Source organism: Spirosoma validum, assembly GCF_014699035.1.
Classification (GTDB): domain Bacteria; phylum Bacteroidota; class Bacteroidia; order Cytophagales; family Spirosomataceae; genus Spirosoma; species Spirosoma validum.
On record NZ_JACXAA010000004.1, the window covers coordinates 1 to 230,686 of the forward strand.

At 47.8% G+C, this 230,686-nt stretch carries 225 protein-coding genes and 1 pseudogene (1 of these 226 cut by a window edge); 99 read left to right on the forward strand and 127 right to left on the reverse strand.

Translation table 11 applies throughout. The annotated features are described in order from the left end of the window. The 3 genes and pseudogenes from IC230_RS12350 to IC230_RS12360 all read right to left on the reverse strand — a co-directional run. Positions 1-314 (reverse strand): annotated as a pseudogene (locus IC230_RS12350) (hypothetical protein); the annotation flags it as partial. Between the two features lie 270 nt (positions 315-584). Continuing rightward, the gene (locus IC230_RS12355) at positions 585-1,130 is read right to left on the reverse strand and encodes a phage tail protein (RefSeq protein ID WP_191039334.1); all 546 of its coding nucleotides are present in this window, start codon (positions 1,128-1,130) and stop codon (positions 585-587) included. A 570-nt stretch (positions 1,131-1,700) separates the two neighbouring features. Then, entirely contained in the window at positions 1,701-1,895 is a 195-nt protein-coding gene (locus IC230_RS12360) for a hypothetical protein (RefSeq protein ID WP_191039335.1), read from the reverse strand. Positions 1,896-1,984: 89 nt separating this feature from the next. Here IC230_RS12360 and IC230_RS12365 point away from each other — a divergent pair, with 89 nt between their 5' ends. Continuing rightward, positions 1,985-2,419: a hypothetical protein gene (locus IC230_RS12365; protein WP_191039336.1), complete on the forward strand. Its 435-nt coding sequence runs from the start codon at positions 1,985-1,987 to the stop codon at positions 2,417-2,419. A 90-nt stretch (positions 2,420-2,509) separates the two neighbouring features. After that, positions 2,510-3,943, forward strand: coding sequence for a Dyp-type peroxidase (locus IC230_RS12370; RefSeq protein ID WP_191039337.1), 1,434 nt, complete (start codon positions 2,510-2,512; stop codon positions 3,941-3,943). Positions 3,944-4,400: 457 nt separating this feature from the next. Here the strand turns inward: IC230_RS12370 and IC230_RS12375 are convergent, their stop codons facing one another. Together IC230_RS12375 and IC230_RS12380 are read right to left on the reverse strand one after the other, a co-directional pair. Beyond that, positions 4,401-4,784 carry an ArsR/SmtB family transcription factor gene (locus IC230_RS12375; RefSeq protein WP_191039338.1) on the reverse strand — a complete coding sequence of 128 codons (384 nt, stop codon included), beginning with the start codon at positions 4,782-4,784 and terminating at the stop codon, positions 4,401-4,403. Positions 4,785-4,958: 174 nt separating this feature from the next. Then, a complete protein-coding gene (locus IC230_RS12380; protein ID WP_191039339.1) occupies positions 4,959-6,788 on the reverse strand; it encodes a glycoside hydrolase family 9 protein in 1,830 nt (609 codons plus the stop codon). 295 nt (positions 6,789-7,083) lie between these two features. Between IC230_RS12380 and IC230_RS12385 the strand changes: the two genes are divergently transcribed. After that, entirely contained in the window at positions 7,084-8,490 is a 1,407-nt protein-coding gene (locus IC230_RS12385) for an SGNH/GDSL hydrolase family protein (protein ID WP_191039340.1), read from the forward strand. Positions 8,491-8,580: 90 nt separating this feature from the next. On the opposite strand, the gene IC230_RS12390 is transcribed toward IC230_RS12385, so the two are convergent. Continuing rightward, the gene (locus IC230_RS12390) at positions 8,581-9,726 is read right to left on the reverse strand and encodes an acyltransferase family protein (RefSeq protein WP_191039341.1); all 1,146 of its coding nucleotides are present in this window, start codon (positions 9,724-9,726) and stop codon (positions 8,581-8,583) included. Positions 9,727-10,215: 489 nt separating this feature from the next. On the opposite strand from IC230_RS12390, the gene IC230_RS12395 reads away from it, so the two are divergent. From IC230_RS12395 to IC230_RS12410, 4 genes are all read left to right on the forward strand, one after another. After that, a complete protein-coding gene (locus tag IC230_RS12395; protein ID WP_191039342.1) occupies positions 10,216-10,455 on the forward strand; it encodes a hypothetical protein in 240 nt (79 codons plus the stop codon). Between the two features lie 105 nt (positions 10,456-10,560). Then, positions 10,561-11,613 carry a sensor histidine kinase gene (locus IC230_RS12400; RefSeq protein ID WP_191039343.1) on the forward strand — a complete coding sequence of 351 codons (1,053 nt, stop codon included), beginning with the start codon at positions 10,561-10,563 and terminating at the stop codon, positions 11,611-11,613. Positions 11,614-11,755: 142 nt separating this feature from the next. Next, positions 11,756-13,285 (forward strand): right-handed parallel beta-helix repeat-containing protein, encoded by a 1,530-nt coding sequence (locus IC230_RS12405; protein WP_191039344.1) that lies wholly within the window; start codon positions 11,756-11,758, stop codon positions 13,283-13,285. A 311-nt stretch (positions 13,286-13,596) separates the two neighbouring features. Then, positions 13,597-14,934 (forward strand): sensor histidine kinase, encoded by a 1,338-nt coding sequence (locus tag IC230_RS12410; RefSeq protein WP_191039345.1) that lies wholly within the window; start codon positions 13,597-13,599, stop codon positions 14,932-14,934. A gap of 304 nt (positions 14,935-15,238) precedes the next feature. Here IC230_RS12410 and IC230_RS12415 read toward each other — a convergent pair whose 3' ends face one another. The 7 genes from IC230_RS12415 to IC230_RS12445 form a co-directional block, all read right to left on the reverse strand. Beyond that, complete coding sequence (locus tag IC230_RS12415; protein WP_191039346.1) at positions 15,239-16,540, reverse strand: enolase C-terminal domain-like protein; 1,302 nt, start codon at positions 16,538-16,540, stop codon at positions 15,239-15,241. Between the two features lie 77 nt (positions 16,541-16,617). Further along, entirely contained in the window at positions 16,618-17,748 is a 1,131-nt protein-coding gene (locus IC230_RS12420) for a mannonate dehydratase (protein WP_191039347.1), read from the reverse strand. A gap of 159 nt (positions 17,749-17,907) precedes the next feature. Then, entirely contained in the window at positions 17,908-19,338 is a 1,431-nt protein-coding gene (locus IC230_RS12425) for a GntP family permease (RefSeq protein ID WP_191039348.1), read from the reverse strand. Positions 19,339-19,461: 123 nt separating this feature from the next. After that, a complete protein-coding gene (locus tag IC230_RS12430) occupies positions 19,462-20,991 on the reverse strand; it encodes a SusD/RagB family nutrient-binding outer membrane lipoprotein (protein WP_191039349.1) in 1,530 nt (509 codons plus the stop codon). Between the two features lie 17 nt (positions 20,992-21,008). Further along, positions 21,009-24,470: a SusC/RagA family TonB-linked outer membrane protein gene (locus IC230_RS12435; RefSeq protein ID WP_394355487.1), complete on the reverse strand. Its 3,462-nt coding sequence runs from the start codon at positions 24,468-24,470 to the stop codon at positions 21,009-21,011. Positions 24,471-24,652: 182 nt separating this feature from the next. Next, positions 24,653-25,774 carry a FecR family protein gene (locus IC230_RS12440; protein ID WP_191039351.1) on the reverse strand — a complete coding sequence of 374 codons (1,122 nt, stop codon included), beginning with the start codon at positions 25,772-25,774 and terminating at the stop codon, positions 24,653-24,655. Positions 25,775-25,947: 173 nt separating this feature from the next. Beyond that, entirely contained in the window at positions 25,948-26,547 is a 600-nt protein-coding gene (locus IC230_RS12445; protein ID WP_191039352.1) for an RNA polymerase sigma factor, read from the reverse strand. Positions 26,548-26,862: 315 nt separating this feature from the next. Here IC230_RS12445 and IC230_RS12450 point away from each other — a divergent pair, with 315 nt between their 5' ends. Then, positions 26,863-28,731, forward strand: a complete 1,869-nt coding sequence (locus IC230_RS12450; RefSeq protein WP_191039353.1) for an alpha-amylase family glycosyl hydrolase — start codon at positions 26,863-26,865, stop codon at positions 28,729-28,731. Between the two features lie 113 nt (positions 28,732-28,844). On the opposite strand, the gene IC230_RS12455 is transcribed toward IC230_RS12450, so the two are convergent. The 5 genes from IC230_RS12455 to IC230_RS12475 all read right to left on the reverse strand — a co-directional run bounded on the left by IC230_RS12455 (position 28,845) and on the right by IC230_RS12475 (position 32,026). After that, positions 28,845-29,036, reverse strand: a complete 192-nt coding sequence (locus IC230_RS12455; protein ID WP_191039354.1) for a hypothetical protein — start codon at positions 29,034-29,036, stop codon at positions 28,845-28,847. A gap of 91 nt (positions 29,037-29,127) precedes the next feature. After that, positions 29,128-30,003, reverse strand: coding sequence for a transglutaminase family protein (locus IC230_RS12460; protein WP_191039355.1), 876 nt, complete (start codon positions 30,001-30,003; stop codon positions 29,128-29,130). A gap of 65 nt (positions 30,004-30,068) precedes the next feature. Continuing rightward, a complete protein-coding gene (locus IC230_RS12465; protein WP_191039356.1) occupies positions 30,069-30,530 on the reverse strand; it encodes a cold-shock protein in 462 nt (153 codons plus the stop codon). 404 nt (positions 30,531-30,934) lie between these two features. Then, complete coding sequence (locus IC230_RS12470) at positions 30,935-31,210, reverse strand: hypothetical protein (protein WP_191039357.1); 276 nt, start codon at positions 31,208-31,210, stop codon at positions 30,935-30,937. A 66-nt stretch (positions 31,211-31,276) separates the two neighbouring features. Beyond that, a complete protein-coding gene (locus IC230_RS12475; protein WP_191039358.1) occupies positions 31,277-32,026 on the reverse strand; it encodes an SDR family oxidoreductase in 750 nt (249 codons plus the stop codon). A gap of 202 nt (positions 32,027-32,228) precedes the next feature. Between IC230_RS12475 and IC230_RS12480 the strand changes: the two genes are divergently transcribed. After that, a complete protein-coding gene (locus IC230_RS12480) occupies positions 32,229-33,131 on the forward strand; it encodes a histone deacetylase family protein (protein WP_191039359.1) in 903 nt (300 codons plus the stop codon). 73 nt (positions 33,132-33,204) lie between these two features. Here IC230_RS12480 and IC230_RS12485 read toward each other — a convergent pair whose 3' ends face one another. After that, positions 33,205-34,053 (reverse strand): hypothetical protein, encoded by an 849-nt coding sequence (locus IC230_RS12485; protein ID WP_191039360.1) that lies wholly within the window; start codon positions 34,051-34,053, stop codon positions 33,205-33,207. 15 nt (positions 34,054-34,068) lie between these two features. Further along, on the reverse strand, positions 34,069-36,057 hold the full coding sequence (locus IC230_RS12490; protein WP_191039361.1) for an amidohydrolase family protein: 1,989 nt from the start codon (positions 36,055-36,057) through the stop codon (positions 34,069-34,071). Between the two features lie 294 nt (positions 36,058-36,351). On the opposite strand from IC230_RS12490, the gene IC230_RS12495 reads away from it, so the two are divergent. The 5 genes from IC230_RS12495 to IC230_RS12515 all read left to right on the forward strand — a co-directional run bounded on the left by IC230_RS12495 (position 36,352) and on the right by IC230_RS12515 (position 39,233). Next, entirely contained in the window at positions 36,352-37,113 is a 762-nt protein-coding gene (locus tag IC230_RS12495; protein WP_191039362.1) for an HpcH/HpaI aldolase family protein, read from the forward strand. 127 nt (positions 37,114-37,240) lie between these two features. After that, positions 37,241-37,558: a 50S ribosomal protein L21 gene (gene rplU, locus IC230_RS12500; RefSeq protein WP_191039363.1), complete on the forward strand. Its 318-nt coding sequence runs from the start codon at positions 37,241-37,243 to the stop codon at positions 37,556-37,558. A gap of 80 nt (positions 37,559-37,638) precedes the next feature. After that, positions 37,639-37,995, forward strand: a complete 357-nt coding sequence (gene rpmA, locus IC230_RS12505) for a 50S ribosomal protein L27 (RefSeq protein WP_191039364.1) — start codon at positions 37,639-37,641, stop codon at positions 37,993-37,995. A 161-nt stretch (positions 37,996-38,156) separates the two neighbouring features. After that, positions 38,157-38,759 carry a NifU family protein gene (locus IC230_RS12510; RefSeq protein WP_191039365.1) on the forward strand — a complete coding sequence of 201 codons (603 nt, stop codon included), beginning with the start codon at positions 38,157-38,159 and terminating at the stop codon, positions 38,757-38,759. Positions 38,760-39,050: 291 nt separating this feature from the next. Next, positions 39,051-39,233 (forward strand): hypothetical protein, encoded by a 183-nt coding sequence (locus IC230_RS12515; protein ID WP_191039366.1) that lies wholly within the window; start codon positions 39,051-39,053, stop codon positions 39,231-39,233. A gap of 5 nt (positions 39,234-39,238) precedes the next feature. Here the strand turns inward: IC230_RS12515 and IC230_RS12520 are convergent, their stop codons facing one another. After that, entirely contained in the window at positions 39,239-39,583 is a 345-nt protein-coding gene (locus IC230_RS12520; protein ID WP_191039367.1) for a hypothetical protein, read from the reverse strand. A gap of 124 nt (positions 39,584-39,707) precedes the next feature. Between IC230_RS12520 and IC230_RS12525 the strand changes: the two genes are divergently transcribed. From IC230_RS12525 to IC230_RS12565, 9 genes are all read left to right on the forward strand, one after another. Next, positions 39,708-40,382: a hypothetical protein gene (locus IC230_RS12525; protein WP_191039368.1), complete on the forward strand. Its 675-nt coding sequence runs from the start codon at positions 39,708-39,710 to the stop codon at positions 40,380-40,382. A gap of 55 nt (positions 40,383-40,437) precedes the next feature. Beyond that, complete coding sequence (locus tag IC230_RS12530; protein WP_191039369.1) at positions 40,438-40,671, forward strand: hypothetical protein; 234 nt, start codon at positions 40,438-40,440, stop codon at positions 40,669-40,671. 235 nt (positions 40,672-40,906) lie between these two features. Continuing rightward, positions 40,907-42,091, forward strand: coding sequence for a hypothetical protein (locus IC230_RS12535; protein WP_191039370.1), 1,185 nt, complete (start codon positions 40,907-40,909; stop codon positions 42,089-42,091). Further along, positions 42,088-42,345 (forward strand): hypothetical protein, encoded by a 258-nt coding sequence (locus IC230_RS12540; protein ID WP_191039371.1) that lies wholly within the window; start codon positions 42,088-42,090, stop codon positions 42,343-42,345. The genes IC230_RS12535 and IC230_RS12540 overlap by 4 nt, the downstream gene beginning before the upstream one ends. After that, positions 42,345-42,692: a hypothetical protein gene (locus IC230_RS12545; RefSeq protein WP_191039372.1), complete on the forward strand. Its 348-nt coding sequence runs from the start codon at positions 42,345-42,347 to the stop codon at positions 42,690-42,692. The genes IC230_RS12540 and IC230_RS12545 overlap by 1 nt, the downstream gene beginning before the upstream one ends. Positions 42,693-42,845: 153 nt before the next feature. Next, complete coding sequence (locus IC230_RS12550) at positions 42,846-43,421, forward strand: hypothetical protein (protein ID WP_191039373.1); 576 nt, start codon at positions 42,846-42,848, stop codon at positions 43,419-43,421. 2 nt (positions 43,422-43,423) lie between these two features. Then, positions 43,424-44,353, forward strand: a complete 930-nt coding sequence (locus IC230_RS12555) for an HNH endonuclease signature motif containing protein (RefSeq protein ID WP_191039374.1) — start codon at positions 43,424-43,426, stop codon at positions 44,351-44,353. After that, positions 44,283-44,696 (forward strand): hypothetical protein, encoded by a 414-nt coding sequence (locus IC230_RS12560; protein WP_191039375.1) that lies wholly within the window; start codon positions 44,283-44,285, stop codon positions 44,694-44,696. Before IC230_RS12555 ends, IC230_RS12560 begins: the two co-directional genes overlap by 71 nt. Positions 44,697-44,878: 182 nt before the next feature. Beyond that, positions 44,879-45,163, forward strand: a complete 285-nt coding sequence (locus IC230_RS12565; RefSeq protein ID WP_191039376.1) for a hypothetical protein — start codon at positions 44,879-44,881, stop codon at positions 45,161-45,163. A gap of 668 nt (positions 45,164-45,831) precedes the next feature. Here the strand turns inward: IC230_RS12565 and IC230_RS12570 are convergent. From IC230_RS12570 to IC230_RS12580, 3 genes are all read right to left on the reverse strand, one after another. Then, entirely contained in the window at positions 45,832-46,215 is a 384-nt protein-coding gene (locus IC230_RS12570) for a hypothetical protein (RefSeq protein ID WP_191039377.1), read from the reverse strand. A gap of 99 nt (positions 46,216-46,314) precedes the next feature. Continuing rightward, positions 46,315-46,719 carry a hypothetical protein gene (locus IC230_RS12575; protein WP_191039378.1) on the reverse strand — a complete coding sequence of 135 codons (405 nt, stop codon included), beginning with the start codon at positions 46,717-46,719 and terminating at the stop codon, positions 46,315-46,317. A 237-nt stretch (positions 46,720-46,956) separates the two neighbouring features. After that, positions 46,957-47,163 (reverse strand): hypothetical protein, encoded by a 207-nt coding sequence (locus IC230_RS12580; RefSeq protein ID WP_191039379.1) that lies wholly within the window; start codon positions 47,161-47,163, stop codon positions 46,957-46,959. A gap of 2 nt (positions 47,164-47,165) precedes the next feature. On the opposite strand from IC230_RS12580, the gene IC230_RS12585 reads away from it, so the two are divergent. Further along, positions 47,166-47,435: a hypothetical protein gene (locus IC230_RS12585; RefSeq protein ID WP_191039380.1), complete on the forward strand. Its 270-nt coding sequence runs from the start codon at positions 47,166-47,168 to the stop codon at positions 47,433-47,435. A 57-nt stretch (positions 47,436-47,492) separates the two neighbouring features. After that, positions 47,493-48,155, forward strand: a complete 663-nt coding sequence (locus IC230_RS12590; protein WP_191039381.1) for a S1 family peptidase — start codon at positions 47,493-47,495, stop codon at positions 48,153-48,155. 79 nt (positions 48,156-48,234) lie between these two features. On the opposite strand, the gene IC230_RS12595 is transcribed toward IC230_RS12590, so the two are convergent. Both IC230_RS12595 and IC230_RS12600 read right to left on the reverse strand, forming a co-directional pair. Next, entirely contained in the window at positions 48,235-48,567 is a 333-nt protein-coding gene (locus IC230_RS12595) for a hypothetical protein (protein ID WP_191039382.1), read from the reverse strand. A 14-nt stretch (positions 48,568-48,581) separates the two neighbouring features. After that, the gene (locus IC230_RS12600; RefSeq protein ID WP_191039383.1) at positions 48,582-48,851 is read right to left on the reverse strand and encodes a hypothetical protein; all 270 of its coding nucleotides are present in this window, start codon (positions 48,849-48,851) and stop codon (positions 48,582-48,584) included. Between the two features lie 131 nt (positions 48,852-48,982). Here IC230_RS12600 and IC230_RS12605 point away from each other — a divergent pair, with 131 nt between their 5' ends. Together IC230_RS12605 and IC230_RS12610 are read left to right on the forward strand one after the other, a co-directional pair. After that, positions 48,983-49,453 (forward strand): LexA family protein, encoded by a 471-nt coding sequence (locus IC230_RS12605; RefSeq protein ID WP_191039384.1) that lies wholly within the window; start codon positions 48,983-48,985, stop codon positions 49,451-49,453. Further along, a complete protein-coding gene (locus IC230_RS12610; protein WP_191039385.1) occupies positions 49,437-50,720 on the forward strand; it encodes a Y-family DNA polymerase in 1,284 nt (427 codons plus the stop codon). Before IC230_RS12605 ends, IC230_RS12610 begins: the two co-directional genes overlap by 17 nt. Before the next feature lies 1 nt (position 50,721). On the opposite strand, the gene IC230_RS12615 is transcribed toward IC230_RS12610, so the two are convergent. The 3 genes from IC230_RS12615 to IC230_RS12625 all read right to left on the reverse strand — a co-directional run bounded on the left by IC230_RS12615 (position 50,722) and on the right by IC230_RS12625 (position 53,773). Beyond that, on the reverse strand, positions 50,722-51,432 hold the full coding sequence (locus IC230_RS12615; RefSeq protein ID WP_191039386.1) for a hypothetical protein: 711 nt from the start codon (positions 51,430-51,432) through the stop codon (positions 50,722-50,724). Between the two features lie 64 nt (positions 51,433-51,496). Next, a complete protein-coding gene (locus tag IC230_RS12620) occupies positions 51,497-53,413 on the reverse strand; it encodes a pectate lyase family protein (RefSeq protein WP_191039387.1) in 1,917 nt (638 codons plus the stop codon). 12 nt (positions 53,414-53,425) lie between these two features. Beyond that, positions 53,426-53,773, reverse strand: a complete 348-nt coding sequence (locus tag IC230_RS12625) for a hypothetical protein (protein ID WP_191039388.1) — start codon at positions 53,771-53,773, stop codon at positions 53,426-53,428. A 98-nt stretch (positions 53,774-53,871) separates the two neighbouring features. Between IC230_RS12625 and IC230_RS12630 the strand changes: the two genes are divergently transcribed. The 6 genes from IC230_RS12630 to IC230_RS12655 all read left to right on the forward strand — a co-directional run bounded on the left by IC230_RS12630 (position 53,872) and on the right by IC230_RS12655 (position 59,351). Next, positions 53,872-54,087, forward strand: coding sequence for a hypothetical protein (locus IC230_RS12630; protein WP_191039389.1), 216 nt, complete (start codon positions 53,872-53,874; stop codon positions 54,085-54,087). A gap of 332 nt (positions 54,088-54,419) precedes the next feature. Then, a complete protein-coding gene (locus IC230_RS12635) occupies positions 54,420-55,361 on the forward strand; it encodes a hypothetical protein (protein WP_191039390.1) in 942 nt (313 codons plus the stop codon). Positions 55,362-55,437: 76 nt separating this feature from the next. Next, complete coding sequence (locus tag IC230_RS12640) at positions 55,438-56,181, forward strand: hypothetical protein (RefSeq protein WP_191039391.1); 744 nt, start codon at positions 55,438-55,440, stop codon at positions 56,179-56,181. Positions 56,182-56,763: 582 nt separating this feature from the next. Beyond that, positions 56,764-57,465 (forward strand): response regulator transcription factor, encoded by a 702-nt coding sequence (locus IC230_RS12645; RefSeq protein WP_191039392.1) that lies wholly within the window; start codon positions 56,764-56,766, stop codon positions 57,463-57,465. Positions 57,466-57,620: 155 nt separating this feature from the next. Further along, positions 57,621-57,851 (forward strand): hypothetical protein, encoded by a 231-nt coding sequence (locus tag IC230_RS12650; protein ID WP_191039393.1) that lies wholly within the window; start codon positions 57,621-57,623, stop codon positions 57,849-57,851. A 582-nt stretch (positions 57,852-58,433) separates the two neighbouring features. Next, entirely contained in the window at positions 58,434-59,351 is a 918-nt protein-coding gene (locus tag IC230_RS12655) for an abortive infection system antitoxin AbiGi family protein (protein WP_191039394.1), read from the forward strand. A gap of 659 nt (positions 59,352-60,010) precedes the next feature. Here IC230_RS12655 and IC230_RS12660 read toward each other — a convergent pair. After that, the gene (locus IC230_RS12660; RefSeq protein ID WP_191039395.1) at positions 60,011-60,418 is read right to left on the reverse strand and encodes a hypothetical protein; all 408 of its coding nucleotides are present in this window, start codon (positions 60,416-60,418) and stop codon (positions 60,011-60,013) included. 208 nt (positions 60,419-60,626) lie between these two features. Here IC230_RS12660 and IC230_RS12665 point away from each other — a divergent pair, with 208 nt between their 5' ends. Further along, positions 60,627-60,947 (forward strand): hypothetical protein, encoded by a 321-nt coding sequence (locus tag IC230_RS12665; RefSeq protein WP_191039396.1) that lies wholly within the window; start codon positions 60,627-60,629, stop codon positions 60,945-60,947. 331 nt (positions 60,948-61,278) lie between these two features. Here IC230_RS12665 and IC230_RS12670 read toward each other — a convergent pair whose 3' ends face one another. The 4 genes from IC230_RS12670 to IC230_RS12685 all read right to left on the reverse strand — a co-directional run bounded on the left by IC230_RS12670 (position 61,279) and on the right by IC230_RS12685 (position 67,716). After that, entirely contained in the window at positions 61,279-63,123 is a 1,845-nt protein-coding gene (locus IC230_RS12670; RefSeq protein ID WP_191039397.1) for an ATP-dependent nuclease, read from the reverse strand. 362 nt (positions 63,124-63,485) lie between these two features. Continuing rightward, a complete protein-coding gene (locus IC230_RS12675; protein ID WP_191039398.1) occupies positions 63,486-64,337 on the reverse strand; it encodes a hypothetical protein in 852 nt (283 codons plus the stop codon). A gap of 268 nt (positions 64,338-64,605) precedes the next feature. Beyond that, positions 64,606-66,945, reverse strand: a complete 2,340-nt coding sequence (locus tag IC230_RS12680; protein WP_191039399.1) for a VWD domain-containing protein — start codon at positions 66,943-66,945, stop codon at positions 64,606-64,608. A 117-nt stretch (positions 66,946-67,062) separates the two neighbouring features. After that, positions 67,063-67,716, reverse strand: coding sequence for a hypothetical protein (locus IC230_RS12685; protein ID WP_191039400.1), 654 nt, complete (start codon positions 67,714-67,716; stop codon positions 67,063-67,065). Between the two features lie 408 nt (positions 67,717-68,124). On the opposite strand from IC230_RS12685, the gene IC230_RS12690 reads away from it, so the two are divergent. From IC230_RS12690 to IC230_RS12715, 6 genes are all read left to right on the forward strand, one after another. After that, positions 68,125-68,331: a helix-turn-helix domain-containing protein gene (locus tag IC230_RS12690; protein ID WP_191039401.1), complete on the forward strand. Its 207-nt coding sequence runs from the start codon at positions 68,125-68,127 to the stop codon at positions 68,329-68,331. Between the two features lie 161 nt (positions 68,332-68,492). Continuing rightward, the gene (locus IC230_RS12695) at positions 68,493-68,867 is read left to right on the forward strand and encodes a hypothetical protein (protein WP_191039402.1); all 375 of its coding nucleotides are present in this window, start codon (positions 68,493-68,495) and stop codon (positions 68,865-68,867) included. Further along, complete coding sequence (locus tag IC230_RS12700) at positions 68,860-69,177, forward strand: hypothetical protein (protein WP_191039403.1); 318 nt, start codon at positions 68,860-68,862, stop codon at positions 69,175-69,177. The genes IC230_RS12695 and IC230_RS12700 overlap by 8 nt, the downstream gene beginning before the upstream one ends. Then, positions 69,170-69,937 carry an antA/AntB antirepressor family protein gene (locus IC230_RS12705; protein WP_191039404.1) on the forward strand — a complete coding sequence of 256 codons (768 nt, stop codon included), beginning with the start codon at positions 69,170-69,172 and terminating at the stop codon, positions 69,935-69,937. The genes IC230_RS12700 and IC230_RS12705 overlap by 8 nt, the downstream gene beginning before the upstream one ends. Beyond that, positions 69,937-70,287, forward strand: a complete 351-nt coding sequence (locus IC230_RS12710) for a YopX family protein (protein WP_191039405.1) — start codon at positions 69,937-69,939, stop codon at positions 70,285-70,287. The genes IC230_RS12705 and IC230_RS12710 overlap by 1 nt, the downstream gene beginning before the upstream one ends. A 301-nt stretch (positions 70,288-70,588) precedes the next feature. Next, the gene (locus tag IC230_RS12715) at positions 70,589-71,302 is read left to right on the forward strand and encodes a GIY-YIG nuclease family protein (protein ID WP_191039406.1); all 714 of its coding nucleotides are present in this window, start codon (positions 70,589-70,591) and stop codon (positions 71,300-71,302) included. A gap of 104 nt (positions 71,303-71,406) precedes the next feature. On the opposite strand, the gene IC230_RS12720 is transcribed toward IC230_RS12715, so the two are convergent. From IC230_RS12720 to IC230_RS12780, 14 genes are all read right to left on the reverse strand, one after another. Then, complete coding sequence (locus IC230_RS12720) at positions 71,407-76,227, reverse strand: hypothetical protein (RefSeq protein WP_191039407.1); 4,821 nt, start codon at positions 76,225-76,227, stop codon at positions 71,407-71,409. A 185-nt stretch (positions 76,228-76,412) separates the two neighbouring features. Beyond that, positions 76,413-76,784: a hypothetical protein gene (locus IC230_RS12725; protein WP_191039408.1), complete on the reverse strand. Its 372-nt coding sequence runs from the start codon at positions 76,782-76,784 to the stop codon at positions 76,413-76,415. A gap of 12 nt (positions 76,785-76,796) precedes the next feature. Continuing rightward, on the reverse strand, positions 76,797-78,011 hold the full coding sequence (locus tag IC230_RS12730; protein WP_191039409.1) for a hypothetical protein: 1,215 nt from the start codon (positions 78,009-78,011) through the stop codon (positions 76,797-76,799). A gap of 18 nt (positions 78,012-78,029) precedes the next feature. Beyond that, positions 78,030-78,263 (reverse strand): hypothetical protein, encoded by a 234-nt coding sequence (locus IC230_RS12735; protein WP_191039410.1) that lies wholly within the window; start codon positions 78,261-78,263, stop codon positions 78,030-78,032. A gap of 4 nt (positions 78,264-78,267) precedes the next feature. Next, positions 78,268-82,512, reverse strand: coding sequence for a tape measure protein (locus IC230_RS12740; RefSeq protein ID WP_191039411.1), 4,245 nt, complete (start codon positions 82,510-82,512; stop codon positions 78,268-78,270). Positions 82,513-82,821: 309 nt separating this feature from the next. Further along, positions 82,822-83,172, reverse strand: coding sequence for a hypothetical protein (locus IC230_RS12745; protein ID WP_191039412.1), 351 nt, complete (start codon positions 83,170-83,172; stop codon positions 82,822-82,824). Further along, positions 83,151-83,570: a HEPN domain-containing protein gene (locus IC230_RS12750; protein ID WP_191039413.1), complete on the reverse strand. Its 420-nt coding sequence runs from the start codon at positions 83,568-83,570 to the stop codon at positions 83,151-83,153. Before IC230_RS12750 ends, IC230_RS12745 begins: the two co-directional genes overlap by 22 nt. Before the next feature lie 222 nt (positions 83,571-83,792). Then, on the reverse strand, positions 83,793-84,746 hold the full coding sequence (locus IC230_RS12755; RefSeq protein WP_191039414.1) for a GIY-YIG nuclease family protein: 954 nt from the start codon (positions 84,744-84,746) through the stop codon (positions 83,793-83,795). Further along, on the reverse strand, positions 84,743-85,093 hold the full coding sequence (locus IC230_RS34775) for an HNH endonuclease (RefSeq protein ID WP_394355489.1): 351 nt from the start codon (positions 85,091-85,093) through the stop codon (positions 84,743-84,745). The genes IC230_RS12755 and IC230_RS34775 overlap by 4 nt, the downstream gene beginning before the upstream one ends. A 2-nt stretch (positions 85,094-85,095) precedes the next feature. Further along, entirely contained in the window at positions 85,096-85,257 is a 162-nt protein-coding gene (locus tag IC230_RS12760) for a hypothetical protein (RefSeq protein ID WP_191039415.1), read from the reverse strand. A 114-nt stretch (positions 85,258-85,371) separates the two neighbouring features. After that, the gene (locus IC230_RS12765) at positions 85,372-86,139 is read right to left on the reverse strand and encodes a Rha family transcriptional regulator (protein WP_191039416.1); all 768 of its coding nucleotides are present in this window, start codon (positions 86,137-86,139) and stop codon (positions 85,372-85,374) included. Then, positions 86,132-86,452, reverse strand: coding sequence for a hypothetical protein (locus IC230_RS12770; protein ID WP_191039417.1), 321 nt, complete (start codon positions 86,450-86,452; stop codon positions 86,132-86,134). The genes IC230_RS12765 and IC230_RS12770 overlap by 8 nt, the downstream gene beginning before the upstream one ends. Further along, entirely contained in the window at positions 86,442-86,810 is a 369-nt protein-coding gene (locus tag IC230_RS12775) for a hypothetical protein (RefSeq protein ID WP_191039418.1), read from the reverse strand. Before IC230_RS12775 ends, IC230_RS12770 begins: the two co-directional genes overlap by 11 nt. 209 nt (positions 86,811-87,019) lie before the next feature. Further along, complete coding sequence (locus tag IC230_RS12780; RefSeq protein WP_191039419.1) at positions 87,020-87,223, reverse strand: helix-turn-helix domain-containing protein; 204 nt, start codon at positions 87,221-87,223, stop codon at positions 87,020-87,022. Between the two features lie 530 nt (positions 87,224-87,753). Between IC230_RS12780 and IC230_RS12785 the strand changes: the two genes are divergently transcribed. Both IC230_RS12785 and IC230_RS12790 read left to right on the forward strand, forming a co-directional pair. After that, a complete protein-coding gene (locus IC230_RS12785) occupies positions 87,754-90,066 on the forward strand; it encodes a GNAT family N-acetyltransferase (RefSeq protein WP_191039420.1) in 2,313 nt (770 codons plus the stop codon). A 451-nt stretch (positions 90,067-90,517) separates the two neighbouring features. After that, the gene (locus IC230_RS12790) at positions 90,518-91,384 is read left to right on the forward strand and encodes a toll/interleukin-1 receptor domain-containing protein (protein WP_191039421.1); all 867 of its coding nucleotides are present in this window, start codon (positions 90,518-90,520) and stop codon (positions 91,382-91,384) included. Positions 91,385-91,580: 196 nt separating this feature from the next. Here IC230_RS12790 and IC230_RS12795 read toward each other — a convergent pair whose 3' ends face one another. Beyond that, on the reverse strand, positions 91,581-91,901 hold the full coding sequence (locus IC230_RS12795; protein WP_191039422.1) for a hypothetical protein: 321 nt from the start codon (positions 91,899-91,901) through the stop codon (positions 91,581-91,583). Between the two features lie 301 nt (positions 91,902-92,202). Here IC230_RS12795 and IC230_RS12800 point away from each other — a divergent pair, with 301 nt between their 5' ends. From IC230_RS12800 to IC230_RS12810, 3 genes are all read left to right on the forward strand, one after another. Then, positions 92,203-92,775 carry a hypothetical protein gene (locus tag IC230_RS12800; protein ID WP_191039423.1) on the forward strand — a complete coding sequence of 191 codons (573 nt, stop codon included), beginning with the start codon at positions 92,203-92,205 and terminating at the stop codon, positions 92,773-92,775. A gap of 1,025 nt (positions 92,776-93,800) precedes the next feature. Then, positions 93,801-94,439 (forward strand): hypothetical protein, encoded by a 639-nt coding sequence (locus IC230_RS12805; RefSeq protein WP_191039424.1) that lies wholly within the window; start codon positions 93,801-93,803, stop codon positions 94,437-94,439. A 121-nt stretch (positions 94,440-94,560) separates the two neighbouring features. Beyond that, the gene (locus tag IC230_RS12810) at positions 94,561-95,190 is read left to right on the forward strand and encodes a hypothetical protein (protein WP_191039425.1); all 630 of its coding nucleotides are present in this window, start codon (positions 94,561-94,563) and stop codon (positions 95,188-95,190) included. Positions 95,191-95,563: 373 nt separating this feature from the next. Here IC230_RS12810 and IC230_RS12815 read toward each other — a convergent pair whose 3' ends face one another. The 14 genes from IC230_RS12815 to IC230_RS12880 form a co-directional block, all read right to left on the reverse strand. After that, complete coding sequence (locus tag IC230_RS12815) at positions 95,564-96,505, reverse strand: hypothetical protein (RefSeq protein WP_191039426.1); 942 nt, start codon at positions 96,503-96,505, stop codon at positions 95,564-95,566. Between the two features lie 148 nt (positions 96,506-96,653). Continuing rightward, complete coding sequence (locus IC230_RS12820; RefSeq protein ID WP_191039427.1) at positions 96,654-96,842, reverse strand: hypothetical protein; 189 nt, start codon at positions 96,840-96,842, stop codon at positions 96,654-96,656. Beyond that, entirely contained in the window at positions 96,842-97,003 is a 162-nt protein-coding gene (locus IC230_RS12825; protein WP_191039428.1) for a hypothetical protein, read from the reverse strand. The genes IC230_RS12820 and IC230_RS12825 overlap by 1 nt, the downstream gene beginning before the upstream one ends. A gap of 62 nt (positions 97,004-97,065) precedes the next feature. After that, the gene (locus tag IC230_RS12830) at positions 97,066-97,566 is read right to left on the reverse strand and encodes a hypothetical protein (protein ID WP_191039429.1); all 501 of its coding nucleotides are present in this window, start codon (positions 97,564-97,566) and stop codon (positions 97,066-97,068) included. A 1-nt stretch (position 97,567) separates the two neighbouring features. Beyond that, positions 97,568-98,698, reverse strand: a complete 1,131-nt coding sequence (locus IC230_RS12835) for a hypothetical protein (protein WP_191039430.1) — start codon at positions 98,696-98,698, stop codon at positions 97,568-97,570. Positions 98,699-98,700: 2 nt separating this feature from the next. After that, a complete protein-coding gene (locus IC230_RS12840) occupies positions 98,701-99,315 on the reverse strand; it encodes a hypothetical protein (protein WP_191039431.1) in 615 nt (204 codons plus the stop codon). Positions 99,316-99,389: 74 nt separating this feature from the next. Further along, positions 99,390-99,893, reverse strand: coding sequence for a hypothetical protein (locus IC230_RS12845; protein WP_191039432.1), 504 nt, complete (start codon positions 99,891-99,893; stop codon positions 99,390-99,392). A gap of 12 nt (positions 99,894-99,905) precedes the next feature. Next, entirely contained in the window at positions 99,906-100,316 is a 411-nt protein-coding gene (locus IC230_RS12850; protein ID WP_191039433.1) for a hypothetical protein, read from the reverse strand. Then, entirely contained in the window at positions 100,313-100,813 is a 501-nt protein-coding gene (locus tag IC230_RS12855) for a hypothetical protein (protein ID WP_191039434.1), read from the reverse strand. The genes IC230_RS12850 and IC230_RS12855 overlap by 4 nt, the downstream gene beginning before the upstream one ends. Beyond that, positions 100,804-101,124: a hypothetical protein gene (locus IC230_RS12860; protein ID WP_191039435.1), complete on the reverse strand. Its 321-nt coding sequence runs from the start codon at positions 101,122-101,124 to the stop codon at positions 100,804-100,806. The genes IC230_RS12855 and IC230_RS12860 overlap by 10 nt, the downstream gene beginning before the upstream one ends. Next, positions 101,125-101,457 (reverse strand): DUF6706 family protein, encoded by a 333-nt coding sequence (locus IC230_RS12865; protein ID WP_191039436.1) that lies wholly within the window; start codon positions 101,455-101,457, stop codon positions 101,125-101,127. 16 nt (positions 101,458-101,473) lie between these two features. Next, complete coding sequence (locus tag IC230_RS12870; RefSeq protein ID WP_191039437.1) at positions 101,474-102,571, reverse strand: major capsid protein; 1,098 nt, start codon at positions 102,569-102,571, stop codon at positions 101,474-101,476. A 25-nt stretch (positions 102,572-102,596) separates the two neighbouring features. Then, the gene (locus tag IC230_RS12875) at positions 102,597-103,187 is read right to left on the reverse strand and encodes a hypothetical protein (RefSeq protein WP_191039438.1); all 591 of its coding nucleotides are present in this window, start codon (positions 103,185-103,187) and stop codon (positions 102,597-102,599) included. Between the two features lie 33 nt (positions 103,188-103,220). Then, positions 103,221-103,883, reverse strand: a complete 663-nt coding sequence (locus tag IC230_RS12880; RefSeq protein ID WP_191039439.1) for a hypothetical protein — start codon at positions 103,881-103,883, stop codon at positions 103,221-103,223. 349 nt (positions 103,884-104,232) lie between these two features. Here IC230_RS12880 and IC230_RS12885 point away from each other — a divergent pair, with 349 nt between their 5' ends. The 13 genes from IC230_RS12885 to IC230_RS12945 are packed head-to-tail and all read left to right on the forward strand — an operon-like array spanning position 104,233 to position 114,631. Continuing rightward, on the forward strand, positions 104,233-105,117 hold the full coding sequence (locus tag IC230_RS12885; RefSeq protein WP_191039440.1) for a hypothetical protein: 885 nt from the start codon (positions 104,233-104,235) through the stop codon (positions 105,115-105,117). Next, positions 105,117-106,979 carry a hypothetical protein gene (locus tag IC230_RS12890; protein ID WP_191039441.1) on the forward strand — a complete coding sequence of 621 codons (1,863 nt, stop codon included), beginning with the start codon at positions 105,117-105,119 and terminating at the stop codon, positions 106,977-106,979. The genes IC230_RS12885 and IC230_RS12890 overlap by 1 nt, the downstream gene beginning before the upstream one ends. Before the next feature lie 2 nt (positions 106,980-106,981). Further along, positions 106,982-107,368 (forward strand): hypothetical protein, encoded by a 387-nt coding sequence (locus tag IC230_RS12895; RefSeq protein ID WP_191039442.1) that lies wholly within the window; start codon positions 106,982-106,984, stop codon positions 107,366-107,368. A 49-nt stretch (positions 107,369-107,417) separates the two neighbouring features. Continuing rightward, the gene (locus tag IC230_RS12900; RefSeq protein WP_191039443.1) at positions 107,418-107,600 is read left to right on the forward strand and encodes a hypothetical protein; all 183 of its coding nucleotides are present in this window, start codon (positions 107,418-107,420) and stop codon (positions 107,598-107,600) included. 23 nt (positions 107,601-107,623) lie between these two features. Further along, entirely contained in the window at positions 107,624-107,959 is a 336-nt protein-coding gene (locus tag IC230_RS12905; protein ID WP_191039444.1) for a hypothetical protein, read from the forward strand. Further along, positions 107,956-108,873 carry a hypothetical protein gene (locus IC230_RS12910; protein ID WP_191039445.1) on the forward strand — a complete coding sequence of 306 codons (918 nt, stop codon included), beginning with the start codon at positions 107,956-107,958 and terminating at the stop codon, positions 108,871-108,873. The genes IC230_RS12905 and IC230_RS12910 overlap by 4 nt, the downstream gene beginning before the upstream one ends. Further along, on the forward strand, positions 108,870-109,403 hold the full coding sequence (locus tag IC230_RS12915; protein WP_191039446.1) for a glycoside hydrolase family 19 protein: 534 nt from the start codon (positions 108,870-108,872) through the stop codon (positions 109,401-109,403). Before IC230_RS12910 ends, IC230_RS12915 begins: the two co-directional genes overlap by 4 nt. A 6-nt stretch (positions 109,404-109,409) precedes the next feature. After that, complete coding sequence (locus tag IC230_RS12920) at positions 109,410-109,823, forward strand: hypothetical protein (protein ID WP_191039447.1); 414 nt, start codon at positions 109,410-109,412, stop codon at positions 109,821-109,823. Between the two features lie 24 nt (positions 109,824-109,847). Further along, the gene (locus IC230_RS12925) at positions 109,848-110,414 is read left to right on the forward strand and encodes a terminase small subunit (RefSeq protein ID WP_191039448.1); all 567 of its coding nucleotides are present in this window, start codon (positions 109,848-109,850) and stop codon (positions 110,412-110,414) included. Positions 110,415-110,445: 31 nt separating this feature from the next. Next, complete coding sequence (locus tag IC230_RS12930) at positions 110,446-111,885, forward strand: hypothetical protein (RefSeq protein ID WP_191039449.1); 1,440 nt, start codon at positions 110,446-110,448, stop codon at positions 111,883-111,885. Positions 111,886-111,891: 6 nt separating this feature from the next. After that, positions 111,892-113,289 carry a phage portal protein gene (locus IC230_RS12935; protein WP_191039450.1) on the forward strand — a complete coding sequence of 466 codons (1,398 nt, stop codon included), beginning with the start codon at positions 111,892-111,894 and terminating at the stop codon, positions 113,287-113,289. Beyond that, on the forward strand, positions 113,289-113,591 hold the full coding sequence (locus tag IC230_RS12940; protein ID WP_191039451.1) for a LytTR family DNA-binding domain-containing protein: 303 nt from the start codon (positions 113,289-113,291) through the stop codon (positions 113,589-113,591). The genes IC230_RS12935 and IC230_RS12940 overlap by 1 nt, the downstream gene beginning before the upstream one ends. After that, a complete protein-coding gene (locus tag IC230_RS12945) occupies positions 113,588-114,631 on the forward strand; it encodes a structural protein (protein ID WP_191039452.1) in 1,044 nt (347 codons plus the stop codon). Before IC230_RS12940 ends, IC230_RS12945 begins: the two co-directional genes overlap by 4 nt. On the opposite strand, the gene IC230_RS12950 is transcribed toward IC230_RS12945, so the two are convergent. From IC230_RS12950 to IC230_RS13055, 23 genes are all read right to left on the reverse strand, one after another. Then, complete coding sequence (locus IC230_RS12950; RefSeq protein ID WP_191039453.1) at positions 114,607-114,921, reverse strand: hypothetical protein; 315 nt, start codon at positions 114,919-114,921, stop codon at positions 114,607-114,609. The two genes, IC230_RS12945 and IC230_RS12950, sit on opposite strands and share 25 nt — an antisense overlap. Before the next feature lie 218 nt (positions 114,922-115,139). Then, positions 115,140-115,448: a hypothetical protein gene (locus IC230_RS12955; RefSeq protein WP_191039454.1), complete on the reverse strand. Its 309-nt coding sequence runs from the start codon at positions 115,446-115,448 to the stop codon at positions 115,140-115,142. Between the two features lie 8 nt (positions 115,449-115,456). Continuing rightward, entirely contained in the window at positions 115,457-115,741 is a 285-nt protein-coding gene (locus tag IC230_RS12960) for a hypothetical protein (protein ID WP_191039455.1), read from the reverse strand. Positions 115,742-115,788: 47 nt separating this feature from the next. Next, a complete protein-coding gene (locus IC230_RS12965; RefSeq protein WP_191039456.1) occupies positions 115,789-116,283 on the reverse strand; it encodes a hypothetical protein in 495 nt (164 codons plus the stop codon). Positions 116,284-116,727: 444 nt separating this feature from the next. Continuing rightward, a complete protein-coding gene (locus IC230_RS12970) occupies positions 116,728-117,081 on the reverse strand; it encodes a hypothetical protein (protein ID WP_191039457.1) in 354 nt (117 codons plus the stop codon). Positions 117,082-117,088: 7 nt separating this feature from the next. After that, on the reverse strand, positions 117,089-117,445 hold the full coding sequence (locus tag IC230_RS12975; protein ID WP_191039458.1) for a hypothetical protein: 357 nt from the start codon (positions 117,443-117,445) through the stop codon (positions 117,089-117,091). Continuing rightward, positions 117,442-117,804, reverse strand: a complete 363-nt coding sequence (locus IC230_RS12980; protein ID WP_191039459.1) for a DUF1489 family protein — start codon at positions 117,802-117,804, stop codon at positions 117,442-117,444. The genes IC230_RS12975 and IC230_RS12980 overlap by 4 nt, the downstream gene beginning before the upstream one ends. Then, complete coding sequence (locus IC230_RS12985; protein ID WP_191039460.1) at positions 117,801-118,469, reverse strand: hypothetical protein; 669 nt, start codon at positions 118,467-118,469, stop codon at positions 117,801-117,803. The genes IC230_RS12980 and IC230_RS12985 overlap by 4 nt, the downstream gene beginning before the upstream one ends. After that, positions 118,466-118,627, reverse strand: a complete 162-nt coding sequence (locus IC230_RS12990) for a hypothetical protein (RefSeq protein WP_191039461.1) — start codon at positions 118,625-118,627, stop codon at positions 118,466-118,468. Before IC230_RS12990 ends, IC230_RS12985 begins: the two co-directional genes overlap by 4 nt. A 185-nt stretch (positions 118,628-118,812) precedes the next feature. Then, positions 118,813-119,700 (reverse strand): DNA methyltransferase family protein, encoded by an 888-nt coding sequence (locus IC230_RS12995; RefSeq protein WP_191039462.1) that lies wholly within the window; start codon positions 119,698-119,700, stop codon positions 118,813-118,815. Next, positions 119,697-120,290 carry a nucleotidyltransferase family protein gene (locus IC230_RS13000; protein WP_191039463.1) on the reverse strand — a complete coding sequence of 198 codons (594 nt, stop codon included), beginning with the start codon at positions 120,288-120,290 and terminating at the stop codon, positions 119,697-119,699. Before IC230_RS13000 ends, IC230_RS12995 begins: the two co-directional genes overlap by 4 nt. A gap of 64 nt (positions 120,291-120,354) precedes the next feature. Continuing rightward, positions 120,355-120,891 (reverse strand): DUF4494 family protein, encoded by a 537-nt coding sequence (locus IC230_RS13005; RefSeq protein ID WP_191039464.1) that lies wholly within the window; start codon positions 120,889-120,891, stop codon positions 120,355-120,357. Between the two features lie 11 nt (positions 120,892-120,902). Further along, entirely contained in the window at positions 120,903-121,181 is a 279-nt protein-coding gene (locus IC230_RS13010; RefSeq protein WP_191039465.1) for a hypothetical protein, read from the reverse strand. 26 nt (positions 121,182-121,207) lie between these two features. After that, positions 121,208-121,684: a VRR-NUC domain-containing protein gene (locus IC230_RS13015; protein ID WP_191039466.1), complete on the reverse strand. Its 477-nt coding sequence runs from the start codon at positions 121,682-121,684 to the stop codon at positions 121,208-121,210. Beyond that, positions 121,671-122,669, reverse strand: a complete 999-nt coding sequence (locus IC230_RS13020; protein ID WP_191039467.1) for a P-loop NTPase family protein — start codon at positions 122,667-122,669, stop codon at positions 121,671-121,673. Before IC230_RS13020 ends, IC230_RS13015 begins: the two co-directional genes overlap by 14 nt. Next, positions 122,560-123,486, reverse strand: coding sequence for a hypothetical protein (locus IC230_RS13025; protein WP_191039468.1), 927 nt, complete (start codon positions 123,484-123,486; stop codon positions 122,560-122,562). Before IC230_RS13025 ends, IC230_RS13020 begins: the two co-directional genes overlap by 110 nt. A 22-nt stretch (positions 123,487-123,508) precedes the next feature. Next, the gene (locus IC230_RS34475) at positions 123,509-123,631 is read right to left on the reverse strand and encodes a hypothetical protein (protein WP_262893162.1); all 123 of its coding nucleotides are present in this window, start codon (positions 123,629-123,631) and stop codon (positions 123,509-123,511) included. A gap of 121 nt (positions 123,632-123,752) precedes the next feature. Continuing rightward, a complete protein-coding gene (locus tag IC230_RS13030) occupies positions 123,753-124,037 on the reverse strand; it encodes a hypothetical protein (protein ID WP_191039469.1) in 285 nt (94 codons plus the stop codon). After that, entirely contained in the window at positions 124,034-124,432 is a 399-nt protein-coding gene (locus IC230_RS13035; RefSeq protein WP_191039470.1) for a hypothetical protein, read from the reverse strand. Before IC230_RS13035 ends, IC230_RS13030 begins: the two co-directional genes overlap by 4 nt. 74 nt (positions 124,433-124,506) lie before the next feature. Further along, positions 124,507-124,782, reverse strand: a complete 276-nt coding sequence (locus tag IC230_RS13040; RefSeq protein ID WP_191039471.1) for a hypothetical protein — start codon at positions 124,780-124,782, stop codon at positions 124,507-124,509. Positions 124,783-124,916: 134 nt separating this feature from the next. Further along, positions 124,917-125,192 carry a helix-turn-helix domain-containing protein gene (locus IC230_RS13045; protein ID WP_191039472.1) on the reverse strand — a complete coding sequence of 92 codons (276 nt, stop codon included), beginning with the start codon at positions 125,190-125,192 and terminating at the stop codon, positions 124,917-124,919. Positions 125,193-125,206: 14 nt separating this feature from the next. Next, complete coding sequence (locus IC230_RS13050; protein ID WP_191039473.1) at positions 125,207-125,983, reverse strand: phage antirepressor KilAC domain-containing protein; 777 nt, start codon at positions 125,981-125,983, stop codon at positions 125,207-125,209. Between the two features lie 3 nt (positions 125,984-125,986). Continuing rightward, positions 125,987-126,238, reverse strand: coding sequence for a helix-turn-helix domain-containing protein (locus IC230_RS13055; protein ID WP_191039474.1), 252 nt, complete (start codon positions 126,236-126,238; stop codon positions 125,987-125,989). Positions 126,239-126,441: 203 nt separating this feature from the next. Here IC230_RS13055 and IC230_RS13060 point away from each other — a divergent pair, with 203 nt between their 5' ends. From IC230_RS13060 to IC230_RS13070, 3 genes are read left to right on the forward strand one after another with little or no spacing between them, the layout of a single operon-like run. Then, on the forward strand, positions 126,442-127,143 hold the full coding sequence (locus tag IC230_RS13060) for a S24 family peptidase (RefSeq protein ID WP_191039475.1): 702 nt from the start codon (positions 126,442-126,444) through the stop codon (positions 127,141-127,143). A 54-nt stretch (positions 127,144-127,197) separates the two neighbouring features. Continuing rightward, positions 127,198-127,806, forward strand: a complete 609-nt coding sequence (locus IC230_RS13065; protein WP_191039476.1) for a DUF4468 domain-containing protein — start codon at positions 127,198-127,200, stop codon at positions 127,804-127,806. 10 nt (positions 127,807-127,816) lie between these two features. Next, on the forward strand, positions 127,817-128,458 hold the full coding sequence (locus tag IC230_RS13070) for a hypothetical protein (RefSeq protein ID WP_191039477.1): 642 nt from the start codon (positions 127,817-127,819) through the stop codon (positions 128,456-128,458). Between the two features lies 1 nt (position 128,459). On the opposite strand, the gene IC230_RS13075 is transcribed toward IC230_RS13070, so the two are convergent. Further along, positions 128,460-129,815 (reverse strand): tyrosine-type recombinase/integrase, encoded by a 1,356-nt coding sequence (locus IC230_RS13075; protein ID WP_191039478.1) that lies wholly within the window; start codon positions 129,813-129,815, stop codon positions 128,460-128,462. A gap of 163 nt (positions 129,816-129,978) precedes the next feature. Between IC230_RS13075 and IC230_RS33985 the strand changes: the two genes are divergently transcribed. The 7 genes from IC230_RS33985 to IC230_RS13115 all read left to right on the forward strand — a co-directional run bounded on the left by IC230_RS33985 (position 129,979) and on the right by IC230_RS13115 (position 145,402). Then, positions 129,979-131,400 carry a DUF5723 family protein gene (locus tag IC230_RS33985; RefSeq protein WP_223860630.1) on the forward strand — a complete coding sequence of 474 codons (1,422 nt, stop codon included), beginning with the start codon at positions 129,979-129,981 and terminating at the stop codon, positions 131,398-131,400. A 137-nt stretch (positions 131,401-131,537) separates the two neighbouring features. Next, a complete protein-coding gene (recG, locus tag IC230_RS13090; protein WP_191039481.1) occupies positions 131,538-133,646 on the forward strand; it encodes an ATP-dependent DNA helicase RecG in 2,109 nt (702 codons plus the stop codon). A 334-nt stretch (positions 133,647-133,980) separates the two neighbouring features. Next, positions 133,981-137,298, forward strand: coding sequence for a SusC/RagA family TonB-linked outer membrane protein (locus IC230_RS13095; protein ID WP_191039482.1), 3,318 nt, complete (start codon positions 133,981-133,983; stop codon positions 137,296-137,298). An 18-nt stretch (positions 137,299-137,316) separates the two neighbouring features. After that, complete coding sequence (locus IC230_RS13100) at positions 137,317-139,167, forward strand: RagB/SusD family nutrient uptake outer membrane protein (protein ID WP_191039483.1); 1,851 nt, start codon at positions 137,317-137,319, stop codon at positions 139,165-139,167. Positions 139,168-139,268: 101 nt separating this feature from the next. After that, positions 139,269-142,652 carry a VCBS repeat-containing protein gene (locus IC230_RS13105; RefSeq protein ID WP_317171789.1) on the forward strand — a complete coding sequence of 1,128 codons (3,384 nt, stop codon included), beginning with the start codon at positions 139,269-139,271 and terminating at the stop codon, positions 142,650-142,652. Positions 142,653-142,697: 45 nt separating this feature from the next. Next, entirely contained in the window at positions 142,698-143,984 is a 1,287-nt protein-coding gene (locus IC230_RS13110; protein ID WP_223860631.1) for an McrC family protein, read from the forward strand. 101 nt (positions 143,985-144,085) lie between these two features. Beyond that, complete coding sequence (locus IC230_RS13115; RefSeq protein WP_191039484.1) at positions 144,086-145,402, forward strand: gluconate:H+ symporter; 1,317 nt, start codon at positions 144,086-144,088, stop codon at positions 145,400-145,402. 30 nt (positions 145,403-145,432) lie between these two features. Here IC230_RS13115 and IC230_RS13120 read toward each other — a convergent pair whose 3' ends face one another. Continuing rightward, the gene (locus IC230_RS13120; RefSeq protein ID WP_191039485.1) at positions 145,433-146,005 is read right to left on the reverse strand and encodes a DUF1572 domain-containing protein; all 573 of its coding nucleotides are present in this window, start codon (positions 146,003-146,005) and stop codon (positions 145,433-145,435) included. A gap of 110 nt (positions 146,006-146,115) precedes the next feature. Between IC230_RS13120 and IC230_RS13125 the strand changes: the two genes are divergently transcribed. The 4 genes from IC230_RS13125 (at position 146,116) to IC230_RS13140 (ending at position 150,144) form a co-directional block, all read left to right on the forward strand. After that, entirely contained in the window at positions 146,116-147,003 is an 888-nt protein-coding gene (locus IC230_RS13125) for an oxidoreductase (RefSeq protein ID WP_191039486.1), read from the forward strand. Between the two features lie 59 nt (positions 147,004-147,062). After that, positions 147,063-147,902: an SDR family oxidoreductase gene (locus IC230_RS13130; RefSeq protein WP_191039487.1), complete on the forward strand. Its 840-nt coding sequence runs from the start codon at positions 147,063-147,065 to the stop codon at positions 147,900-147,902. A 74-nt stretch (positions 147,903-147,976) separates the two neighbouring features. Continuing rightward, entirely contained in the window at positions 147,977-148,780 is an 804-nt protein-coding gene (locus IC230_RS13135) for a helix-turn-helix domain-containing protein (protein WP_191039488.1), read from the forward strand. A gap of 170 nt (positions 148,781-148,950) precedes the next feature. Further along, positions 148,951-150,144 (forward strand): Gfo/Idh/MocA family protein, encoded by a 1,194-nt coding sequence (locus IC230_RS13140; RefSeq protein ID WP_191039489.1) that lies wholly within the window; start codon positions 148,951-148,953, stop codon positions 150,142-150,144. Positions 150,145-150,160: 16 nt separating this feature from the next. Here IC230_RS13140 and IC230_RS13145 read toward each other — a convergent pair whose 3' ends face one another. After that, positions 150,161-150,709 carry a GNAT family N-acetyltransferase gene (locus IC230_RS13145; RefSeq protein WP_191039490.1) on the reverse strand — a complete coding sequence of 183 codons (549 nt, stop codon included), beginning with the start codon at positions 150,707-150,709 and terminating at the stop codon, positions 150,161-150,163. A gap of 95 nt (positions 150,710-150,804) precedes the next feature. On the opposite strand from IC230_RS13145, the gene IC230_RS13150 reads away from it, so the two are divergent. Next, a complete protein-coding gene (locus IC230_RS13150) occupies positions 150,805-151,470 on the forward strand; it encodes an SGNH/GDSL hydrolase family protein (RefSeq protein ID WP_191039491.1) in 666 nt (221 codons plus the stop codon). 102 nt (positions 151,471-151,572) lie between these two features. Here IC230_RS13150 and IC230_RS13155 read toward each other — a convergent pair whose 3' ends face one another. The 4 genes from IC230_RS13155 to fucP all read right to left on the reverse strand — a co-directional run bounded on the left by IC230_RS13155 (position 151,573) and on the right by fucP (position 155,747). Then, a complete protein-coding gene (locus IC230_RS13155) occupies positions 151,573-151,995 on the reverse strand; it encodes a hypothetical protein (protein ID WP_191039492.1) in 423 nt (140 codons plus the stop codon). Between the two features lie 89 nt (positions 151,996-152,084). After that, positions 152,085-153,005, reverse strand: coding sequence for an ROK family protein (locus IC230_RS13160; RefSeq protein ID WP_191039493.1), 921 nt, complete (start codon positions 153,003-153,005; stop codon positions 152,085-152,087). Positions 153,006-153,160: 155 nt separating this feature from the next. After that, a complete protein-coding gene (kduI, locus tag IC230_RS13165; protein WP_191039494.1) occupies positions 153,161-154,045 on the reverse strand; it encodes a 5-dehydro-4-deoxy-D-glucuronate isomerase in 885 nt (294 codons plus the stop codon). Positions 154,046-154,499: 454 nt separating this feature from the next. Further along, complete coding sequence (fucP, locus tag IC230_RS13170; RefSeq protein ID WP_191039495.1) at positions 154,500-155,747, reverse strand: L-fucose:H+ symporter permease; 1,248 nt, start codon at positions 155,745-155,747, stop codon at positions 154,500-154,502. Between the two features lie 323 nt (positions 155,748-156,070). On the opposite strand from fucP, the gene IC230_RS13175 reads away from it, so the two are divergent. Then, a complete protein-coding gene (locus IC230_RS13175; RefSeq protein ID WP_223860632.1) occupies positions 156,071-157,039 on the forward strand; it encodes an extracellular catalytic domain type 1 short-chain-length polyhydroxyalkanoate depolymerase in 969 nt (322 codons plus the stop codon). 22 nt (positions 157,040-157,061) lie between these two features. On the opposite strand, the gene IC230_RS13180 is transcribed toward IC230_RS13175, so the two are convergent. From IC230_RS13180 to IC230_RS13195, 4 genes are all read right to left on the reverse strand, one after another. Beyond that, the gene (locus IC230_RS13180; RefSeq protein ID WP_191039496.1) at positions 157,062-158,498 is read right to left on the reverse strand and encodes a GDSL-type esterase/lipase family protein; all 1,437 of its coding nucleotides are present in this window, start codon (positions 158,496-158,498) and stop codon (positions 157,062-157,064) included. Positions 158,499-158,593: 95 nt separating this feature from the next. Beyond that, on the reverse strand, positions 158,594-159,421 hold the full coding sequence (locus tag IC230_RS13185) for an alpha/beta hydrolase (RefSeq protein ID WP_191039497.1): 828 nt from the start codon (positions 159,419-159,421) through the stop codon (positions 158,594-158,596). 224 nt (positions 159,422-159,645) lie between these two features. Further along, positions 159,646-160,698 (reverse strand): LLM class flavin-dependent oxidoreductase, encoded by a 1,053-nt coding sequence (locus IC230_RS13190; RefSeq protein WP_191039498.1) that lies wholly within the window; start codon positions 160,696-160,698, stop codon positions 159,646-159,648. A gap of 208 nt (positions 160,699-160,906) precedes the next feature. Further along, positions 160,907-161,899 (reverse strand): SGNH/GDSL hydrolase family protein, encoded by a 993-nt coding sequence (locus IC230_RS13195; RefSeq protein WP_223860633.1) that lies wholly within the window; start codon positions 161,897-161,899, stop codon positions 160,907-160,909. A gap of 228 nt (positions 161,900-162,127) precedes the next feature. On the opposite strand from IC230_RS13195, the gene IC230_RS13200 reads away from it, so the two are divergent. After that, the gene (locus IC230_RS13200) at positions 162,128-163,000 is read left to right on the forward strand and encodes an AraC family transcriptional regulator (protein ID WP_191039499.1); all 873 of its coding nucleotides are present in this window, start codon (positions 162,128-162,130) and stop codon (positions 162,998-163,000) included. Positions 163,001-163,023: 23 nt separating this feature from the next. Here IC230_RS13200 and dprA read toward each other — a convergent pair whose 3' ends face one another. Next, on the reverse strand, positions 163,024-164,148 hold the full coding sequence (dprA, locus tag IC230_RS13205; protein WP_191039500.1) for a DNA-processing protein DprA: 1,125 nt from the start codon (positions 164,146-164,148) through the stop codon (positions 163,024-163,026). A 383-nt stretch (positions 164,149-164,531) separates the two neighbouring features. Between dprA and IC230_RS13210 the strand changes: the two genes are divergently transcribed. Then, positions 164,532-164,726, forward strand: a complete 195-nt coding sequence (locus IC230_RS13210; protein WP_191039501.1) for a hypothetical protein — start codon at positions 164,532-164,534, stop codon at positions 164,724-164,726. A gap of 4 nt (positions 164,727-164,730) precedes the next feature. Here IC230_RS13210 and IC230_RS13215 read toward each other — a convergent pair whose 3' ends face one another. After that, entirely contained in the window at positions 164,731-165,084 is a 354-nt protein-coding gene (locus IC230_RS13215) for a MerR family transcriptional regulator (RefSeq protein WP_317171790.1), read from the reverse strand. A 123-nt stretch (positions 165,085-165,207) separates the two neighbouring features. Here IC230_RS13215 and alaS point away from each other — a divergent pair, with 123 nt between their 5' ends. Beyond that, entirely contained in the window at positions 165,208-167,877 is a 2,670-nt protein-coding gene (gene alaS / locus IC230_RS13220) for an alanine--tRNA ligase (protein ID WP_191039750.1), read from the forward strand. Positions 167,878-167,992: 115 nt separating this feature from the next. After that, positions 167,993-169,417 carry an amidohydrolase family protein gene (locus IC230_RS13225; RefSeq protein WP_191039502.1) on the forward strand — a complete coding sequence of 475 codons (1,425 nt, stop codon included), beginning with the start codon at positions 167,993-167,995 and terminating at the stop codon, positions 169,415-169,417. A 30-nt stretch (positions 169,418-169,447) separates the two neighbouring features. Here IC230_RS13225 and IC230_RS13230 read toward each other — a convergent pair whose 3' ends face one another. Next, positions 169,448-170,929 (reverse strand): capsule assembly Wzi family protein, encoded by a 1,482-nt coding sequence (locus tag IC230_RS13230; protein ID WP_191039503.1) that lies wholly within the window; start codon positions 170,927-170,929, stop codon positions 169,448-169,450. A 144-nt stretch (positions 170,930-171,073) separates the two neighbouring features. On the opposite strand from IC230_RS13230, the gene murI reads away from it, so the two are divergent. The 5 genes from murI (at position 171,074) to IC230_RS13255 (ending at position 176,520) form a co-directional block, all read left to right on the forward strand. Further along, positions 171,074-171,892 carry a glutamate racemase gene (murI, locus tag IC230_RS13235; RefSeq protein ID WP_191039504.1) on the forward strand — a complete coding sequence of 273 codons (819 nt, stop codon included), beginning with the start codon at positions 171,074-171,076 and terminating at the stop codon, positions 171,890-171,892. Between the two features lie 104 nt (positions 171,893-171,996). Next, complete coding sequence (locus tag IC230_RS13240) at positions 171,997-172,614, forward strand: RNA polymerase sigma-70 factor (protein WP_191039505.1); 618 nt, start codon at positions 171,997-171,999, stop codon at positions 172,612-172,614. A 3-nt stretch (positions 172,615-172,617) separates the two neighbouring features. Next, entirely contained in the window at positions 172,618-173,718 is a 1,101-nt protein-coding gene (locus tag IC230_RS13245) for a FecR family protein (protein ID WP_191039506.1), read from the forward strand. A gap of 49 nt (positions 173,719-173,767) precedes the next feature. After that, complete coding sequence (locus tag IC230_RS13250; protein WP_191039507.1) at positions 173,768-175,597, forward strand: STN domain-containing protein; 1,830 nt, start codon at positions 173,768-173,770, stop codon at positions 175,595-175,597. Between the two features lie 209 nt (positions 175,598-175,806). After that, a complete protein-coding gene (locus IC230_RS13255) occupies positions 175,807-176,520 on the forward strand; it encodes a head GIN domain-containing protein (RefSeq protein ID WP_191039508.1) in 714 nt (237 codons plus the stop codon). Between the two features lie 78 nt (positions 176,521-176,598). Here the strand turns inward: IC230_RS13255 and IC230_RS13260 are convergent, their stop codons facing one another. The 4 genes from IC230_RS13260 to IC230_RS13275 all read right to left on the reverse strand — a co-directional run bounded on the left by IC230_RS13260 (position 176,599) and on the right by IC230_RS13275 (position 180,493). After that, positions 176,599-177,624 (reverse strand): MlaD family protein, encoded by a 1,026-nt coding sequence (locus IC230_RS13260; protein WP_191039509.1) that lies wholly within the window; start codon positions 177,622-177,624, stop codon positions 176,599-176,601. 107 nt (positions 177,625-177,731) lie between these two features. Next, positions 177,732-178,487 (reverse strand): ABC transporter ATP-binding protein, encoded by a 756-nt coding sequence (locus IC230_RS13265; protein ID WP_191039510.1) that lies wholly within the window; start codon positions 178,485-178,487, stop codon positions 177,732-177,734. 94 nt (positions 178,488-178,581) lie between these two features. Further along, entirely contained in the window at positions 178,582-179,397 is an 816-nt protein-coding gene (locus IC230_RS13270; protein ID WP_191039511.1) for an MlaE family ABC transporter permease, read from the reverse strand. Positions 179,398-179,632: 235 nt separating this feature from the next. Beyond that, the gene (locus IC230_RS13275) at positions 179,633-180,493 is read right to left on the reverse strand and encodes a lytic transglycosylase domain-containing protein (protein WP_223860634.1); all 861 of its coding nucleotides are present in this window, start codon (positions 180,491-180,493) and stop codon (positions 179,633-179,635) included. A 240-nt stretch (positions 180,494-180,733) separates the two neighbouring features. On the opposite strand from IC230_RS13275, the gene IC230_RS13280 reads away from it, so the two are divergent. The 6 genes from IC230_RS13280 to IC230_RS13305 all read left to right on the forward strand — a co-directional run bounded on the left by IC230_RS13280 (position 180,734) and on the right by IC230_RS13305 (position 187,842). After that, the gene (locus tag IC230_RS13280) at positions 180,734-181,585 is read left to right on the forward strand and encodes a CvfB family protein (RefSeq protein ID WP_191039512.1); all 852 of its coding nucleotides are present in this window, start codon (positions 180,734-180,736) and stop codon (positions 181,583-181,585) included. A gap of 233 nt (positions 181,586-181,818) precedes the next feature. Continuing rightward, positions 181,819-182,877 (forward strand): alpha-hydroxy acid oxidase, encoded by a 1,059-nt coding sequence (locus IC230_RS13285; protein WP_191039513.1) that lies wholly within the window; start codon positions 181,819-181,821, stop codon positions 182,875-182,877. Positions 182,878-182,946: 69 nt separating this feature from the next. Next, entirely contained in the window at positions 182,947-183,225 is a 279-nt protein-coding gene (locus tag IC230_RS13290; protein WP_191039514.1) for a SelT/SelW/SelH family protein, read from the forward strand. Between the two features lie 86 nt (positions 183,226-183,311). After that, on the forward strand, positions 183,312-185,018 hold the full coding sequence (locus IC230_RS13295) for an IlvD/Edd family dehydratase (RefSeq protein ID WP_191039515.1): 1,707 nt from the start codon (positions 183,312-183,314) through the stop codon (positions 185,016-185,018). A gap of 110 nt (positions 185,019-185,128) precedes the next feature. Beyond that, positions 185,129-187,012, forward strand: coding sequence for a PQQ-dependent sugar dehydrogenase (locus IC230_RS13300; protein WP_191039516.1), 1,884 nt, complete (start codon positions 185,129-185,131; stop codon positions 187,010-187,012). A 62-nt stretch (positions 187,013-187,074) separates the two neighbouring features. Continuing rightward, positions 187,075-187,842, forward strand: a complete 768-nt coding sequence (locus IC230_RS13305) for an SDR family NAD(P)-dependent oxidoreductase (protein ID WP_191039517.1) — start codon at positions 187,075-187,077, stop codon at positions 187,840-187,842. A gap of 73 nt (positions 187,843-187,915) precedes the next feature. On the opposite strand, the gene IC230_RS13310 is transcribed toward IC230_RS13305, so the two are convergent. Further along, positions 187,916-188,836 (reverse strand): EamA family transporter, encoded by a 921-nt coding sequence (locus IC230_RS13310; RefSeq protein WP_191039518.1) that lies wholly within the window; start codon positions 188,834-188,836, stop codon positions 187,916-187,918. Positions 188,837-189,209: 373 nt separating this feature from the next. On the opposite strand from IC230_RS13310, the gene IC230_RS13315 reads away from it, so the two are divergent. Beyond that, positions 189,210-189,593: a VOC family protein gene (locus IC230_RS13315; protein ID WP_191039519.1), complete on the forward strand. Its 384-nt coding sequence runs from the start codon at positions 189,210-189,212 to the stop codon at positions 189,591-189,593. Positions 189,594-189,812: 219 nt separating this feature from the next. On the opposite strand, the gene IC230_RS13320 is transcribed toward IC230_RS13315, so the two are convergent. From IC230_RS13320 to IC230_RS13335, 4 genes are all read right to left on the reverse strand, one after another. Then, positions 189,813-191,264 carry a leucine-rich repeat domain-containing protein gene (locus tag IC230_RS13320; protein ID WP_191039520.1) on the reverse strand — a complete coding sequence of 484 codons (1,452 nt, stop codon included), beginning with the start codon at positions 191,262-191,264 and terminating at the stop codon, positions 189,813-189,815. A gap of 172 nt (positions 191,265-191,436) precedes the next feature. Next, entirely contained in the window at positions 191,437-194,274 is a 2,838-nt protein-coding gene (locus IC230_RS13325; protein ID WP_191039521.1) for a M16 family metallopeptidase, read from the reverse strand. A 181-nt stretch (positions 194,275-194,455) separates the two neighbouring features. Continuing rightward, on the reverse strand, positions 194,456-197,302 hold the full coding sequence (locus IC230_RS13330; protein ID WP_191039522.1) for a M16 family metallopeptidase: 2,847 nt from the start codon (positions 197,300-197,302) through the stop codon (positions 194,456-194,458). A 97-nt stretch (positions 197,303-197,399) separates the two neighbouring features. Further along, positions 197,400-199,436, reverse strand: a complete 2,037-nt coding sequence (locus IC230_RS13335) for a M14 family metallopeptidase (RefSeq protein ID WP_191039523.1) — start codon at positions 199,434-199,436, stop codon at positions 197,400-197,402. Between the two features lie 808 nt (positions 199,437-200,244). On the opposite strand from IC230_RS13335, the gene IC230_RS13340 reads away from it, so the two are divergent. Next, a complete protein-coding gene (locus IC230_RS13340) occupies positions 200,245-200,433 on the forward strand; it encodes a hypothetical protein (RefSeq protein ID WP_191039524.1) in 189 nt (62 codons plus the stop codon). A 301-nt stretch (positions 200,434-200,734) separates the two neighbouring features. Here the strand turns inward: IC230_RS13340 and IC230_RS13345 are convergent, their stop codons facing one another. The 10 genes from IC230_RS13345 to IC230_RS13390 form a co-directional block, all read right to left on the reverse strand. Then, positions 200,735-201,472 carry an SDR family oxidoreductase gene (locus IC230_RS13345; RefSeq protein WP_191039525.1) on the reverse strand — a complete coding sequence of 246 codons (738 nt, stop codon included), beginning with the start codon at positions 201,470-201,472 and terminating at the stop codon, positions 200,735-200,737. A 76-nt stretch (positions 201,473-201,548) separates the two neighbouring features. Further along, positions 201,549-202,439 carry a helix-turn-helix domain-containing protein gene (locus IC230_RS13350; RefSeq protein WP_191039526.1) on the reverse strand — a complete coding sequence of 297 codons (891 nt, stop codon included), beginning with the start codon at positions 202,437-202,439 and terminating at the stop codon, positions 201,549-201,551. Between the two features lie 312 nt (positions 202,440-202,751). Then, complete coding sequence (locus IC230_RS13355; protein ID WP_191039527.1) at positions 202,752-203,879, reverse strand: LLM class flavin-dependent oxidoreductase; 1,128 nt, start codon at positions 203,877-203,879, stop codon at positions 202,752-202,754. A 32-nt stretch (positions 203,880-203,911) separates the two neighbouring features. After that, on the reverse strand, positions 203,912-205,210 hold the full coding sequence (locus tag IC230_RS13360) for an APC family permease (protein ID WP_191039528.1): 1,299 nt from the start codon (positions 205,208-205,210) through the stop codon (positions 203,912-203,914). 3 nt (positions 205,211-205,213) lie between these two features. Continuing rightward, on the reverse strand, positions 205,214-206,893 hold the full coding sequence (locus tag IC230_RS13365; RefSeq protein WP_191039529.1) for a M28 family metallopeptidase: 1,680 nt from the start codon (positions 206,891-206,893) through the stop codon (positions 205,214-205,216). A gap of 174 nt (positions 206,894-207,067) precedes the next feature. Further along, on the reverse strand, positions 207,068-208,510 hold the full coding sequence (locus tag IC230_RS13370) for an amino acid permease (protein WP_191039530.1): 1,443 nt from the start codon (positions 208,508-208,510) through the stop codon (positions 207,068-207,070). A 144-nt stretch (positions 208,511-208,654) separates the two neighbouring features. Further along, positions 208,655-209,680, reverse strand: coding sequence for an LLM class flavin-dependent oxidoreductase (locus IC230_RS13375; RefSeq protein ID WP_191039531.1), 1,026 nt, complete (start codon positions 209,678-209,680; stop codon positions 208,655-208,657). Continuing rightward, positions 209,677-210,669 carry an ATP-grasp domain-containing protein gene (locus IC230_RS13380; protein ID WP_191039532.1) on the reverse strand — a complete coding sequence of 331 codons (993 nt, stop codon included), beginning with the start codon at positions 210,667-210,669 and terminating at the stop codon, positions 209,677-209,679. Before IC230_RS13380 ends, IC230_RS13375 begins: the two co-directional genes overlap by 4 nt. A gap of 257 nt (positions 210,670-210,926) precedes the next feature. Next, complete coding sequence (locus tag IC230_RS13385; protein WP_191039533.1) at positions 210,927-211,829, reverse strand: hypothetical protein; 903 nt, start codon at positions 211,827-211,829, stop codon at positions 210,927-210,929. A 106-nt stretch (positions 211,830-211,935) separates the two neighbouring features. Next, positions 211,936-212,901 carry an aldo/keto reductase gene (locus tag IC230_RS13390; RefSeq protein WP_191039534.1) on the reverse strand — a complete coding sequence of 322 codons (966 nt, stop codon included), beginning with the start codon at positions 212,899-212,901 and terminating at the stop codon, positions 211,936-211,938. A gap of 83 nt (positions 212,902-212,984) precedes the next feature. Here IC230_RS13390 and IC230_RS34480 point away from each other — a divergent pair, with 83 nt between their 5' ends. Together IC230_RS34480 and IC230_RS34780 are read left to right on the forward strand one after the other, a co-directional pair. Then, the gene (locus IC230_RS34480) at positions 212,985-213,137 is read left to right on the forward strand and encodes a hypothetical protein (protein ID WP_262893163.1); all 153 of its coding nucleotides are present in this window, start codon (positions 212,985-212,987) and stop codon (positions 213,135-213,137) included. Beyond that, positions 213,100-213,351, forward strand: coding sequence for a winged helix-turn-helix transcriptional regulator (locus IC230_RS34780; protein ID WP_394355490.1), 252 nt, complete (start codon positions 213,100-213,102; stop codon positions 213,349-213,351). Before IC230_RS34480 ends, IC230_RS34780 begins: the two co-directional genes overlap by 38 nt. A gap of 233 nt (positions 213,352-213,584) precedes the next feature. Here IC230_RS34780 and IC230_RS13400 read toward each other — a convergent pair whose 3' ends face one another. Continuing rightward, positions 213,585-214,928 (reverse strand): WD40 repeat domain-containing protein, encoded by a 1,344-nt coding sequence (locus IC230_RS13400; RefSeq protein ID WP_191039536.1) that lies wholly within the window; start codon positions 214,926-214,928, stop codon positions 213,585-213,587. Between the two features lie 356 nt (positions 214,929-215,284). Between IC230_RS13400 and IC230_RS13405 the strand changes: the two genes are divergently transcribed. Continuing rightward, a complete protein-coding gene (locus IC230_RS13405) occupies positions 215,285-216,130 on the forward strand; it encodes an SDR family oxidoreductase (RefSeq protein ID WP_191039537.1) in 846 nt (281 codons plus the stop codon). A gap of 226 nt (positions 216,131-216,356) precedes the next feature. Here the strand turns inward: IC230_RS13405 and IC230_RS13410 are convergent, their stop codons facing one another. Then, a complete protein-coding gene (locus IC230_RS13410) occupies positions 216,357-216,749 on the reverse strand; it encodes a barstar family protein (RefSeq protein WP_191039538.1) in 393 nt (130 codons plus the stop codon). A 446-nt stretch (positions 216,750-217,195) separates the two neighbouring features. Here IC230_RS13410 and IC230_RS13415 point away from each other — a divergent pair, with 446 nt between their 5' ends. Then, positions 217,196-217,579: a hypothetical protein gene (locus IC230_RS13415; RefSeq protein ID WP_191039539.1), complete on the forward strand. Its 384-nt coding sequence runs from the start codon at positions 217,196-217,198 to the stop codon at positions 217,577-217,579. Positions 217,580-217,791: 212 nt separating this feature from the next. Here the strand turns inward: IC230_RS13415 and IC230_RS13420 are convergent, their stop codons facing one another. Next, positions 217,792-219,528: a sialidase family protein gene (locus tag IC230_RS13420; RefSeq protein WP_191039540.1), complete on the reverse strand. Its 1,737-nt coding sequence runs from the start codon at positions 219,526-219,528 to the stop codon at positions 217,792-217,794. A gap of 253 nt (positions 219,529-219,781) precedes the next feature. On the opposite strand from IC230_RS13420, the gene IC230_RS13425 reads away from it, so the two are divergent. Next, positions 219,782-219,967, forward strand: coding sequence for a hypothetical protein (locus IC230_RS13425; RefSeq protein ID WP_191039541.1), 186 nt, complete (start codon positions 219,782-219,784; stop codon positions 219,965-219,967). Positions 219,968-220,012: 45 nt separating this feature from the next. Next, positions 220,013-220,225, forward strand: a complete 213-nt coding sequence (locus IC230_RS13430) for a TIR domain-containing protein (RefSeq protein WP_191039542.1) — start codon at positions 220,013-220,015, stop codon at positions 220,223-220,225. 29 nt (positions 220,226-220,254) lie between these two features. On the opposite strand, the gene IC230_RS13435 is transcribed toward IC230_RS13430, so the two are convergent. Then, complete coding sequence (locus tag IC230_RS13435) at positions 220,255-220,434, reverse strand: hypothetical protein (RefSeq protein ID WP_191039543.1); 180 nt, start codon at positions 220,432-220,434, stop codon at positions 220,255-220,257. A gap of 516 nt (positions 220,435-220,950) precedes the next feature. Here IC230_RS13435 and IC230_RS13440 point away from each other — a divergent pair. Together IC230_RS13440 and IC230_RS13445 are read left to right on the forward strand one after the other, a co-directional pair. Further along, on the forward strand, positions 220,951-221,640 hold the full coding sequence (locus IC230_RS13440; RefSeq protein ID WP_191039544.1) for a hypothetical protein: 690 nt from the start codon (positions 220,951-220,953) through the stop codon (positions 221,638-221,640). A 233-nt stretch (positions 221,641-221,873) separates the two neighbouring features. Beyond that, positions 221,874-224,423, forward strand: coding sequence for a CHAT domain-containing protein (locus IC230_RS13445; RefSeq protein WP_191039545.1), 2,550 nt, complete (start codon positions 221,874-221,876; stop codon positions 224,421-224,423). Between the two features lie 57 nt (positions 224,424-224,480). Here IC230_RS13445 and IC230_RS13450 read toward each other — a convergent pair whose 3' ends face one another. From IC230_RS13450 to IC230_RS13465, 4 genes are all read right to left on the reverse strand, one after another. After that, positions 224,481-225,245 carry a hypothetical protein gene (locus IC230_RS13450; RefSeq protein WP_191039546.1) on the reverse strand — a complete coding sequence of 255 codons (765 nt, stop codon included), beginning with the start codon at positions 225,243-225,245 and terminating at the stop codon, positions 224,481-224,483. Positions 225,246-226,020: 775 nt separating this feature from the next. After that, positions 226,021-227,040, reverse strand: a complete 1,020-nt coding sequence (locus tag IC230_RS13455) for a putative Ig domain-containing protein (RefSeq protein ID WP_191039547.1) — start codon at positions 227,038-227,040, stop codon at positions 226,021-226,023. A 35-nt stretch (positions 227,041-227,075) separates the two neighbouring features. After that, positions 227,076-227,648, reverse strand: a complete 573-nt coding sequence (locus tag IC230_RS13460; RefSeq protein WP_191039548.1) for a type VI secretion system tube protein Hcp — start codon at positions 227,646-227,648, stop codon at positions 227,076-227,078. Positions 227,649-227,723: 75 nt separating this feature from the next. Continuing rightward, on the reverse strand, positions 227,724-230,686 hold the 3' portion of the coding sequence (locus IC230_RS13465) for a hypothetical protein (protein ID WP_191039549.1). The gene runs 1,135 nt beyond the window's last position; only the last 2,963 of its 4,098 coding nucleotides appear in the window; its start codon lies off the right edge, out of view — the gene reads right to left on this strand; its stop codon occupies positions 227,724-227,726.

Sequence of the window (230,686 nt, forward strand, 5' to 3'; positions counted from 1 at the left end):
GTGGAGGGTTGGCTGGTCCGCATATCGACCACCAGCAGGCGGTTGTTGGCTGCATCCAGGACCAGCGGTCCGGCCGTTTGCACAAAGTTGTCTTTGATAAGTGCATCGCCCGTACCATTGAGGTTGATGAGTCGAAGCTGATCGACCTGGGTGGTTGGGGTGCCGTCGTAGAGGGTGTAATAAACCTGTGCTTGGCTGAGTGATAATACGCCCAGAAAAAACCAGATCAGCAGTAAACTTGCCTTGATATAATATCGGTTATTAGGTAACCATGTAACGTTGATCGAGCGAGTAGCTAAGAATAAGTTTTTCATAATTTGAGGATTTTTAAACTGGTAAAAAGAGGATAAAACGGATCGTGTCAGCCATAGAGCAAGGCTAACCAAGAGAAGGGCTCCAAAAGAGCTGAGCAGGCGTTGTTACCGTACGTAAAAAGCTGGTTTTCGTATCGGCTGCGTCGGCTATAATTAGACCAATAAGTTGCTTGCTACGACTGAGATAAGCAACTTATTGGTATCCACATGTTTTATCTTTATCCCTGTTTCCTGCGAAAAATGGGATGTATACGAAAGAATATCAGTCCCCTAGTTGCGGCTTGGGAAAATACCTTCCAGCGCAATGCAATAGTTCAGACAAAGGTATGGCTGCATGTTGTCGTGGCCCTGGTTACCACCGGCTGCGCCAATTGCGTTTGGGTTGGCGGGAACCAGATTGTTAGCGGCAGCATAAGCGTTCACTGTAACAGGCGTTTCACTTCCTTCAGTAGACCCGTTCGATGTAGCTGGCACGTTGTTGCTGATAGTGCTTGCAGTTGCCGCGTCAGTTGAGCCCATGAGCGCGTGGCTGTGCGACGGCATCTGGTTGGAGTTGAGTGTAACATTCTCTGTACCGGCTACTTGTCCTAACGAATACGAACCCAGACCTGGTCCCTGCCCCGAACTGATGGCTACCCGACCGCGCAAATCAGGTAGGCCAAAGGTGGTTTGACCGTTGCCCCCATACGTAGTACCTAATAATGAAAATAATGCCGTGTACTGATTGATTTGGAGCAACTGTCCTTGGCAAAAAGCCCAGCCACGGGGTGCGTAATTGTAAGGGAATAGGCAAATTTGACCGATAAATGGTTCCATGGAATTGATTGATTAGGAGTAAATTGATTGTAAAAAAGAGTTGATCAATATGCAGGGTGATGGATGTGCCAGATCAAAATCTGGTAATCACTGCGCAAGTTGTTAACTAAATAGTCATTCCCCATACTCTCTACTTAAAAAATAACTAAAAATCGACCGACATTTCGTAAACGGTAGTGGAATAGCTCTTTTTGTAACTATTAGTCTGTATTAATTTACAATATCCAATTTTTGATTTAGTTAGTTGGCCGTCACGTAGACTCAGTGTAGGCCACATAAATTAACTACTGTTGTAATTTATTGAGAATAATTTATTTTATTTCTAGTATATACTAACCATTAATCTGGATACAAGTAATTTATTTGTTTACTATAAAATTTAAGTAGATACTTTTTATATACCATTTAATTTATAAAGCTACCATTTAATATATCTATCATTCATTGGCAAAGGTTGAGATTACATTTGCTCAAATTCACGACGGGTTTGTATACGTCAGGCCATTGTACCTGCTGAACGCCCGAAGCTGAATGAAACGACCTCCTCCCTTAACCATGAAAAAATCAAACCTACCCAACATCCGGGCGGAAACTTGCCCGGAGCCAGTACTTCGTCATTTGCGACCAGACGACCGGCCATTTTATCGTACCGTTACCTGATTTCCCGACCAACTTTTCCAGCTGATCTGAAGCCATCTTTAGTTTGTATCGAATCCTGTAGGTCGGAGCCGAATAGCCCCGCGTTTGATCAGCTGGTTCCGTCATTCCCGAAGCTGAACGTATATCGGACTAAACAAGGCGTTCGCTGAAAAGCCTTCAATAGAGTAAGCAATCTCCCTAAACCCAATACGACTGTGGCTACTCCACTCACTATGTACGTGCCAATTAAACAGGATGCGGCTTCGCAGGCTGCCGCTCAGGCTATTTACGCCAACTTTGCTACGACAACGCATGCTGGTCTCGATGCGTCCGGTATTCTGCATTATGCCCGCGTTGCGCTTATTCCCAATGCGTCGGGAACCGAAGGGGCTCTGGGGTTGCTACTGGTAACGACGTTCGATGGGGCTATGAACCCGTATCTAAGCTATTTCTGGAATAAAGACCCGGCCATCAAAGGTGCCTTTCAGGCAATTATGGACATTGCCCTCGATCCACCAAGTCCGCCGGTTACAGACCTGAACGGCTTCCAGAATTTCATTAATGCGTGTAATCTGAACCAACCTGCCGACCTGTATCAGGCGTATCCGCAAACGGTGGCTCAAATCGAGTCGGCTTTCTCCTCGAACTAATTGCTGTATTCTTCAGAGCACAGACTGATGGTCTGCTGATCGTCTGCGGATTATCAACAGACCATCAGCCAGTACTAACTTTCTCTATTCATGACAACCTCAACCAATACCCCGGATAAGTCAGCGATTCAGGGATTGATTCTACGTGGCTATACGCACCCGTACTCCTGTCATTTTCTGTTTAATTTCCCGGATAAGTCCGATACCCAGGCGTTTTTCAAAACCCTCTTTCCGCTGGTACAGAACGCGGAAGACTGGGGTGTAAACAAACCGACGCAACTGTTGAATATTGGTCTGACCTATACGGGCATTGATCAGCTGAACGTATTGAATACGAGCGACCTGGCGCAGTTTCCTTCCGATTTTGTGACGGGCCCCTGGAGTGGTCAGTCGCAGGCCTCCCTGCTGGATTATGATGAAAGTGCGCCATCTACGTGGTGGGGGCAGAACTTTCAGAATCAGGATCTTCACTGCGTTGTCCATGCCTACGCCCTGACATCATCCGACATGGATACGCTCACGACCTTCGTCACGACCTCAGCCGCTACGAACGGCATAAAGGAATTATTCCCGCGGGCGGGGAACCAGTCCCGGCTAAGTCAGTGCCAGCTGCCGGACGATGAAATTCATTTTGGTTATCGGGACGGTATTTCCGAGCCTGGGCTTGGTATCAGCGGAGCCAGTACGGATGAGAGTGCGCTGGGTAATTTTCTGATCGGTTACGATACGTCGTCCATTATTCAACCGGGGCCAACAACCGGAAACGCCGGTACGTTTGCCCAGAACGGTTGTTACAACGCGTTTCGGGTTCTTTACCAGGACGTAGCTGCTTTTAATTCGTTGCTCGAAGAGCAGGCGGCCCTTGCCGCACCGGTTATTGGCCAGACGCCCGAGCAGGTGCAGGAATGGGTAGCGGCTAAATTGATCGGTCGGTGGCGTAACGGATCGCCGTTGATGCTTAGCCCCGATGCGCCAGACCCGGCTACGCAGGATAGCGAAGATTTCGGCTATGTTGAGCCGAATGACACCAGCAAGTATAAGGACGTAGTCAGTACAGCCAAATGCCCATTTTCGGCGCATACGCGGGTAGCTAATCCGCGTGATGAACACCTGACCCCTATTGAGGGTGATACGGCCCCGCGTATTCTTCGGCGGGGCGTTCCCTACGGAACAACCTTGACCGGCACAACGGATGATGGGGTCGACAGGGGGCTGGTAGGCTTGTTTCTGTGTGGGAGCTTTTCCCGGCAGTTTGAGAAGATTTATGGCTGGATGAACAGCAATGATTTCGCGTCTGATTTCAACGCGTATCCGACCCCACAGGATGCTGTTATGGGGAATCGAAACCCGACGAAGCAAAAAAACATAGGCACGAATTTCGTTATTCCGGTCCCGACGGCTCAGGAGCCCAAACGAACCTTTACCATGACGTCAATGCCGTTGCTGATTGTTACGCGGGGTACGGCCTATTGTCTGCTCCCGAGTCTTCCTTCCCTTCGTTTGCTCGCAGGTCTCACCGGTTAGTGAATTTCAGGTCGTTTCTGTTCGGTCGGGTACTTAAACCTGACCGAACTAAGGTACAAATTCGTTATTCGTAAGTGGGCGTAACTGGTTAAGTCAGCTATCGTCGTTGGCACTTCCCAGACCCGTATTCCTAATTCTAATCGTATCTGCTCAGACCCGCTTGTCGCCCGAAATGAACGGGAAGGGGGCATCCAGCGAGAATGGGACCAACACCCGCCCGCTGGGTAGACCCTGTTGCAAGCCAACATAGCCACTGAGCTGTATCATCTTCCGGTACGTAGCTGCCTTCGATATGGAGCGCTACGTACCAAAGCAATGGTACGGCATGACCAGAAAGATCAGCACATGACAAACGCTGACTAACAACAGATCAACACCTGCTGACACAGGCTTATATTGCATTGACCCAGGCTGTTAGCGAGTAAGAATAGCCAGTTTACGACATTATCGCAGACGCTTAGGCAACATTTCCAGCTAACAACAACAACATGATTTCGCTCGGCATTGTATTCGTTAACGAGTAATGAATCTCTTGGCCCTGACGAACACTAGTTAACAGACCCCGATCCCGCATTTTGGTCAATTGATACGACAGGATAGCCTGATCAACCTTTAACTGGCGCTGTAAAGCTGATACGTTCATCGACCGCTTTTGGGCCAGAGTCAGAACAATTCGTATGCGAAGCGGATGCGCCAGTGTTTTCAATAATTCAGCTGCCTGATTAAACGTTTGATACTCGGCCGCACTTAACGGAGGAGTAGAAGATGTGGATGAAGACGTTTGGCGGCCGGATGTTTGAGGAGCGAGATTATTAGCGGCATCAATTGCGTTGTTTTGCATAGGAGTAATTTAAAACGGCGTTATTATTCCGATAGGTTAGGTGTATGCGTACAATGATCATGTATAACTATGATACTAGCACATTTAATGTATATACGTATAAATAGGTATATTAGGTTTTAGCTTTCTAAAAAAAATTAATAACTCGTTCGATTCGCTCAGCAATTGATTGAATTATTGCCTGTTAGGTTCCTGTACTGAATTAACTTTTAAGTCGGTTTGAAGGGCTTCCAGGGCAGCGGCCAGGTAAACCAGCGGAGCGTTCCAGTTGATGGCAATTTCATTCGACGCATACGAGCAGTCGGCATCGATATACACTTCATCAGCGTTGGTGGTTGTGTAGCCTGGACATTTGTCTTGTCGGGCAGCATTGGCGTTCGTGCCGCCCGAAAGCAAACCCGGTACGGGCGCTTCGATACCATCTGCCACCGATGGACGATGATGAGGGTGCATAGGGGTTTTGTCGCCGAAACCCGTCAGGAACGAATACCCAACGGCGTTACGTCCCAATAAATAATCAAGGTTACCGAGGGCGTAATGAAGGTAACGACTACGGTTGGGTGAATTCGTAAGCCGATACGCCTGGAGAAGTGCTATTCCCTGGTTAGCGGCTTCGGCGCTGCTTCCCCAGATAAAATCCCTGGCTGACTTACCCATCACCGTATGAAACGCCTGATGGTCAGCTCCCTTGATCAGTGAATCGGCCATTGTTGTCAGACGCTGCTTAACCTGCGGCAGGTCTTTTTTACCGACAGCCGTTAAGGTATTGCCCGAGCGGGCCAATGTGTAGTAAGCCAGTGTCCGAACCTGCGCCCACGAAGGCAATGGGATGCGGGCATCGGGGAATAGATTAACGGCGGTGTAGTACGCATCGTCTTTGGTCGTGACGTAAAGTTCAGCCGCGGCCCAGATCCATTCGTCACTGGCGTCGCGATCTTCGTAACCACCCGTCGTTACGTCAGGGTCAAATTTGCCGTTCATTTCCCGCTGGTTGTAGAGCATGGTCGGGTTGGCCTTTGCCCAGTTCCAGGCTTTCACGGCGGCCGATACGCAGGAATCTGCCAGACCGGGCACCGCTCGGTTGTAGGGTGTCAAAACACGACTCGCCTGCGCCATAACGGCGGCAAAATCGAGCGTGGCCGTAATGCTTTTCTGGACGACGTAACGATCTTTTACCGCCTTGTCGGGCATAACCATGCCGTCGAAACCGGCATTGGTCAGTTTATGATATACGCCACCATCACTCGGGTCCTGCATGGTGAGCATCCAGCGCAGGTTCCAAAGAGCTTCGTCCAGTACGTCCGGTACGTTGTTGGTACTTTCTGGAATACTGGTGTTCAGCGTTTTAACGTAGCCAGGGAAATCTTCACAGAGCGACAGGAGCGTACCCATCGTAATGCCGGAATTGACAATGTATTTGTTGTAATCACCTGCGTCGTACCAGCCTCGTGACGACGATATGACCGTACCCGCCGGGCGACTGGCCGAAGCCGCTGATGGATGAATCAGTACGCGCGTGTCGGGATGACCTGCCGGGCGTGCCCACTGACCCGCGAACTTGGCCGGTAAGTCGATAGCTGTCCGTTGATAATAAAATCCTTTAGCCGCTCCAATCGCTACGTCCCGATGGCTATTTGGCCGAATGTCAAATGAGTAGGAATGCCCCAGGCCAGGCACAACGACCACATACGTACCGGTTTTCGTAAAGCGTGAAAAATCTGCCGTGCGAGTGGTTTTTCCGGAAATAGCATTCTGACGAGGGCCACTTAACGAACCGGTAAATACGGCTTTTTTAAGATCCGGCGTCATCAACTGAAACGTACCCTGCGCATCGCCAATCATCACAGCGATTTTAGTTGCATTGGGATAGTAGCCAATTTGATTAAGCCGGATTGCCTCAGAAAGTGGTTGCGCCTGAACCAGCGTGCTACCCAGACTGGAAATAAGAAAGAAAAAGCTTGCGAGCGATGAAATAAGTCTATTGGGTAGTAAAAGGAGCGACATGATCAATTCAGGTTGTCTGTTTTTAGCATGTAACAAAGCGCAGGCCTTAACGTACCTACTCTGAACCGAAAATGAACGAGTACCAGGGAATAGCTCCCATATGATTTTCCTCTTTAATCGCATACCATACAATAAAACCAAATTGAATAATATAGATATTTTTTTGTACTTGAAGGCATTACTGGCACTATTGAGCTGTGTGTTTTTACCTAAATGAATTGCGAATACTTTATATGTTCATTCTATTAAAATCGAAAACTATTTAGTGTATTCTTTATAATTTATCAATGATCGTATGAGGCATGACTTCAGTCAGGCGAACACATCTGTGCGAGGGAAGGTAATTCGTTTCTGGGCTTTACTGACCTGCGTGCTCTTTGTTTCGTTAGCTTTCTGTTACGTTTATGATCAGGTGTGGGGTAACGCCGATCGACTAATCTCTGGGGTTGCCTATCAAAATGTTTTCAGTACGCTATTCTGGCTTGATATACTTAGTTTGGGATTTGGCATCGGATTCACATCCCGGAAAAATAGTGTTCAGAATGGTAGTTTAGCCCTGTTGTCTGGGATGGTTTGTTTGCTGGTCCTTGAAGGCGTAGGGTACCTTATTCTTATTGTCAAACACATACAAACCCCGCCGATCACGTTCCGACGCTTTTATATCCCATCCGGCGTTGCCTCGATCAGACCGTTTCCGGCAGGGGATTTGGATCCAGTTGCGGGCCGGTTACATGTTCCGAATGGCTACGATACATTTGTGACCTGTCAGGACGATACAATTCATTGGTCATACAATGCCGCTGGGGCACATGACAGGCAACGTCAGCTCATCAACCCCGATTTAACAAAGAAACGAATTGCCATTGTGGGCGATTCGTTTCTGGAAGGCTATATGGTGAATACAAGTGATCGCTGTTCCTCTATTCTGGAGCGAAAAACAGGTCTTGAACACCTCAACTTCGCCGTTAATGGCTCTAATCCCGTACACTATTATCTCATGTACAAGCGTGTTGCCAAAGCCTACGCAGCGGACGTGCTGATCATTGGTTTTCTGCCAGCGAATGATTTCGAGATTCTGGACGAACGAATTGCGTATAGACGTGTCGAACACCCTCAGTATAACCCTTACTGGCAAGGGGTTTATCCAAATTATACCCTGCATTACAGCCTGGCGAACGTAAGTCAATCCATTTTTCATGGGAACACTACCCAGGCTTCCTTATTAAACGTAGTTGACTCCGTTTATGCTACGCTGTCGCTGGGCGATAAGTTTAAAGCCGATGTGCTGGCCCACTCCAGTCTGTTTCGGCTGGCTGATGCCTTAACTGTAAAGCGATACCGTAACGGCCAGTTTACCAAATATGAGCAGTTCTCGGAAGAAGAATGGCATTACGTAAGTTACTCGTTAACAAAATTGATAGCGGAAGCAAAAGGGAAAAAAGTGCTGATCGTATCCATTCCTACGTTGGCTGATCTTACAGCTCTGAAAAAGGGAACGCCTAACCGGATTGATCCGTTGCTGGCCAACTTCTGTCAGGAGAAGGGTGTTAACTTTATTCCGTTAGCCCCTTCCTTTCTAGCCTACAAAGGAAATCTGGGCAATCTGTATATTGAGTGCGACGGGCACTGGTCAGCCAAAGGAGAGTCGTTTGCCGCAGACGCACTGCTTCGTCATCCCATTTATTGTTCGTTGATCAGGTAAAGAGCCAATAGGCCTGTACAAGATGTAAAAAAGAATGCTTCGGTTCGCCTAAGCATTTAATAGAAATTCCCGGTGGTTATCGCTGGAGATTTAATAAGAACTAGTTTTTACTCGTAAAAGACGCTTCGTCAAAAATTTGCGTACAGGCTCATCATATATTTTCAGGCATACATAAGCCAACAGTATAGAACCGATAACAAGCGCTAAAGCACCGGGCAACGATTGTTCAAATGTGAGGTTTTCATTTTTAACCCAGGCGTAATACCAATAGATAAAGGGATAATGTACCATATACAGCGGGTAAGAAATATCGCCTAAAAATTTGCATAGTTTGGTAGTTGTTTTGTCGGTTGTCTTTCCTGAAGCGCCAACATAAACCAGTAAAGGAAAGATAATAGCCACACAGATTGTGTCATATAGACCGTTCATCCATAGATGTTCACTACCGCCGATTCGTGGTATTGCTGATAAACTGACAATAGATAGGCTACCTATCCAAAAAGCCCCCTTTACATGGATAGGTTTGACTATGCGGGATAGTAGCAATCCTGCCGGGAATGAAAATAACAGACGCAGAGAACCGCCAAGTATATTGTCTTCCGTTAGGGAAAATCCGACGCATATATCGCCGTATGGTCCCCAAATAGCGAAGACTGCCAATCCGAAACCGGCAAGTAATACAACTAGAGAAAGAGCTTTGGTCGGAAGCTTACACAGGAAAATGGCATATAGGATATTCCCAATGTATTCATAAAATAAAGACCAACTCGGACCATTTAGCGGGTACATTTCACCAACTCCCCGAATTTCAAAACCGGGGGTTGCCGGAATCAGACAGGCATTTATACATGTCGCAATCAATAGCCTGCTTACAGATACTTTTGACACGTCCCAGGCAGCGCAACCCTGAAAATAGAATATACTAGCGCCGATAATAGCCCCGATAACAACCATAGGATGCAAGCGAATGAATCTACGTTTGATAAAGTCTACCACTGTCATCGTTTTCCATCGGTCGTCGTAAGCATAGCCCATCACAAAGCCGGACAGGATAAAGAAGAAATCGACAGCTAAATAGCCATGATTGATTTTTTGGTCTAAATGACTGGTTGCATAGGCTTCAAATACGTGAAAACATACAACTGTTAATGCCGCTACTCCACGTAATCCGTCAAGTATGTTGTAATGCGGTTTTGTGTCCGCAAAGGCAGTAGCAGAGATTTGGTTTTTTGACATTGATAGTAGATTTGGTACAGGCCAGTCGTAGAACGTATCGGGGAATTGAGAATGACTGAGCGCCGTGTCATCTTTGAGTTAACCGCCCGGCAAGACATTTCGCAATGACCGCAGCAACGTACCGTAGAACAGGGTAAACCAATCACACCACAGGCCGCCCCGTAATGCTCAGTGGGACGCAATTACGCCTTTTTTAGCCATCCGACGCAAGCGTAAAGCAACCTGCAACGTATCGTGAACACCATTTTATGGCTCCTGCGAACGGGTCGCTAAGTCAGATCGCCGATGCGGGAGAGAGAGCTGTCTTTCAATAACCTGCCCTGGCTAGCGGTGTATTAGTAACGCACCAGCGGTTTGCCTACGTATCGTCGGACTCGCGTAAGCTACAGTTCATGATAGGATTCTGCCATTTCAGTCAAATTGGTACTTCGGTAACTCTATCGGACTATTACTTTTGTTTCAACAACACACCACTAAACAACAAAGACAATGAAAACTGTACTTGCCGCAACGATTATTCTGCCCGTGGCTACTCTCTGGATGGTATCGCATTCCACTCAGAGAGAAGCTGATCCGAACATCGCCATCAAAAAACGACTGCGTGATTTTATTGCTCTGACCGATTCTATGGATTTCGATGGGAAGACAGAAAACCAGCATGATATGGGCCATGAGGAGGTCCTGGCTGCGCGGGAGGAAGCTCGTACGTTGCTGAGCAAATTGGCCTGATACGTCAATCACTCTGCAACGCACAGCGCCAGTTAAGGGTTTGAGTTATTTTTTCCAGTTTACCGTCAAACGTCTTTTTCGCTTACTTAACGAATAACGAGACGCATGAAACAGTGGTTTACGTTCGAGCGCCACGAATTTCTCGTTCTTTTGGTGTTCTACCCGGTCGTGTTCTTTGCGAACTACCTGATTCTGGGGCAGCCGTATTTCGACAATATGCGTTTGTTTATACCCGTGACAGGCCTTGTTACGGGTTTATACGTATTGTTCGTCTGGCTGATGGATTCCTGGATGAAGTACATGCGCCATCGGTATACAGAACTTGATCAGACACCCCGGCGTATTGCTTACTGCCTGCTCTTCTACGTAGTGGCGGCAGCTGTTTTAGTGGGGTTGATCTTCTGGCTGTTCGGTTTACTAAAGGTGCCTGGCTACCGATTCGATCCCGTCATTTTTCGCTGGACGTTGCTAATCGGCTTTATATCGAACCTTCTCTGCGTCGGTATTTTTGAATCCATTCACTCCTACCGAATGTGGAAAGAGAGCGTTGAACGGGAGTACGCGCTGAAACAGCTTCACATGCAGCGGCAGTTAGACGTACTGAAACAGCAGGTCAATCCGCATTTTCTGTTCAACAGCCTCAACTCGCTGATTTCACTTATTGGCGAAAATCCACAACAGGCAGAAGTTTTTGCGGAAGAACTGAGTTCTGTGTATCGCTACGTACTGCAGGCCAACCGTAACGACGGACCGGAACATAACCTGACCGATCTGGATACGGAACTGGCTTTCGTTAATTCCTATTATCATTTGCTTAAGACTCGCTATGGAACGGGATTGGCCCTGATGGTGGCGGTTGATAAGCAGTTTAGTGAGTACAAGCTTCCACCCCTGACACTGCAGCTCCTGATCGAAAATGCCGTTAAGCACAACGTAGTGATGGTCGAACAACCGCTGTTGATCGAGATCAAAACCGATCAAGGGGCGGGTTTGTGTGTACGTAATACATTACAGAAAAAGCCCTCCCGCGTACTTTCCAATGGAGTAGGGCTAACGAATATTCTGACGAAATATCAGATGCTGGGCCAGCCTGTGCCTACGATAGAGGAAATTGACGGTCAGTTTGTGGTAACCTTACCGCTCATTAAGGCCAGTTAATAGGGGTCATTTTTTAGCGATTTATGCCCAGTTAGAACCGCTTCAGCAGCGGTTTTTTACGTTTCGTCGACTTTGCTCTTCTGGACGAAAATCCGGGCTGATACTTTTGAGGCAGTTAAACAACTATCTCACACACTTTTTTATGAACCCAACAGAATATTATATTCCAGGCCTTTCTCGTCAAACAACACTTGCCTCAATCGTATCAGTAATTATTCGAGCCCTTACGGTGGTCATGGCCAGCCTGTTACTCTTAACGGGCTGTAAGAAAGATCCCGACGTAGCGCCCGGTGGTTCGCTAATGGCCAATGCCGGTCCCGATCAATCGGTGCAGGTCGGCCAGGTTGTTACCCTCGACGGTTCAGCCTCAACCGATAACCAGAGTAAGCCGCTGTCGTATCAATGGACGCTGGTCCGTAAACCTGCCAAAAGCAACGTTACGTTAACAGAGCCAACCACATTTAAGCCAACGTTCAAATCCGACGAAGTGGGCGAGTACGAACTGGAACTGGCTGTAACGAGTGCCAGCGGAAAAAGTACCGACAAGGTGCTCATCACCGCATCGGCCGCCGAGCCGCTGGCGATCAGTGCCAACATCACGGTTAAAACGAACCTTATCGATCGCATTTTGAACCCCGATTTACCCGACTACATCGTCACGAAGTCCATCGACGTAAACCATGAACTGAGTATCGAACCGGGGGTGGTGATTGCCTTCGAGCGGGACGTGCGCATGAACGTGAATGATAACGGTGGGCTAATCATCGCCAAAGGCACTGCTGACAAGAAAATCAAATTGGTGGGTGTGCAGAAAACGCAGGCGTATTGGGTTGGAATTTCGCTCTACTCAGGTAGCAACGCCAACGTATTTGAACACGTCGAGGTTATGAACGCTGGTAGCCGCACGATCTACAGTACAACTAAATCGGCTTTGTTTCTTTCGGGTGGAAACAAAGCCCAGATTGCCCTGAAAAACTGCCTGTTCTCGCAAAATGAAGGCTATGGAATCTACGTATATGAGGGTGGCATCCTTCGCGAATTTGCTCAAAATACGTTCTCCGGTAACACAGAAGCGGGTATTCTGCTGGATGCCACGAACGTACCGAAACTGGATGCAGCCTCGACGTTCAAAGGTGGAAACGGACGTAACGTAGTGGAAATAACGTCGTCCAGTATCAAAGGGAACAATGAAGTTGTCTGGACCGGTTTTGCCGATAAAACTCCGTACCGGATCAATGGCGAGTTTACGGTAAATGCGGGCTGGAAACTGAACCCCGGCGTTACACTCGAAATGAACCGCGATGCCGTGATTCGAATCAATACGGATGGCTACCTAATTGCGAAAGGCACGGCTACCGAAAAGATTACGTTTACAGGGGCCGACCGCACGCCCGCTTTCTGGAGAGGGATTATCTGCTACTCTCAGGATTCAAAAAATACGCTGGAGAACGCGGAGGTCAGCTATGCCGGTAGTAACTCGATTGTGTCGGGTAAGAAAGCGAACGTTGCTATCTACGGCACCAAAGCGGCTATGTCGATTAAGAATACGCGTATCAGCGGCAGCGGAGGTTACGGGGTTTTCGTTGCCTACGGCGCATCCGCCAACACAGACCTGACAACCGCCAATACGTTTGAGGCCAATGCGCAAACCAACGTACTGATCGAAAAATAATCGGTTTAATCGCCTTGGTGCGGGCAGGTTCTAAAACCTGCCCTGTGAGGTTTCTTAAAACCGAACGGTTCTCAATGGTTCGGTTTTTAAGAAACGCAACGGTGAACCGTCCTTAGCGATTCAGATTGAAGAACCGAGCGGGCGGCCGACTCCACGGAACGAAGTAACTATTCACAGAAGATGCCTGCTCCTTTACCACTCTGTCGAAACAATTCATTCCGTACTTATTCCAGTTCAGCCTGATTGTGCTTGAGCGAATCAGACAGGATCAGCAACTTTGACGACCATACGAATTTACCATCCTGCGACACATGACTTTTCAGATTTGGGGAGCCGTCTTTACCGGTATGGTCCTGTCGATTATGTTGCTGAATGTCGTTCAGTGGATGACCTACCGGGACCGTAGCTACGGACTGTATACCCTCTATATGCTGGCCTGGCTTTTTTATTTTGGACTGCGGGTATACGCTTTCCGGGACTGGTTTTCAGCAGAAACGAACTCCTTCGTTCGGGCCGTTGCCCCGATGGGGGCTTACTACGTGTATTTCGACTTTGCTGATGCCATTCTGGACCTGCGTCGTCGATTGCCCCAATTTTATCGAAACCTGCAATTGATTAAAGTGGGTATCGTCGGCTACGTAACGATTCATGTGGTGCTGTGCTACGTGCCGTCGATGTGGCATCCGAATGTTTACGAAACTACGTTCATAGCCATGCGGTTGGCGATGGCGGTCGTTGGTGTGTACGGGATTCGTCAAATGGCCAGCCTGGGTGATGTCGTGTCAAAAGCGTATGCCCTTGGTACGGCTTTTTTGCTGACGGGGGGCTTAACGACCATGTTCCTGTCGATGACGTACTGGTGCAGTGAAGATTGGTCAGGGCCTTTCTGGGGTGTATCGCTAACATACATGCAAATCGGAATCATTGCTGAGTTGGTATGCTTCACGTTGGGACTGGGTTATAGGCAACGGCAGGCCGCCGTTCGGAGCGCGGTAGTTGAACAGGAGTTGACGCGCGAACGTGAGAAACATCACCGTGACCAGTTAGAAGCTGAGCTAGCCGTTCAACGTCTTGAACAGGAAAAAACCGAAGTGCATATCCGGGCGCTACAGGCGCAGGTCAATCCGCATTTTCTGTTCAATAGCCTGAACTCGCTGAGTGCGCTGATCGACGAAGACACGCAGAAAGCCGGCCTTTTTTTGGACGAACTGAGTTCCGTGTATCGGTATTTGCTACGTGCCAACGATCAGGTGCTGACACCCCTGGCCGCTGAACTGACGTTCATTCGGTCGTATTGTCATTTGTTGCAAACCCGACATGGTAGCGCACTACGTATTGTGTGGCAGGTAGAGCCACCACTGCTTAACCGACAACTGCCGCCCCTAACCTTACAGTTGCTAATCGAAAACGCTGTGAAGCATAATATTGCGTTGCCACAGCGACCTCTGACGATTGCCATAATGACCAATGAAAAGGGCCAGCTTCAGGTACGTAATAATGTGCAGCGAAAGAGTATACGTGTGGCATCCAATGGCGTTGGTCTCTCAAATATCTGGTCGAAATATCAGATGCTGAATCAGCCTCTACCAACCCTGCTCGAAAACAATGGACAGTTCGTGGTATCACTACCGCTGATTTCCGTCGACTGAGGGTCATTACGTTCTCTTTTGCAGCCTGCTTTGTTGGTTTAGCTTGATCCCGAGGTATCTCATGTTTGTAGCCGTGAGCCTATGTATTTCACAACTGCATGCCGGAGGTATGCAACCACAATCACAGTCTTTATGGCATACCTCCGGCATGCAGGGCGCTCAGGGAGTTAACTTTCTCTATAAATATGAAATCCCTCCGGGATTAGCACTGAACAGACCTGCCCGAGAGTTGATCTAAGGGAAAGAAATCATTCGCGGATCGACAGAAACTATTGAACGTAGTCCGAGAATACACTCAAAAGCTTTACCAACGTACGGATTGAAATGTCCAGCCTGGCTGTACTTTCTGCATTTCGACTTCATCGTCCCGCTTCGTTAAGCCACAATCCAGATAGTTTTGGTGCAGCGTTGCTAAGGCTTGCCGATCTAACTCAACCCCTAATCCGGGTTCCGAAGGAACGACAACAGCGCCATCTTCAAACTGGAAGCGCCCTTGGGTGATGATTTCGTCGGATTGCCAGGGGTAGTGTGTATCCAGTGCATAGGGGAGTTGCGGGAGTGCAGCGCCCAAATGGACCATGGCGGCCAGCGAAATACCCAGATGGCTGTTGGAGTGCATCGATAACCCGCGACCGAATGTCTCGCAGATACCCGCTAACGTCATGGACGAACGTAGGCCGCCCCAGAAATGGTGATCACTCAAAATAATGTCTTCCGATCCGATCCGGATGCTGTTCGGAATATCTTCAAATGACGTCGTACACATGTTTGTAGCCAGTGGCGTTTTGACGGCTTTGCGAACCTCCGCCATGTTCTCCTGACCGCGGACCGGATCTTCCAGATATTCCAGAATCGGCTCCATTTCCTTGCCGTACTGGATCGCCGTTTCTACTTTCCAGAGTGCATTGGGGTCGACACGTAGCGGTACGTCAGGACCGAAAGCTTCACGGAGCGCGAACATCGCATCAACCTCCTGTCGGGGCTCAAATACACCTCCTTTTAGTTTGATGGATTGAAACCCAAACTCCGCACACATCGCTTTCGCCTGCGCGACAACACCTGCCGGGTCTAGCGCTGCAGCTTGCCGGGCAGATGCCCAACCTGTTGCGTCAGGATCGATGCCGAAACCCAGTTTACCACCAGCCCCTTCATATTTGTAAAATAAGTAGGCCGAAAACGGCACCCGATCCCGCATTTTTCCCCCCAGCAAATCAACGACGGGACGCCCAGTAACTTTGCCGATAATGTCCATACAGGCTACTTCGATAGCGCTGAAAATATGCACGAGCTTCCGCTGATCCCAGGGCGTTTCACCCCGTTTTATTGTTTCCGTGCCGAACCGAGCAGATAATACCTGCCGAATTTCGTTCAGGTTAAATACATCAAGGCCGGTGAGCAGGTCCTTCGCGATTGCCAGGGCTTCGTCAATGTCCCGGTTTCCCGGAATCTCACTGATACCCGAAATGCCGTCGTCGGTAACTAATTCAACAACGGTACGTAGGGCATAGGGCGCGTGTAAACCAGCCGCATTCAGCAGGGGTGGGTCAACAATGGCGATGGGGGTAATATGAATTTGGCTGATTCTAGGTCCTGCTTTGGGTTGCATACAAATAAGGTTTCGACGGGATGTACAGAATGAATAAGAGAAAACAACGATAATCCTATCCATCCTGTCAGAAAAAGTTACGATACTTCGTCGGTCACGGTTTGCAGTAAGGCTTTTATATAACCGTAACAGAACGAGAAAGCCTGCAAATCGCTCCCCGTTGCGGCATGGTGGGGTACGTGATCCGGCATCACCATACCGTTAAAGCCGACATCGCGTAACGCTCTCACTACGTGCAGGAAATTCATATCCCCATTGTCCGGATACACTTCCTGAAAATTGTTCCAGCCGCCTTTGATGTTACGCAGGTGTACGTTAAAAATCTGATTCCGCTCACCCACCCATTTGATAATTGGCATGATGTCGTTTTTTGGATCTTTCAATCCCTCAGCAATAGAGCCAATACAGAAATTAAAGCCGTGATAAGGACTGTCGTAAAGCTTGGCAAATCGTTGAATTCCTTTAAACACATCCGGGCTGTTCCAGCGAGTGATACCGCGATACCCAACCGGCGTTGGCGGGTCGGCAATGTGGTTGGCCAGCTTCACTTTGTATTCTTTCGCGACGGGCAGAATGCGGTCGAGAAGGTACGTAATGCGTTCGAACATCTGCTCAATCGATACGTCGCCCGCTATGGTCTTCGGCAGATTCTGCTTTACAGCTTCGTCGTAATTCCAGGTGCTGTAGATGGCGTTTCCCCGCTTGGCATCGACCGTTTTTTTAGTACGTAACACCGGCAGGATCGTTGTATTGTAATTCAGAACCTTGATTCCGGTTTTCCCCGCTACCTGAATCATTTGCTGAAGGATTTCGATTTCCCGATCCCGCTCGGGGCTTTTGCCCAGCATGATATTCGGATATTCGGCTTTGTCGATGCCCGACGACGCCAGCGGAAAGTGATACGCATCGAGACTAATGCCGTATTTCTCACAGGCTTCTTTCTTCTTCATCGAATCGTCCAGATCCCAGCCTTTTCCCAGAATGGTTTTCGGCGCACCGCCATCGATATTATACACGCCATGGCGAGCCTTGAATTCCAGATTCTCTATCGTCGTGCCACCCGACTGGCAGCCAACTTTCATAAGCACCTTTTTAGGGGCGGCTTTCTTCAGTTCAGCTGGCGAACTAGCCAGGACCGGTTCGAGGCCAACCGTGGCAGCTCCTACAGAACCTGCCGAAATGAGTTTGATAAAGCTATTCCGTTTCATAGTAGTAAGTAGCCTGGACGGCCACGTCCGGGTCGATAAGTGATCTATACTATACCCGGACGTGGCCGTCCAGGCTACTCTAATCAGTTTATTCGGGATTCCCAATTCAATATATTTAACTTTTCCATAGCCTGAGTTAACAAGCTGTGGCATGCCTTTTTAAACCAGTGGAAATAACTGAGCCGCGATCATAATCACAACGAGCCCCGTTACGCCCATCACGACGAGCAGGGGCGAAATGGTTTTCAGCGCTTCCTGTTCGGTTAAGTTGCTTAGTTTGCAGACGATCCAGAAACCCGCGTCATTCATCCAGGGAATCAGTTTCGAGCCGCAACCAATCGCTAAGCCCAGATATACCGGATGAAAGGCCAGTTGTGAATTAGTGGCCATACCCGACAAAATTCCTGACGCTGTAATCAAGGCAACGGTAGCCGACCCCTGTGCCGTACGGACAACGGCGGCAATGATAAACGCCAGCGGAATCAGCGCCATCTGGTAGCCTTTAGTCAGCTCGGCAATCCGGCCACTGATACCCGATTGCTGTAACATACCCCCAAATGCGCCACCGGCCGCTGTAATCAGGATAATGCCCCCGCCACTCATCAGCGCAGCTTGTACGAAAGGCGTCAATCCTTCTTTTTCACTTTTCTTCTGACTCAGCAAAATCAGCAAAGCCGCTACGCCCCCCGCAACGATAGCGAGGTTTTTCTCGCCCAGGAAATGCACTACGTTCACGATCGGTTTTATGGATGACGTTTGTTCGGCACTCATCGCGCTAAAGGCCGTATCCGCGCAGATCAGCACCAGCGGGATTAGGATGGGGAGTAGCGATATACCCAACGCTGGTAAATGAGCATCTTCTTTGGCTGCGATGGCTTTGATATCTTCCAGTCGCGCATCCAGCGAATCCCGTAAGGGTATTGGCCATTTTCGATTCGCCCAGAGCGCGAAAAAGTACCCGGACGTAATGGTAAACAGCCCCACAATGGTCCCCGCAATCATCATGGTCCCGATCGGTATTTTCATTTCACCAATCAGAAACAGCGGTCCCGGGGCGGGCGGAACCAGTGAGTTAGCCATAGCCGCTCCGGCCATGATGCAGAGCACCAGCAGAAGGTAATTTTTGCCAATGCGTAGAGTCATGGCTTTAGCTAAAGGCATCATCAGGAAAATGACCGTATCGAAAAAGACGGGGATACCAATGAAAAAACTACTGATTATGAAAGCAATAGGGGCTTTTTCAATACCCGTTATCCGTAACATGGACCGGATGATTCGCTCGGCGGCTCCGCTTTCAAGCATGCATTTGCCAATAATCGCGGCCATGGCAATCAGAATGCCGATCTTTCCGCAGGTAGCCCCGAACTCCGTCGCAATCCGTTCGCCAACGCTTTTTTTCGAGAGCGCCAGCGCGGCTGCCGGAGCGGTGCCTTTCGCGATGGCGTATTGTTCAATGACCGACGCGGGAGTCATCAGGGCTACAACAAAAGCGCCAAGGAGCAGGGCTAGAAACGGGTGCAGTTTCAAGCCAATGATACCTCCTACAACAATTAGTACACCTACGGCTAAAATAAAAAGTGGATCGGTCATTCAGGAAAAAGGTTTAGTGATTTGAGGTTCATAATTGGCGGACACGTCACCTCTCTTGCGTCAGTCCCAGCTGGGAACCGTACCCATAGCCCTCGAACGAATAAACATGAGAACGTGATGACTTTACTTCTTATCCCACCAGATTCGCGTATCTAATAAGTTCGGGCCCTGCCGGCTAATGGCCTGTTGCACATTGGTTTTGTTAACGTTCAGTTCAGCATCCGTGTAGGTGAGCCGCCGGATGAAGGGTTCCGTTTTAAGGTCACTGCCCGGATACGGATTCGGCGTCAGAACGGGGTAGCCCGATCGGCGGAAGTTGGCCCAGGCTTCGGGACCGATCAGAAACGAAGCGATCCAGTACTGGGTGTTGATCTGTTCCAGCTCTTTCCCAGCCGTCAGTGGATTCGCCGTTACGTAGGTCGTGATGGCTGCGTCGGCAATGGCCGTGCTGGTGCCGTAGCTGGCAAGTTGCCGCATGTGCGATCGGATGCCGTTGGTGTAGAGCACAGCCGCATCGCCCGTGGTCCATTTTCGAACGACTGCTTCGGCGAGTAAGAGCTGCGTTTGCGCGTACGTGACCAGAAAACTGGGCGCTATCAAACTAGCCATTCGGGTTCGGTCGAGCTGACTGTAGTCCCACAGGCTGGCCAGTTTGGACGCAGTCACGGCTGTGGCGATAGTCGTGTTATCGTAGCCAAGCGGAGCGCCGATCTGAACCGCAGGCGTTCGGTTTGCCCGCGACTCGACCTGTTGCGCACCACTTGTCGCGCCGACGTAACGGACCGCGATGGATGCCAACCGGGGATCATTCGTTTTATTGAGGAACGTAACAAAATCTTCGGCCAGATAAAAGAACGCCGACTGACCGCCATTTAATTGCGAACCAACGGGATTGGTAAAACTAGCCGTATGCCGGATCACGGCATTGTCATCGTTGGATTGCATGACTCCGCCCGCTACTGCTTTCGCTACGTATTCGGCGGCTTTGGTTGGATTTACTTTGGACAGGCGCATGGCTGCCCGCAGCATAAGCGAATAACCAAGCCGTTTCCATTTTGGTACGTCACCATCGTACATGAGATCGCTAGCTACTTTAGTTTTCGTCGCATCCAAAGCCGCCGAAGCCGCATCCAGCTCGGTGAGAATATCTGTATAAACGGCTTCCTGTGTGTCGTAAACGGGGGCGATGACACCTTCCAGATAGCTCTTGCCCGCTTGCGTGTATGGAATGTCGCCATACGTATCGGTTAGGATCATGAACGAATACGCCCGCCAGATTCGCGTCATGTTGTAGAGGTTCGTGCGGTTAGGATCGTCTTTGGTTTTGGCGATCGCGTCGGTCAACTCCTTAATCACTGTCTGGTAGAACGTATTCCAGTTGCCAGCCGCCACACTCCGGTTATCCTGATTGAAATTAGCTGCCGACCCCTGGCCACTGAACGGCGTAATCATCTGTTTAACGATGGTTGTTTCGTAGCTGAGATTGCCGTAACCCGGTACGCTGTTGATGATGGCCGTATTTAGCTGAAAGCCGGGGTCAACGGCCGTCAGCGCAACGGGATTGACGTTCAGTTCGTCGAAACCTTTATCACATGAAGCGAGGGAAAGACAGGCAATGAGCGAAGCAGACAGGTATGTGTTAAATTTTTTCATGGTCGTCTGAGGAGGGATTAGAATCGAACATTCAGATTGAAACCGATACTCCGGGTGATGGGCAATCCAGTCGCTTCGAGGCCAATCAGGTTATCGGAGGGGAAACCGAACTGCTCAGGATGGATATTAGGCACCCATTTTTTGATGACCGCTACGTTGTTTGCCACGGCGTTTAACCGGATGCCTTTAATGAACGGAATGGTTGATGGCAGGAACCGGCTGAAGTCATAGCCAACCGTGATTTGTCGCAACTGCCATAAACCGGCATTGTAAACAAACTCCTCAGCGATATTCTGCGACCGTACCGTTTCGTAATAGGCCTGTACACCTGACTTGGTTTTGTTGATCTCGCCATTGGGGTTGACGCCATCACCAATGACGAAATTCTCTTCCCGCCCGACCAGCGTCGCTTTGTGCAGGCCGTGCCGCCAGGCGTTGTGGTTGGTGCCCGAAATCATCTTATGGCCCAATTTGAAATCGATCAGGAACGACAGACTGACTCCTTTGTAGGTAAAACTGTTGGTGAACCCACCGACCCACAAAGGCAGAGCGCTACCAAAGCTGATCTGCGTAGCAGTACGTAGCGGCCGCCCGTTTCCAGCGTCAAAAACCTGTCGGCCCTGCGCGTCGCGTAAGTAGCCGAATCCAAACAATTGCCCGATTGGCTGGCCAACCACCTGCCGGAGTTCGCCGGTAAACTCGCCGGTTCCAACGGTGATCATGTTGTCGCTCGCACTCGTTCCCAGGTCAAGTACTTTCGTTGTGTTGTAAGCTGCATTGAGATTGACATCCCAGCTGAAACTAGCCAGTTTAATAGGGGAGAACGTAACGAGCATTTCCAAACCCCGATTCTGGCTTTGTCCCACGTTGATCAATTGCGTCAGATAACCGCCCGCGTCGGATGTTTGAGCGCGCAGAATCTGATCAGAAGATAATTTGTCGTAATACGTCAGGTCTAACCCCAGCCGGTTATTGAATAGTTTTAACTCCAGACCAACTTCTTTTTCCGAAACCCGCATCGGCCGCAGATTGGCGTTCGGAACCGTTGAGCCGCTGATGCTGGCCAGGGGTTGGGCGATGCCGCTTGGCGACGGAAATTGCTGAGCGTTAATGCCATAGAACAGGTTGTTCGCGTAAGGGGCAACGTCGGTGTCGCTGCCCACTTCGGCATAAGCTGCCCGGATTTTGCCAAAGGTGATCCATTTTGGTAGTACGTTGGCGAAGGCCTGCGAAAACACGAAACTAGCCGTTGCCGACGGATAGAGAATACTGCGATTGGCGGGCGATAAAGTTGAAAACCAGTCATTTCGAACCGTTCCATTCAGAAACAGAAAGTCTTTAAACGAAACCTCCGCTGACCCATACAGTGAGTTGACTTTCCGTTCAGATAATTCATAGGTCGGGTCCTTCTGACGACCGTTACCAATGGTATAGAGGCCGCGCGTATAGAAGTCCTGCACAAAAACGTTGTGTCGGCTAATGCGCCGGTACATCTGGTTGCCACCCGCATTCACATTCACCCCAAAAACGCCGAATGTCTTGTTCGCACCGATCAGAAAATCGGTGTTTAGTTCGCGCACCATCCGGGAGTCCTGTGTGTACTGGCCATTGACAAAACCGGCCGGTGCTGCCGCCTGGCGTTGGCTGCCGGTGGGCAGGTTGTAATCCTGTTCGCGGGAATAATAATCTTGCCCAACCCGAGCTTGTAGAAACAGCCAGTCCGTCATGTTGTAGCGGGCGGTCAGGTTACCGAACACGCGGTCGTTGCGGATGTTGTCGAAGCGTTTCAGCGCGAAATACGGATTGGTCCGGTTCGTAAATCGTGACCAGACCACTTCGTTCCCATTCGCATCCGACGCGTATTTTTCGAGCAGTTCAAGCGGCATGGAATTCGCCATACTGAACAGTACAACCGGACTATAATCCTGCTCAGCAATGTTCGGTGGATTGGTCCGTCGTTCGTTCGAATAATTAACGTTTCCCGATATGGTCAGTCGTTTCGCCAGCGTCTGTGTAAACCCAAGGTTAACGGTTTTGCGGTTATAGCCCGAGCCGGGCAGAATGGTTTTGTTATCCAGATTGGATATGGATAGATTGAAACCACCAAATTCACCTCCGGACGAGAGGCTTATCGTGTTGGTCCAGGTTTGTCCGGTTCGGTAGTAATCGGTGATCTGGTGGCGCTGCGGTTCGTAAGGGGCTACTACGTTATCAAACAAAACCTGCGTCATGCCGGGCTGGAATTTCTCACCAAAACTCCATTGCCCCGATGTCGGAAACGGAGCTGTTGGCCGAACGCCGTTTTCGCCCTGACCGTATTCGTATTGATAATCTGTATAATCTAACGGCGTATCGGTTGTGAAGTTCGTGTTGTATTCTAGGCCTATACCACTGCCGGAGCCACGGGTCTTGGTCGTAATCATGATGACACCATCTTTCGCGCGAGACCCGTATAACGCCGAAGCAGCCGCCCCTTTCAGAACGGTCATGGTTTCGATATTATCGGGATTAATGCTACTCAGCCCATCACCCCCATCGGAGGTACGATTGCTGCCTTTTTCGGAGACGTCACCCCGGGCGCCGTAGTTCGTGTTATCGATGGGTACGCCGTTGACCACAATCAAGGGGGAGTTGTTGCCGCCGAAAGAGGATTGCCCCCGAATCCGAATCTTACTGGTTCCGGCTGGTCCTGACCCCAGCGACGTAATGTTAACCCCAGGGATTTTTCCCTGTAAGGTGTTCATGAAGTTAGCCGTTCGGTTGACGGTTATCTGATCCGACGTAACCGTTGACGTAGCGTAGCCAATGCTTTTAGCGGCTTTCTTGATGCCTAATGCTGTGACGACGACTTCGCCCAATGCTTTGCTTTCCGGCACCAGCGAAACGCTTAAATTTGACTGGTTACCTACGCTGATCTCTTTTCCTTCGTAACCCACGAAGCTAAACACCAGCACGGTTGTCCCCGCGTCGGGAATATCCAGTTGAAACGAACCGCCAGCATTCGTAGTTGTGCCGCGCTGGGAGCCCTTGATGATGACGCTCACACCGGGTAAGCCCGCGCCTTTCTCATCAATAACCTGTCCTGAAATTGCCCGTTTAGGAGCTAGTTCAACCACGTTTTCGATAGGCATGATAAGACTACTTTGGTTAGAGACTGACGGATCGGCTGATAAGACAAGTTTTCTGCCCACCAGTTCATACGTAACGTTGAGAGGCTCGAAATACCTGATCAAAACTTCTTCTAGCGTGGCGTTAGTAGCTTGTATACTAATTCGTTGCCTGGGTTCGATGACCTGCGAACTATATACAAATTGTACACCAGTCGCTTTTTCAATATCCGTCAGTACTTTTTTAACTTCCTGGTTAACGGCGTGAATGGTCAGGCGTTTCTTCAGGTATTCCTGAGCATTGGTCGGGTGCGCATATGATACGCCCATCAGCAGGAGCATAACCAAACTTTGCGCTAGCGAAAATCGCATGAGTTTAGTCCAAAATTGGCTGGTAACGTATTTGTTCATCGTTATGTAAGGGTTAGAGGAATTTTGTAGTATCTGTCTTATTCTGCATGTTCTGTATATCACCGGGTTAAAACCCGGTGTAACGCATCTATTCTATTCACAATCTCTTGCGCCGGGTTTTAACCCGGTGATACGTAGTATTTTTACCTAAAACTCTTCCGGCTAATCACAATCTGACCATCCGTTATTTCGTATGTAGCTGAGGCTGCTTTGCAGAGTAAGTCCAGCTTTTCGTAGAGCGATTCGTTGGTTAACGTAGCGGTGATTTTACAGGCGGTAAATGTTTGTTCATCGAACTGGATTGGAATGCCGTAGCTTACTTCTAATTCGCGTAAAATCTGCGACAAGGCCACTTCATCGTAGATAAACTGGGCTTCTTTCGTGCGACTTTTCTCTACCAGGGCCGGATTGGAAACCAACGTCTTGGTCAGGTTGCCGTCACTTTTTTCGAAGATGGCGGCCTGGTTTGCGTGCAGGATCAGCCCATTCACTTCTTTATTGTCGGGTGTTCGTTCGGATTTTGCTTTGTACACCTGCACTTTCCCCGAGAGTACCTGCACCGTTATGTTTTGGTCGGTGTCAAAGGCGCGCACGACAAAGCGGGTACCCAATACTTTCGTCACGGTTTCGCCCGTATAGACCATAAACGGACGATTCTGGTGCTTGACAGAAAACGTACCCTCGCCTTTCAGATACACGATTCGTGCGTTCCGGGTAAAATGGGCCGGGTATCGTAGCCGACTTTCTGAGCTTAGTATTACTTCTGAGCTATCGTTAAGTATAACCCGGAGGGGTTGCTGAGTGTGATTAATCGTTTCGACCAACTGATTCGTGGCGGCATCAAGCGGCCGGGCGATTCGTTGCGTAGGCGTCTGATGGTTGATAAAAAAGTACCAGCCTATCCCAATCAAAGCAATCAGCATGGCAGCAACAGCCAATCCCCAGCGGAACGTAGCATAAAGACGGATGAAGAGGTTCTTTTTTTGATACGTATCGGTAGCAGGCTGAGATTGAGGAATAAGTAGACTGGCTTGTTCAAGAAAGTGCTCGACCTCACGTCGGATTTCACTGTCATTAATACGTTCCGGCGCAACTGTAGCCGCCCGGATAAGCTGCCTGGCCTGCTGAAAGGATTCCTGTTTTTCGGGATACTGCTGAAGAAAGGATAACCAGAACGATTCCCGCTTGCTATACCCCCGCACCCAGGCCTGGAAGTCATTATCCTGAATAAAATCCGTTACGGTATAGGATTCGTATTGCTTCATTGTAGGTTGTGGGATTGGTTAGGCTTGGTATGACCCCGCTGGGATCAGCTATTTACAGCCGTCATGCTTTTCTACAAACAGTTGATCTCAACGGGGTCATACCGAAGGTTGAATTCAGCATACTTTTGATTAACTGCCTGTTTCTCTGTGCTCTTTGTGCCTCTGTGGTTAATTTATACTTTATCCAATAAGAGAGTCAAAAGGCCTGCGAGGCTGACTGCCCAGTGTTTGCGTAGGCTATTCAGGGATTTTTGAAGTAGGTTGTAGACCGACTGGCGACCTAAATGCATGACGTCTTCAATCTGTTCAAAGCTGAGATTCTGGTAGAAACGCAGGTAAATAAGCTCCTTCTGGCGATCGGGTAAATGATTGATTACCTGTTCCAGTTTGCGAATCTGATAGAGCTCATTTTCCTCGTCGATCAGATGAACATCGGCCGCAAATTCGACGGAGAACGAATAATCATCGGAAAGGGTGGATTGATACGTAGTGTGCTTGCTGGACAGCTCCCGCAGAATCCGCGTTTTCAGCACGACGAGCAAGTACGAACGCACATTATCGACCGGACGAATGGATTGCTGCATTTTCCAGAGATTGACAAACATCTCCTGGATGCAATCTTTAACAAACTCACGGTCAGCGTGTAGGCGTAGTCCCCAGTGGAAAAGATCGGCGTAGTAACTCTGCATGAGTTTCGCGAGAGCATACATATCGCCCGCCCGATACTCTTCCCAAAGTTGTTGCGCTTCCTGCGGAGGTAGCCGTCTGCTCATGTGTTACGGTGCTTTATAGCATGAGCGTTTTTTTTGCAAAACCTAACCTCAGTTTTTGGGATTATTTTCGAAAAAAATTAGAGAATAGTCATAAACGTCTTTCAGGCGTCGGTAACGCAGATCAGCCTGACTGCTTATACTTTTATTTGTGTCAGACCTTTAGTTGCGCTGAATCACAGAATGTTACCGTTCGATAGATAGTTTGCCTGGCAGATGAGCGATGTACTTTATTTAGATACACCCACATTAGTCGTTTTCCACCTGCTCATGAATTACGACTAACGACTTGTGTTAATCCGAAAACAACCCTGAATCATGCCAACATCCATCAAAAGCTCAGCCGTACGAACGGTTTTAGATAATGCGTCCATCCAGAAACGCAAAGACGTTACGGTTGGAAACCAGACCATTTCAATTGATACGCCTTTTCATTCTCCGCAGGACTGGCGGGATGTCTGGATTTATTTTCTGATGATTGACCGCTTTAATAATCCGCTGAAGCCTCCTCATCATTTGCCTTTCGACGATGAGTTTGGCCGTTTTCAGGGCGGTACGTTTACTGGTGTTCGTGAGCAGCTTGATTACCTGAAAGAACTTGGCGTAGGGGCGATCTGGCTATCGCCGGTTACCAAAAACTGCCAGTTCGAGGATACTACGTTTCATGGATACGGTTTTCAGGATTTTCTACAGGTCGACCCCCGTTTTGCTTCCGATCCGATCGCAGCTAAAGGCAACCCGAAACTAGCGGAAGATGAGTTGCGGGCCCTGGTCGATGCGGCTCACGCCCGGAATATCTACGTGATTTTCGACATTGTGCTCAATCATGCGGGGAACGTGTTCAGCTACGTTGTCAACGGCAACAACAATTCGGCGGAGGCTCCGGGACGTAGTACCGTTTACCCGATTAGGTGGCGCAACGAGAACGGCCAGCCCGCTTTCGCAGATTTTGCGGATAATCCGGGTCCTATTGCCGATGATGCGGCTATTTGGCCGGTTGAATTACAGCGTAACGTACTGTTTCGGCGCAAGGGGTTGGGGGGCGAAGAAGGGGGAGATTTCAGTTCGCTGAAAGAGCTGGTTACCGACTTTAAAGAAACAGTAGCGATTACCCAGTCGTCGCCGGTACACGAAGTGCTGATTCTGGCGTATCAGTACATGATCGCCAAATACGATGTGGATGGATTCCGTATCGATACGCTGAAGTTTATTGAAGCGGACTTCGCCCGTATTTTTGCCAATTCCATGCGGGAATTTGCTCTTAGCATTGGCAAACGCAACTTCTTTACCTTCGGTGAAGTCTTCGATGGTGAAGAAAAAATCAATCAGTTTATTGGCCGTAGCACCAACCTGGGCGATGAGCCGATTGGCGTTGATGCCGCGCTGGATTTTCCACTCTTTTTCAAACTGCCCTCCGTGGCCAAAGGTCTGGCAGCCCCATCGTTAGTAAAGGATATGTATCTGCACCGCAAGAATGTGCAGCGTGATATTCTAAGCACCCACGGCGACGCCACCAACTTTTTCGTCACGTTCCTGGACAATCACGATATGCGGCAACGCTTCTATTTCCGCGATCCGGTTGCCCCACATCGGTTTGATAATCAGGCTACGCTGGGACTAGCGTGTTTGTTTACGCTACAGGGCATTCCCTGTATGTATTACGGTACCGAGCAGGGACTGCATGGCAACGGAGGTAGCGACGCGGCTGTACGGGAAGCGCTCTGGGGTAAAAGTGGCAATGCCTTCGACAAAACACACCTGTTTTATAAAGAGATTAGTCAGATCAGTGCGGTACGTAACGCTCAACCCGCCTTACGGTATGGACGTCAATATTTTCGGCCGCTTTCGGGCGATGGCGTGAACTTTGGCATTTCGCCGTTTAGCCCTGGGGTTCTGGCGTTTTCACGCATTTTAAACGATCAGGAAGTGGTCATTGTGGCCAATACGCAGACAAACGGCGGCTTTGTCGGCGACGTTCTTGTCGATGCCATTCTAAACCCGGACGGAGCAACGTATGGTATTCTGTACAGTAATCATCAACAGCCTCAATTGCCGGGACTGATTACTATAAAAACGGGTGGTAACGTAACAATTACGGAAGAAAGAGGAAGCGTAACACACGGCCCTGCGCGAGTTTTGCCGGTGCGACTCCATCCTATGGAAGTGCAGATACTGCGCCGGAAGTAATAAACAGAACAGCCCAAAAGCCTGAGCTTCTGGGCTGTTCTGTAAATCCTGTGATGGATTCTATGTATTTAGTCGGTATAGCCTATAAAAGCAGAAAACGCATGACCATGCATTTACTTATCAGACTCTACCGGTAATTTTCCAAATTGTGGGATCAGGTCCATTCGTTTGGCCGCTTGCTCAGTGGTTAAGTAAAGAACTGTGCGGGGCATATCCCGGACTAGATAAGGCTTTTTGCTTGCCTCAAGTTGCTGATGGGCGATCCGCTGGCGTTCCTGAGCGGTTAATTTTGGCGTAGTACTCATAAGTTATCGATAGTTGTTTGATTAGATTCTTGCCTAAACAGGCGTTGTTTACAGGCGAAACCATCGCCTTCGGCTTCTATATAAATCGATGTTAATCCAGCCGAACTAACGTATTGATGTACGTTAATGTCGTTTCACTTTGGTCAGACGTGCCCGTTAAAGGGGCGGCACCAACCGGGTCGGGTGTACAGGCTAAAGGAATATGTCCTTCTGTCGCCAGCATCCCCGACGTCGGGTCCAGGCCAATCCAGCCAGCACCGGGTATATACACCTCCGCCCAGGCATGTAAAGCCAGCGAATTTTCAATCGGGCTTGGATCACTGTCGCTTGTTTCGTCTGGAGCTACCTGCGCCAGATAGCCCGACACGAACCGAGCGGCCAGGCCTAAATGGCGCAAGGTTTGCACGAGCAACCAGCCAGAATCCCGGCAGGAGCCAATGGCCCGCTGTAGTGTTTCTTCGGTAGTCTGTATACCCTCTTCCAACCGTATCGTGTAAGCAATTGTCTGGTACATCTGCTGGTTGAGCTTGATCAGAAAATCGACGGTACCCTGCGTGGACTGATCGATCTTAGCTAACCATTGGGTCATATATTGTCCCTCCTCCGTAATCTCTAAATAAGAGACAAGGTCTTTCTTCAACTGAGGCTCGTAAGAAAACGGAAACGATTCGGCATACGTATCAATAAAAAAATCGAAGGGATTAACAGGTTCCAGACCCGCCGTAATATCGACTGTTATGGACATTGCCTGCATAGGCTCCCAGAAATCGATCCGGGCAATAAAATTGCCGAATGGATCTTGCTGCCAGTGTACCGAATGGTTTTTCGGCTCGATTGTGAGCGAATACGACTCGATCGATGCGTGGGTGTGAGCTGCGGGTTTGAGCCGAATCAACTGAGGTGACAAATAAACCATTCGGTCGTATTGATACTGGGTATGATGATGAATCGCGACACGAATGGCCATAAGATGAACGTAAATTGGTTAAGTCAGCGCTAAAAGGATGGGTAACGATCTGCCACAGACTGGCTTTAAGTTACCACTAATTTTTTAACCTGAACCGCGTTGGCGCCTTTGGGAGTCATTTCGATTTCAAAAGTCACCTTGTCATTTTCCTGAATGGCATCAATTAAACCATTCATGTGAACAAAAACACTCTGCTGGTTCTGTAGGTCCCGAATAAAACCGTATCCTTTCGACGTATTGAAGAATGTAACGGCTCCCTGTCTGATAGCGTCTTGTGGCGCTTCCTTCACTTGCTCAGCGGCACCGAGACGAATGTCCTGTTGCTCAATGACTTTCGCTTTTCGTGGATCGGGTGGTCTGGACGAAATATTGCCGTTTTCATCGACATAAGCCAACATTTGATCAAGGCTTTGTCCCCTTGTCAAATTGGCTTTTCGATCGTCTTTCTTTTCCTGCTTGTCCTGTTTCTTTTTTTGTTTTGCTTTTTCTTTTTCTCGTTTGGAAAATGTTTCGTTTGATGCGCCCATATGTTATGCCGGGTTAGTGATGTATGCAGAGCCTTTCTGCAAAAAAGTGGTATTGATACTCCTCAAGCCGGAATCAGAGTAGGATTGATTACCTGAATCGGGGCGGGAAAAGCCTGATTTACTTGAACGAAAATTGGTCGTCAGTGCGCCGTAAGAATACCCGTAAAAAATGGGTAGGGTACAGATTAAGGAGAAGCTTACCTGATGAGCGATTTAATACGTAACTCAGGAACGAAGTAGTAAGTTCTCTTGTATGTAACGAATCGACTATTACGTATTGTTCAGTCTGGGAAAGGCCTTCTATATTGCTTCTGGCTGATAGTCAGTTCAAACGCCAAACGGCTACCCTAAATCAGGTAGCCGTTTGGCGTTTTATACGAAGTTGTTTTGCTAATTCTGCTACGTTACTCGTCCGACAGTTCCGGATCGGGTTCGGTGCCGTCGTTGTTGCCAAGCGTATCGCCGTTGCCGTAGTCGGTTAAATTGGGTTCCATCGCAGCGCTGCCCGAAGGATTTCCGATTCCGTCAGGACCACTGTCGACATCACCGGCCAGATCGGTCGGATTGTAGTCTTCATTGATCATGATGCTTTCATCCGGGGTCTGAGCGGGGCCGTCGGTATCGGGTCGGAATGTCTGCGATCGCTCGTTGAGCATCGCATCCTGATTTACGTTTTCCATAAAAAAAGCCTGTATAAGGGAAATTGACTACCCCATAAACTGCTCAGGCCCGAATGATGTTTGGGCTTACACGTAAATCATCTTGCGCGTCATACCGCCATCGACAACAAAATTCTGTCCTGTAATAAAACTATTCTCGGGAGCAATCAAAAAGAGAATCATCCGGGCTATATCGTCCGCCTGACCAACCCGACCGGCTGGGTGTTGCGCATGGTCTTCGGGGCGTAGTTCGTCGGTTTTCGCCTTTGCTTTTTTCTTCAACGCCGATACGTCGATCCAGCCGGGACTAATGGCGTTAACCCGAATATCAGGTCCCAGGCTGATGGCCAGCGAGTGGGTCAACGCTAAAATTCCGCCTTTGCTGGCCGAGTAAGCGAACGTATCGGGTTCCGACTGAAAAGCGCGCGTAGAGGCCATATTGATGATACTTCCTTTCTGAGCCGCTAAATACGGGGCCGCATGTTTAGAACAAAGGAAGGCGCCCGTCAGGTTGGTGCCAATCACGCGGTTCCATTCATCGAGCGTGAGTTTGTCAAGCGGCTTTTCGATCATGATGGCTGCGTTATTGATCAACGCGTCGATCTGACCAAAATGCGAAGCCGTTTGCTCAACCGCCTTCCGGATATTAGCTTCACTCGATACGTCGCAGGAGACGAACTGAATTTGTGCCGACGAAGCTTTGAAGGCTTCCCGAAGTTCGGCCAGCGCATCGGTATCGGATTCCCAGATGGCCACACGGTAGCCGTGGGTCAGTAAATACTGGGTTGCAACGCGGCCAATACCCTGGCCTCCGCCGGTGATGATAGCTGTTTTCATAGAAGTTGGATAATCGAGTAGGGATTACTCCTACCAACGACCAAAATACTCGGATTGGTAACACAATTAACTAAAGATCGGTTAACAAATACGTATCCTTATTTAACGGTACAGCGTTACGTTAGGTCTGATTGTGGATTTTTGAGGGTTGATTTATAGGTAGTCAATCAAAAACCAGCGAACAGAAATCCAATACCATAGTATGCTTCAGATTGCGTTTTCGCCGGTTTATCGACTCCGGTTGCCCGAAGGTCACCGGTTTCCAATGCTTAAATATGAATTGATTCAAGAGCAATTGCTCTATGAAGGCACCTGTACGGACGCGAATTTCTTTGCTCCTTCTCCCGTCGATGATCAGTGGGTGTTGGGCGTTCATACAAGTCAGTATGTACACGCGCTCAAAACGGGAACGGTTGATCCGAAAATGATGCGTCGGATTGGTTTTCCGTTAACCCCCGAACTGATCGAGCGCGAGTGGATCATTACGCAGGGTACAATTGATGGTACACAGATTGCCCAACGCGATGGGGTTGCGATGAACATTGCTGGTGGTACGCATCACGCTTATCCGGACCGGGGGGAGGGATTCTGTCTGCTCAACGATGTGGGCGTATCGGCTCATTATCTGCTCGAAACGAAGCAGACAAAGCAGATTCTGGTCGTGGATTTAGACGTACATCAGGGTAATGGAACCGCCGTGATGTTCCAGCAGGAGCCGCGCGTCTTTACGTTCAGCATGCACGGAAAAGATAACTATCCGCTTAAAAAAGAACACTCTGATCTGGATGTCGAACTAGCCACTGGAACCACCGACGAAGTTTATCTGAATACGTTGTATGATACGCTGCCTGCCTTGATTCAGCGCGTACAGCCCGATTTTCTGTTCTACGTATCAGGCGTTGATATTCTGGCGTCAGATCGGCTGGGTAAATTGAGCGTAAGCCGGGAAGGCTGTCGGCAGCGCGATACGTTTGTGTTTGAGCAAGCCATTAAAAACGGATTGCCAATTGTTGTTTCGATGGGGGGCGGCTATTCGCCCCGCCTGACCGACATTGTTGAAGCGCACTGCAATACGTTTCGAGTAGCGACTTCCCTCTTTTTCTGATGGATTTATCCCATCAACATGCGTAGTGAACCAATGCTAGACCGCAGATCAATAAGCAAAGTAACGTGCGTTTCTAAAAGTGATAAATAAAGCCTACACCAATACCCATGTAGGAAAAATACGCCGGATCATAAAGCCTGACACCCGGCCGTGAATCGTCAGCCGGAGCGTTCGGATCGGACGTAGTTGACCGCTCGTAAACCCACGATTGCTCACTGGTTGATTTAGACGGAAGCACATCTTTACCATTTTCTGTATACTTCGTATAGTGTCCCTTGGTGAACGGCAAAGCCATAATCTGACCATTCGCTTCGGCAAACACAGAAACACTTTCTGCAATCCGAAAGGATAAACCAAAGCAGGCCGCAAACCCGACCTTCACGTTGGCCGTTTCGGTTGATTCACTGATCTGCTGATACGTTTGCCCGTTAAACGTGTAGATAACCTCTTCCTGCTCATATCGACGTCCGTACGTAGAAATAGCCAATCCAAGTTTGGTATAGATGGCTAAAAGGTCACCACTGTTTCGGATGACAATGAACGGCTTAAGCAGGACACTTCGTACCCGATCCGATTGACTTCCTGAAAGATTAAATTCATCCGTTGCGTAGGTTGTTGTAATGGCGTTTCCCAGCATAACCTGCGCATCCAGTTCCACGCCAAAGGTTGGGTTGAGCATCTTTCCAACCCCCAGACTTAGGTTAATTCCCTGACCATAAGACCCATAAATGCCCTTCGTAAAAGTTTTGTTGTTTACGATGGTTGAAGCTTCATTGATCTTTTGTGAGCCTGCCGGAAAAGCATAAGTCGTTTTGAAAATTAGGTAGGGGGCTGTCGGTCCGGATTGAGATTGGGCTCTGCTCTGGGTAGCCACCAAGCCACAAAAGAAAACAGCTAAGAATAATCGGTAGAAAAAGCTCATGAGCACAAGCAATAATTAGTTCTGAAAATATTTGAAAACGAAATCCCGGCCATTTGTATAGAAAAACTTATTCATCGCCACACGCGTCGACAAGCCATACAACAACCGTTGTTTATTATGAATCTCGGTAAACAGTCGGGCGAAAACCACCATCTTCTCCTGAAACTTGGGCATGTATTCGGCGCTGGGAGCCAGCTGAATCGGCTGAATGAAACCATCATAGTCCGATCCGATTGCAATATGATTCCAGGCCGAAGCATCTTCCCGGCCACAGACGTCGATCACGTGAAAAATATTCCGTAGTAAAGGCTCTGATCGATAGTAGTCCTCGAACGTAATGGCTGAACCATCCGCCAGTTTGTAGTCGTCGGCGTTATAAACATCATTAAATAAACGGCGTAACGTTTTCTTATACCGCCAGTTGTAATTGGGCATTGTGAAGCCCAGAATGCGCCGGTCCAGATTCAGACCAATAATGCCGTCGCTGTCGTAAATGGCTTTCACTTCCTCGTCGCAGAAGTTAATGCCCCAGGGATAAAACCAGCCCAACGTATTGTAATTCGCTGTTCCCTGAAACGGATTGAGCGAGGCTGGCGTGTTTTTAGCCAGGCCACCAAAATACATCACCCGATCCTTGGGTTTGAGTGCCTGCGTATAAGCGCGCCAGTATAGATCGCGCTCATTGGCCTGAATTTTATAGAACGTAGGCCCGAAGATTAATTCTTCGTAGGAGTCACGTAGTGGATACAAGCCCGTCGCCATAGCTACAGGTCGCTTTTTGCCGTTGAGCCCAATATGAGAGGCAATGATAGGGATTAACGATTTGCCCTGTGCTTTTCGGATCGTGTTGACGCTGTCGATATAGTGATAATACTGAAACCGCGCTTTCAGATCCATGTGCTTGGTATCCATATAGATCGGTGCCTTGAAATCATTCTCAGCATCTAGCAACCGATGCATTACCTGATAGCCTAAATCCGTATCGTACTGATCGGCGGTGTAGGGTAGCTTAAACCGAATCTTTTGCTTCCCCATCGTCATAACCGTGTCTTTGTACAAATCTCCGTGTACACAACCAATGATGCCTTCGCCGTATTTGGCAAACAGATTCTTTTTCAAATCGTCCGACAACGTAGCAGCCGTCAGCAAACCGCGTCGCAAACCGGGTTTGTCCAGGCTTTTGGCGTTGCCAAACATTTTATTCCAGCCAAAATGCGCTACGGTAATGAAAAAGGTGCGATGAGGCAGGTTTCGCAACTTGGTGATATTGGAAAAGATTTCCTGTCGGCAGGGTTCGCCACAGCCAGCAGCTTTGATGCTGTCGATCTTACTTAATACGTCATTGCCAAAGAGTACGTGTCCGCCTTCGGCCGTCATGACCATGCCGATGCCGCCACTGTTGACAATTCGTTTCAGATCGGCATTGTTTTTCGCCAATAGAATCTTAGTACCGTTGTGTACCGAATCCTGATTGATAGCGTAATAATATTCGCCCAGAAACTCTTTGAACGAAGAGTTGTTCTCAGCTGCCAGTACTTCCTGCCGTTTGATGGGCATGTGCGTGACAAAGTGCAGGTTCAACCAGCGATCGCCTTTGGTGGCTAGCATCACTTTTTCGGGGGGCGTAATGGACATGCACAGTACCGAACCACCTAAGCCGGTTAAGTTTGCATAATTGGACTGGTCGTAATTGGCCATATTCGATTCCTTCCCATTACGTTTGTTCTTTTCGCTTTTGGTAAAGGGAATCCAGTTGGTTCGACCATACTTTTTGTTCAGGTAGCCCGGCTGGTTGGCGTATTTGATGGTACTGTCGGGACTTTCGACTCGTCGATAGTAGTTTTTGAAAGAAGTATGAATGTGAAAATCAGAAAAAGGGCCAATTTTTCCTGCTACCGTTGACTGCTGAGCATATGCGGTATTACCAAAACAGCACAGTAAGATGAGCGAACCATAACTCAATAAACAGTTCTTCCAATTAGATAACCTCAGTAGATATAGCATTCGCATTTCTATCTCTCTAAATAGTAAATAACCCATAAAGTAAGCCGGTCTATCGAGAAGCTGACCATTCTAAAGTCGGGTCGGCTGGAGCGACTATCCGGCCAGTTCAATACGTTATAGCGCGGCTTTCTTAAGTCAATCGACTTCCTAAAACTATAAAAAAATGAATTGTCCTATGTACGAATGTATTTTTATTTTCGTGAGCTACGTAGTAAGCCGTATTGGCTATAGAAATCGCATACGGTTAGTTTTCGGTACATTTACGCATATGTACTTACTACGTACCTTCGCAGCATGAAGCAAAATATTGTTAAAACCCGCCTTAAAAACAATCAACCCGTATTGGGTGTCCTTGCCAATAGCACTGATCCGACTGTCGCTGAGCTTTGTGGATTTTCGGGACTCGATTTTTACATGATCGATGGCGAGCACAGCCCTGTCACAACCGTGCAGGTACAGGAAATTGTACGGGCTTGCGAAGTGAGTGGCATTACACCCTTGGCCCGTGTTCGAAGCAATGATCCAAAGCTGATTCTACAGTACCTGGATGCGGGTGTCATGGGGATTATGATGCCGGGCGTTAGCACTGTTTCGGAGGCCGAAGCGCTGGTAAGGGCCGTAAAATATCCACCCTACGGGACGCGCGGATTTGGCTTCGTACGTGCCTGCGATTACCTGCAGGGGACCATGAGTCAGGGCGAATACGTAACGTTTGCGAATGAACAAACACTCGTGCTGCCCCAGATCGAATCCAAAGAAGCTGTTGAGAATCTGGATGATTTATTAGCGGTCGAAGGGATTGATGGGTTTGTCATTGGCCCACGCGATCTGGCTATGTCCATGGGGTATTACGACGGCCCTGGTCATGACGAGGTAAAGCGTACGATTGCGGGTGTGGTTGAAAAAATAAAACAGGCAGGCCTGGTAGTCGGTACGGTCGCTACGTCTGGCGATCAGGCCAAAGCGCTGATTGATCGTGGGGTTTTATTCTGCCTCAATACGTTCTCAGGGCTGTTGAAATCGGCTGCCAGCGATTTTATGAAAGGAAGAGGGTAGGATGAATGATGAATGATATTCCTTGTGTTTAGTTGACTTGTATCTCAAAACAATTCATCATTCATCATTTCTAATTTATCATTTTCTTCTTACCTTTGCACCCTCATTTTCAATTTTATACACAAACATGTACGCAATCGTAGAGATCGCAGGGCAGCAATTCAAGATCCAGAAGGGTCGCTCCATCTATACCCACCGGTTAGAGGGCGATGTGGACGCTGCACTTGCCTCCGACAAGGTGAAAGTTCTCCTTGTTGACAACGAAGGGAGCATTAGCATTGGTGCTCCAACCGTCGCTGGCGCGACGGTATCCGCTAAAATCGTCGAGCATTTGAAAGGCGAAAAAGTTATCGTCTTCAAAAAGAAGCGTCGGAAAGGCTACAAAAAGAAAAATGGCCATCGTCAGTATCTGACGAAGGTTTTGATCGAAGACATTACTATTTAGTAACCCGTCCGTGATTAGCAGTCGGTAGGAGTTCAAGGACACTCACGGCTGTTGGTTTATGACATACGACTTTTAAGAAAATGGCACACAAGAAAGGTGTAGGTAGTTCCAAAAACGGCCGCGATTCGCACAGCAAACGCCTGGGTGTGAAGTTATTCGGTGGCGAGTCGGCTATTGCCGGCAACATTATCATCCGTCAGCGTGGTACGAAACACCACCCTGGCAAAAACGTTGGTCTGGGCAAAGACTATACGATATTTGCTTTGGTTGATGGAACCGTAAAATTCCGTCCTGGTCGGAATAGCCGGTCTTACGTAGACATCATTCCAGCCGGTCCATCGGCTGTTGAAACGGCGCCTATCGCTGAAGCACCAGTGGCTGCAGAAGCTACGCCTGCTCCAGTTGTAGAAGCACCAGCGGCTACGGCTGAAGCTTAATTCAGCTAATTTTGAAACATGAACCCGTTTGGCTTAGTCAGACGGGTTTTTTTGTGACGAAAAACTAAAAAAACACGGGTGCTGTTAGCATATCAACACTAAGCCGCGTCAGCGGCCCGGCGGAAACCGCATTGGTAAGTCCGGGATAAACCATTTAATCTATGAATCCTACGCTGAGTCGTCCCGTATCTATTTTTACGGAAGGAAGCCCTAACCCGAACTCCATGAAGTTCGTTGTCAATTTTGAACTCGTACCTACGGGCCTCTCGTTCGATTACGCTACCCCAGGCGATGCTCTCCTCGAAGGAAAGGCATCACCATTAGCCGTTGCGCTTTTTGGCTTTGAGTTCGTGCGCCGGGTGTTTATCTCAGGTAATTTCGTGACCGTAACGAAAGATGACGAGACAGACTGGGACGACGTCATGTTTGAGGTTAAACTATTTCTGAAAGAATATTTCGGTGAGCAGAAGCCCGTTTTTGCACAGCGGACAATGGACGCCAATACCACGAAGCTGGATATGGATTCTGAAACGGTACAGAAAATAAAGGCTGTGCTGGATCAGTATATCAAACCAGCGGTTGAATCAGACGGGGGAGCGATTAGTTTTTACTCGTTTGATGAACCCAGTGGTACGGTAAAAGTGCTGTTACAGGGCTCGTGCAGCGGTTGCCCATCTTCAACGCTAACGCTCAAAGCAGGCATTGAAAATTTATTGACTCGTCTGGTGCCGGAAGTTAAAACGGTAGAAGCGGAGGGGGTATAAACGCAGAGGGCATGGGGTACGGGGCATGGGGTACGGGGCAATACCCTATGCCCCGTACCCCATGCCCAGCGCCACTAAATCAAAAATAAGTCCGTCATTGGTAACCCCGATGGCGGATTTGCGTTTCTATATACAGTACACTCGTCCATTCATCTATTCACTGAATAAACAGAGATTGGGTTATTTGCTTGATGGATAAATACTTAGTTATACTATTGTTTCGGCTTACTGAAATATTACTGATATTTATTTTATATTTAATGCGTTTCATCCTTCGCATTATATACCTCTATGGCTCCGGTCTTAACGCCCAAACAGCAGAAACGCCAGAAACTCTACAGTAAACTATATTCGCAGTATCAAAAGCTGCTGGCAACCGGTAGCAAAGCCACGGCCATTGAGCACGCGCTCGCCAAACAGTATAAAGTCAGTCAGTCGACCGTGCAGCGGGTGGTGCAGGCGCAGCGCCAGTAATAGGGCTACGTAGATTCTCCCAACTGATCCAGAATGCGACGGGTTGCTTCGTAAGCCGTTCGGGCATCATCGGTCAGCATAGCATTGTCAACACTTACCGACAGACGGGGATTTCCCACGCCCGTTAACACAAAATGTAAATTCATGGTTGGGTACACCTTGGCCAAACCCGCCAGCAGCTTTGCGCCCATAAAACTTTTACTGTTGGCGTGGCTGTAAACCGTCGTCGGATACTCCATGCCCAATTTCGTTGCGCACTGCTGCAAGGTGTCCCCCTGCGCTTCAACGGCGAGCCGAAGCCATAATCCTTTTATCTCGGCGTCAATCGCCATAGCAAGTTCATTTGTCATAATAGTAAGCATCGATTGTTTGTTGAGCAAAAATAAACAAAAATAGTTGTTATTATGTATTGATAATAACAAGTTTACTTGCTACATTTGTTTCAGTAATCAAAATTCAAACCTTAAGAGTATCATGTCAAATCAATCAACAGCCGCCTTGGTGGCGAAAGCGCTTGCGCCACTGAAACCCTATCAAAAGATTCACGAGTTGACCGGCGAGACGGTCGATAAATACAAATACCTGGAAGGCCACCCCCGCCAGTACCGATGCGATTTAAAGGAGGGCGTTTTTAACATCAACGGTGATCAGAAACTGGGCCGGGTGTTTACGTTCCAACCGATTGCCTGGCGCATTTTTACTGACAGCATTCTGGGCATGGGTACCAAGAACTGGGCTGAACTGTTCTTCATGGACGAAAAGAACTGTGTGTCGGCTATTCTCTTCCACGGCTATTCAGTTGATAACATCTTCCGACTTATCGAACCGCTGTTTTACGATGATCTGACGCTGGCCGATGTCGTGATCACGGCCATGACCGAGAGGAAAGAAAACAATAAGCTGGAATCGGGCAAGGCTACGTATTACGTCACTACGTTCACCTATAAGGTAGGCGACCTCGACAAAACGGCTGAATTAAAAGCCTATGCGCAGGATCGACGCATTTTCCGTCAGGAAACGCTCACCGACATAGCTAACATAAAAACGTCGATGAATTACTACAATCCGTTTCTGCACAGCGGTGCGGCTGATCTGGGCTTACCTGCTCCCGATGGCGTTGATCCAGATTCAGGCGAAGTCGAACAATAGACCTCCCCTTTTGGCCGCTGGTGTTACAGACTAGCGGCCAATAAATCCCCTACTCATGTGGACGGAACTATTGGATAAGCGCCATGAACCGGGCCGTTACGTACTTATCCGCAGTGATGGCCTCGTTGTGTACGCCAACGAAAACGGTACGATCGATCGACAGAAATCCGTCGAGAATCCCTCCGAAACCGTAACCATGCTCAGCCGTGTACCCGGCATACGCGTGGTACCACCAGCCAAACAGAAAGACATCATCAAAAAAATCAATTTCTATCTCGAAAGACTATGACAGACGACGAAATAAAAGCCGCTCTACTGAGCAGTGGCTATGTGGATCACATAGAAGCCGATTCGATCGTGATTAAACCATACGAAGATAAATCGCTTGGTGTCTTCTATAGCGCAAAAGGCTATCATTCTCCAGTAAGAGCTCTCAGGCAGCAATATGAAGTAAGCGTTACTTCTGTCAGTGTGCTAATTGAGTCCCGCATATATGTATCTCTCATCCTAACTCCCAAATCCAAATGACAACTGACGCGATCGAAACTCAGGAAGAAGTACATAATGCTATCGTGGTATCTGGCCCATCGCAGACACCCATCGCTTTTGATATAACCGTATCCGCCATTGCTCAAATGCATAACCATGCACTGGATCTGACCATTGCTGGCCCTGACGATAAAGAAGGCTATAAGCAGGTCTACGATTACCGTCAGGTCGTCAAACGGCAACGGGTAGCCGTTGAGAAGCGTCAGAAAGAGTTGAAGGCTACCCATATTCAATACAATCGGGAAGTCGATGCTGCCGCTAAGCAACTGACTGAGCCAATGGATCAGATCGAAGACGGTTTGGCGAAAAAAGAGAAAGCGTATACAGATGAGCGTGACCGCATCGCTCATGAACGGGCCATGGCCGAGCGTCAACGTTTAGAGGGTCGTGTTAATCAATTACGAGCCTTTGGGTTTGAGTGGAACGCTGGTGCCGAAACCTATGATTTCATTCGTGACGAATACGCCCTGAACTTACGCATCAATTTCGAAGATGTGAAGGCCTTATCCGACGAAGAGTTCGCGCCTTCGCTCTTGCTGGCCGAAACGACCTATCAGGCCGTCGAAAAGATTCTGGCCGACAAACGGGAATCGGATCGAAAAGAAGCTGAACGCCTTGCCGATGAACAGGAAACTGAACGGAAGCGGCTCGCTGCGGAAAATCAGCGGCTGGCTGAAGAAAAAGCTGAACTGCAACGGAAGGCTGACGCACTGGATGCTCTGACATTGAAAAACCGGGCAACGGCACTGATAAACGTCGGCTTCGTGTTTGATAGTGGTGTTTATAATAATCCTGACCAGAACTCCTACTGGCGTCCCGCTAAACTCCTGAAATTGACCGATGAGGAATTTGACCAGTTGGTCGAACAAACGAGTGTTGCTAATACGAAACGGGAAGAGGATCGTGTTGCAGCTGAAGAAGCGGAGAAGCTACGTATCAAGAATGAGAAACAAGCCATTCTGGCCAAGCAAAAGGCCGATAAGGTACGCACGGAACGTCTGCGGCCTGAAAAGAAGATACTGGCTAAGTTTCTGAAAGAACACGGTACGCCCAAGGTACCCGCTACGTCAGAGCCGGAATCAGCCGAGTTTCTGTATAACTACTGCGTGCGTTTGAAGGAGCTAACGACCGAGTTCTCAGCCATGCTGGAGGTGTTATGAGCGAAGCCAACTGGCGGGATCTCTATGAAACCTGCCAATTCATGGAAGATGAACTGACCCAGATCCTTGATGATCTGGAAAGCGGCCAGCGGCATTTGGATGATGAGGCCGAGCGACTACCACGATCATTAGCCATTCGTGATCTGCTCGGCCTCACACAGCCAATAGAAATAGTAACTGTATGCCCTAAGTGCCTGGCACGTGAACGTAAGAAGGTCAACCCTGTAGATACTGCACAAACCGCTTTATTCTGATGAACCAGATAGCACTATCCTTTGACGAACCAATCATCGAGGAGCCTAAACCAAAACCCGTTGATAGCTTCAATCAGACCGAAACCAGCATGCCTTGGCGGGCCTTTGTTGGCGGACGCTGGACTCCTTACGAAGAACCGAAAGAGCCAACCGATACGGTACGCTTAACGTTTCGATGCCCTCATTGCCGCGCTGGATGTGGTGTTACTGAGCCGCTAGCACACCTCGACCCGGATATGATGTACTGCATTGAGCTAGGGGATGCATGGTCGCCTAAAGATCAACTCCCATGCTGGACTTGCGCCCGACGAGTTGGCGAGTTTCTAATCAAATTGATTGTACCATGACACCTCAAATCCAATCAATGCTCATCGCCCACGAGCGACGATCGCTGGCCAGGTGCAAAAAGACTCGATGCCAGCAACGTAAACGAAAAGCTCGCTATTTCTGGCACTGTCTCATCCGCCAATTTCAAACCAACATTAACGAATTAGAGCACTATGGCAACTTTTGAATTAGGAGGCACTACGTTTAACGAAGGTGATAAGCTGATCATCACAACGCCCGAAATTGGCACCGTTACCGTACACACTACGATTAACGGCCTTACCCGAGGAAAGGAAGCACTCGGCCTTGATCTGGGCTACATAAAGACTCCCCTGGACTGTCGATCTGACATCAGGAAAGACAATCTAAATGCCCGGTTAAGCCTCTACTCGAATAATCAGGGACACGTCGGCGTCATGCTGCACTACTGCTGTAATTGCCCGTGGCAGGATCATAATCACGCGCTGGAGTATCACGATCTAACGATTCAGGGAAACGCTATCAAGTCAAATTCGATAGGCAAGTTGTATCGTGTTCCGCACAATCATCCGCTTGCCGAAGGGTACGAATACCTGCAACCCAAGCCCGTTTCTCCGCTCTCTGCGCCAGCCAGCCCACCACCCCCAAAAGCGGTTGTAGTCAAAAAAGAAGAGCCAAAACCGGCACCGCCTGCTAAAGTGGTATTCGAGCCAACTAAACCAGCGCCCAAACCCAAACCAGCCCCAGAAGGTCAAATCTCTTTATTCTAGCTATGAAAATCAGTTTTTTTTCGACCAGGGATAATCAGCCAGCCGCGGAGGCCTTGCCGGTGCCGAAGCCCGTTAAGAAAAACCAGTTCACGCACTACAGCGACTCCCAAAAGCAATTTATTCGAGATCATTTTCAGTCGATGACCAACGCTGAAATTGGTCAGGCGCTAGGGCGTTCAAAAGCTAGTGTGGCCAGCATCGCCAGTGATATGGGATTAGTGAAAAATGTCGAAGCAAAATTTCGGGCCGCTTCAATAGGTCAGCGCAATCGGAAGGATGCGTGGAGCGATGCGGATATTCAGTGTCTACGCGACAACTATCAAACCCACAGTCGAACCGATCTGGCTAAGTTACTCGGACGAAAGTGGGGAGCCGTCAAATCGAAAGCCAGGCAACTGCGACTCATTAAAACGACTGAAGCTGTTAGGGCTATTCTTCAACGTCCGAACGCTGGTCAATTTAAAAAAGGCAGCCTACCCAAAAATACCATCATCAGCGACCAGACAGTCATCCGGACGCGCTACAATTACAAACGTAAGATCGCAACGCAGTACATCCGGCTAGGTCTGGGCAAATGGCAGGAGCTGAAACACTACGTCTGGGAGCAGGCCAACGGTCCCGTACCGAAAGGGATGATCCTGGCATTCATCGATGGTGACGAATGCCAACTGGATAATCTGGAACTGATCACAATGGCCGAAAATGCCAGGCGCAATTCCGGAACTATAAACCTGCCGGATAGCTATGTGGCCAGCCTAATGTCTGTCCGAAAACCAGAACTAAAACAAGAGCTTCTCAAGCACCCCGAAATCATTGATTTAAAACGTCAGGAATTAAAACTTAAAAAATCCATCAAAGCCCATGACAACGCAAAGCATTCAAAAACTCGAAGATCGTCTAAAAGACATGGTAGGCAAAACGTATCTCGTTAAAGCCGTTTCGCATAAGATCCTATCTTTCCGGATTGATGATGATAAGCTACTTATCGTGTCGGATAAAAAGTGGTTTCCAGCCGTCGAAGTGCAGCACAGCCAAAAGCTGCTGGAGCAATTTTTGGAAACCGAACCGGAAGATGAGGTTCTACCAGCGGCCCCTGTTCAGTCGGCTATTCTGTCGGCCGTTCCAGATCTGAAAGCGATTCTGCTGGACAACATCAAAAAGGTTCAGGAAGACAAAGGGTATATCCCCCAAGCCAACACTATCGCTAAGCAAGTCAACACGCTGCTGAACATGGTTAACACAGAAATCAATTTCAACAAGTCTAGGGGTAAATAAACGCACTTGGGCCGAAGCGCAGAAGATTGTTTCAGCCCGGGTTGGATATCAGGGAACTCGAGCGAAACAATCTTCTGATCTAAGTTATGAACGAACATTTCGTACCAGCATCCAAGTATAAGGAGATCGACAGCAAATACTCTGCTCACACCATAGCAGAAAACGGATCATGTCGCACGTTCATGTACCAGAACGAAGAGTGGGTATGCACAGGAGGAAGTAGCAGTCGGGCAACTGGCGGCAAGTCCACCTGTGCGACACGTGTAGTTGAACTATCAACTTATAAAGGTGAACTGCAACCACTGACATATAGTAAACATTGGAATGATGTTGATGCTGGGAATCGGAAACGTGAGTATACAGGTATGCTGGTAACGAATGGGAAAGAGAAACGCAAACTCGTGTTCGTTGGTGAGGAGTGCGTGTTTAAAGAGATGCAGGTTGGTATGCAGTTGAAACTGTTTTAAATGATGGTCATCGAATGAAACAAGGAACACGTAGAGGTACACTATTTCATAAGCGAAAAACAGATGCTAATGTGCTCAGAAACATCGAATTACGGCACATTTAGTAGGTTTTAGTGGCTTGATTCATAGCCCGTTGGCAATGAACTTTGGGCTATGAAAACTAAAGCTAACAAACCGAGCACGTTCGAGACATTAGGCTTAATTGTCCTAGTGATTCAGATTATAATTGAGGTTATCAAATTGGTTCTTAAAATAAACTAACCCATTCCTAAACCAGAGCGACTTTCGCTCGCAACCACTGAAGGTATGAAATAACAAAGGTATTGGTGTTTGTTACGCTGGGACTTTTAAGCTATTGATCAGGGCGTGTACTTGCCTGCATGAAACAGAACAACACAACCCCCAGCGGCTTTGAAATAGCCAAATTCATTATCGAAGTGCTTGCGGTTTTACTAACAGCACTTGGTCTTTATCTTCAATATTTTCATAAATGAATATAGACGCCACTCCCGTTGGCCTAACGCCTGACTCGCCAGTACTGGCCGCTGGCCTCCTTCGCATCGTGATCACGTTAGAACTGATATACGTGTTCAGATCAACAAGAATTTTAAGAGTAAATAACAACTCGACCCTATTTTTATTTGAGTCGAGTTGTTATTGATACATTATTAATAAGGAAGAGCAATCTCTTGATGAACAAGTTCATGCTTTACATTAATACTGTCAATAGACAGATTGAGTATGATGGTATGTAATACCATAAGCGCATTTGAGCTGTTTTTCTCCAACTTAACATGTTCCATACCCTTTACAACTGTAATGACATACAACGGGATATTATCTAAGTTTTCGGGGCTATTCATAGTGTTAGCGTACTGCTTACGGCCCATTTGCTCAAACTTAAACTCGAAACCAGCGAAGTAAACATATAACTCGGTTACCTCACCTTCTGTATTGATGGTTTCAATCTGTTTAATGCCGAACCCGTTGATATGTTCATTTGATTTAACTCTTGGTTTCAGATATTTATTTATTCGATCAATCTCTCTCATATTAAATGTAATTTTAGTATATAAACAATCTAACTAAATTAAAATCAAATGTCAATTAAAGATAGCCCCGGACATTGAGAGTCGGGGCCTAAAGCGCAGTTAAATCTGCATCTCATCTGCATTAATAAGCAACCATCCAATTCTTGCTTTAATAATTTTCACTGCTTCAGTGTATGGCATCGAGCGTTCTTGAACGTGCAGTGTTCCAAATTGGGCTACGTCCGTATGACGTTGGTCGTCAAACTGAATAAAGAAGGTAACTAATGCTTGATACCTGGAATCGTAAGTACTGTTAAAGCCAGATCTGACGCTGTCTTCAATTGGGGGAAGTGAGCGCACATGTTCAAATTTATCATGTGTTAACGTTTGGTACCTCAATTCAGATAGTTCAATATATTCTCTTAATTCCTTGGCTAACTGATAGGCGGCTTCCCTCATAATTTGACGTATTCCCGGGTCTCGAAACGTGAGCACTGCTGGTTGTGGTTGATTCTCTGTTTGCATAACAACTTATTATTAAGGTTAGCTTAAATAACAGTAACCTTGACTAATAAATTTGTTGTCTCTTTTTAAGTTTAGTATACGGTATTTATTTTCCAATAAATTGAATAATTTTGAGTACAGTTTTGGACGATACAATTTATTGTACCAATTAAACTGTTGTCTTCAATCTAGTGGGCTTATCCCCATCGGCAAGTGCTCATAAGCCGACTTGACTATTTCCTTTAGCTCTCGAACTCTTCATTCCGTCCAGTCTTTAATCAGCCCACGCCTACGCCACTGGCCGAGGTGGTGGCGTTCGTGTTTCGGCGCAATCATCCCCGGTTCGAGTACATAGCCGAGCAAAACGGGGTGAAGGTGATTGAGTATAGAGAGTTTTCCACCTTCGGCCAGATTATGAGTCAGATCAGCTACACAAAAGAGACTGACGGAACTGTAACCATGCACGTATGACAGACATTAACAACGTCCACTGCGAAACGATACTGGACAAAAACCGGCAACCCATCGCCAATAAATGGGAAATGAAATTAACCGAAGTGGTTGCGATTGGATGGCAGGAACATGTATTTCCCTACATCGAAATTGAGATCATGCAAGGCCATTCTTGCCCGCTACTGGATGGCAGAACCTTGTTTGTTTTCGAGTTGGATGATGAGAAGTCACAGGCGCTGAAGCAAGCGTTGTTTAATGTCTGTATGGAACAAAAAATGAACTAGCTAAGTATTATGAGTAACATGTTGGCAACTGATTATTGATACATACAAACGTATTTTATGCGTGAAATAACAAATAAGACAGTATATTTTGAGAACCGAACCGGAGGTACATTTGAATTAGACACCCAATCCATAGGCTATATCCAACTTGGAAACGGTAGAGTTTCAGGCAGCGCCTTCGTTATTGACACCAAAAGACAAGTAGTTACTTGTGCCCATGTTATTGACCGCAATCAAGACATTTATTTTGTCACTAGTGCTAGTGAAGGTTCGTCTATATCTACTTATAAATTAAGGCTTATCAAGTATTTATTTGGTCATGATTTAGCACTTTTAGAAAGTGATGAAGATTTATGTGAAATACCGCTAACTGCTTCCGATGATTTCAATATACAAGTAGGCGAATTTTTCTGTTACGCTGGATTTGATACGTATCTATCTGAACTCCCAAGGAAAGTGGCTTCACAGATCCACGGAAATAATGTGCTAAGTGTGGGTAAAACTAAACTCCACGAAGATGGACCTGTTGTGGATTATTTTGAACATTTAGGCAAGCTTAAGCCAGGTTATTCAGGAGGACCAAATATTAATTTGGATGGCAAAGTAGTAGCTGTTTCGACAAAAGCTTGGCAAGAACATGACTTTGAAGGTAATTTAATAAATTTCAAAAATTTCGCTGTTTCGATTGCTCCAGTACTAGACATAAGTCCGTTTGACTAGATATTAAGAATTCGAACTACGAAAATTATCATTATTAAAGCCCCCTTATGCCCTTAACAGCGTGGGGCTTTTTATATATCTACAGGCTCGTCTCCATTGGTAAACTTTGATAGCTCTGTTTAACCAATTCGCGCAGTCGTTCCTCTGATCCACCCAACAAGGCCAGCGATTCGGCTTCCTGATCGCCATACTGCTGGATCAGGCGTAACGAATCCATATACGCATAGTGATCGATACCGGTAGCAGTGACTACCTCCAGCAATGCGTCGCGGTATTCGGTATAATGACGCAGAATGTTGGACTCCGACGTAAAAGCGATATACGCGGCTGTCAGCAGTTCGCGGAGAGTCGGTATCGGAGAAGTCGGATTATTGCAGGCCATGATGAGCCCATAACCGGACGTGCGGGCCAATTGTTAAGGCTTAGCTATTTCCCACGCCTGGCCTCCGCCACGATTTTCTGAGCTAATAACCGGATTTGCTCATCACTGAGACGCTGCACGTGTCGGCCGGGTGGGTGAGGAGGATAGTTGCCCGTCCATCTGGCTTTGGTCACTTCGTGGTCTGTCGCTTTCATAACCCATTCAGGATCTTCCAGGACTTCAGGACGTTTTTTCTGAAACCAGCCGATGACATCGAGCATAACAACGGCTATATCTACGCACCTTAAGAAAATAAAGTTAACTATCTTCTGCATGATTCTAGGACGAATTCAAGACCATTAAGTAACGAAAATTTATTTTTAAGTATAATAGATTAGCCTATACTTGTATTGTATATAACATTTGTATTATACTAGCGGTTTGATGCTTTATTCACGACACCGCTATGATTGAAACCATCGACAAGATACCGCCCGAAAACATTTACCTAGTCGATGCGACCCGGCGGGCAGACCTTCCCTTTTACGATGCGTTAGTACCGGCAGGGTTCTCCAATCCAGCCGACAATCACATCCGGGAGCGGCTCAATCTTCAAGATCTGTGCGTGCTACATCCTGACTGTACGTACTTCGTAAAGGCGGTGGGTGAATCGATGATTGGCGACTACATCTACGACGGCTCGATTCTGGTGGTCGATGCGACCATACCGGTCGAAACGGGCCGGGTGATCGTGGCCTGGGTCAACGGGGAATGCTGCGTGAAGCGGTTCGTTCGTCAGGCGAAGATGATCATGCTCGAATCCAGCAACGTTTTGTATCCTCCCCGGTACGTGCATCTGGACCGGGATCAGTTCAGCGTGCTGGGCGTCGTTACGTACATCGTCTCCAAACCCCCAAAGTATGTACGGCCTCGTTGACGCGAATAATTTCTACGCCAGCTGTCACCGGGCGTTCGATCCGACGCTGGAAGGCAAGCCTATCGTCGTACTGTCGAATCGCGATGGGAATATCGTCGCCCGATCGAACGAGGCCAAAGCCCTGGGCATCGGTATGGGGCAGGCATTTTTCGAGACCAAAGACCTGCGCGAGCAGCACGACATCCGGGTGTTTTCCTCTAATTATGAACTCTACGGCGACGTATCGGCCCGGCTGATGAGCGTGCTGACTCAATTCGTTCCCGATGTGGAGGTGTACAGCATCGACGAAGCCTTTCTGCTGTGTGAAGACTACGTAGGCATCTATCCCAGCTACTCAGGCTTGGGCCAAGACATTCGGGAAAAGATGAAGCAGTGGTTGCGGCTCCCCGTCTGCGTCGGCTTTGCACCAACAAAAACACTGGCCAAGGTAGCCAACCGTCTGGCGAAGAAGAATCCCGAACTCAACGGGGTCTGTGTGCTGGATAGTCAGGAGGCAATCGCTGAAGCGCTGGAGCACTTCCCCATTGCCGATCTGTGGGGAGTGGGCAGAAAATCGGCAGGCAAATTAAAGCGTAACGGGATTGAAACAGCCGCCCAGCTTCGGGACGTAAATGATGACTGGATTCGGCAAACGATGACGGTCAACGGGCTTCGTTTGGTGCACGAGTTGAGGGGTTTGCCCTGCAAATTACTGGAGGTGAATCCGCCTGCTAAGAAGTCCATCTGTACCGAGCCGGGATTCGGTCAGGTCATTCCAGACTTGACACAAATCAACGATGCACTGACAGTACATTTATCCCGCGTCTGTGAAAAGCTACGTCGTCAGGAGTCGCTTTGTGGTGCGGTGACCGTCTGGCTTCGGACGAACCCGTATCGAAGAACGCCCGGCAATGGCCAACCCGCCAAACAGTATAGTAACAGCGTTACCGTTCGTTTGCCTCACCCGACCAGTTCCACTTTAGAGATCGTTAAGTACGCCGAATCAGCCCTGAAAGCCATCTTTCGATTCGGCTATCATTATGCCAAAGTGGGTGTGATGTTGACTGACCTAGTGCCGCAGGATTACCGGCAGGCAGGCGTTTTTGTCAGTGGTCCCGATGAACGCCTGATCAAGCTCTCGAAAGCGATGGACAAAGTCAACAAACGATACGGGCATGATACGTTACGCATGGCCTCGCAGCTGTATAATCCGGAATGGCCGATGAAGCCGCAGTGGTTGACACCCCGTTACACAACCCGATGGGATGATATTTTAGAAGCTAAATGATTTAATTTTCACGTTCTATTAATTCCCCTAAATGTGTATCACTTGGGTAGCGAAACATGGGTTGAATTTTATTCTCCGGTATTAATTTTTCACCCTCTTGTAGAACTATTATTTTTGCGCCCTTACCATGTATAGGATGTTTTACGAGAGCTAAGGATAAGCCGCCGTTTGGTCCTCTGAATATACCTTGTAATCTTACTCTGTCTGGTAGCAACTGTATCTGGAGTTCAATTTCACCATTCGATCCGCGAACCTCAAGGGCGTTTTTAGTATAATTTCTATCAAGCACACCTTCTTTATTTAGTGTCCACTCGTTATCAACTATTTCTGCCAACAAATCACCAGAAGGTGTGTAAAATTTCATTGATACAAACAACGAATCGTTATTTTTATTAATGATAAGTTTACTATCCTCCACATTGAAAAAGTATTCTGCAGTAGGCAATAATTCGAAATTTGTTCCAGAGTCGCCTATTTCAATTGTTGGATAAACCTTTTGGTCAATTGAGAATAACACTTTTCTTGAAGAGGCAAGAATGCCCGTCCGGGCTTGTTGTTTTTGCGTCAAAACCTTCTCCGTGCTTTCTTTTTGTTCTTTTTCCGATGAGAGCATCTTATCGACTTTCCAGGTTCCAAATCCGCCAACTGCTACGGCAATTGCACCCAATAAAATAAGTACTTGCCAAAATGTTTGCCAACTTTCCAGGTTCATGGTATAGATACGTAGTATTTACATAACTAAATATCCGTTTTTATTTCTAATTATCTATTTCAGGCTACACAATCGGCATAATACTCAGATCAGCCAGCGAACTAACCAGCCGGACGGATATGCTGAGCGTACCGCCCAATGCCCCCGTCGACATCGCCTGCAGGCCCCAACCGGCCGAACCAGGTAGATATTTCAGCGTAAAATCAAACGGTTGCCCGTTGTAGGTCACGACGTTGCCCGAAATGGCCGCCGTGGGCGCAATTGAGCCGCTAGAACTGCCTTCGATGGGAACGGTATAGCTCATGGTTGCAATCTGAACTTGAGGTTTGTTGTAGCGCATGCTGATCAGATACACGCTCCCCGCTTCGAGCAGGTTGGCGGGGACGATCTGGGTGTAGCTGCCCGCGCTCCAGTTGGCGGTGGTGACGGTTTTGGCGAAAACAACCTCCTGGCCATTCTTGCCGGGCTTTGCCAGGTTGTGAATAGCGGTGAAGTTTTTGCCCCTGACCCGGCTGATCTGATTGCCCGTTACATTGGCCCCCGGAATATCCAGCAGCAGGGGTGAGGTAATACCCGTCCGGGCGATAATGTCATCGATCGTCGATTCTTCCAGACCGCAGTACTGAATTCGGATCGGCGCATCGACCCAGCCCTGCCCCGCTACACTTTCGAAGGTGATTTGGCTTAACCGAAGCCCCCGCATGATGCCCCCTCCGTTGACGTAGAGAAAGACCCCGTACAGGTTGGTCAGCACCTGATTGGTGATGTTCACGTTGGTAGCTGAGGATTCGAGTAGACAGAAGTTCGTCAGACTATCGAACGTAGTGGCTAGTACCTGTAAGTTGTTGACCGTACCCTGCAATCCGTTGATGAAATTTGAGTTGGGCAACTGGCTCCCCGCTGTGTAGGCTGGGTTCATTGATATGGTGCAGGAACGTACGTTGTACAAACGAATGCAATTTTCCCGGTTGCCAAAAAACGTGCAGTTGATAATGCGGGCGTTGGCCACGTAACGCCCCCCAAGGGTGCCCAGCCGAATCGCATCATAACTGCTTACATCAAAGCAGCAATCGGTAAATTTCCAGTCATCGCCCTGCGTTGCCCACACCCCACAGTTCTGCATTGACTGAAACCAGCAGTAGTTAAAATACACACTGTTGGACTGAATCGTATTGCTGCTCTTGGTTTTGACGTGCGCAATGTCGGGCGAATACACCTGCCCCTCAGTATGTCCCGGAATCACAATCGATTCCGATTTGAACGCTACATAATCAAAATACGTACTTTGCGAAACGCCATCGCTATCCGGCCCCAGCCAGATGCCCGTATGGTTGGCGATCACCACGAAGTAGCTCTGGGCATACGTGCCGCCCCCTTCGCCCTCAATCTTGATCGAGCCGTTGATCTCGACGTCCTTGATCCGGTATTCCCCTTTGTAGAGAAACAGTGACCCGGGATTGCCATCGTAGGGCGAGGTCTGCCCCGGATGATTCGCTTTCAATACGTAATTGATGGCAGCCTGCACGGCCGCTGAATCGTCGGTATAGCCGTCACCCTTCGCCCCAAAATGCAGGGGTGATACGCGCGGACCGGGCATCCGGTGGTATCGACCCACATTGATGCCCGGTACTTTGATGACCATCGCCCCGTCATCGTCGGCCGTGCTGTTTGGGTTCCAGAAGAAATCACCACCGCCCCCATCGCCGGGGGTGACTCTACCCAATAATTGCGTACGTTGCGAAGCGCTACCGCCCACACTCCGTAACTGCGAGAGCGAGCTGGGCGTAAACTGAAACTGATTGATATTGGCCAGGGTGCTTTGCGCCTGGGAGCTAGCCAGTTCAGCCAACTCAGCCGCATTGTCGACGGTTTCTTTGATGGCCTGAACATCGCTCAAGGCCTCATCCGCTGCCGATTTTACCGCCAGTGCGCTCGCTTTCGCGTCACCCCATAACTCCCCAAGCCCAATCAGTATTGCCACGTCCCTTTCTAATTACAATTGATCAATCGTTTCGTATAAGTCCAGCATGTCCAGGGTGAGCACCTGCCGCTCGTCCGCTGTCCGCATGGCTTCTTTGAGAATATCCACCTGCTCGTCGGTGCATTCGATCCGGATGAGCTGCTCCGCCGTGGGATTAAACAAGACCGTTCCGTTTTCACCATCTCGTATTTTATGGGCGCTGATTTCCTCCGTGGTGGGCAGTAGCCGCTCGCGCAGACTCTTGATGAGTCGAAGCTTAATGATGCCGCCTTGCTGGGGCAAATGGGCTAGTAAGATTAGCCGGTCTTTGATGCCTAATTCTACAATAGTAGTCTGGGGGAGGGGAGTAGTATTTTCCATAGATCAAACAAAAATACTTAAAATACGGATATTGATTGTTATACTAAAAATTAGTATAACAACGATTTTCTAATACCCATCCGCATCGCACCGGTACGGTGACAGGGCTGGGAAGTGATCTGCTCACGTTCGTGGACAATGGGGTAGATTTTGATGTTGAAGCAACACGACTACAGGGCATTAGTCCCAAAGTCAGCTTTAAAAGTGGAGCTTTGGCGGGCTACGAGTTCACGGTTAACCAGTATATAGCCAGCAGTAAAACGTTTGTCATCAACGATATTCAGGATGGGGGGAGATTAAAAAATAATAAATAGGCCACCTGTAAAAACACTTCATCAAAAAAGGCAGGAAAAACGGTGGAGCAAAGTAGCCTCCACTTATTCCAAGCTCCTTGCTACCGGAGCCAAGAAAACGGCTTGCGAACAGGAAGTCATGCGAAAGTTTAAAATTGGTTCGCGGGCAACGGTTTGGCGGATCGTTAGTAGGGCAACGCAATAAGTCTTCTTGAATTAATGACCAATCATTTATATTTACGGCTTACGTTATTAGCAAACACTCTATTATGTGCAAAATTTTTACTTTACGTAGTATTAAGTAAATGGAGATGTTACGATGCTTCACAAAATAACTGTTGCGAACGGTCAGTATGAATAAAACAAGGCAACTACTTTACCGCACTAAAATTGCAATTGATTCTACATATCACGTTTACTGGACAAGTCTCGATCTTAGCATAAAGGGAGCATTAATCGCTGCGTTTGTCAGTCTATTGGTCGTTTATATTCAAAAAGAGCAACAGGATAAAAAAGATAAAGATCAACAAACGCAAACAGAACAGAATAAACTAAAATATTTAAACTTTTTGATCAATGATTCTTACAAGACACTTGATTATTACAACGAAGGCGTTATAAGTATGGTGAAAAATTATAAGGAAAATCCGTTTGTCGTATCAAATCTTCCCACTTATGTGCCCTATGGAATAAATAGCATTGCTACAAAAATAAATCAAGAAGAATATTACTTAGCTTCTGTAAATCAATTCAAAACAGGCGAGGTGGCGGAATTACTACAATTATATAGTCACCTAAATTTTCAATATACTTTAGCTGTAGACCACTATAAAAAGGAATTTCCAATTCTAATAAACCTGAGAGATACTTACTATGACAATTTGACGAATCTGACAAAATCGGTTAACCAATTTATATTAAGCGAAAGTAAAAAAAAATTAACAGGCAATGAGAAAGTTATTTTTGACGAAATTAATGCACTTGCAGGGGAAGTAAATAATAATTTGACTATTCAGACCAATCAAGATATATGGCTAAAAGACTCTAAGGTGGCCTTCGTTGAAAAATTAGAGCGTATTCTTGATGCAAGGGGCATGGCATTACATCAAAACCTATTAAAAGAATGCAAATCGGTTAAAATTGAACATGCAAAATATCTTAGCCACTCATTTAACGTTATCGGTGGAATGGAGATAAGTCGTCGGAATCAACAAGATATGCTAAAACGCATCAAAAAGACTGGGCAGCCTTTATTTGATTACATTGAAAGCTTAAAAAGAAACTCTAAATTATAGTTACACAACTTGGATACACCCAGTAGTTATAAAGATACCGAATCACATTAATTTAACTAAAGATTAGTTTACATACATGAATACTGTTCCACCCAATACACCAAGTAGCAACGCTTGGCAAAAACTCTGGAATTTTATAAAACCACACATTGGGCCTGTAATAGGAGGATTGATTGCAATTGGCGCTTACTCAAGTGATAGTATATTATGGCAATTGTTTCCTCATGATGAATTTAATGTAAGCCCAATGTCGGGGCTGTTTGGCACTATCAATGGCATGAATGGCTTAGTACAAAACCCCGGCTCAACTGAGTCTAAAGTATTGGTGCCTAGTAGTTGTTTAATATATGTAACGATAAAAAATGTAAGCTCAAGTAATCAACGTATAGTAGGAGTAGGTTTGGAGTGCAAAAACCCGGTCAATGAATGGGAAAAACTCTATTGCCTGCAAACCCACGACGGCTATTATAGACTTATCGAAAACAAGAAATTCCAAAAATTTCAGTTAGAAGGGGGCAATTTAATGGATACATTAGGTAGGGCTGTACTGCCGCCAAATGCAGAGCTTTCCGGTTGGTTTATTGTTGCCAGTTTAAAAAACGCTCGTCAATCTTATCATATGGATAATTTTAGACTAACGATTAACAAAGGTTATGGTAAATATGAGTATAAAGAATTGATAAGTTACAAGCCCGATAACTTTGCTGCTCAATTTGGGGGAATGGCAATGACTGCACTACCAGATACCGTCAACCTAGATGCTTGCGCTAGTTGCATAATTGCTCCAGTAGATGAAGTTGCCCCAGTTTACGTAAAATAATTGTTACGCAACCTTTGCAGATAGTTGTCTTACTAACAAATGCGCTAGTCAATAAATCTACCGCTTACTCAATTTCGTATTTACTATATGCGCTGGTACTCCGTATTACCCTTGCCAGCGTGATTGAATAGGGCACCCGAAATAGGAACCTCATTGAGTGGGTTCCTATTTTTTTCTAACGTGGACAGTTAGCCAATCCTCCGACCCTCGCTTTACCGTATATATTCAGACTGATTCAAAAACTAATAGGGAGCATCATAAAAATAGGAACCCCCGCAACATGGTGAGGTTCCTATTTTTTTCCATCAGGGACCTAGACTAGTAGGAAATCCCTTATCTGCGCTTAATCGTGTGTATACTACTATTTCAAAAACTCATAGGGAAGGAGTAAAAGCAGGAACCCCGGCGTATGGATGGTTCCTGTTTTTATGTGCCGTTACGCAGTTTGGGCAGATAGTTGTCTGGCTAATAGTTAGCATATCAATTAAGATACCGTACAGGCATATCATCTTAATTATCAGTCATTCTTTAGTGAAAAAATAGTAGTATTGCAGCCTTTCTGATACAAATGATTAAATGCCAATGAAAAGTCCTTCCATTACAATTATAGACCCATCATTTTTATTCAGAAGAGGGCTTGAAACTGTCTTAAAGGGGGTAGAATATGAAAACGTTGAATCATATCAAGACATAGATGAATATTTTAAGAACAAAACTGGGCAACCGACGGACGATATTATGTTCATGAATTTATCTGTTGACTCCTCTGGCCACAGTATCAGCATGTCTGGGCGAGAAAGTCTTTTCAAAATAAGAGAAAATTCATTTAGTGGCAGATTGATTATAATGCTAGATCAACTTGACGATCAAATAATTACGGAACTTATACAAAGAAGAATTGATGGAATTATGGTAAAAAGGTTTGCCCAAGAAGAGGACATCATTACTGCTATAAAGCGCGTTAATGGTGGGTCAAATTACTATAGTCCTGAAATTACAGAGGTCCTCGCAAATATTATAAGTCATGGTAACTATAAGACACCTCACATAACCAACGAATTTCTTTCCCAACTAACAAACAGAGAAAAAGAGGTACTTTTGTTAATAGGAGAAGGACTCAAAAATGAAGAAATAGCTAAAAGGCTATATGTTGACCCTCGCACAATTTCAACACATAAACAAAACATAAAGAATAAATTAGAGCTTGATGATTCCAATGACCTTATACGATATATAATGATCAATATAGGTAGCATAAGAAGTATACTTGGTAGTTTTCACTAGACTAATGCATTATAAAGTACTAGACATCTTAGAAAAATCTTACTTTCTATTATTTGAAAATCCATATAATTATTAGATGTTTAGATTTCTAATAAATCAACTTTTGTATTGTTCTGTAATGAGGCAACAAGACAATACTAAAATTTCTTCACGTTATGAAAGAGGCCACACTAGAAAGAACAACTAGTTCAAAGATGAGGCATAAGGCACCTAAGCAAAATTCTTTTAAAAGGGTTGCTAATATTATTAATACTTCTTTGCTTGGGGCTATTGGCGGCGGTGGACTAGGAGCATTCTTAGGCATCACTGGAGCACTCTGGGGGGTTGCAATTGGAGCCCTAGCCGTAGCTTTGCCAGCCTTAAACAATGATAATTCAACCGAGTAGCAACTGCAATCCATGCCATCCTTGAATGAACTTTTACACTTGGGTGTCGCCTATAATAATAGTTGGGGGCGCACTAATAATTTGCATATCACATCCTGTAGTCTTAATTAGGAGGAAGGAGCACAAGACAATAGCACTCGACAACATTACCACATTATTTTTCACAAGTGCCTCTTTTTTTGTTGCCCTAAGAATGCTTATCAAGACGCTTGAAAAGATCATACATACGACCGATCTTGACACAGAGCATTTGTATGTAGTTGGTGCTAGTATAGTGGTCATGGTGAATGCAGTAATTGCCTATATAAAAAAGACATGGCCTGACCTTTGGGTCTAAAAGGATATAAATGTATAGTAAGCTCCGCTAGTTCGGGGTTTTTTTATTTGATAACAGTCCATTTAAGATAATTGATGTAGCTATACCAGCTAGATTAATTCATGTAGCTACACGTAAATAACTAGCGATGCTCAACCTTATGCTGTGCATGTTGTCCCATATCGTCTAACCATAAACATCTAATCATATAGGTAATAGATGGAATGGGGTAGCTTTTACCGGCTAACACTACTGAGCTAACTCATATGCCTAATCTGAGCGCAAACACCTTATTTCACTTTACGCCTAGAAAATGGCTACTGAGTATTTTTGAGAATGGCTTCATTCCTCGCTACAGTGCAGAATTTGCGCCCGAGCAGGACAAGGGGTATTTCAATAATTTTCCAATAGTAAAAGAATTTGCAAAGGGCGAGGGCGGTAAGTTGATTGAAAAAGATTTAACCGGATCGCACCAAGTAACGCATTACATTCCAATGATATGCTTCTGCGATATACCCCTTACGAGCCTAGTAAAGCACATGAACGTTTATTCAAGCTTTGGTCTGGGGCTGACCAAAGAGTGGGCTATAGCAAAAAAGTTAAATCCAATAATGTATGTTAATGAAGAGTCGGACTATTTTGGAAGAATTGCCGGTATGTTATTCATGTTGGACATGACGTTCAGAATGCTGCAAGAACCATATTCACAAATAGAGAACCATTTTCCAAACTTACATAACAATGCAAATTTTGAGAAAATTGGAACTATGAACATATTTCAAGGGCAATTATTTAGTGACTTATATAAGTATATTAAAACACATTTAAAGCCATATCAAACCAAAAACGTATACAGAAACCAACCGCCACCATACAGGTATTACGATGAAAAAGAGTGGCGGTATGTCCCCTTTTTGCCGGATAGTGAAAAGTTACCGTCACTAATTGAGGGCATTCTAGCCGACGACAAGATTGCCGCTTTAAATAAACAAATGGAAAAACACCCTTTGTCTTTCACCCCAAAGGATGTCAAATACATTCTCGTAGAAAAGGATAGTGATATTGAATTTGTGGTAGGTATCCTTAATGATATAAGAATTAGAACTAATAAATTTTCGCCTGAAGATATAAATCAACTGACAACTAAAATTATGACTCGTACTCAAATAGAAGAGGATTTTTAGCATCATTAAAAATGCAGTCGGATTGATTCGCGTAGATATACGTAGTAGGCAGGTTGTTCAAAGGCTGCGTAACTTATTTAGCTAAGAAGTAGTTACTATGCAAAAAAATAAGCAATGGGTATATACAATGATGGGACAATAAAGCCTTTTGATACGTGTCCAATAACAGGCGAACCAGCTAGTTACGATTTTTTAACTATCAGAAGAGTCAATGAGGATGGACGAACAATTAATCTAGACGGTTTTGAATACCAATTAAAAACCCTTAATCCAAATATTACAATTCTAGTTGATGTGTTTGATTGTCAAGAAGAATTCTATTCTAAACTGCGGCCTTATGCTGACTTAATTAAGGCGCTCATAGTAGCCTATCATAAGAATACGGTTTTCGATATGAACCCCCGACTTTTTCCATTTAGAATATAGTGGACATGTTTGAGACTAGCAGCTAATGCTACGCTGGCTGGACTAATTCGTAAATGAATGTACAATAGGGCGCTTGATCAAAGACACTAGGTAGCAGGTAGTTGTAATTGTGTCTAAAGTATTATGTTTGCGGTGACTTATAGCTTATAGAGTCGCAATTGACTATGTTAAAATAGAGTCAAAAACAGGAGGCCACGTATTGAGACTCCTGTTTTTTTATGCCGTCAGCCCATCTAATCCTCTAATTCATCGGCATTGATTAGGAGCCAGCCAATTCTTGCCTTAACAATCTTGACAGCCTCTTCGTGAGACATAGTTCTTGCCTCCTCATGTAATGATCCAAACTGGGCAACATTAGTGTGTTTGGTATCCGCATAGTGAGCAAAGTAGGTAGCCAATGTTTGATACCAGGGATCGAACGCTTCATTAAATCCCGTTCTAACGCTATCATGTATTGGCGGCAGAGAGCGGACATGTTCAAATTGAACATCCGTGAATGTCGTGTATACTTGGTACCTGTATTCGTTATCTCTAAGAAATGCTTCTAACTCCTCTACCAATTGATACGCTGACTCTTTCATGATTTTGCGTATACCTGGGCCCTTTAGATCAATTTCTGATGGTTTCGATTGTGGATTCATAAGTAACTATGATTTAGTGTACCAAACATAACTTAATCAAGAATTAATTGATTGAGTATTTCGTGCTTGTTTCGTAAACGGTAGTAGTGAAGCCGCTTACTCAAAGCGAGAAAGCGAGTTCACGATTTTATTGTAAGGCGGCAGGGCTATTTGTTTTTAACTCGAATGTGCTATCTTATAATCATTAAAAATTTTCCCTCATCTCCCTATGCACTACTACCTCCGCCTGCACTGCTACAACGACTCCAGCCGCCAGTCCTTTACTCAGCTTGGCCCCGATGAATCCGTTGAGGGGCCTGTTCACTTTGAGTATGGTGAGTTGGTTCGGGTTGGAGAGGAGAAGGACGACCCGGCCACCTGGCTGTTGTATTACGTAGCACATAGGACGGGCATGAAGCAAATTGCTGATCCGGCTAGAGAAGGGAAGAAAGCGTTATTGTTTGAGGTTTACTTGGCCAGGAAAGAACAGTGGGCGGAGTTTGAAATGCCGCAGGAGTTGCGGGATGTAATGGACTCAGACTCGTTTTAATGGGTTTTAAATGTGAGTGCGCTAGTCCAAATTAAGCGGTTTGGCGTATGTTTGATAACTCTGTAAGCTTATGCTTACAATGGTGTGGATAAAAGCGGAAAGCTAGGCTGCCTTGTGGCCTGGCTTTTTTTTTGCTGAAAAGCGAGAATGGCTACCGTTAAATTAATAGGCTGCTACTGACTTGGATCTAAGGTGTAATATTGGGTGGGTCTACATTCTCATAAAATGTAACTAGTTGGCAACTAAACAGCCACCGCCCGTTTGGGAGGCGGCTGTTTAGTTGCCAATAGATGAGTATAATATTCAGCGTTATTAGGTCAAACGACTACTTTTATAAAGGTTTTATGTTGTTTTTCACTACCTCATTCGGATTTGACTGCTGTGTAAACTTTACGGGAAAACCCTGAACGTTCAAAATAGTACTGTTCTTATCAACAAGAAGAGTATTATTACCCTCCAATTGTTCTACTTCAAATTTAAAAAGCGATGCCTTGTCCCCCAGTAGGCGCATCGCCATGTTGGTAATTTCAAGCGTAGCACTAGGCGAAGTTAATTTACTAATCGCTGGGGCGGCAAAAGATAATAAGATTTCTGATACAGCCTCTGCTTCGTTTATATCAGGTGATAGAGATGCATATTTTAATGCTTTAATTACGTCTGCATACTGGCTATTAATTTGCTCCATAGGGAGTTGATCCATAGACTCGGTTTCTGATGCAGCTGAAGTTATTTTGTCACTAGTCGTTACGTTTGGTTGAGCAAAGTAATAATCCTCTATTGTACCTTTTCGTAGCAAAAAGCATCCGGCCTCTTCCAAAATTCCTAGCAATCCATCGAATCGCTTGCGAGCCGTTATTAAATCAGATTTAAAGGGGAGTGAATTTAATTGCTTTATGCCAGAATTTAAAAGGTACTTCAACAGAACCCTCTTCTTTTGAGTGCTATCGGTTATAGTTTCACTCGTTAAGTGAATTTCAAGTTCAGTCCAGTGATTATCAACAATTTTGGTAAAATCTCCGTAAACTAATTTAGTCATTTCATGAACGGACTTATGACCAAAATCCTGAGCTTTCTGCTCTGCTTTATCGTTAATTGATAACGCGTTAATTAAAGATGTTCCATCTGCAATGCTGTCTAAGTCAGTTAAAATTACTGGTGTTTTGCCTATAGCCTGAAATAATTTTGTCACTATTGGCATTTGGTCTTTTCCAATCACAGGTAGTATCTGAGATCCAGCGGCATTCAGGTATAGATCACACTTCCCTTCTAAGAAAGAGCATATTATCTCATCGCTCGGCCCTTCTACCATTAAAGGGCGCTGGGCGAAAAATGCAGCTTTGTGTATATGTCCCATTCTCATAAGCAGCGACCTTATCTTATTATACTTCAACTCCTTAGCATCAAAAGCAAGCTGTTTTGGAGAAGTATCTATAGTTGAAAAAAACACGAAATTGCATATGTCTTCCGGCCTGCGAATGGTTATAAATTCAGGAGAATGGGTGCTAATAATTATCGCTTTTTTGCCAGGTATTTTAGGATCGCCAGCAACGCGTTCCATTTCCATTCTCAAGAAAGCTTGCAACTGAGGATGAAGAGAGATTTCTGGTTCGTCTATAAAAAGTATACTAATCTCATCATTATATATAGCAGTCAAAATCGACACTAAATGTAAAAGCCCACTTGCCTCTTTTGCGGATGTATAAACAGAACCTACCTCGTTAGTACGTTTAAAATTTACTTTCAAACGCCCGCTATCCCATTCAAGAATAATATCCCGATGAAAAATTTTTCGTAGTCTTTCTGCAACCTTTATAAGTATATCAACACGATCACTCAATGTAAAAAAATCTCCTATAGCTGATTCAGAACTCAACCTATATTGCTTAGTTCCTGAATCACCCATGTACGCATCTTCAGGATTTGTATAACTTCGTCCACCATGGGCATTTGATCTATACTGCTCATAGAAACCTAGTCTTCCTGCTGAAATGTATCTTGCAGCACAAATAGACGGTATTACATGACTATTAGCTCTTAGGAATTTAAGAAACTGAGTTTTTCCTGAACCGTTAGGGCCTACAAAAATGGTTAAGCCTGAGTGAATAGTTAAATCAACAGGATTGCCATTAAATAGGTCAGGGACTTTGTCGAAAGGGATTTTGATTGGAAAAGGCATTAGATATAAGACTATTAATTTATAGATCAAATAACGATTTTAATGGATTCTATATCAAATCCAAAGTTTTTTGTTTCAATATTTTGGTACTATCTTAAAATCGCTTCGAGTCTCAAGTAGGGTGATTTTTACTATGCCTACTCAACCGCATTGTCAATCCTCCTCAGCATGAACTTTAAATCGCCAATCCGAACAATAGGCGGGCCGAAACCGCCCAGGTGTAACGTACCCGTTTCGGGGTAGAGAGTTTAGTTTCGAACGCTTTATAATGGCAATAGTTATCGAAAGAGGTGTAAAGTCGAGGGAGGGCAGGGCACCAAGGGGGTGAGCATTTTCTAGGTAAAGAAATCGACTAGCCTTTGTTATTGTATTTTTTCATATAAAACCTTATTTATATACGCTTGCTCATTGATACCAAAGTGTTGGTATTTTATCCAGTCTAAGGAACTCAATGTACCTGTATAGTCAGACTCCTCTTTTAATATATGCTGGGTCACTACTCTTTCATTCTTTTTCATACCATCTGTAACTCTTTCTTGTACGGAACTTGTTATCTTATACACCTGTGTATCACGTCTATGTAGTTCAATATGTGTACCACTAACAAATGCGTTTTTGTACTCTTCCTTGTCCCTTCTAAAGACAGTGCGCTGAAACCACTTTTTCGATCCATCCCCTACTTCGAAAACGGCCACCAATAAAATTAAATTATTTTCGGGTTTTAATTGAAGCTCTTTTAGGTAAGTTTCTATCCCAGGGCCAATGACTGTAATATTTGTACCAGGATCAATTTTATTACCATTTATTATGTACATGTACCTGTCCGGGAAGTTATCAAACATTTGATCAGTTGCAAATAGTTTAACATTCAGGTTATGAATTGGATATTTTTGACTTGTATCCATTTTAATCTTTATTTGAACTTTGTTGTCCCAAGGCCATTCCGAAAACTCAAGGTAACAGTAACTATCACCTCCTGTATTGTAATTTTTTACATCCTGTACGCCCTCTAAAATTTTATCTGATTTTTTTGATGAGTTCTCGTCTTGAAAAAACTTTCCAATAATTCCGAAAGCAGTGCCAACCAAGGCAATCACACCAGCGATAAGTATAATGTACAGCGGCTTCATGCCGTCCATTATAGCAATTACCATTCCCGCTATAAGTAATATTCCACCAAGGACAATGAAGCCAATTGCCATTCTTTTTTTCACGATATAATTATGTGATAAAGAGTACACAAATATAAGTACTCTATATGTCGATAGGCCGCAGTATAGCTAAGCGACTTCTCAAAAAAACAGGAGTTTCTCCCAAGTTAAGATTCTCTACAGTCAGTCTAAGCAAAAATTATAAGTTGCGAGTTAAGAGAATCACTGGAAATAGCTATTTAAGTTTTGTAGCCTATTTTCAAGGCGCAAAAAATACCCCTCAACCAACACGTATAGGTTGAGGGGTATTTTTTGTATAGGTTAGTTAAAACTACTTCTGAATCTTTATGTCAAAAGTTACCCACCAGCCCGTGCCTTTTTTACCGAAATTTTTGACCCGATAGACACCCCGCTTCCCATCCTGAGTTACAAAGCGGGTGAGGGTCTGACTGAAGAAATAGCTTGGTACGCATAGATTTGTATTATCAGCAGCAGCTACCAAAATGGTACTGGATGAGTTGCTGGAAGCTTGGACATAGTTCAGCCAGGGTAGATTTGCCAGCGAAGCAGAAGAAGTTAAATTAGGCCACTGCGCGCCTGCAATTACATTCGTGGAAGTCGGGTTGTCATCTCTTGGGGTAGACTTTGAGTCATATCCCCCAGTTCTATAAACCGACCATTTTTGGTCGTTGAGCATCCGATAGGTTGGATATACGCCACACGAAGAACCGCAAAGTATTATATTGGCGGGTGATCGGATGTCTATTCCGCAGTAATACGTCACAATCGCATCAACCTTATTAGCATTTTTGGCTCCGTCTTTTAATTGATAGACCTCACCTGTATGCAAATTTACCAGACAGGAATCTTCGAGATTGCCTTGTGAATTGCTCACTGTTATGCGTACATCTTTAAAATAACTAACGTCGTTACTGACCAAGGGGTCAGATAAAGGATTCATTTGTTGGCTCAAAAGCGACGAATTTGCGAAAGCTAGATCGTTCGTATAATATATGTCCGTGGCGCAGTTGGTCAGAAAAGGTTCGTTCGTTACACCCTCCTTTCGGCAAGCTTCTAAAGCGCTCTGCCACTTAGCAAGTTCAACAGCCTCTCTTTTCTGAGGGAAATTTTTCTTGGTATAGCTATCTGTGTTATTCGAGCCATCATAGTGCAAAAGCGATCCTGTTTTGACGCGCCAGCTATCGGCAAAACTAGAATATAGCTCATTGAGTGAATAGGCTATTACTTTTCCATCTTTAATCATTAAATCATTATCCTTGTTGCCATCATAATTACCCAGTAGGCCAATTACTTTACCTTTGCGTTCATCATTTATAGACAAGCTATAATCCAGCCAGTATGTCCCATTGGTTTGAATTTTAACGGCGTCATTTTTTGTCGTTATTACGGTATATACATCTCGCCCGTTTTCTTGAGACTTCTTAACAGACGCATTCTTAGTGAGAGGCAAGGTTGTAAAATTCAAGTCTTGAACCTTCGCATCGTTTACATACAATGTGAAAGGCTTTGCTGTTACGCTTACAATATCCCCTCCAGTTTGAATACCAATAGCCGTATTCACTGTTACATAGCCGGTATTCATTACGTCTTCCTGACGTGCCTGTACTTCAAAATTATCTTCCGTTGATTTTATGGCGATAAACTCACCATGCCCCTGAAAATCATAATAATATCCGTCGGCAGTTTTTAAATGGGGGTCACCGGTGCTTTGAATAAACCATCGCCTAATTGTTTCTGGAATATTGCTGTTCTTTAGATCATCGTATAACCTTTGAAGTTGTTGTTGAATTTTAGGTATTAATTCCTTCCAGTCCTCAGGTGCTGCTTGTGTTTGACAACCTTGCCCTCCTGATAATGCTTTACAAATAGGGTCTAATAAACCGGCAAATGCATTAGAAGCGTTACCCCCTTGTCCTACAAGGTCTCCAAAAAGGCCTCCTCCGTAAGTAGACTGAAAAGCATTATATGCTCTATATGCAAAGTATGCAGCTACCGCCCACCCCGCACCGTTTAGTGCTGCCGCAGCTAGACCGGCTCCCAAAGCTGGAGATAAAGCTGCCACAACTGAAAATGCAAGAATTCCTGCTACCGCCCAGACAAATCCCTGAACAGATGTTGAGACTTGTTGAGCTTGTGCTGATGGAATTATACTGGTCAAAAAATCCCAAAGAAAATTCTTATTAACTGATTTGTTATATGCCAAGTCAATATTTTCTCGATTAATTAACTTTTGTATTTGAGCTTGACTTAACTTAAGTTCACTTCGAAATTCAGGAAAGCTCGAGAAATAATCTTTAGCAAAGTCTCCATAAGTCGCAAATCGATTATAGTCGATACTTTTGTTAACAAAAGCAGCAATGAAATCACCTGATATTTTGATAGTCTTGTTTTTGTCTTTCGTTGAATACCGGTATAAATAGCCTTCCAAATTAAATTTTAAGTCAGAAGTTTGAATCAAATTGAGGAGGACGACACCCTGACTCTTATCATTTTCTTCAAAAAGTAGCGTATATACCGCAGCTTGCAAATCATTTTTGCTTGATGATCCAGGATTTGTAGCGTCTTCCTTGCTTGTGTTACAAGAGCCTAAAGCGAATAATAACATTAAAACGAACTTAGCTCCTATTTTTGAATTAAAATATGTGCTCATACTTTATACATTTTAATATTTATACATATCTAGGTGATTCAGTTTATTGATCCGTGAATTGGTCTGTAAAGTTTGTGGGCAGTTTACTGTTGGCTTTTAGGAGTCAGTTAGGGGCAATTACAGGCGTTTTATCTCTATATGGGCATCATATACTCTTGAATTTGCTTTACTTCTAATTGCAAAGGTTGAGTAACTCCCTGTTACGTTCAGTATAACATTAGCGATTTGCGTTGTGATTATACTAGATATTGCCCCACCGGGTATTTCAACTCCATTGTACTCAGCGACTAATGACAAATTGGATCCGCCGAGTACAATCGTATAGGTTACATGGTAAAGGCCCGGTCTAGAAAACGTAAAAACAGAGTTGCCAGCAGGATTGAGTGTTATATCTGACGAAAGCTGTTGAAAATCAGGGAAATCTAGTAAAGCCCCATTCGCTATATCAGCTGGTAGTACCCGTTGTGCAAAGGCATAACTTGGGACTATAGCTGCGGTTAGCTCAGCCTCGGTAACTAACCTTTGCCAACTCCCCTGTTTGAATAGATAGTAGCCTAAAGGAGATTCATTCTGATACACCATTAACCCCTCAACCGGATTCGGAATGTTAGTTCGTTGTTGGGCACTCATGCGGGGTGGTAGTAAGCCTCGTTGTGTAGACACTACATCGAGCTGAGCCGACGGGTCGGGAATAATGGTTCCAATGCCAACTTGAGCATAGGCCGTTATAGTGAGTAGCAATAATAAAGGGGTCAGTAAATGGTTTTTCATATTTTAGAGCGGTTAAACTGTCGTATACGACAAACTATTAAAGTTGCTCATGATGTAAACTACTCCTGCTAAACATTGAGTAAATAAAATTCAAATGTCAAACGGAAAGCTGCTCACAAACTTTACAGACTAATTCACGGATCAATAAGAAATTTGAATAAAAAAGCAATTTATCGTTTAATGCTATGGAATTGTTTTCTTTGGAAGGAGCTCAAGTGTCAGAGGAAAATATTCAAATTTAACTTATTTAGGAGGCTGGTATAGTCTTTTAAGAGAAATTGATTAAGCGGTTATGGTTAACCGAATAAACCATTCTCTCAAAAGTGTATGCAACTTCTACCAAATACGGTAATCTTTCCAAAATATGTTAGTAACATTTTGTAAGTTTATACCAACAACGGAGTGACTATGACAAATGTAAAAATGAGAGTTGGCCATTTGATACGAGAGGCTCGTAAGGCGAAGGGACTAACTCAGAAAGAACTGGGGGCGAAACTGGGCGTTTCAGAGTCAACCTTTAATCAGTATGAATCTGGTAAGCAGAACCTTACCATTGAAACACTTGAGAGAGTAGCAAACGCTATCGGAGTAGATATAAAGGCTTTAATTAACTAATATTTTTTTACTTAAACACTTTGGATATATCTTAAGTTTTACTAATATTGTAATGCAGTTCAGGCCGAAAATCGGTTTAGCTACAAACGAAGAACCCCAACGATTCAAACTTGGCGGTAGGAACGTCGGGGCTTCGTGATCACTTTTAACAGTTCGTTACTATGAACACGGATGCAAATTACCGTGGTAGGAATTCTTATGCAAATTCCTCTCCACAAACGGCCCAAAGCGGCCCCAATCCACCCTTATCGCCGGATGACTGGCAACCAGTACACGCCGATGTGTACGCCATACAAACCGACCTGCTTCGGGTGGTAGATGAGTTTCTTTGTGGGGTCAGTCCAATTCAGGCCATCAACAATCTCCTTGAATACTGGCTAATAACCTCCGCGCCTGATCTAACCAAAACGGTAAACAATCGACAGATTAGCACAGCGCTCGATTTAGTGAACTTCCTGGACAAACTTAGGGACATTAACGAAGCACTACGTACCGAAACGAGCGCTTTTGATGAAAAGGAGGTGAGTCGTGGATAAGAAATTCAGCGACAAGGCTTTAGTCGAACGTCAGGCAGTATTAGAAAAGGCGGTAAAGGATTTAGTTGTCGAGTCGGACCTTTCCGATAATCTCGAGGAAATCTCAAGCGCCTTTTATTCGCATTTTCTGTTTATGGTCGATGCTGACCCCGAACGTGATGTGGATCACACCAAAGTATTCGAGCTTCGCGAGCATCATATTTCCAGTCTGTTTTCTACGTTACGGCTTATGGTTAGGCTGGCGGCAATTTATGAAGCCTATGACCGTGTAGACAACATGCGCAAATTGCAGGAGGTGGGCTGTGAATGAGTTGATAACCATCTCGACGGGGGGGCAAGGTTCGCCCGTTGTTTCTGCTCGTGAATTGCACAGCTTTTTCGAGGTTAAGACTGAGTTTGCCAAATGGAGCAAACGCATGTTTGATTACGGCTTCACCGAGGGGCAGGATTATTCGCAGGTTATCGTCAAAAATGACGATAACCCCAATGGAGGGCGGCCAATGACCGACTACGCCTTAACGTTGGATTGTGCCAAAGAAATTGCCATGATCCAGCGCACCGAGAAGGGCAAACAGGCGCGGCAATATTTCATCGACAAGGAAAAGCAGCTTAACTCGCTGTTGGCCCCCGCCCCTCCATCTACGGAGCAGGTCTTGATGCAACTAGTTAGCCAAAGTCAGCAAATTCTACTGACGCAGGGGGAAATGATTGCCCAGCTTCGAGCCGACGTTGATCAGATTATGACAACGGGCTGCAAGCCAGTCAACCCAGGCCGGGCGGGTAGGCAGTTGTCTATGCCGGGCCTGCCCCGACCACGGCCGAGCGTCGGTACGTCCCCGTTACGTCAACTCATTCACACGCGGGTAGTGGAGTACTGCGGTTTCCACGACGCGACCACGCAGGAAACGTATACCTACCTCTATAAGCGACTGTTTGACGTGTACAGCATTAACGTATATAGGTTGACGCGAGCCGGTACGGAAAGCATGTTGGACGCCCTGGAGCGGTACGGGCATCTGGACAAAGTGTACGGGTTGGTAATGGCTGAACTAAGCTATTCGGAAGAGTAATGAACGGGCGCGTAATAAAGCTAAAAGCATGGGATAAAACAGGCCGGACATTTGTTCCGGTCTGTTCCCTGCCTGCCAACCCTGACCTGACAATCGTTCAGTTTACGGGCATCTACGATAAGAACGGGCGGGAGATTTGGGAGGGTGATATTTTGTACTGGCGGTGCTACGACCAGTCCGAAAACCGCGTGTACGAGTCATGGCATGAGGTGGTGTTTCAACATGGAGCGTTTGGGGTACTGGCCGGTGATCACGATCTGAATACGTTCAATGACGTAAATACGGGCGATCTGGTAGTTGGCAACGTCTTTGAAAACCCTAACATGATATGTTCACCACGTCGGAACTGATCAGAAAAATAAGACGCTTAGATGAATACGAAGCGTGGAAGCGGGCGGTTTTTATTCGGGACCGTTTCGCCTGTCAACAATGTGGTGCAAGGAACGGTCGTAAGCGAGTTATAGAGGCCCATCACCTAACGGAATTATCTACATTGGTAAGGGCAAACGGCATTACGTCAGTGGAGGAGGCCAAAGAATGTGTTGCCTTGTGGTCGCACGACCTAGGACAAACGCTGTGTCATTCATGCCACGAAAAAACTGAATCCTATCCTGTAAATTTTCGCAAACCAGTCAAAAAAAAGAAAAGGTCATGATAATAGCACACTATAATTTCCCCGGCATTTACAAGTTTACTAATAAAATAAACGGTAAGGTTTATGTTGGGCAGTCTGTAAACATTTGTAGGCGGTATTATACGCATGGATGCAAAAGTCAAGAAATGACATTTGGTTATGCCATTCGTAAGTATGGTAAAAAGAACTTTGAGTTTGAGGTTTTAGAGCGAGTTGACGACACGTCCCAGCTAAAAAACAGAGAGCAGTATTGGATGGATTATTACCAAAGCTACGAATCCGACAAGGGCTATAACATACTTAGACTAGCCACTGACGCAGGTAAGCGCGTAGGAAGAAAGGCCACAGAAAAGCAAATAGAGGCTACCAGAGCGCGAGGAAAGGCGCAGGTTGGCGAAAAGAATCCCATGTATGGCAAAAAACGTTCGGATGAACTTAAGGCGAAATTAAGTGCATACAGAAAAGGGGTTCCGGTCCCTGAATCGCGGCTTAAACAACTTATAGAGCATAATAAAGTTTTAGGTGCTGCCAAGCGAGTAAAAATAGATCAAATTGACCCTCAAACGGGCAAGGTTCTCAAGGTTTGGGAGTCAGCTCGAAAGGTGGCCGAAGCATTGGGCATTCACCGACAATCGATTCCTTATCGCTGTAGGGGCATCAACCCAAAAAATGGTAAGCCCTTCAATGATGATCTTTTCCTTGGTTTTCGCTGGCAGTTTCACGAACAATGATTACATAAAAGCCGACCTTACTATATGAAAGTCGGCTTTTTAATGCCTACCTATTTGCTATGCAAACTGTTAGTATGACAACTATCTGTACAGCCCCGTAGCATTTAGAATACATTTTGCCAATCGCCTTTTACGTACCAATATATTTCTGATCGGATAAGCGTTACCACGTGACCCGCTGCCATGTCGTAATCGACATAGCCACGCACAATATTGCGAAGCGTCACCTGTCCGTTTACCCGACTGTGAATGATGGTGATTTCTTTGCCATTGCCAACGGGTTCGCCCGAAAATGTAACAATTGATCGACTTGTACCAGAGCTGGGATAAACGTCAATTACGTCAAATAAAGAAGGGTTTACAGTTTCGCTAAATCCTTTGATGTAATACGTTCTTCTACCGTTCAATAGCGCATCACCCAACCGCGAAGAACCCACTTCTGCATCAATAGCGAGGTTTATTCCCCCGCTTGCTGTGTTGGCTCCGCTAGCCTTAAATACGGCCGAGGTTACGTTAGATGTACTATTGGGTGGCTGTATGTTCTCAAAACGAGCTACAGCATCCAGGCCCGTTGAGGGGGCATAGACAACACTACCAATTGCAACAAACTTGCCCCCATTCTCGATTTTAATGGCTGCGTCGGTATTGTCGCCTTCATTGGTGAGGTAGGCATCTTGTATTTTTAAGCGGCCAATTTTTCCGGCTGTGGCCACCATCGACCCGTCACTATGCACCCGAAACGGTGCCGTTGCGCGTCCATTATAATCAGCACCCGCATAAATACGTACAGTAGAATCGGATGGACTAAGGGCCCCGGCAAAACCTGCTTGCCCTTGAATGTTCTGACCATCAGGTGTATATCCTGTTGCTTCGAGCCTAAACCGAACGAACACTTCTCCTGATTGACGAACCATAAACGGGGCAATGTCCCGATTTTCAAAGGATGCTCCCGCCCAAATTCGCGTTTTAGCTGCCGACCGATCAACGCCAGTTATGCCAGCTTGAATCGAGCCGTCACTGCCCGCTAATTGAATTGTTCCCGATGTGACAATGCCCCCATTAATCGCAGTTTGAGTATTGTCGTAATTGACGGCAACCACCCAATCAATCATAGCGAACGCTTGCCCGGCCGCTTTATTGGCAATACTACGCAGCAAGCCTCCGCCCGCCCCCTGGGTCCACAAATCCCCGATTTCGTAAGGGGGGTAGGGTGTGGCGCTAAAGTGCGTTACTTTTCCGTCAACGGCACTTTTGGCCTGAGATGCCAGCTCCAGCGCAGCAATAGCGTCTTTATCATAGACTTGTAGCCAGGTATTGTCATTTCCATTATAAACGAACATCTCCTTGGACGTAGGCTTATACCAGATATCGCCACTATGCTTGGTTCGATCGGCTACCGGCCATATAGCCGGGTTTGCGTCCTGAAACCATATCTCGATCTTTCCGTCAATCTGAGCCTGCAACCCGTTTACCGTCTGAGTAAACGGTGTATAGACCGATCCAATAAAGGCTTGAAGCGCTGAATCATCGGTATACTTAGCCGCCACCACCCAGTCACTGGCATTGAACGCCTGACCTGCCGCCCGGGCCGTCACAGCCCGGAGAATATCGCCCCCAGGACCCTGCATCCAAATGTCGCCAACGTCGTACGGTGCGTAGGGAGTAGCGATGAAATTTCGTCGTTTACCATCAGCGGTATCCTGCGCCTGATTGGCAATGCCAAAAGCCGCCAGCGCATCCTTATCCTGGATCGGCTCCCAGCTATTCGCCCCCGCATTATAGGCAAACAGCTCTTTCGTATCGTTTTTGTACCAGTAATCACCCGCGTGGGTGTTACGTTCATCTTCAGTCGTCCAGTTAAGTTTTGGATCGTTCGGACCAAACCAAGCGTCGAACCGATTATCCAGCTGCGTCTGTACGCCCGTCACAAACGGATTATAGACCGCATTGACAAAGTTTATGATCGCTTCGTCACCTGTGTATTTTCCCGCCTTTGTAAAATCGGAAGGGCTGTAGGATTGCCCAGCAACTTTACCGACGACACACATCATAATGTCACCACCAGCCCCCTGCGCCCATAAATCGCCGGGCTGGTAGGGTGGGTAGGGCGTCGTCTGAAAGACCGTCCGCTTGCCATCCGCCGTATCTTTAGCCTGCGATGCCAGCGCTGCGGCTTCGAGTGCCTGTTTGTCGAGAATCTCCAGCCAGCTATTATCATAGCCGTTATAAGCAAACAGTTGTTTGGTAGAGGCTTTATACCACCAGTCACCACTATGAGCAAGCCTTTCCGATGCTGGCCACGTATTCGGTTCGGTATCCTGATACCAGGTTGTGATCTTTCCGTCGATTTGCGCCTGTAATCCATTTACGGTTTGCGTGAAGGGATTATAAACGACAGTAATAAATGCCTGAAGCGATGAGTCGTCGGTATATTTTCCGGCTTTGACCCAATCACTAAGGGAATAAGCCTGCCCAGCTAATTTTGCTGTGACGCATACCATAATTTCGCCTGACGCCCCCTGAGTCCACATATCGCCGACGTCATAAGGTGCGTGGGGCGTTCCTGTAAACACCCGGCGTTTGCCATCCGCTGTATCCTGAGCCTTTGATGCACTTTCAAAGGCCGCCAGTGCATCCTTATCATAAATGGGTAGCCAGGTATTCGCATAGCCGTTATAGGCAAACATTTCCTTGAATGTAGGCCTGTACCAGATATCCCCAGAATGCTTCACCCGATCGGTAGCTGGCCATGTATTCGGATCGACATCCTGAAACCAGATTTCAACCTTTTCGTCAAGCTGGGATTGATACGTTGTTACGACTTCGGAGAAGTCCGCCAACTCCTGAGAGACCTCGTCGATTGTGCCGGTACTGCCATCCGGCTTTCTAAACTCGATTCGACCTTTGATAATACCGCTATCCAGGTCGAATGAGGTTTGACCATCCGCCGACTGAATAACACCCGTAGTAATATATCGGCCGTTAATGATCGTGAAACCGTACGTCAAGTGAATACGACGTACCCCGTCCGGTCCCACACTGTGAAGCATACCCACTAGAAACCGGTGGTAAATTGGATGCGAATCAACCGTTACGCCCGTCGTGAAGAATTGAAAACCTGCTTCATTGTAATTTGTCTTATTCGCTTCGACGTAGATGAAGCGAAGTTCATTGTCATTGATCGTGAACGTCTGGGCCGGTATCTGCCACGTCTTGGGCGTGTCTTCAATCGTTAAGTGGGTGAGCGTTCCGTTGCTGACATGCACTACATTGGGGTTGCCGCCAACATTGGGTGTCACCGTTACGTTGAGAATAAATTGCTGTGACCGCGTACCGACGCTGAGCATCATCGTTTCAATGCTCAGCGGCTTAATTTTCTCCGGATCAAAATAGCCGTCGGGATCGAATACGTTTTTGTATAGCTCCTGGGCCACCCGGTAGGACTCCTTCGCTGACCGGGCATCGCGCAGATCGTTGATCTTGATGATGCGCTGAACCGTGTTGCGCTCGTTGAGTTGCCGATAAATGATTGATACGTCGAAGCTATCGCCAACGTCCAGGGTGTACTTGTAGTGGTTGATCAGGTCGCGCTTGAAGCCAATCACCCGGCTACCGCCTTCGATCTGAAGGTCCGTATCCAGAATGGTAACCGTATCGCCCAGGCCAAACCAGTTGTGAATCGTTCCGGGCGCAACCCGGTCCGCCAGATACAATTGATCCAGGGCGATCGTGTACTGATTGCGGGGTTTTCCGTTCGCATCCAGATACGCCTGCCCCGCTGCCTGTAGTTCAGCCTCGGCGCTATCGACGTAGGATTGCGGCATGAGAATGTCCAGCAGCACGTACGTATCCCCCGCTGCGATAGCGAACGCCCCTGCCGCTGGATACGTCTGCCCGTTATCCTCCAGTTTATCCAGCACGAACGTTTTGCTACTGGCAGTGTATTTATTCACCGTAAACTCATAGCCGGTTAGCTTACCCGTCTTAAAGCTCACTTTCGCGGTTTGACCAGGCAATAACTGGGCGTTGAGATCGAAATTCATGCCCGAATCGACAAACGTGAACACATCGGCGCCGAGCGCTGTTACCGTACCCGTCCGGCGGGGATAGATGTCGGGAAATTCTTTGTACTGCTCAATCAGCCCAAAGGCCGCTTTGGTGGTGGCATTCTCCAGAAAGTTATTCGGCCGGTTGGCGAAGACCAGCTTACCCGCATTGCTTCGGTAGGCCGTAGGTATGTTTTTGCTTCCGCCCTCAACGTAGAGCCGGGTGAAAAAGCCGGTATTGGAAACGATCTGGCGCTTGATTTCCGTGCCGCCTTTGGCCTGACCGAACTGAAACACGTGGGGTAACACAACGCCCGTTGTCCCCACGAATAGTTCTCTACCCGTACCGTTGTATTCAATCCGGAATTCGGTTTGAAACTCCGAGCATAAGCGCTGGAGCACGGCCAGACAATCTTCGTTGTTGAACGATAGGGTTTTTTCGGTCGTAGTAATCACATTGCCCAGTGACCAGGTGGGAAGCGCCCGGGCGATATTGGTCATCAGCACCCCAATGAACACCGCCAGGTTGCCCGTTAGCGAAAACGCGCCACCCGTGTTGAAGCCAGTCAGATCGGCCGACAGGTATTGAACGCGCTGAAGCGAGTACTGCGCCCCCTGAAATTCAAGATCATAGCGAAACTTATTCTCAGATAACTTCGTGCCAACGGGCTTGCTGTTCAGGGTGTAGGTTTCCCCAAACACCTCCAGGTAATCGCCAATATTGAAAATGAGCGGCCCCGCCGAGTTGACGGTAATGGCAATCGTGTCTTCCCCCAGCAGCCGCTTGTTCTGCTCCGCTTTTTCGACGGTACGCGCTATTTCGTAGCCAAACAGCGGCAACTCACCTCCCGAGCTATTTTTGACAATGATCTGATCCATTACGACTTGCTTAACCCACTAATAATCACTATACTTGAATCAGTTTTTGATACCTGTTGGCAGTCGCCCATACAGCATCGAATTTAAATCAACCAAACGACATGAAACGCTAACTTGCCTCCGCTAAGAAAAGCCAAAGGGCTATTTTAGACATCTCATAAAAGCCCGCCGACGAGTGGGCTTTTCTAGTTTTTCAGGGCCAATACCCAGTTGCTTGGGCGAAAGCACAATGGTTTATTTCGAGCCTTTATGCATCTGCGCAAATGGAGCCCGTCAGCCCATAAGTCATTTTCTTTATAGGGCGGATAGGGGGTAACTACGAAAAATGTTAGACTTTCGGCAGTGGGATTGATTAGTACTGTCGCCCTTTTAAATGCTTCCAGTGTTTCTTTATCTTCAATCGGCAACCATAGCTTTTCTGTGGAATCCCAAACAAATAGTTCTTCTGATTGAACCCTGAACCAGTAGTCTCCACTTGATAGGGCGGTATTACTTCGTGGGTCGTTTTCAGAAAAAAAGCACTCAATACGCCCTTCAATAGCTTCTGCGGTTTCCATATAGTTGATTGGTTAGAACTTATCGTAGATGGTTTGCGCGTTACTCGAAAAACTGGTCAGCTTCTCAATCACGCCCGTGACACTGATATAATGATCACCCGACGAATTGTAGTTATGCGTCCGGGTAACATTACTACCGTACACGTCTTTGCTGGGCGTAGAGTTGTCACCCCAGTAGATGTTCATCGGCGTAGGAGAAGACAGCGTAATGCTCACCTGCCCGGTACCGGAGAATTTGAGTACCCGTTTGACGGGTTCAGGCTCCAATAGATTCAAGGTAAACGTAGCCGTCAGGTTGCGCCAGTCAATTTCCTCATCAATGCTTTTCATGGCTACCACCTCATACACCAGCACGACGGTGTTGTCCATGATCCGCATCAACCGGCGAAAACCGGGCTTAACAAACAACTCGCGAAAGGCCCGAATTTTGTTGGTGAACTCAGTAGCAGAAATGCCGTAGCAAAAGCAGAGCAGGGTAATTTCGCGGGCTTCGTAGCGCGGACTGCCTAAGTCCATCACCAGGCCGTGCGCCCCCGCCCAGTTCATCATCAGGGGTTCTTTGAGGTGCAGATTACCCAGCATACCGCGCGATTTGGTGACGACAACGCCCATGCTGCGAAAGTTTATGCCGTCTACGTAATACGTATTAGTCATGTAAGAAGGATTTTGGGGGTCCGTGGGATCGGTTGGATCAGTTGGCAGGCCGTCATCAACGATCTGATTATAGATTAGCAGATCTTCCACCGTCGCGTTGCCGGTATAGCTGGTGGTCACGTCATTGATCACGGCAACGCCGATGGGTTTTCCCCAGCCCGAAGGAAATAGTTGCACATCCGTGTTGTGGCCGTTGACGTACGCCCGCGCCCGGTCGGCTTCCTGCTGAATGACCAGGTACGACCAGATGGTTAGGGGGGACGCCAGGTCCAGATACAGCACTCTATTCTCGCCCGCAAACACGAACAGACACCAGCTGGCCCCCGGACCCGTGGCCGTTATTTCCGCTTTGATCCACAGGCTCATGGTGAAAATGCCCGATAGTGGCACGATGGAGCTGGCAATCTCGGCGTAACCGTCGGCATTGAGCCGGGCCGCCCGGTGATTACGTCCCACAATGAAATTACCGTCCACGACCTGGGCGTTGTGGTGACCCGGCGCGTAGTCCTGCGCCACGGTCGACCCCGGCGTTTCGTTGAAGGGAATATCCAGTATGGGTGTCGGTGTCGGCATCGCGGATTGCTTAATTCACTATCGTAATGGTACTTGCTTACCTTCTTTGGGGAAACCACGATCATCATTACCTACTTCAATGTAGGCGACTGGTCGAAATCGAGGGGAGTAGTCTTCCAATTCGCTCGTACGCAAAAATTCCAGCGTATTAGGAGACGTGGTTGAATAATACTTGCCTTCCTGTTCGTCGAACATTAGCGCGATGACGCCCGTATCGGTTCGTTTACAAATGGGTTGCTTTTCCTTTTTCATAAGATTATTTATACGTTCCGGCTAGGATGCCCCCTTGGTACATCCGGTCCAGTCGGTCACTGATGGAGGTAAGTTTGACGTTGGTTTCTTCCAGGCGGGCCGTGTTGCGCTCGATGCCCGCCAGATACACAATGGATTGCTGCATACGCGTATCAATTTGCGCCTGCGTAATCCGAATGGCAGTGATGTTGCCCGCCAGGATCGAAGCGGTTTCTTCAGTGACGCCTTTGATGCTTCCGGTAAGGGACGAGGATGACGATTTGTCTTTTGGATTTTTCAGCACATCGAACCCTGAACTTTGTGCCTGATCTTTGAGATCTTTTAAGCCCTGATTAAACAACTGCACTGCTGGGGCAGCTTCTTTGAACAGCTTGGCAAAATCATCATCGAACCGTTGATCACCGCCGGGGGTAAGTGATTGTGTTATATCCTTTTCTAGCTGATCCAAGTACGGGCCAATGACTTTAGAAAACAGTAGGTTTGTTACCAAGCTCTCAAGTAAATCTTCGACGGACGACTTAAAAGCAAGTGCGGCATCGGTTCCCTCTTTGAAAGCATTGACTAGACCGTCCCGCAGCGAATTTCCAAAGCCTCCCGCCAGTTCACCCACCACTGCTTTTACCTTCTCCTTTGCTTCCTCCATTTTTTTGGTCCAAGCAATGGTATCTTGTAATAAAAGTTTGGTTGATTCGTCAATACGGTTGTTCTGAATTAAACTTTCCGCCAAGGCTTGATTTAATTCCTTTACGCCATTTCCGGTATCACGAATCAGATCGGGATAGGTAGCCAGTAGCGCACCGAATTCATCTTCCTTCTTTTTGCCTCCAAATAAACCGACTATAAAACCAACGCCAGCTCCAATGGCCGTACCGATGCCGGGTAAAATGGCCGTACCGATGGCGGCACCGCTAACGGCTGTCGTTCCGACATTTTTCCAGTCAACTACGTTGCCTTGTCCAACTTTGGCCTGACCATCATTGAGCCTCATCAATGATTCCTGATAGCCCTTCGTTGCGTCTTTTAGTTGATCAATTCCATCTTTGATTCGGCCCTGGTAATTCTTGACAAATACGTTTTCATTCCGCTCTGTACGGTTGCCGATTTGCTCATTTAAAAGTTGATTGTACTGTAGCTGTTGCCCGATGACCGACCGGTAATACTCTTGTTCACTGCGTTTCCGTTGCTCGTAGGCCGAGGCAATGGTTGATAGTATGGTAACGACTCCTTGAAGGCCAATATCAAGCTTTTGGGCATCGGTTAAATTCTCCTTTAAAGACTTAGTGAGTAAACCGATATTGGAGGCAACGCCAGATACGTAGCCGCCCAATGCTGTAAAGGCTCCACCTAAGTTTATTAGTGAGTCCCCAAGCTGATTAAGCGTTCCGATTAATTCGGCTACCCTGGCTAAGTCTTCGTCTTTTATAGATGCCTTTAGGTCATTGCGTTCTTTTAATACCTGCTGATATGTTCTGGTATTTGCAACCTTCTTTTCTGTCTCTAAATATTCGTTGAGTTGCGCGAGCCGTTTTTGCATAGCGGCCCGACCCGATTCCAATATGACTTGATCGAGTTTTTTATAGGCTTCTGATGCTTGCGCTGCTCGCTCATTAATTTCTTTTATCTCAGCATCATTGCCTTTGTTAATGTTATTGAGCGCGGTTTGATACGTGGAATTCTTTGCCTTTCCTCGGTATTGTAGTTCCAATGCGGCCCGTAGATCCGCATAGCGTTTGGTTATGGCCAAACGTTGCTGTTCTGCCCCGGTAACGTCTTGCAAATATTGGGCAAGCTGTTGTTTTAGTTGATCCTGGGCGGCAATACGGCGATTAGTAACTTCTTCCCGCTTATCGTAATCGTCTCTTGTGTTGGCTGGTTTTTGATCTAATTCGGCCTGTTTTTGCTTGAGTATTTCTAGATAATCAATCAGGCTGCCCGCTTCAACTTGCGCCTTTTCAAGTCCTTCCCGGAATACATCAAGACTCGTTTTTTTGCCCGTAACAGCGTTCCGCTCATCTAGTAGCGTCCCTAAATTTTTGGTTTCCTCTGCCGATAATTTACCGAAAGGCTGCTTACTTTCTAATTTAGAAATCTGAGAGTTTAGGTAATCGAGATACGAATCGCCCGACTTCTTCAGGTCGGCAAATTGTGCATCTGCTGACTCTTTACCGTAAGCTTCTATGAACTGCTGATAGACTGTGTACTTAGATTTCTTATCCGCCAATTCCTGATCGAATGACTCGATAGCATACTTCTTCCTGAGTTCTTCAACGTTGCGGTCAGCCTGGTATTTTTTTGCGCTCTGTTCGGCTATTTTACCCGTTTCAGTGGGTTTTGCCTTTTCAATTATTTCCTGCGCCTTTTTTGAAATTGCCTCCCAGTAATCAATACTACCATAGGGACCGATTTTGTCAGCCTCTTTAGCAGCCTTAATTTCTTCCTTGGTTAGCTTTCCGGTAATTAGTCGCTTCTTTCTTTCGAGTTCGTCAATTTCCGCTTGATAGCGAGCATTTTCCGCACCTGATGTAGATTTTTCGTACTGCGCCTTTCTAGTAGTCTCGATTAATTTATCGTAATACTGCTCTGTTTTAAGGATAGCCTTTTGTTTATCCCCTTCGCCCTTCGCCTTACTTTTTGCGGCCTCATCATTTAAGGCCATTTCTTTTTGAACTCTGACCTGTGTTGCTTTCTCGGCGGCAATTTCCTTCTGCTGCCGCTGCTTTAAAAGTGCTGCTTTACCTTTTTCGTAATCAAAACTACCCTCACCTGCTGCCGCAGCCCCCGCCAAGCTGAGTTTATCACCAATGCCTAATTCCAGCCCTTCGCCCCGCTCTAGAGCTTTTTGACGTTTATACGATTCATCAAATTTCTGAACTAACCGATCATTGTCAATCTGACGTTTGCGAGCATCGATGTAATCATTGATTGATTTAATCGATTCTTTCGTCTTGCTATTTTCAAGCGTTATTTGATTGAGGTGTTCGGGGGCAATGGCAATTAAGTCCTTTAGTGCCTTGTTACGAGCATCACGACTTAATTTTTCGTTGTTGATGGTACGCCTAAGAAGTTCGATCTTGGATATCTCCCCATCGGCTGCGCTGGCTGCCTGCGAACGAGCGTCCTTAATAGCTTCTTCCGCTTTTTGGGCATCGGTCAATTCTCGCTTGTATAAAGCAACGGCGGCAACTAAACCGACTAAGGCAGCGGCTGCAACTGCATACAGGTTCGCGCCGGTCATCAGGTTGAAAAACGCCTGTGCGTCACCCGCCGACCGAATGCTGAGGGCTAGGTCTTTCCATAATCGTAGGTTGGTTACCGAAAGCGCGGTTGATGCGGTTTGGGCAACAGAGAGGGCAATAACAGCGGCTCGATACGTGCCGTATACACTCACAATCAGACCTAATGTTTGCAGTACGGGCTCGTAGTTAGCCACTAAGTAGGTTGCCCCCTTAATACTATCGGCTAAAATTCCCTCATTAGACTGCCCGATGCTGTTAAGCATCTTTACCCATTCATCCTTTAGCTGCGAGGTAAGGCCCGTTAAGGACTTGGTTTGTTCGGCCATCAGCCCGCCGAAATTGATTTTGCCGGTTCCGTCAACTAAACTATTTAAGGCCGTTTCAACGTCTTTGAAGCTGATCTTGCTATCCTCGGCTAATTTCTGTACTTCGGAATCAGCTACCTTAAACTGCGTGGCCAACTGTTGCAACAATGGGATTCCCGAATCCGTAAATTGTTGCAAATCCTTCGTCATTAGTCGCCCGGATGTTCGGGTGGTACCAAAGAGATAGGTCAACCTTTCCAGTGGCAAACCCATTCCCGACGCAATATCACCTAGCTTAGTCAGAGTTGGTATAACTTCTTCAGCAGCAAAGCCATAGGCTAACATTTGCTTTTGCGCCTTGGCGACCTCTTCTAATCCATAAGGCGTTTTAGTGGCAAATTCAACACCTTCCCGTAAAAAACGTTCTGCCTTTGCCTTACTGCCTAATAGGAGAGTAAATGCCGAATCCAGTTGCTGAAATTCGCCCCTTACACGAACAACCTGTTGCGCGAAGTCTCCTAATGCATTAAAAGAAAAATAGCCAGTCGCCAGCCTTGCCAATCGGGAAAATTGGTCGTCTAATTTATTCGTCTCTCTGACAACATTAGTTGTCATCGAGGTAATGCGACTCTCAATGCGATTGACAGCCTGCATTAACTGAGAGTCAGATATTACGGCGTCAAATGCGAGCGGTCCCGATGTGTTCATTTACGCTAGGAGTAGTCAATCACTCAAAGCATAAAAATAGTAAACAAGAGGGAATAAAACTTAATATAAATATCTGATTTCCAGTGCGTTAGCGCTGATTTTAGAGTAAAAAGTTATTAATAATAATCCGACTTTTCACTCAAGAGAGTAGCTTGCAATAAGTTGATTTGCAATAACTTAAAAGGGGAGGGGTGCTGCTTCGTGAAGCGGTTTGTGAAGCAATCCGCAAAGCAGCTTGTAAAGCAGAAAAAATATTACCGTTACGCTACTATAGCAGATAGTTGTCTTACTAATAGTTGTAAAAATTCCTTAATCCACCTCAACCAATTCAGGTTCAATATATAGTACTCTTTCGCAATCGCAGGATGTTCCCATTGTCGATAGGGTCACATATCGCTTTAATTCTTCTTTTGAATTGAATACACGTAGCGTTGCAATTTGCTTCATTTGCTCAACTGTCAAATGATTATACAGATAGCCCATTAACCCGCTCATTATGAGAAAGCAATTATCGTCCGTGAGTTCGGGCGTACTAACCGACAAGGTAAACAAACCCGTTGCCCCCTGCCCGTAGGTCGGCTCTAAATTGAAAAATTCAATTTCGGGTCTGTAAGAAGTTAAAACTTCTTTAATCATTCCTACCAATGCTGTCTTATCCATTGCATTAATATTTGTACCGACTCCAAAAAACTATCACACTTCTGTTTGCTGCAAGCAATTGGCTCATACCTCTTCACTTCGCTCCATCCGTCTGTCTGGCTGGTAATGTAACTATAAGCGGACTTTAATTTGGGGTCAAGCGTTTCGGCTAGCCCCTTGACAAACCCAGCGAATATTACAAGCTTTGAAAGTTTATGAGTGCGAAAATTACTCAGTTCACCATCCATGCCAGCATAAATTTCGTAATTCAAATGTGTAGATATAGCCGCCTTTAGTGCGCATTCAATGACATAGCCAGCTAGGTAATAAGCTCCGTCATATTTGCCAGCACTGTGTAAAACCAATGCTTCCTCTAGCCTCCTTTCCGCTATATCCTTGAACTCTAAACCTGTTGGCATACAGACTATATTGCACTAACGCTGCTGTGCTATCACAAGTATAACAAATTATTTACCATAAATATTTATACCATCTTCCTTTATTACCATCTTTTTTATCTCGTCATTCTGCAATATCATTTTCTTCACCATTATCAGTACATACATTAACTGTAATACCAGCTTTACATTCATACCAAAAAAAACGACCTCCAATGTCAATTAGAGGTCGTTTATGACTAGCTATGCGTATTGCCACCTAAAGCCGCCGTACGTACTTTTGGGTGTATAAAATTTTTTATTAACAGCGCACCACTTCGGTTTATTCGCACATGTTCTTCGTATTGCCTCTTTGGACAACCCAGGTAAACCATGAATAGAGCTAACACAGGGCCATACTTGGATAACTTTGCCGGTATCAATGTCTATCTGACAAACTGGCTTCTTTTGAGTTTCAATGTGTTTTCCTGCATTAATTGGCACAATAGCTGAAGCACCTTCTTTGGATACATGTTGCCATTCAAAGCCTTTACAAATATTGTTTCTACAAAACCATCGTTGTCTTGAAGGTGAATAGTAGCCGCCCTTACAGGCATATCCGATAGCGGATTCGGGTATGCCTAACTGCCTTTTTATCTCACTGCCGGAAGACCATACTTTAATTATCTTACCCGTTTTCAAATCAATCTGAGCAACAGGCTTACTTTTAGCGGCAATTTTTGCAAGCAAAGTCTGCTCGGAAACAGGCTTACCCTTCCTATCGTCAGATAGTTTTTTCTTAGCTGCCTCTGAATGACTCCTACCTAACCAGGGGTGCCCTATTTCTTCGCGTTGTTTTTTCAAGGCTGCCAATCCATTTGCCGTCTCCCAAGGTTCGCGCTTCCTTCCTTTGGTTGGGCTATTTACAAAAATTACAGTGTTATAGCCTTTATCTTTAGTATAGCTTTGATAGTAATCAAGCCAGTATTGCTCTTTGGCGTCAAGTTGCTCTATGTCATCTACTCGCTCTATGGCCTCAAACGAAAAGTTATCAACCCCGTATTTTTTTAAAGCCCTAGCAAAGTTAAAATCATCTTTCAAGCGCCGGTGTTGAAGGAATCGCTTATACATATTAATAGCCTGCCCAATATAAACTTTGCCGTTTAGCTTATTGGTAAATTTATAAATGCCTGAAAATTTACAATCAACTGGATTCATGCCTTTTTTCTCTTTTTCTTAACAGGTTTACGAAAATTGACGGGGTACGACTCGGTTTTCTCGTGACACGAATGACAAAGCGTAAGACCGTTATCAGCCGACCATAACGCAACACATTCCCTTGCTTGTTCTACTGAGGTAATATTGTGCAACGTAACTAGCGTTGACAATTCGACTAAATGATGAGCTTCAATGACCCGCTTTCGACCATTACGCGCTCCACACTGCTGACACGTACAGCGATCGCGTAAATGAACTGCCTTGACCCACTCCCTATACAGCTCTGAGCGTCGAATTAATCGGATAAGGGCAGTCTTACCACCCTTATCCTTCACCATTGACTGCATTATTAATACTCTGATAAAAGAGCCAATTCGTTTTCGATCTCTATGGCCTTGGCTTCACAGTACGCCTGTCCGCCTGACGAGGTGAGCTTTGTTTTGAGGTCTTGCCATTGACCAAGCTGCTGCGTTAATAAATCGCTGATTAAGTTGATTTCTTGGGTTTCCATATGTAGGATGATGATTAATATGATGTTGAAGGATGAGTTGATTAGCTGTTACAGCCAAAAGGAAAAAGGGTAGAGCCGCTAGAAAGTCCGAACGGGGCAGGAAGAGTTTTTTCATTATTCCTCCGAATAGCTTAGTTCAGCCATTACCAACCCGTACACTTTGTCCAAATGGCCGTACCGCTCCAAGGCGTCCAACATGCTTTCCGTACCGGCTCGCGTCAACCTATATACGTTGATGCTATACACATCAAACAGTCGCTTATAGAGGTACGTATAGGTTTCCTGCGTGGTCGCGTCGTGAAAGCCGCAGTACTCCATTACCCGCGTGTGAATGAGTTGACGTAACGGGGACGTACCGACGCTCGGGCGTGGCCGGGGCAGGCCAGGTAGGCTTAGTTGTTTGCCCAACCGACCCGGCTTAGCCGGTCTTTTGTTGTGCATGATCTGGTCAACGTCTGCCCGAAGCTGAGAGAGCATTTCCTCCTGCGTCAGTAGAATTTGCTGACTTTGGCTAACTAGTTGCATCAAGACCTGCTCCGTAGATGGAGGGGCGGGGGCTAACAGCCGTTTACGGGCATCGGCAAACGATTTAACTAGCACTGACTTAAATTCAACGACTCGCTTGGAGTTGCGACTTAGCGTACCAATAAACAAAGCCTGATCTTCGGTGAGTTGCGCCACTGATTCGGGCCGACCTTTCCCTGTTTCGATTTTTCGCGTTTCAAACGCGATTAATCCAAAATCTCGTTCGATGATTTCCCGATGGGTGCGAATAGTTTCCAGCAGGTTCTTGTGCTGAATATCCAGTCCAGCCGCGAAGTCCAGAGAGGAGACTACCAACGAACCTTGCTCATCCGTAGTAATACGAATTAGTTCATTCATGACCCACCTCCTTCCCTTCGGCTTCCTGTTCGTAAAAGTTCAACTCCCTCATGCCTACACCCAAATTGGAAAGGAAGGTGACTAGGCTTAGCATACTTTCCAGAAACTCGCGGTCGTGGCTCCCTTTAGAAAGATTAGCAGATGTTTCGAGCCATTTTAATAGTACGTGGTTTACTGACCAAATCGGGTTGAGTGTATTGCCCAGAAATTCCTCGATGTGACCAACGATGTGCATGTGAGCCGCTAATACATTTTTGTCTACCGTAACCAGATGGTCCGCGATTACAGGAGTGGGGGTAATGCTAGTTTCCACGGCTCACCTCCTTTTCTTTGGCAGTGAACTCAACATTGACTTGCAGCTCATAGAGCTTGGTTAGAAAGCCAATCAATTCCAGGACCGTATATAGCTGATTTTGGCCCGTCTGATTTTGGAGATTAGTAGACGGGGTGATCAGCCAAGCATAAAGCAAATCATTAATGGCCTGTATCGGCCCCGATACGTAGCCAATGTTAACGTAGTCGTCAACCAGGGCTAGTAGGGCCGACTGAGCAGCGTCAATAGTTTCTTGCCGGTTATCCGGCGTATCAGGGGAATTTGGGCCATTTTTGGCCGATTCTGTAGAAGTGGGTGCATAATTGCCCTTACCCACGTAACTTTGTCCCGTAGACATTTTAATGAAGGTTAGATTGTTCTACATGCCCCTTTGCTACTGTCGTCGAAAACTTAGCATTGGGGTTTTCTTTATCTTTTCAGGCTTCTACCGTTGGGCGGGGCAACCATATTATGGTACTATGCCACCGTTTTCGTGCCTAATGGATTATGTAAAGATAGTAAAATGTAACATTTGTCCAACATTATAGGTCAAAAAAATATTGGCAATCAAAAAAATGGCTTAATCTCAAGGCCCAATGCAGTTGCTACCCTCTCAAGTGTTTCAATTGTCAAGTTTTGATCGCCTTTTTCGTAACCATTGACTGTAGCGTGCGAAACCCCCAGTTTCTCCCCCAGTTCCTTCTGAGTTAGCCCCTTCGCTTTACGAGCCTCCCGAATCTGCTGCCCTACCCGTTGTTTAATGTCTGCCATTACTATAGTTAAGCCTATTATTAACAAATGTACAATATTGTGGAAGTTGGTATCCAATGTTGTAGAACTTTCTTGGATAGACCCTATCATTTTGAAGGAGTCTCCTGCACACTTTGTATAAGTTTCCAGAATTGAGCCAACGGACCAAAGCGTTCAATTCCCCTATTATGAAGCAGAAGGGAACAACATGAGATGCTAACATACCTTATAAGGATTCCACCTGTACATTTAGAAAATCCTCCCAAGATCGACCTGTATATTCTGTATTAGTCATTAAGCTTCAAGTCAAAATCAGTCTTGCGAAACACTACCGCTTAATCACTTCAACAGCCATTTTTAGGATAATTCATATACCAAGTGTTACTTTATTAGCAATAGGCTCAATAAATGGGCAATAACATTACACAATATATGAAAACAGTTGTCTGTATATTACCAAAGGCTTAAAATGCTCATTCGTATTTACAAGCATAGAATAGGTTTTATACCAAACTACGCTTTTTAAAATCCACACAACAAAAATAAAAGATATGTCAACTAATAAATCTCGAATCGAAGAGCAGAAAGATGAAGATAACTCATTCTTAAAATCGTTTTTCGACGATCAATTGGGCCTACTACTAACAATAGTAGGAAGCGTTCCAATATTAACTGATTATTTTAATATTATTCCACACCCCACTAAAATTACTGAAATTTCCGTTAGTGCCATTAACTTAGTTTCAGTTTTCATTTGCGGTATTCTAATAATTACAATTTACGGTGAGCGAAACAAATTAACTAATGCAAAAAAAGTACATATTGTCTTGTTGGGTTTTTTGTTAATGATCTTAGGTTTTTCGTTGTTATTGTTGTACACTTACAAAGGTTTCTTTTTTAATAATAATAGTATTTCCGTATATAGAGATTTAATTATACGGTTAGATTTTTGGATGGGAGGTTTATTAATACTTTTATCCTTGATAGTCGGTATTCTTTTGCTACTTTTTACAATGTATGCCACAATTTATGATTCTGGCAAAACTAAACAAAGACAAGAAAAAGAAAATTATTCGCAATCTGCAGAATTTACAAGAAACTTTATATCTTATAAGAAAACATTAAACTTCCTTATAATTGTTTCAATTATTGCTATTTTATATTTATCATTTCGTTCTATAATAATGCAATATTTTCCATATATCAATCCGGAAATAAAAATTAAAAGCCGTACAGTTTCGTTTATACATACACTTTTATATTTTGCTTATTATCCATTAATATTAATTGGTGCAGTTATTACTTTAAGTGTTATTCTCAAATCATATGAAGGTAAAAGAAATTTTTATCAAAACATCAATCGACTTAATAAGAATTTCTACAATCCAATTGAACGAATAGTCGAAAATTTGGCAAATTTTGAAATATGGTTTGATGCAAATGAAAAAAAAGACGTTGAAAACTTTTTGGAATCTTCAAACACCAAAGATTATTTTTTTTCTAAGAGAAATAGGCAAGAGCATGAACAGTTGTCGGGTAAGTGGGAAAGCTCTGCGGGAGAACTTTTTGCTGAAAGAGCACAACGTCATTTTCTTTGGAGGGCTATAAGGACTAAACTTAACCATTATGCACAGAGAATCGATCAACTGGGAAGCACTACAGGAAGAAACCTGACAGCTTCCGGTAATTTGATTGATGAAATTGTAAAAAAGCTACCATTCAGTGATGATACAATTAAGGAATTTAACGCTGTCAGTTGGAATGATTTGCTGTTTTGGCAAAGGCGTGGAGAGGAATACCTCTCTTGGAGTAAAGAAATGATAGACAAAGGAATTAAAGTTAAACGCGTTTTTCTCTTAAATAGTAGTAAGGATATAATTGGTAAAAATGATGATGATTTTAGGGATAATTTAGATGTATTATTTGATCAAATTATGGCAGGAATTCTTATTGGAATTTGCTACGTGGATTCAATAAAATCTTATGATGGTGGAACTTTTGCATCGGGGACAGAGTACGATTTTGGCTTCTTTCCAAATTTTGGTGTTACTTTCTTCGAAAAACCGCTTAGAGTTGGGGGCAGAAGTTTCAAAATGCTTTTCGATGAGGAAGCTATAAATAATTATTCGGAGTTTTTCAATAAAATACTAAAGGGTTGTGTATTTTGTTCTGATATAAATAACGGTTCATCTTGTTCAATTGAACAAATCAAAGAAAATGCAATCGATCGTATCAATGATCTTGCAAGATATTTAAAGGAAGAGGATTTTACAAGAGAAAAAATTTACATAATAGAAGAGGCAGTAAATAAAAGAGAAATTGATAATAATAAAAAACAAGACATAAAAAGCGAGAAATTAAATTTTGAAATATTGCCCACTGATATCGAATACATTGACACGATCATAGCTATTGAAAATGATGCTAAACATTTAATTCGATGTTGGGACAAAGACCGGCATGAGTTAGCCACAAAAGGTATAGCCGAACGGCATTTTTCAATAATTGATGTAACCGCAGGAACCGTTGTCGGTTATGCAGTTTTAACTAACATAAATGATGATGATCACAGTGTGAAATTGCAAAGAGTAGTTGTTAGCTCAACAAATCGCGAAAATGGTTATGGTTCGCAAATGCTTGATTACTTAAAACAAATTGTATTTGATGAAATGGGGATGCATAGATTTTGGTTAGAAGTAAAAGCTAGCAACAGAAATGGAATTTTGTTCTATACAAAGCAAGGATTTAAGGTTGAAGGATATTTAAGAGATAGCTTTTTAAATGGAGAAGAATATGAAACATTAGCGTTAATGTCATTACTTCGTAGAGAGTTTAAATATGAAAATGCAGATCAAAGAATGTGATTCCATTACTGTATATAAGTGCATACTAAAAGACAATATTAAGCCCTACCCACAACATTCCCCCTCCCTCAGCTTAATTACTCAGATCGGCACCTATCCCATTATAAAGCGTTCGAAACTAAACTCTCTACCCCGAAACGGGTACGTTACACCTGGACGGTTTCGGGCCGCCTATTGTTCGGATTGGCGATTTAAAGTTAATGCTGAGGAGGATTGACCAAGATGATCGTTGAAGTGATGATTATAGACTGCTTAAGTAGTCTAGTTTACTTCGAATGTACTGTGCGGCTAACGGATTCACTTGATTTGAGTACAGCAAATAGTATAAGCGGAGCCAGAAAAACTTACTACACTAAACATTAAGAACCGCTAGTCGGCTCCTTATACCGGATTGGCAATTTTCCACCAGCAAAATTCTCTATAAATGAGAGGTAATTTTCACTTAAGACCGTTGGACGTAGTAATTTGCTCAGATTGGGAGCCAAACGAAGAGATCGCCGAGATTGTACAAATACTGGTTGATGGAGGTTACAGTGTATACTATGACATTGATCATATTAGGGTGGGTATGGACTTGACTCAGGAATTATATAATGTGGTTTTCGCTGCGCCCGTTTGTATCTTCTTTTATCCAACTTCTAAGAAACGCTACAAACACTTCTTTGATGAATCGATAACACTATTAGAAAGCTACAAGGATAAAAGAATGCTATTGGTCGTTTTGTCCGAAACCGACTGCATACCTCCTGATATTGAAGCATATTTCTCCAAGGCAGATGTATTGTATATAAAAGGTAACTCCCAAGAGAGTCTCAATCAAGTTGCCTTTAAAATTGCTATGAAGTTAACGCAGATCATTGGCAGGCCAAAAAGACCCCGAATTTTTTTGTGCCATGCTCACGAAGACTATGAGCAAGTCCAAGAATTATATAAAAAACTACAATCTGCAGGTTTTGAGCCTTGGTATGATAAAGAAAGCTTAAATGCTGGCGATCTTTGGGACAATGAGATTGCTCAATCTATTGAAAATACAGATTTTTTCGTTCTATGCCTATCATCTACATCTGTTAAAAAACGAGGCTATATAGATAAAGAGATCGAACTTGCCGGTGAAGAGTATGCGAAGAGGGGTTTTAGAGAGTCAATAATTCTGCCGGTACGACTTGATAAATGTGAAATTCCAAATATCAAGATGGGTTCATATAGAAATTTAAGCGATTTTCAATGGATCGACCTCTGGGAAAAGGACTCGTATGATAAGTTGATTAACGGACTATGGAAGCAATGGAAACATTTAGGCAGAAGAAGCAGATACTAATAGCTAGTTAATATGCCGGAGAGCTATCAAGTTATTGTTGATTAAACTACACTAGCATGTCTACTAAAAAAAGCCAGGCCACAAGGCAGCCTAGCTTTCCGCTTTTATCCACACCATTGTAAGCCGAAGCTTACAGAGTTATCAAACATACGCCAAACCGCTTAATTAGGACTAGCGCACTCACATTTAAAGTCCATTAAAACGAGTCTGAGCCCACTTCATCCTGCAACTCCTGCGGCATTTCAAACTCCGCCCACTGTTCTTTCCTGGCTAAGTACACTTCAAACAGCAATGCTTTCTTTCCTTCTCTAGCCGGATCAGCAATTTGCTTCATGCCCGTCCCGTGTGCTACGTAATACAACAGCCAAGTGGCCGGGTCGTCCTTCTCCTCTCCAACGCGCACCATCTCGCCATAGTCAAAGTGGACGGGGCTTTCAACGGACTCATCGGGGCCAAGCTGAGTAAAGGACTGGCGGCTGGAGTCGTTGTAGCAGAGCAGGCGGAGGTAGTAGTGCATGGGAAGATGGTAGTGTTTGGTTGATACTCAATGTTAATCGTTTAACCCCTTGAGTCAAGGTGCTAGGCGCTTCGATCAATAATATACGTACATATATCTATCTAGCGTATGTCACTACGTCGGAATGTTGTTCATTAACCCTTGTTCTTGCTTCTGCTTTTATACTTGTTTGTCTATTTGCATTTAGTCCTTCATTATCAGCTGTTCTTATATCTGCCCTACTACATCTAGCACTGCTAATTTCAGCACCATTTGCTTATCATTTGTGTTACATTTGTCAAGTAATTACCATAGTATAGCTATGACAACATCGGTAGCACTAGACATACGTCTAATTGATAGAGATTTGGCGCAGTTTAACGCTCTAATAGATCGGGCGAAAAAGCCTATATCATTGAGCATAGCTAATTATAATGAGTTGGCGGTAGTCGCTGATGAATTCTGTGAAATGCAGCAGAGGTGCGTAAACTCTCTAAAAGGGGTTGCTATGCGAATGGATAAGATGTTAGACATTGACCCATTGCGATTGGCTATTAATATTGACTCCCATACGCTTGCAGACCTATATCGCACAAGGGACAACCTACAAGACGTACTGAACAGGTGCATCGATTTTGATCAACAGTTATCCCGAGTCACTGGCGGCTTTTGGGGCGGCTTTTATAAATTACTGCGTTCAAGGCTGATACTTAGAATGCGTCGCGCTAACACGGAAGCATTGATAGCCGTTCAGGGGCAGGTAGCTTGGTATGACACCTTTTTAGAGATTTTAGATAACGCTGTCCCTTCACAGCCTTTAGAATCTGGCTTTACGAACATTTCTGCTAGCCAATTATGGGAAAACCGATGTAAGGCTTACGAGTATCTAGTTTAATGTTTAGAAATCCTTACCCGACACATTTTAGTGGTATTGAACGAGTGAAGGTGCGCCCCGATTTAGTTGAGACGCACCTTTTTCGTTTTAAAGACAGTAAAAACCACGCCTACATCATACGAGCCGAAAAATACCCCCACGAAGTATATGCGATCAAGTTTCACTTAAAAGCACATCGTTTGTCAGCCAAAAAGTATAGCTTTTTTACAAAGCTTAATACATCAATACGTGTGCTTAGTACTTGCCTGAATGTAATGGTGGGCTTGTACAGGAAAAATCCACTTGCTTCATTTATCGTAGTTGGGGCAAATTCGATTAACGAAGAGGAGTCAAATACAAAGCGATTTCGCCTATACAGCCAAATATTGGGTAGCCTGTTCCCTCCCAATAAATTCAAGCACGACCCACAAGCAGAGAAAAGTATTTATCTGATGGTTAATACATCGGGACTTATTAAGGACGATGATTTGTCAAATAAAATTATCAGAATGATATAGTTTGCAATTATTAGTAAGACAACAGACTATTGATAACATAACATCTTTCCTGAATTATCAGCTATTAAATTGCCTTTCCTCTGGGACTAACTCCTAACTATTCATTTCCCACAATCAATATATTTAATAGAATAGCACTAATAAATTTTAGACAATCGAAATTATAAATTTTTAAAGATTTTTTGATAATTTGTATTTATATTAATAAATTATTATGTGTAAGTATATTTATCACTAAACCTTTCCATTTTTCAGCATTCATTAACATTACAATATATAAAATTAAGTATTATTGCTTATACTAATTTGAAATATGACTTATTTCTAAGTATAAACTATCTTATATCGGTTACATTTTTTTTGATTAAGTGGTATGTAAATAGTAATTATGTATTGTCAACGAACAGGAAATGCTTGCGTTTTGCTTCATTTGTGCGAAGAGATGATGCCTAATTCTATTGAGTTGGAGCTGATAAAGCAGTAAATTATGAACGTTGATCAATCATTTTATCTTAACTCCCAAACATTATGAAAACGTTTAGTTACTTTCTAGTTACTGCCCTGCTATTCTTTTTCATCGCTTGTAGCGATAAAAATTCCAGCGTTGTTACTCCCTATGAGAATGTTAAAGCTTCTTCTCAGAGTAAAATTGTTGAAACCGCCGTTGTTACACCCAGCACCCCTCTACCTTTTTTCACAAAATTCGATCAGGCCAAGTACGATTTGACCAAACTAGACCTATCAAATAATAATACAGGTAGCTCTAACTCTGGGTCTGCTCGCAAAGCTGCTGGTCCATTCACAGTTGCTGGTAACTTGAGGATGATTTTCCACAATAGAAAAGTTATCCTTGGAACAAATCAATCTCTTTATAATCCAGGAGCGTACTTTTGTGATGTATACATCTGTGATTATACGCTTACATTACCCTCTGGGCAATTTGCAGGGCTTTACGGAGCGTCTAAGAATGGATACAATAACTTTGATACACAGGTTGTTGGTATCAACAACGTTCAAGTGCAAGATCCTAACACAGGAGCTTCTACCTATACTTTCTCTACTTACAGCATAGTACCACTTACCAATGTGTTAGGTCAACCAGCGTATGTAGGAACAATACCTCAAGACTTAACTGGCTTAACTTACACATACGGAATATTTCCATAGGTCGATATAGTTGTCTGATAAATCGCACTACTGTTTACACATTCAATGTATAAACAGTAGTGCGATTTATTCTTTATACAAATATTGGTAATAACCCGGCCCAATTTTCGTTTTTATTCAAATGAATTTTAAGCAGCGAACGGCGATGGTAAAGAAGTTAATGTTATTTTCTCTGCTATTCATTTCTAGAAATCTGTACGCACAATATCTAAAAATAGATAACGGCATAGCAGTAAGCGGATTTGTCAATAGCCAGAATTTATCGTTATTAAAATCGAGAGTTTCAAACTATTCGGTTTTAGTTGGCTCAGACTATTTGGAGCACAAGTGGTACTATTTGTCCTCCCAGATAGGATACAACTCTATTGGTGGCAAGGATCAAGATGTCTTTATTCAGAATGATAAAGTTATTGTGACCGAACGCCGTGGATATTTGCATCTGAACACAACATTCAGAGCTTATAAGCGAATATCTGGCTTAAGTCTACTAGCAGGTGTTGGACCGTACGCTAACGTCCTGTTAGGTTCCAATCGTTTTGATAATGAGTTATATAGCCCCTATTACGATATTAAATCATTTCACGTAGGTGGCAAAGGTGAAATTGGTGTAACTCAAGATATAAACAAATTTAGAATAGGCTTAGTGGGATCATACCTAATGAGCTTAACACCTGTGGCTAAAACCCCTTACTTGTCACTGAATAATAATGCTTTTGCCATTTCGCTAACGGTAGGTTATCTTCTTCACTAACTGAAATACTTAATATCATGGCTGCACGTTAATGTGTTCTCCTGTAACCTTTCCATAAAAATAGGAACCTCACAAGCCGGGTTCCTATTTTTTATATGCTCCCTATTAGTTTTTGAATCAGTCTGAGTATATACGGTAAAGCGGGGGTCGGTGGATTGGCTAACTGTCCACGTTAGAAAAAAATAGGAACCCACTCAATGAGGTTCCCATTTTCGGGTGTTCTATTCAATCACGCTGGCAAGGGTAATACGGAGTACCAGCGCACATAGTAAATACGAAATTGAGTAAGCGGTGGATTTATTGACGAGCGTATTTGTTAGTAAGACAACCATATGCCCCAGTTGCGTACCAATTTATCAGAAATAATAACTGTTTACTTGTTCTCTTTTTTTAAGTTTCCAATGTAAGTAAACAACGGTTGACCCACTAACTTAATTCGAGATAACATATATTGCTGATCAGCTAAACTTCTTTCGAGAACTACAACAACGTTGCGCATATAAACTACGAAGGTATTGTAATCATTCGCGACACTCTTAGCCTGAAGCAGTAGTTTACGCTGTGTTATTGGCCCTCTTCTGTTCAAAATATCAATCAACTGATAATTGAATACCCTCTGCGACTCAACAAGCCATCTATTTCTTTGAAATGGCACAGTGTTGAGCCTTCCGTTAATTTCTGCTAAGAGTGCGTCGATTTCATTGTACATTGCCTTTTCCTCACCCTCAAGGCGTATCCTACTAGCACTTATCTTGTAGTCATTTACACTTTCTATCAAACCATTAAGCTTTTCAAAGTAGCTATCCTTCATCTTTATGAGTATAGGGACTTCGGTTTTTTGATGTGTGCTTGCTTCTACAAAATTTTTGTTTAGGGCATTGTAGAGCTGTAAGAGTTCAGCTACTTCACTAGATTTTATTTGACTAACGGAAGCTAAATAATATTCTTCGTGGTTGATCTTGTTGGCAATCAGATCCAATCCATAAGGCCCATAATTTATTAGAACGGGCATAAGGAAAGGATTTACATCAAAGTTCTGTCTAATTCGAGTAACACTTTGCTTATAAGACTCTAAGGTCTTGTAAGAATCAACAATTAAAAAGTTTAAATATTTTAGTTTATTCTGTTCTGTTTGCGTTTGTTGATCTTTATCTTTTTGATCCTGTTGCTCTTTTTGAATATAAACGACCAATAGACTGACAAACGCAGCGATTAATGCTCCCTTTATGCTAAGATCGAGACTTGTCCAGTAAACGTGATATGTAGAATCAATGGCAATTTTGGTGCGATAAAGTAGTTGCCTTATTTTATTCATACTGACCGTTCGCAACAGTTATTTTTTTAAGCTTCGTAACATCTCCATTTACTTAATACTACGTAAAGTAAAAATTTTGCACATAATAGAGTGTTTGCTAATAACGTAAGCCGTAAATATAAATGATTGGTCATTAATTCAAGAAGACTTATTGCGTTGCCCTACTAACGATCCGCCAAACCGTTGCCCGGCTCCCAATTTTAAATTTTCGCATGACTTCCTGTTCGCAAGCCGTTTTCTTGGCTCCGGTAGCAAGGAGCTTGGAATAGGTGGAGGCTACTTTGCTCCACCGTTTTTCCTGCTTTTTTTGATGAAGTGTTTTTATAAGTATCATCATTACGTCTGGTTGTCAAACATCGCGTTAAGCTCATCGGCAATGCCCTGCGCATTTTCAGCCGTAAGCGGTCGTACTTTGTCTTTTTCTCCTGTTTTGCCGGTCTTGTGCCTGGGTGCATCAATCATCATGCGCTCGACAATCTGCCAGGGTATGCGCCACATTAGATAGTGGTAGCTCCAGCCGAAGTGCGCACAGATCGATCCCAGCGACCCGTACGGGCTTTTTAATCCGCCGGCGTTTCCTCCGGTTTCTCCATCAGCGCCGGAGCCGTCACCCTCTTCTGAATCGAGAGGTATCTGATAGAGTCGAGAAAATTTGGGATGCCCGATAACGGAATGATCAGACCCGCAAGCTGCTGGGTCTTTTTCGAGTCGATCCGCCACAGGAAGTAATGCGTCAACAACCCCGTCAGAAGCTTAATCTTCCAATAGTCCCGAAGCACCGCAATGGCGACGATTTTGGCAAAGCGCCGATTATTGTGCGCCACTACGCGCCGGGCTTCGTTCATGCCGCCTGCTAGCAACGCCCCTTCTGAAAAATCCATATCGATGCATTCCCGGTCGATATAAATCTGCGTTCCCCGGTAGGGCGCCTTGATGGTGAAAGACCGGTTGGGCCAAATGTGTCGCAGTACACTCTTGCCGGGCACGGTGAACTCGACGCCCCGTTCTACCAGTGTGTCAAGTTCAATGCGTTCCGCAATTATCTTTTCGGCTTCTTCCATACTAATTCGTCGTTACGGATTTCCAGACGGTCCCGTTGTAGTAGTCCAGCGTGTGCGTTGTGAGGTTATACACCTGTATGCCCTCCGCTGGCGAGGCAATAGCGTCGCGCTGGGTTGTGGTCATCCGGGGAGCCATTATTGCTCCCTTGGTGGTGGAGTTGACCGAGAAGACCGACGAGGGTACCAGGGTGGTCGAGTTAACCAGGATTTCACCGGTGGCCGACACTACCCACAGTAGCGCCCCTGTCCAGCCCGAACCCGCAGGTAATGCAGATCCCACGGCCATGTTCCCGGAGTTGTCAATTTTCCACTGGGCGTAACTGCCCATATTTGAACTGGTTGATCCTGCGGCCCCACTCGCGTCAAGCCGCATGTTGATTTCGTTATCGCGAAAATTCAAAACTGACGCGTACCCTAATGCCCGTCGGGTAAACGTGCCTGAGTTTGTGTACACATTGCTGCCAATAAACGTATTGGCGGCCCCATACCCCTGCACTTCCAGGCTACCGATTTTCCATTGGGAGTTGGTCGTGTTGTAGGACAATGCGTTAAAACTTGTTCCAGAAAAAGTGCCGGAAAAGGTACCCGCAAACGTACCCGCGGTCGCACTTTGCAGAGCCGCCGATCCCAGCCCTAAACTCGTTCGGGCGGCTGAAGCATCGGTCAGGTCAGATAAGTTGTTAGCGGCAATCAAACGCGCTGCGAGTGCACTGGCCACTGCGGCCGAATTACTTTGGTAGGTCGTAATGGCCAGCGCGCCGAGGTTGTCCCGCGCTGTCGCGGCTGTTACGTCCGATAAGTTATTAGCCGGATTTAGGGGCGTATACCCCAGTGCATTTTGCTTGCCGTTCCACGTGGTTTTTTCGGTATCCGTCGAAAACCGGTAGGTCGATGATTGGCTGATGTTGGCGGGGTTGGTGAAGTCCAGATTGGGCAGGTTGCTTAGTCCCACATCCCCCTTTACCAGTCCGGTAGGCGAGTTGATAACCGGTGCTTGCAGGGTTTTATTGGTCAGCGTGGTCGAACTGGTTGGCGTAACACTACCACTGCTAACTCCACCACCGACGCGCTTTTGGGCCTGTGCTGCCAGGCTAAGCAGCATACACAGTATGAAAAAAAGATACGTTTTCATGCTTATTGGGTTGGCGTTTTCCAGACGACTACGGTCGTACCAGTTGCGTTGATGGAGAGTGCCGCGAACGGGCTGTACTTGTTGGACGTACGGTCGTAGTTGGCTACGTACTCGTACTGCTCTTTGGCTTCCAGATTGGTCGTCACGCCAGCATAGGTCACCGTGGCAGTTGTCGATCCAATATTTTGAATCAGCATATACAGCGTCCCCGTGGTACTGATTGTGCCCGCATTCGTAGTATAGCTGGTAGCGACGGGCGGGCCAGATCCGAACGTAGCCGGTGTAAAGCTTCCGCCACCTCCTCCGCCACCGCCCCCGGAAAAGGTAGGCCAGGTTGCTTTGAAAGCCGTGAATGCCGCATCGGCGGTAACGCCCCAGGCCGATCCGGATGAGGAAAGAAACTGAGCAGGCGTTAGAAAGAAGATACGCGTACCCCGCCAGTCCATCAGGATTTTACCCGACTCGACGCCGAACAGCACTTCCGATGACGGGTAGCCGTAAGCCCCGGTACCGTCTGATTTCGCTACGATGATTTTATCACCCGCCTGGTAGACCTGGTTTTGAGCCTGCGCTGCCAGACTAAGCAGGATGCAGGCGAATCCAATTAGTTTTTTCATGTCGATAGCTAGCAAAACAGGCGCTATCGTCCAGCACGATTAGCCAGATGCGACGCGCCTGTTTGTGATTGGGATTAGGTCGGATTCGTAACTTTGAGCGCTTTTGTACCCGCTTTGGTTGGCGTTAGGATGCTGATCGTTACCTCGACACCCCACGAGTCGGTCGTACCGAATTTACCGTTCATTTTGGCCGTTACCTGGGCGCGGGGAATCAGGAACTGAAGGCCAACGCGCGGTACGATTTTGACGGTTTTTTCGATGCTCTGGTAGCCATCGGGCAGTTCCCAACTAGCCGGAGGTCCAGCCGTTACGCTTCCACCAAATACCAGGGCCAACGCATTAACATCGGGCTGAGCAAAGGTGAATTTGAAACTGATGGCCCCGTTCACGACCGATACGTAATAGGGCGAGTCGGATTCTTCTTCACGAAGCTCGGTACGTGTTGGGTCATCCTGCGTCATTTCGGCCGAGTCCTTTTTGGTACTCTCGACCGCCGTGAAAACAGTGCCCGCCCCGCCATCACCGGCAATTGGGGCAAAGGAAATGGTTGTGATCCCAAGGGTTACGACTTTTGCCATTGGATGATTTTGTTAGGATGGAAAAAACATGAAGTCAATCCGCAGATTGACGTAGTGATACTTGATATCAGGCAAGGCAACTGGATTGCCGATGGTCACCAGTTCGAACTTGTAACTATCTGTATAGCGATCTTTCAGGATTGGCAAGGCCAGATCGGTCAGCAGTTTCAACCGGGCGTAATTAGCAACAGTCTGATCTTTACCTTTCAGTTTAACCCCGATATCGGGCACGTATAGATTGGCATTGGCCGTTCCGTACTGAAACTCGTTACCCGTCAGTGATAGCGGATTGATGACAACATCCTCCTTGGTTGAATTGTCCGGTCGATCCCCCTTGTAGACATCCCCCGTAATAGCGGCTTTCAGCGTGGTTCCCTGAAGCTGCTGATACAGGATGTTGGCCATATCGTCGGGTGATTTCATCGAACGTTTGCTACTTGCTGACTGAGTTGTTGCATCAATCGGGGTACAATGATTTTAGCCAGATTCTCGGCGCTGCTCAGTACGTCCAATCCCATCGCTTCGACGTGACCAGCGTAATTCATACCGGCCACAACCACCAGGGTCAAATAGCCCGGATACTCAGCGGCTATCTTTTTGGCGAACTCGCGTCCGGTGGTTACCCCGTCCTGACTGCCTTTCGTGGTACGGACCCGACCGTTTTCGGATTTGGTGCGAACGGCCGCTGAGCGCGAAAACTCCGACTTGATGATGCGCCCCCGTTTCAGAATAATGTAGCCAATCGAATTTCTCAGATTGCCCGTCTGATCCCGGTACGTATCGTTGGTTCTGGCGTGACCGACTAGTTCTTCCCCCGCGTACTGAAGCTGCCGAATCATCAGCGCTTCAATCTCTACGGCTGCGCGCTTCATTCGCTCACGAACGAGCGCTTTGGGGTTGAACCGAGCCTTTAAACCCATAGCTGACAACTAAGCTGACCCCGGTAGAACCGTAGCACCTGACCTTTCGCCCGAACCTGACTACCGTCCCGAACCTCGACCGGCGTTCCCGCTGCTATCTCCGGACACGACTTTGGGAGTACGATCTTATAGTCGTATACCTGCGTCGTTTGATCGTCCAGTCGCACCGTCGTACCCGCATCGTTGACTAAATCCCGGCAAACCGACACCTTCGAGAACGTGCCAATCTGCGCGGTATAGTTGCCGTTGCTATCGGGCGTAGCGTCCGAAGCAATGACTGACGCGTAAAGGTCATAGGGATAGCGTCTCATTTACCAGCGGTTAGTAGCGTTTTGAATCGTTGGGCGACTACTTCCTGGCATATCCCATCCGTACTTGTTGGCTAGCTTTGCTAAGTATTGAACAATGCCGTTTTTTCGATCAAAGGAGATTGATAGCCCAGATTCGGATACGTCTGCTTTTGCTAGCACATCCGACACCAAATCAAACAGCACAGAATCCCTATCCTTTGACTTACTGGATGTATACATCTGTGATCCGTCGACATTATTGTCCAGCAGTGCGCTTCGCAACGAAACGGGATCAACATCGATTGTTAAGTCATTGAGTTTGGCTTCTATGACTGTTTGAATGGTATCGGCCATGTCTTAGTAAGGCGGATTAGAGAACAGCCGTCAGGATGACGATACCGTCGATAGCGTCCAGCGAAGGCATGGCGTTCAACTCGACGTTGGTCCACTCAGAGAATGGATCATTTTCCTGCCACTTGCTGATCAGCGCTTTGTTGAACGTACCGTACGATACTTTCTCCACTTTCTGGATCTGCTCGATGGCCCAGGCGTTTTTGATCGTGCCCAGCTTACCCGCCGGAACGAAGCTGACGTTATTGACATTGAAGGCATTGTAGGTCGTTATTACACCATCCTTTTCAATGCCGATCGCTTCGTCAACCAGTTCGATGATCGGGAAGCTCTGCGAAGTCAGATACTCGTTGATTCGTTCCAGCGTCGTCACCGCCTGCGGACTGGCACCAGCGGCCTTGGGACCGTAGTAGAACGTGTTCATCGTATCCTTGACTTGGGCCGTCGCCTTCATTTTGTAAAACAGCTCATAGGTCATGAGCATTTTGGCAAAACGTCTGCCGATGCGTCGGTTGGTAACCACGATAGTTTCAATATCGTCCAGCGGTTTGGCCGAAGCAGCTGTAGCCCAAGTTGTCGTCGCATTCACCCGGTTGCTATCGGGCATGAGCAGATCAACCGACTGGTCATAAATTAGACCGTCCGGGTTGTTGGTCGTCGTCAGCGAGATTTTACCCGTCGATACGGCTTCCAGCGCCATGATGTCCAGGCGTTTGTGCGCAGAATTGCCCACGATCCGAACGTCGCCGAAGAGAAAGTCCATCAGCTGCTGCAGACGTGTATCGTTATCGATATTCGTCATGTTCTGCATCATCAGAAAATCGCGGTAGTTCGTTTCCGACATCCGCATTTTTTCTTTGATGGCAGGTAGCTCGCCCGTTACTTTTTCGACACCCTGACGCGAACGGACGGGGGACGAGGATTCGCGGTTGACGATCGAAGCGGCCGCTTCAATGCGCTGACGGCCGATGACCGATTCAAAGGTCAGCGTGTTTTGGGTCGTACCCATATCGAAATATTGGGTATACCAGAAGGGGTCAAATCGGCCCAGGCTTGTATCGATCACAATCTGTAGCCGCGACGCATACACCCCGAAAATAGAACTTAACTTACTCATTGTTTTGCCGAGTGTTTAGGGGTGATTAATACGATTGCGAGAAGATGATCAGGGGCAAGGCCGCCTTGATCTCATCCGAAACCGCTGGAATGCGACGTGCGTAGACCGTACCCCGCAGGATAACTGCCAGATCCGCATTGGGAACCACCGTAACGTCCGTATACAGCAATCCTTTCGGCTGCGTAATGAAGCTGGAGTTGCTGGCACCGGTCGTACCGGATTGAAACAAAGCGGCTCCGGTCGATAAGGCTGAACCCAGCGTCGTGCCAATGGTCAGCGTATCGAAGGCGGCATTGCTCGTGTTGATGGCCGTGATGGCATAGGCTTTCGAGCCTTTCGCAGCAGCCAGGAAGTCACCCACTTTGAATAGATGACCTTTCAGGACGGGGTAGTCCGTGGCCGTGTTGGTGACGTTGGCCTGCAACGTAGCGGCTTTGAGAACAACCGCCTTTCGGGTGAGCTCATCGTAGCCGATGACCGATCCGGCCGGTATGACCGAATCCGCAACCAGGTTGGTGGCGTCCAACACAAAACCGCTCTGAGCGGTTTCCCAGAGTTTTTGCCAGATGGCGACCCCTCGATTAATAAGAGTTTTTTTAATACCAAATGCGCCCATGAGGAATTTGGATGAGGGTGAAACGAAAAATGATTACTTAGCCGCGGTCTGCGTTGTGGCTGGTGCGTTGGCTTTCGCCCAGTTTTTAATCGCTTCGTCGGCTGCCTTTTCGGTCGGCGCGGAGGTCGACACGAAGGGCCTGGATTGATTGGCCAGACTGGTATCCGCTACGGATTGCTCCAGTACCCCTACGTCCGTTTTTTTCTCCGTCACCCAGGTATTGAAGTCATCATCGTCTTTGAAAGTCAGACGATCGAAGTCTTTCAAGATGGAATTGCGTACGGGTTCTGAAACGTCTTTCAGGGCTGCTTCGACAGCCTGCTTCCGAGTGGTCACCGTGTTTCCCGCTTTGATGGTCGATAGTTCTGTTGCCAACGTTTGAACCGTTGTGAGCAAACCTTTCGCCCAGTCGGGGGCATCACTTGGAGGAGTGGTTGGGACTGGTGCCGGTGTGGGTGCCGGTGCTGGATCAGGTGTCGGATTTTTCGCTTTGGCAACGGCTGACGTTACCATGCGATTTGCTTCCCCCTGAAAGCTGGAAACCATTCCCTCTAAACCATCTACCGCTCCTGCAATTTGGCCTTCTTCCGTGATGCCAGCCTCCAAGCTGGATGCCAGGGCCTCAAGAAATTTTTCCGAAAAACCTTTGTCCTTGTATTTCAGCTTTAGGGCTGCAAGAATCTGTGCTTTGAACATGCGGGTATGCGTCGTTTGGGTTTTAAATATTGGCCGCAAATATATTGTCGTTTTGAGATTTACAAGCATATTTGCATCACAATAAATAATTGATAATCAGATAGTTATGTCAAAATATTGGCTTATTTCAGCTCTGCTTTTTTGTGAAGAAATAACGGCAACTTTTCGGCTGTTTTTTCGTGAGGATTTTCGGTAATTATTTGCTAACAGTCAGCGCATTACAAGCGAAGCTTGAGACTGAAAACGAGGTAAGTTTTGAGGCAGAAATTGAGGTAAGTTTTGAAGCGGTTTTTGAGGCAAGAATTGAGGTAAAAAACAAATCAAACATTTTTATTTAATCCCGTATGTGATGACAGAAAATGTGCAAATGAGCGCAGTCGATGTGCAGGTTTTTGCGAACGTGAACGGCGAGATGAAAATGATTTCGCTGGCGGAAGCGCTGAAGCTGGCGGGGATCGTGGTCGGTGAGCAGCCGCGTGAGAACCGGGCACCGCTGCCCATCAATCCGTGTCAGATGCCCGAAGCGACGGTGGGTGTTTCTTACACGGCTACGCTGATGGGAACGATCGATCCGGACGGCGATGAAATTCGCTACGTTGTTACGCTGCCTGACGGATTAACGGCTAATGGCCTTGATGTATCGGGTAAGCCAACTAAAGCCGGTGGTTACGCGATTGCCTACCAGGCTATCGATAGTAAAGGAGCTAAGACGGACTTATCGGCATTGCTACTAATCAAAGAAGCGCCGGTCGACACGACAATAAAGCTGGCGGGCGAGCCAAGAACATACGTCGGAACCCGCAATGGCAAACCCCTCTATACGGGAAAAGGATTACCCTACTACTTACACGTCATCATCCCCCAATCAGCAACCCAGAATGAAGTAGTTGTACGTCGGGGTATTAATCTGGCTTTCGATCTGGCACCGGGTGCGAAGCGGTTAACTGAGGGCATCGAAACGGGCTGGCAGGGTATGGACGAGCCGATGATTGACGGCAAAGTCGTGCCGTTTGTTTCGGGCTATAGACGGGATTATTTTGATTCGGATGATCACCGCATCTACTGGACGCCGGGCACAGAACCCGATCGCATCTATACGCCACCCACAACGGAACCAAAGCCAACTGATCCCGTCATTCCGACGCCAGAACCAGAGAAGCCGTCGGATAAACCCAGCGACATCAAATTTCCCCAAGGTAAGATTCTAGGCTACGTTAAAACCGACATCGCATAATGGCAACGGCACAACTAAAACAGATTGGCGATAAAACCAAAGCGTATGTCGACTCAATTGAGGGCGCTCAGCTTTGGGACAAAGAATTCACGGGCACATTGCCCAGCAATCCGGCTCCCATGTTTGAAGCGCAGCGGATTGTGCCCATGGTTACGTTTTCCAAGCATCGGGAATTCAATCCAACGCCGTTTATTCAGAATCCGCACTTTGACCACGTTGGTGATTTTCGGCCGGATAATCTCAGTATTGCCGAGTGGCGAAGGTTGGGCATTGCCCGTTTGACCAACATGCAGATGCGGGATGGTGAAGACTTAGGTTCGCTTCCGGCTAATCAGCAGTATGAACAGATTACCGAGAATGGGATACTAGGCCCATACCGCTGGTTTGATTTCTTCTTTACGCCAATACATAAGTTAGTCGAGTATTGGGTTCGGATGCCCAAGCGGAAAAAGGGCTCGAAAGTATCGTTTAACATCGAGGAATCCTTGCACTTATACTGGGACATGTTCAATCGTCCCGGCCGGGAATACGTACCGAACATGCCCAATTGGGCGGACGTGAAGGATCGAAAATACGTAATGTTTCTCAACAAAGAGGAAATGTCGCTGGAGGAATTACACAACAGAGGCTGGTGGGATTTCGAGATTCAATTACGGGCCGCTTGTTTGTGGGGCATTGTTATTCAGGAGTTCCAAATCGAAGGCGCTTCGGTTGCCTGGGGTGGCGCGCTCTGGCACACCCAACCTGAAACGAACGCCATTGGCCGTGGTGATTTCTTCCGGAAAGATCTGGGTATGCGCTATTCGAACATCAACTACATTGATGGTGCGTACAAAGTAACTTACAACGAGACCGGGGGCAAGCAAACCATTACTTTCGAGGGACCGGGTTATACCCGTACCTATGACGCTTCTGAAGGAAGTCCGTGGAAGCATCAAAAGTACAATCAGAACTACCGCTATTGGACGGATCTGTCACGTGACGATAAGAAAAACGGTATGCAGGGCACCTACGTCAAAGCGAAGGACTATAAAGACGTTTGGGCTGATCTGCACACCCGACATCCGTTTGCCTCGGAAGTAGGTGAAAAGGAGATTACCGATAGTATCATGAAGATGCTATACGGAAAGCTCATTCCTTCGGATCGTCAGTATCAGCTATACGGTGAGTCCGAATTTTGGCAACCAGTCGAGTGGACGGGTACCGGCGAAAAGGTTGACCCCTCGCCAATGATGGTGTTCACAGAGTTATCCAGTGCTGAATTCTTCTGGAGCAACGTAAAAAGCGACAGCATCAATTCGGGTACGTTCGGCTTCGATAATTTCATTACCAAGCCCGGACAGCTTCGGGGACTGATGCCGATGGATGATTTGAAGAACCATCCGCGGTGGAATAAACTGTGGCATGCCTACGAAGCGGTATTTGCCGCTGGCGCTACGTTTCAGGGTCGGCACGATTTTCTCGCCTATTCGACGCTAACCAGCGAAATCGATTACATGCTTCAGGGGTCTGGCCAGTGGGCGCAGTACAAGGGCGTCGATGCGTACGGCTTTCAACAGGGTGGCGGTCAGCTTCCGATGAAGCCTTGCGTAGCTGCTCGATACCTACCCGAAGAGGCTGGCCTGCGTATTCTCTTTGGCATTGGCCACGAGCAGCGGTTTAACGATAAACGTAGCGACACCTTCCGGATACCTGATGTGATGGGTCTTAATAAGATTCGGGTCACTTACGCAGGGGAGGGTGTGCGCTGGTTTGAGGTGTTCATTCCGAAGGGATTAAGTAATACAACCTTCGAAGCTAAGGCAATCATTCCACAATACGACGTGCCCGGCTACGAAGGCATACTCGCAAAATTCGCTTAATCATGATTTGGAAATTTCTTTTAACTCGGCTCTGGCAGCCGATTTTAGCTGTGCTACTGCGTCTTGGGCAGTGGGTGTTACGCAACCCTATTGCCTGCATGCTGGCCACGCTCGCCATCACAGTACTTTTTATCTATCTGACTCTCGATCAGGCCAGCCAGAAGCGGGAAGCGCGTACTCAATTAGCTACCGAGCAGGTACGTAACGACAGTCTGCTATCGGCCAATCGGAAAGTCGTTAACGATCGGGACAACGCCTATCAATACGCAGATTCCTTAATCCAATCAACCCATGCGACACGTGATTCAATCCGCACTGTGGTGGCGGCTATGCCTGCTGCTGAGCGTACTAAGCTTAACCGCAAGCTACTCGCAGACCTCGGTCTCTGATACCGTCTGCTACTCATCTGCTGAAGATGCGAAAATAACCCGGGCGCTATTGGAATTGCAATCCCTGCGCCGGCTGGATTCCGCCCGAAACGTAGCCATCGGTCAGTACAAAGTACAGCGAGCCAATCTGTTCGATGAACTGGAGAAGTCAGCCAAAAAGGGTTGGTGGTTCTGGCTGCTGCACAGACGACGCGAATTGACCCGGCTGAAAGACGTATTGCCCCAGTACTAATACCCACTCAATTTAACCGAAACGTGAATCAGTTTTTACAGGAGTTCGGCGCTATGTTGGACGGATTTCCGCCAATCATTCTGATTTTTTTAGCGCCCTTCGCGGGTTCACTCTCGGCGGCCATCGTAGCGGCTTTGGTGGGCGAAGCCAACACCCCCAGGGAGGTGCTCGGTCAGTTCGTGGTGGGTTATTTGGCCGGAGCGTTTTGCAGTTCACTGCTCACAGTACTGATCAAAGCACCCGCTTACACGCTGGGCTATCTGGGCGGTGGCTCCGGCTACTGGGGCATGAAAGTTTACCTAAAAAAGAAGCAAAATGAATTACTTAACAAACCACCGGGGGAGGGGCCGACGCCATGAAAGACTTTGTTTTTGAATTCTGGTACTGGCTTACGGTTACCCTGTCTCTGCTCTTTACGTATAGCTACGGTGTGCGCTGGTACCAGACCATGGGCTATTCCAAGGGTCACCGGGTATTGGGGCTGCTGGGTGTTTCCGGCGTTGCGGTCTGCGTCATTGTCCTGGCGTTCGCCCGGGATTATGCGTATGTGTTTTTACCCCTGGGTTGCCTGGGTCTGTCGGCCTGGTTGATTTACAACAACTGGTACAACAAGCATTACCCGGTACCGGTCGGCGGCATGCGCTCGATCGCTGAACCCGGTCAGCCAGATTACGTTGCCCAAAATCGATTGTTGAGGTATTTGGCCAATCCCGAAAAGCACGAAAAACAAAAACCACTCTACCTGCGAAGCCTGCGCATGGTGGCTATTGTCGGGGGAGCGTTGTTTGCCTTCGGTTTCGGCTTTTCCCGGGTCGTCTATTACATCCATCAGGGAGACGTTCGCGTCGCGGCAACGATCGAGTCATTCGGCAAACAGAGTCAACAGCAACTGGCCAGAGTCGCTAAGGAAGTAACGCAGGCCGTCGTTGATTCTACGTCAAAAACCGTAACCAAAGCCGTCGATACGCTCCGAAAGGAAACAAAAAGCTTAAAAGCGGAGGTAAAAACTAATCGGGCGGAAGCTCAGCAAACCGCTAAGGACGTCAAGCAGGATCTGCGCCGGGCTAATGCCCGATTGTCGCGTCCGGCTTCGCTAATCATTAACCAGCCAACGCCCAGGGCGTCACTGCTGCCCGTCAATTCCCCGGATTATTCGGACAAGGTTAAGCCGATCGTTAGTCCACCAGCCCCAAAGTTTAAAAAGAAATACGGCTGGTATCTGGAGAGTGAAACCGAAAGTGATTCAATCATTTATGCTCGTCAATACCCATGAAACCACTAACTGCCAGCATTTTGATTCGCTGTGGTGCGAATCCCGAATACGTTGACCGCTACGTCACGCTGTTCAACGAACTATTGCCCCTGTATGGCATCAACACATGGCTTCGTTTATCCCACTTCTTAGCGCAGCTGCTGCATGAATCCGGCGGCTTTCGATACACCCAGGAAATCGCATCGGGCAAAGCGTATGAAGGCCGAAAGGATCTAGGCAACACTCAGCCCGGCGACGGGGTCAAATTCAAAGGTCGTGGATTGATCCAACTCACCGGTCGGGATAATTACACCGCCTTTGGCAGAAAGTTCAAGATCGACTGCGTGAACCATCCGGAGCTTATTGAAGAGCCGAAGTGGGCACTGGCATCCGCGCTGGATTACTGGAACACCCGCAAGCTCAATGCCATCGCGGATCAGGATGACGTGAACGCGGTCACGCGCAAAGTGAACGGTGGCACCAATGGCCTGCTGCACCGTCGTGAGTTGCTGGTCAAGTGTAAGACGGCGTTAACCAGTTTGTTTGATTAAAATCACATGCTCTACTGTAAACCCAAACACCCGACCCCCTGCATTCGCTACGACAAAGCGAACATTCAGGATCTGATTGATTTCGTTAACGCCAACGGGGGCGAACTGCTGCACATCGAAGCAGGCGGCACCGCGCACGTATCCACGTTTGTCAAGGGCGAAAAGCGTTACGTGTATCTCAACGAAGGGAATTGGCTGCGGTGCATCGGGCCGGGTCAGTTTCTGGCCGTGACCAACGTGACGTTTGAGGATCAGTTTGAGCTGATCGATCGCTTCATTACTGAAGAGGGAACGGACTTCGGGTCTATTCTTGAATCGGTTGAACGGGCAGAAGTGGCCTTTACTCAGATCAAGCAATTCGCCAAAGGCCAGCCAACGGCACTCGATAAGATTCTCAAGAAGTTAGGGGCGAAAGGGTAAGTAGGGTATACGAAAAGGGTAACAATGGCCAAATCCAATAAAGCAACGTTAACCGCCAAGCAGAAGCGATTCTGTCAGGAATACGTCATTGACCACAATGCGACGAAGGCCGCTATTCGCGCGGGCTATTCCGAAAAATCAGCCCGATTTACCGCCTGCGAATTGTTGGGAAATGTTGGGGTGCAGGAATTCATTGAAGAGTTGGAGAAGTCGCTGACCAAACGGCTGGAAGATCGCTATCTGATCAGCAAGGAGCGCGTATTGAACGAGTACGCCCGTGCCGCCTTTTCCGACATCCGGACCTACTACAATGAAGATGGTACGCTAAAAAACGTTACCGAACTAACCGACGGGGATGCGGCCGCGCTGAGCAGTCTGGAAACCGATGAAATTAAGTTGGGCGAAACGGTCATTGGCAATACGCGTAAAATCAAACTGTACGACAAACTGCGCGCGCTCGATAGCATTGCCCGGGTGATGGGCTACAATGCACCGGAAGATCTGAACGTAAACACCTCAGTCGACATCAGCAAATATTCGGCCGAAGAAAAAGCCTTGCTCGTTAAAATGTCCCGTGGTCTTAATCGCTGAGCAGTTCATATCGCCCGCCTTTCAAAAGGAAATGATTCAGGCTGAACGCGAAGCCTGCATTGAATCCTTCTTTGAATTCGTGCAATCGTTCTGGGATGTAGTGATCAAAGAGGAGCCCGTCTACAATTGGCACATTCCCTTTCTGTGTGCGGAGCTGCAACACTTGTCTACGTTCATTGTCGCCCGTTCACCAAAACCCTACGATTTAATCGTCAACATTCCACCCGGAACAACCAAGAGCACGATTCTCACGGTTATGTTTCCCGCCTGGCTGTGGACGCAGGACCCGACGATCCGAATCATTACCAATTCCTACTCGGCTGATTTGTCGATCGAGCATGCTGTGAAGAGCCGTGATATTATCCAGTCGCCCAAATACCGCCTGTTATTTCCAGACATAAAACTACGCCGGGATAAAACGGCGAAAGCGAATTACGAAAATACCAGCGGGGGCAGTCGGATTGCTTCCTCGACGGGGGGAACGATTACCGGAAAGCACGCCCACGTCATTATTAACGATGACCCGCTGAACCCGACGCAGGCGGCATCCGACGCCGATCGGGAGACGGCCAACAACCACACGAAGACGCTCTCCAGTCGGAAGGTCGACAAAAAGAATACACCGACGATTCTTTTGATGCAGCGTCTGCACGAAGAAGATCCGACGGGCTATATTCTTAAAAAGAAAGGCGACCGCATCAAGCACATTTGTTTGCCGGCTGAGCTGAGTCCCTTAGTCCAACCTATTGAGTTGAGAAAAAACTACGTGGGCGGGCTACTGGACCCGGTGCGATTGGATCGGGAAGTACTGGCTGAAGCAAAGATTGATTTGGGTAGTCTGGGCTACGCGGGTCAGTTTGGCCAGTCACCGTTTGCCGATGGCGGTAATATTATCAAGAAAGACTGGTTTCGCTATATCAACCGCGATACGTTCGAGCGGATGCGACGCAACGAACCGATTGTCTTTTTTGCCGATACGGCCTATACCGAAAAAGCGGATGAGAATGACCCGTCCGGTATTATCGCGACGTGTAAAATTGGGTTTGATCTCTACATCACCCGGGTATCCAAGTTTTATCTGGAGTTCCCGGAATTAATCAAGGAGTTTCCCCTTTGGGTCGGCCGTAACGGTTACACCCCAAGCAGCAGCGTTCGGATCGAGCCGAAAGCCAATGGCCTGTCGGTCATCCAAACCCTGCAGCGCAATACGTCGCTAAACATTACCCGGACCGTTACCCCGAAAGACGATAAGAAAACCCGGCTCACGGCCGAGTCGCCGAAGATCGAATGCGGCCGGGTCTATCTGATCAGCGACGTATGGAATGACGAGTTTATCGGCGAAGTCTGCGGCTTTCCCAATGCTGCCCACGACGAGTACGTCGATCTGCTGGCCTATGCCTGCAATTACCACCTGACCGAATCGGTCAAAGGTGACGAAAATTTGAAACGAGCAGCTACTTATTTCCGATAACTAACTATGAAGTACACCGACATCACCGGCACAGAGGAGGACCTTGAAAAAGTAATAAAAAAGCTCAAGGGCGTAAAATCCGATCTGGACATTGCGACATTCAAAAAGCAGTACGACGTATCGCCCACGCGTGAAATTCTCGACACGTCCCTGCGTCCGGATAAGCCGATTCTCAATGAGCGCAACGAGACCCAGGGCGTTGAGCGGCCGAACCGGCTGGCTTTCCCCCTTCAGAAGCGTATCGTTGGCTCGACGGTCGCCTTTAGTTTCGGCAAACCCGTCCTGCTCAATTGCGAACCCAAAGACGAAACCGATAAGGCGATTTTGGAGGCCGTCAAGCAGATTATGGATGACAATAAGATTGATAGCCATAATCGAAAGGTTGCCCGGAATGTAGCCAAATGCACGGAAGTGGCTGAGGTGTGGTTTCCCGTCAACACCAATGAAGTGCATGACGATTACGGTTTTGATACGTCCTTTAAGCTACGCGTGCAAGTATTCTCGCCCTGGGATGGCAATAAGCTTTATCCCTACTACGATCAAACCGGCGACATGAAAGCCTTCAGCCGGGAGTTTACCCAGCTGGAAGACGGGAATGAAATCACGTTTTTTGAAACCTACACGGATGAGGAAAAGATCGTCTGGAAGAGAGTGCAGGGCGTTTGGGGTGAATTTCACAAAGAGCCCATCGCTATCGGGAAAATTCCGGTGATCTACGGCCATCAGGAGCAGGTCGAGTGGCACGACGTCCAGTCGCTGATCAAGCGCCTGGAAGAGCTGATGTCAAACTTTGCCGATACCAACGACTATAACGGCAGTCCTATACTGGTCTTGACCGGGCAAATCCTCAGCATGGCCAAGAAAGGGGAATCTGGAAAGATGGTGCAGCTGGATCAGGGCGCGAAAGCTGAATACGCCAGCTGGGACCATGCCCCCGAATCAATCAAGCTGGAGATCGAAACGCTGGTGCGTTTTGTCTACAGCCTCAGCCAGACGCCCGATCTGTCGTTCGATTCGGTCAAGGGACTCGACATTTCGGGTATTGCCATGAAGTTTTTATTTTCCGATGCCCATTTGAAGGTGGAAGAAAAACGCGAAATCTTCGATGCCTACCTGCAACGGCGCATCAACGTGGTAAAAGCGTACGTGGCTATGATGGCCAAGAAGTGGGAAAAGGAAGTCAGAAAACTGAAGATCAAACCCGAGATTGTACCGTTCCTGATCACCAACGAAAAAGATCTGATCGATCTACTGGCGGAAGCGTCCGGGGGTAAAGCGCTCATTTCGCAGGAAACGGCGGTGGAACAATCGGGCCTGGTCAAAGATGCCAAAGGGGAGTATCAGAAAATTAAGAATGAGCAGAAAGAGACCGCTGATCTCAATAAGCTCGAATCCACGTTCTAATGAAAATCGTTCTTGAATCCCCGGATCGAATTAGCAGTGTTCAGCATAGCGTTATGTACCTGTTGGGCAATGCGAACTACTCGACCGTAGTATATGATTCCGGGGAGGTGGTGGTGATGGCCTACACGCTGGCCAAATACGAACAGGTGTTGCCCGGCTTCATTCGCGTTCATAAGCGGCACCTGATCAATCCGCGCTACGTAACGGCCCTTACCCCAACGCACGTAGTGATGATGGATGAGGTACGGCTGCCGATCGCGCGCCGGCGCCATGCGGATGTCGTTAAACTTCTCAAACCATGAGCAGTCGTAAGTTTTCGCTAAAAGAGTGGAACGAACAGCACTTCGCCCGGGTAGAAGCCTACATCGGCGATATCGAGCGTATCTTTCAAAAAGCGCTGGCTGAAGCCGTGCGCCTGGCGGTGGATCTGCGCATTAGTCCCGACGATCTGTTCAGCTTCGACGACTACCCGGCCGGTCGCGAACGAATCGAAAAGATTCTTCGGGATCTGGCGTTTGAGTTAATGGTGGCCATCACGACCGCCCAGCAAAACCAGTGGCTGTATGCCAATCAAAAAAACGACGCCATGGTAGCCGCCAGTCTGCCCGCTGCGCTGACAAGCCCGGTTGTGACGGGCAAGTACATGGCCCGAAATCTCGAAGCGTTACAGGCGTTTCAACAGAGGGTGGTGGGGGGGCTTCGCTTATCCGAACGCGTGTGGAAAACGACTCAGCAATTTAGAAAGGAGATCGAACTGGGTCTGGATCTGGGCATCGGGGAGGGGCGCTCGGCCCAGCTGATCAGCAAACAACTTCGGGGGTATCTCAAAGAGCCGGAAATGCTCTTTCGCCGGGTGCGCAGCAAGCGGGGCAACCTGGTCTTATCCAAACACGCCCAGGCGTATAAGCCGGGGCAGGGCGTCTACCGGAGTTCATATAAAAATGCGATGCGCGTAGCGAGAACGGAGATCAACGACGCCTACCGTCAGGCGGATCATCTGCGTTATCTGCAACTGGATTTTGTGGTAGGCATCGAGGTTCGGCGCAGTAACAATCCCTTTGCCTGTGATATCTGTGAGCCGCTGAAAGGCAAATACCCCAAAAACTTTAAGTTCATCGGATGGCATCCAAACTGCCGTTGCGTTGCCATTCCCGTGCTGGCCAGCCGGGAGGAGTTGAGCCGATTGAATGCGATGTTGTTACGGGATGAAGACCCGGCCGCCTTCCGCAGCGAGAACGAAATAACAAAGATCAATCCGGGATTTACCAAATGGCTGGAGGCTAATCAGGAGCGGCTCCTGCGGGCAAAGTCACTGCCTCAGTTCGTGACGGATAACGTTTGAACCCAGGCTTTAAAGTCAGTTGCGGATTGAGTTGAATGTTTATTCATAACCGCCACGACTAAATTAGCGATCTGCTGGAGTTCTTCAGCCGAATAGTCATCCGCCTGTTGCTCGATGGATTCGGCAAAAGCAGTGACGTCTTCGTAGCGCTCAAACTTATCCATTCGCTCAATCAGCGCAATCACTTTATCGGAATGTAGGGTAAGTCTTGGTTGAATGGCCTCATTGAACTCGTTCACCTGCTGCGATAGTTCGTCCGGCGTTGGCTCGGGTAGTGGCTGTTTTTTCATTTTCCTAAAATTGCATTAATTCTGCGACGATTTAGTTGCTTTGACGTGGGCGGATTGATTGAATCACCCAAAGCCCGAAGTTCCTCCAGTTTAGTTGTGGCATCTGACGTTGGCCTGTATAGGTTATTAAGGGCTATTTTAATGTCACGCAAACTCGAAACAAGTTCACTGTGACTATAGCGGCTCGTCAAGGCAATTTGTCTTAGTTTGTCCATAGCCTACACCTCCGCTGGTTTTAAAATCTCTTCCAACCTCCCTTTCATCCACTGACTGGCCTGGTACTGCTGTTCGAACTCTTTATCTTTCACAATGAACGTAGTGAATTTGATTTGGTCCGAATCCGCAACGCGTTCTGCAAACATAACCGATGCGACCCAATCCGGAGCACTGCCGGGTGATTTCTTACGGGTCGATACCTGGCCAGCTTTGCCAAAAGGTTTGACTTTGCGGGATAACCAGGTATAACTGATTTCCTGTTCAGCTTCGTTTTCCTGAAGCAGTTGTTTTCTGTCGATTATTTCGGCCATGTTACTTCTTATTTTAAACCTACACCAACTAAAAATTTCTTCTCACACTCGCCATTCAGGTAATCCACGGCAAGAACCGCAATAGACCGGGACTGTACCGTATCCAGATCGATGCCTTCGTACGTTCGTCGATCCTCGACTAAGATGTTCACCGCTTCTTCATAGCCTTCCCGTACGGGCCGGTTGATGGGCTTCTTCATACCCGGCTCAGCGAGTCGCTTCTGGAGCACCCGAAGGGTGTCTTTGATCTGGGCTTCTGAAGGATTAATATTTAGCAAATTTCCCTTTTTCATGTGTATAAAAAATCTCAAGTAGTATGAGTTAAAAACGCTCTGCTAGATTATAAATATTTTTCAAGCTTGCTTTTTCCAATAAATTCCTTTTCTCTGCCCTCAAAAATATTTCCACCTCCTCGAACTATTAAATAAACAGCCGTAGCAGCTGATAAGAGCAACACATTTTTAAGCCCATCTTTCTTTATAGTCTCTTGGATTGAAATAGCGGTAAGACCCGCACTGGCGAAAGCAAAGGCACACTCAAGTATGCCGTACCAAAATTGCTGCTTTAGTTTTAATAAAAATAATAAATAACCTAAACCTCCAATTGCTAATGCTGGATACACCCCGCCATATTCCTTACTGCCATCGATTAAATTAATCAACTGTTTGCCCCATGGCTTTACAGCCATACTGACTCTAAGTAACTGAATGAAATAAAAAGCGCCCATTCCAACATTGAAAATTAAAAGGAGTACTACGTTAGTAAATGGGTCATTTGTATTCTTTTTTTTAACTGTTTGTGGTGGTGGTGGAATGGGTTTTGTCGGCTTCTTCATAATAGGGTCATTTAAATTATTTTACTGAGGGGTAAATCGAAATACGTTTTTGTCAACAATTATTCACTACAAACTTACTCAAAACGGTAAATCATCCCCAACCGACTCCTGCTTTCGTTTCCAGGCAAACTGTTTATTCAACGTGAAAATATCAGCTCGTAACGAGCAAATATTAATGAATGCGCTAGTGTATTCGTTTACCAGACTTTCCCTGACTAAAAATTCGCTGAATCGTTGAGGAACTTACTTTATATTTCTTAGCGATGGTGTTAACTACTGCAGTTCGGGCAGATCTTGGTTGGAGGAGTTGCTGCAGATCAGACAAAACCTTTCGATTTCTCTTATCTCGTTTCTTCTGCATTTTTGTTTTGATCATCGCGTCTACAGTACTGACTAGGTGTTTCTTAACATCAATATGAGCTGATTTGAGTGTTTTCATAATGATTAATATAATAGTTTATACCCCGACTGTTCCACATTTTTATAAATCGTCTCCCCACAATCCCAGCAGGTAACGTACCCCTGCTGATCCGGTTCGCCGTATCGATGTACTTTGCATGGGGCTTTTATTGGTGATGATACATTTAAGCCATTCCAGCTGGTAACTGGAAATCCGTCTTCATGCTCTGGACCTTCGGTATAGCCCTCAACAATCACTTCAATGATTTCCTGACGCTTACAGGATTCGCATTGGTACGTTTCATAGCAAGGTTGCTTATCGATCAGATCGAGCGGACCCTGACAGTGTTTGCAGCAGAATTCGTAATCGCCGGATAAGGCGTCGGTTAGGGTTGGCATGATTGAGTTATTTGTAACTATAGTTTTTAGTGTCGCCAAACAGAATCGGCTGAATTTTTTTTGACAGAATGACAACACCAGATGAATTGTCGTAAAAGTCACTTACCTTTCCATTCAGCCAGCTATGTGTGCAGATTTGGCCATTAATAACAACCCTGTCAATCAGGAAGTACCAGTGGTGATATTTCGCTGATACATTACTCTCCTCATCTCCGCAAATAATGCCATCAGTATAATTGGTATATTCAATCGCATCAACTGAACGGGTAAAAATCTGATGATACATCCGTACTCGGTAGCCCAGCGCAAAACGAAACCCATGTTTGTAGCCCTTGTTGATATCAATGTCGGTGCGGTAGCTCATGGCCTAAGTGCTGTATATCGCCATCCCTGAAAACCGTTTTGCTCTGGCAATCCGGCAACCGACGTCCAGTTGACCATTACGAGCACTTTCCCGGAAGTCTGGCCTCGATCATTGTGCCAATCCCAATTGCTGGCGTCGTCCAGATCCACAATATGAAAGTATCCGCGGACCTGACCGTCGTAGATCATGTAACAGACTGAGCCGATTAGATTCTCCATTGGCACCCTGGGTAGTCGGATCGTCCAGTACCATTTTTTACCCTGACGCATGGTTTCGCCGTCGCATTGTTTGCAGACCTTCTCGGCCAGTGGCCAGGTCTTAAAGCGGCCTTTTGGAATGGTTGCTACGATGTTTTTCATTTCCAGTCAGCAGGTTTGTCGATTCGCTCAAACTCAACTACCCAAACAAAGGGATTTGACGCAAGCGAACCTTTGCCATTTATAAGCTCCCATAATGAAAAATAGGAACTGATGGGCGAAAGAAACCCCCAGTCGTCATCGCCTTTATGCAGATAATTTTTGTAGTCAGTTTGACTGAGATCATCCTGAGAATAGCAGTAAACACCCTCTGCGGCAGCATCCGCTTCACTAATTTCTATTAGTCTTTCAACACGGATAGATTTGATTTGTAGAAACAGTCTAGCAGCTTCTTTGGGCATGAACATGGACGATTTCCAAGGCCCTGCGCATTGCAAGTCAACGCCATTTTCATTTCTCCACCATAGGCCATTGATCCCATCGACGGTTCGAGCATCAGCTTTATAGCCGTATTTGCTGAACTTGCCATCAACCGGTTGATATGTTTCTTTCACCCATAATACATCACCAGGTCGACCGAAAGGAGGAGTAATATTGTGATAGTCAGTACCTGATTTTGCCAAACTCGGCCAACCAAACCAAACCTCAAGCGGCCTGCCATCGCTGGTATCCGGCTGTGGCTTAACGATACGCCGGGTCTGGGTTTTGGTGCCAGCCAACAACGCCTGCACCATCTCTGTTTTAAATAAGATTGGTCTAAATTTCATGCTTTTTTCTTGCTCTTGGGAGCCGGTTTCGTGGTTTTGGGTTTAGCTACTGCCGGCTTTTTCTTCGCCTGCAGCTCAGCAATCTGTTTGCGGATCAGGGCTACTTCAGCCAGCTTGATCGACAGGCTATCTTTCAGGAATTGTATGGTAATGGCCATTGTGTTCTGATTAAATGTCTATTGACCAAATCGTGTCAAATAATTCGGGTTTGGTTGAGAGAATGGTTATGAGATAGGGGTGATAGTCCCATGAGTCCCCATACTTTATATATGAAAAACCTATCACCCCTGTTGGTATCGAAGCGGAACGTAACGGGTAGGAGGTCCACGTGGCTGAGTGCTGGTCATGAGAACAAGCTTAGTTGAGTGCCGTAATGCTGACGGCTAATGGCTTTTGATGTTGTTCTGGGCGCAATGCGGACTGGCTCAGTTTTTCGCTTTGCAGATACAATCAGCGTATCGACGATGGTGCCAGATCCTCTAAATTCCTTATTGCTCAAATGCTCAAATTCCACATTAGCCAATTGGCTATATAAATCGTCTTCTTCCGCTTTTTTGGGTAGAACACAAACGATGTCGCCACCCGGTGCCAGGTGTCCGACCATCTTGGTAAAGTGGGTTTTATACTGATCCTTTGCGAAGGGAGGGTTCGCGATTATTATATCGTACTGGCGATCGTTCGGCAATTGCATGAAGTCGGCACAGATCCGCTGGTAGCCCATCTGTTTAATGATCTTGTTTTCCAGACACAGGTAATTAAACTCGTCCAATTCGCATAGATCAACCTGGCTTTTGGACCAAGCATTAATCCTAAAATCCTCGCCTGTTTTGCCATTACCCTGGAACATGCACGTACGAAGCAGGATTTCCATCAGAATATTACCGCGTCCAACACTGGGTTCCAGAATGCGTTTACCGTGCCAGAAGTCGATACCTTGAGGCAACTTCTCTATCATTTTCCTGCAAACTGTATGAGGTGTGGCGAAGTATTGAGTGAGCTGCTTCCAGTTTACCCCCTGCTCGAAAATTCGCTGAAGTACGTTTGTTGGATCAGACGTGAATAGAAAGCCTTTCCGTTTCCAAACTCCGCCTACATCCGTGATCATCCGTTTAAATCGCGGATAATCTTCGATCTGGTATTCAGGCAGACCAAGCCAGTACTCCTTCTGCTTTGGATGAGTTAGCGTACAATCTTCGAATATGCGCCGTAACGTTTCCTGCTGCGTTTTCATAGGTTCCGCAGTTTAGGTTCGACCCACTTCACGCCGATCCAGTCGAAAAATTCTTGCTCCGATTCCCAAACTGGTGGCTTTTCACCCTTTGGATTGATGCAGATCCATTTTTTCTTACCGCCGGTTATTCGCTCCTGACAATCTTCAATCCGGCGCAGGCCTTGATCAGAGCCGCACCAACCCTTGGCCACCCAGCCGCCAGCGATGACCCGGGCTGAATAGTCGGCACTACCGGTACGTATCGCGTATTGACGGTAATAATCATGGGGTTCGGGAATAAACAGATCAAGATTGATCGTATGGGGCAAAGTGGGCAGTTCGATCTGCATGTATTTTCCATCCGGTTTGCCTTTGATGACCCTACCCAGACTAGCCACGACGTTGCAGAAAGCGAGGATAGGCTTGCGCTCGGGATTACCAAATAACTCCGCCGGTGGAGCCAGGAAGGTAAGCGGCTGGCAGACAAGCTCAATGTCTTTGACCTCGGGTTTGTAGCGACGTACGCTACCGGCGATGTTGATCTTCTCGCAGTACGGTTTGAGTTGATTACCGATCGTAATGGCAATTTCTTTGGCTGTTTTCAGGTCCATTTTACAAATGAGAGTTGAAGAATCGCCCGGCTCAATATGTCCGGGCTGACTGGTCTACTTGTTCTTAATCGTCGTCATCGTCCTTTGCCGAACCATCGTCATTGAATAGCTCTGACTGATTGATGTCCCAGCTGTGGCGTCCAAGCTCTTTAAGCATGTCCTGACGATTATACCAGTCCCCTTGCCAGAGTTCATTGTTAGGATGCCAAACCGACTGTATATCCGTTTTCTTGACGTTCGTTACGTGACTGGCATCGGCACTGCCGTGTTGAGCCAACGCCCGTTCAATGGCCTGCTCAGCGTCTTTGGCCGGAATCAGATAGCTTGTTTTTTCATCCAGCCAGTTTAGGTCAATCCGGTAAAAGGGGTCCGGTATTGTTGCATGATCGTCTGTACCCGAAAAAAAGACAACGTAGTCGTAAGTGGCTTTGGCAATGGCGTCCACGTCAGGATCTTTGATGCGTCGCTTAAGCTGCTCATAACAGTGTTTTTCGACTTCGCCGAAATTGACAGCCTCGTGAAGGAATAATTCAGAAACAGTTTTGATTTTGCCTTCAACCGTCTGATCGTACTTGACTTTAGATTGATACCAGGTGAGCATAATAAGATAGTTTAAGAATGAGCAGGTACTAGTTTTAATCGACGATTACCCCGTCGCCAAGTGTCTAGCTTCTCCAGTTTCCAATGGGGCAACTGCTGAACAATCAAGGCTAGTTGCCAGCTGATCAGCAGAGGTTTGTTCTTACCTCGAAACTGAACCCAGGTATAGTTTCCATCACTTTTAAACGAGACTATACTGGCGGGATTCGTCGGCCCGATTTTGGGTAGGTAAATCGTACCGGGGGGATGCTGAGCCAGTATCTTGTAGGCTCTGGGGGGGAATGTTGGCATAATTATGAATTGTTTAGAATACTGATTCAGGATAAATAGACATCGACGATCAATTTGAATTCCTCAAAGGTTTGGGGGATTTCAACTGCGTAACCCATACCGCGCAGGTAGGCATGAATGATGGCCTGCTTATCAGATGGCTTACGGTCTTTCACCTTCATTTCGATGAACAGACCCGGATGGGTGTCCGTAGGAACGGCCACGTGTAAATCGGGAATGCCCGATACTAATCCCTCATCTTCCAGCCAGGCAGCCAGAGCAAACGAACGTTTGGCGGCATTCGGAACAGCGTAGATCAGATACTGCGGATACTGCAACCGAAACCACTCCACACAACGGGCTTGCAGGCCATGCTCTTCCTGATCGACATTCTCAGACCGATACTCATCTGCGGTGATGGTATTAGGCTGTGGCGCCTTCCTGCCTTTTTTCGTCGAAAGACCTTTCTGGACGTTTTTATGAAATGCCTGAAATTCGGCAGCGGTCATATTATTCTTGCTCATCGGTTTCTTCGTCTACTTGATTGGGATCAATCCGGATGGATTCACCGGGAAAGAATACCGATTCGTTCATTTCGGTAAATCGGTCATAATTGCGCGTACCATAGATAGCTTCCAGCTCATCCGGCTCTTTGTTGGAAGTCCAGTGCGTTTTTTTGCCGTTGTCGATGTAAGCCTCATAGACGCTGTTGATCAGCTCATCCATCGGGTCCACATCTTCCGCGTAAAGCTTGGTCCATCGCTTTTCCGCTCCCAGGTCGTCGATGAGCCAGTTACCCTGGTCGATACGGGAAAGGGCTTTCAGGCTTTGGTCGTTTTTGATCGTTCGCATCAATCGTTTAGAGCCGACCATGCTGAAACGCATCTCGTTGATGGGTACCACGTCGCAGAGAATGGACATCATCCGGAACAGGTAGGTCTTGCCTACGCCGACGGCTCCATAGACGTACAGGTTTTTCGTGAGGGAAATTGGTCCTGTCGGATCGCCGATGAAGTATTTGGTTACGTCATCGACAACTTTGAAGGTTTCTTCCGTCCAGTAGGGAGTCCGAGCCCGGTTGGCCAGGTCATTCTCATAAATAGCCTGAACAATAAACTGGGCTTCATCGAAAGGTAAAGCCTGCATACGTCCGGGTTTGCGCAGATTGTTAATGCGGCCCAAAATGGCATCAACCCGGCTGACGTTACGGTTGGTTACAGTATCCACTCCGCCCACTCTTCGACGGAGGGATCTGCCATCTTCAGAGAGTTTGGTCGGGTCAATGGGACGCACGAACGGTTTATTGAAGATTTCGTCTCGACGTTTGTTGATGGTAATCCGGGTTTCATCGTACCGCTGCTGCTGTTCCGGCGTTGGGAAACCTAAGTATTCCATCGTTTCACTGTCCATTTCGCCCACCAACGGACCGGGTGAATTTTTTGGCTGTATAGTTGGTACGGATGATTTCACGTTGTCCTGTGGCTGGGGATTCTGAATTGGATTTTCCATTACGTTCAATGATTTCGTCGTTAAAGGCTTTTTCTTCGAGGTACTTGGACGGGATTTTACGGTAGCGTTTTTCGGGGGTTGATTTGACGTAGAGCGGCGTGTGCGCCATCGCCGTTGCGCGCTCGCCGTCGGTTAGTTCAACCCAGAGCCTTCGGCAGTAGAATTCGCCACTGTTGTACTGGTAGGCTTTGTACCAGTCTGAGAATTTGACATTCAGCTCCTCCGAGTTGCTTTTGAAAAAAAACGGATCTCGTTTTGGCGGATCGGATGAAGACGGCTTAGGGGGAACGCGCGGAATGAGGGGGACTTTTTGGACTCTTTTTTTTGCAGAGCGAAAGGCAATAATTTTTTTTCGCTCACTCGCTATAGAGAGTTTAAAAAAAGTCTTTAGTCTTATATATACAGAGTTGGTGTCATTTTTTGACACCTTCTTTGACACCTTCCTTGATACCTTTTCGCTTTTAGGTGTCAATTTTTGATGCCTTTCCTGACACCTTTCCTGATACCTTTCCGACGAAATAGGTGTCAATTTTTGATACCTTAATTGATACCTTACCCGGTTTCCTCGACCCATGCCGCCAAGCTCAAAATCGAGCAGACCGGCCATAACCAACCGGTCCCGGCATGGCTTTAGTGTATTCACTTTAATTCCAATATTCCCCTTCAATTTATCATCGGCGTAATCGAACTCATTAGGCCAGCCCAGGCGATTGGCTACGTTCAGCAGGTAGAAGTATAAGCGTGAATCATTACCCGAAAAGCTATACTCTTCATCCACCTTCCAGAAGCGGTTCATTAGTTCGATATAGGAAAGCATAGAGTACGTTGAGCGAGACGTTTTAAAACAGATACTTGAATGCGCCATACACCAGGCCAGCCACGGCCGATAGCATCACGGCGCACATGATCAGCAGGGAGACAAAGACGCCCGTTTCGGGGTTATGTTCGGGTTTATAAGCCATGGCTATACAGATTGACGTTTACGGGCTTTTTCGCGCTGTTTCCAGTCTTTCGATTCCTGGCGGAGTTGTTTCTGACGTTCTTTCTCCGCCTTCAGTTCGGGTGCGTGGGTCGACTTCATGGTTAATAGCGATGCGTATTATTGACCCAGTTGAACCCCATCGCATCCAGCCAATTAAGCAGCACAACAATGCCGACCAAGCAGAACAGAATTATCGCCATGGGCATGATTGCCCCGATTTCGCGCTTGATGAATTCGCGAACTTTTGGCATGTACGTCCAATGGAGCTCCCGCAGGACGATGAAGATGAAAAAGCCGTTGAGCAGGGCCGCGCAGAAAAGAATTAGCCGAATGGCTATCATGGCCAGTACGGCCAGGCATTGCATGGGTGTGAAGTCCTGATTCATGCCAGTACGTTGTTTTCAATGCCCCGAACCTCATCCCGCACCGCTTCAGCAATCTGCTCGATTGTCATCTCCGGATGCACGAACACCCAAATTTTCTCGCGAACCACATTCGTATCCTGATAGGCACCATCTTCATCGCGATCCACGTAGCCATTACCGCAGGGCGTTTTGACGACGTACTCCAGTGCGCGCCGGGAGTCGTGTTTGTGGTTGTCGTCATTAAATTCAATGGTCAGACAGTAGGGGCCACTGTAGGCGTAAACCAACGCATCGAGCGGCTCGAAATCCTGCTCATTGTCCAGATCGGCGAGCGTCAGGCCGCTGGTGGGTGGATTCAGCCGCTCCAGCACCGCCAGGGCGACCGATAATTTTTCGTGACTCGGGATAGATTTCATAGTTTTGTTTGAATTTTGATTACTGCACAGACCGGAGGCACTTGCTTCCGGTTTTGTCTTTGGTGGTAATGCGACTACTGATTGGCTTTGTAGGCCTTCCGAATGGCATTCTTATGATTCAGCGCCCAGATTTTTTGCCCATCAATATCAAAAAGGGTTAGTCCTTTTCTGATGTTGATTTCTGCTCTCTTTTCGGCCGTTACGTCGGGAAACACCGATGGGATCGGAATCCTACGTTTACTAGGTCGCGTTGAGGCTGGGCGAGATTCTGGAGCTTGACTTGACGAAGCAGCAGTAGCTGCCATCATTGCGGCCATTAGGCCCACGTTACCTGCGATGATTTTTTGCATGATTATGAAATGGTTAGAATTGTGAATAATCTTTTGGTGGGAGGGAAGGAAGATCCGGGAGGCATTGCCCCCCGGTCTTGACCTACTTCTATCCACACCTGCTAAGGCTTTCACCTTAGCACTATCTTTATCGCTTAGGCGTGCACCTTTCCGGCGGAGCGCCATGCGTCTAAATCTTTTCGGAGGTAGCTAATGATGCGGCCCACTTTTTCGTAGGGGAGGCCCCGCTGCCGGTAGTGATACATCGTCTTTTGCTCGACGCCCAAATATTTGGCGGCATCCGCTTCGTAGTAGCGCGTGTTCCCCAGCTGCTCGGTCGCCTGATTGAGCGCCTTCGTGTTGGCATCCATTAGGGCTTCGATGCGGGTAAGCTGATCGGGGAGCATGGCCAGTGTTTGCAGAAAATCCATAACGTGGGAGTGGTTTAGGCGATACCAAGCTGATTGACCGGGTAGGCCAGGTCAGCCGTGCGAAATGCCGGATTTAGCTTACTGTGAATGAACAGCCGACCTTTTTCGGTCCAGACCAGATAGTGTTTTGTTTGCGGCTTACCCTGCGAATCCGTATAAGGGTGCGTTTTCAGCACCGCGTAGCCTTGAGCCTCGTGTTTGGAATAGAGTACCCAGATGCCCCGCTGTTTCCAGATGACGCCAATGGCGTGTAGTTTTTTATGCAGCGCAATAGCCGACATGCCCAGTTCTTTGCCAATAACCGTAGTGGTCAGCTCGGTTTCGCTGGATAAGACGGCATCCGCGTATTGAGCTTTGGGGCGCAGGGTTTCGTTTTCAGCCTGGAGCCGCTCGTTTTGCTCAACCTGACCCAGCAGAGCAACCAGTGCTTCTTTGAAGGTTTGGGGAAGTTGGGGTTGCAGGGCACGACGGCGAGCTTCAGCGAATGAGCGCACCAGCACTGATTTGAATTCAACGACGCGCTCACTGTTTCGCGAAAGGGTGCCGACAAATAGTGCCTGATCTTCGGTGAGCCTAGCAAATACTATCTGATTTGCGGCTCCTACCGAATTTCTGACAGTCGCCGTTTCAAACGCGACCTGTCCAAATCCACTTTCAATAGCGGATAAATAGGTCCTTATGGTATCAAGTAGGCTTTTGTGATTAATGCCGAGCCCCTCGCAAAAATCCAACGTACTGACAACCGGAATACCCTTGGTATTACTGGAAATGGGTAAGATTATGTCGGTCATGATTCAGGCGAGGGCTGCATTTAAACGTTCCTGTTTTTCCTTTTCGATTTGCTTTGCCTCATTCTCAAGAGCCACCAGTTGCGTTACCAGTTGCTCTACATCGTCAACGGTGGGTGTTGTGCGTCCCTTGAACCAATTGTGTAGCGTATTTTCGACACGCCCCATCCGTTCAGCTACTTTTTTGATACCACCCGGCACGTCTAGGCACCGTTCACGGATTTTTTTAAGCCGCTGGGTCAATGATTGTTGCGCCATTTCCTAGATATTGATTTATATTGCGGTTGCGGTTGATACTACCGTTGTAATTGGTATCAAATATATGATACCAAAATCACAATGTCAATACCTAGTATCAATTAATTTTCAACGTTGTATCAATTTATTAAGTCTACACCAGTATGCTGTATCAAGGATTGACGTACCAGGTATCAAAAAGACGACACATTTTTTCTCATAGAATGACTCCCTACGAGCGGTTAGTTAAGATTGCAGAAGCGGAAGACAGGACTCCTAACCAGATTGTTGAGCTATCAAAGCGACACCCGTCCATAGTATCGGCTATACGAAATGGTAAAAAAGGGTTTTCGGAAGAGCTAGCCTATGCGATAGCCAACCGGTGGGGATATAGCAAGGATTGGATACTTACCGGCGAAGGGGAAATGAAATTACACGAAGCGCCAAAGCGTATGTCGAGTACAGACTTTCTGCAAAAAACGGTGCGTATACCTGAAAGAGCGGAGCTGTTACCCGTATTAAAAACGCCTCTTTACGCACGGGCTGGAATGGGCTATACTGCCTATTTCAATAGACCTCCTGAAGAGCAGGAATGGGACTACGTACCTGAAAATAAGCTTTATCCTGGAGTTGCTGCGGAAGATCATACTATCGTTACTATAAACGGTGACAGCATGGAACCAACTTTATTGGCAGGCTGGGAAATGCTAGCTTATAAACTACCAGAAGGGTTATACCCCAGAGTTGAAAAAATTGTCATGCTGGATTATAAAGATGAGCTAATTATTAAGCGGCTAGCCAAAGTTGATTGGCAAAACAATACTATAACTATACAATCTGACAATGGTAGAATGAAAGTTGAAATTCCAATGGATGAAATTAGGCAGGTATATCATGTATATAATATTCACAATGCTCTTATCTAATAAACCGTCAATTGGGGCCGTCGTGTTTTCCAGGGCACAGTAACAATCTATGGTATGAAGCAACTAATACTAATAATTTTCTGGCTAGGCCCATATTGTTTATACGGTCAAAACTATATGATGCCTGTTGACCCACAGACAAATAAAATTACTTATTCTGATGTAGTCGACATTAAAAACAAAAAGGATATACTATTTAAAAATGCTCAGACATGGATAACAAAATCGTTCGGTGACTATAAGGCAGTTATTCAATTTGAAGACAAGGAAGCAGGAAGGCTTATTATTAAGGGAGTATCTTCGTTAGACGTCTATCTTTTTGATCGAATACGATATGTAATAACTATTGATTGTAAGGATAATAAGTATAGATGCGTGTTAACAGATTTAGAGCGTGGCGCTAGTGTATTGCCACCAATTAGTTATTTGCCAGTGTCCCAATTGGATGCAACAATTAAAAGCTTACAAGATGAACTTAAATTAATTGATCTAAAAATTCAAAATGAGACAAAAAAATCGGTTCGAAAACAATGGGTGGATGTAAAGTCAAAAACCGAAACTAGCTTGTCTATGGATATAAATTTTGTCGAACAAACAAACAACAAGGCTAAAGAATTATTAAGCTCACTAAAAAAAGCAATGGCTGTTAACGACGATTTTTAGATGGTTATCAATGAGTAAAAGAGATCGGAATCAGCGTCGGCAAGAAGCTAGGGAAAAGAAAAAGTTAGAAAATAAATCTCAGTCTGCAATTAAGGATGTAGCACATACGGGCTCAACTAATAATATTTTTTATAAACAGCACTGGTTCGTCAAATGGGTTTCGAAATCAGCAATAAGAGTCTACGGAATACTATCAATAATAAGTACCCTAGCTGGTCTACAAATAGTTCAGTTGTTTTACCCAAGCATAGACTTTACAATGGGACAATCAACCAACAAACATCACCCATTCAATACCTTAATTGAACTAAAAAATAATAGCTTTTTCTCAATCAATGATTTAATACTCAGACTTGAAATAGATACCTTAAGGTATGGCCCAGCGGGTAAGATTGCAGATCTTGGCTTTGAGCTTGATACGAATTTAACCATACTATCTGGCGAAACTGAATCAATTCCTTTTAAGCCTATGACGGCCGCAGATAGTGCTTATGAAATAAAGTATGGTAATGTTGCTTACGATGTTAGTTATAAATATTTAAAAATATTCACCTGCAACGATCGATTTAATTACGAAATACTTTTCGATAATAATAAAGATGTTGTATGGCGAAGAACCCAGAAACATTATTTTAAAAAAAGAACTAATTAGCTTACTCTTCGCCCAGCGCATCCATCGCCGAATCCAGCATTTCCTGATCCATATCCCCAAAGTACATTTCCGTGGTGGACATAAACCGGTGGCCGAGTAATTCTTTCGCATCAAAATTGGTCAACGGCCGGCCCTTGGCATCAACTTTGCCATTCTTGACCGCCAGCCTGACTTTATCGGCAAACGAATGCCGGGCCGTGTGGTTGGTGAGTGAGGCCCCGCCGATCACCTCGATACCCAGATCATGGACAACAACTTTCAGCCACATATTCAGTTGCGCCGTTACGCTGCTGAGCCGGCTTTTTAGTTTCTGGGCTTCGACTCTGGGCATGGCCCGGATTTGCTCATACGTCCGATAGTTGGCATACGTAGCGGATGAATCCAGCAGGGGCAGCAGGTAATTAACTGGTGGCGATCCGGATCGCCAGACGTGCGATAAATGCGTCTGCGCTTTAGCCGATAGGGGAATGGAGATCGGCCGGCCATTCTTTTGCATCTGGTAGCGGAGTCGTACCGGTTTGCCCTGGGCATCCGTTTCAAACCACTCGTAGCGGCTACGAAGCAAATCCCCGATACGCATACCGGCTAAATAAAAACAGGCCAGCCAGCACCAGCGCGACCAGTCGACCATGCTACCGTATCGCACTTTCCCCGCCTGGGTCAGCAAATCAAAGGGACCCGCTTCCATCTTCTCGATACCCGCCTGGTGCAATCTTCCCTTTTTGGGTTTAACGGCCTTGAGGTTTTTCCACTCCGTAAAGGGCGATATGGCCAGGATCTCCCGTTTGGATAGTCCCCGCTTCTGCTGGATGAGGGTGTAGAATTCGCGCAGATCGTCGACGTAATCATTGACCGTCTGATTTTTTTTGCCCTGCTTTTGCAGATGCCTGGCGTAGCTACGAATCAGCTCGGGCGTCATCTCGCCCAGCGTTACGTTTTCGCCTGCCCAGCTTAAAAAGGCCTGCCAGTTGTATTCTTTCGCCTGATTGGTAGTAAACGAATTGGTTTGATCGAGTAAATTTGTGGCGTTGTAATCGCGGAGCCGTTCGGCCGATGAATTCTCAAGCCGCTCTTTAGCCTGTTTGGGTGTAAGCGTCGGGTCGGCCGTTAGGAGTAGACTAACCGCATCGAAAATGCGTTTATGGGCTAGAGCGATGTCCGCATTCAGTTTATCAGCGTAGCCGTGAGACGATCGAATCCATTTGCCCCATTTCTTTTTTTCATTCCAGTGCCGATATTCGATTTGAATTTCGGTTTGAATACGGGCTGGTTTCTGCTCTTTGACATGCAGGCGAATCATGACATGGTGTAACCCATGTTTATCGGGCTTATCGGTCAGTTCTACGTTGTAAGTCACACTGCAAGGTAAAACTTACTGAAAGATTACTGAAATTTTATTAAACTTTTATTTACCCGTTCGAGTATTTGAAAGTAATTACATTCCACCTAATTAACTGATCATTACTGTATGGTTCGAGAAAACACCAAAGTTCAGGTAATGATTTTCACTTATTCACTGCATGAAGTATCTACTCGCCTTAGGAGGTTTTTTGCTTGTTTCAACTGTTAGTTCAGCGCAGAATCTTCTGGGAATTTCAACCAGTCGCTACGGTGGTACCAACCGACTTTACATTAACCCATCGTTAGCTGCCGACTCGCCCAGTAAACTTTTTCTCAATGGCTTTACAGCTAATGTCCACGTCAATAATAATTACGTTCGCTTTCAGGCCCCTTTTTCCTTGCTGCGACTTGTTACGGGTAATGTGCAGGATCAGTACAAAAACCCCGACGGCTCTGTACACTTTGATGTGAACTATACCCGCGAAAACCTGGACGGCAACGCCAAAAACGGTACTCTGGCAGGCGAAGTACGAGGACCGTCACTATTAATTAAAACAAGCGAATACTCCGCGTTTGCTGTCACGACTCGCTTTCGGGCGGTTGGTCAGGTTATTGGTGCATCGCAGTCGCTGCTCTCTGCTCTGCGGGCGGGTTTGGGCGATAAGGCACTGTATAGTATTCCGACAGACAACAATCGGTTTAATCTGAATACGAATACGTATGCTGAGCTAGGCGTTACGTATGCGGGAACCCTGTCGGAAAGTGATGGACAGAAACTACTGTTGGGTGTAACGGCAAAAGTATTGGTTGGATACAACGCACAGCATATCATCAATCGGGGTGCTAACTACCGAATCGTGGCCGATCCCAATAATCCCTTTAGTGCTGTTCTGGAGTTAAATCAGTTCGACGCTACGTTAGGCTACACGACGTTTCTTGAAAACCGCTCCATTACGCCACGTACCCTCTTCAGTCCTGATTCACCGGGTCGGGGATTCGGGTTCGATATTGGTATGACGTATATCAATCAATACGATACCGATAGCCCGGCGCTACGGTTAGGGGTGGCACTGACCGATATTGGTGGATTAACGTATAAGGGTGAGCAGTACAACTATGCCGACATTAGTCAGAATCCCGTTCGGTTTACCAATGCCGATTTCAACCGGATTACGGGTAGCCTGGACGTTTTGCAAAGCATTCAGGATAAACTCAGTACTGGACGAAATCCTGATAAAACGACGTTCCGGTCTGGTCTTCCCACTTCGCTCAATCTAACCGCCGATTATCAGTTGCCATCTGGGTTTGGCATAAACGTAACGTACTTTCAGGATGTCCGGTCACAGCAAGCGCTGGCCGTTCATCAGCCGACGATGCTAGCTGTTGTTCCCCGTTACGATGCCCGCTGGCTTAGTCTGGCTGTGCCCATTGCTTATCTAAATCATGGTCTGACGGCAGGTGCATCGGTTCGCGTGGGACCAGCCTGGCTTGGCACCGAAAATTTCCTGGGATTAATAGGAAATACGTCCATTGGTATTCGACCTCGCGGGCTGGATATTTACGCTGGTGTCGCTTTTGGCCTTGGGCGTGTGGAAGAGTAGTCATTCATGGTCATGGCTTGCTGTTATGGAGAAAGCAATGAATGGCTACTAATGACAAGCCATGACTAATTTGGTTAGAAATCCGTATTTTTGATCTATTAACCGGATTTACCAGATCCATCCAGACCGGGTCTATTATGACCGAACGAGCCACTTATTTCGATACACCGCTTCTTTATCTGAAAGGATTAGGGCCGCAGCGGACAGAAATGCTCAACAAAGAGTTGAATCTGTTCACGTATGGCGACCTGATTCAGTATTATCCTTTTCGTTACGACGACCGCACGCGTTATTATACCATCAGTGAGTTAATGGACTCAATGCCTTCGGCGCAGGTGCGCGGACGCATTCGTGACTGGTATATGGAAGGAGAAGGACCTAAAAAACGGATGGTCGCTACGTTCACGGATGGGACGGGTTCGATGAGTCTGGTGTGGTTTCAGGGCATTACGTACATCGAGAAAACGTTACGTCGTGATGGCGAATACATCGCCTATGGCAAACCGCAGTCATTCAATGGACAGTTCAGTATCGTTCATCCGGAACTGGAAAATGCCAACACAGTTTCGGAGCAGGAAGCGGGTTTCTTTCCGGTGTATAACCTGACCGACAAACTCCGTAAGCGTCATCTCGATAGTAAAGTCCTTGGGAAAGCCATGCGGGGGTTGCTGGAGCAATCATGGCCGCATATTCACGAAACTCTTCCCGATTCACTTATTCAGCAGTATCGGCTGATCGGCAAGCGGGAAGCGATGTGGAACATTCACTTGCCGCAGAATCAGGGCTGGCTCAAACAGGCGCAGCGTCGGCTGAAATTTGAGGAATTGTTCTATAACCAGCTACGGCTGATCAAGAATAAATTAATTCAGAAAGAAGAGTTTCCGGGGCAGATTTTCCGTGATACGTCTTTGATGAAACACTTCTATAATGACCTGCTACCGTTTGAACTGACGGGTGCCCAACAGCGTGTCATCAAAGAAATTTATACCGATTTCCTGACGGGTAAGCAGATGAACCGGCTCTTGCAGGGGGACGTAGGGAGCGGTAAAACGATTGTTGCCTTTATCGCTTGCTTGCTGGCCATTGGCAACGGTGCCCAGGCCTGTTTGATGGCTCCCACCGAAATTCTGGCCGATCAGCACTATAATGGCCTCAAGCCCTTTGCCGATGCCATGGGACTGAACCTGGGTATTCTGACGGGTTCGACCAATAAAAAACGCCGTGTCGTATTGCACGAAGAATTGCAATCGGGCAAAATGCATATCCTGGTCGGTACGCACGCTTTGCTCGAAGACGTCGTGCAGTACAAAAACCTGGGTCTGTGCATTATTGACGAGCAACACCGCTTTGGCGTAGCGCAGCGGGCCAAACTCTGGCGCAAAAACGAAGTAGTTCCCCCGCACATTCTTGTCATGACGGCCACGCCCATTCCGCGCACACTGGCCATGACGCTTTATGGTAATCTCGACGTATCGGTTATTGACGAACTGCCCAAGGGACGTAAACCCATTAAAACTGTTCATAAGTTTGACAAGCATCGCTCAGAGGTGTTCGGCTTCATACGGCAGCAGATTGAACTGGGACGGCAGGTGTACGTTGTCTATCCGCTGATCGAAGAGTCCGAAAAACTGGATTATAAAGACCTGATGGATGGCTTCGAGAGTATGCAGCGCGCGTTCCCTCGACCTACTTATGAGATCGGAATGTTACATGGGAAAATGCTACCCTACGAAAAGGACGACGAGATGAAGCGGTTTCTCAGACATGAAACCCAGATCCTGGTCGCGACGACGGTAATTGAGGTGGGGGTAAACGTACCGAACGCAAGTGTCATGGTGATTGAAAGCGCCGAGCGTTTTGGTCTCTCGCAGTTGCACCAGTTACGCGGTCGGGTAGGGCGGGGGGCCGACCAGTCGTATTGTGTGATGATGACCGGTTACAAACTTAGCACGGACACTCGTACCCGACTTGAAACGATGGTACGTACCAACAACGGTTTCGAAATCGCCGACGTCGATCTGCAATTACGCGGTCCCGGCGACCTGACTGGTACCCAACAAAGTGGCGTCATGGACTTGATGATTGCTGACTTAGCGAAAGACGCGGCTATTCTGACAGTCGCCCGTGAGTCGGCGCAGGCTATTTTGATGGAAGACCCCGAACTTCTGCTCCCACAGCACGCACCCATCCGCAATCACGTAGATAGCTTGAAGCAGACTGAGAATAACTGGGGGCGGATTAGTTAAGCTAATGAAAGATACCAACGTATAGACATTAGCGTAATTTTTTACAAACCCTTGTTGGCGGGATCAATACGCTACATGATCATTTTAAAAAAGGCTAGTTCAACGTTCGCTACGGGGTTTAATCCGACATCTTAAAACTAAGCTAAAGTAACCGATAACTATTTGTAAATCTATTTAATAAGCTACTTTCGTTTAATCTAAGTTATATAACTATAGGGAGTTTAAATGGTAAAATTGTTAAAAAAAAGTAGTATTTTGGTAAAAATAGCTAAGTAAATACGCCTAAGTAATTGACTTTATACTCATTGTTAGCCTACTAAATAGTATAAAGCTTATGCAAAAACAATTTACCTGTCCGCAGGTTCGTAACATTCGGGAAGATACCTTCTCGTCAGACGCAAACCGATCTCGCCGAAATGCGTTCTGTTTAGTGCTGCTACTTAGCCTGCTCTCCTCATTTGCTGTTCACGCTCAGACTCGGGTTACTGGAAAAGTACTCGATGCACAGGGAATAGCGCTGCCGGGGGTTAGTATTGTCGTTAAGGGGACAACAACGGGTACTGTCTCAACCGCTGATGGGGGTTATGCGTTGAACGTGCCCAACCGTAACTCAACACTCGTATTCTCCTACATTGGTTTTCTGACTCAGGAGATTCCGGTTAACGGACGCAGTGAAATTAATCTTACGCTGGCTTCCGACGACAAAATGTTGAGTGAAGTCATTGTGGTGGGTTATGGTGAGCAGAAGAAAGAAACGGTAACAGGTGCTGTTGCCACGGTCAAGGGAACAGACCTGGTTAAATCGCCAGCTGTAAACCTGACGAATTCTATTGCAGGCCGGATGCCGGGCGTTATTGCCACCAACCGCAGTGGCGAGCCGGGTGCCGATGGATCGGCAATTCGAATTCGTGGCTCCAATACACTGGGAAACAACGACGCGCTGATCGTTATCGATGGCGTACCTGCTCGTGCCGGGGGTATCGATCGCCTGAATCCAGCTGATATTGAGAGTATTTCAGTTCTGAAAGATGCCTCAGCAGCTATTTATGGTTCACGGGCAGCTAACGGCGTTATTCTGGTGACTACCAAGCGTGGGAAGTCGGGTAAGCCTGAACTCTCGTATAACTTCAACCAGGGTTTCGCGCAAGCAACGACCATTCCGAAAATGGCGTCGGCGGCTGAATATGCTCAGCTTAACAACGAAATGAACCTGTATCAGAACGTAAAACCTCAGTACTGGAAAGACGCGTCAGCTGCCTTTGCAACAACAGGAAGCTATACGCAGCCAGATGGTACTATTACCAAAGCGGCTTATACGTCCGATGAAATCAGGAAGTTTCAGGATGGTTCTGATCCCTGGAAATACCCCAATACCAACTGGTTCGACGCTACGTTGAAGCCCTGGTCACCACAGTCGCGGCACACCCTGCAACTGGTAGGTGGCAGCGACAATATCAAATATCTGGTTTCAGCTAATTATCAGAATCAGGATGCTTACTACAAAAACTCAGCAACGGGCTATAAGCAATACGATTTTCGCCTGAATCTCGATGCCAAGATTAGCAAGCATATCAACCTGGTAACAGGCGTAGTTGGTCGTCAGGAAAACCGATTTTATCCAACCGTTGGTGCGGGTGATATTTTCCGAATGTTGATGCGCGGCTATCCGAACAAACCAGCTTTCTGGCCAACTGGTCAGCCAGCCCCTGATATTGAAAATGGCCAGCAGCCCGTATTGATTACGACATCAGCTACGGGCTACAACAGAGACACACGCTATTATGTACAAAGCAATGCCACTGTAAATATCACAAACCCCTGGATTCCTGGTTTGAAATTTAGCGGTAGTGTGGCCTTGGATAAGTACATCCAGCAGGTAAAAAACTGGCAAACACCCTGGTTCGTGTATAGCTGGGATTACACCTCCTACGATGCCAACAAGCAGCCAATTCTGCAACGCGTTCAGAAAGGGCCTGCTCAGGCTACGCTGAACCAATACAGCAACGATCAGTTCAACTCACTGTTATCGGGTATTCTGACGTACGATCATACATTTGGGGGCAGTCATGCTGTAACGTTGTTAGCGGGTATTACGAAAGAGCAATCGGACGGAAACGGTTTCTTTGCGTATCGGAGGTATTTTGCGTCAACAGCTGTTGATCAGCTGTTTGCTGGCGGAAGCAATGAAAAGAACTCGGGGAACAATACTGACACTCCTCTTTATCAGCGGGCTCGTATGAGTTACTTTGGTCGTGCGGCTTACAACTATAAAGAGAAGTATCTGGCCGAATTTCTGTGGCGGTACGATGGTTCGTACATGTTCCCAGCCAGCAGCCGGTGGGGCTTCTTCCCCGGTGTGACGGCGGGCTGGCGTATCTCCGAAGAAGATTTCTTCAAGAAAAGCCTGTCGGCTATCAGTTCGCTGAAGTTACGAGCATCCTGGGGTCAGCTAGGAAACGACCAGGTATATTTCAACGGCAGACTTCGTGAGTATGACTACCTGCCAACGTATGCCTACGGAGACGTAGTGAATGCCAACTGGGGCTACGTAGTGGGTAATCAGGTGGCACAGACGTTGTACGAAAACGGCGTACCGAACACAAGCCTGACCTGGGAGGTAGCCAACAATGCCGACATCGGTTTGGAAGGATCGGCGCTGAATGGTAAGGTTTTCTTCGAGTTTGATGTGTTCCAGAACAAACGGTCGAACATCCTGTGGCGGAAAAGTGCTTCGATCCCGCAAACGACGGGCGCTACGTTGCCTGCTACCAACATCGGTAAAGTGAGCAATACAGGGTATGAGTTCCGGGTGGGCTATAATGGTCAGGCTGGCGAGGTAAAATACAGTGTAAGCGTAAACGGCGGGTATGCCAAAAATACCATTACGTTCTGGGACGAAACACCAGGGGCACCGGAGTGGCAACGATCTACGGGCAAGCCTATTCCAAGCGATGTGAACGATCCGAACCAGGTTAACGGTACGCTGATGTATCAATATGACGGAATCTTTTCTACTCAACAGGAGATCACGGATAATAAAGTTGATTACAGCGGAGTTGGCGCGAGCACACTACGGCCTGGTGATATGCGTCTCAAAGACATCGATGGTAATGGTAAGATTGACGCCCAGGATCGCGTTCGTTCGGATAAAAACAACCAACCTCGTTTCCAGGGCGGTTTGAACGCCACCGCTCGTTGGAAAGGGTTTGATTTTAGCATCCTCTTCCAGGCATCTACCGGCGGACAAATCTTCCTGCAAACGGAATCGGGTACGATCGGGAACTTCCTGAAGTATAATTATGATCACCGCTGGACGGTTGACAACCCAAGCACCGTTGACCCCCGTATCGTTGACCGGAGCAACCAGTATTTCTCGAATGGAACTACGTATTGGTTGAAGAGTACTGATTACGTGCGCCTAAAGAACGTAGAGCTTGGCTATACGCTACCCGCGAACATTGCCAATAAAATTGGCCTGAGCAATTTGCGGGTTTATGTAAATGGTTTAAACCTGGCTACGTATGCTCCTGCTCTGAAGGGCATCCTTGACCCTGAATCGACTAGTGGTGCCAGTGGAACGTCAAACACGACAAACGGGCAGTACTATCCTCAAGCGCGGATTATCAATACAGGTTTGTCACTCAGTTTCTAAACGATCAATCTGACGAGTATGAATTATATGATAAAATATCTGGCGTTTGGCTTTGTGCTGGGTACAACGCTGGTAGGGTGTAATACTGATTTCCTGGATACGCAGCCTGTCGACAAAGTGTCCGGAACTGCGGTCTGGTCCGATGCCTCGCTATCGGAAGCTTTTGTAACAGACGTTTACAATGGACTTCGCGACGGGATTCTGGACCAAATGAGCTTCGACTGCCAGACCGACAACGCTTTGTATAGCTTTGGTAAGCAGGACGTAAACGAAGCGAACGTAAGCCCTTCAAATTTAGGGACCGTTAAAAATACGATGGACTGGAACCTGATGTATCAGCGCATTCGGGCTGCCAATATCGCACTGTCAAATCTGGCAAAGCCAAAGTTTGACAATGCGACGATAGCTGATCGGATGAAAGGTGAGATGTATTTCTTACGTGCTTATTACCACAATCAGTTGCTGCGTTACTACGGTGGTATTCCGATCATCAAAACAGCTTACACGTTGAACGAAGCAGATTTTAATGTGGGCCGTAATACATACGAAGAATGTGTGAATGCCATCGTCAGCGATCTGGACTCAGCATCCATTCTGCTCAAAGGCAAAACGCTGGCTGCCGGACGGGCAACAATGGGAGCGGCTATGGCGCTGAAAGCCCGCGTATTACTCTATGCGGCCAGTGATCTGCACGACATTCCGACGGCTAAAGGTAAGTCGACCGTGATCGCTAGTGCTGCCAATCCAGAGTTATTAGGATACGTCAGTGGTGACCGAACCGCCCGTTGGCAAAAGGCCAAAGATGCAGCTAAAGCCGTTATGGATCTGAACCAGTATGGCTATAAGCTTAATCTAACCGCGCCCGTTACAGCCGCCGAAGGGCAGCAGAACTACCTCAATATATCGCTGTCACGTAATGGTGGAGAAGCCGATGGTATTTTCCTGAAATACTATATCCGGGCTTCGTTCGACGACTGGGGTTCCTGGTATCCACGTAATAACATGCCCAATGGCTATCACGGCTGGACATCCAGCCAACCAACGCAGCAGCTTGTCGATAGCTACGAGATGATGGACGGTACGAAGTTTAGCTGGAACAACCCGACGCATGCGGCTGCTCCTTATGAAAACCGCGACCCCCGTTTCTACCAGTCGATCCTGTACGACGGAGCGCAGTGGAAGCCTCGTACACCCGATGGCGCAGGTATCGACCCCGCTGGTCAGATTCAGATGGGCTTCTACGAAACCGGAACGGGTGGTGGCACGGTGACACCGTTTGCCGGGCTGGATACGCGTAACAGTACGATCGAAAACTGGAACGGTACCTGGACGGGCTACGGTATTCGTAAATTCATGGATCCCGACCCGACGCTGGTCGACATGAGCATCCGTCAGGAAGTGCCGTCGATTCAGATTCGCTACACGGAAGTTGTGCTGAACTATGCGGAAGCCTGTATGGCCCTGGGTCAGGAAGCTGAAGCAAAAACCTGGATTAATCGGGTGCGTTTCCGGGCTGGCATGCCTGCCATAACCGAAACGGGATCGGCACTTATGGCGCGTTACCAGAACGAACGTAATGTAGAAATGCTGTTTGAAGACCAACGATTCTACGACGTACGGCGCTGGATGATTGCTCCCACTGCGCTGGGCAGCCAGGCGAAAATTATCGTGATTACCGGCAAACTTAAGTCGGGCAAGACGGTGTCTACCTATAAGTATAGCAAGGATAACTACAATTATACCTACAGCGTACAGGATTTAGGGACGGGTAAAGAAAACCGGAAGTGGAACGATAAGCTTTACTTCCTGCCCATCAACCGGGATGAGATCAACCGGAACAGCAAGCTGATTCAGAACCCAGGTTACTAATAGAGATTTGTTTCTCTTTTTTGCCAAAAATGCCAGTGCTTACGGGTACTGGCATTTTTTGGTTTATTTTTATAAGATTTTTTCATTAAAGCCCACCCTGCGTGAGAACGATTGTTCATTTATTTTTCTTTGTTGGTTCTGTCTGCTTAGTTGGCTGCAAGGATTCGGCCTCAACCGAAAAAAAAACCGAAGTATCCGGCCCTCCGCTATTTACGTCACTTACTTCCGACCAAACCGGTATTACGTTCGCTAATTACCTGAACGAAGGGCTGAACACCAACGTACTGATGTATGAGTATTTCTACAACGGGGGAGGGGTGGCCGTCGGAGACTTGAATAGTGACGGACTAGAGGATGTTTACTTCAGTGGTAACATGGTTCCTAATCAGTTATACCTGAATAAGGGGAACATGAAATTTACGAACGTAACGGCAGCTGCGGGCGTAGCTGGACGCGAAGGCCCCTGGCGGACGGGCGTGTCAATGGCCGATGTGAATGGCGATGGACGTCTCGATCTGTTTGTCGCCTATTCGGGTAGCTTGCCGCCCCAAAAACGAATTCCTCAATTGTTTATTAACGAAGGCCCGGATGCACAGGGAATTCCCCATTTCTCCGATCAAACTGTGCAGTGGGGACTCGATAAACCGGGGCAGACCACACAAGGCACATTTTTTGACTATGACCGGGATGGCGATCTGGATTTATTTCTGCTGAATCATAATCCGCGCTTACTGCCTGTACTCGATCCGGGACCTACAGCCGCTTTGCTGAAACAAAGTAATCCGGAAATTGGTGTGCGTTTATTGCGCAATACAGGCAACCACTTTGAGGACGTAACCGAGCGGGCAGGGCTGAGTAGTTCGGTGTTAAGTTATGGTCTGGGTCTGGGCGTTTCCGATCTGAACGGCGATGGCTGGCCCGACTTTTATATCTCCAATGATTATACCATTCCCGATTATCTCTACCTCAACAACCAGGATGGAACATTCACAAATCAACTGAAAACCAGCATTCGCCATACATCTCATTTCTCGATGGGTAATGACGTAGCAGACGTCAATAATGATGCGCTACCCGACATTCTGACCCTCGATATGCTGCCCGAAGATAACCGGCGGCAAAAACTATTGATGGCACCCGATAACTATGAAAAGTTTAATCTGGCTGTGGAGTCGGGTTTTCATTACCAGCACATGCGGAATATGTTGCAGTTGAATGAAGGAATGGGGCATGGGGCAGGGGTTAAGGGGCAAAGCGCACCAGTTTTTGCAGAAGTGGGTCAGTTAGCAGGAATTTCAAACACTGACTGGAGTTGGTCGCCCTTACTGGCTGATTATGACAATGACGGATGGAAAGATTTGTACATAACGAACGGGTATGTCCGCGACTATACGAATCAGGATTTTCTAAAGTTCATGACCGACTATATGCAGAATCGCCCTGCCAACTTTAGCCGTGAAGACGTATTGGAACTGGTGCATAAAATTCCATCATCGAACGTAATGAACTACATGTTTCGCAATCGGGGGGGCGAATCCACGCCGGGCGACGTAACGTTTGCTAATGTAGGTAACGACTGGGGCTTAAATCAGGCATCAAACAGCACGGGAGCCGCCTACGCCGACCTTGACAACGATGGCGATCTGGATCTGATTGTCAATAACACGAACCAGGCCGCTTTCATTTTTCAGAACGAAACCAATAAGGAACGTAAACACCATTACCTGTCAGTCCGGCTCGAAGGGACTGGAAAGAATACGCAGGGGGTAGGGACAAAAGTAACGCTCTTCCAGGGAGGTAAGCAGCAGTATGTAGAGCAGATGCCGACGCGCGGCTACCAATCGAATGTATCGCAACGGCTGCATTTCGGCCTTGGCACGAACGCGGCTATCGACTCGTTACGTATCGTTTGGCCAACGGGGAAAGAGCAGATACTCACCAAGGTAAAAGCGGATCAGTTGTTGACGATTCAGGAAAAAGACGCTCGTGCTACGTATCGCATTCCCAAATCTGCCTATTCACTTTTTCAGGAAATAAAAACACCGGTGCCATTCACCGACCCGATCAATAAAACCAATGATTTTAAGCGCCAGACATTGCTGGTGAATGCGCAGTCGTTTAGTGGACCCTGTCTGGCGAAAGCCGATGTGAACGGCGACGGGCGCGAGGATGTCTATGCGGGTGGTGGTAATGGACAGGCTGGCGTCTTGTTTCTTCAGCAAGCCGACAATCAATTCAGTAAGCGTACGCAGCCTGCCTTTGAGACCGATAAAGCTAGTACGGATACCGATGCTCTTTTCTTCGATGCGAACGCCGACGGTTTCCCTGATCTCTACGTAGTAAGCGGAGGGTACAGTGACTTCCAGCCCGACGATCCACGTTTTCAGGATCGGCTATACCTGAATGATGGGAAGGGTAATTTTACCAAAAGCTCCGATGCATTACCCGCTATGCGCACCAGCAAAAGTTGCGTTCGGGTAAACGACGTTAATGGTGATGGTAAACCGGATTTGTTTGTGGGTGGCCGAGTCATACCAGGCCGTTATCCGGAAACACCACAGAGTTATTTATTGATTAACGACGGTAAGGGAAAGTTTACCGACCAGACGGCTAAGTATGCACCAACACTCGCGCGCATTGGTATGGTTACCGACGCAGCCTGGGTAGACCTGAACGCCGATAAGAAAGCCGAGCTGGTTATTGTAGGGGAGTGGATGCCCGTTACGGTGCTGGGCTGGAATGGTAATCAAATGGTAGATCAAACGAAAACATACTTTGAGAAAGAATACCGGGGTTGGTGGAATAAGTTATTGGTTGATGATCTCAACGGCGATGGTCGTCCAGATCTGGTCGTGGGAAATCAAGGACTGAATACACAATGCCGCGCCAGCGACAAAGAACCCGCCGAATTGATTTACAAGGACTTTGATAAAAACGGCAAGATTGACCCAATTCTTTGTCTGTACGTTCAGGGGAAGAGCTATCCCCATGCTACCCGCGATGAATTGCTGGATCAACTCGGTATGTTACGTCACCGATTCACGAATTACGACAGCTACTCCAATGCTACGTTGACGGACGTGTTCACTCCTGAACAATTGCAGGATGCACAAAAACTGGTAGCTACTGACTTGAAAACAACCTACTTTGCCAGTACACCCGCCGGTAAATTCAGTGAAAAAGCGTTGCCACTAGCCGCCCAGATTTCGCCCGTCTTTACCATTACGTCGCTGGATTACGACAAGGATGGTAAGAAAGATTTGCTACTTTGTGGCAATACGTCGCAGGTTCGTCTGCGTTTTGGTCGGGCCGATGCCAACTATGGGTTGCTGTTACGTAACGATGGTCGGGGTGGTTTTGACGCGATACCGCAATCGCAATCCGGTCTTCAACTTACCGGCGATGTACGTAGCGTTCTTCCTGTTGGCAATACGTTATTATTTGGGATTAATCAGCAACCCGTGCGGGCGTATCGACTTAAGTAGGTTTATTGATTAACGACGGACCGCTCCGTGGTTAATCCAATTAGTATGACGTATTCAATTTCTGAAAATGGTCTGATCGGCAGCGAGCAGCAATGGCCCGAAGCACCGCTGAATGGCATTGTCGTGCCCGATGACGTTTTTCAGTTATTACGTCGGTTTACGTTTGAATCCGACCAGGCCGACGTTCTGCTGACCTTCACGGTTCAGAAAGGACGGGAATTAATTCGCGTTCGCAATTACGTTGGGATATTGCCGCTTTCGGGAAAGACGTATCTCGAAATCCTACCGAAAATTGAGCCACCAGCTAACCCTCGGTCGTTATTACTTACCATGCTTCGGCATGTGCAGTACAGTCCGTTCCGTACGCTTAAATCGGCGCATACGAGCGCCACGCAGTTGCCACTTTGGGAGGTTTTTGTACGCGCTTTTCTGGATACGATGGAGCCGCTGATTTTGCAGGGAATACAGCGGTCTTACGTAGCGGTTGAACGAAACGAGCAGTTCTGGAAAGGTAAATTTCAGGTAGCCCGACAATTGCGCGAAAACGCCCATCATGCGGAGCGTCTGGCTGTTGTTTATGAGCGACTCACGGCTGACGTACCCGCGAATCGCATCCTGAAAACAACGCTGCTATACCTAAATCAACAGGCCGGAAATTCGGCAAATCAACGTCGCATTCAGCAGTTTCTGAGCGCATTGGAGGACGTACCGCCTACTGAATCAGTCCCGGATGATTTGAAAGCGATTCGGCGGACCAGTCGCTTATTTGCCCGTTATGAACCCGCGTTACGTTGGGCCGAAGCGCTTTTAAGTCGACAGGGGTTTGGCGCTAAAACCGGGCAAATGCCAAGCCTCTCATTGCTGTTTCTGATGGAGCGGGTCTTTGAAGAATACGTAGCCTATGGCGTTCGAACCTACTGGCCCGACGCGGGAAACGTAACGGTTCAGGAATCGTCAGCGCATTTGGTCGATGAACACGTAGGAGCACCCAAATTCAAGCTCCGCCCCGATATGCTGATTCGGCATAACGACCAGCTGTTCGTGCTTGACACCAAATGGAAACAGGTCAACGGCCAGGAATTACGCTCAACTTCAGAAACCGGCAATTACGGTATTGAGCAAGCCGATATGTACCAACTCTACGCTTATGGTAAAAAATACGGAGCCAGCGATCTGTTTCTGATTTACCCGACAAACACAACGTTCCGCCAGCCGCTTCCTGTGTTCCGGTACGATGCTTTGACGCGATTACACGTAGTACCGTTCGACGTAACCAATTCGCTGGTGAAGGAAGTAGAAAAATTGGCAACGTACGCTTTATCGTTTCAGTAAGAGAAAGGTACCACGGGTTGAAACCCGTTATTAGGCTAATTCTAAAACGGGTTGAAACCCGTGGTACCTTTAATTTATAACCCACAATCATACCGCCATTCATGCCCCTTATTCTAACCTTACTCGGTATTCTGACGCTTGTCGGTTTAGTCGCCTTTGTTCGTTTAGACACGTTCATTTCGTTTGTTCTCGTATCGCTCGGCATCGGTTTGGCATCGGGCATGGACGTAGCAGCGGTAGGGAAATCGATTCAGACGGGTATTGGCGGTACGCTTGGCGATCTGGTGCTAATTATTGGATTTGGGGCGATGTTAGGCCGGTTAGTGGCCGAAAGTGGTGCTGCTAAACGGATTACGAACGTACTGATTGGGTTATTCGGCATCAAAAATATACGCTGGGGACTAGCGCTGGCTGGTTTTGTGGTCGGTATTCCGCTGTTCTATAACGCCGGATTTATCATCGTTGCTCCACTCATATTTACAATTGCTGCTTCGTCCCGATTGCCGTTGTTATCGGTAGCGGTGCCGATGCTATCGGCGTTATCCGTAGCGCATGGGTATCTGCCTCCTCATCCATCACCCTCAGCCGTAGCGAGCCAGCTCAACGCGAACATTGGTCAAACGCTCCTGTACGGGCTGATCGTAGCCGTTCCGGCGATCATCATTGCCGGACCGATCTTTGGTAAAACGCTCGTGAATATGAAAGTAACGAACGACAAAGAACTGTTCGATATTGAGGAAGTGCCCACTACGAATTTGCCGAGTGCGGGAATCAGCTTTTTCGTGTCACTCTTACCCGTTTTGCTCCTGACAACGTTTGGTCCACTGAAAAGCGCTTTACCCGATACGTCGCCGTTAAAAACTGCGGTTGTCCTGCTGGCTGAGCCGTATATCGGTATGTTGTTATCCGTTCTGGTGGCCATGTATTTTTTAGGCATCCGGCAGGGACAGACGATGAAAGCGATCACCAAAGACCTCGAAGAAGCGGTTAAAGCGGTGGCGCCGATTCTATTGGTCATTGCGGGAGCGGGGGCTCTGAAACAGGTTTTCAGCGACAGCGGCACCAGCAAATACATCGGTAGTTTACTGGCCGATGCCGCCATTCCCCCTTTGCTTTTGGGCTGGGGAATAGCCGCCTTTATTCGGGTATGCGTTGGTTCGGCAACGGTTGCCGGATTAACAACGGTGGGAATCATTCTGCCTCTGCTGCAATCGCAACCCATCAAACCTGAGTTGATGGTGCTGGCGATCGGCTCCGGAAGCCTGATGTTCTCTCACATTAACGATGGGGGCTTCTGGCTCTTCAAAGAGTACTTTAACCTGACTATCGGCCAAACTATACGAACCTGGTCGCTGATGGAAACGATTGTCTCAATTGTTGGTCTACTCGGCGTACTAGCGCTAAATCTCGTGGTGTAAACTTGGCCTATTCTGCTGTTCAGTGATTTTCTACGATTCAGAGCCTTTCAAAAATTCGTCGGTAAAGTGCTTTTTTGACTTAGGTTGCGAAAACTTATCGTCATTGTAGGCAGTTGATTGTCCCCTGGGGATCGAGAGCGAATTCCAGTTCTGATCACAAACCATTTTTCCAATAAACACAATCTGACCGACGTGGTATGGGTAATGCGCTAGCTGCCGATTGATCGCTTCGGTCACAGTATGACCCATGTTTCGGATGTAGATCAGTTTCGTCAGATCGTCCTCAGTCAGTGAGTTAAGTGCTTTGAACAGGCAATCCCAGCCTTCATTCCATTTGGCGAGAAGTTCCTGCCGGGTTGTTACGTCGTTCCCAAATTCGGCTTCCCGGTCTCGCCATTCTTTCTCTCCGTCGGTAATTAAAAAATCGGTCCAGCGGGATAACATGTTTCCCCACAGGTGTTTGATAATCATCGCGATGCTGTTGCTTTCCGGGTTGTATTGCCAGAACAACTGGTCGTCAGTAAGTTGAGCAAAGGTTTTATCACCCAGCAGTTTGTAATACGCAAATTGCTTTTGGGCGCTTTCGAGATAGTCGTTTGCCATAGTAGTAAAGTAATATATGGGTGAGCGTTTCAACAAACTAACTTTGAGCGTTACAACAAAGTTGATGGCGTAAATACAACCGAATTTTGTCAAAAAATAAATAACAGACAATGACAAAAGTTTGGTTTATTACAGGAAGTTCACGCGGGCTCGGTCGTAGCCTAACCGAAGCCGTACTGGCCAAAGGCGACAACGTAGCAGCAACCGCTCGCCAACCCGAACACTTAAACGATCTTGTAGAGAAATACCCGGATCAGATTTATCCACTACAACTGGACGTAACGAACAATGAACAGATAAAAATCGCAGTCGAACAGGCGATAACTCGTTTCGGACGTATCGACGTACTGGTCAATAATGCTGGATTCGGGATTACGGGTGCCGCAGAAGCGTTTACTGATGAGCAGGTACGTAGCCAGTTGGAAACGAATCTCTACGCACCTATCGAGATAACCCGGGCCGTATTACCGTATATGCGGAAACAACGTTCCGGTCGGATTCTGCAAATCAGTTCTATTGGCGGTCGGGTCGGTAATGCGGGACTGACGATGTATCAGGCGGCTAAATTTGGACTGGGCGGTTTTTCGGAAGCGTTAGCCAAAGAAGTAGCTCCGCTGGGAATACGCGTTACGTCCGTTGAGCCGGGCGGATTCCGTACCGATTGGGCGGGAGCTTCCATGAGCTATGCCCCGCACGTAGAAGGCTATGAGAAAACTGTAGACTGGGTAGTCAACCATTTGAAAGGCGATAACTTTGTTCCGGTGGGCGATCCGGCCAAAGCTGCGAACGTACTGATTGACCTGGTCGATCATCCCGAGCCGCCTGTCCATCTGGTTTTGGGAAGCGAAGCCATTGGCTTATTAAAACATGCTGATGCTACGCGACAGGCTGAATTGGAAAAATGGATGCCGGTAAGTATCTCTACGGATCACGATGACGCTGGGAATTTCCTGGAAACGGAAGCCGGAAAAGCACTTGCGGGTATGAACGGTAATTGAGAACCAGTTGATATTACGTCATACCGAAACAAAATCGGATGTGACAACTCGTAATTAACATGAGCAAAACCATACTGATAACCGGTGCGTCGTCCGGCATAGGAAAAGCAGCCGCTAAAAAATTTGCGAGCGAAGGCTGGAACGTAGTGGCCACGATGCGTAGTCCGGAGCAGGAAAAGGAATTAACCCAGTTGGACAACGTACTGGTTACTAAACTGGACGTGCAACAACCCGACTCCATCGACGGCGCGATTCAGGAAGGGCTTGATCGATTCGGACGTATCGATGCGGTTGTTAACAATGCCGGATATGGGCAGAATGGCATTTTTGAAGCCATGACACCCGAGCAAATCCAGAAGCAATTCGAGGTGAATGTATTTGGCGTAATGAACGTAACACGCGCTGTACTACCGCATTTCCGCCAGCAAAAAGCAGGGTTGATTCTCAATATCAGTTCCGGCGCGGGACGTTTTACGTTGCCTTTACTATCTATGTATTCGGCCTCTAAATTTGCCCTGGAAGGCTTTTCAGAAGCCCTTTCGTATGAATTATCATCGGTGGGCATTACGGTAAAAATCATCGAGCCGGGTGGTACGCAAACAAATTTTAGCCAGGTTACACGCGAAGAATTTGCGCACAACACCGAGCTTACCGATTACGAACCGTTCATCGAAGCGGCCAATAAATTCTTTGCCGGAATGGTTGCGGCCCGGTTGGTAACAGCCGACGACGTAGCCGAAACGATCTACGCGGCAGCAACGGATGGCACAGCTACCTTGCGTTACGTAGTTGGTAACGACGATTTTAAAAAGCGAATAGCCGCCCGGCAACAAATGCCCGATCAGGACTATGTCGACTTTATCCGGCAGGGATTTCTACGGCATATGCCGCATGATTGATTGTCCTTAAAATAACAATAATTTGTCATTGACTGCCGCTACGTAGTGCAGTCAATGACAATCTGTTTAAACGAATGACGCTGCACGAAGAGAATCAACTGCCATCAATAGCCTACTCCTGCTATTTCACCCGGAGTCGGGAAGGGGAACAGTTTGTTCCTGAGCACGTATTTAGCTACCAGATTGCGGGTACGCTCATCACGAACGACGGGAATAAAGAATACATATTCAATGAAGGCGATTTCAGATTTTCTCGGCGAAATCATCTGGTCAAGTTTATCAAGCAGCCTCCCAAAGACGGCGAGTTCAAATCCATATCGGTTTACCTGGATCAGGAAACGTTACGTAACGTCAGCCTGGACTATGGCTATAAGGCGCAACACACACAGAACAGCGATGCTATTCTGGAGCTGAAGCCTGATCCGCTTTACAAAAGTTACATGGATTCTCTGATGCCGTATCAGCAACTGACGCAGCCCGGTAATGAGCATCTCCTGTCCTTGAAATTGCGGGAAGCGATTTTGCTGTTGCTGAAAGTCAGTCCTGAATTGAACGACGTATTGTTCGATTTTTCGGAGCCCGGCAAAATCGACCTCGAAGCCTTTATGAATAAGAACTTCCACTTCAACGTAGAACTGAAACGATTTGCGTATTTAACCGGGCGAAGTCTGGCTACGTTTAAGCGTGATTTTGAAAAAATATTTCACATTTCACCCAGTCGCTGGCTGCAGCATAGACGCTTGCAGGAGGCATATTATCTGATCAAGGAGCGCGGGAAGGCACCGTCTGATGTGTATCTGGAATTAGGCTTTGAAGATCTGTCGCACTTCTCCTTTGCGTTTAAGAAAGCCTATGGTGTGGCGCCGTCAAGAATCTAATGTAAGCGGCCTGGTTTACGTAACAACGAACCGGATCAGCACATTTTGTAATGCCTTATTAACCGTATTACGGCGTTCACAAATAACTGGCCATAGCTAACAATCACGAACATTCCATAGGACGTGCGGTTAACAGATTAATTGATTTTTAATCTCAACGTACATTTTATATGGACTATTCGTCTGCTTCACGACGTACTTTTATCCATCAGTTAGGGGCCGCTACGTTGCTTGTTCCCAGCATTACAACCTTAGCAAGTCTTCAGGGATGCGGGAGTAAGAACAACGAATCCAACGCAGAATCGGCTTCATCGACAACAACGGAAGCTGGCTCGACGCGCAAATTGGGGATTGCGCTGGTTGGCCTGGGTAAATACAGCGAAGGGGAATTGGCTCCGGCGCTGGAGAAAACCACAAACTGCCGTCTGGCAGGCATTGTTACGGGAACACCCGAGAAAGCCGAGACGTGGAAGAAGAAGTACAACATTCCCGACAAGAACGTCTACGACTATAAAACCTTCGATCAGATTGCGGATAATCCCGACATTGACATTGTTTACGTAGTGCTACCAAATTCGATGCACGCCGAGTACACAATTCGGGCGGCCAAAGCGGGCAAGCATGTCATCTGCGAAAAACCGATGGCGATGAACCCCGAAGAATGTCAGCAAATGATCGATGCCTGCAAAAAGGCCAACCGGCAGCTGTCGATTGGTTACCGCCTGCATTTTGAGCCGCACAATCAGGAAATGATGCGCCTGGGTCAGAAAGAAATTTTCGGGAAGATCAATCACATCGTTGCCGAAAATGCGCAGAAACAGGACGAAAGCTCACCCTGGCGTTTAGGCAGAGGTGTCGGCGGAGGGGGACCGTTACGTGATGTAGGCATTTACTGCTTACAGGGTGCGATTTACACGAAAGGGCAGATTCCCATTGCGGTAACGGCCAAATACCATCCCGTTACGGACCCGGAGAAATTTAGCAAGATCGAAGAAGGGATGGACTTTCAACTATACTTCGCTGATGGGACGATGGCTAACTGCAAGACCAGCTTCAACGATAAATATAACAAACTGCGCGCTGATGCGGCAAAGGGCTGGTTTGAACTGTCTCCTGCTTACGCGTATGACGGTCTGGAAGGGAAAACCAGTCAGGGCAAAATGGACATTGAGAACGTACCGCAACAAGCTCATCAGATGGATGCCTTTGCCGATTGTATTTTGAAAGATAAGCCCACTACGGTACCCGGCGAGATGGGTATGCGGGACGTGCAGCTAGTCCAGGCTATTTTCGAAGCCGCTAAATCCGGCAAAAAAGTATCCACCAAAGATGTACGGCAGATCATGGACCCCGTTACTGCCTGATAGCTGGATTGGTCACTCAGGAGAATACTAAATAGCCTAGTTTTTCAGGGTTTAGGCTATTTAATAAATTGACGTTACGTTCTGATAGATTAATCGCCAGGATGTCATCATCTGCGGGAACCAGCCATTCATCCTTGTCTGGTTCCCGCAGATGTTTGGCTTTGTTGAGCAGGATTAGAATCCCACATTTCTGGTAGAATCCTCTGTTCGCTGCCTCACAAAAGCTTATCAAGTTAATATTCCTGCTTTTTACATTCTCCTGAATCAGGCTGAGTAAGTTCCTGCCATAGCCTTTGCCGGGTGCCGTAGCCACTAAACCAACCAATTCGGCTATGGTATAAAGCTCATTATCAATGCTGATGGTAAAATCAAAATTGATACGTGCCAGACAACGTATCGCTGCGTCGGTATCAGTTAGTAAATGAAATTCTGATTGTTTAAACAGTTGTCTGAATGCATTGATAGGCAGGGCTTTCCACTCATCAATATCCCAATGTTTGAGGATCGTTGCAATTTCCAGTTCGGATAGATTGTCTACACGCTTAATCGTATATGTAATAGACATGTATAGAGTCCCTTTAACTGTTAATGAGCGAAATTTTAACCTCGCCTATGTGCGGTTGACTAGGTAAATTCAATATTCCTGCATCTTTACGAGATATGAAAACAATTCTTCGACTTTCTATTCTGGTATTCGTAGCGGGTCTACTGGCTATGACGGCTGCCAAGCCAACTCGTGTGATATTCTTTGGTGATTCGATCACGCAGGCGGGTGTCAATCCCGGTGGTTATATCGACCGACTCAAGAAGACCATGCCTGCCGATCAATATGAGCTCATCGGCGCGGGTATTGGTGGTAATAAGATTTACGATCTGTTCCTGCGGATGGACGAGGACGTACTGGCGAAACAGCCCGACGTAGTGGTTATCTGGGTAGGCGTGAATGATGTCTGGCACAAAGCTACGTCGGGCACGGGTACTGATCCCGACAAGTTCATCAAGTTCTACAACGCGGTTGTTAAGAAACTACAGGCGGCTAACATCAAGGTCGTGTTGTGTACACCAGCAGCTATTGGTGAAAAAACCGACATGACCAATCAGCAGGATGGCGACCTGAACCAGTACAGCAAATTCATCCGGGATATTGCCCAGACTCAGAATCTGCCCTTGGTCGATCTTCGAAAAGCGTTTCTGGATTATGATCTTAAAAATAATCCGGAGAACAAAGACCGGGGTGTCCTAACGACTGACCGCGTTCACTTAAATGATGCGGGTAACCAGTTTGTGGCCGATCAAATGCAGAAGGTTCTGATGGTAAGTAAATAAAGATCAATACGTATTGCTGTAAACGAAAAGGCAGATTCCGAACTGGAATCTGCCTTTTCGTTTACAGCAATCTAAAAAATAAGAGAGCCAGAACACTACGTATTACACTTTCGCTTCCGGGTACATTTTCTTGTGCTGGGTAACCAGGATCGTATACTGTTCGGGCGTTAAGATGGTTTTGTAATCGCGCACTTTGTCCGTCTCGACCGCTATGGCCAGCGTTCTTAATTTGCCTTGATTCATTCCCGACTTCTTCAACTGTTTTACGCCCTCGTTGTATTTGACAACCGCCGTAGTAATGATTTCTTTGGCTTTGGGTAGCTGCTGATCGGTCAGTTTAAGCCTTTGTTTGTCAGCCTTTAAAACGGATTTGATGATCATGCCGACGGTGGCGCCGTTGTTCAGGAAAACAAACTTTTCATTCTCAACCGATTTGACCGGCTCAGCAGGCTTGGGTTTGGTCTGAGGAAAAGCAACGGTTGATAAACCGAAGAGAAAAGCAAAGATAGTGCTAGCGATTTTCATAGTGGTACCACGGACTTTAGTCCGTAAACTATAGTATAACAAATAATTCTACGCTAATCTGAGGGTAGACGGACTGAAGTCCGTGGTACCTACAATAGAGCCGCGCCAAAAACACCAGCACTGTCGCCCAATTTGGGTTTTAAGAATAGCGTATCAAGTCGACCGCTGTTGAATACGTATTTTTTTGCCCGTTCAACGCCTTCCGTATACAATAGGTCGACATTGCCAACACCGCCCCCCAGTACGATGGCGTCTGGATCAAGGATATTGACGAGCGTAGACACAGCCCGGCCAAAATACTCCAACAACCGTTCGACAGTAGCCGTAGCGTAGGAATCAATACCCTGATAATGCCGGTCGAGGATTTCTTTAAGGTTACGACTTTCGCCACTTTGTTCGAGGTAAAAGCGTTGCAGGGCCGGGCCGGAGATAACCTGTTCGTTACAACCACGTTTGCCACAATAGCAAGGATAGCCGTTCTCTTCCAGAATGTTATGACCCCATTCACCACCAATTCCCTGACGACCAGCCTGCACAACGGGTTGACCATCCAGGCCGCGGAATACGACGCCCCCGCCGACACCCGTACCCATGATGACGCCAAACACCATGCGAAAATCAGGAATAACGTCCTGAACACGACCCATCGTTGCTTCGGATAAAGCAAAGCAGTTAGCGTCATTCATGGTTCGCACGGTTACGCCCAATGCCTTCGAGAGATCATCCTGAAACGGCCTGCCATTAATACAGATGATATTCGAGTTCTTCATCGTATTCGTGCCAGGATCAATCGTGCCGGGTGTGCAGAACCCAATTTTATCCGGCTGAAGGCCTGTCTCGTCTTTCAGTAGTTGAATCAGTTTGCTGATCTGACTAATGATATGTTCGTAACCGTATTGAGACTCTGTATCAACGCGTTTGCGAATAAGAACTGCATCAGGGGAGGGCGCGGCTAAAACAACGCCTTCAATCTTGGTACCGCCTAAATCGACACCCCAATAAGTTTGCATTCAGTAAATAGGACGTTTTAAATCTTGAACTGTAAAGTAAGGAAGCCAGGTTTGGTTGAACACAGCGGACTGCCAAAGCGGAATCACGAAGAACACAAAGTTTTGCTTAGAGGCTTTGTGTTCTTCGTGATTCCGGGTTCAATCAATATTTCTGTTTAGCGTAAATCATTAATGGCGCAGAAATCCATATCACCGTAGTCGAGGTTTTCGCCGGCCATACCCCAAATGAAGGTGTAGTTCGACGTACCGGCTCCAGAGTGAATCGACCAGTTTGGCGAAATGACGGCCTGTTCGTTCTGCATCCAGATATGACGGGTTTCCTGTGGCTGCCCCATGAAATGACAAACACTCTGACCTTTTGGCACGTCAAAATAAAAATATACTTCCATGCGCCGGTCGTGGGTGTGGGCAGGCATGGTGTTCCAGACGCTACCGGCTTTCAATTCCGTCATGCCCATCTGCAGCTGGCAGGTCGGTAATACGCTATTGACCAGTAATTTGTTAATCGTTCGATGATTAGCAGTTTCGAGGCTCCCTAACTCAACCACTTCAGCATCAGCCCGCGACACTTTCCGAGTCGGGTAACTTTGGTGGGCGGGTGTGGAATTCAGGTAAAACTTGGCGGGAGACGTATCATCGTGGGAAATAAACTGGACGTCCTGCGTTCCCTGACCGATGTATAGAGCCTCTTTGTATTCCAAGTCATAAGAAACTCCATTGGCTATTACCCGGCCTGAACCACCTACGTTGATAATACCCAGTTCACGACGTTCCAGAAAATAAGCGGCTTTGAGCTGATCGGGCGCCTGTAACGTGAGTGGTCCGACTACGGGCATAACGCCCCCGGTCAGGTAACGGTCAAAGAACGACAGCACCCAGCGGAATTGGTCAGCTATGAACAGGTTCTCAATGAGAAAATTCTGACGGAGCTGATCCGTATTCATACCTTTCACTTCGACGGGTGAACTGGCGTATCGGCTTTCGAAAGTGGTTTCCTGTTTGGTGCGGCTCTCCGCAAGCGTACTCGGTTCGGTTTGCATATAAACATTGATTGCCCAATGATCACAGGGCGTTTGAGGTTTTTCGTAAAATAAGCACGAAACCCCTGATTGTTGTGGTAGATGGTGCTACGTTCTATAAATATAATAGTCCTGAATTGGTTTAGAATACTCATTCAACAGTAGAATATTTTCTTCCAGGCTACGGTCAACAAAAAAGCATCGCTGAAACTAACGATGCCCTTTTATGTGGAAGTAATCAGTTCTACGTCTTCTTGTACTCTTTTTCTTAATTATTTTTCCAGGTGGTGTCGGTTTTAAGAAACCGGCATCACCTAACTAGGGAAATCGATCTAGTACTGCTCCAATTTGATTCTTATTGCCGGTACCACGGGTTTTAACCCGTTTTTGGTCAATCCCTGAACGGGTTAAAACCCGTGGTACCTTTTTCTCAAACCATTACATTGGAAGAGTGCTAGTCGGTACGTTAGGCGCATTATTTCACTTTATAAAACTTGGCACCGAACAGGAAAATCGCTGTGTAACAGATAATAGGCAAATAATAGGCGGCTGCTACGTCATGTTCGGCAACCCGACCCATCAGGAAAGGAAAAACAGCGCCACCGACCACGCCCATTGAAATAAACGAGGACGCTTGCTGAGTGTGCGATCCGAGATTTTTTAATCCCAAACTAAAAATAGTCGGGAACATGATGCTGAAGAAGAAGTTGAGCATCAGTAACGCGATGAAGGAGGGCCACCCAAAACTTTGCGCAATGATAAGACACATAACAATGTTACAGGCCGCAAAAATGGCGAGTAACGTATGGGGGGCAATCACCCGCATCAGGAACGTACCAACAAACCGTCCAGCCAGCATCAGGCCCATAAAGAGCACCATGTAATTGCCCGCTGTAGCGTCAGAAAAGCCCATCTTTTCGTGACCGTAGTTGATGAAAAATGCCCAGGTGCCGCCCTGTGCAGCTACGTTGAAAAACTGTGCAATAACAGCCCAGACGAAGTGCTTATGTTGAAAAAGAGTTTTTCCCGGTTCAACGTCAACATTGGCTGCTTCGGGATCGGCCACTACGGTGTGTGGGTCCGTTAACGCGGGTACTTTCACGAAGGAGAAAAGGATCGCAATGGTCGCAATAACGCTGCCAATAACAATGTATAAGGTCTTGACGGAGGTTAGATCGGTACTGCCTTCGGTGTTGTTCCGTAACAAAAAATAGGATCCGATCGCCGGCCCGATAATGGCTCCTAAGGCATTGAAAGCCTGCGCGAAATTGATACGTTGATCGCTGGTACGCTGGTCGCCAAGGGAGGCCACAAAGGGGTGAGCAACCGTTTCAAGCGTCGACAGACCACAGCCCAGGATAAAAAGGGCGATCCCGAAATAAGTAAAAGAAGCAGCAGCAGCGGCTGGAACGAACAAAAAGGCCCCCGTCGCAAACAGCGAAAGACCCAACAAAACGCCGTTCTTATAACCAAACCGCTTCATGAACAATCCGGCCGGGATACCCATGACAAAATAGGCCCCAAAAATAGCAAACTGAACAAAAGCCGATTGGGTCTTGGTAAGGTTCAATACGTGCTGAAAATGCTTGTTCAACACATCGCCCATCGTGATGGCGACGCCCCAAAACATGAAAAGGGACGTAACAAAAATGAGGGTGATCAGGTATTTATTGTCGGTAAAAGTGGCTGGCTTCGGTTGGCCAGTTACGGTGGTTGCCTCCATGAGTTAGGTTAATTTATGCTGATTACGTGTCGTTGAGCGTTCAGGTTACGCACATCCACTATTGCAAAGTCGTTGGTTAGGCCAAATTACCCTTGTCGCCTTTAATCTGTTTCTTCTGAGTAACCAGTGTCTGCTGTTTAAACGTACTGGTCTACTACCGGTTATCTAGCTCCGCCCGGACTGGTTTTTGTAAAAGTAGACGTAACGAAATAGTCTTGATTCAGAAATGAATACCCTGCGTTTTATGGTTTATATTTATTTCTAAACCCGAAGAATTATCACGATACCAGATTAGCATCTGTTCCCTCTAAACATTTCATTCTATGGGTAAATCATTCGTAATGATTCTACTATTTGGTGGTATTCTTTGGCCAAGTCCAGGTGCAATTTTAAGGAACCGTTTTATAGGGCAGAAATCTCCGCTTACTATATCCGTAGAAACCAGTGTTCGTGATACGTTACGACATGACGGACAGACCAGAATCTACTGGGTGCATATACCTCCTGCTTACAGAAAAAATGGTGATTCATTGCCGCTAGTTATTGCGTTGCACGGGGGCGGAGGGAGTGGACAGCAGTTTGAAGTACAATCGAAGTTGAGCGAGAAAGCGGATCAGGAAGGCTTTATTGCGGTGTATCCCGATGGACTACAGAACCCCGGCGTGTTGCGCTTACGTACCTGGAATGCGGGCGCGTGTTGTGGTCAGATAGCATCAACCCAGCAAGCAGACGACGTCGGATTTATCAGCAAACTAATTGATAAACTGGTCACTACGTATCAAATTGATGCGAAACGCGTGTATGCTACAGGCCATTCCAATGGCGCGATGCTTTGCTACCGGCTGGCCTGTCAGCTGTCGGATAAAGTGGCGGCTATTGCCGCGAACTCAGGAACGATGCAGTTAAAAACCACCTGTCGACCTAAACGCGTAATGCCAATTTTGCATGTGCATTCGCAACTGGATCGCAACGTACCGTATAGGGGTGGCGTCGGTACGAGAAGTATTAATAAACAGTGGAATCCGCCGGTGGACAGTACGCTGGCTGTTTTTGCTCAGTTAGCGAAATGCAACGTACAGAAACAGGTCATTCGTACAACAGATAAGTACACCCTTTGCAAGTGGGCCGATTGCCAGGAAGGTATACAAATTCAGTACTACCTGACCACAGACGGAGGACACTCCTGGCCGGGTGGTCAAAAAAGTGCCCGATTCATAGGTGATGCGCCATCGGAAGCCTTCCTGAATAACGACATCATCTGGAGCTTTTTCAAAACATATTCGCTTCCGTAAAGTGGCGGGTCAGGATACGTGCTCAGGGAACGTATTGCCCTGTCGCTTTCAGGATAAAATCAACGATAGGCGTTGGATTGGGCAGGCTGTGCGGATGGTGATTGACGCCAGGCTTGTGAATAACGGTAATTTGACCCCCCAATGCCAGCACCTGTTTTTCAAAGGGTTCGGTGTTTTCGCTCACGGGTACGGCATCATCGGCGTCGCCTACGACGTGCAGCATCGGAAACTTTCCGTTGACAATCTCCGCGATCCGGTCCAGCGGATTGCCTTTAAACTGGAGCGCTTCTTCTTCCGACTTTAGGCCGTAATCTTTCTTGAAAATTTCCCAGTCGCTCGGGCTGCCTTTACTTTGGCCTTTACCGCCCGGCCAGCTTTTCAGGTCCAGCACGGGCGCATCGACGTACACACAGGCTACTTTTTTTGGGTTTTCGATGGCCCAGTTGTACGCGTAGATGCCGCCCCGACTTAAGCCTTCCAGACAAACTTTGTCGGCCAGTCCAGCTTTGTGCATAGAGCGGTAAAATTTGTTCCATAGACTAATCGCTTCAGCATTGCCAAAGAGTTCCGCTACGTCGCAATACACCAGATGAAAGCCACGATCCAGCAGTGCGATGTCCGTTTGTGGTTCATGGCCCCAGAAACGCGCCCGCCAGATCCAGGGTTTGCCCGTTGCCACTACCCGTGGCTTAACAACCTTGGCGTTACGTCCTTCAAACATGAAATCCGCGCAATCGTAACCATAGAACGATGAGATCGTAACGGGCTCTTTGATCTTCTGGAAAATATCGAAGTCGGACTGGGACTTGAGCGTAATGGCTTCGTAGAGCCGTTTTGCGATGCGGGTTGTACCTGTTACGGACGGATGTAGTTTGTCGGGGAATAGAAGACTGTCTTTCACAGTTAGCGAATGTAAATCGATTAACTCCAGTTTCTCCTCGAAAGCTACCTGCCGAATGCGCGGAATGATATGCTTGAGTATGGCAGCGTCGGTTTGGCGGGTTGTATCGGTCAGATATGACGCCACCGGCAATAGGAGAATAATACGAGGATTCGTGGGTAGGGTTTTAAACGACTGAATCAATGTTTTGTAATCGCCCACGAACTGGTCAATCTTCAGGCGATAGGGTAGGCGACTGTCGTTAGTGCCCAGCTTGATCAAGACAATATTGGGATTGCTTTTCAGCGCTTCCTGGTACTTATCTGTGGCCGTGTAGGGGTTGGTTGTCTCGCGGAGCAGCGTTCGGCCACTCACTCCAAAATTCATTACGTCATAGCCCGTTCCCAGCAAACGCTGTAATTGTGCCGGATACGAATCTTGGTCTCTGTTTGTAAGCGTAGCCCCATACGTAATGCTGTTACCAACGCAGGCAATCCGAATAACCTTTTGGGCATGTGCTGATAAGGAAAGCAGGAGAAATAGCAAAAGAGCAGGCAAGCGATACGAGCAGGAAGGCATACGATTGGTATAGTTTATGGAATCTCAATCAATTTGTTCTGCGCCGGACGGTCAGCCACAACCGTTTCAACCTGGCGAATCAAACAGCAAAGACCCTATTCGCGTTTCTGTTTGTCGAAATACTGTCGCATAAACAGGAGCTGATACGTTATCGCATTCGTCCAGTAATTCCAGTTATGACCGCCGGGCCGGGTGATGTAATCGTGTGGAATGTTACGTTCCAGGAGTTTGTCGTGCAGGTTGTTATTCACCCGAAAGAAAAAGTCTTCCGTACCGCAATCAACTATCAGCGATAAGGAATTGGGTGTGAGCAAATGAAGCAGATTGATGACGGTATTCTGCTCCCATCGGTCGGGGAATTGCGCATACGAACCGAGCCGTTTGGCCATGTCCCAATTGTTGGGAAACGGGCGAATATCGACACCACCACTCATGCTACCTGTCGCGCCGAATACATCCTGATGCCGAAATGCCAGATACAATGCCCCATGCCCGCCCATACTCAGGCCTGTAATTGCGCGTGCCTGACGGTTTTTGATGGTTTTATAATGACTGTCTACCCACGGCACTAACTCGCTGGCTACGTAGGTTTCGTACTTAAACGACGGATCAGCCGGACTGTCGAAGTACCAGCTACCGACATTGCCATCCGGGCAGACAATGATCACCTGATGCCGATCGACCGACTGGCCAAGATTAGATACTTTTTTTGCCCAGTCACTATAGTTGCCGCCGTAGCCATGCAGGAGGTACACCACCGGAAATTCGCTGCCGGTTGTGTAAGAATCCGGCGTCATAACCACGGCTTTAATTGTCTTTTTCATCGACGGGCTATACGTATCAACCGTGTCGATTTTAGCCGCCTGAGCATGCCCAAATATTACGAAGAAGCTAAGAATGAGTAACGTACGAAAAACAATCATCTAACTCGGTTTTAATGCGCGTAAAAAAGCCCTGACCCCCTATTCACCTACTTCTTTTCGATGGGCTTGTCAGCAAAAAGCAAATAGCGAAAAGAGGTATAGTGGTGTCGGTTACAATAACCGACCAGTGAGTTTTCTTAAAACCTACTTATGACAGGGCTTTAAGAAATCTCACCGGTCAGATGTGAGCATCTGGCAACACAATAAAAGAGGAATGCAGCCTACTATATCGTAGTAACTGTCTTCTTATCCAGCGCTTTCCGCACCGCAGGCGCTACTTTCGTTCCGAATAATTCGATAGCATGGAGTGTTTTGGCGTGAGGCAGGTTATGACCACCGACCAGTTGAGCCAGATAGCGGGTATTCCCGAACAATTCATGGAAATACAGAATCTTATCAATGATTTGCTGCGGGCTACCAACCATCAGCGGCCCGTACTGACGCATCTGCTCATACTGCATTCGGGTCATCGGCGACCAGCCCCGCTCTTTACCGACCCGGTTCATCAACAATTCGTATGGCGGGAAAAACTCATCAGCCGCCTGCTGCGAATCATCGGCCATATAAAAATGAGAGTTGATGGCCAGTTGCAGCTGGTCTACGTTATGGCCGGCTCGCTGGGCGGCCTGCCGATACATGTTTACAAAGGGAACGAATCGATCTGGCGGACCACCCAGAATGGCCAGGGTCATCGGCAGGTTCAGCGTACCTGCCCGAACCGCTGATGCGGGTGTGCCGCCAACGGCCAGCCAGATCGGGAGAGTCGATTGATAGGGTCGAGGATACACGCCCTGACCATGAAGGGCCGGTCGGTGTTTGCCATCCCAGTCAACAACAACCTGTTGGTTAATTTTGAGTAACAGGTCCAGTTTTTCCGTGAACAGCTCGTCGTAATCGTTCAGGTCATAGCCAAATAGCGGAAACGATTCAATGAATGACCCGCGCCCGGCCATGATCTCCGCCCTTCCATTCGAGATAAGGTCCAGCGAAGCAAAATTCTGAAACGTTCGAACCGGGTCGGCCGAACTGAGTACTGTAACTGCACTGGAGAGACGGATGTGTTTGGTAAGCGTAGCGGCAGCGGCCAGCACCACTTCAGGGGCCGATATGATGAAGTCGGGCCGGTGATGTTCGCCTAACGCAAACACGTCAAGACCAACCTCATCGGCTAATTTTATTTCTTCGAGAAGTTCCTGCATACGCTGGTGCGCATGAACGGCTTTTCCCGCTACATTATCAGGCTTTACATCGCCAAAACTACTGATTCCTAATTCCATGGTTCTATTTGCTGATATGCATTACAATCATTTTAGACTCAAATACGGTTCCTGATCGTATCCGAAATAACGTAGTGGCATATGGCAAATACCAGTGAGTTGGGGAAAGGAAGTTATCCGGAAAAGATTCTGTTTTCCTATGAGTTCGAAAGTAATGGGAAATTTGACGTAATGAGTTCCTGGTAAAAGGCGGAAGTCTATTGCTGAACTATCTTTTCGGTGCTGTTTCAGCTATAATTGTCCGAATCTGTTTTTCAATGTCATCATACTTTTGCCGGGCTTCAGACATGGGCAAACCCTGGCGCATTTCAGGACGGTTATGACCAGTCGCGTTCAGCCAGGCATCTTTCATAATGGCCTGCCGTTGGTTGACCAGACTCATTATTTCTTCCGCCCGCGGGTTAACTGACAGAGTAGATAAGGCATCGGGCGCATTCGCTACGTTCTCGCCGAGGTATTGCAGAATCGATTTGGCGATCAGCCAGTGGCCTATCTTATTGGGGTGAACGCCATCCTTCGCCAACTTAAATGAAGGGTCCGCTTTGCGCTTCTCGTCCAGGTAGCTCGTCATGGGGAAATGAACGTCGGCCACCTCCCATTTCAACGAATCCCGCTGGGCAAGCAACCAGTTGGAGTAGGCATCCAGCGTGAGATTATACCCTTTGGTACCCAGCTTCTTATCATCGTGAACGGGTGGCGTGAGAAAAATAATCCGTTTAGCACCCGTCTTCTCCAGTTCGGTGTGCAACCATTTCATGCCTTCTCGGTAGGGGCGGAAACGAGCTTCATCGAGGGGCAGAGAGATGCCATCGTTCATGCCGTAGCTGGCAAACACTACGTCGGGTTTCGTTTGCGCCAGCACCCTGTCGAGTCGTTCGTGCAGGTCGGGGCGAGGGAACCGACCGTCTGCATGGTTCGGCTCACTCAGCCCCGACACCGTTTCGCTGGGCAACCCCACGTTGATTATTTCGTACGATTGTTTCGGGTAATGCGCAATCAGATACGACTCAATATCGATAACATAAGACCCGGCATACGTAATGCTGTTCCCCAGAAATAAAATCCGCTTAGTTGCCTGCGGAAAAGGCGAATTCGTCTGCGCCTGGGTGAATGTGAACAGAAAGATTAAGCTGAGCAACAGAGCGAAGCGGCTTACGTAAGTGGGGTGGGCTTTCATAACTGATTTGTTTACGATATTCATTCTACTTAGTTAGGTAGCATGGGTGGGAACTCACGCTACGTTGTACGCGCCGTTTGTAAAGCAGGAAGCGTGATACGTCGTTGTTTCAGACTGGGTTCTATCGTGTATAAATAGCAGACGTTGTCGTTAAAATACCCCTTGGTTTGCTAATTTTTTCGCTTTACGTGAGTAGGTAACTTTTGGCCAATTGACCGCTTTTCAAGAAGTCAGGTTAATAATGTCTCTACTATGGTTGATGGTTTAAAAAATCTGAAGCTGAGCTTACTGCACATGGGCTTTGTGCAGTTGGATGAACGATGGCGATTCGATAACGTAATCAGTCCCTTTTCGCGGCTCTACCTGATTACGGAAGGTGAAGGCTGGGTCTGGCATAATGGACAAACGTTTATACTCAAACCCGGCTCGCTTTATCTGATTCCCAGTTTTACGTATAGCCGGTACCATTGCGATCAATCGCTGACCCAGTATTACATCAGCTTTTTTGATGAGATGAAGGAAGGCTTATCGATTTATGATCTGAAGTCGATGCTGTATGAAGTGCAGGCAAACGAGCTGGATTATAAATTGATGGAACGTTTGCTGGCTTTGAATCCGGGTCGGATGATTAACGAATGGGACCCCCGAACGTACGATAATCGTCCGGAAGTGTTAAGCTTTAATCAACCGAAACCGAACCAGTCGATGGGCCAGTACGTCGAGACACATGGCATCTTGCTGCAACTATTTTCCCGATTTTTTGCCGCTGAAAGTGATCAGGATCGGCAACGGGCTAAAGGATTTCACCAACTCGCTACGGTATTGCAATACATTGATACGCACCTATCCGAAAAGCTAACCGTTGAACAATTGGCCAGTAATGTTCATCTGAATACGGATTATTTTTCCCGTCAGTTTCTCAGTATCGTTGGTGTGCGGCCCATGGATTACATTATCAATAAACGACTGGAGCGGGCGCAACTCCTGATGATGACATCGTCGCTGGCTCTGAAAGAAGTAGCAGAATCGGTCGGCATTCCCAGTATTTATTATTTCTCCCGATTATTTAAACGCCGGTTTAGCATGCCACCGGGTCAGTACCGGGAAACCATCTGGCATATGTAGACAGTACGTTGTTTCAGAGAGATTTAGACGTAGACCACCGCATACTTTTTACCCGGCAGCGATCGGACGAATCCGCGAAATTCCAGATTGAGCAGGAGGGAAGCCAGCCGCCCCATCGGTATCTGCGATTTCCAGCTCAGATCGTCAATGTGCACATCGGCCGACTGACGTAACAACGAAATAATCTGACTTTCTTCCTCTGTAATATCGACAGGCAAGGCTACTGTATTCTGTTTAGATAAGGTTGGTTCGCCCGTCTGATTCGCTGGCTGGTCCCAGTTAAGAGCCTCGATGATGTCTTTAGGGCTTGTATAAATTTGGGCTTTGTTCTCCCGGATCAATTTGTTACAACCCGCCGAAAAGGTTTGATTCAACTGGCCGGGTACGGCGAATACCTCCCGGTGGTAATTATTCGCATACTCAGCCGTAATGAGAGCCCCGCCTTTAGCCGCTGCTTCAACGACAACGACGGCATCGCTCAGGCCAGCAATAATTCGATTTCGGGCCGGGAAGAGATGCGCATCGGGCTTGGTGCCGGGTGTGCTCTCGGTAAGCAGACCCCCCAGGATGAGCATTTCTTGAGCCGTCTTTTGATGCACGTTCGGATAAATAATGTCCAATCCGCTAGCCATTACGCCGATGGTGGGTAAGCCGTTAGTCAGGCTGGCGCGATGAGCGGCAATGTCTATACCGTAGGCCAGTCCACTTATTACGTTCACACCATAAGCTGAAACAGTTTCAATGATTTCAGCAGTGATCCGTCGGCCATAATCGGTAGCCTGCCGGGTACCAACTAAACCAATCGTGCGTGGCGCGTTAAGCGTACCTGAACCCTGAAAATAAAGCAGAGCCGGGGCATCGTAAAGGGTTTTTAATCGGGTCGGGTACGCTTTATCGGTATAGAAAAGAGCCGTTGCGCCGAGTTTGTCCAGACGGTTCATCACCTGTTCGGCTTCTGTCAGCACCGTCGGTTTCAAAATGGCGCGGGCCGTTACGTCGCCAATACCGGGGATTTTGATCAACCTGGCCAGCGGTGACCGGAAAACGTCTTCGGCAGAGCCGCAGTAACTAATCAATTGTCGGATAAGAATACTGCCAACGCCCGAAACGAGCGTAAGGGCAATCTGATGTTGGGTCGTAGTGGACACGTAACGCTGGCTGGAAATAAGGTTGCTACCTACCTTTGTCAATTCAAACAAAGATTTTGCCTACAAACTTCCGTATTTTTTAGAAACGTACGTCGAATTAGTATAACAGATTCTTAATTTCGCTGACTTATTGAGCGTCGATATGGAGATTCCCCGCTTTCGCTTTGATTATTCATTTCTGGATTTGAATGAACTGCACAGCCAGTGCATCACCACGCAGGAAATTGAAGCTTTATTTTATTCTACATTAAATCGTATATTCGATTATTCTCGCACCGATGGATTTGTTCATTGCATCGGCTATTCGCTAAAAAACAAATTTATTTCCTTTATCTTCGAATTAAACGGTGATTCAATTCGTATCACTACTGTTTGGCTATCCTATGAGCAAGAAATCCGTGACCGATACTACTTTGGCTAATTTTCGTCGTCGGTTTCCAACGACGAATGATCTGGTTGCCTATTTATTAGCCAACAAGCCTGATCGAAGCGTTACTGCAGACCAATTGTATCTCGAGGTGATCGAAAAAAAGAATAACGTGACTACCGACAATACGGATTTAGAAATAATGCAATAATGAGTTAGTCATCCAGATCAGCCCGCATTTGTTCCAGAAATCCTTTTAGCTTAGTCAGTTTGCTAACGTAGCGGGCGTTTTCGCGTCGACGGGCGTCGCGGGTTTCCAGGAATTCGCGGGCGCCGGGCAGCGTGAACTTCTGGCGCGTGACCAGGTCGATAATTTCCGTTAGATGGTCGATGTCCGCTTGGGTATAAATCCGGTCGCCGGAGCGGTTTTTCTTTGGCTGGAGGGTAGGAAATTCCTTTTCGTAATAACGAAGTTTGGAGGCATTTATGCTAAACCTCTCTGCTACCTCTTTAATCCCATAATATAACTTGCCCGACTCTTCCATTCGACAAACTTCCTGATGTTCCACGAAACCTGCAAGTTTTGCCGTAATTTTACAATTTAAAAATGATGTCAACTACCGGGTTTCCTGCTGGTAATGCCTATGCATCAGACCAGGAAACCTGGATCGCTGAATCTGGAACTTAATCGCATGACTTCCCACGAAATACGTCGGCATTTTCTCGACTTCTTCCGCTCAAAAGAGCACCTGATTGTAGCGTCGGCTCCGCTCGTTGCTAAAAACGACCCAACGCTGATGTTCAACAACTCGGGGATGGCTCAGTTTAAAGATTTTTTTCTTGGCAACGGTACACCCCCATCTAAACGCGTAGCTGACACGCAGAAATGCCTGCGCGTATCGGGTAAGCACAATGACCTCGAAGATGTGGGTTTCGATACGTATCACCACACCATGTTCGAGATGCTCGGCAACTGGTCGTTCGGGGATTATTTTAAAAAAGAAGCCATTCACTGGGCGTGGGAACTGCTGACAGACGTTTATAAACTTCCGAAAGACCGACTCTACGTATCGGTGTTCCAGGGCGACGACAAAGACAACGTACCGTTCGATCAGGAAGCATTCGATCTGTGGAAACCCATCGTCGGCGAGGACCGGATCATTTACGGCAACAAGAAAGATAACTTCTGGGAGATGGGCGATACGGGTCCGTGCGGCCCCTGTTCCGAAATTCACGTGGATTTGCGTTCGCCGGAAGAAGTAGCCGAAAAACCGGGCAAGGAGTTGGTGAATGCCGACCACCCGCAGGTTGTCGAAATCTGGAACCTCGTGTTCATGCAGTTTAACCGGAAAGCCGACGGTTCACTGGAGCCGCTGCCTGCTCGCCACGTCGATACGGGGATGGGTTTCGAGCGGTTGTGCATGGCCATTCAGCAGAAAAAGTCGAACTACGACACCGACGTTTTTTCGGGAACGATCAACGTCATCGAAGAACTATCGGGTAAAAAATACGAAGCCGGAACGGGGATGTCGGATGTAGCGATGCGCGTCATTGCCGATCACATCCGGGCCGTATCGTTCGCCATTGCCGATGGTCTCGTGCCATCGAATGCCAAAGCGGGTTACGTGATCCGCCGGATTCTGCGCCGGGCCATCCGCTACGGGTATTCGTATTTGAACCTGACCGAGCCATTCATGACCAAACTCGTGCCAACACTGGCCATGCAGTTTGCCGACGTATTCCCCGAACTGAACGCTCAGCGTGATTTTGTAGCGACGGTCATTCGCGAAGAAGAAATTTCGTTCTTGCGGACACTCGGAACAGGATTAGGTCGCCTTGATCAGATTATTGGTGATCTGAAAGGTAAGGAAGTTATTCCTGGTGAGACTGTTTTCGAACTGAACGATACGTTCGGATTTCCAGCTGATTTAACGGCTCTGATCGCCCGGGAAAAAGGATTGAGCATTGATGAAACTGGTTTTCAGACAGCGTTACAGGAGCAGAAAGTTCGCTCCCGGAAAGATGCCCAATCGTCAGCGGGCGACTGGATTGAGTTAACCGAATTAGATAATAAAGTCGAATTTGTTGGTTACGATCAGCCCGAGTCCTACGCTCAGATTGTGAAGTATCGCAAGATTCAGAACAAACAGGGAACCCAGGTTCAGGTAGTGCTTGATAAAACCCCGTTTTATGCCGAATCGGGCGGACAAATTGGCGACACCGGTACGTTACGTCTGTTCGCGGGTTCGGGTGAAATCGGGACACTGACTGTACTAGATACGAAAAAGGAAAACGATCTCACAATCCATATCGTTGAGAATAGTACAGGAATCGACGAACTGCTAACCGAAGCTGATTCTGTATACGCAGCGATCAATACGTCGCGTCGTGCGCAGATTGCCAGCAATCACTCCGCTACACACCTACTACACTCAGCTCTACGCGAAGTGCTGGGAAATCACGTAGCACAGAAAGGGTCATACGTTGGGCCCGATGCCCTACGGTTCGACTTCTCGCATTTCAGTAAAGTAACCGACGAACAACTGGCTGAAGTCGAGCGGATTGTGAACGAGAAAGTTCGGGAAGATATACCGCTGGATGAGAAACGTAATGTACCCATCGATCAGGCGAAACAGTTAGGCGCAACGGCTTTGTTCGGTGAAAAATACGGCGATTTCGTCCGCGTCATTACGTTCGATCCGAGTTACTCCGTTGAGCTTTGCGGAGGAACACACGTGTATCGCACGGGTCACATTGGCCTGTTCAAGTTTACGGGTGAAGGGTCTGTTTCGACGGGTGTTCGTCGGGTTGAGGCTAAAACAGCCCTGGGTGCTGAGACGTTGGTTAATGAACAAATGGCCGTTGTCAGTGAGTTGAAAGACCTGCTGAAAGCACCGAAAGACGTAGTGAAAGCAGTGCAAGCGTTGATGGACGAACGTAGCACCTTGCAGAAACAGATCGAAGGGTTGCAAAACGAGAAAGTTCAGCAATTGAAAAATCAATTGCTCGATAAAGTAGAATTAGTAAACCGCAACGGCGGATCGGGACATTCTCGTTTAGTCGAAAAAGTAGACGTACCATCGGCGGATGCCCTCAAGCAACTGGCGTATGATCTGAAAGCGAAAGTCGATAACCTTGCCGTTGTGCTTGGTGCCGACATCAACGGCAAACCTCAACTGGCTGTGATGTTGCCGGATTCACTGATTCAGGGTAAGAACCTGAACGCTGGTCAAGTCGTGAAAGAACTCGCTAAAAACATCAAAGGCGGTGGCGGTGGTCAGCCGTTTTTCGCTACGGCAGGCGGCTCCGATTCGTCGGGTCTGGATGCAGCTCTGGCACAAGGAAAAGAACTGTTGGGGTAGTAAGAAGAATCAACTTGTTTGGTGTGACCCCATCGGGGTCACACCAAACAAGTTGATAACACATTCTAATTCTGCGTTCAGCATAGTCACTTACTACGTCGAACGTCTAATTCACATGCGCACTTTTCTTCTTTGTCTGATCACTCTGGTTACCACGGTTAAAGTCGCCTATGCTCAAAAGCAAAACGTCGATGTCTTGATTAAATCGGGAAATCTGATCGACGTTCGGACGGGGAAGATCCTGACGAAGAAGCTGATCGCGACGCGTGGAAAAACGATTGTAGGTGTTTTCAATGAAGCCAAACTGAAGAATTTCCAGGCGAAGAAAACCATCGACGCCACCGGGAAATACATTATTCCGGGTCTCTGGGATATGCACGTACATTTCGGCGGTGGCGATACGCTGATCGAGGAGAATAAAAACCTGTTTCCGCTGTATATCGCTCACGGGATTACGGGTATCCGCGATGCCGCTGCGGATCTAAGTTCAAGCGTGCTAAAGTGGCGTGATCAAATCGCGAACGGTACGTTAGCAGGCCCTACGTTATTTACATCCGGTCCGAAACTGGAAGGGTACAAATCAAGCTGGGTTGGTGATATTGAAGTCAGTACGCCCGCTGAGGTTGACAAAATGCTCGATTCGCTGCAAGGGCTTAAGGTCGATTTTGTGAAGATCACCGACAACACGATCAAGCCCAATATATATCTCTATATTCTAAAAGAAGCCAAAAAACGGGGTATGAAAACCTCGGGGCACGTACCGTTTGCGCTAACAATGGATGAGGTATCGTCGGCGGGATTAGGATCGGTGGAACACATGAGCTACGTACTCAAAGCGGGTTCAACGCGCGACAAAGAAGTGGCTAATAAAGTTAGAACAGGTACGCTCACCGCTCGGGTCGCTTCGCCCATGATCATGCAAAGTTTTGACGAAGCAACCGCCCTGGCCGTTTATCAGCGGATGGCTAAAAATGGTACGTTCGTGGTGCCCACGCTTACCATCAGCCGTACGGTGGCGTTTCTGGATCAGGACAACCATCAGAACGATACGTATCTGCAATACATCGGGCAAGGGTTGAAAAATACATACGCCTGGCGAGTGAATCGGGTGGCTAAGGATAGCCCTGACGCTATTGCCGAACGACATGCTGTGTATGACAAATCAAGTGCTTTGCTGCCACTGCTACACAAGGCAGGCGTAACGATCATGGCCGGAACCGACGCCGGTTTTCTGAATTCGTATGTATATCCGGGACTGGGTCTGCATCACGAACTTCAACTGTTTGTTAAAGCTGGGCTGACGCCCCTGCAAGCGTTACAATCGGCGATTATTCCGGGGCCAAAATTTCTTCGGAAGACGGAGTTGTACGGGGATATTGCCGCCGGAAAGAGCGCCGACATTGTGTTGCTCGACAAAAATCCGCTCGAGGCTATTGAAGCCACGCAAACGATTAATACCGTCGTTTTGAAAGGCACTGTCTACGACCGGAAAGCGTTGGACGATTTGTTAATAGAGGCAAAGAAGAAGGCCAGTAATTGATTTGACAGGTATTTTTTCAGTGTCTCCCAATCACCAGTTCTTTTTAAACCCGATATACCCACCACTAGCTTTCGTGTATAAGCCGCCATTATCGAGGGCAAACTTTGCGACGAGATAGGTATTCGTCAAGCGGAACATCGGTATCTGAGCCGCCAGCAAGGAGGAAAACTGAGGGACATCGGTTTTGAAGGGATCGTTATAGGTTCCGTAGTTGCGGCTATACGAGGTGCGTAAGGTAAATAAAGCTTTTCGATACGTTGCCTGTAGACCCACATACCACATATTCACACGGTTGTTGATAAAAAACTGACCACCGGGTAAATTGTATGATGGATCAAAATCCTGTCTCGGCGCAATGAAAGGTGTCCCCATCGTCCGCCCGAAATACGACCAGCCTTCGTTATACTGACTGTGATTATAATAGTTGTCGACGCCCTGATACGTACTGCCCGGAATGTAAAACGAAGAGCCTGACTGCGATTTCGTCGTCAGGTATTCAAGGGTTAGTCGACTGACCCGAAACGAAGACGAACGGACGGGTTTGGGGGAGTAACTAATTCCCCAGAGGCCGTCGGGCATGTTTAGGAAGACGAGGCCCGAGACATCTTCATACGTATGCTGGTAGTAAGCCAGCAGGTGACTACCTTTTGTGTTGAGTTCCACCCCAAAATCAATGCTGCCAACGCTGTTGCCCACCCGGTAACTGTCAAAAGCAGTATATCCCGGAATCAACTCCCAGTCTTTGGGCGTATACGAAAACACGACGTACTTATAAAAACTCCAGTCGGAAGGAAGATAACCACTTCCATCACCCACATCCGGGCGGTCCTTCAGGTAATCGGCATGACCAGCCCACTGAACCTGATGATTGACGCCCGCATAGAATTTTAAAGCGGATGCCGGTTTGCCAAGTCGTACATAAAGGTGTTTCTGATGCCAGCGAACCCCCTGTATATACGGCACATTAAACCAGCCGTGCGCAAAGGCCGCATTGATTGCTACGAAATCTTTGGTAAAATGAAGTGGAGCGTAGCCAATGGTGCCGATCTGTATTTTGGGAATGGGAAGGGCATTGCCCGACGAAGCATAAAAACCCGATGACAAGGTCGTATCGCCCAGACCTGTGACCGTCCTTCGGCGACCGACGTACAACTCAATGGATTTGAACCGGACACTGAGATTTGCTTCCGGCAATAGCAGTTGCGCCTTATCTGCCCGGTCGTATGTAAGCACCGGATTCAGCCTAAAGCCCCAGTCGAACTTTCGCGAATGGACTGAGTCGGGGGTTCTGTACGTTTTCCAGATAGCGGCCTGAAAAATGCCCGACGGTGCTTGTATCGGTACAATGCCGTATTGATTCGTACGTAGCCAGAAGGGAGCCGTTGAGGCCGACGAAAAAACGCTTCCAACTTCTAGTTCACCCTGAATAACAGAACGTTGCTGCCCGATTGCTGTGGCATGAACGCATAAAATGAACAGTACTGAAACAGCAAAAGGGCGTAAGCCTGACATGTAGCGTTAAGAGGAAAACTGCTAATACGTGTGGTAAAGACCGTGAATATACGGCTGATCCGGAATGTTTAGATGTTGTGGCCGTCAGAATGCACCGGATTCTTATTAATTGGTGGCTACAAAGGGCAATCCGTACCTTTGCCTATGCATCAACCCATTGGTATTTTTGATTCAGGCTATGGTGGCCTGACAATCCTGCGGGAAATTGTCCGAAAATTACCGCAGTACGATTATGTGTATTTAGGCGATAACGCCCGAACGCCTTACGGTACCCGTTCCTTTGAAACGGTTTATCACTACACCCTCGAATGTGTCCGACATCTCTTCGACCGGGACTGTCGACTGGTCATTCTGGCTTGTAATACCGCATCGGCGAAAGCGCTACGTAACATTCAGCAGCTTGATCTGCCATCACTTGATTCCGACCGCCGGGTTCTGGGGGTTATTCGCCCAACGACAGAAGTTATTGGGAAGTACTCGAAAACGGGTCATGTTGGGATTCTGGCCACACGCGGTACCGTTACGTCGGAATCCTACGTAGTGGAGATCGAGAAATTTTTTCCTGAGTTGACGGTGTTCCAGGAAGCCTGTCCGATGTGGGTGCCGCTGGTCGAAAATGGGGAATATGCCAGCGACGGAGCCGACTACTTCGTCAGGCAACACATCGATCGATTACTGGCGCAGTCGCCTGCTATTGACACGCTGTTACTAGCCTGCACACATTACCCGCTGTTGCTCAACAAAATTCGTCAGGCCGCTCCCGATAACGTAACGATTCTGAGTCAGGGACACATTGTAGCCGATAGCCTGGCGGATTATCTGCATCGTCATCCAGAAATCGAAGCGCAGTGCAGTAAACACGGTGAGCGACTGTTTCTGACCACCGACTCGCCCGGCGATTTCGATCGACAGGCCACTATTTTCTATGGCGAATCGATTCAGTCGGCGCACTTGGCGTTGTAGGCAGAGCGAATCGAAATCAGGCTGCAAAAAAATAATTACGCGTTACGTAGGGGGATGCCGGTAGATAAGTGTCTTAACATGGAACAAGCGGATGTCCGGCGCAAATGATAGCTTTACAGCTTCCTACCATCCATCAGACTAACGTAGTGACTCCAGTTGAGCAGGACGTCATCGAGGCTATCCGAGCCGGTAGCGAACGCGATTTTGAAGCTATATTTCGGCAGCATTATGCGCCCTTGTATGGGTACGCGCGTCAGTTGCTGCCCGACCCCGACGAGGCTGAGGAAGAAGTGCAGGCGATGTTTCTGGCCCTCTGGGAAAAGCGTAATGAGCTGATCATCACCGTTTCTCTGAAATCGTATCTGTTTCGGGCGGTGCATAATCGTTGTCTGAACCGAATTAAGCACGCTGGCGTCCGTAACGAACATCGCGAACACGCGCGCTACGTAGGTGAAGCTACGGTCGAATCGCCTGTACAGACGCTCATCGGCGACGAATTGGCCGACCGGGTACAGGCGGCTATCCAGAAATTACCCGAACAATGCCGACTGGTGTTTAGCCTGAGCCGATTTGACGAATTGAAATACGGAGAAATTGCTGATAAATTGGGTATCTCCATTAAAACGGTTGAGAATCAGATTGGGAAAGCGCTACGTATCTTACGGACTGAACTGAGCGAGTATTTACCTGTTTTACTCATGTGGCTCTTAAACCAATCCTAACCCATGGCTGATCAACAACCCATAGACGACGCCCTGCTGGGTAAGTTTCTGGCGGGCGAAACCGATCCGGCCGAATCGGCGCGGGTGCGGCAGTGGCTCGTCAGCCAGAAAGAGAATCCTACGGAGCCCAGCCACGAAGACTTCGCTAAGTTCGAACGGATCTGGGAAGCGGCTGGCCAGCCAACAAAAGCATCCGCGAATCGGCCGAAGCCGGTAGTCAACCGAACTCCAGCGGTTGATACCGACGCAGCCTGGCGAACGGTTCAGCAGAAAATGCGAACGGCCAGTACGGGCCCTTATGAGCAAAAAGAATCTGCCAGTAGATCGCTTTCCAACCGACATAGTGGCCAGCAACCGGATTGGTATCAGACGATCTATCGTATAGCGGCTGTGCTGGTATTGGTGACGAGCTTTGGCTGGCTGGTCTATCAATTCCTGTTTATGGGTCAGGATCATCCCGCGCAAAAACTAGTGACACTAGTCACGAACAATCAGAAACTCAGGAAAACGCTGCCAGATGGCACAACTATTTTACTAAATCGCCACTCCGTTCTTACCTATCCGACAGCGTTCGCCGAAGACCGGCGTGACGTTACGTTAACCGGTGAAGCTTTTTTCGACGTAACGCCCGACGCTAAGCACCCCTTTCGGATTCAGGCGCGTCGGTCGGTTGTGCAGGTACTCGGTACGTCGTTTAGTGTGCAGGCGTATACGGCCAACGTCAGCGTCGCCGTTCGAACGGGAAAGGTACGGCTGAGCGCAGGCCGAAAAGCTGTATTGCTGACGAAAAACCAGCAGGCTACGTTTGAGGCTAAAGCCGACACAATCCGTCGGATGCCTCAGATGTCGCCGAATGTTTTTGCGTATCAGACCGAGCAACTGGTATTCAACAAGGAGCCGTTGCGTGATGTCATTCAAGCGATTAATCAATATTACAATGCGGATGTGCGGCTGGCAAACGAGAAGATCGGTAATTGCCGTCTGACGACCCGTTTTGACAAAACACCGTTAGAAACCGTCCTTGCTGTCATGTCCGAATCGCTCGATTTACGCGTTCGACACGAAGGGCGACAGGTAATTTTAGAGGGAAACGGATGTCAGTGAATAGGGGGTAACGGCAGGATGGCTGTCTTTAGGGTAAATCCATCTGTCAATGATGTCAATACGTTATTTTATTCTGCTGATTTGTTTGTTGATGAGTACCAACTTGTCAGCTCAATCAACGCCCCCGCTTGACCGGCTGATTTCGGTCGATATTCGCAACTCGACAGTCGAAAATGCGCTCCGTCAGATCAGTCAAGCCGGACGGTTTGAGTTTTCGTATAATCCGGCCAATATCGACGGAAAGGCTGTTGTTACTCTCCGACTCGCTAACACACCCGTTCGGGAAGTGCTCAATCGTGTATTTCAGCTTCGGGTTACGTACAAAATGCGGGGTAATTACGTGATCCTCCTGCGCGCCGATCCACCTGAAGCGGCCCCGAAAAGTTTTTTGCTCGATGGCTATATTCTCGATGAGCAAACCGGCGAACGGATTACGCAGGCCAGTATTTTCGAAAAAACAACCCTGGCTTCTACTGTCAGTAATCCGTTTGGCTATTATCGCCTTCGCCTGCCAACGAACCTGCCGACAGTACGTCTGGATGTGCGCAAGCGGGCTTATGTTGCCGAAACGGTTATTGTTCGGTCGCGCGTATCGCACTCGGTTAGCGTTCGCCTGTCGCCACAACCGCTCGCTACGTCTCCCGTAAATGCTACGTCGTCGGTAAGCGTACTGCCAGTTCGTGTAACGGAGGATACGCTTCGGCCGGCTGAGTTGCTGACTTCGGTAGCGGTCGAACCGCCTACGCCCGTGGTCGATTCGAACCCATCCCAACGAACCGAATCAGCCGTTGAGCGCGGACGGGCGGGGATCACAAAGCTCTTTACATCAGCGCAGCAGGCTATTCACGACATTAACCTAAACCGCGATACTCTTTACCGCGACTGGCAGGTATCGTTCGTACCATTCATCGGCACAAATCATCGGCTGAGTGGCCGGATCAGCAACCGTATTTCGGTCAATGCGTTAGTGGGCTATTCGTTTGGTGTTCGGGCGTTTGAAGTGGGTGGTTTGATGAACCTCGTTCGGACGAACGTGAACGGTTTTCAGGCAGGCGGTTTAGCGAATGTGGTGGGTGGTCAGGTCGACGGTTTTCAGGCGGGAGGATTGGTCAATGTCGTTGGTGGGCGAGTCGATGGTTTTCAGGTGGGTGGACTGGCTAATGTTGTGGCAAATAATGTACGAGGTTTTCAGACGGCTGGTCTTCTGAACGTAACTGCACGATCCGTTAAAGGCGTACAAGTGGCCGGTCTGGTCAACTATACGCAGGGCAATGTAAACGGATGGCAGGTTGCGGGTATCTTGAACCGTGCCCGACGCGTTACGTCTGGTCTTCAGATTGGGTTGATTAACATTGCCGACTCTTCTGGTAGCGTACCGATTGGACTGATCAGTTATGTTGGCAAAGGTGGGTACCAACGTATTGAAATAGGGGCTAATGAGGTCAATCTGCTGAACGTAACGTTCCGGACGGGTATCCGGCGATTCTACAATATCCTTACGGCGGGCTATAGTTTCGAGCGGGAAGGGAGTCCCCAGCTGAGTGCAGGCTACGGACTCGGAACAGCTTTCCGTCTCTCAAACTCAACCTTGTTAAATCTGGAAGGAACCTACCACCATTTATTCTATTTTGATCGGACCTATTCCGATAACTGGAACAGTCAGATTCGGCTGAGTACGCTGCTTGAAATCAAACTCAGCAGCCACCTATCGCTGGCATTCGGCCCGTCGTTCAACTGGTATTTCAGTAACGATGGTTATCCTCGTCCTTTCCTTCAACCCGACGTAACGCTCTTCGCCGACCGAACCGACTCTTACAGCAGCGCGCTTCATTCCGGCTGGATTGGCTTCCAGATTGGCCTTCGGTACGGGGTGTGGTAGCATAGGGTATAGGGCTTGGGGCATAGGGGTGGAGTGAGGGGAGGTTGAAGAACCGCATGAGCGGCCTCGCGGAATAGTCTGAATTCGCGAAGCCGAACAAATTCTAAAAAAATCCTCAGGCGGATAGGGGTGGAGTTCCGTACAGTTGTCATGCTTCCGAAAAGGCGCAGTTTCCTGAATGCGTCTACGGAAAACATATGACAAATAGGATGAAACACACACGATTTTTAGGAATTGGCCTGATGGCCTTATTGATTGCATTAGCTGGCTGTTCATGGAAGCGGGAAGACATCGGACCGTACCAGGCCGACCAGCAAACGTATGCACTTACTAACTTCGACCGGATTGATATGGGAAGTGCGTTTGTGATTACCGTGCAGCAGGGCACTACGTTTAGCATTACGGCGGAAGGTGACCGGCGAAATCTGGATGACTTGCAGGTGTATACGCGAAACGGTACGTTGATGGCGCAATACCGTGTCGCTCGTAATCGGCAGTACAACACGTCGTTTTTGATTACCATGCCGACGTTACGTGGCGTATCATTTTCGGGAGCCAGTCGATCAACGATTTCGGGATTTACAAACCTGAACGATCTGGACATTCATCTGTCGGGCGCGTCGGAAGGACAATTTACTATTCAATCCGCCCGAACGACCATTGAGCTATCGGGCGCATCGTCGCTACGATTAAACGGCGCTGGCGCGGGTCTGTGGGCAGATTTGTCAGGGGCCTCGCTGTTGCAGAGCTTTAGCTATCCGGTTAGTGAGGCTAACCTCGAAGCCAGTGGAGCCAGTAAGGCCAACGTTAACGTAGCGACAATGTTAGATGTCAACGCGAGTGGTGCCAGTTCGGTACGCTATCGAGGCACGCCTTCCGTACGTCAGCGGATAAGCGGAGCCAGTTCGGTGCAGCAGGAGTGAATGGATAAAATGAACGCAGAGCCAGAGAAATACAGAAAAATAATCCGGTGTTCTCTCTGGCTCTGCGTTCGTATTCTCTTAAGGCTGGGCCGCTGCGGTGCTGTCGGCTTTGCGTTTGGCTTCGGCTTTTGACTGTTTTTTGAAAAAGCCACGTAACAGAAAATTGCTTTGAGCCGCTTTCAGATCTTCGTTCAGCAACACAGTACCCTGGCTTAAATTACGTAGCGTCGTGCGGAGGTTCGTAGCGGTTTCTTGGTCCGTAAGCAGGACGCCCAACGGACTGTTGGTGTTGTTTAACTTTTCAGACGCACGATGCAGGTTCTCGGAACTTCGGTTGATATTCGTGACGGCCTGATCGGCTGAACCGGCTACTGTTTCGAAGCGGGCTGCCGAGCGACTCAACCGCCGGAATACCGTTGTGTCAGTCACCAACTCATGCGCTAAGCTTCCTTTCGTACCAAGTTTGGCGGCAAACTGCGACACAGAACCAGTAATCTTGACTGTATTATCCGACGCTCGTTCCAGGTTTCGCATGGCTCGTTTGAAATTTTCCGCTACCAGCGAGTCCGTCAGTACAGCGCCGACTGTGCCTTTGCCGCGTCGAAGATTACCCACCAGCTCTTTAAAATCGTTGGTGACACGTAGTAAATTATTGTTGTTCTCCTGTAACGTGGCCATGATCTGATCCGAACTCAGCGCTTCCGACGTTTTAAGCCGGTCGCCTTCTTCTACTTCAGGGTGGCTGTTGGTACCGCCCGCGATCACAACGATTTTGTTGCCAATCAGTCCATCAGTGCCGATGCTGGCCGTGGCATCTTTGCGTATATACTGTTGAGAACTCTGCTCAATATTCAGATCAACTTCTACCTGTGCCGTACCGAAGAAACTGATTCGCTTGACGGTGCCGATCTTGACGCCTGAAAACCAAACGTTGTTACCGACTTTAAGACCACCTACATCTTTAAAGACGGTCATCAGTCGAATACTTCTTGTAAAGCGTTTTTGCTGGCCACCCAGTACAAAGACGCCAGCTACAAATATGATAATTCCCAGCAGGACGAAAATGCCTACAACAACGGAACGTTTGGTCGATTCGGTACTCATATATAGTCGTTGGTCAATAATCGTCAGTCCTTAGTTTATTCATCCTTGAGTCACCATCGACCGCATGGGCGGCCCCGTACTGACTAACGGCTGTCGGCTCATTCTGTTCAATTCACAAAATTGTAATTATAAAACTGCTGAATTCGCTCGTCGGGATCAGCGAAGACTTCATCGAACGTCCCCACCCGCTCAAATCGACCGTCCAGCAGCATGGCTACCCGATCGCCCGTGCTTTTGGCGCAGGTAAGATCGTGGGTAATGATAATGGACGTAGCCCCTAATCGTTCCTGAACATCGTTGATCAGGTTATTGATTTCAATACTGGTAATCGGGTCCAGGCCGGCCGTGGGTTCGTCGTAGAGCATAATTTCGGGCTTTAGAATCAGCGTCCGGGCAATACCGATCCGTTTCCGTTGCCCTCCCGACAGTTCCGACGGCATCTGGTTGATTGTCTGCGACAGGCCAACATCGTCCAGAGCTTTCTCGACCGCCTGGTTGACTTCGTCCCGACTGAGATTCCGAACATTTCGAACGAGCGGAAATTCCAGGTTCTCCCGAATGCTCATGCTATCGTATAGCGCACTACTCTGAAACGAAAACCCGACTTTCTGCCGAAATTCGTCCAGCTCTTTACCCCGCAACGTCTCAACGTCCTGCCCCAACACAACGACGTGCCCGGCATCGGGTTTGAGCAGACCGACCATAATTTTGATCAAAACCGACTTACCCGTACCGGAGCGTCCCAGAACGACTACATTTTCGCCCTTGTTCACCTCCAGGTCAACGCCTTTCAATACGTGCAAACTACCGAAGGATTTCTTCAGCCCCCGGATGCTAATTATCGGTTCCGTTTTTTCTGCCATAAATCAATGGTCGAAGGAGTGAATGATAGAATTAATGAATAAAAAACGCGCCAGCTATTCAGTCATTCGATCATTCGCTCATTCACACTTGTAGTTAACTTCCCCGGATTGCGCTGACAATCTGAAGGGAGAGAAGTTCTTCAATAAAGACTAAAAACATAGCGGTAACAACGGACGAATTGGCCGCCTTGCCCACGCCTTCCGTTCCTTTCGACGAGTGATAGCCTTTATAACAGCCCACCATGCCAATTGTGAACCCGAAAACGATGGATTTTAGAACAGACGCGAAAATATCCAGGTACGTAATGGCGCCGAACACTTCCTGGATGTACGATGTAAAACTAGTTTGTTCGTTGGCGCTGACGTTAATGTACGCGCCAATCAGGGCGACAAAAATGGTGTACATCGTCAGCAGGGGAATCGTGAAGGACGTAGCAATAACCCGGGTGACAACCAGGAACTTAAACGGATCTGTGCCGGAGACTTCCATCGCGTCGATCTGCTCGGTTACGTTCATCGACCCCAATTCTGCCCCGATGCTTGACCCCACTTTACCAGCCGCAATCAGCGCTGTTACCAGTGGACCTAACGCCCTGACAATAGCAATGGCAATCAGCGACGGAAGCCAGGACGTAGCGCCAAAGTCGGATAGGGATGGGCGTGATTGATTCGTGAAAACGATGCCGGTAATAAAGCCCGTTGTTGAAATAAGCAATAACGACCGGAAGCCTACCTCATAACATTGCCTGACGATTTCTTTGAATTCATAAGGTGGCAGGAGGGCTTCCCGAAAAAAACGACCGATAAAGGCGGCTACTTCAGCTAGTTCCAGAAAAAAACGATCAAACCGCCGGGTCGTGACGGACCTTCCCGATGGCTCACTTGTGGATTTAGTCGTTTCAGATTGCATTCAATTGCCAAAAATCACGCTGGTCAGACGTATAGGGCCAACGGTACCCTAATAACTCATTTGTGAAGCTGTGGTTTTATTTTGACAAAAAGTAATCTATCCTATTAGGATTTTTTCATAAAACGCTGACCAGATCAGCGCCGTAACGCTACGTATCTGGTCAGCGTTTTAGCTGATGACCGAAATCAGGACTTTGACGTTAGGTTAAATAACGAATAGATTTTAGACATGTTGACTAGGCAGCCTGTCTGAAATCGGCACATAACCAGGGAAGGAACGCCGTTTGTTGAGCAGGCGCAGGGGACAGAAACGTCGAATAATCGTCGGGACGCGACATCACTTCTTTGTAAAGCAAGATCCGGTAAAGGTAATACCGGGTTTCTCGGGGCAGATTCATGCTGTAATAATCCCCGCGAGCCTGCTGTTTAAGTTGATTCTTTATACGAATGGGTCCGGCATTGTAGGCAGCGGCCACCAAAGACCACGATCCCAGTTCATTATACAACTCCCGCAGATACCGGCAGGCGGCTTCGGTCGATTTGCGCACATTGAATCGCTCGTCGATACGTTTGTTAACGGTCAGGCCAAGTTCACGGGCCGTGCCGGGCATGAGCTGCCAGTACCCACCCGCGCCTGCCCGCGAGATCGCTCTGGATTTCAGGCCGCTCTCCGCCAGCGGGATGTAGCGGAAGTCTTCAGGAATGTCGTATTTTGCCAGGATGGGGTCAATGATCGGGAAGAAGGCATCAGCCCGTTGGCGTAGATCACCGAGGTCGCGGGCATGAGGACGGAACAGCGTAAAAACGTGCTTCCAGCGATCCAGCACGTCGGTTTTATCGAGAGGCAGGCACTCTCCGCAAAAGTTTACGTCCAGTAAAGGTAGCTCGGGAGAGGTAGTGTAAAATGGCTTCAGCAGGGCCGAAATAGTTGTTCGGTACGTATCGGACGCGGTGGCATCGGATTCGGCAACAATGCTGGTTTTCGAGAGATTGAGGAGTGAGGCTGGGCCTACCTGCAGGGGAATAAACTTCGCGGCAATGGCGACAGCCGGACGTAGGGCGGCTATCAATACGGAAACTCCAATACGCTTTAACAAAACTCAAGTCAGGATGGTATTGACTGATTAACGACCAGGCTGCAATATTAGTGCGTTGATAATCAATACTATATCTAATTCGCTTTCGTGTAGAAACAGAATCGTAACCTTATCAGCTCCCAAAACAACTGAGGGTCAAAGCCTTATCCTGGCTGAGCGTCATTCACGAACGTCATCGAATAAAACCAGACTTGTGAAAGGAAATTCATCTCTATAACTTCCCGAAAGTTTTTCGTACTCATGATTGAAATCGGACGAATCAACACCCTAACGGCGCTGCGTGAAACCAGCGTTGGCTTTTTCCTCGGCGACCTTTCGGACAGAAAAAGCCAGGATTTTAACAATGATATTTTATTGCCCAACAAATACGTACCCGATACACTGGATATCGACGACGATATCGACGTGTTTGTTTATACCGATTCCGAAGACCGGCCCATTGCTACAACCTTAACGCCCAGCATCCAGCGCGATGAGTTTGCCAGTTTGCAGGTCGTCGCAATTACGAGCGCTGGCGCGTTTCTGGACTGGGGTTTGGAAAAAGACCTGCTGGTGCCCCACCGCGAACAGAGCCGACCGATGGAAGTAGGCCAGTGGTACGTTGTGTTTATGTATCTCGATGGGCGAACGAACCGGCTGGTGGCTTCGAGCAAAATAAGTCGTTTTCTAGACCCTGACGTGCGTGACCTCTACGTAGGTGAAGAGGTACAGCTACTGGCCTACGAAACCACCGATCTCGGCATGAATGTCATCATCAACAACCGCTACAAAGGGCTGGTCTACGCCAACGAAATCTTCCGGACCGTCAGGCCCGGCGATCCGCTCATTGGTTACATCAAAACCATTCGTGACGACAGTCTCGTAGATGTGAGTTTGCAAAAGACCGGTTTCGAGAACGTAGAGCCCAATGCCCAACGGATTCTGGCCACGCTCAAAGTCGAGAACGGTTTCCTACCGCTTACCGATAATAGTCCGCCCGAAGAAATTTACAAAGCGTTAGAAATGAGCAAAAAAACCTTTAAAAAAGCCATCGGTACGTTGTATCGCGAACGAAAGATTGTGATTGATGAAAAGGGAATACGATTGGTATGACGCTCAGGCGTCAGTTTTGGCAGTACGTCATACCGGGTCTATTGAGTTAAAGTAGATAAGCACCGAACTGTGGTGTCGGGTTCTCAAACCCGACATCTCGCGCCAGCCATAGTGTCGGGTTCTTAAACCCGACACCACGATCTGCAGCCAGTGCTTATTCGGCGGTTCATTTATCCAACTCAATAAAACCCGGTGTGACGTAACGTTGCACTCCTGAAAAAAGGAAATCGGATATGAACAAAGACGGTATAAAAGCTGGTGATCGGGTCGATTTATCGGAACTGATTAATCTGTTCGACGTTGAAAAAATGGCCGAACGGACCATGTCGAAAATGGCCTACGAGTACGTCGCCAGCGGGGCCGGTGATGAATGGACACTGCGATGGAACCGGGAAGCACTGGATGCGATAAAACTCAATCCGACTGTGCTTACCGATGTTAGTAAGCTCGATACGCGCGTTACGTTGTTTGGTTATGAATTACCATATCCTATTCTGATTGCCCCGACTGCCTACCATAAGCTCATGCACCCCGAGGGCGAACTGGCTACGGCCCGTGGCGCAGGGGCTGCTTCAGCGGTTTATGTAGTTAGCTCGTTTACGACCACGCCACTTAGCGAAATAGCGGAAGTGGCTACGCAACCGCTCTGGTTTCAGCTTTACGTTCGGGATGACCGTGAATTGACCAAAGAGCTTGTGCAGGAAGCTGAGGCACACGGCTGTCGCGCGCTTTGCATTACGGTCGACACCGTCGTGACGGGTATCCGCAATCGGGAGCAGCGCGCTAATTTTACGTTACCGAATAACGTACTGACCCCGCATATGCCCGGCGCGTTACGTGAACAAAAGCCCCTTACCTGGAAAGACATCGAATGGCTGCAATCGTTCGCCAGGACGCCGGTGTTACTGAAAGGAATCTTGAATCCTGCCGATGCTGAAAAAGCCGTTCAGTCGGGTGTATCAGGCATCATCGTCTCCAACCACGGCGGACGAAATTTAGATACGGTTCCCGCCACCATCGAAGCCCTGCCCCGCATTGCCGAAGCAATAGACAGACGAATACCGGTATTGATGGATGGCGGTATTCGCCGAGGCACTGATGTGGTCAAAGCCATTTCCTTAGGAGCCAGTGCAGTATTGGTAGGAAAACCCGTTTGTTTCGGATTAGCCTGCGCAGGAGCCGAAGGCGTAACGAAAGTATTGGAAATCCTCCGAACTGAACTCGAACTGGCGATGGCCCTGACGGGGAAGGCTAACTTGGCTAGCCTGGACCACTCAGTTATCTGGAGATAGCCTTCCAATGTCAGTATTGATAAACGAAGCGTAACGTATTTCTGAAGCCTCAAAATAATTAATTACTCAATGAAACCTACAATCACCCTGGAATATTGCCCGAAATGCGGCTGGCTGTTACGGTCGGCCTGGATGGCGCAGGAACTGCTTACTACGTTCACCGACGATGTGCATGGCGTACTGCTGCACCCGGCCGAATTTAGTGGTCGGTTTTCGGTACGCATTGAAGATAAAGTCATCTTCGATCGCAAAGTAGAAGGACGGTTTCCGGAGATCAAGGAACTGAAGCAACTCGTGCGGGATGTCGTGAATCCCGAGAAAGACCTGGGCCATTCGGACCGAAAATAGCCGGTACTCCGGTAGATTGCACCATCGATAGCCTTTTTCGGTTTGTGTCTGTTGCTTTACAGATTCGACTAACTGCCTACAGAAAAATGCCATTACGCTCCCAAGACTGGTTTGGCCGCACCGGAAAAGACGGCTTCATTTATCGCGCCTGGATGAAAAATCAGGGGTTTCCGCACCATGAATTTGAAGGGAAACCCGTTATCGGTATCTGCAATACGTGGTCGGAATTAACTCCCTGCAACGCTCATTTTCGCGAATTGGCCGAGGCTGTTAAGCGCGGAGTATGGGAAGCGGGCGGCTTTCCGCTGGAATTCCCGGTGATGTCGCTGGGCGAGTGTCAGATCAAACCAACGGCTATGTTGTTTCGTAACCTCGCCAGCATGGATGTTGAGGAAAGCATTCGGGGCAATTCGCTGGATGGCGTGATTCTGATGTGCGGTTGCGATAAAACCACGCCTTCGCTCGTGATGGGCGCGTGTAGTGTCGATATTCCGACAATGGTGCTGTCGGGCGGGCCGATGCTGGCAGGGCGTTTTCAGGGACGAAAAATCGGTACGAGCGACCTTTGGCGGTTTGCTGAAGCGTTCAAAATGGGCGAAATGAGCCAGGCTGAATTTGTAGCAGCTGAAGCGAGTATGGCACGCTCGCCCGGTCATTGTGCGCCAATGGGTACGGCCTCCACGATGGCGGCTATGGCCGAATCACTGGGTTTGGCGTTGCCCGACAATGCCACCATTCCCGCGGCCGATTCGCGTCGGAAAGTGCTGGCGCATCTGACGGGTGCTCGCATGGTTGAGTTAGTGCGCGAAGGGGTTACACCCTCCCAGATTCTGACCCGGCAGGCCTTCGAGAATTCGATTATGGTGAATGCGGCACTCGGTGGTTCAACCAATTTTATTCTGCATCTGACGGCCATTGCCGGGCGCGTTGGCGTAGACTTGTCGCTGGACGATTTCGATACGTTGTCGTCTAAAATTCCTCTATTGGCTAATCTGCAACCCTCTGGCGAACACTTCGTTGAGGACTTATTTTATGCGGGGGGGCTGCCCGCTGTCATTCGTGAGCTGCGTCAGTATTTGCATAACGATGCCTTAACGGTCAACGGACATACCATTGGCGAAAACTGTGCCGAAGCGCAATGCTATGATCCAGCCGTTATTGCGTCTATCGATCAGCCCTTTAAACCCGAATCAGGTATTGCCGTTTTGCGGGGTAACCTGTGTCCACATGGGGCGGTACTGAAACCGTCGGCGGCTTCGCCCGCGCTGATGCAACATACGGGTCGGGCAGTCGTGTTCGAGGATATTGATGATTACAAAGCCCGCATTGACGATCCTGAACTTGACGTTGATCCATCCTGTGTATTGGTTCTGAAAAACGTTGGGCCACGAGGGTATCCTGGTATGCCCGAAGTCGGAAACATGCAGCTTCCGGCTAAGATTCTGGCCCTGGGTGTACATGACATGGTACGTATCTCCGACGGGCGTATGAGCGGAACCGGCTTCGGAACGGTCGTGCTACACGTATCACCTGAGTCGGCCGTAGGCGGTAACCTCGCGCTGGTGCAAAACGGCGACCTGATTACGCTCGATGTACACAATCGAAGTCTACACCTGCACGTTTCGGACGAAGAACTGGCCGGGCGATTGGTTCATTTTAAGCCACTGGATCTGGGCTACGCACGGGGCTATGTGAATCTGTATATTCGTCACGTAACGCAGGCCCACGAAGGCGCCGATTTTGACTTCCTGCGGGGTGGTTCAGGCAGCGAAGTCAAACGGGACTCGCACTGACTAATACCTCGGTTTTGCATCCGAATACTTATCTTTAACAGCTATTCCAGGGCGTCAAGTCGATGCCTTAGAATAGCTGTTATGCCCGTTGTGAGCAACCTGATTACACAATGAACTATTATTTACTTGGTTTTCTTCTGATCACTTTCAACGTAACGGCGCAAACGCCTAAGCTTACCTTATCGCTGATCGCTTCCGGCTTAAACCGGCCGACTGATGTAGCGGTAATCAGTTCAGGCCAACAACTGGTTTCTCAAACGGACGGAAAAATCCGGCTAATTAAAAATGGAGTTGTCCAAACGATACCTTTTCTGGACCTCAGCGCCAAAATTCGGGATGTAACCTGGGAGGGTATAATGGGCTTTACCCTGCATCCGAATTATGCGGGTAACGGCTATATCTATGTTCATTACTCGAACAGTATCATGACATCGGTTTTTGCCCGGTATACCCGGAAAAGCACAAATCCAGACGAAGCTGATCCCAATTCAGAAGTTATTTTATTGACGATTCCATATCCAGACGGTGGACACCGTTCGGGACACATTGCCTTTGGGCCAGATGGGTATCTATACATTACCACCGGCGATTCGTCGTCTGGTGCCCGTGGTCCGATCAGCAACGCGGATAAACTGGCGCAGCAACTGGCGCAGAATCTACAGGATTTGCACGGGAAAGTTCTCCGTATTGACGTTAACATTGGAAACCCATATGCCATACCACCGACTAATCCCTATACCACGCCCGGCGATGGAATTCCCGATGAAGTATACGCTTTGGGTCTTCGAAATCCCTGGCGCTGGAGTTTTGACCGACAGACGGGCAATTTCTGGGTGGGCGATATTGGGCAGGATGGCTGGGAGGAGTTGAATTTCACGGCGGCCGATGCATTAGCTACTCAGAATTACGGCTGGCCCTGTTACGAAGGCAGTCACCAGTACCGAACGGATTGCTCAACAAGCGCTACGTATCACATGCCACTCCTCGACTATACCGGGTATAACTCAGGGCAGAGTGCGTCCATTACCGGTGGATTTGTCTACCGTGGGAGTGCCTATCCAAACTTGCAGGGCTGGTATATTTATGGAGATTATGAACGAGGTACGTACTGGACACTGAAGCGGGAAACAAATGGCTCATTCCAGCAGATTCAGCAAACCATAACCGAGTCGACAAAGCCCGTATCGTTTGGAGAAGGTCCTGATGGCGATTTGTACGTGCTGTCTTTTTCTGAAGGGAAACTCTACCAGATTGGCTCGTTCCTTGTCAACGCTGTTGCTGAGAACGGAACTGTATCAACAGCCGGTGGTGTAGCGATTCCCAACGTAATCTCGAACGATAACATAAATGGCGCCCCGGCTACGCTGGGTACTGGCGGAAATGCAACCCTATCACAAAGCGGTATCTGGCCCACTGGTTTCATGTTGGACCCTGTAACGGGTTCCGTCAATGTGGCGGCTGGTACGGCCCCAGGCAGCTACTCCATCACGTACCAATTGTGCGATAAACTGACAGCAATCCCTACTTGTGCAACCGCCGTTGATGTTGTGACCGTTACGGCATCCGCTAAGCCTGATCTGGTTTCACTAATCTACGCTCGTCCGTCTACAGTCAATGGTACGTCCGATATCACGCTGGTCATTGATGTAGTCGAGTTGACTGCACAGGCGACAACCGGATTGATCACAGTCAAGATCAGCAAAGACGCAAAGATTAATCTAAGCTTCGCTCCAGAAGCCACCTTTGTAGGTAACCGCTCCGTGCAGAATAGCCTCTGGGCTTTTAACAATACTGATCCGAGCTATTATATTCTCACAACCAGTCAGAGTATTACCGCCGGCGACAGACTTTCGTTTGGATTCAATGGGGTGTTGAACCCGAAAGCCACGGTGGGTTTAGTCGCTATTAGTGCGGTGATCGTAGCAGGTAGTGGGGGCGAAGTCAACGTCAACAATAATACCGATGCGGATAGGATTGAATACTTCGCTCAGTAAATCGCATGAATTAACAAAACGATGCTGAACAGGAAAACTAGTTTTGGGAAAACGATAGGTTAATGGCTGATTTTAATAAGCAAACGGTTTTGATTACTGGCGCGGGGCAGGGTATCGGTTTCGCCATAGCGAGAGCGCTGGTTCAGCAGGGGGCTAATGTGCTCCTCAATGATTATGATGAAGACTTAACACTGAAGGCTGTTGAAACCATCCGGGCTGACGGTGGAAGTGGTCAATGCGAATCGTTTCCCGGCGATGCATCAGACGTAGCGTTTATCCAGAAAATGGTCGAAACCGCCGTTAGCCTGTTTGGTTCGGTCGATATGGCGATTGCCAATGCGGGCATCACCATCTTCGGCGACATCTTCACCACAACACCCGAAGCGTTTCAGAAAATTGTCGAGCTGAATCTGCGCGGCAGCTTTTTTCTGGCACAGGCTGCGGCTAAGCAAATGCGGGAGCAGGGGCGGGGAGGAAGCGTATTGTTTATGTCGTCGGTCGTGGGCCATCAGGCGCACCCGGGCCTGCCAGTCTATAGCATGACTAAAGCGGGCCTGGAGATGCTGGCGAAACAGTTGGTTATCGATTTTTCACCGCTTGGGATTACCGTCAACGCGATTGCGCCCGGTGCAACGCTCACGGAACGTACCTTAGACGATCCCACGTACATTCCCATCTGGTCACGTATTACGCCAATGGGGCGCCCGGCTACGGTGGACGATATTACGAATGCTGCGTTGTTTCTGGTTGCTCCCGCATCGCGGCACATCACCGGCCAGAGTCTGGTTGTGGATGGTGGCTGGACGAGTATCAGTCCTCCACCGGTCTAGTTTTGACTGAGCGACTGATAGCATGCGTCAATACGAGAATCTGCAATTCATTCTATCAATCGCTCAGTCAACATTATTTCCGTCCCAACGTAATCAGTACTACGCCTACCAGGGCAACAATGGCACCGACAAAGGATTGACTTGAAAAGACTTCGCCTGCAAACAGGGTTCCTAATAGCATGGCCACGACAGGATTCACGAAGGCGTAGGTCGAAAGTAACTGGGGCGGAGCATTACGGGCCAGCCAGGAGTAGGACGAAAAGCCAATGATACTGCCAAAAATGATCAGGTAAATCATGGAGCCAATGGCTTTCGCTGGCGCGTCGAAAATGCTGAATAAATTTACCGGTTCCAGCACGAGGCTAGCCAGCAACGTAACGATACCTCCAACAATCATCTGAATGCCGCTCGAAATGGCGGCTGATGGCAGCGTAAGTCGGGGCGTTAACAAGGTACCAATCGCCCACGCAAAGTTTCCGAAGGCAACGAGTCCCGTACCAATCAGTTTAGCATCGATGCCAGTTGTACTTTGCAGTTTGTCGGGTTTAACGAGCAGATAAATACCGAGTAGGCCAACGGACAAGCCCGCCAGAGCCAAATTGCTGGGACGCTTTTTGCCGAACGAAACCCAGTTGAGCGTCAGCAGGAAAACGGGCAATAAGCCGCCCAAAAGAGCCGCCATGCCACTGGGAATATATTGAAGCCCAATGGACAGACAGCCGTTCGAAATCGTTAACAAAATGACGCCAAGAGTCCCTGCCGACCGCCATTCCAGGCGCGTTGGACGAGGGGTGCCCGTCAGTCGTGCATAGCCATACAGAATTGAACCAGCAATTAGATAGCGAATCGATACCATATACAACGGCGGCATCCGTTCAGTCATGAAATGAATGAACAGATAGGTAGACCCCCACAAAATGTAGACAGAAATTAAATTCGCCCAGAGCGAGACTCGATTCGGATTAGTAGAAACAGGAGACGTAATGGCTTGCATAACACAGAACGGACTTGTGCTGATGTAACACCAAAATTATTGTATTTTTCTCAGTTAGGACACTCTTTATTCGTCCTTTCTAAGATTGATTATGAAGTTTCTAAGCAGAATATTATTTGGTTAACGAAAGGATACTAGCCGGATTACTTTTATCTGCTTAATCCGTAACCTGCTGAAACGATCCTAATTACATTGATGAAATTCCTAAGTGAAAGCGCCTATCCTGGTTGTGACGTCGGAATTATCCCCTCACATTGTCGCATTTACCCCCTCGGTTCCGTGCTCGCCGGGACTAAATTTGTAGACACTTGTGCTTTACAAGCTATACGCCTGTCAGCTTTCCCTTAAATCTTTACAATAACCCCAAAAAATTATGTTCAGACATACCAAAGCGTTCAGCGGTTTTTCCGTCGATGATCTGGAAAAAGCAAAACAGTTTTATGGCGAGGTCCTTGGCCTGGAAGTTGCTGAGGTAATGGGATTGCTCGAACTCAAGATCGAGGGCGGTACCCATATTATCATTTATCCCAAACCTGATCATACGCCCGCTACGTTTACCATTCTGAATTTTCCAGTACCCAACGTTGATCAGGCGGTTGACGAATTGATACGGAGCGGAATCGTTTTTGAGCACTATGATACGGAGCAAATGAAGACGGATGCAAAAGGCATTTTTCGGGATGCTGGCCCCACCATTGCCTGGTTCAAAGATCCGGCCGGCAATATTTTATCCGTCATTGAGCAAGAGAACGATTAATCAATACTGGTCGCCGATCGCACTTTATTATAGTTAGAAAACGAGCTTATATGAGATACAAAAAGTTAGTGAGGGCAGGTTCTTCAACCTGCCCCGTGAGGTTTCTTAAAACCGAACCATTGAGAGCCGTCCTCACTAAGTAAAATTAGATAACCTGACTCCATACTAACCGCTTCTTAGACCAACTGAATCGATCGCCTGTGCGATTGCAGACTGTACCTAGTAAGTTACCTGCGTATTGTTGGCTTCCAACTGTTTGATCTGCGATGCATAGGGACTATTCATAGCTTCCCGGCCAAACAGCGGGTTACTGCCCATGTACACTTTCTTTAGGTTCTTAATCGACAGCAATACGCTCGGGAACTCCTGTAATTGATTGTTATTCAGGCCAACTTCCTCCAGTGACGACAACGAACTCAGTACGCCTGGAGCCGTTGTGTACCAATTATAACCCAAATCAAGCACACGTAATTTTTTCAGTCGCCCCAACTCAGCAGGTAATTGACTAAGGCGATTGTGGTGCGCAAATAAGACCTGCAATTGACGTAGTTTCGATAACGATGTCGGTAGTTCATTTATGTTGTTATGCGCAATAGCCAATTGCTCAAGCCGCTTCATTCGGCCAAGCTGGCGAGGCAACTCCGTAAATTTATTGTAATACAGATCGAGTACTTTTACGTGTTTCAGCTTCCCAATAGCCTTTGGTAATTGCGTCAATCCCGTGTTGTAGAGGTTAAGGTCGTTTAATCGACGTAGCGGACGTAATGGTTTAATATCCAAACCCTTCAGTTCATTGTTGCCCATCCATAAGCTTTCGAGCTGGCGGTTTAAGCGAACAGAGGCCGGGATTCGGGTTAGTCGGTTGCCCTGCAGATTCAGCGAACGCAGGTGGTTGTTGCGCGTAAAAAACACACTGTCGTCAGGAATAGCATTATAGAGCAGACTCAGTTTTTTCAACGTCGAAATATCGGATGTCAGACGAGCGGGTAGCTCGTTTAGCTTATTCTTAGATAAGTCCAGTTCTTCCAGTTTGGGAAATCGATAAACGATTTCGGGAATGTTGCGCAATTCCAATTGATTAAACGCCAGCATCGTAACCGTGTCAGGACGAGTGGTTTTTTGGGCGGCTTCGATCGTACTGATGATGCCAGGCCCGCGCCGGACTGTTCGTTTCTGGGGGACGACACCTAAAATGCTCATGCCTACCCATTTAAAGCCGGTTTGTGTTTGAATTGGAAACGGGTGTTGGCCATACCATTCGGCAGCAAATTGCAACAGTTGACCTTCCTGCTCATCGGTAATGTCTTTACCCGAAAACTCGCAGAAAACCCAATCATACGTACCGTCGGGGCGGATAAACTCATACGTCGAGATCATGACTCCCAGAACGGGCAAACGACGCTTGTTTTGCTCTACATACGTAAAAAAGCGCTGTTGCCTTTTGTTCAACGTATCAAAGAACGGTTTCGCATTACTGCCCATAGCGCCTTTCTGCTCCGTTGTTATGCCGGCATTAGCCGTAACCCGGTTAAGCGCTGGTGGATATTTTTTCTCCAGTTCCGCCAGCGATAGATTCAGGCGAGTAGTGTCACGTAGCAAAACGATTCGACCCTGCCCCAGGCTGGATATCGTAATTAACCCAAACAGCACGAAAAATAATCCTTTCTTCATGGCTAAACGTGTTTTTTAGGTAAATAACGATATTTATAGTTTATCTATGTAAAAAAGAACCAGAATTTTATCAGGCTTTGACTAGTTGACAGGAGTAAGCTCTACGAAAAGCAATCAATAGAATCCTGTAAACCCGGTTAATCCTGATAAAATTCTGGTTCAGACTATCGGTTTAATTCTTACCACCACTCGCTGAGGAAGCAGGCTGTTTTTCGGCGGCCTTTTTCGCAGCTTTGGCAAAATCGCCCGCTTTGATGATCGAAATCTTCGATGGGTCGATGTGTTTTTTCATGGCGGCATTGACCTGTTCGGGCGTTAGCGATTCCATTTTCTTCTCCAGATCGGCATCCCAGGCCATCGTGCGGTTGAGGTACAAATAACTGTTGAGCGTGCTCGCCAGCGCCGGGTCCTGTGCCCGCGACACCATCCGAGCCTGCAACAGACCCGAACGGGCTGCCTTGATTTCATCGGCCGTAAAGCCTTCCTTTACCGCTTTATCCATTTCCTCGCGGAAGGCTTTTTCGAGACGTTCCGCATTTTCTGGATTGTAGATCGCATAGGTCATGAACATCCCCGTTTTATCGAACGGGTTCGCCTGGAGTTGCGAGCCAACACCGTAGCTGATCCCTTCTTTCTGACGGATACGTACTGCCAGCCTTGAGTTCAGGAAGCCACCACCGAGCATGTAGTTGCCCAGAACCAGCGCCGGATAATCCGGATCATCGTCGCGTAAGGGAAGATTCACACCGGCCACCATAAACGCATTGGCTTTGTCGGGTGCTTCGATGCTCTGCGGACTCGGTTTGATGTCGTTGAAAGGCGTAACCAACCGGCTGAATGGTTTCTTGGCTTTCCAGGTTCCCAACTCATCCGTAATTACCTTCCGAACGGGCGTTTCATCGAAATCACCAACAACAGACAACGTAGCGTTCTGAGCGCCGTAGAAATCCTTGTGGAATTGTTTCAGCTCATCGAGTTTCAGCGCTTTTACGTCGGCTACGTCTTCGTCAGGCGTTGAGGTGTAGCGAATGTCATCCTTCGGATAAGGATTCATCTGGCGCTGGAACGCCGTAAAGGCAAGGCTCTGCGGCTCTGAACGTTGTGATTCGATCTGGGCCAGTTGCTCCTGCTTCAGTTTCTCAAACTCGTCGGCGCTGAAGGCCGGATGTTTGAGCATGTCGCCAACAACGCGCAGAACGGCCGGTAAATTTTCCTTATTAGTTTTTATGCTTACGTTCACCTGGTTGGCACCGCCCGATACGCTTACCTGCGCTTTCAACTTATCCAGTTCGTCTTTAATCTGCTGACGACTGCGGGTTGTGGTGCCCCGGTCCAGCATCGACGCCGTAAAGACCGAAACAGCGCTCTTGTTCTTCAGGCTTTGCTGATCCCCGTAACGAACGGTCAAGCGAGCATTGACTTCGTTACCTCGCGTAGATTTGGGGAGTAAAGCCAGTTCGATGGTGTTAGGCTGTTCAGAGCGCCGGGTCCGTCCGTCGATGTTGGTTGGTGATGGATCGAAGGCTTCACCGCTGGCAATGGCCGCCCGACCTTTGTAGTTTTTGACCAGGGCATCGATATCAGGGGCATTCGGTACGTCAACCCGGCTAGGCGTTGGGTCTGGTATGAACAGGCCAACCGTCCGGTTCGAGGGTTTAAAATAGTATTTCGCCACTCGGTCTACATCAGCAGGTGATACTTTCTCAAGGCCATCGCGGTAAATAAAGCCCAATCGCCAATCGCCGGTAGCAATGAATTCACTCAGCGTACGACCTAATCGTTCAACGTCTTTGAAACTCAGCTCGATGTCTTTTAACAGTTTTGCTTTAGCCCGTTCAACTTCGTCTTTAGTCGGGGTTTTTATCGATATGGAATCAAGCGTACCGAGCAGAGCTGCTTTCGCATCGTCGATTGATTTTTCTTTCAGCAATTCAGCCGCAAAATACACGTAGCCCGGATCTTTGGTCATGAACGAATAGCCATACTGCTGCGACGCTTTTTTTGTATCGATCAGCGCTTTATAGAGTCGGCCACTTGGCTCACTGGTCAATAAATCGGTTACTACGTCCATCGCCGGGTAATCAGGGTGCGAAGCTGGCATGATGTGATAAAGCGCCGAAACGACTTTGGTGTCGCCTACGCGCCGAAGCACTACGTCGCGTTCGCCATCCTGGGTGGGTTCGATGCTATACGTTGGCTGGAGTACCCGCGTCGGTTTTGGAATCGGGCTGAAATACTGATTCACCAACGCCAGGGTTTTGCCTTCGTCAATCTTACCCGCTACGACCAGTACGGCATTATCGGGCTGGTAAAATTTCTTGTAAAACGCCTGCAGGTTTTCAATGGGGACTTTCTCAATGTCGGAACGGTTACCGATGGTCGATTTTCCGTAGTTGTGCCAAAGAAAAGCCGACGACACAACCCGTTCATTCAGAATATCCTGTGGGGAGTTTTCGCCCATCTCGAATTCGTTACGTACCACGGTGAATTCGGTAGCGAGGTCTTCCTTCTTAATGAATGAGTTCACCATCCGATCGGACTCAAGATCGAGCGCCCATTTCAGGTTTTCGTCCGTGGCGGCAAACGTCTCAAAATAGTTGGTTCGGTCGAGCCAGGTGGTGCCATTGGGCCGTGCGCCGTGCGAGGTCAGCTCCTGCGGAATATTGGTATGCTTGGTCGATCCTTTAAATACCATGTGTTCGAGGAGGTGGGCCATACCCGTTTCGCCCAGTCCTTCATGCCGCGAACCGACCAGATACGTAATGTTGACGGTAACGGTCGGTTTCGACTGATCCGGAAAGAGCAGGACTTTAAGGCCGTTCTTCAGATTATATTCGGTGATGCCTTCGACCGATGCTCCTTTGGTAACGCCTTCCGGCAACGCAACGGCGGCCGCCTTTTCCTGGGCACTTGAGAAGGTCAGACTACCGACCAGTAACGTAGCCGCCAGCACCCCCGTTCGGGCAAATCCGGATCGGGTCACACCGGACCGGGAAAGTTTCGTTTGCATAAATAAAATAATACAGTTAGTTGGGTACTAAAAAAGCTAATCTTGTATAGGTAGGAAGAAATGAATTTACAATCAACAGGTTTTACAGCGACCTTTCCAAAAAAAGGATGAGCGGTCGTTGTCAACCGCTCATCAAAGACAGCTTTAATCGTCAATCGTTGCGTCGCCGGTAGCCAACCCCTTAGTTTTTTGTACCCGTTCCTGCTGACGAAGCGGGTTGCTTTTCAGTGGCTTTCTTGGCAGCTTTTTCAAAATCGCCTGCTTTCACCATCGTTAGCTTGCCGTAATCGAGGTATTTTTTCAGGACGGCATTAATCTGATCGGGTGTCAGTGCTTCCAGCTTTTTATCGTAATCGGCATCGTAGGTGAACGAGCGTCCTTCTTTTTTGGTCAGATACTGCGCCCATTTATTGGCCAGTGATCCATCCTGCGAGCGATCCAACTGCCGTTCCTGAAGCATGGCTGACTTAGCCGCTTTTACTTCGTCAGCTGTTACGCCGTCTTTCGCCATTCGCAGAATCTCCTCCTTAAACGCGTTATCAAATTTCTCCCCGTTCTCCGGATTGTAGATGGCGTATGACCCGAAGTTCGCCACCTTGTCGTTGTCATCGGCATAGACATACGAACCAACGCCATAGCTGAGTCCGTCTTTCACGCGAATACGGGTAGCCAATCGGGAGTTAAGCATACCTTCGCCAAGGATGTAGTTTGCCATAGCCAGGGCCGGAAATTCGGGGTCATCGTCACGTAGCGGAAACTGCATCCCGCCCGCAAAAACGGCACTCGTTTTGTCGTTCGTCTGGATAGACTGCGTCTGAGGTTTCAGGTCGGCGAAGAGCGTCTGTGGAATGCGCGAGAAGGGCTTTGCGGCTTTCCAGCTACCCAGTTCGTCTTTGATTTGTTTGCGCACAGTCGGCTCATCGAAAGCCCCCACCACAGCTACTGTCGCGCTGTTAGCACCGTAAAAGTTTTTATAGAATTCTTTTACGTCGTTGAGCGTCAATTTGTTGATTGCCTCAATTTCCTCGTCGAATGTCATGGTGTAAAACGGGTGGCCTTTCGGATAAGGCTCCGTTAACCGGCTTACCGTTTTCCAGGCAATTGCCTGCGGCTCCTGCTTCTGCGATTCGATCTGGGCCAGGGCTTCCTGTTTCAGTTTGTCCAGTTCTGCCTGCGGAAAGGAGGGGTTTTTCAGATAATCCGTAACAATCTTTACAACAGCGGGCAGTTTGTCTTTCTCCGCTTCGATCCGAACCGTAGCCGCCTGACCGTAGCCGTACACGTAAGCACGAGCCTTCAACTTATCCAGTTCATCTTTGATCTGCTGATAAGTGCGGGTTTTGGTACCTCGTTCGAGCATCGACGCCGTGAAACGAGCCGGAATGCTCTGGTTCATCAAACTTTTCTCATCGCCGTAACGTAGCCGAATCTGCATATTTACTGAGTTACCGCGCGTGCTTTTGGGTAGCAACGCATACTTCAACCCATTGGCTTCTGCTCCGCGTTTGGTCCGGGCGTCGATATTAGCCGGTGATACGTCGAATGCTTCGCCCGCAGCCACGGCGGCTTCGCCTTTGTAGTCTTTCACTAAAGCCGCTACGTTGGGTGTTTCCGGAATATCGGCGCGGTCGGGTTTCTGGTCGGGAATAAAGACCCCAACGGTCCGGTTCGAGGGTTTGAAATAGGCGGCTGCTACGCGCTGCACGTCGGCGGGTTGTACTTTACGAAGCGCATCACGATACAGGAAAACCAAGCGCCAGTCGCCCGTCGCAATCCACTCGCTCATTTGCAGGCCCAGCCGGTCCGTATTCTTGAAGAGCATGTCGATGTCCTTTAGCAGCTTGGTTTTTGCCCGGTCTACTTCTTCAGCGGTAGGCGCTTTTTTGCTTACCTCATCAAGCGTAGCCAGCATAACCGTTCGCGCCGAATCGAGCGATTGATCTTTACGGAGTTCGGCGTAGAAATAGGCAAAGCCAGGGTCGTGCAGAGCGGGTGTCCAGCCGTATTGCGAAGCTGCTTTCTTGTTCTCGATCAGGGCTTTGTACAACCGACCAGAAGGTTCGTTCGTCAACACGTCCATGAGTACGTCCATGACCGCGTAATCGGGGTGCGACCCGGATGGTGTGTGATAGGCTGCGGCCACGCCCTGCGTATCGCCTACACGCCGGAGCGTTGTCTGGCGTTCGCCATCCTGCGTGGGCTCAACTGTGTACGTTTTGGGAAGTTGCCGGGTAGGGCGCGCGATCGGGCCGAAATATTGATTGACCAGGTCGAGCGTCTTGCTTTCGTCAAACTTACCCGCTACCAGCAGCACAGCATTATCGGGCTGATAATATTTCTGGTAAAATGCCTTGAGGTTATCGATCGGTACGCGCTCTATGTCTTCCTTCGAGCCGATGGTCGAGCGACCGTAGTTATGCCAGAGGTAAGCTGATGACATGACCCGTTTTTCGAGCGTCCACTGCGGAGAATTTTCGCCGATCTCAAACTCGTTCCGCACCACGGTAAACTCGGTTTCGAGGTCTTTTTTGTCGATGAAGCTATTCACCATCCGGTCCGATTCGAGGTCGAGTGCCCATTTCAGATTCTCGTCGGTCGCTGAAAAGGTTTCGAAGTAGTTCGTGCGGTCGAGCCAGGTGGTACCGTTGGGCCAGGTGCCGTGTTCGGTTAGTTCCTGCATGATATTCTTATGCTTGGGCGAACCCTTGAACACCATGTGTTCGAGCAGATGCGCCATGCCACTTTCGCCCAGACCTTCATGCCGTGAACCGACCAGATACGTAACATTAACCGTCACGGTCGGTTTTGATGGATCTGGAAAAAGCAATACGCGCAGACCATTTTTGAGTTGGTACTCCGTGATCCCTTCGACAGAGGTAACTTTCGTAACGTTTTCAGGAATGGTAACAGCCGCTGATTTAGTTTGAGCGGTAACGACATTGCCAGTAAGTAACGTAGCGACCAGCATCGCTGTTCGAGACCAACCTGTCCGGAAAATTCCGGACTGAACGGTAAGGGTATTTTGCATAACTATACGGTGGATTAGGTGATGTGAAACTAATCGTATAGTTACGAAAAAATGAACGAAGCGCAAGAGGCTTTGTAATTTTTAACAGACGCCGATGCTACTGGAAATAATCAAGCTTGTCCGCATCGATGTTGTTAACAACCTTCGTCTCACCACCACTGCCTCCTATGACTACCGAACTGATTGACAGCCCACCCGCGGTGCCCTTCGGAGCCAGAAGTCCTTCCAGGCCGAACGACAGATACTGGCCAGCCAGAATTGGCTCTGTACTTGTCAATATATAATAGAATGGGTTTGTATCGCCATCAAAGTTCCAGACGTTGTTTTGCACGGGCCGATTGCCTACCGAGGTGGCCTGGTTATCAAAGGTCAGCTTGACTGCGGCATCTTTGGTCACCCTGACTGTAATAAGTCCATTACTATCGGCTCCCTGCAACTCAATCACATTAACGACAACCGTAATATTGTCCTGACTGTAGGCCACCGTAGGACGAACGTAAATAGTCGGCGTTAGATCCGCATTGGCAACGGGCGGTGGGGCGATGTACGTAAACGTAATCGTTTCTTTTTGGATCGACAGGCCGTTATCGACCGCAAGCTCAAACGTTATCGGCGTACCAGATGGCGTGTTGCTGTCGATGGTGAAACCAATGGAATCGGGTGTAGATTGGAGCATGGCCAACCCACTGTATGTTTTAGGAGCGTCAATCGATGTTACGTAGCTACTCGAACTTGACGCTGTTACGGTATAACTGGCTGGCTTGAGGCTGTAATTCTGGAATGTATACCGAAGCATACGGCTGGTTTGCTGGTTGATCGTTGTTGATCCCGTGGGCGTTACCCGGCCGTAGAAGGTTGAGATACGTAACATCTTTTTATTCATCTCAATCGTGGTATTACACAGGGGTATAATCCGGGAGGAAGCTGGCCAAAACCCGTCCGAAGATGAACCGATTTCGGGCAAAAGGCCGTAAATTTTGTTTTTGGCCACTTGCTCACCCCATTGCCAGTCATTCGACCCGCCGTTGATTAAGTAGTTGAGTGTTTGCTGCGAATTACCCGTTTTAAAACCATTTTCAAGGGTCAGATACGTTGCTATACTTTTGAAGATATCCAGGTCTGGATTGGTATTTACCGTTTGATAATCGAAAGGATAGGTCAGATAATTGCCATGCGCATGAAAGTTAAGAGCTGTTACGAACTGATGCTGAAGCATGAAATCCCGCATGTTGGCTATCTCGGGTTCGGAAAAAGCGGCTGTTCCCCGGTAGGTATCGGACGACCGCGTGGGCGATGAACCGCTGTTATCGAGGCCCCAGTTATACCCATAGTTCCGATTCAGGTCGACTCCGAAGCTACCACCCGAATTAGCCCTCCGATTTTTACGCCACATACCGCCCCCGTTCGAATTGGTTGTCTGGTTATACACGTACCCGTCTGGATTTACACAGGGCACAATGTACATTTCTGAACTATTAAGGAGGGTACGTATCTCCGGGTCTGAGTCGTAATTCTCCAACAGGTGCCACATAAAGAAAATCAGCTGGCTCAGACCAATCGGTTCACGGGCATGGTGCAACGCATTGAGCATCAGTTCGGGCTCCTCTTCGTCTACATCAGGATTATCACTAATTTTGACCATGTACATCGGACGCCCCTGAATCGAGTTGCCAATGCTGGTTCTGACTGAGATCAGATTGGGGTAAAGGGTTTGCATCCGATCAAGAATAACAGGGATATCGGCGAAGGTGAAGTAACCACCATACGATCCTAAACTGAAATTGGTTGGAGTTGTAACGGCGGCCTGGCGGGCGTTGGCTCCTGACTGAGCGGCCTGACGATTAATCTGCTCGTTTATCTTAGCATAACTTTTTTCTAAGTCTTTGATCAGGTAAGTAACCTTGATACCGTAACGCTTAAAAACAGCAATATCCTGGTCTGATACTTCAGCCACAAAGTCCTTTTTATTTTGGTAGCTAAAGTGATCAACCTGCAAGCCATTGTTAAGAAGATGCTCAAGTTGTAAAGGTTCGATCTGGACGGTGATACGGTGATACTTAAGCCGCTGGGCTGAACAAAAGGAAGTCCATAACAACAGGCTTAGCAGCATGGCTAATGAGTACTTTATTTTCATTAAGAGTAGCGCTTATGGTTGGTAGCGAATCAGGGCAAATTGTCGAGTTTATTTCTGGAAGGAGCCTTAATTGCTTACTAGGAGAGTGTATAATTAGTACGATACAGCGAAAATCAAAAACAGTACGTAGGACATATATTATTTGGTAGTTTTATCACCGGAAAACTGAATAAATAATCAATAAAGGTTGCTTGAAGTTTATAGCAACTGAAGATGGTTTATTTATTACATGTTCATGTATAAATATATAATCGAAAATCGTTACATGATCTGAAGAAGAAATACATGATAAAATGATGGCTTTTATATAGGTTACTGAAGCTCTGTCTACCCGTAAAGCCAGTGCTTAAACGTGCTGGCTTTCTCTTTGCTGATAATCACCTCAAGATCATGGTTTATAGGTTGGGAATTGTACACCCAGCGAGGAAGTTACTGCCGCCATCTATGAGAGCGATGTGGGTTATTTTGTCAGTACGTAGGCTGCAACCGATGAACAGACAGAACCTATGGGAATTCGTTACACTATGCTGATTATGCGTTCATCCATTCAACGAATTGATAGCTTCAAATTGGCATAGATCTACGGCAAAAGCGTCCTCATACCCATTAAATCGCTCTTCAGTAAAACGTCGCGTGGGTGCGCGTATCCTACGGTATTTGCTTAACTGACACGTCTACATTAGTCCGTTACCTCACTCACTCCGCTTGTTAAAAAGACGATTTAATCTGTCCGCGGTATAAGAGAAGAAGTTCACCTGGCGAAGCCACTTTACAGAGCTTATCATAAATCAACGCAGTACCTACTAATATGGAAGACGAAGAAAAAGAAAATATCATTCGGGCCAATCAAGCCATTTCGCCAGCGAGTCTAGCCGATCGTTCTGACAAAGCCACTACGTTGCCTGGAAATGATTCGCCCGACGATAGCCCTATTGATGGCATGGATTCTCACGTAGCGGAACAAGACGACACGATTTTAACGACAAATACCGATTGACCTTGGTGTGAGATGGACTGAGATCAATGGTGACCGGACGCTTTTCAGTCTAATTGCTACTGATTCGAACTTTATAGTCAAGTGGCTATGAAAAAGCTATACCGTCAGACGCATAAATGAGCCTGACAAGTCCTTCTAATGAGGTACATGTGAGTAACAACAAAAATGCCGATGAGCTAACATACATCGGCATTTTTGTTAAAAGCAAAAAGGTGGCTTTCGATCAATCAATTGTTTCAGAAGTTTGCACCTTGAAACGTTTCCGCAAATTATTGCTCCACGGTAAGCTAGTTTCTATAAATCACCAAGGACTAATTCCTGTTTCTGGCACGTTGTCATCACTGAAGAATTGACCTGTTGGGCCATCTGGTCTTAACACGGCTGCTTTTACAACCCTGGCAGCGGCATCTGGCACAGTTCCAGGTCCGGAGTGATTATTAAAATCGGTAGCAGTATAGCCGGGATCAACGGCATTCACTTTAAAGGACGTATCGCGCAAGTCATAAGCCAGCACAATGGTGTAAGCATTAAGAGCCGCTTTGGATGCAACGTAGCTGATTGGCTTAACCTGATAGTGTTTCCATGAAGGGTCATTATGCAAGGTGAGCGAACCCAGGCCCGACGTAACGTTAACGATTCTCGGTTCCGGCGAATTCTTCATCAGATCTATAAACGCCTGTGTTACTTCAATTACGCCAAAAAAATTGGTGTCAAATACCTGCTTAAATACGGTGATATCAGTTTCCAGTGACGTCTGTGGCATAGTACCGCTGATTCCGGCGTTATTGATCAATACGTCCAGTGTGTCAATTTTTTGCCCAAGCTCTTCACGGGCAGCCTTTATTGATTTACTATCATCAACATCAATCTCGATTGGCTCTACCTGATTTAATCCTTCTGCCTGTAGCTGACTGACTGCCTGTTGACCTTTTTGCATATCCCGGCTTCCCAGGAATACATAATACCCTTGCTGTAGTAATTGTCTGGCTGTTTCAAAGCCAATGCTCTTGTTGGCTCCTGTTATGAGTACTGTTTTCATAATTGAGTGGTTACGAATTATTAACAGGACAAAGCTACTGCACACACAGCGTGCGTCTGGAACACATTCTACGGCATTACTGGTACATTTTACGGATGGTAGTCCGGTAGTCGGCAGGGGTGATGCCGGTTTCTCGTTTGAAGAAGCGACTGAAGTAGGATGCATCTGAAAAACCGAGTTCAAAGGCAATCTCTTTCAGCGAATGGTGCGTATGAAACAGTAAGCGCCGGGCTTCCAGTACCAGTCGCTCATGGATATGTTTGATGGCCGGTTTGCCACTCTGGTTTTTCACTACCTCGCTCAAATGCCCGGCCGACAGGTTAAGCATGGATGCATACTCACTCACTTCATGTACCTGCTGGACGTGCTCATCAATCTTCGCCTGAAACTGCTTCAGTAATAGCTTATCCGCAGACGCTTCGATCTCTTTATACTGCTCTGTATACAACCGGCTCAAATACGTAATCAGTACTGTCAGATAAGCGGTCAGCATGCGTTGCTGCCATTCACTGGAGTTTTGATACTCCACATTGATTTTGGCCAATAAATCCTCTACAAACAGAATATCAGCCTCCGTAAGGTGTAGTTCATGGCCGTTTTGAGGGTTTTGGATCAGCGGCAGTTTGCTTAAAGAAGCGTTTTCCTGCAATGCCAGGAACTCTTCGGTAAAAGCAATACCTGTACTCCATAACTGGTCAAATCCTTCCTTTACGATGATCTGGTTGGGTCCCGAAAAGTAAATCGTATTGTCTTTAATGGTATAGGGGGCCATGTCGATCCATTGACGACTGTCGGCCCGCCTAATAAACACAATTAGATAGTGATCCTTTCGGTGTGGTATAAGCAGATCGGACTGGCTTGGCAAATTGCCTGCATAATTATACACTCTAAAATTTCTGTTACCAGCTATTTCATCTGGCTCTAACGAATAAACCGGTACTTGCGAATTGGTGCTAATCACTTGCATTGGCTAAAGCTATAATTTTTTCGTATACATGCCTTTCGCCATGTTGTGATCAAGATTGGCATCTTAAGCTCATGAGTGTTAATAGAAGCACTTCTTCTGACGCATACTACGTAGTAAAATTACATTTATTTATACGTCGATTTCGAAAAGCGTTGCCCAAAACTGGTCGTCAAGGGGAACGTGAAAGAGACCGAATTAGCAAATTATAGGCCCAGCTGATAAGGTAAATGATCCTATTTGTGAACGAATTGGAACTATCCGTTAGTAAGGCTCAGGCTTAAACTGAATTCGGTTTCTTTTAATGAATAATGGCTAAGCTGAAATTCGATCCTGCAGTCGGGCTAATGAAACCGTGGGTAAACGAGGAAGGACTAATCGGGCAAACCACTCGGCTTCATCGATCAGGGGGTAGCCCGAGAAGATGAAAGCCCGCAAACCCATGTCCAGATAGCGGTTGATTTTTTCAACAATCTGATCGGCGCTACCCACTAAAGCACCCCCCGCCCCCGAACGGGCTTTGCCAATATCGGTCCACAGGAGTGGCTCAATAAACCCGTCGTTGTCGGCATTTTCGCGCAGTTCGTTTTGTCTTTTTACGCCTAGCGACCATGAACTTTGGGACGCATTCTTTAAAGCCGCCCCTCGTACCGGATCAAACTTCGACATAATGTGTTTTGACCAGGCACGGGCTTCTGCTTCCGTCTCTCTTACGATGACGTGAACCCGTAGCCCGAAGTCAATGGAACGTCCCAGTCGATCGGCACGTTGGGCTACGTCCTGCATCGTGGCGTAGAGCATTTCCTCCGTTTCCGGCCACATCAGAAACACATCACAATAGCGGGCACAGACCTCCCTGGCCCCCTCGGAGGTACCGCCAAAATAGAGCAGTGGACCGCCGTTCTGCTGATAAGGCTTAACGGGTTTCGTATCCAGACTGATTTTACCATAAACCGGGCCATCGTGTTCAATCCGGTCCTGAGTCCAGGCCTGTTTCAGAATCTGAATCGTTTCGGCACAACGCTGGTAGCGGAAGTCAGCATCTTCGCGGTAACCGGGCAAATCGGAATTAATGATGTTGATGGTCAACCGCCCTTGTAGCATGTGGTCGAGAGAAGCTAGTGTACGGGCCAGCATGGGTGGGTGCAGTTCTCCACAGCGAATGGCAGTCAATAGACTGATTTGCTTTAAATCGGGGGCAACTCCGCCCGCGAACGGAATAACTTCCTGACCCACCATGTAAGATGTCGGCAGCAATAAGTTATTGAAGCCCAGCCTGTCGGCTGATAAGGCAATGTTGCGGCAGTGGTCGAACGTACTGTGGGCCGGATCGCGCAGACTTAGAAATTCGGTATCTTCTCCACAAAGATCGGAAAACCAGGCCACTTCGCATACCCGCTGAGTTGTTCGTGCAGTTACCGGTTGAATAGGATGATGAAGCATGAACTTGCTTGTGTTAGTATTAGTAAACAGAATCAGGCGCGTTTCGGGCGACGCTGCATCAGCACGAAAATAAGCACACCAACGCCTATGGCTACCGCTACGTCCCGCGCTGCTGCTCCTGGGCTCGTGCTTAACAGCCAGCCGCAGCCGATCACTGCTAACCCGGAAATGAGCCATCCCCCGGCTACCCGAAACTGAGCTGGCGGTACGTCGGTCCGTAGCCGGAGTAGTGGTAGGGCGGCACTGACCAGCGCAAAGTACGCCAACCGAATTAAGGTGCTCAGGGTTAGCGCATACAGGAAGGTGCCGGTCAGGGCCAACACAAGTTGCAGGAACGCCGTTAGGAAAATGGCAACGTGCGGTGTTTGAAAGCGGGGATGCGTAGTGGTCAGCCAGTTGGGCAACTGCCCTTGTTCGGCCATCGCAAACAAGAGTCGGGGTCCCGTCAGCATAAGAGCGTGTAGCGTTCCCAAGGCGGTTAGCAGTGCTACAGCGGTAATTACCCAGCCACCGACCGGACCCATAAAGTGGGTGGCCGCATCGGCCAGTGGTCGCTCGGAAAGAGCAAGTTGCGGTAAGGTTCCAATGCAGACTACCTGGACGGCCACGAACAGCAAGGCAACCGTTCCAATCGCTATTAACAATGATATTGGAACAGTTCGCTGGGGTTGCTGTACCTCACCCGACGGTATGGTCGCTACGTCGAAGCCTGAAAAGGTAAAAATCAGCAGAAGTACGGATTGGGAAAACGGGGAATAATCCGGGAAATGTGGCCATATAAACGCATCCGTTTTAACGAAGAATAATCCCACTCCGGCAAATAATCCAATGGCGCCTAATTTAGCAATCGTAAATAACGTATTGATCCGAGCTGACCGCTTCACACCAATGTAATTCAGCCAGGATAACCCTGTAACAAGCGCCGTGATCAGGCCCGTGCGTTCCCAGCCAATGGCGAGCTGTGGACGGAAAAGGGCTGCGTAACTAACAAACAAGTTGCAAATGGAGGCAAAGGCCGCCACACGCGATAACCAGAACAGCCAGCCGACTTCAAAGCCAACCAGCGGACCAAAGGTCAGACGGGTGTATAAATAGGGACCACCGGTACCGCTAAAACGACTGCCTACTTCGGCAAAACAGAGAATAATCAGCGTGACAATGGTCCCACTGACCCCGTAGGCCAGCAGGCTCCAGCTACCCACCAGCGCATAGAGTTTTGCCGGAAGCCCCAGAATGCCCGCACCTATAGTAATGTTGATGATGAGGGCAATGAAATCAAACCGACCAATCCCACGAAACAGAACCGGCCCTGAAGTTGGCGTATGTGACACCCGTTAGTTTTGTTTGGTATCCGATAATGAACTGAATTTGGTGCCGAAAAAATCATTGGTATTCCAGACCGGGCGGTCGTTGCTCTGAGCGGTGAGATAGCCAATCAGGAACTGCAGTTGAACGTGTTTGGCAGCCGCGCTCCAGTCAAACGGCTGATTCATGTCGTCCTGTGGCGTGTGGTAAATGGTCGCCCGCCACGCCAGGTTTAGTTTGGTCCCATTACGGTCGTCACCGGTTGTCGAACCGCTTTTGATATAAATCGCTGGAATTCCCTGTCGAACAAAGCTGAAATGGTCGGAGCGCATAAACACGGCCTGTTCGGGTATGGGATCTTTGGCAATGGCCACCCCCACAAACTGGGCGGCCGCGTCAACGGCTGCCTTCATGCTGGAATGCTCGGAGCCGTACGGAACAATGTCGAGCAGGGGATGAAAGAAAAACGGCATGTCCAGGCAGAGGTTCGCCACAATCTTATCTTTAGGGACCGTCGGATTGGAGGCAAAATAGTCGGAGCCGAGCAGGCCCATTTCTTCGCCCGTTACGGCTACGAACAAAATTGACCGACGGGAGGCTTTCGGTAGCGACGTAAATAATCGGGCTGCTTCCAGGTTGATTGCTACCCCTGATGCGTTGTCGTGTGCCCCGTTGTTGATGGAATCCCCCGGCGTGGATGCGCTTTTAATCGGTCGGGTAATGCCGAGATGGTCGAGGTGGGAGACGTATACAACGTACTCGTTTTTTAGCGTCGGGTCGGAGCCGGGTAGTAATCCCACTATATTTTCGCCCACCAGGCCATCACTCAGGTCGGTCTGGGTATGGGCGCGAACGGAGATGGTTAGTGGAAAGGCCTGCGGTTGATTTTTGTTGGCCGCTAGTCGGGCTTCCTCAAACGTTTTGCCCGCGCCGGTGAAGATGAAGCGGGCGGTTGAATCGCCCAGCAAGGCCACGACCTTCAGTTGTGGAAAGGTGCGATGCGCCTGCCCTTGTGCATCCGTCCAACGGTAAATAGCCTGTCGATTGCGGGGCGCATTCGACTCGATTCGGGCACTCACGTCGGTAGGAAGACTGAACGTAAGCAGGCCAACCGCGCCGTGGGCGGCCGCCACTTCGGCTTTAGCCGACCCGGCGTATGCGCGCTGATTCGAGGGAAACGAAGCAGGAGCCCCATTGAAACAAGCCACGATCTTCCCCCGCACATCGATCCCCTTATAATCATCGTAGTCCAGTTCAGGGGCCGATACGCCGAATCCGACAAACACCACCGGCGCTGCTACGTCGCTGGTGGCCTGCCCAAAGTTGGGGGTAAGGATAAAGTTTTTTCCGTACGTCAGCTTTTGCTCCCGCCCCCCCTGAGCCAGCACCAGCGAACTAGCCTCTTCGACTACTTGTGCCCGCCGGAGGGGTACCTTCTGGCGGAAAGTACCTTTTTGCCCCGCTGGTTGAAGACCAAATACGTTGAACTGCTTTTCGACATATTGAGCGGCTAGTTCGTAGCCCTGTGTGCCAGGTTTTCGGCCAGCCAGTTTATCATCGGCCAGGTAGCGCATGTGACTTTCAATGGCTTCGGGACGAACACTACGTGCTGTCTTCTGGGCGTCGGCAGGAATAGGAGGTAATTGGGATTGGGCAAAAGCCGTAACCAGGGTTAGTAAGGCAACCGGTAAAAGCGTAACTCGATTCATGATTAGTGAAGGCATTCCTTTCCAGGGTCAAGGCCGTATGACTCGACATTCAATTACGAAAGTAAGTGAATAAACCTATTTTAGGCTAAGCCTATCTGTATTGTATAGAATTAATGAAATTATGCCCGTAGTATCCGTTAAATTGGTTTGGTGTGGGCAAGCACAGCGTATGTATTAATTTTCTGGTGTTTGCCATTTACTCCGTTTTTTGCCGTAAGCGAAATAAATCACCAGGCCAATGGCCAGCCAGACAAAAAGCCGAATCCACGTATCGAGGGGAAGCGATAACATCATCACGGCGCACGTCACAATACCTAGAATGGGTACGACAGGTACCCAGGGGGTTCGGAAAGCGCGGGGTGCGTCCGGTTGACGTTTGCGCAAAATCAGGATGCCCAAACAGACCAGAATAAAGGCGAGTAACGTGCCAATGCTGGTCATTTCGCCCACAATCCGAATGGGTACCAGTCCCGCAAACAGACTAATAAAGATGCACAACAGGATATTCGACCGCCAGGGCGTTTGAAAACGTGGATGAATGTCGGAGAAGGAACGTGGGAGTAGCCCATCGCGACTCATTGAGAAAAATACCCGCGATTGACCCAGCAGATCCACCAAAATGACAGATGTATAACCGATCAGGATGGCCAGGATAATAGCCTGACTTAGCCACTGGTAAGGCGTCTTTTCAATGGCAATGGCAACCGGAGCCGCACTGTCTTTGAATTCGGTATAATTGGCTAGCCCCGTCATGACATAGCCAAACAGGACAAATAAAACTGTACAGACGATCAGTGAACCCAGAATACCAATGGGCATGTTGCGTTGTGGATTCTTGGTTTCCTGCGCCATTGTTGCCACGATGTCGAAGCCAATAAACACAAAGAAAACGACACCCGCTCCCCGAAAGATACCACTGATGCCAAACTCACCAAACACCCCCGTATTCGGCGGAATATAGGGTGAATAGTTGGCAGGGTTGATGTATTGCCACCCCAGGGTAATAAACACCAGTACGACCAGCACTTTCAGACTCACCACAATGGCATTGAATACCGCCGAGCCCTGGGTGCCCCGGATGATGATGACCGAAACAAGTACGACAATCAGAACAGTAGGTAGATTGATAAACCCACTCACCACCGAACCGTCGGCCAGCGTAAGCCTTTCAAACGGCGACTGTACTAATTGTGGGGGGAGATGCAAATCGTATTTGGCTAAGAAACGGGTCAGGTACTGTGACCAGCTAATGGCGACCGTAGCAGCCCCAACGGAATACTCAAGGATTAAATCCCAGCCGATGATCCAGGCAAATAACTCACCCAATGTGGCGAAGGCATAGGTGTAAGCGCTCCCGGCCACGGGGACCATGGCAGCAAATTCGGCGTAGCACAAGGCACTGAAGGCACAGCCGATGGCCGCCACCACAAAGGAAAGTGTAACTGCGGGACCGGCGTGATTAGCGGCTGCAATGCCCGTGAGTGAAAATAAACCGGCCCCGATGATAACACCGATGCCCAGGGCAATTAAATTAAACGCACCAAGCGACCGTTTTAAGGTGGATTTGCCGCTTTCGCTGGCTTCCTGCTGCAGTTGGTCAAGGGATTTTATACGCATAAGGGAAATAATAAAATAACCAGCCTTGGCTAGCTTTTGTGCACCTGGAACGTAGCAAACGCCGGTTATGGAAGATGAACGTACGTAATGAAACCCAGGATAAACGGCAGAGCAATGTATTCCTGGGTTTCATTACGTACAGCTTTAGGCCAGTACCCGAATGACGGCTTCTGAAAACCGCTCCATTTCTTCCAACTGAGGGCTACACTGTAACAGCAGAAAGTCTACTCCAACGGCTTCAAACGTAGCTACCCGCTCAGCAACCTGGTCAGGCGTTCCGGTCAAGCCTGAACGTAACCCCCGGTTGGAAACGGAGTAATCTTCCAGCGAAACCTGTTTTTCTAACTGCGTACCCGCCAGCCACTGCTGGTAATTTTTATACCCGGCTGCTGATCCCTTAACGTCCGTAATACGGGCCAGTTCAGCGCGTACCTCCTGCTCCGAGTTGCGTACAATAGAATAGGCGGCTACACCAAATTTCATAGGCGGTAAGCCTAACCGTTCCCGACGGGCTCGCAGATCGTTGATCCGACGACCAATAGCTTCCGGCTCGTCGCCGTGCATAACATAGCCGTCACATTGACTGGCAATCAGTTCTTTGGCTGCTTCTGATTCCCCCCCTGCATACAGAAAGGGACGCGGTTTTGAGATCGGTTTCGGCTGTAAGATAGAGTCTTCAACCCGGTAGTATTTGCCCGTAAACGAAAAATGATCCTGCTTCCAGAGGTTATCGACGATATGCAGCCATTCAGCAGTACGGGCATATCGGTCGTCGTGCTGTTCGAAGTGAACGCCGTATTTTTTTGCTTCATCCTGCCACCAAGACGACACTACGTTGAGCGTCAGCCGACCTCCGCTGATGTGGTCGATATTTGATGCCTGTTTAGCCAGTAGGGCGGGGGAGTGGAAGGTCGGGCGAACGGCTACCATCAATTCAATCCGTTGAGTGACGGCCGCAATGGCAGCCGCCGTTGACCAGGCATCGAGCGAGGGGGCTTCTTCTCCTTTGATATCATTCAGATTCAATTCCGCAATAAGGGTTAGATCATAACCAAGTTCTTCGGAGCGTTGAGCCAGGTTTTTGACGTACGCCCAGTCGGCCTGCATGTGTTCATCCTCAACGTTTCGAAGCCACCCGCCAAAGACGGGCATCCAATAACCAAATTTCATACAGTTTCTGAGTGAAGTGTTTTTTCGAGTTGCCCTTCCAGGTAATCTACGAAGCGGACATAGGGGTCAAACCCAACGACGTTTATGGCATCAGCCACGAAGTTTGACAGCGCGTTGATGTCGTAAAAAAGAACGTCTCCAGTGCGGTCATCAATCAGGTATTCAACACCTCCTACGTCAATGCGGGCTGTTTTGACAATACGTTCCACAGCAGCGATTATCTCGGCTGGTGGGGTGTACGCTTCTACCGCCAGGCGGCCCGGCTGAATTCCCTTTTTCGGTGCCTCGGTCAGACAGAAGTCAGCTTGGGGAGTCTCAGGAATTGCGCAGATTTCGGCCGGGCAGAGGTTAAAGCTTTCGCCAGTAGTGAAGACATTCATCGCGTAGAGGAAGCGCCCGTTTAACGTCTCGACGCGGACGATATGCCCATTTCGTGGCTGAACGTACTCCTGTACCAGCGCCGTTTGGTCAATACCCAGATCGATCTGATTCGCATCCACGGCGGCCTGAAGCCCTTCGGGCGTATCGAAGCGCACAATGCCGGCACCAGCTCCCCCAATATTAACCTTGACAACCAGTGGGAAACGGAGTTCCAGAGCGGCTGGAAATACCTGCGATACGTGGTTAATGACCCGAGTTTCCGGATAAGACAACCCCAGCGACGCCAATAGAGCCAGTTGCCGGGCCTTGTTGGTTTCAATGCTCGTCGCTACTGTACCGTTGATGACCCGGACCCCAATCTGCTCCAGATGCGTCAGATAACCAGCCGTATGAAAAATACCCTGGCCGTTACCGCGCAAATAGGCTGACGAACTCATTCGGTTGACAACCAGGGCATACGGACTGTCGGCTTCCGATGGATTGTAGCGATGATGAGCCGCATCAATCCGTTCGTAAGGTATGTTCCGACGGTCAAGTTCGGCAAAGAGCGGTTTAAACCAGTCGGGATGTTCGTAATAGATACCAATGGGTTTTACTGAATTTGACATAACAAATGCACAGTTAACAGATCAATTGTTTTCTTCCGATATCTGAGGAGTCGGTACGCTAAAATGTTGCCCGAATAGAATGGCGTTCAGGAACAAACGTGAGGTACTGTGTCAGTAGGATCGGAAGGTAGGATTATCGGCAAAGAGCACAACGCGTCCCTGTCCTTCTGTACTAACAACGACGGCCGCCGAATTACTTATTTTATTTTTATTTTCATTCGATACAAACCCACTGATATAGGGTATGGCCGCGTATTTTACCAACGTTCCGTAGGGACTACTACTTGGTTTAAGGAACGTAGTGCCATTGCGAAAAACGAAAATCTTCCGATCCGTAAACCCGAATCCGATGGGGTTGGTAACGTCCAGGTCGGCCGTGTAAATAGAATCAGCCAGCGCCCGGGGGCCTTCTTTGAGTGAAATATTCGCAAAATCGATCCGGTCTGGCGTGACCCGGTCTGGCGTGACCCGGTTCGCATCGCTTTAACCGGATCAGTTTTTGCCTCATTCGGTGTGGTACGGTCAGCGGTTTTAGGAAAGGTGGCTACCCTGGGCGTATCAATGCGGGCCGACGGCGATGACGCTAACAGATTCTCTTTCACTAAGCTCTGCCGAATGGCCCATTCCGTTGCGTTTTTAGTCGTGATCAACGTACCTCCATTTTCAACCCAGCTTTTCAGTTTACCCATGATGGTTTTAGCCAGCGAATTATATTGACCGCCAACCAGCACGATGGTATTATAGCGTTCCCGGTTAATCCGTCCGACGTTACTTATATCAATCTTTGATAACGGCAGATTTAGCTGTTCACTGAGTAAAAACCAGACTTCACCGGCTTCCGACGCATTAACACCCTGACCGACTAGTAACGCAACCTCAGGTTTTTTCAGCGCCCGAATGTTATTACTTCCCAGGTCAATTCCTTTCGTGTTAACCCCCGTTTTAACTCCACTAAATGGGACACCCGCCTGTTTACTCACCCGATTGACTAAGGCATAGAGCGAATCAGAGGAAAGCTTTTGCCCGGCCACCGGCACGACGATAGCGCCGGAGCCGAAATCCTGCACCGTCGTATTCGTTGATGTCTGAGGTCCCGAGTCAGAACGTCGGCTTGTTTCGATGCTAAACGGACGACTATAAGCATGAACTAATAAATTCACTTCGAAACTGTAAACTTATTTTAGGACGACACGTAAAAGATAAAAGGGTGAAACACATGTCTCACCCTTGATTCCATCAAAGTAGGTGAGTCTGCTTAAGGGCTCACTATTTTTTCTGCACGGTTGCCAGCAGTTCGTGAGGATAACCCATTGTAATGGCACTAACTTCATCCAGTAGCTTTACCTGATCAGCCTGTAAACGAATATCCACCGCCTTTAAACTTGTCTCAAGATGAGCCAGTGTTCGCGCGCCAATGATCGGGAAGACGCCTTTACTTAACACCCAGGCTAGCGCCATCTGCCCCGGAGTGGCTTCGAGTTCGTTGGCCATCAGCTCCAGTTGATCGAGTATGGTCTTTATTCGCTCGTCTTCCTGATAACCGTCGGCCGCAGAAAGAGTCAGTCGCCCCGATGATCCCTGTCGGTATTTCCCTGTCAGTACTCCTCCCGCCAGTGGAGAATAACTCATCATCCCCAAACCGAAGTGCTCCGCCATGGGCGTCAACTCCCGTTCGGCTGTCCGTTGCAAGAGGTTATATTCAAATTGGATAGCCTTCAGCGGTATTGAAGTCGCCATAGCGGCCGCTTTCCAGGCGGGAAAATTGGCTAAACCAGTATACAAAACTTTACCAGCTGTAACCAGGTCTTCCAGACCACGAACGGTTTCTTCCAGGGGCGTAACACCATCATCAAAATGCGGTATATATAGGTCGATGTAATCCGTCTTCAGGCGTCTTAAACTGCCCTCTATGGCCTGACGCATGGCTTTGCGGTGGTTACCCGCATTGGCCACCGAGGGATCGGATAAGTTGCTTCGGGTGTACTTTGTACAAATAATAAAATCATGCCGATTGTGCTGGGTAAACCGGCCGACCGTCTCTTCCGCTTCGCCAAATTGATACTGGTCAGCTACATCGATAAAGTTGCCACCGGCATCCGCATAAGCCGATAGTATCTGAAGTGCGTCCTGGGCAGCCGTGCCATACCCCCGGCGATCGCCCAACTGGGAGCCACCCAGTATCAGTTCGCTAGCGGGTAAGCCGGTCTGGGTTCCGAATAATTTATGTTTCATTGCACAAAGGTCCGGAGCGAGTGAAATCCAGTCAAGTAGGGCTAAATTCAGCCGTATCTACTAGAACTTCAACTACCTTATCTTTGTCGGATGTACAAGAAAAAGTTACCCGTCGAGCTCGACTGCGGCCTCCACCTGTTTATGGAAGTGATGAATGGGAAGTGGAAGATCAGCCTAATCTGGAGTATTCATTGTGGCATCAGGCGGCCCGGCGAATTGCATCGCAAAATTTCTAAAGCGTCACGTAGGCTATTAGACACCCAGTTAAACCAGTTGGTGTCGCATGGTATCGTTTCCAAAACTAGTTTTGATCAAAAGCCTTTGAAGGTAGAATATAGTCTCACCCCACTTGGCCAAACATTAATCCCCATCATTGAATTGACCGCCCATTGGGGCGAAGCCAATCGTAGTGTATTGGAGCCACTATTTCTTAATGAGCAATACGCGTGACCCTAACCTATGATCTTTCAGAATGCCCTATTTAAGACGCAGATACAGGATAACTTTCTCATCGCAAAGGAGCATTTATTGAGCATCAATAGTTCGTCCATAATCAGTCAGTCATGCCGCCGAACTAATACAACTGCTGCTCCCCAGGCCCTTTTTTATCAACTTAACCGACAAATGATTTATCTCTTTACCGCAACAAAAACGGTACGTAATACAGGACGCTATCGAGTGAGTTAAATAGTAAGATTGTACTCGCTAACAATATGACCAAGGGCAACAAGCTGTAGGGCCAATTGGTTGGCGATCGGCTCAGTAGAAGGACATACCCAAAAATAGAAGCCAACCGGTATACTCACCAACGTGATGAACGAAAAGTAATGTACTACCAGCGAAAGCACAGTAAGACTGGCCATGGTCCATAACCCGCCCAGAGCCCAACTAACCTGTGATGACCGTACGTAATCCACCAGAAGTAAGAGGCCTAGACTCCATATCGTTAGTACACCTAAGATGGTGTATCGAGTATAGGTAGGGTCGTTGCCAGCCACTAAAACGACATAACTAACGGCTAAGCTCAACATCACCCAAAAGCCTAACCAATTCAACAGGGCCTGACGGTAAGCTCCGTCTCCGACTGAAAACTGCAGTCGTTGAGATGATAAATCCCAGTACTTAATCGAGCCATTACCCGCCGTTTGTAGCTGGGCTAACTCGTTAAAGCGTAAGTCTTCAACGGCTGCCATCGTGTAGGCAGTAAACTGCGTCAGCCGCTTGGCAAGTCTCCAGTCCCATTGTTCAATGACTCCGCCCCATTTGCTCACCAACAACTGCTTGCTGTCAGGGGTGAAGCCAAGTGTCCAGCTAGTCTGAGTTCCCAATGAAAAGGTAACGATACGTTGGTGAGTAGAGGGATTAAAAATGGAGCAGTCGCTAGCCGTGTCTATCCAGGCTAACTGATCACCGACTGGCGAAAACAGGGGTTTACCAGTAACTTGCGCCGTCTGCCATAAAACGGCCTGAGTCTTCAGATCAATCACCACCAGATTGGCCAGTCGATCGCAATAAGCCAACTCACCTGATGAGCTAAGCGAGAAGCCCGTGTTTTGACTAGGCAGGCGCTTAACGAGTTTGCTCACCGGTAATTGCCAAAGGCAAAGTGTGCTATCCTCACTTTGGCTAATGAGCCACTGTCGATCGGGACTAATACAGACCTGAGTGACCGGCTTCTGATGTCCTAATAGCCGCTGAATGGGCCTAGACTCTGCAACAGACCAGAGCAGAATCGAATGATCCGCTCCTCCTGAAGCTAGGGCCGCTCCATCCGCTGACAGGCTCAGACACCGTACCTTATCTTGGGGGCTGATGAGTGTGGTTATGCACTGTTGTTGTTGCCAGAGTCTAATCTTGTTATTACTGGCACTGACCAGGAGTCCCTGAGAATTACCATCAATATCGACGATCCACGACTCAAGTCGCTGAAAATAGCCGGCTGAATAAGCATAGAGCATAAACGCCAGATGGGCTACTAAACCCAGGGTTACCAAGAGTGGCAAGCGATCGATCCAGCGCGTATTCATTCAATAACTTCTTACCCTGTGGACTATCAATGCCTGCGCAATCTACAACACATTTCTGGAACGTTGTTTTACCAATGAGTTAACCCTGATGGCTCGCTGTTATTATTATGGCGGATTGAGGTATGTAACGATTTATACTAATCATGTTTTATTTAGTATGCTTCGTCCTACTTTAAAAACACCCTATTATTGAAGCAGATACATGAAAATTTGTTCGTTTTATTTTGGGGAGGGTCTTATAAGCTATTTATTTTTATCAATGTTTGGCCAACCTAATCAGTCGTATACAAGTTTATGGTACAGAGAAGCTTTCCCCTGGGAAGCCTTGTTGCAAATTTATTTCCATAGCCTGGCTCATGCCGACTATTTTTATAACGGGTGCCTCATCGGGCTTGGGTAAAGCCACCGCCAAATTGTTTGCCACACGGGGCTGGCAGGTTATGGCTACCATGCGCCACCCCGAACAGGAAACCGAGCTCACACAACTGCCCAGTGTTCACCTGCTGCCCCTTGACGTAACCGATCCGGTATCCATTGAATCGACCGTGCAACGCGCTCTTACATTGGCTCCCGTCGATGTCGTGTTCAACAATGCAGGCTATGGCCTCATCGGCGCGCTGGAAGCGGTTTCCGACGAACAGATAACTCAATTGGTGAACACCAACCTGCTGGGCGTAATCCGGGTTACCAAAGCCTTTCTGCCGCACTTGAGAGAGAAAAAATCCGGCTGCATCATTAACACCACTTCCATTGGTGGGCTTATTGCTTTCCCACTCTACTCCATTTACCACGCGACCAAGTGGGCCATAGAGGGCTGGAGCGAGAGTATGTCATTTGAATTGGCGCAACATAACATCCAGATTAAAACGGTTTCGCCTGGCGGCATAGCCACCGATTTCACCGGCCGCTCGCTGGTTGTTGCCGAACATAAGGCTTATGGCCATCTCTTGCAAAAGCTACTGAGTGGACAGGCCAATGTCCAGTTCTCCCCTCCCGAAGCAATTGCCGAAGTAATCTACCTGGCTGCCACTGATCGGAAGGACCAACTTCGATACCCGGCTGGTGCCGACGCCCTAGCCACCTACGGGCACCGGTTAACCGTTGGCCCCGAAACCTTTCGGCAGGAGGTGGCCAGCCGGTTTGCCTCGGATCAGGAAGCCAGTTTAAGCACGCTGAGTGCGCCCAAAAACAACGTTAGTTAGGGCAATAGGTGATCCAGGCTGACTTTTGATCAATACGGATAGGGTAGGGGAACTATTGGTAAAGAGCTTCCAGCTTTTAAAGCAAAGGTCGTAAATGTCCACGGGAAACTATATAAACGTTTCCTTAGATCATTTTGAGGAGCGTTTATGAGAGACTAGGTACTGGTGGCAATAGATCATAGAGCCGGTCAACGGCCAGCTCAAGTCCTCACGAACACCAGTAACTTCACTCACTGATCACCCGAATGCTCGGATGCTCGGCTAGAATGGACATGATACTGTCAAAATACGTTTCGCCACGGCCACTTTCCAGTGCTTCCAGCTTTTCTGTAAACAGCTTTTTGTTATAGGGCGAGCCAGGCCTGAGCTTATCCAGATAATAAGCTCGGGTCGTCTGATAGCCTAAAGCCTTCCGGCTATGGTCCATATGCTGCCAGACTAGTTCAACCGATTCGGCGCCTTGTAGGACTCCGTAGCCCCCATACAGTAAATCATCAAACGCGTCGAGACTATGCCCGATCAGCCAGCTTTCGCCGACCATCAATACCCGGTTGATCTCCGCATAAAAGGAGGCAATGTCGTTGATGGCGTTTCCCTCAATCTCAATTTGTTTGACCATCGTTCACTTCAGGGCCAGTCACTGCCTGGCTCTATTATTCTTTAACCAAAGTAACTGGTTTTTCCTGAAGTTGATGCCGCCAAATTGAAACGGAATCCTCATCTCCCTAATGGTGGCATAGGGACACTTTACGTCCTTTTATTGGTGGCCTGATAAGCAACTAATTGAGCATCACCGGTAATTCGCTAATTGAGCGTTTAGGCAGAAAGAGCAATTCACAGCTACAAACATTCAGTTATAGCATTTGATCCTTAACGAGTACCAGCCCTGTTCAACAATCTTTAAATTGCCTTCCGATCAGCTGTCAATAAGTTCTGTCGAATGTCGGAAATCGGCTCGGCTCTCACCCTGACGAGGGCTCTTTAGGAAGTCCGCTCCGAAAGGCATGTTCTGCCCGACTCGGTGGAGGGATGGTAAACTAAGTGCGAAACAGGTATCTTCAATCCGTGAACCCACGCATACGCCCCGACGACCTACTAATCTCTCCCTACAAAGAGTTAATTCAGACACTGGTCAACCAATTGATTCGTGCTGCCTTACCCGCTGACGGATTGACTTATTTGGATTATATTAGGAACATCAGCATCCTGTTGCTGACAACCCAGGACCCGGATCGGACAACCGTCATTGTCCAGACGCTAATCGCCCAGGCCAGCTCGCTCAACAAAACAGCTGTCTGGCTGGAGCAGGAACTTAAGTTTGAAGGAATGATCCATGGAGCCGACCGGCTGGATTTCCTGCGGCTCGATCTTAGCCAGGCCGGCGAGGTGGATGATTCAGCACTCGATTTGTATAACGAACGGGTTAGTCGGTTTTCTCACCTTGACTAAGCCATTCTGGTCAAGTGTCCAGTAGGGGGCATTGGTTAGCGCTGGTCGACTCGATTCAGGAGACCATACACGCCACTCGAGATTCAGGAGCGCACGCTTACCTTTACGAGCCCAGCAGGAGTTAAAAACGGGGTGCAACAATATTCGTTGACAAGTTCAAAAACCAACCGCTGCCTTCGCTGAACGACGATGTCTAATTGAATCCAGAGACCTTATTGACGGGGATTAACGGTTACTTCCCGTATTTTTATCGCTTTACGTTCTTGATTAAGTTCGTTCTTGTAACGGAAGTCCGAGTAAATCACCAAAAACCGGTTAGGCCCAGTAGCCAGCAAACCCGTATAACCGCACGATACCAGATACTGCAGCTCCAGTTGCTTACTTTCGTAGGGTAGCATCTCAAAACCATCCGTCCACGTCTGCGTCACGCCCGACTTCATAAATCGCAACTGAACGCCCGGCCGGCCTGAAGATAGGACCGTAATCCCATTGGCTAGTCGTAACAAGCGAGGAAGGGCGCCTGCCGGCGCGATGGCCACTGGTTTGGTCCAGTTCCGGCCCTGATCGTAGGACCGACTGGCGTATAGAGGGCCATTACCGACTCCATTGGTGACCCCATCCCCATCCGCGGAACGAATAACGCAAAGCAGACTGCCGTCGGCTAATACTTCGTAGGTAGGTTCGCTAAAGCCGATTCGTTCGGTGGCCATCGAATCAATAGAAGCATCCGCTTGAAAGGGGATGCGGCCCTGAAACTGCCAGGAGTGTCCCCCATCCCTGGATCGGTGAAAAACCACGCCCATTTGCTTATCTACCTGACCATTATCCTGCAAATAGTAGCTCGGGTAGACGCCCGCCAGCAGCGAGCTATCAGCCAGCGTGTGCAGATCGCCCCACCAGACTACGGGCACCAATTCTTTCGAGCTATAGCGTACTGCGCGGGCATCATCAAGCTGAGCCTGTTCTGCTTTCCATTGAGTTTGACCGGCCCGTTTTCGGGTTAGATAAATCCCTTTTACTGGATTGGGCATGTCTTTCAGGCGGTAAAAGGTAAAATTGGTTTTACGGTACTTAAAGGCCGTTTTGCCCAGGGACGCTGGCATAGCCAATTCGGTGACCTGAACCGGCCTGGGATCGACAACCCGGAGGAGGTCACCGTTGGGCAGCGGGTAACCGGCTAGTTGGGATGAATCAGGTGTGATGGGTTGCCAGGTTCTGCCACCATCGGACGACACGCTGGACCCGTTGGCCGCCAACCCATACGCCCGAATGTCATCCGGATGCATCGCCCATTGGGCGTGTAGATCGCCGTTAACCAGCCTGGTCAGCGTGGGAAACTGATAGTAGCCCCAGGGCTGAGGCTTATCGGCTACGGTAATCAGCTGGGGTTTTCCAAAGTGGATACGAAACTCGGTTTTGCCGTTTCGTCGATAAGTAACCTTGGTTTGTTGGATAGCCGGTACGCCAAACGCAACGTCATGGAGAGACCGAACCGGGTTTTCTTCCCAGACCAGCGCTTGAGCGGCCGCATCTACGGCGCTAAACCTGGTCGTGGTACAACCTGCTGTGAGCAGGCAACACAACCCGACCAGAAGGGACTTCATTGGTACATTCATATCCGTAAGTAGATAAAACGGTTGGATCTGGCTAAACGGTTGACAGCGTTGGTCAAACATAGCATTGAATCGGTGGCAAACATAATTTCCGGCGGGCACGAAGAGAAGACCTTCCCAATAAATAAAGAACACAGAACGGGAGTGGCTACGTTGACCCTTCCCTTCATGGCTTCGTTGCCGCACCAACGCTTCATCGTATTGGCGAGGGCCATCGCTGCCGTTGTACACGTCGAATGGGACGGGTCGCTGGTAACGTAGCGAAGCTGTAGTGATTAATTTGTAGATAAACCTGATTGGCAGATAAAGAATGTATCTGGATAAAAGAAACTGCACAGTTTACTTAAAAAGATAGAGCAATTTGATTCGTCACCCGCGAGTAGGGTCAACACACTATAGTACAAATAGGGCCAACACGATCGGGTCCGATCCGTTGATTGGTCAACTGAGCATCCTAGTGGCCAGCTTATCGGCTTGGCTGACCAAGCATCCCGGTCTAACCAACGGTTCGAGGTATAGGAAGGCGTTAGCGGAGTTGCGTAATACATTGCCAGGCAAAAGCCGTTAGTCGTGGGTGTCCGATAAAGACATGACCGCCCTATGTACCCAGGCGTTTGCCTTGCTGAAAACGATTGACAAGGAGAATAGAAACGTGCTCATCGTGCACAGTCGCGACACAGTAATGCGTGATGCAGTTGAGAATGCGCTGCGTGGTTTGAATATTCCGACGGTCGTGTTGGTATGTGAAGAGGATCAGGGGCAGACTTCTCATTGAGAAGTTTGAGAAACAAGCCGCGCGGTGCGAATACGCCGTAATTCTATGTTCGCTGACGACGAAGACCGGCTCCGACCGACGGGACGTAGTAAAGATGCGCCAGTCTACCGGTTCCATACCCGTCAGAATATCGTTCTGGAATTGGGCTATTTTCTGGCGAAAGTGGGCCGAAAAAATCGCTTTGTTTTACAGTCGGAAGAAGCCATTGAACCGGCTAGTGACTTTCACGGCGTTATCTGTCAGACGTATAATAAATAGGAAGCTGGAAACAAAAACTAGTCAGGGTACTAAAGGCCGCTGGTTTCAAGATTTCGGCGAAGTCGGCTGAGCGAATTTGATAGTTTCCACATCCATAAATCACTATCATACGTAACAATGTACGGTACGTCGCCCGTGGGCGCAGTGCTTAAATTAATTGGCTCCTTATTCAGTTCATTAGGATACGTAGCGATCAAATAATTTTCCACTCTGTTAGTGCCATCAACGCTTCATTGTCGAGTACTCCGATATAAAATTTGGTCCCATGCCGTAGGCATCCTTCGATCTAGAGCTGGTAACCTACGTTATAACGGACACTGATTTCGCTGTCCTGCTGACGTATATGGCTACTAAGTGAGCTTTTGTACGCCTTTCTCCAATAGAGTGGCTTATTGGGCCATTCGTAGAGTAGATAATAACCTGTGTGGTCGCGAGCGTCTTTGTAGGTAAACTGCGTTTTTACGTAATTTTCAATGTGTAAATAATGCCTTATAGACGGAACAACTTTTAGCTAGACTAAGCCAATGCAGGCTTCTATAATCAAAAAAATGATAGATTATCTCAAACAATCTGAGGCTAGTTTTTATGATTTTTTTGCTCTTTACAGAAACATACCTTTCAGCGGCATACGTATAATCAATAGATGTTGCAATAGTGCCCAGATTGACAGATCTTGTCCTGACTAAGTAAGTCGTTTTTGTTCACCCTGTCAAGCTAACGTCCTTATGAAGAGTCTATTCCATCAATCCTTCTTTCTGGTTTTACTGAGCTACGCGCCCTCACTTAGCCAACAACTTTACGTCCCGAACGAACGGGTCATCCTAGTAATCAATCCTAGTCGCCGGGAGGATTACGTTGCCCAGGCTCAAAAGCTAATCAAACCATCTGGCGAACTGAACGTTCGGCGTAGCCAATCGAACCCCTCCCTCTTACTGATTCAGGACCCTAACGTAGGGCGTTTGGATAATCCCCCAACCAATATTAAATCATTAGGGGCAGCCTATTTTAACTGGCTGGAAATAAAGCGGAGTAGTATGGCCGACACGAGCTATTGTGTTCATTGCGCAGGTGGCGAATCATCCATGCGTGCGATCAAGACACGTCCTGATCCAATCTTTCGCTTGTCCCAAAGCCGTAAAAGTGATGTGGTAACAATGGTCAAGTGTTGCCCAACAGGGATTGCTGACCAGCAGAACCAAGCCATTTTTATTGTGTCAAAGGGAAATGATAAAGTGACTATAGCTGAGTTACTTAACGAAGCCTCTCGCCTGACCGCCCCTGGTCACCTGAAAGTGGTACGTTATAATTCCGTTTTTCCAACCCAGGCAGATGGCTTGCTCAAAACATTTAATCGGCAATTGGTAAATCGTAACCAAGCGGTTTTACAACCGACGCCGATGGTGAAGAAAAAATGAAAGTCTGGCTGAGTGTTTTTCTAATGCAATGGCAGATAGGGTTAGCCCAGTGTCCCAGTCGGCCACTGGTCCTGAATCGTCTTGAAACAATTACCCACATAAGCCCAGGTCGCCCGAGGCTGGACTCCCTGCTCCAACTCCGGGCGGTCTGCCAACGTTGCCGCTACACTGATGATTCCACATATACCAGACTGTTGAATCAGCTTGTTTCTACTTGTTTCCTCTTAGCCGATATGCAACCTGACAGTCCATATCTACGACTGGCGGAACCTTATCTGCGGGAAGCGATCACCGTAGGCTCCACGCCTGGTTCCGTCGACAGAAGCTACGAACTCGCCAACAGCTATTATTTCCAGGCGATGATGTTGGAAGCTAACGAACAGCTTCCCCAGGCTGTACTTTTATTTGACAAAGCGATACGTTTGGGCAAGCAGTCCAGAAAAACCGGTAAGTGGGCCTACGCTTTTCTGAATCAGGCACTCGATTATTATAAACTGGGCGATTACGAACGCTGTATTCAAAAGGCCAGACTGGGATCGCACTATTATGGACAACGCAACGATCTGCGGTCGCAAGCCCAGTGTAGTGGGCTTGAAGCCATGGCTTTGGGAACGATGAACCAAGTGACAAAGGCTGCTCAACTGCTGGCTTTAGCCATTCGGCAGATTTCACTCATCAATGCACAGGATATGGATTTAGGCGACTATTACGTGCAGCTAGGTGATTTGCAGGGTCAACTCAATCAGCCTCAAGCGGCAATGGCCAGCTTTCAGAAGGCCATTAGTAACTTTTCATTTCATAAAGACGCCCAAGGCATAGCCGTTTACAGTAAAATTGGGTATCTCCATCTGAACGCATTTAAGGATACGTTAATCGCCCGAACCTGCTTCCAACGGGTTATTCGACAAGCAGCCAGTTCTTATCAGCGCGCCAAAGCCTATACAGGAATGGGAGATATTTCTCGATCATCCAAACACTACAAACAGGCGTTACAGTACTACCAAAGGGGGTTGCAAACCTTACCCATAAATTTTACGCCCTCCCAACTAACCCATAACCCATCGGCTAGTTCGGTGAAAATTGCAGCTCACAAAGCGTACTTGCTGACGCTGATTCAAAATAAGGCCGACACCTGGCTGGCCTGGGCAACAAACACCGCTAATCGACAATATTTAACGTATGCGCTGCAAACCTACCAACTAGCCGATCAAATGATTGATTTTATGCGGTGGGAACAAACGGGGCAGCAATCAAAATTGTATTGGCGGCAGCAAACGCATAGCCTTTACGAACGAGCCATTGAAACCAGTTTCCGAGTGGGTAATGCGCAGCAGGCTTATCATTTTATTGAAAAAAGCCGGGCCGTGATTCTAGCTGATAAAATTAACGAACTTGGCGCTCGTCAACATCTAGCGCCTGAATTGGCTACCCTTGATTATCAAATCAGGCAACGGACGACTAATTTCCAAAATCAACTGGGTACTCAATCGATAGGTACGCTGGCTTACCGACGTACCCGGCTAGCGCTCCTCAATGAGCAGGAACGTTTGGATAGTTTGATTCATGAACTTGAAACAACCAACGGTGCCTATTACCGATACAAGTATACCAATGTCGTAACACCCTTACCACAAGTTCAGCAGTGGCTCGAAAAACGTGATGCTTCCCTATTGAGCTTTTTTGTTGGGGAAAGTGCCGTTTACATCGTGGGCGTCACCCCTGCGGGAGTTCAGTTGCATAGCTTGCCCGTCCGACGTTACGCGCAAACAGTCCAGCCATTCATGAGGCTGCTGGCCACTAATTCGTTAAACAGTAAGGAAAATTTTTCCCGCCTGCTGGTTTTAGCGAATGGCCTATATCAACAGGTCGTTCAACCCTTCACACTTCCCCCCGGACGAGTTATCGTTTCCTCTGATGGGGAATTTATTCCCTTTGAGACGTTAAGTCGCTCCCCGTTTCAAGCCGATTATTTAGTTAAACAGTATGCCTTCAGCTATACCTATTCAGTACAGGGCTTACTAAAAGGCCCATCGGTTCAAAAAGCAAGATACGCCTATCTGGGGATGGCTCCCGTTCAGTTTAACGACATTGTGGTTCGCTATGACTCCGGGTATAATCATCAAAGCCAACCAGTTTTGACGGGCTCGGAAACGGCACTCATCAAAAGCAGTAGCCATTATAAACAGTCTGTTTTGCTCACGGGGGCAAAAGCCACTCGATTGGCCTTTCAGCAAAATGCACACTACGCCAACGTAGTGCAGTTGTTTACGCATGCCGATGCGATCACCGTCCCTGACTCCACAGGCTCGGTAGAGCCTACCATCTTTTTCGCGGATTCTGCTTTGCGATTGTCGGAAATGCAAGCCAGTCAGAACGTCGCCACGCAGTTAATCATACTAATGGCCTGCAAAACAGGACTGGGAATCAACCAAAAAGGGGAAGGCGTTTTTAGTATGGCTCGAGGGTTTGCTTCCTTAGGTGTATCTAGTATACTAACGACCTTATGGAGTGTTGAAAACCTGCCCACTTATCGGCTGGCAGAATTATTTCATGATCAATTGGCGAAAGGCTTGCCTAAGGATCTTGCTCTGCAACAGGCCAAACTCCAGTTCTTAGACGAAGCTTCCATGCTGGAACAACTGCCTTCACATTGGGCGGGTATCATCTTGATTGGGAATACAGACCCGCTCCCATCATCCAGCCAGTTGTGGCTATGGCTTATTGGTATTCTGGTGATCAGTGCCATTTCAGGAAGTTGGTTCTTCTTTCGGAAGAAAACGTAGGGCCCGGCCGGATTAATCCGGCCGGGCCCTACGTTAGTTTTTGGAGCGACACACCTACTACCAATTCAATACTAAGTTGGTTTCAGCTTGAATCGACGCGAACACCTGACCCGTGAACTTAGTATTGGTGACAGCATTACCCAAACATAACTGACGAGTGGTGGTACCTGAATGAACCGCCCGTTTAATGTCGAATTGTAGAGTGAATTCCTGTCCAATCGTATCCTGTAGATTCAGCCCGCTCACTACCGACGAGAGTTCGTTGATAAACACATTACCTACGTTCCCCGATTGAATAACATACCCTTTAGCAGAAGCCAAATTGGGATGATTCATGCGCTTGACGGTCCAACGGGCAGCGTAGGTAAGAAGCGGATTGTCTGGTGGACCGACCTGCGTTTTGGCTTTACCAATGGGCACTTTGATGAGCGTTGTTTCTCCAGCTTTAAGTGTTTGTAACACCTTCTGCTTTTTGCCAATAATTTCAAACTTTACCGTTTCAAACTCACATGGCAGAGGCCGGTACATATTGACCGTGTAGGCCGGCTGTCCCAGATTGGGAATTGGAAAAACCTCCACGTAATCGTCTAGTAACTGAAGTACTTTTTTCGATTTAGGCGGTTTGCCCGGACTGTAAGGACCATTTACCACGATTATCCAGCGAGCGAGTTGATATCGGAGCCATTGTCCGTCCTTAGAGCCTAAGTCAATGGCTAGGCTACCGGGCTTACTGATGGCTAATCCCTGGTTATTAATGGTTAATTTAGTGGTGCTGACAACAACTGGCGGCTTGGGATCTTTACCAGGGTCGAAGCCTGTCATTATCTGACGCTGAATAAACCATTGACCTTTCAACGCATCAATGGGCGTTGGCTTGGGAATGTATTTGGGCTCGACCCGGATAGCGTCGCTGTAAAAGACGACTTTACCTAAAGGACTTACGCTAATCGGGGGTAGCGTCAGAACGGAGTCAATAGGGACAGTTAAGGTAATGGATTGATTCGCGAAACCCGTCCAGGTAATTTCTTTGATACCGGTTGTCAGGTAAGGCCCCTAGCCTCATAGAATTCTACCCACAAGTTGGCTTGTAGATCGTCATACATTCAGGTTTGATAAGATAGAGCTGTATTGATCCCAAGGATGCCCTAATGCAAAAAAAGCCCTGATGGAATTTCCATCAGGGCTGCGAAGATTGTTAATTGATAAACGTGAATTTTGCAGTTTTATTGTGTACCCTGAAACGTAGCAGCGCTTATTTTTCACTCTTTTGTTGAATAGATTTAAGAGTCTCTTGGGTGAATAGGCAATCTCCCTTCCTCGAACGTATCATCTCCGGTGGTCAGACGGGTATTGATCAACTAGGGTTAGCCGTCGCCCAATTACTGGGGCCTGCATCCGCTTGAGGGTGTAGGGTACCAGCAGCTGACGCCCATCGCTGCAGTGGAGCCAATTAACAGCATTGGCCCCGGCCCGGGTTTAGGGCTGGATAGGCGGTTCTAGCTAGAAGCTGTACTCGGTAGGCTGAGTTACGAAGTGGAAGCTAGCCGGGGAACTGTTCGGTCAACAACTCGTTCAGCTACTAACGAAAGGAGTGTCGTTACTGCTGGAAGTAGTCGATCTTATCGGCATCGACGTTGTTGTTGACCCGCACCTCGCCCCCACTGCCCCCCATGATCACCGGGCTCAGCGTCAGCACCCCCGTGGTGGCTCCTGATGTGAGCGTACCACTGAAGCCAAAGCTTAGCTTGTCACCGGGGGCCACCGTACTGCTGGTGGTCAGCGTGTAGTAGTTGGGGTTCGAGTCGGCATCGAAACCCCACCGACTGTTCTGCACATCGCGGCCGTTGATGGCGGTGGCCCCCGGATCGAAGCTCAAGCTGACTTTGGCGTCTTTGGCGACCCGGACGGTGATGAGCCCCGAAGTAGGGTTCCCCATCAGTTCGACCACATCGACCACCACTGTGATGGTCGTAGTACCATACACCGTGGTGGGGCGGGTGTAGAGGATGGGGGTCAGGTCAGGACGCGCACAGGGACCATCCGAGCAGGATCTAACGTCAATAACAAAGCCGGCTGTGGCCGATAACCCGCCCGGATCAGTGGCCGTAATGGTAACATTGACGGGAGTCGTTGCGGTGGGCGTGCCCGAAATGACGCGCGTAACTGGATCGAAGCTTAGCCCGTTGACCGGGCTAAAGCTGGCGGTGTAGATCAGGCTTCCAGGCGTTTCGGCGTCAGTAAAGGCATTAACTGTATATGAAAACGGATTGCCAGTAAAGGCACTCTGGTTGGCATTAGTCGTGGCCACCGGTGCCGTATTGATTGGTGCTGGTGACTGACACAGATACGTATTGCATACATCAGCAGTCTGGCGGGCATTAGCCACCGAATTCGGTTGCGATTGGGCCGCGAAGAGCGCTGGATAGTACCCCGGCTGGGTCAGTCGCTGAAGACTATCGACGATTTGCTGGGTTCGACTGACAACCGGCGTAAAGCCAGTCACCCGTGCGGGGCTATGTCCCAACAACACAGGCGAGCCAGTCTGGGCCTGAACCGAGAACACCAGCCAACAAAGCGCGACAATCCCAGGTAAGGCTATTCGGAATAGCGGGCTCATGATCTTGTTGTTTAGCAGTTAAGTGAGGCTGGCACTTATTGAGCTGTGGCCGCTGCTATGAGCGCAGCGTCGACGTTTGCTGTGTTGGTCACCCGATCCCAGGTAACCGTGCTCAGGCCGGTCGATGAGGCTGGTGCAGCCGGGTTGTAGCTAACATACTGTCGGTACAAAAGCGAAACGGATTCAGACAGTCCAGGGCAACCGCTGGGGCAGCTAGCTGCCCCGCTCGCCGAATAGTTAGTCAAGTAAACATCACCCAGAACGATTCGGTAAGCCAGGGTTCCGTCGGCCCGGAAGAAACTCAGCCGGACATATTGAAATGATTGCCCCAACAACATGGCCTTTTGGAGGGCCGCAGTAGATGGATCGAACTGTTTGGTAATAGTTAGTGGAGGTAAATCGGGTCTGCTTGGGGCGGTAGGTCCATTGGAACTCGTGCTGAAGCTTGAGGTGAAGCTGTATTGAGCACTAGTCACGGGAATTGGCGTGGTATAGTTGGGAATTGAGGCTGAGTTTTCGACTAATTCCAGGGTAATACCCTGGGCGAAGGTAGTGCTACTAGTCAGATAGAAGGCGATGCCCAGGAAGAAAGTAAATACCGTTTTCATTGAAATTTGACGTTAGATAAATTGGAAATAGGCATTGATTAAAGGGTGAGCGGAGGTCAAATGACCCTATGTTCTTTATCGCTGGAAATAGTCGATTTTCTCCGCATCGATGTTATTGATTATATTGACTTCCCCTCCACTGTTGCCTACCAGTGTCGCACTGACCGTCAGTATACCTGTCGTCGCTCCGGGGCTCAATTGCCCTGTGAACCCGATACTGAGTACTTCGTTGGCCTCAATACGTTGGCTGGTGGTGAGAATGTAATACCCCGCCTGAGATTCATCGACACGCCAGACGCTGTTCTGTACTGGTCTACCATTGACCATCGTCTGGGATGCATCGAAGCTGAGCCGCAAGCGGGAATCTTTGGTAAGTCGTACCGTTATAAGCCCTTGGGTCGGTACACTCGTTAGCTCAACAACAGTAACCACCACACTGGCACTGGTGGAACCATAACTCGTAGACGGGCGAGCATACAGCACTGGCGATACGTCGGGAGCAGGCGGGTTAATGCCCAATACGCCCAGGGCACTGATCGGCGCACCCGAAGAACCGAGTGCCTGGAAAGGCACCCCTGTCGGCTGATCCTTCAGGATCGGATCAACAAGAACATTCTCGATCAGTTTTCCCTCTTCATCGGTCTTGACGACCACGCCATCCGATGGGAACGTATCTTTGGTATAGACCCTGGTGCCGATGGTCAGGCTACTGACGTTCGTAGGGAAACTGGGAATCAGAATGCCGAATATGGGTGGGGGGGGCAGAATGATGGGAGGCAGCAATAGCGGTGGGATAACGATGATAAAGCTAAAGGTGGGCAGCTTGATGGTTTTCGTCTCGGGATCATTGTCGTTCTGATCATCTTCATCATAAAAAGGCACGACAACCGGCTTTGGTGTAGACTCTACCCCGGCCTGATCGTTCACCGAATAAGTAAACTGGGCGGTGGTAGAACCGGTGGAAGTTGGGTCCAGCGTCAACTGCGTTGGTTCGAAACTGGCGATGACCTGGTCGATACTAACGGGGCCATTCTGGTAATATAATGTGCCCCCTGTGGCCGGACTCAGCCTGACGACGCGCCCGGTTAGGTTATTAGGATACGTACCATCTTCGGGGTCGCTACCGCTGAAAGCACTTGCATAGACCGGCGCCCGGTTGTTCGCCCTGGGGTTGGGCTGTAACAGCAGTACCGATGCCACGGCCTGGGGGCGCTGCTCGATGCCGAAGCGAATGTCGTCCACATTGGTTGTATTGACCTGAACTGAAAGTATCCCATCCACAACCGCATCTAAAGCCAGCGACTGTTGCTGACGTAGCATTGTTCCTCCGCCCGGAATGGCCAGGGGTTTGTTGGCATCCGGTACCGACTCCCCGGTATTAACCCATTGTGTGGGTAGCGAAGGGGTTTGACTGCCACCGGCAACGGTAGACAAAATCAGTTTATAGACTTTATTAGCCTGTACAGACAGGAATTTAAAAAAGCCAGTAACGCTGACGGGTACCGTTTCGACAACGGTCGTTTCACTGACCAGCGATACATACACAGGTAAGGAGGGTCCATTGACCGCAGTCCCATTGATTTGGCTATCGCTCAGCCCGTTCCCGTCATCGAAGACGTTGCCCGATACACTGATGGCTGGAGAAAAGGATAGAGTAATGGTAGCCGCTACGGAATTAACTCCGGCATTGTCTTTGACGGTGTAAATAAAACTGGCTGTCGTACTGCCCGGGGCCGTTGGGTTCAGGCTCAACTGCGCTGGATCGAAACTGGCCACGGTTAGGCTTGTACTGACCGCCGTGGTGCTGTAATACAGCGTACCACCGACCGCTGCACTCAGCGAAACAGTCCGGCCCGTCAGGTTGCCCGCGTAGTTGCCATCTTCGCGATCCGTGGCCGAAAATGCCGTGGCCGAAACGGGAGCCTGCGCGGTGCCCTCCGGATTGGGCTGTGAAGCCAGTGTTACCGGTTGGGTAAGGGGCCGTTGGTCGATACCAAAATTGGCATTGGTCCGGCTGGCCGACCCGACCGATACCGAAAGCTGCCCATCGGGCGTAAAATCGTTACCGGCACCGGCGCCCAGAAACTCCCCCGTATAGACCCAACTGCTGGGCAGTGACGACTGAAAGCTGCCCGCTGGATTCGTCGTCAGCACCAGCGTATAGGCCAGATTGCCTTGCACCGAGCTGAAACTGTAACTCCCGGCGCTGCTGACCGGAACGGTGGCCAGCACATTACCCTCAATAGTCAGGCTCACAAACAGCGGTGTAGGACTACCCGTGGCCGAAGGCACCGCCGTACCATTGAGCGGATTAGGCCCCTGCCCCGTCTGGTTAACCGTGTTGTCCGTCAGCCCGTTGCCATCGTCGAAGAGGTTGCCGGCAATACTAATGCCCGCGCCAGTATAGGGCTGGCTGATGTAGATCGGATTCAGCGTCGGATCAGAGCCGGAGCTGACCTGAGCATTGTCGTAGAACGTGTAGCCGAAACCAGCCGTTGTGGCGTCATTCGAACTAGGGTCGAGGGATACCTGCGTGGGGTCGAAGATAGGAATGGTCAGGGTTGTACTGACTGGACTACCCTGATAATAGAGCGTCCCCCCCGAAGCTGGCCGTAGACTGACCGACCGGCCAGCCAGGTTACTGGCATAGGTTCCGTCTTCCAAATCGGTGGCCGTAAAGGCACTGGCCGGAATCGGCGTTCGATTTCCTCCGCCCGGATTCGGCTGGGCGGCCAGCACCACGGATGTCCCTTCCGGCCGTCGGTCGATACCAAAATTGGCATTGCCCACCGCAGCGGTCGTAACGGTGATGCCCGTCAGAATGCCGTCGGCCAGCCCATCGCTGCCCGGCCCCGTGCCCAGGTGTTCGCCCGTGGCCGTCCAACTGGTGGGCAGCGACGGAATCAGACTCCCCTGTGGATTGGTGTTCAGAACGATCGAATAGGTATCGGCCGTGACGGCGCTGAACGAATACGTCCCCGACGTACTGACCGGTTCGGTAAATACGACGTAGGGGCCAATGTTTCCGGTGCCGACCA

Bases quoted from the DNA above. Each gene is read 5' to 3' on its own strand.
- IC230_RS12355 (WP_191039334.1), bottom strand. From the start codon at position 1,130: ATGGAACCATTTATCGGTCAAATTTGCCTATTCCCTTACAATTACGCA.
- IC230_RS12360 (WP_191039335.1), bottom strand. From the start codon at position 1,895: ATGACGGAACCAGCTGATCAAACGCGGGGCTATTCGGCTCCGACCTAC.
- IC230_RS12370 (WP_191039337.1), top strand. From the start codon at position 2,510: ATGACAACCTCAACCAATACCCCGGATAAGTCAGCGATTCAGGGATTG.
- IC230_RS12375 (WP_191039338.1), bottom strand. From the start codon at position 4,784: ATGCAAAACAACGCAATTGATGCCGCTAATAATCTCGCTCCTCAAACA.
- IC230_RS12380 (WP_191039339.1), bottom strand. From the start codon at position 6,788: ATGTCGCTCCTTTTACTACCCAATAGACTTATTTCATCGCTCGCAAGC.
- IC230_RS12385 (WP_191039340.1), top strand. From the start codon at position 7,084: ATGAGGCATGACTTCAGTCAGGCGAACACATCTGTGCGAGGGAAGGTA.
- IC230_RS12390 (WP_191039341.1), bottom strand. From the start codon at position 9,726: ATGTCAAAAAACCAAATCTCTGCTACTGCCTTTGCGGACACAAAACCG.
- IC230_RS12395 (WP_191039342.1), top strand. From the start codon at position 10,216: ATGAAAACTGTACTTGCCGCAACGATTATTCTGCCCGTGGCTACTCTC.
- IC230_RS12400 (WP_191039343.1), top strand. From the start codon at position 10,561: ATGAAACAGTGGTTTACGTTCGAGCGCCACGAATTTCTCGTTCTTTTG.
- IC230_RS12405 (WP_191039344.1), top strand. From the start codon at position 11,756: ATGAACCCAACAGAATATTATATTCCAGGCCTTTCTCGTCAAACAACA.
- IC230_RS12410 (WP_191039345.1), top strand. From the start codon at position 13,597: ATGACTTTTCAGATTTGGGGAGCCGTCTTTACCGGTATGGTCCTGTCG.
- IC230_RS12415 (WP_191039346.1), bottom strand. From the start codon at position 16,540: ATGCAACCCAAAGCAGGACCTAGAATCAGCCAAATTCATATTACCCCC.
- IC230_RS12420 (WP_191039347.1), bottom strand. From the start codon at position 17,748: ATGAAACGGAATAGCTTTATCAAACTCATTTCGGCAGGTTCTGTAGGA.
- IC230_RS12425 (WP_191039348.1), bottom strand. From the start codon at position 19,338: ATGACCGATCCACTTTTTATTTTAGCCGTAGGTGTACTAATTGTTGTA.
- IC230_RS12430 (WP_191039349.1), bottom strand. From the start codon at position 20,991: ATGAAAAAATTTAACACATACCTGTCTGCTTCGCTCATTGCCTGTCTT.
- IC230_RS12435 (WP_394355487.1), bottom strand. From the start codon at position 24,470: ATGCGATTTTCGCTAGCGCAAAGTTTGGTTATGCTCCTGCTGATGGGC.
- IC230_RS12440 (WP_191039351.1), bottom strand. From the start codon at position 25,774: ATGAAGCAATACGAATCCTATACCGTAACGGATTTTATTCAGGATAAT.
- IC230_RS12445 (WP_191039352.1), bottom strand. From the start codon at position 26,547: ATGAGCAGACGGCTACCTCCGCAGGAAGCGCAACAACTTTGGGAAGAG.
- IC230_RS12450 (WP_191039353.1), top strand. From the start codon at position 26,863: ATGCCAACATCCATCAAAAGCTCAGCCGTACGAACGGTTTTAGATAAT.
- IC230_RS12455 (WP_191039354.1), bottom strand. From the start codon at position 29,036: ATGAGTACTACGCCAAAATTAACCGCTCAGGAACGCCAGCGGATCGCC.
- IC230_RS12460 (WP_191039355.1), bottom strand. From the start codon at position 30,003: ATGGCCATTCGTGTCGCGATTCATCATCATACCCAGTATCAATACGAC.
- IC230_RS12465 (WP_191039356.1), bottom strand. From the start codon at position 30,530: ATGGGCGCATCAAACGAAACATTTTCCAAACGAGAAAAAGAAAAAGCA.
- IC230_RS12470 (WP_191039357.1), bottom strand. From the start codon at position 31,210: ATGGAAAACGTAAATCAGGATGCGATGCTCAACGAGCGATCGCAGACA.
- IC230_RS12475 (WP_191039358.1), bottom strand. From the start codon at position 32,026: ATGAAAACAGCTATCATCACCGGCGGAGGCCAGGGTATTGGCCGCGTT.
- IC230_RS12480 (WP_191039359.1), top strand. From the start codon at position 32,229: ATGCTTCAGATTGCGTTTTCGCCGGTTTATCGACTCCGGTTGCCCGAA.
- IC230_RS12485 (WP_191039360.1), bottom strand. From the start codon at position 34,053: ATGAGCTTTTTCTACCGATTATTCTTAGCTGTTTTCTTTTGTGGCTTG.
- IC230_RS12490 (WP_191039361.1), bottom strand. From the start codon at position 36,057: ATGCTATATCTACTGAGGTTATCTAATTGGAAGAACTGTTTATTGAGT.
- IC230_RS12495 (WP_191039362.1), top strand. From the start codon at position 36,352: ATGAAGCAAAATATTGTTAAAACCCGCCTTAAAAACAATCAACCCGTA.
- rplU (WP_191039363.1), top strand. From the start codon at position 37,241: ATGTACGCAATCGTAGAGATCGCAGGGCAGCAATTCAAGATCCAGAAG.
- rpmA (WP_191039364.1), top strand. From the start codon at position 37,639: ATGGCACACAAGAAAGGTGTAGGTAGTTCCAAAAACGGCCGCGATTCG.
- IC230_RS12510 (WP_191039365.1), top strand. From the start codon at position 38,157: ATGAATCCTACGCTGAGTCGTCCCGTATCTATTTTTACGGAAGGAAGC.
- IC230_RS12515 (WP_191039366.1), top strand. From the start codon at position 39,051: ATGGCTCCGGTCTTAACGCCCAAACAGCAGAAACGCCAGAAACTCTAC.
- IC230_RS12520 (WP_191039367.1), bottom strand. From the start codon at position 39,583: ATGACAAATGAACTTGCTATGGCGATTGACGCCGAGATAAAAGGATTA.
- IC230_RS12525 (WP_191039368.1), top strand. From the start codon at position 39,708: ATGTCAAATCAATCAACAGCCGCCTTGGTGGCGAAAGCGCTTGCGCCA.
- IC230_RS12530 (WP_191039369.1), top strand. From the start codon at position 40,438: ATGTGGACGGAACTATTGGATAAGCGCCATGAACCGGGCCGTTACGTA.
- IC230_RS12535 (WP_191039370.1), top strand. From the start codon at position 40,907: ATGACAACTGACGCGATCGAAACTCAGGAAGAAGTACATAATGCTATC.
- IC230_RS12540 (WP_191039371.1), top strand. From the start codon at position 42,088: ATGAGCGAAGCCAACTGGCGGGATCTCTATGAAACCTGCCAATTCATG.
- IC230_RS12545 (WP_191039372.1), top strand. From the start codon at position 42,345: ATGAACCAGATAGCACTATCCTTTGACGAACCAATCATCGAGGAGCCT.
- IC230_RS12550 (WP_191039373.1), top strand. From the start codon at position 42,846: ATGGCAACTTTTGAATTAGGAGGCACTACGTTTAACGAAGGTGATAAG.
- IC230_RS12555 (WP_191039374.1), top strand. From the start codon at position 43,424: ATGAAAATCAGTTTTTTTTCGACCAGGGATAATCAGCCAGCCGCGGAG.
- IC230_RS12560 (WP_191039375.1), top strand. From the start codon at position 44,283: ATGACAACGCAAAGCATTCAAAAACTCGAAGATCGTCTAAAAGACATG.
- IC230_RS12565 (WP_191039376.1), top strand. From the start codon at position 44,879: ATGTACCAGAACGAAGAGTGGGTATGCACAGGAGGAAGTAGCAGTCGG.
- IC230_RS12570 (WP_191039377.1), bottom strand. From the start codon at position 46,215: ATGAGAGAGATTGATCGAATAAATAAATATCTGAAACCAAGAGTTAAA.
- IC230_RS12575 (WP_191039378.1), bottom strand. From the start codon at position 46,719: ATGCAAACAGAGAATCAACCACAACCAGCAGTGCTCACGTTTCGAGAC.
- IC230_RS12585 (WP_191039380.1), top strand. From the start codon at position 47,166: ATGACAGACATTAACAACGTCCACTGCGAAACGATACTGGACAAAAAC.
- IC230_RS12590 (WP_191039381.1), top strand. From the start codon at position 47,493: ATGCGTGAAATAACAAATAAGACAGTATATTTTGAGAACCGAACCGGA.
- IC230_RS12600 (WP_191039383.1), bottom strand. From the start codon at position 48,851: ATGCAGAAGATAGTTAACTTTATTTTCTTAAGGTGCGTAGATATAGCC.
- IC230_RS12605 (WP_191039384.1), top strand. From the start codon at position 48,983: ATGATTGAAACCATCGACAAGATACCGCCCGAAAACATTTACCTAGTC.
- IC230_RS12610 (WP_191039385.1), top strand. From the start codon at position 49,437: ATGTACGGCCTCGTTGACGCGAATAATTTCTACGCCAGCTGTCACCGG.
- IC230_RS12615 (WP_191039386.1), bottom strand. From the start codon at position 51,432: ATGAACCTGGAAAGTTGGCAAACATTTTGGCAAGTACTTATTTTATTG.
- IC230_RS12625 (WP_191039388.1), bottom strand. From the start codon at position 53,773: ATGGAAAATACTACTCCCCTCCCCCAGACTACTATTGTAGAATTAGGC.
- IC230_RS12635 (WP_191039390.1), top strand. From the start codon at position 54,420: ATGAATAAAACAAGGCAACTACTTTACCGCACTAAAATTGCAATTGAT.
- IC230_RS12640 (WP_191039391.1), top strand. From the start codon at position 55,438: ATGAATACTGTTCCACCCAATACACCAAGTAGCAACGCTTGGCAAAAA.
- IC230_RS12645 (WP_191039392.1), top strand. From the start codon at position 56,764: ATGAAAAGTCCTTCCATTACAATTATAGACCCATCATTTTTATTCAGA.
- IC230_RS12650 (WP_191039393.1), top strand. From the start codon at position 57,621: ATGAAAGAGGCCACACTAGAAAGAACAACTAGTTCAAAGATGAGGCAT.
- IC230_RS12655 (WP_191039394.1), top strand. From the start codon at position 58,434: ATGCCTAATCTGAGCGCAAACACCTTATTTCACTTTACGCCTAGAAAA.
- IC230_RS12660 (WP_191039395.1), bottom strand. From the start codon at position 60,418: ATGAATCCACAATCGAAACCATCAGAAATTGATCTAAAGGGCCCAGGT.
- IC230_RS12665 (WP_191039396.1), top strand. From the start codon at position 60,627: ATGCACTACTACCTCCGCCTGCACTGCTACAACGACTCCAGCCGCCAG.
- IC230_RS12670 (WP_191039397.1), bottom strand. From the start codon at position 63,123: ATGCCTTTTCCAATCAAAATCCCTTTCGACAAAGTCCCTGACCTATTT.
- IC230_RS12680 (WP_191039399.1), bottom strand. From the start codon at position 66,945: ATGAGCACATATTTTAATTCAAAAATAGGAGCTAAGTTCGTTTTAATG.
- IC230_RS12685 (WP_191039400.1), bottom strand. From the start codon at position 67,716: ATGAAAAACCATTTACTGACCCCTTTATTATTGCTACTCACTATAACG.
- IC230_RS12690 (WP_191039401.1), top strand. From the start codon at position 68,125: ATGACAAATGTAAAAATGAGAGTTGGCCATTTGATACGAGAGGCTCGT.
- IC230_RS12695 (WP_191039402.1), top strand. From the start codon at position 68,493: ATGAACACGGATGCAAATTACCGTGGTAGGAATTCTTATGCAAATTCC.
- IC230_RS12710 (WP_191039405.1), top strand. From the start codon at position 69,937: ATGAACGGGCGCGTAATAAAGCTAAAAGCATGGGATAAAACAGGCCGG.
- IC230_RS12715 (WP_191039406.1), top strand. From the start codon at position 70,589: ATGATAATAGCACACTATAATTTCCCCGGCATTTACAAGTTTACTAAT.
- IC230_RS12720 (WP_191039407.1), bottom strand. From the start codon at position 76,227: ATGGATCAGATCATTGTCAAAAATAGCTCGGGAGGTGAGTTGCCGCTG.
- IC230_RS12725 (WP_191039408.1), bottom strand. From the start codon at position 76,784: ATGGAAACCGCAGAAGCTATTGAAGGGCGTATTGAGTGCTTTTTTTCT.
- IC230_RS12730 (WP_191039409.1), bottom strand. From the start codon at position 78,011: ATGCCGACACCGACACCCATACTGGATATTCCCTTCAACGAAACGCCG.
- IC230_RS12735 (WP_191039410.1), bottom strand. From the start codon at position 78,263: ATGAAAAAGGAAAAGCAACCCATTTGTAAACGAACCGATACGGGCGTC.
- IC230_RS12740 (WP_191039411.1), bottom strand. From the start codon at position 82,512: ATGAACACATCGGGACCGCTCGCATTTGACGCCGTAATATCTGACTCT.
- IC230_RS12745 (WP_191039412.1), bottom strand. From the start codon at position 83,172: ATGGATAAGACAGCATTGGTAGGAATGATTAAAGAAGTTTTAACTTCT.
- IC230_RS12750 (WP_191039413.1), bottom strand. From the start codon at position 83,570: ATGCCAACAGGTTTAGAGTTCAAGGATATAGCGGAAAGGAGGCTAGAG.
- IC230_RS12755 (WP_191039414.1), bottom strand. From the start codon at position 84,746: ATGAATCCAGTTGATTGTAAATTTTCAGGCATTTATAAATTTACCAAT.
- IC230_RS34775 (WP_394355489.1), bottom strand. From the start codon at position 85,093: ATGCAGTCAATGGTGAAGGATAAGGGTGGTAAGACTGCCCTTATCCGA.
- IC230_RS12760 (WP_191039415.1), bottom strand. From the start codon at position 85,257: ATGGAAACCCAAGAAATCAACTTAATCAGCGATTTATTAACGCAGCAG.
- IC230_RS12765 (WP_191039416.1), bottom strand. From the start codon at position 86,139: ATGAATGAACTAATTCGTATTACTACGGATGAGCAAGGTTCGTTGGTA.
- IC230_RS12775 (WP_191039418.1), bottom strand. From the start codon at position 86,810: ATGTCTACGGGACAAAGTTACGTGGGTAAGGGCAATTATGCACCCACT.
- IC230_RS12780 (WP_191039419.1), bottom strand. From the start codon at position 87,223: ATGGCAGACATTAAACAACGGGTAGGGCAGCAGATTCGGGAGGCTCGT.
- IC230_RS12785 (WP_191039420.1), top strand. From the start codon at position 87,754: ATGTCAACTAATAAATCTCGAATCGAAGAGCAGAAAGATGAAGATAAC.
- IC230_RS12795 (WP_191039422.1), bottom strand. From the start codon at position 91,901: ATGCACTACTACCTCCGCCTGCTCTGCTACAACGACTCCAGCCGCCAG.
- IC230_RS12800 (WP_191039423.1), top strand. From the start codon at position 92,203: ATGACAACATCGGTAGCACTAGACATACGTCTAATTGATAGAGATTTG.
- IC230_RS12805 (WP_191039424.1), top strand. From the start codon at position 93,801: ATGAAAACGTTTAGTTACTTTCTAGTTACTGCCCTGCTATTCTTTTTC.
- IC230_RS12810 (WP_191039425.1), top strand. From the start codon at position 94,561: ATGAATTTTAAGCAGCGAACGGCGATGGTAAAGAAGTTAATGTTATTT.
- IC230_RS12815 (WP_191039426.1), bottom strand. From the start codon at position 96,505: ATGAATAAAATAAGGCAACTACTTTATCGCACCAAAATTGCCATTGAT.
- IC230_RS12820 (WP_191039427.1), bottom strand. From the start codon at position 96,842: ATGATGATACTTATAAAAACACTTCATCAAAAAAAGCAGGAAAAACGG.
- IC230_RS12825 (WP_191039428.1), bottom strand. From the start codon at position 97,003: ATGTGGCGCATACCCTGGCAGATTGTCGAGCGCATGATGATTGATGCA.
- IC230_RS12830 (WP_191039429.1), bottom strand. From the start codon at position 97,566: ATGGAAGAAGCCGAAAAGATAATTGCGGAACGCATTGAACTTGACACA.
- IC230_RS12835 (WP_191039430.1), bottom strand. From the start codon at position 98,698: ATGAAAACGTATCTTTTTTTCATACTGTGTATGCTGCTTAGCCTGGCA.
- IC230_RS12840 (WP_191039431.1), bottom strand. From the start codon at position 99,315: ATGAAAAAACTAATTGGATTCGCCTGCATCCTGCTTAGTCTGGCAGCG.
- IC230_RS12845 (WP_191039432.1), bottom strand. From the start codon at position 99,893: ATGGCAAAAGTCGTAACCCTTGGGATCACAACCATTTCCTTTGCCCCA.
- IC230_RS12850 (WP_191039433.1), bottom strand. From the start codon at position 100,316: ATGAAATCACCCGACGATATGGCCAACATCCTGTATCAGCAGCTTCAG.
- IC230_RS12855 (WP_191039434.1), bottom strand. From the start codon at position 100,813: ATGGGTTTAAAGGCTCGGTTCAACCCCAAAGCGCTCGTTCGTGAGCGA.
- IC230_RS12860 (WP_191039435.1), bottom strand. From the start codon at position 101,124: ATGAGACGCTATCCCTATGACCTTTACGCGTCAGTCATTGCTTCGGAC.
- IC230_RS12865 (WP_191039436.1), bottom strand. From the start codon at position 101,457: ATGGCCGATACCATTCAAACAGTCATAGAAGCCAAACTCAATGACTTA.
- IC230_RS12870 (WP_191039437.1), bottom strand. From the start codon at position 102,571: ATGAGTAAGTTAAGTTCTATTTTCGGGGTGTATGCGTCGCGGCTACAG.
- IC230_RS12875 (WP_191039438.1), bottom strand. From the start codon at position 103,187: ATGGGCGCATTTGGTATTAAAAAAACTCTTATTAATCGAGGGGTCGCC.
- IC230_RS12880 (WP_191039439.1), bottom strand. From the start codon at position 103,883: ATGTTCAAAGCACAGATTCTTGCAGCCCTAAAGCTGAAATACAAGGAC.
- IC230_RS12885 (WP_191039440.1), top strand. From the start codon at position 104,233: ATGACAGAAAATGTGCAAATGAGCGCAGTCGATGTGCAGGTTTTTGCG.
- IC230_RS12890 (WP_191039441.1), top strand. From the start codon at position 105,117: ATGGCAACGGCACAACTAAAACAGATTGGCGATAAAACCAAAGCGTAT.
- IC230_RS12895 (WP_191039442.1), top strand. From the start codon at position 106,982: ATGATTTGGAAATTTCTTTTAACTCGGCTCTGGCAGCCGATTTTAGCT.
- IC230_RS12910 (WP_191039445.1), top strand. From the start codon at position 107,956: ATGAAAGACTTTGTTTTTGAATTCTGGTACTGGCTTACGGTTACCCTG.
- IC230_RS12915 (WP_191039446.1), top strand. From the start codon at position 108,870: ATGAAACCACTAACTGCCAGCATTTTGATTCGCTGTGGTGCGAATCCC.
- IC230_RS12920 (WP_191039447.1), top strand. From the start codon at position 109,410: ATGCTCTACTGTAAACCCAAACACCCGACCCCCTGCATTCGCTACGAC.
- IC230_RS12925 (WP_191039448.1), top strand. From the start codon at position 109,848: ATGGCCAAATCCAATAAAGCAACGTTAACCGCCAAGCAGAAGCGATTC.
- IC230_RS12930 (WP_191039449.1), top strand. From the start codon at position 110,446: ATGATTCAGGCTGAACGCGAAGCCTGCATTGAATCCTTCTTTGAATTC.
- IC230_RS12935 (WP_191039450.1), top strand. From the start codon at position 111,892: ATGAAGTACACCGACATCACCGGCACAGAGGAGGACCTTGAAAAAGTA.
- IC230_RS12940 (WP_191039451.1), top strand. From the start codon at position 113,289: ATGAAAATCGTTCTTGAATCCCCGGATCGAATTAGCAGTGTTCAGCAT.
- IC230_RS12945 (WP_191039452.1), top strand. From the start codon at position 113,588: ATGAGCAGTCGTAAGTTTTCGCTAAAAGAGTGGAACGAACAGCACTTC.
- IC230_RS12950 (WP_191039453.1), bottom strand. From the start codon at position 114,921: ATGAAAAAACAGCCACTACCCGAGCCAACGCCGGACGAACTATCGCAG.
- IC230_RS12955 (WP_191039454.1), bottom strand. From the start codon at position 115,448: ATGGCCGAAATAATCGACAGAAAACAACTGCTTCAGGAAAACGAAGCT.
- IC230_RS12960 (WP_191039455.1), bottom strand. From the start codon at position 115,741: ATGAAAAAGGGAAATTTGCTAAATATTAATCCTTCAGAAGCCCAGATC.
- IC230_RS12965 (WP_191039456.1), bottom strand. From the start codon at position 116,283: ATGAAGAAGCCGACAAAACCCATTCCACCACCACCACAAACAGTTAAA.
- IC230_RS12970 (WP_191039457.1), bottom strand. From the start codon at position 117,081: ATGCCAACCCTAACCGACGCCTTATCCGGCGATTACGAATTCTGCTGC.
- IC230_RS12975 (WP_191039458.1), bottom strand. From the start codon at position 117,445: ATGAGCTACCGCACCGACATTGATATCAACAAGGGCTACAAACATGGG.
- IC230_RS12980 (WP_191039459.1), bottom strand. From the start codon at position 117,804: ATGAAAAACATCGTAGCAACCATTCCAAAAGGCCGCTTTAAGACCTGG.
- IC230_RS12985 (WP_191039460.1), bottom strand. From the start codon at position 118,469: ATGAAATTTAGACCAATCTTATTTAAAACAGAGATGGTGCAGGCGTTG.
- IC230_RS12990 (WP_191039461.1), bottom strand. From the start codon at position 118,627: ATGGCCATTACCATACAATTCCTGAAAGATAGCCTGTCGATCAAGCTG.
- IC230_RS12995 (WP_191039462.1), bottom strand. From the start codon at position 119,700: ATGAAAACGCAGCAGGAAACGTTACGGCGCATATTCGAAGATTGTACG.
- IC230_RS13000 (WP_191039463.1), bottom strand. From the start codon at position 120,290: ATGGACCTGAAAACAGCCAAAGAAATTGCCATTACGATCGGTAATCAA.
- IC230_RS13005 (WP_191039464.1), bottom strand. From the start codon at position 120,891: ATGCTCACCTGGTATCAATCTAAAGTCAAGTACGATCAGACGGTTGAA.
- IC230_RS13010 (WP_191039465.1), bottom strand. From the start codon at position 121,181: ATGCCAACATTCCCCCCCAGAGCCTACAAGATACTGGCTCAGCATCCC.
- IC230_RS13015 (WP_191039466.1), bottom strand. From the start codon at position 121,684: ATGAGCAAGAATAATATGACCGCTGCCGAATTTCAGGCATTTCATAAA.
- IC230_RS13020 (WP_191039467.1), bottom strand. From the start codon at position 122,669: ATGGAAAATCCAATTCAGAATCCCCAGCCACAGGACAACGTGAAATCA.
- IC230_RS13025 (WP_191039468.1), bottom strand. From the start codon at position 123,486: ATGCTTTCCTATATCGAACTAATGAACCGCTTCTGGAAGGTGGATGAA.
- IC230_RS34475 (WP_262893162.1), bottom strand. From the start codon at position 123,631: ATGGCTTATAAACCCGAACATAACCCCGAAACGGGCGTCTTTGTCTCC.
- IC230_RS13030 (WP_191039469.1), bottom strand. From the start codon at position 124,037: ATGAATCAGGACTTCACACCCATGCAATGCCTGGCCGTACTGGCCATG.
- IC230_RS13035 (WP_191039470.1), bottom strand. From the start codon at position 124,432: ATGAAATCTATCCCGAGTCACGAAAAATTATCGGTCGCCCTGGCGGTG.
- IC230_RS13040 (WP_191039471.1), bottom strand. From the start codon at position 124,782: ATGCAAAAAATCATCGCAGGTAACGTGGGCCTAATGGCCGCAATGATG.
- IC230_RS13045 (WP_191039472.1), bottom strand. From the start codon at position 125,192: ATGGATTTTCTGCAAACACTGGCCATGCTCCCCGATCAGCTTACCCGC.
- IC230_RS13050 (WP_191039473.1), bottom strand. From the start codon at position 125,983: ATGACCGACATAATCTTACCCATTTCCAGTAATACCAAGGGTATTCCG.
- IC230_RS13055 (WP_191039474.1), bottom strand. From the start codon at position 126,238: ATGGCGCAACAATCATTGACCCAGCGGCTTAAAAAAATCCGTGAACGG.
- IC230_RS13060 (WP_191039475.1), top strand. From the start codon at position 126,442: ATGACTCCCTACGAGCGGTTAGTTAAGATTGCAGAAGCGGAAGACAGG.
- IC230_RS13065 (WP_191039476.1), top strand. From the start codon at position 127,198: ATGAAGCAACTAATACTAATAATTTTCTGGCTAGGCCCATATTGTTTA.
- IC230_RS13070 (WP_191039477.1), top strand. From the start codon at position 127,817: ATGAGTAAAAGAGATCGGAATCAGCGTCGGCAAGAAGCTAGGGAAAAG.
- IC230_RS33985 (WP_223860630.1), top strand. From the start codon at position 129,979: ATGAAGTATCTACTCGCCTTAGGAGGTTTTTTGCTTGTTTCAACTGTT.
- recG (WP_191039481.1), top strand. From the start codon at position 131,538: ATGACCGAACGAGCCACTTATTTCGATACACCGCTTCTTTATCTGAAA.
- IC230_RS13095 (WP_191039482.1), top strand. From the start codon at position 133,981: ATGCAAAAACAATTTACCTGTCCGCAGGTTCGTAACATTCGGGAAGAT.
- IC230_RS13100 (WP_191039483.1), top strand. From the start codon at position 137,317: ATGAATTATATGATAAAATATCTGGCGTTTGGCTTTGTGCTGGGTACA.
- IC230_RS13110 (WP_223860631.1), top strand. From the start codon at position 142,698: ATGACGTATTCAATTTCTGAAAATGGTCTGATCGGCAGCGAGCAGCAA.
- IC230_RS13115 (WP_191039484.1), top strand. From the start codon at position 144,086: ATGCCCCTTATTCTAACCTTACTCGGTATTCTGACGCTTGTCGGTTTA.
- IC230_RS13120 (WP_191039485.1), bottom strand. From the start codon at position 146,005: ATGGCAAACGACTATCTCGAAAGCGCCCAAAAGCAATTTGCGTATTAC.
- IC230_RS13125 (WP_191039486.1), top strand. From the start codon at position 146,116: ATGACAAAAGTTTGGTTTATTACAGGAAGTTCACGCGGGCTCGGTCGT.
- IC230_RS13130 (WP_191039487.1), top strand. From the start codon at position 147,063: ATGAGCAAAACCATACTGATAACCGGTGCGTCGTCCGGCATAGGAAAA.
- IC230_RS13135 (WP_191039488.1), top strand. From the start codon at position 147,977: ATGACGCTGCACGAAGAGAATCAACTGCCATCAATAGCCTACTCCTGC.
- IC230_RS13140 (WP_191039489.1), top strand. From the start codon at position 148,951: ATGGACTATTCGTCTGCTTCACGACGTACTTTTATCCATCAGTTAGGG.
- IC230_RS13145 (WP_191039490.1), bottom strand. From the start codon at position 150,709: ATGTCTATTACATATACGATTAAGCGTGTAGACAATCTATCCGAACTG.
- IC230_RS13150 (WP_191039491.1), top strand. From the start codon at position 150,805: ATGAAAACAATTCTTCGACTTTCTATTCTGGTATTCGTAGCGGGTCTA.
- IC230_RS13155 (WP_191039492.1), bottom strand. From the start codon at position 151,995: ATGAAAATCGCTAGCACTATCTTTGCTTTTCTCTTCGGTTTATCAACC.
- IC230_RS13160 (WP_191039493.1), bottom strand. From the start codon at position 153,005: ATGCAAACTTATTGGGGTGTCGATTTAGGCGGTACCAAGATTGAAGGC.
- kduI (WP_191039494.1), bottom strand. From the start codon at position 154,045: ATGCAAACCGAACCGAGTACGCTTGCGGAGAGCCGCACCAAACAGGAA.
- fucP (WP_191039495.1), bottom strand. From the start codon at position 155,747: ATGGAGGCAACCACCGTAACTGGCCAACCGAAGCCAGCCACTTTTACC.
- IC230_RS13175 (WP_223860632.1), top strand. From the start codon at position 156,071: ATGGGTAAATCATTCGTAATGATTCTACTATTTGGTGGTATTCTTTGG.
- IC230_RS13180 (WP_191039496.1), bottom strand. From the start codon at position 158,498: ATGCCTTCCTGCTCGTATCGCTTGCCTGCTCTTTTGCTATTTCTCCTG.
- IC230_RS13185 (WP_191039497.1), bottom strand. From the start codon at position 159,421: ATGATTGTTTTTCGTACGTTACTCATTCTTAGCTTCTTCGTAATATTT.
- IC230_RS13190 (WP_191039498.1), bottom strand. From the start codon at position 160,698: ATGGAATTAGGAATCAGTAGTTTTGGCGATGTAAAGCCTGATAATGTA.
- IC230_RS13195 (WP_223860633.1), bottom strand. From the start codon at position 161,899: ATGAATATCGTAAACAAATCAGTTATGAAAGCCCACCCCACTTACGTA.
- IC230_RS13200 (WP_191039499.1), top strand. From the start codon at position 162,128: ATGGTTGATGGTTTAAAAAATCTGAAGCTGAGCTTACTGCACATGGGC.
- IC230_RS13210 (WP_191039501.1), top strand. From the start codon at position 164,532: ATGAGCAAGAAATCCGTGACCGATACTACTTTGGCTAATTTTCGTCGT.
- alaS (WP_191039750.1), top strand. From the start codon at position 165,208: ATGACTTCCCACGAAATACGTCGGCATTTTCTCGACTTCTTCCGCTCA.
- IC230_RS13225 (WP_191039502.1), top strand. From the start codon at position 167,993: ATGCGCACTTTTCTTCTTTGTCTGATCACTCTGGTTACCACGGTTAAA.
- IC230_RS13230 (WP_191039503.1), bottom strand. From the start codon at position 170,929: ATGTCAGGCTTACGCCCTTTTGCTGTTTCAGTACTGTTCATTTTATGC.
- murI (WP_191039504.1), top strand. From the start codon at position 171,074: ATGCATCAACCCATTGGTATTTTTGATTCAGGCTATGGTGGCCTGACA.
- IC230_RS13240 (WP_191039505.1), top strand. From the start codon at position 171,997: ATGATAGCTTTACAGCTTCCTACCATCCATCAGACTAACGTAGTGACT.
- IC230_RS13245 (WP_191039506.1), top strand. From the start codon at position 172,618: ATGGCTGATCAACAACCCATAGACGACGCCCTGCTGGGTAAGTTTCTG.
- IC230_RS13250 (WP_191039507.1), top strand. From the start codon at position 173,768: ATGATGTCAATACGTTATTTTATTCTGCTGATTTGTTTGTTGATGAGT.
- IC230_RS13255 (WP_191039508.1), top strand. From the start codon at position 175,807: ATGAAACACACACGATTTTTAGGAATTGGCCTGATGGCCTTATTGATT.
- IC230_RS13260 (WP_191039509.1), bottom strand. From the start codon at position 177,624: ATGAGTACCGAATCGACCAAACGTTCCGTTGTTGTAGGCATTTTCGTC.
- IC230_RS13265 (WP_191039510.1), bottom strand. From the start codon at position 178,487: ATGGCAGAAAAAACGGAACCGATAATTAGCATCCGGGGGCTGAAGAAA.
- IC230_RS13270 (WP_191039511.1), bottom strand. From the start codon at position 179,397: ATGCAATCTGAAACGACTAAATCCACAAGTGAGCCATCGGGAAGGTCC.
- IC230_RS13280 (WP_191039512.1), top strand. From the start codon at position 180,734: ATGATTGAAATCGGACGAATCAACACCCTAACGGCGCTGCGTGAAACC.
- IC230_RS13285 (WP_191039513.1), top strand. From the start codon at position 181,819: ATGAACAAAGACGGTATAAAAGCTGGTGATCGGGTCGATTTATCGGAA.
- IC230_RS13290 (WP_191039514.1), top strand. From the start codon at position 182,947: ATGAAACCTACAATCACCCTGGAATATTGCCCGAAATGCGGCTGGCTG.
- IC230_RS13295 (WP_191039515.1), top strand. From the start codon at position 183,312: ATGCCATTACGCTCCCAAGACTGGTTTGGCCGCACCGGAAAAGACGGC.
- IC230_RS13300 (WP_191039516.1), top strand. From the start codon at position 185,129: ATGAACTATTATTTACTTGGTTTTCTTCTGATCACTTTCAACGTAACG.
- IC230_RS13305 (WP_191039517.1), top strand. From the start codon at position 187,075: ATGGCTGATTTTAATAAGCAAACGGTTTTGATTACTGGCGCGGGGCAG.
- IC230_RS13310 (WP_191039518.1), bottom strand. From the start codon at position 188,836: ATGCAAGCCATTACGTCTCCTGTTTCTACTAATCCGAATCGAGTCTCG.
- IC230_RS13315 (WP_191039519.1), top strand. From the start codon at position 189,210: ATGTTCAGACATACCAAAGCGTTCAGCGGTTTTTCCGTCGATGATCTG.
- IC230_RS13320 (WP_191039520.1), bottom strand. From the start codon at position 191,264: ATGAAGAAAGGATTATTTTTCGTGCTGTTTGGGTTAATTACGATATCC.
- IC230_RS13325 (WP_191039521.1), bottom strand. From the start codon at position 194,274: ATGCAAACGAAACTTTCCCGGTCCGGTGTGACCCGATCCGGATTTGCC.
- IC230_RS13330 (WP_191039522.1), bottom strand. From the start codon at position 197,302: ATGCAAAATACCCTTACCGTTCAGTCCGGAATTTTCCGGACAGGTTGG.
- IC230_RS13335 (WP_191039523.1), bottom strand. From the start codon at position 199,436: ATGAAAATAAAGTACTCATTAGCCATGCTGCTAAGCCTGTTGTTATGG.
- IC230_RS13340 (WP_191039524.1), top strand. From the start codon at position 200,245: ATGGAAGACGAAGAAAAAGAAAATATCATTCGGGCCAATCAAGCCATT.
- IC230_RS13345 (WP_191039525.1), bottom strand. From the start codon at position 201,472: ATGAAAACAGTACTCATAACAGGAGCCAACAAGAGCATTGGCTTTGAA.
- IC230_RS13350 (WP_191039526.1), bottom strand. From the start codon at position 202,439: ATGCAAGTGATTAGCACCAATTCGCAAGTACCGGTTTATTCGTTAGAG.
- IC230_RS13355 (WP_191039527.1), bottom strand. From the start codon at position 203,879: ATGCTTCATCATCCTATTCAACCGGTAACTGCACGAACAACTCAGCGG.
- IC230_RS13365 (WP_191039529.1), bottom strand. From the start codon at position 206,893: ATGAATCGAGTTACGCTTTTACCGGTTGCCTTACTAACCCTGGTTACG.
- IC230_RS13370 (WP_191039530.1), bottom strand. From the start codon at position 208,510: ATGCGTATAAAATCCCTTGACCAACTGCAGCAGGAAGCCAGCGAAAGC.
- IC230_RS13375 (WP_191039531.1), bottom strand. From the start codon at position 209,680: ATGAAATTTGGTTATTGGATGCCCGTCTTTGGCGGGTGGCTTCGAAAC.
- IC230_RS13380 (WP_191039532.1), bottom strand. From the start codon at position 210,669: ATGTCAAATTCAGTAAAACCCATTGGTATCTATTACGAACATCCCGAC.
- IC230_RS13390 (WP_191039534.1), bottom strand. From the start codon at position 212,901: ATGAAACATAAATTATTCGGAACCCAGACCGGCTTACCCGCTAGCGAA.
- IC230_RS13400 (WP_191039536.1), bottom strand. From the start codon at position 214,928: ATGAATACGCGCTGGATCGATCGCTTGCCACTCTTGGTAACCCTGGGT.
- IC230_RS13405 (WP_191039537.1), top strand. From the start codon at position 215,285: ATGCCGACTATTTTTATAACGGGTGCCTCATCGGGCTTGGGTAAAGCC.
- IC230_RS13410 (WP_191039538.1), bottom strand. From the start codon at position 216,749: ATGGTCAAACAAATTGAGATTGAGGGAAACGCCATCAACGACATTGCC.
- IC230_RS13425 (WP_191039541.1), top strand. From the start codon at position 219,782: ATGACCGCCCTATGTACCCAGGCGTTTGCCTTGCTGAAAACGATTGAC.
- IC230_RS13430 (WP_191039542.1), top strand. From the start codon at position 220,013: ATGTTCGCTGACGACGAAGACCGGCTCCGACCGACGGGACGTAGTAAA.
- IC230_RS13440 (WP_191039544.1), top strand. From the start codon at position 220,951: ATGAAGAGTCTATTCCATCAATCCTTCTTTCTGGTTTTACTGAGCTAC.
- IC230_RS13445 (WP_191039545.1), top strand. From the start codon at position 221,874: ATGCAACCTGACAGTCCATATCTACGACTGGCGGAACCTTATCTGCGG.
- IC230_RS13450 (WP_191039546.1), bottom strand. From the start codon at position 225,245: ATGACAGGCTTCGACCCTGGTAAAGATCCCAAGCCGCCAGTTGTTGTC.
- IC230_RS13455 (WP_191039547.1), bottom strand. From the start codon at position 227,040: ATGAGCCCGCTATTCCGAATAGCCTTACCTGGGATTGTCGCGCTTTGT.
- IC230_RS13460 (WP_191039548.1), bottom strand. From the start codon at position 227,648: ATGAAAACGGTATTTACTTTCTTCCTGGGCATCGCCTTCTATCTGACT.